Raw genomic sequence first — 182,440 nt, 5'->3', positions numbered from 1 at the left:
GGAAATAACGGAAAAATCGCGCTTAATTGTTTCAAAGCAGCAGGATTGACCTGCTGAATCAGGAAAGCGCGTCAAACAATAGTCCAGAGTAGTCGGGTCGATGCAATCGGGTCGGATAATGTTCTGATCAACCCAGGGCATGGCGACTAATATGGCCGCGAGCGCTGCTCTCAGTCGCAGATGATCCGGGCATGTAACAGGCGTGATTGTCAGACCCGTGTCTGGCACTCGCCGCTACCCCTTTGCCGCCGTCTATTTCCCCCTCTCGACCGAGAAGAGCGCATTCAGCAGGGCGGCCAGCCGCGGATCGGTCCCGTACCAGTTGGGGTTCAACATTCTGTTGGGCGTATAGGAAACGCCCAGGCGACGCGCCGGATCGGCAAATGCCGTGCTGCCTCCAAAGCCGCAATGACCGAAAGACGCCGGGTTTGATCCGTACCTCGTCTGATCGAGTCGAAATCCCGCCGCGTATCGACCCAGCTCGCCATGAGTCTGGTTCAAACCTGCGATGCGCGCGCGGGTCGCTTGCTGTAGCACGGGCTGGCTGATCAGCGGCGTAACAGCCGGCGGTTCGCCGCGAACGAGATGGGCATAGAGCTTGGCGAGATTGCGGGCATTTGACGTACCGCCAGCTCCAGGTAGCCCATATGCGCGACCTTGCGCCTGATCTGGTCCCCAGAGGCTCGAACCCTTGATGGCCGACGCTGCCAACGCCGCCGGGTTGGGCGAGTCAAAACCCAGACTGTTGGGGTCCATTGCCGACACCATCGTGGCGGCGCGATGTTCTTCCACGGGCGGAAGACCCATGAAGGCATCGATCTTGAGCTTCGACGCTATCTCATCGGCGAAGAAACGGCTGACCGTCCGGCCATCGGTTCGCCGGACCAGTTCATCTGCGAGCGTTCCAAAGGTCAGGGAATGATAGCCAAAGACACCCGGCCGGAAAAACGGTTCCTGTGCGGCGAGCCTGGCGGCAAGCGCCTGGTGCTCATGAAAATCTTCAACCGTTGCCGGACCGCGAGGCCCCGTCAGCCCGGCCTGATGGGACATGAGCTCCCCTACGGTCACAGCTCCCTTGCCCTCTGCAGCGAATTCAGGCCAATATGTCGCCACAGGAGTCTCGTAGTTTAGCTTTGCCCTATCCACGAGCATCGCGATGCACATCGAGGTGAGGCCCTTTGTGGTCGACATCAGCGTGTAGAGCGTATTTTCCGTGACCGGAACCGTCCCGGCTTCGTCCGCGCTGCCGCCCCACAGGTCAACCAGCGGCGCGCCGTCCCGGTACACAGCGAAATGCGCTCCAAGCTCCTTGCCCGAGGCGAAATTATCCTCGAAAGCCGCGCGGACAGGTTCATATCCGGGCGCAACGGTTCCATGGACCGCGCCACGAAGGCTGGGGCCTGCGGCAACGCGTTTGGGCGCTTCGGCCGCCATGGCGACGCCGGCCAGCTGCAATCCGGCTGCGCCGACGATCATATCCCGGCGTGACAGAAAAGCTGGTCCCATGTTCTTCTCCTCACGGTTTTACTTATCTGTTGGTAGCAGCCGAAGTCACTCGGCCCTATGTTTGACCAACCACTGCTTCGAATATCTGCTTCTGCTTGCTGACCGCAAAGATCATCAACACAGAGCACAGGCAGGCAATAGCGAGTAGACCCGCGGTCACCAGGAAGGGCAGTCTGTATCCATCAGCCTGATCGAACAGGAAGCCCACCAGCGGCGCGAAGCCGAAAATGAAGGGCAGGACGATCGCATAGCTGATCCCCATCGCCCGGCTGATGCTCGCAGCCCCCACCAGCCTGCTGAGTGCCGCGCCGTGCATCGTCGTCACCGGAACTACGCACATTCCCATCAGCGCCGCGAGTGCGAACAACGGCAAGCCTGTTACATATAGCAGGCCCCACCATACCAGCCCCGCGCATAAAGTTGCGAGCGCGAGCGTGGAAGGAGGGCCAATACGGTCCGTTATCCATCCAACGAGCAAGGTGCCGAAAATTCCGGCGCCGGCATAGACGGAAAGCAGCCCCGATGCGGCTTGCAGCGACAAATTCCGCTCCATGCCGAAGGGGACGATATGGACCAGGAACGCAATACCCGATCCCGATATCATGCCGATCGCAAGCGACAGCAGCCAGAAGGGCGGGCTGGCAAGAATTTCGCGCGTCGACAGCTGCCGATCTCCGGCAGTCCCCTGGGCCGATGCGCCACCCGGGTCCATATTTGTCCCGCGCGGGTTCTGACCGATCCGTCCGGGATACTCCACGATCAGCAGCAGCACGGGTATCAATAGAAGGAAGATCGTCGCGATCCCTCCAAGAACCGGGAATCGCCCATATTCCGGCAGCAGCTCGGCAACGATGAAAGGCGTCACAAACAGCGCGATCGGCAGGTTCACGATGCTCAGGACCTTGGCCTGGCCGGAGATGAACCATCGACTGACCAGCGTCAACGGACCCAATATCGCCAACAGGCACACGCCCGTGCCGATCATGGCGAACATCAAGAGGGCGAGGCCGAACGAAGGAAGAAGGGCGAGACCCAAATAGCCGACCGCGCTGAGCGCCGCGGCGCCGATCATCGCGCTTCTTACCGAGACTTTTTGCAGCAGCCCCCCCAACAACGGAGCCAGGCCGCCCACCGCCAGCATGATCAGGCTCATCCCCGTGGCCGCAACGGCGCGGGTTACGCCGAAATGCTGCTCGGTGCTGGCGAGCAGCGGCCCGAAGGACCCGAAGGCGAAGCCAGCAACAAGGTTTTGCGCCAAAAAGCAGGGTAGAATCACTCTCCATCCCGAGAATGAGCGATCAGTTCGTATGTGCATGGGGTTCCTCTCGCCGCCCCGCGATGTCCCAAAGGCTTTCGGGTTCGCGCTATTATTCTTATGCTAGCAGTTAACCGACATATTACCGAGGCGCAATGTATCAAACTTATCATCGCCTGCGCATCTTCCCGATGGAAGTACGATCGAACAACTCAAACCGCTATAGCCAAACTCCCCTAATGTTGAAGAGCGATGATCTCGCGGCAATGCCGATCGGCGGGACATTTCAGCTTGGCAATCGGGAGGGCTTCATCCGGTTGCCGAAAGCAGTCTATGGCGTGAGAGTTTCGCGCCCCGCAGATGGAAAAATAATTTTGCACCGCTGAGCTAGGGGTTCCGGCCCGTCGATGGTCTTAGCTTCTGACGGCGCAACAGCCGCGACAGGGGAGAGGTCATGAAAAACTGGAAGCACGCCGCAACTGTAACGGTTTGCGGGAGCCTGCTAGCCTATGCCGCACCGGCATTCGCTCAGGGCTATACTATTCCCCGGGGTGATCTGGAGCAGGCTCTCAAGCAGCTTGCGCGACAATCGGGGCTTCAGATGGTTTATCGGCCCGATCAGTTCACCGGCACCGTGACGAGGGGAACGAGCGGCAACGCCTCGCCGGAGGCCGCGCTGATCGAATTGCTTAAAGGCACGGGCTTCGAAGCGAAGCGCGATCCTTCGGGCGCGCAGGCGATCGTCCCCGAAGCGCCCAGAGCGCGTCCCATCGCCTATCAACCCCAGCCCTCGGTTCGAAGCGAGCCGGCAGCAGAGGCGCCTGCGGTCGCACGGCCCGATACGGACATGGGCGACATCATCGTGACAGCGCGCAAGCGCGAGGAGACGTTGATCGACGTGCCGGTGGCGATCACGGCGGTAACTGGCGCCGAGCTGGAAAAGCGCGGCATCAATTCGATGGATGGTATCGCCCGCCTCGTGCCGCAGCTGATCGTCGGCGACGGCGGCACTGCCCAAGGCGGCAGCATCGTGATCCGGGGTATCAGCGGTTCGGACGGCAATCCCTTCGCCGACCAGGCCGTGTCATTCAACATCGATGGCGTGCAGGTGGCGCGTGCCTCGGTGCGTCGCATGGGGCAGATGGACATGCAGCAGGTCGAGGTGCTCAAAGGGCCTCAGGCGCTGTTCTACGGCAAGAACAGCCCTGGCGGGGTCATCTCCATTCGCACCGGCGATCCGACGAAGGAGCTTCAGGGCAAGGCCGCGGTCGGCTATGAGTTCAACGCGCATGAGTGGCGCGGCGAAGGCTATATAGCCGGTCCGATCACCGACAGCCTCGGCTTTCGCATCGCGGCCTATGGATCCAAGATGCGCGGATGGGTTGAGAACACCACGCCGCGCAACCTTATCACCGCGCCCAAGCATCGCTATGCGCCAAGGGCCGAAGAATTCGCGGTGCGCGGAACATTGAAGTACGAGCCTGCGGATAATTTCGATGCCCGCCTGAAGGTCACCTATGGCAAGCTCAAGGATGACGGATATACGTCGAACCTTCAGCTTGTGTCCTGTCCGCTTGGCGCGCCGCAGTCCGGCCAGATCGATGATTGCCGCGCCGATGACAAGGTCTCGGTGGGGGCGCGTACCCCCAATTTCGCCCTGCGCTATCCGGCTTTCGGCGAGAATGATGGCCAGTTGCGGGGCGCTCAGAAGCAGCTGCTGATCGGCTATGAAATGAACTATCGACCGAGCGACGAACTGACGCTGACCTCGGTGACCGGCCTCTATCATATGAAGGCGGACTCCTTCGTCAACGTGACCGCGACCTATATCCCTTCGCGCATGCTGGCATCCAATCAAAGGCTGAGCTTTACCGAACTGTCGGAGGAACTGCGCCTCACCAGCAATTTCGACGGGCCGGTCAACTTCATGATCGGCGGGCATTTCCAGAAGAGCAAGGCCACGCAGGGTTTGGCCGCCTTTCTCAACGGGACCAATTTCACGACGGTCGCGCCGCTGATCCCATCGATCGCCGCCAATTCCTATCACGAGCAGAAGGGCACTGCCTATTCGGCTTTCATGCAGATGCAATGGGATATCACCGATCAGATTCAGTTTTCCGGCGGTGGCCGTTATTCTTATGAGAAGAAAAAGCTGCCGATAGCGGAAAGCGGAACGACCGTCGATCCTGTGACCGGCCTTCTTCTGCCGCGGGTGCCCATTCTCGCCCAGGGTTCCAAGAATAGCTGGAACGACTTCTCGCCCGAATTCACGCTGTCATACCATCCCGACCGGAACCTGAACATCTATGGTTCCTACAAGCATGGCTTCATCTCTGGCGGTTACAACGGGGGCAATGCCAACTTCGCCCTGCCGCTCGATTACGACCAGCAGACCGTCAAGGGTTTCGAAGCAGGGGCCAAGGCGTCCCTGCTGGATGGTAGCCTGCGCACCAGCCTCGCGCTCTACAGCTATGAAGTAAAAGGCCTTCAGGTCACCATCAGCACCGGCATTTTCCAGGAACTCAAAAATGTCGGCAAGGTGCGGAGCAAGGGCGGGGAATTCGACTTCTCCTATCGCACGCCGCTTGAGGGGCTGAGCCTGCACGGCGCCGTGGCCTATAACAAAGCGCGCTATGTCGATTATTTCGCAAACTGCTATCGGGGTCAGAGCAAGGCCCTTGGTTGCGCATTCGTGCCGGTGCCAGGGCAGCCTGGCTCGGGGGCGCCCGCAGCTCCGGGCGTCAATGGATCTCTGCAAAACCTGGCCGGCGGACAAGTGGTTCGCACGCCCGAATGGACGGGCAATGTGGGCTTCGATTATGAAACGCCGATCGGGTCCGGCATGAAAATCGGTCTGTCGACCAATATGACGTTCAGCGCGAGCTATCTCTCCGACCCAGCCTCCATTCCGGAGGGACGGGTGCCCAATTACCAGCTGTTCGATGCGACGCTGCGCCTCTCGGAGCAGGATGATCGCTGGGACATTGCGCTGATCGGCCGCAACCTTACCGATAAATATTATTTCGTCAGGGCAAGCAATGTGCCCAACACTGGCACAGCACCGGGCAACGAAACTGGCCCTGCTGTTCTCGGCGATCTTCAGTCTTATGTCAGCCGAGGTCGGGAAATCATGCTGCGCGTGTCGACCAAGTTTTGATGAACAGGAGTCTCTTGGTGCGAATTACCTCCAAATGGTCGATGATCCTGGCCTGCACGATTTGTGCGGGCCAGGGTGCGGCGCAGGCCCCGTCGAAAGCGGGGCCGCCATCCTATCCTGTGCTCACCTATCCCACGACCAGCCGTGCGCCTGTGATCCCGCCAAGCGAGGCGGGGCTCCAGACGATCGTCGCGCAGCCCTGGTACAGCATGACGACCACCATGCCGGCGTTCGGCGGGATGGACCAGAATCTCTTTATAGAAGGTCCTCTGTTCGACGCGCAGGGCAACCTGCTGTTCGTCGAGGTCCAAGGGGGCCGGGTCATGCGGCTTTCCCCCAAGCAAGACCTGACGATGATCCTGCCGAAGAATGAAGGCCACTCTTCTGGTCTGGCCTTTCTGAAAAACGGCCGCATCCTCGTGGCAGGTGGCGGAGGCAGTATATTCTCGATCCGGCCGGATGGTTCGGACAAGCAGGTCATCATCGATCCCAAGGCGGGTTATAAGCCCAACGACCTCGCCATGGACAAGGAAGGCGGTTTCTACTTCACCGATTTCCAGGGCAACAATGCCGGTCCCACTGGCGGGGTTTATCATGTCGCGCCGGACATGAAGACGATAACCCCCATCATCACGCACCTGTCGATGCCCAACGGGATCGCGCTCAGCCCGGAAGGCAAGACTTTGTGGATCGGCGAGGTGGGCACGGGGTTTCTCCATCGCATCGACCTTGCCACGCCAACGCAGATTTCCCCCGTGGTCGGCACGACGATGCGCTATCATTTCACCGGCGCGACCGTGGATTCGCTGCGAACGGACGTCGACGGCAACGTCTATGCCGCGCTCGCTGGCGAGGGCCGGGTGATGGTCTTCAATCCCAAGGGCGTTCCGATCGGCCAGATACTGATCCCCGACCGGGACCGTGGCGAATTGCTCTTCACCACCAGCATGGCGATCAAGCCCGGCACCCGCGAACTCTATATCCTGTCGAGCGACTATCCCGGACGCACCGCCAAGATCCACCGTGCCGGCGCCTTCGCCAAAGCCGCAGCCGCGCCTGGCCCTTGACACGCGCATGGTTGCCAGGACAGCGGGCATGGGCATTATCGCCGTTTGCAGAGCGAGGCGTAGGGGCATCGGCTTGGTCGCGTTACGGTGAGCGCCGTGCCGCCATATTCAAAGGCATCCGCCCAAACCAATAAGACCTGTTGGATTCACGTGATCGGCTTTATACGAGGCGAAAGTGGTTCGACCCGGCATTATCGCTGCCGCACTATCTTGGGGAAATTGAGACATGAAAGCTGTAAGATGGACGGCGAGCGAGAAGCCAGGTCTGGAATTACATGATGAGCCGACGCCGACGCCGGGGGTTTATGATGTATTGATCCGTGTGCACGCCGCGTCCCTGAATTACCGGGACCAGATCATCCTGGAAGGCAAATATCTCGGTCCGCTCAAACAAAATGGCGTGCCCCTCTCGGACGGAGCGGGCGAGGTCGTCGCGGTCGGAGCCGGCGTTACCCGGGCGAAGATAGGCGACCGCGTGGCTGCAAGCTGCCATCCTCACTGGATCGCCGGGCCTCCGCTTCCCGAGCACCGGTTGGATAGCGTCGGCATCAGCCGGGACGGAATGTTGGCCGAACATATCCTGCTGCACGAAAACGCTATCGTACATCTGCCCGTCAGCATGTCGTTCATCGAGGCTGCGTGTCTCCCATGTGCTGGCGTTACCGCCTGGACAGGTCTCAATCGGTCATCGCCCCTTCAGCCGGGCCAGACGGTTCTGGTCCAGGGCACAGGCGGCGTCGCCTTGTTCGCGCTCCAGGCGGCGCGGATGTTCGGCGCCCGCGTTTTTGCGATTACGTCGACGGACGACAAGGTAAGAACGCTCGAAGAACTCGGGGCGGCCGGTGTGGTGAACTACCGAACATTCCCCGACTGGGAGCGCGAAATCCTTGCCCTCACGAACGGCAGGGGCGTCGACAAGGTGATCGACATCGCTGGGGAAAGCACGATCGTGAAGTCGGCGGCGTCGACCAGGGTCGGCGGCGACATCGCGGTGGTGGGCTTCACCAGCGGCTTTGGCGGCGGTCTGCCGCCGATCGACATTCTGGGGCGGTCGCTCAATGTGGCGGGCACAGCCATCGGCCCCCGGGCGGACTTCGAAGCCCTGGTCGCGGCCATGGCCCAGCACAAGGTTACGCCAGTCATCGACAGTGTGTTCCCCTTTGCCCAGTATAGAGATGCATATCGCCGCCTCGAAAGCGGCAGCCATGTCGGGAAAATTGTCATCGAGGTCAGCAAATAGCTCGCATTTCACCAGGCTCAGCCGCGTTCTCAATGGTCCGACCCGCCGCCGTAGTTCAAATCGATGGAGGATAAAGCAATGCGCTTCCACGTCGGAGAAGCGGTTAACCCGGTGAAGAACTACCTGCCTTTCGCCAAAGCCCTGGAATCTCTGGGGTATGACGGTTTTGCGATTTCCGACAGCATTCTTTATCCCCGAGATAGTCAGACAAGCTATGAATATGGCGCAGATGGCTCTCGTGCGTTCATCGAAAACAAGCCGGTCGTGGAGAGCTTCGTGCTCGCCTCGGCAATCGGTGTCGCCACTTCGCTGGAAATCACGACGAGTGTCGTAAAGCTTCCCATGCGGCACCCTGTATATGCGGCGAAGCTAGCCAGCTCCGTAGCGGCAATGGCGAACGGCCGATTTAACTTTGGTGTCGGTCTGAGCCCCTGGCCGGAAGACTATATCGCCCTCGGTGTTCCTTACGAGGGCCGCGGGGGCCGGCTGGACGAATGCATTGAAATAGTTCGAGGGCTTACTGGCGGGGGTTATTTCGAATATCACGGAAAATATTACGACTTTCCGGCGATCAAGATCAACCCGATCCCGAGCTGCCCTTTGCCAATCATCGTGGGTGGGCACTCCGATCCTGCTTTGAAGCGCGCTGCGCGGAACGATGGTTGGAGTTGCGCAGGGGCGTCGTTCGCGGAGTTGGTCGCGATGATCAAGAAGTTGAATTCCTTCCGCTCAGACTACGGACGAACTGGCGATTTTCGTATATTCGAGTCCGATATGGGCAAAGTAACTTACGACGATGTGAAGCGGAAGGAAGATACGGGCGTGACAGATCTTATCTTATTTTTCAGGAATATTTATGAAATAGGAGAAGATCTAGAGCCGATTTCTGAAAAAATTGATCGATTTAAAAGATTTTCTGATGAAGTCATAGCGCGAACATAGAAGCGCGTTCGACCTTTATACGCTTTTCTACCGGCCGATCGTAGACGGCATGGGTGATGCAGGTCGCCGACTTAGGGTCTGTCCCGAAATGCGCGCGCGTCGCCTCCATATAGGCAAAGACGCTCTCCTCATTCAGCGCCTGCATTCTAAAAGATCGATAATATTTCTTATGTTAAATAATGCGATGGTCCGCGTCGTAGCCCTGGCCAGATTCCAGCGCGCCAGCGTGAGGCGCTAACAAGACCGAGGGGGAGACCCTCGGAAGACGGCCCGAAACATGGCGGGTTCGACGCGGCACCGCCTGACAGCTATTCGTCATGTCGTGGCGTTAAGCGCTTAGAGCATTTTCGAAGCAGACGCTAACGTCTGCTGGCCCGGAAAAAATGCGGAAATCAAACAATTATTAGAGGGTGATCCGCTTCAGTATGAACGGATCACGCTCTAGTGGTGGATCAAATTACGCCATGGCAGAATCAATATTTGCTCGTGACCCGGATCTAGAAGCTGGTCGATGCACGAACCCCGAACTGGCGCGGCATGCCCCAGGTCGCTGGCGCGATGTCGCCCACATCGGTCTGAGAGACGAAATATTCCTGATCGAACAGATTCTTGGCAAACGCTTCTATCCTGACGCCGCCGGGCGTCTGCCAGCCGAGCCGCGCCCCGACGACCGCATATCCATCCTGCACCGCATAAGGGTTATTATCGGGCCTGAAGAAGAATTTGGTCTGATAAATGATGTCGCCGCCGAGGATCAGCGAGCCCCGGCCTTCGCCCAATGACGGCTGCCAGCTAAATTGTCCGCTGATGCTGAACTTGGGCGTATTGGCCAGTCTGTTGCCATCGAGCGAACGGCCACCGATCAGCAGATTGGCGGGTGCGCTCAGTTCGTTGGAATTATAAGCGGCGCCGATCGAAGCGGTCAGGTCACGGCTCGGCCGGGCCGTTAGTTCCGCTTCTATGCCCTTGATCTTGGCATTGCCGATATTGAGATATGTCGGCACGATGCCGCCCGGGCAGCTCGCACATGTGACCGTCGCCGAAGACTGAATGTTTCGGTACTGGCTGTAGAAGCCGCCAATGTTCGCGACGAGCCTGCGATCGAACAGGTTCGACTTCACCCCGAATTCATAGGTTTTGATCGTTTCGGAACCGACCGGCCCGACCCCGCTTTGGGTCGTCGCAAACGCGGTATTATAGCCGCCCGTCTTGAAACCGCTGGACGCGGTCGCATAGAGCATCACATCGGATGTGACGTGCCAGTCCGCACCGAAATGCCAGGTCACTTTCTTCGGCGCGATCCGACCCGAATAGGTGAAGGTCGGCGTTCCCTCACGCGTTCCGGGACGCGGTCCCCTGACGGCGGCATAGGCGCGCAAAGTCTTTTCGTCGCTCGTATAGCGAAGCCCGCCGGTCAGATTGAGCGTGTCCGTCACGGCATAGGTGCCCTGGGCGAAGGCACCGAGGCTGGAAATCTTCTGGTCGGAATAGGAGCCGAAATTCTGACCGAGCTGGATCGCCGTAAAGAAACGGGTGTCCGTGTAATAAATCCCGCCGGCAATCCATTGCAGCCTGCCGACATCGCCGGACAATCTGAATTCCTGGCTGAACTGGCGATGCTTGATATAGTAATCGATCCAGATGTCGGCGCCATATGTCGGCGTCGACCCGGTATCGAGCGAGTCCCGCTTGCGGCCGCCTTCGACTGCCGTGATCGACGTGAACTTCACGTCGCCGATATCCGCGTTCAATTTCAGGAAACCGCCTGCCGAGGTCAGCGAGAACGGAATGTCGCGCCGCGATGAATAGGGATGCCGCGGATCGGGATCGGGATCGCGAAACCCGACCGCATTGGCGCACAGCGCCGCCCTGACCTGCGCGGGCGTGCAGACCTGCGTGAGATTGGCGGGGTTACGCTTGCCAAAGCCGGCGCGCGCGTCCTCGCTACCGGCGCTATCGCCAAAATGGCCGCTCAGGGTCAGCGAGACCGCGTCGGACAGATCGGCATCCACCGTCGCCCTGACGGCGACCGCATGATCCACCTTGGCAAGCCGCGTCCCGAAATTCTCGCTGGTCTGCCAGCCATCGTTACGATTGAAGCGGCCGGCAACGCGGGCGCGCACCGAATCGCTGATCGGACCGGAAACCGCCCCTTCGAACACGACATCGTTGAAGCTGGAATATTGCCCCAGCACCTGACCTTCGAACTGCGCGGTCGGACGCTGGGAGATATAGTGCACGAGGCCGCCGGTCGCATTGCGGCCGTAAAGCGTGCCCTGCGGCCCGCGCAAAATCTCGATCCGTTCGACGTCGAACAATTGCTGGTTGGCCGAGAACGGATTGCCCAGATACACATCGTCCGCATAGATCGCGACGGAGCTTTCATTGGTGTAGGTGAAATCCAGAATAGTGACGCCGCGGATATTATAAACCGGCAATCCCGCATTCCCCGCCACACCCTGAAAGCGGACGCCGGGCGTCTGGGAAATGACGTCGCTGATATTACCGGCACCCATTTCGCGCAGTCGCTCGCCCGAAAAGGCGGCGATTGAAACGGGCACATCCTGCAGTTTTTGTTCGCGGCGCTGCGCGGTCACGATGATCTCGCTCGCTCCACCATCGTCAGGCGCGACCGGTGCCTGTGCCGCCGCCGGCGCGTCCACGACGGGCTGGGCATAGTTTGCAGGCGCCAGCTTCATCAGAGACGCCGGCTTCGAAGAAGGCCTTGGCACGGGCACGACCAGAAACGATCCGCCGGGCGCGCGTGTCGCAGCCAGGTCGCTGCCGCGCAGCAACAGGCCCAGCGCCTGTTCGGCCTCATACGCTCCCTGCAGGGCCGGCGCGGTCCTGTCCCGTACGCTTTCGGGCCGGAACGCGATATTGACCCGGGCTTTGCTGCCCACTGCACGAAGCGATCTGGCCAGGGTCTGGCTCGGAAGGTCGAATTGATATGATGCCTGCGCGACCGCTGGAGCACTCACGACCATTGCGGCGACCAGCGCCATGCCCGACGCGCAGCTTGCCCTGCTCGAAAGCTTCATCGACATCTCCCCTGTTTCCGGCTCATTTGACGAGCCCGTTGTTTCAGTTGCTAGACGAACAAGTTCGCAATTCCGGACATTAGAAGTTCGCGGAAGATTATCCTGCGTGGCGCTCCGGCATATCATGGGCCAGCGGCTGCCTTGCGGACGGCGCGAGGCGGATTTCGCCCCCCTGGCGTTCGATCCTCAACTGATGCAGCGTGGCCGCCGCAATCGCAAATTGTTCCAGTTCATCGATGCCGAATATCCCCGAAATCCGAAGGGTCGCGACGGATGCATCCACGACAAGGGACTTGGACCCGGCATAGCGGTTCATTTCACCCGCCGCCTCCATCAGGCTCGCATCTTCGAATATCACCTCGCCATTGCGCCATGCGGTAACGATGTCGATCTGCGGCCGGTCGACGAACACGCCCGCGCGCGGGCTTATGGTCGCACGCTCGCCCGGGCTGAGCACGGCCAGGGCGACCTGTCGCATGCCTTGCGCACGGGCTATCTCCACCCGCCCGTGCGTCAGCGTGACGACGCTTCCCCGGGGCAGGCGCCGAACGACGAATGTCGTACCCAGCGCGCGCACCCGTTCATCGCCGCTGACGACAATGAAGGGACGATGCGGATCCTTGCGGACGTGGAACATCGCTTCGCCCCGGTCGAGCCGGAGCCGGCGCTCCTGGCTGCCATAGAGCATGGTTATCTGGCTGTCGGAGTTCAGGTCGACGCGCGATCCATCGGAAAGCAGGATGGTTTCCTGCCGCCCCAAGGCGGTCGCATATATTGTGGGTTGCGGGGTCAGCCAGGCATAGCCGATGCCGATCATCGCCAGGATAGCTGCAGCCAGGGCGAAAAGCATCACCCTGCGCTGTTGAGGGGGCCGTTCGCCCGGCTCTTGTGGGATCTCGAACAGAACCGCACCGGGCAATATGTCCCATATTTCGGTGGCGGTTCCGAACGCATTGCGGTGCGCCTCATCCTCGTCGAACCAGGCGCGGAAAGCCTTTTTCGTCAGTTCCGGGGTCTGCTGACCCTGGAGCCGCGACAGCCAGGCGGCGGCCTCGGCCCGGATCTGCTGCTCCTGCCTCAGGTGTGGCGTCACCATTCCTCGACCCACTTCATGAGGAAGAGCGTGGCACGAGCGATCTGCTTTTCGACGGCGGCGATAGACATGCCTTCGTGGAACGCGATGTCGGCCACGCTGGTCCCGTCCAGTCGCCGGGCGAGCAGGATGCGACGGCTCGTCTCGCTCATTTCTTGCAGCCCCTCATTGACGCGCTGCAGCCGAGTGCGCGCGCGGGCGATCTCGAAGGGATCAGGTTGCGCATCACCGAACTGCTCCAATCCTGTGACAGTCGTTGTAACCGGCGCCCGGGCTCTGCGACGCGCATGGTCGATCGATATGTTGATGGCCGTCCGGACGAGAATGGCTTCCTGCGACCGAACCTTCTGTCGCTTCTCATATTCGCGCAATCGCACAAATGCGTCATGGACGAGATCCTCGCTCTCATCCACGGATACGCCACGGCGGTGCAGCACGGCCGTGGCCTTTCGCAGCATGTCTTTGATCTTCGCCATCCGTTCCGCTTTATATCTCTGACCCGAGACGAACGACAGGCCGATCCCGGACATTCGCGCGGGAATTATGAGCGGCGACGCCGCTAGCCGTCAGGCAGCCTCTTGCCGCAAAATTATTATAATTATGAGAGACTGGCGGGGTTCAGCCCTCCGCCGGTGACCAATCGCGCGGTGATCGACAGTGCGGACGCGATCATGCTGAATCTACAACGCACGGAGCTGTGATCGCGTCGATCAGCTACGTCATTTACCAGAACGCCCATTATCTGGGCGCGCATATACGGCTCAGCTCAACGTGGGCCTGTCGTGCCCAACGCCGTGACGACCTTGTCCGTTTGCGCCGGCACATCCTGCGTGCTTTTGGAGATGGGCTGCGGTTCCGATCCGGTTCCGCTGAACGGCGCGTTTGCTCCGTGCACATGATCATAATGCACGATCGGGTCGTAAAGGACGGTGCCGTCTAGATTGAGATCCTTTGCCTCCGCCTTACCCATGGCGGCCAGCAGCGCAAAGCCCGCGACATAGGCGTCGCGCTGCGCCGTGACGGTCGTCACTTGGGCATTGAGCAATTCCTGTTCGGCATTGAGCCGGTCGATCAACGGACGCATGCCGACATCGGTCTGCGCCTTGATGCTTTCGAGCGCGCGCACATTCGCCGCGACGCCGCGCTGGGCCGTGCCGATCACGATCTCCGACGCGCGCCAGGTGGAATAGGCCGATCGGGTTTCGGCGATGGCCAGCCGCTCGGCTTCGATCACCTTCTCGATCGCGACGCCCTGCTTCTCGCGCGCCTGGCGCGTTTGCGCGGCGATGCCCCCGCCATTGTAGATCGGCAGTTTCAGCTGCACGCCGACGCTCGCCGTTACGCCCTGATCGCGGTTGCGTGGACCGGTGCCGGGCGCGAGCGAATTGAGATAGTCATATTGGTTGAGATTGCCGATCGCGCTCAGCCGCGGCAGGCCGGCGGCGCCCGCGACCGTGACGTCCTGATCCGATGCGCGACGTTCCGCCCGCGCGATCAGCAGCTTGGGATTATTGTCCATCGCGACCGAAACCGCGACCTCGGGCGATGCCGGCATTGCGGGCAAGGGCTGTGGCGGATCGAGCGGGCCGGGTTCATGGCCGACAAGCCGCACATAGGCTTCGCGGCTGGCGATAAGGCGCGCCCTGGCGGTTTCGAGCTGGCTTTGGGCCAGCGCTTCGCGCGCCTCTGCCTGATCGACGTCGCTCGAAGGCCGTTCACCGGCGCGCAGCCGCTCGCGGGTCTCCGTCAGCGTATAGGTCAGCACGCCCGTGTTGCGCTCGTTGAGCCGAACGATCGCCTCGTCGCGAATGACGTCCATATAGGCGCCGACCACGGAGGTGAAAAGATCGGACTCGGTGGACCGCAGCCCGGCCCTGCTCGATTCCACTCGGGCTTCGGCGGCCCGCACCGCGCTGCCGACGGCGCCGAAGGTCAGGAGGGGTACGTTGGCGCTCAGTTGACTGACCAGCTGGCGTTCGGGATTGGAAACGAAACCGCCGGGCGTCGCTTTGCCCTTGAGGATATTTTCCTCATAGGTCGCGGTGCCCTCGACCGTGGGCAGTCCCGCAGCGCGCGCGATCGGCACGCTTTCGTCGGTCGCCCGCACCGCGCCGCGCTGCGCCATCAGCGTCGGATTGCTTTCATAGGCGGCGCGCAGCGCGCCCTGAAGCGTGTCGGCGAGCAGCGGCGCGGGCGCGATCGCCGCCACCGCGCAACATAGGTTCAGCGCGCTGCGAACGCCGCGCCTCCGCATGGCTCCGTCAAAATTTACCCCCGACATGTCATGTGCCCCCCTGTATGCCGATATTCTTGATATCAATCCGGCAGCGAAGACCCGCCGGCAGCCGGTTGCCCGGGTTCGGCAATTCGAGCCGCATGCCGAAGGTCCCGCTGGCCGCGTCGAACACACGATCGATGATCTTGATCCGCGCCAGATATTTGCCGCCGACCGGCTGTTCCGGCAGGATCGTCACCTGATCGCCGACATGCACCCCGTTAAGCTGCGCGATCGGCGCAAACACTTCCACATTGAGCGGGTCCACCTTGGCGATGGTGAGGATATGCGATGCGCTCGCGCCGCGATATTCGCCGACCGACATCGCCCGTTCGGTCACGATGCCGCTGATCGGGCTGCGCACCGTCTTTTCGGCAAGCACCGTCTGCGACTGGACATATTCCAGCTGGGCCACCCGCTGATTCTGCGCAGCGGCCCCGCGCTCTTCATCGGCGGCGCGCGCATTGGCCTGCGCTTCTTCCACCGCGTCGCGCGCCAGATATTTCTCGATCGCCTCGCTGCGCTGCTTGACCGAAGCGAGATAGGCCGCGCGACTGGCCGCAGCGCGCACCGAATAGCCGTTGGCGGCGCGTGCGCTGGCCGCGGCCGCCGTCGCCCGGTCGACATCGGACCGCAATTGCGCCACCACCTGACCACTCCGCACCGCATCGCCGCGATCGACATAGATCGCCTGGATCACGCCTTCGACCCCGCTGTTGACGCGGATCACCTGGCTGGGTTCGATCAGGCAGTCGGTCGGGCGGGCGGGATCCATGCCCGGCGGCAGGATCGATCCGGCATCCTTGCGCTGCATCTTTACGGGCGCAGGTTGCGGGCGTCCCGGCGCGGCCGCGGCGTGCACCGCCGCCGGCTGCTTGGGATCGTCCCCGGAGAAGAGGAAAATCACAATCAGGAAGGCGGCCGCTGCACCACCCCCGAAAAGCAGGACACGAGCGCGATCCATCTACCCCCTGTTCTCCAACGAGAACCCTCTTGCGAGAAACATCTTTATTAGCCTGCTTCTTCATACGATGCTTGGCGCATTTATCAACGCCCAACATGAGACCATGCCGCAAAATAGAGATTGAAATACCTTATATTTAGCAACTTGGCGATTTTGGGCGATTCCGGCCGAAAAACCGGCACTTATAGCTCGCATGAAATGATTGAAGTATTTGTGGTTTATCCTTACCAATGATCTCTGTCACGCTTCATAGACTCGAAGGCCAGCGTGTCGGCACTTCGGTGTGGCCTGTCTGGGGGATGTGCGCGAGATGCTTGGTGCACGATTTGAAATTCCTTTGCTGGGGGGATGGGGCAAGGACTCGAACGGCGACGCGACGGTCGCTCCCGATGTTCGCCGCCAAAAACAGCAGAACCGGCTGCGTAATTCGTCGATTCTGGCGAATCGACTTACTATTGAGGGGCTCGAACCCCGCGTACTGCTATCGGCCGACGCGGCGCCCATTTCCGGGTCGATCGATGTTCCGGGCGAAACCGACCAGTTCGTCTTCCAGCTCACCCAGCCCAAGAAGATCTATTTCGACTCGCTGACCGATACGTCACTGACATGGTCGCTGTCGGGACCAAATGGAACGCCGGTGTCCGGCCGGGCCATCGGCGCGTCGGACTCCTACGATATCGCCGGATCGAATGTCCTCGACCTCAAGGTCGGCGAATATACGCTCACGGTCGACGGGGCCGCAGACCGGACCGGGGCCTATTCCTTCCGGCTGCTCGACATCGCCAACGCGCAGGACATTGCGCTGGGGCAAAGGATTGAAGCGACCAATCCGGGCAAGCAGACCGATCTCTACAAATTCGACGTCATCGCCGGCGATACGGTGTTTTTCGACACCCACACCCTCTCGGGCCAGACCGTGTCCTGGCGCCTGATCGGACCGGACGGCGAAGCGATCCGGGGACCTGATGGATTTTCCGATTCAGGGGCGATGTCCATGACCCGCGCCGGGACCTATACTCTGGCGGTCGAAGGCTATGACGCGAACAGTTCGGCCTATGACTATGCGTTCACGGTCTCCCGCGTCGAAACGACCCAGGCCACGCTGTCGATCGGCGACACTGTCCTTGGCAAAATCACGGGCGCCGGCAACAAATCCGTCTACGACTTCGATCTGTCCACCGACACGCGCCTGCTGTTCGATACGCTGCTGCGGTCCGATAGCTTCCGATGGACGCTCAAAGGCCCCAACGGCACGCTGGTCAACCAGCGACTGTTTCAGTCGAGCGACCTGGTCGACAATCAGCCGCCGCTGCAACTGGCGGCCGGCCATTACAGCCTCACCGTGTCGGCGGATGGCGACCGCACTGGGGATTTCGCATTCCGCCTGCAATCGATGGCAGTGGCAACTCCGCTCGTCATCGGCTCGCCGGTCGACGTCGTCCTGGACGATGGCGGCGCGCAGGCCGCGCGCGCGAGGCCGGATGGCGCTCCGATCGATTATGCCGGCCTGCCGGGCGCGACCAACTATGGGTGGGATGCGGTGCAGGGCGGCAGCCTCACCGTTACAGACGCCACACTGGCGGACGCCGCAAACCTGACCCTGGAAGCCTGGGCCAATGTGGGCGACCATTATGGGTATGACGGGCTGGTCACCCGATCCACCGACTCGAGCTTTCAGGACGGCTACGGGTTGGTTCAGGTTGGGCGGTCCATCCGCTTCTACATAAACAATATCAATTCCACCTATGTCGAAGCGGTAATGCCGTTCGGCGACTGGCATCATGTCGCCGCTACCTTCGACGGAAGCGCGATGCGTCTGTTCATCGACGGCGCGCTTGCGGCGGAAACGGCGTTCGCCGGCACGATCGCGCCGATCGCGGCTCCGCTCGTCATCGGCGGCGGGCCGCTGGACAGCCGCCGCTGGCAGGGCAAGCTCGATGAGGTGCGCGTGTGGCGGAACGCCCGCAGCGCAGGCCAGATCGCCGCCGGATATACATCGCCACTTACTGGCAGCGAAGCAGATCTGGCCGGCTATTGGCGGTTTGACGAAGGCCGGGGCGCGACGGCGGCAGATCTGTCGCCGAGCGCCGCGCTGGCTACGGCATCGTTAGCTCGGGCGACCGGGAGTCGTATTTTCTCGTTCGATGGGACGAAGGGCGATCATATCTTCCTCGATCTCGCCTCGCGCGTGGGCGCCGAATTCTATGCCGCCGTCTATGGCCCCGACGGCCGCCAACTGATTGGCCCGACCTATCTTGGCGGCAATCTCGACCTGGACGAGCTGCCCGCGACCGGGACCTATACCGTCGTCGTCGATGGTCGCTATTATAATGTGGATACGGCCAGCTTCACGCTGGCGGCGCGCACGATCACGGACCCTGTAGCCGCCATCGCTTTGGGCGAATCCGTGTCCGGGACGCTGGGCCTGGCGGAGCGGCGCAACTTCACCTTCACGCTGGCGCAGGCCAAGGCGCTGCTGTTCGATTCATCCGTATATGACGGCAGCATTTCCTGGTCGCTTACCGGGCCGCGCGGCACCGAAGTGTCCAACCGTGCCTTTGCCTTTTCGGATTCCTTCGGGATATCGGGCTCGACCCTGCTCGATCTGCCGGCGGGCGATTACGTCCTGACGATCGATGCCGGCGACAATAGCGAACGCGATTATGGGTTCCGCCTGCTCGATACCGCAAGTGCGCCGCTCATCGCGCTGGAAAGCGAGATAGCGGGCGAATTTCAGCCCGCCAACGAAACCGACATCTACCGGTTCAACGGCGAAGCCGGCGATGCCATCACCCTTCAGAAAATCACCGGCGCGAACTCGGGCAACGCCAGCTGGCGGCTGTATGACGCAAACGGGCGGCTGGTCGACGGGCCGAACGGCTTTTATACGGACGGCGATTTCACGCTGCCGATGACAGGTGTTTACACGCTCGCGCTGGAAGCGCAGGCGTGGCAGACCAGCCCGGAATCCTACAGCTTTCTGCTCCACCGGACGGGCAATACCCCGCCGCCCGACCTGTCGACGGGCACCCCCCTCACGCTCGGCGACACGGCGACCGGGACGATCTCGGGCGCACCGGCAACATTCACCTTCACGGTGGATTCCGCGCGCACGATCTATTTCGATTCGCTGACGCCCGACACCGGCAAGAGCTGGACGATTACGGGTCCCGACGGGGCCGTATCTGACGCCCGCAGTCTCTATTATTCGGAATCGTCCGAAAATAGCGGCGTCGTCGTCTATCGCCTGCCGCGCGCAGGAACCTATCAGGTCGCGATTTCGGGAAGCGATGGCGATTTCCGCTTCCGCTTGCTGGACCTTGCGGCCGCGACGGCCGTCGCAATCGACGGCCCCGTTATGCAAGGGACGCTCAGCCCGGCCAATTCATCGCAAATATTCAGTTTTGCCGGAAATGCGGGACAATCGGTCTTCTTCACCGGCCAGACCGACAGCTATGCCGGTTACCGCATCATCGACCCTTATGGACGCCAGTTGAGCGGCACCACCGGCTTTTACAATCGCGCGCTCACCCTGCCCGTCGCCGGCACCTATTCGCTGATCGTCGAGGGCCGCGTCTGGAACAGCGGCGCTGCGGAGGATTTCAGTTTCGCGTTGAACGAGCCGCAAGACCCGCCCGTGCTGGCATTGCCGCTCGATACCGCGACCGAAGGCTCGATCGCCCATCCCGGCGACGTGCAAAGATATCAGATCACCCTGGCGTCCGACACCACGCTCATATTCGATTCCCTGACGGCGGACGGCGAAATGCAGTGGTCGCTTTCCAGCCCGCAAGGCGATTTCGGGAACGCCTTCTATTATTCTGACAGTTTCGAGGGCGGCACGCTCCAGCCGATGCGCCTGAACGCGGGAACATATGAATTGGTGGTGGAAGGCCGCAACGGTCACACCGGCGACTATGGCATGCGCCTGCTCGACACGCTCAACGCCACGCCGCTGACGCTGGGCGACGTCCGGATCGACGGCTCGCTGACGCCCAGTCGCGAAACCGACCTCTATGCATTCGACGCGACGGCCGGCGATTCGATCGTCTTCACCCGGTTGGCCAATGCGTCCAATGCCAGCATGCGCGTACTCGACCCGCAGGGCCAGGACCTGTTCGGTCCCGCAGGCCTCGCGAACCGCCAGTTCGTGGCGTCGGCAACCGGTCGCTACACCATGCTCGTCGAAGGCCGGGTGTGGGACGGTGGCGCAGGCAGCGCCTATGCCTTCACGCTCGACAAGCGGGTCGATCCGGCCCCGGTGGCGCTGACGCTGGGAGCCACGACCACCGCCGAGGTGGCGCAGCCGTTCCAGAAGACCCGTTTTACCTTCACGCTCGACGCCGCGAAGCGTCTTTATTTCGACTCGCTGACACCGGACGGCTCGCTGGCATGGACATTGACCGGTCCCACGGCGACGCGATCGGATACGTTCTACTATTCCGATTCTTCCGAGAATCCCAACGACCGGGTTCTCGATCTTGGTCCTGGAACCTATGAAATCAGCGTCACGGGCTCCAACGGCTATGTCGGGACCGGGGACTTCCGCCTGCTCGACCTCGCCATTGCAACGCCCATAGTCCAGGGCGCGCGGATGTCGGGCGACCTGAACCAGGCGCGCGAGACGGACGTCTTCACCTTCCTGGCCACGGCCGGCGAAAAACTGACCCTGCGCAGCTATGTCTCGACCCCCTACGCCACCCTGCGCCTGATCGATCCGGACGGTCGTCAGGTGTCGATTACCGATGTCGGCAACCAGAGCTTCACACCCACGCGGACGGGCACATACACGCTGCTGGTCGAAGGCCGGGTATGGGAAGATGCCGCGACCGTGCGGCCTTATGATTTCGCGCTGTTCGCGTCGGCCAATGTCCTCGCGGCGCTCCCGCTGAACGGGCAGGCCATCGCGTCGCGGCAGGCCCCCGGCAAGGTCGGCACCGCCATCGGGCTGGACGGTCACGAGCAGATCCAGGTCCTCGACCCGGCGCTCGACCTGCGCAGCGACGTCACGGTCGAATTCTGGATCAACCCGGATCGCATGCCCGATAGCTGGGTGCCGATCATCTTCAAGGGCAGCGAAACGAACGAGCGCAGCTACTCGCTGTGGCTCAACAATAATGGCTATATTCATTTCTCCAGCCACCGTGGTGGCGCCAACGACACCATAGAAACCGCCGCCGGCTCGGTCGCCTCCGGCAAATGGACTCATGTCGCCGCCGTACTTTCGCGCAGCACCGGCACGATGCAGCTCTATCTGGACGGCGTTCTCGCCGTGGAACGCTCGGTCAGCGGCGATGCCGCATCAGGCTCCGCCGACTCGCCGCTCTATATTTCCGGTACAAGCCAGATCGACGAGAGTTACGGCAAGTTCGAAGGCCTGCTGGACGAAGTGCGCATCTGGGGCGGCGCGCGATCGGCGGCAGACATCGCCGCCGACAAGGATGGCGCGGTCGCCGCCAATGCGCCGGGCCTGCGCCTGCGCCTGGGTCTGGACGATCTTGCCGCCAACCAGACGACCGACGCGGTTTCCGGCAGGGCGATCGCGATCCTGAGCGATTTCGACGGGCTCCAGGGCGTCGCCGAAGGCCGGCTGTCGCAGCCGGGAGAAACGCACAGCTATAGTTTCACGCTTGCCGCCCGGACGCTGCTGACCTTCGACGCGCTGCACGATAATGATCGCATGGTCGCCACGATCAAGGGGCCGGGCGGGCTCGTCGTCACCCGGAATCTGCGAAACGGCGACAGTTACGAACTGGGCGGCGGTAACCCCGTGTTCGATGCGGCTGCCGGCGACTATATGGTCACCATATCCAACAGCGCGCTCGACCCGGGCGCCTATGCCTTTCGCATCGTCGACCTCAGCCTTGCCCCTGCCCTGCCCGTCGATACCACCGTATCGAACCGCATCGCCGCCAGCGAGAATGGGGCATGGCGGATATCGGTCGCGTCCGGGGACAGGCTGTTCATCGACGCGCAGGCTTTCGGCGCATCGGTCGATCGCGCCACCTTCCGGCTGATCGATCCGAACGGCCGGCAAGTGCTGGGGCCGGTTAACTTCCAGGATATCGACACCGGGCCGCTGGCGATCGGCGGCACCTATACGTTGCTGCTCGAAGGGCGCTCATGGCGCAGCTGGCCGATTCCCTATCGTTTTGCGGTCTCCTCGGTCGCCAATCCGACGGTCACGCCCATAACCCTCGATGGGCCCAACCCCAACCCACCTTCGACAATGGCCGGCGTGAACGGCAATGCGCTGTCGCTGAACGGCGCCGATCATGTCGAGATAGCCGACAGCGCCGCCGTTTCCCCGATCGGTTCGTTCACGCTGGAAGGCTGGTATCGGCTGGAGCGGTATAGCGACAGCTGGCATGTGCTGGCGATCAAAGGCGACGACCAGAACGTGACCGTCCCCTACGCCCTGTGGCTCAGCAACAGCGGCGAGCTTTACGCATCGGCCGGCGATGCGGGCGGCAACCAGAGCATCCGCACGGGTGGCGGCGCATTTACGCTGGGCGAATGGGTCCATGTCGCGATGGTGGCGGACCGGGCGGGGGGTACGTTCAAACTCTATGTGAACGGGGTCGAGAAAGCCTCTCGCACGCTGACCCGCACCATCAACACGGTCAGCACCGACCCCCTGCTCATCGGCATGCATCCGGGCACCTATCCCGACGCGGGGCCGATCGAGGGTGGCGTCGACAGCTTCCGCCTGTGGGACGTGGCGCGATCGCCCGATCAGCTGGTCGCCGATATGGCCGCGCCTCCGCCCACCGGCACCGCCGGGCTGATCTATGCGCTCGACTTCGAATCGACCGCTTTGTCGGGTAGCGCGGTGCTCCGGCAGCGCAACGCCAATGGCGTGACCGGCCGTATCGACCGCGCGGGCGAGGAGGATGTCTACACCTTCTCGCTCACCAACGAGACGTTCGCGCTGTTCGACAGCCTGACCGCGAACGGCGACATTCGCTGGTCGCTCGAAGGACCGGAAGGCAAGATCGTCGATCAGCGCGGCTTCGCCAGCAGCGATCAGGCCGATATCGGCAGCAACCCCGTTCTGAAGCTGCGGGCCGGCGACTACAGGCTGACCGTCGACGGCACCGGCGACGCCACCGGCTGGTATAATTTCCGGCTGACCGACCTTGCGAGCGCGCTGCCCCTGACGCCGGGCACCGAAGTGGCGGGCGACCTGTCCCCCGCAAACGCGACGCAGGCCTATAAATTCAGCGCCAGCGCCGACGACATCTATTATCTCGATGGCCTTGCCGCGATCAATGACGTGCGCTGGCGGCTGATCGATCCGTTCGGCAATATGGTCTTCAACTCGCAGGGACTGTCGGACATTGACGGGCTGAAGCTGACGAGCAGCGGTACGTACACGCTGCTGCTGGAAGGGCGGGTCTATCAGAGTTCGAACGCCAGCTATCGATTCAACCTGATCCCGTCCGGTGGCCAGACCGAAGTGCTGGCGCTCGGCGCGAAAATCGACGGCGCAATAGCGCTCAAGGGCGAGACGGACAGCTTCACCTTCACGCTGGCGGATCGCAAGCGCGTCCTATTCGATTCGCTCAGCAATTCTCCGGGCATCAACTGGACGCTTAAGGGACCGAGCGGGCAGGTCGTCACGAGACGCGCCTTCTCCAATTCCGACAGCATCGATTTCCCCGGCAATCCCGTACTCGATCTGCCGGCCGGCGACTGGACGCTGACGATCGACGGCAATGGCGAAGCGACCGGGACCTATGCATTCCGCCTGCTCGATCTTGCGAGCGCGGGCGAGACGCTGGCGGCCGACGCCACCTATACCCGCGCCCTGACGCAGACGGGTCGCGAAACCGATATATTCCGTGTCGACCTGACCGCCGGCGATCGCTTCGCCTTCCAGCCGACCGGCGGTCCCAATGGCGACGTGCGCTGGCGGCTGATCGATCCGCTGGGGCAAGTGCTGTTCGGCCCGTCCGATTTTACCGACACCGGCTTGCTGACGGCAGGCGTGACCGGAAGCTATGCGCTGCTGGTCGAAGGGCGCAGCGGATCGGGCGCGGACGTCAATTACGGCTTCACCTTCGCCCTGCCGACCGCGACGGCCTTCAACGGCCAGACGGCGCAGACGTTCGACGCGACCGGTCTGCCCTTCGTGCTGACCAATCACCGGGGCGAAGCGGCGCAATTACTGGCCGAACCCAATGGCAATTTCGTCCGGCTGACGGACGCACTGCATGATTTCGTCAATAATTCGATCGCGTTCGCAGCGACCGCTACGGGCAGGCAGGACAGGGTCGAGGCGAGTTTCGATTTCCGGCTGGCGCGCAAGCCCGGACAGCCGACCGACCCCGACGGATTCGGCTTCGCCTGGCTGCCGGTCTCGCTGTATGGCGCGGCCGGCGCCGGCCCCGCATTCGGCGCGGAGCCGGCTATCGCAGGCGCGTTGGGGATCGGCTTCGACGCGCTCAACAATGGTGAAGTCAACGCCAATCACCTGTCGATCTATTATGACGGCGCCAAGCTCGCGGACGTCGCAGATCCGGGGCTGACGCTGGCGAATGGCGACTGGACCACCGCCCGGATCATCATGACCCGCGCCAATGGCGGCGCGCTGGTCACGGTCGAACTGACCGGCATTGGCGGCATCACCAAGACAGCGGTGGCGGACTTTTTCGTCGGCGGACTGGAGCTTGCCGCCGGGCGCATGCAGATCGGCGCGTTTCAGGGCAATTCGATCGGCAATCAGGATTTCGACAATTTCGCCGTGGCACAAACCGCCGCCGCGTCGCCGCCGGCCCCGGCCGACCTCGGCCAGACGATCACCGGGACCGTCGATCAGGCCGGCGCCGTCTACCGCTACAGCTTCACCGTCAGCCAGAAAACGCCGGTGGTGTTCGACCCGCAGAGCAATAACGGCCAGTTGCGCTGGAAGATTACCGGCCCGACCCTGACCGGCGGCCCGGCCAGCTTCACCAGCACCGACGGCGAAGAAAATGGCGGCAACCCGGTGATGATGCTGGAGCCGGGCACCTATGAGGTCGCGATCTCCGCGGCCGGGGCCAATACCGGCAGCTATGCTTTCCGCTTGTTGTCGCTGCTCGACGCAACGCCGCTGACGCTGGGCACCGCCGTCGACCTTACGCTCAGCCCCGGCAATGCGACGCAAGCCTATCAGTTTACCGCGACCGCCGACCAGAAGCTGTTTTTCGATCATCTGAGCGGGTCGGGCCAGCCATCTTGGCGCCTGATCGATCCCCTGGGTCGCATGATATTCGGCCCGCGCGGCGTCGGCGATCTCGAAGCGCCGATGCTTACCATCGACGGCACCTACACACTGCTGGTGGAAGGGCGGATCTGGAGCGGGGAGCCCCAGACCCTCGGCTTCCGCGTCAACGCCATGGTCGACAGCGAAGTCGCCGCAACCCTGGGCGCTTCGATCTCGGGCAGTCTGGCCAATGCGGGCGATCGCAACAGCTACCGCTTTACCGTCGATTCGGGCCGCTATCTGCTGTTCGACAGCCTGGCCAACACCAACCAGATCGGCTGGACCCTGACCGGCCCGTCCGGGATCATCCAGCAGCGCAATTTCCAGAATGCCGACGCCTTCGGGCGCGGCGACGCGACCGGCTTTTTCGCCACACCCGGGGATTATATCGTCACGGTCGATGCCGGCGGGGACGTGACCGGCGATTACGCGTTCCGCCTGCTCGACCTTTCCGCCGCGCCCGCCCTGACGCTCGATGCCGAAACCAGCGGCCGGCTCGATCCGGCGAACAGTACGCAAACCTATACATTCACCGGCGCTGCGGGCGACCGCATCCTGTTCGATGCGCTGTCCAACACCGGCTATGGCACATGGCGGCTGTTCGATCCCTATGGCAATCAGCTATTCTACACCAATTACGACACCGACGCCGGTCCGGTGGAGCTGCCGCGGGACGGGACCTACACGCTGCTGGTGGAAGGCCGCATCGACGAGGTCAATCCGGTCGATTTCCGTTTCCAGGCACTGCGGATCGTCGATCTTGCCGACGCGCTGACGCTTGGCCAGACCTATTCGGGCCAGTTCACCCAGCCGGCGCAGACCACCTCGCTCAGCTTCCATCTCGATGCATCGACCCAGCTTTATGTCGATGCGCTGACGCTCGACGGTGCGTTGAGCTGGTCGCTGTCGGGGCCGCGCGGGGTCGAAGCCGCGCGCAATTTCCTCAGCACCGATTCCTACGCCACGAGCGACGCCAATCTCGCGATCGTCGCGCCGGCGGGCGATTATGTTCTGACCGTGACGAACAGCGGCACGGCCCCGCGCGGTTTCGACATCGCCGTGCGCGATTTGGCCAAAGGCACGGCGATCGACCTTGGCATCCCCGTGACCGGTACGCTCAGTCCCGGCTCGGAAACCGAAGTGTATAATTTCTCCGCCACCGCCGGCGATCGGGTGTATTTCGACCGGCAGCAGCAGAGCGGCGGATCGATCCTGTGGCGCCTGATCGCGCCCAACGGACGGGAATTGTTCCGCACAGGCTTCGCCGACGTGGACTCATTCGTGCTTCCCGATACCGGGACATATGCCCTGCTGATCGAAGGCTATATCTACGACGCGGCCAGCGTATCGGCCTTTGGCTTCAACCTGTTCGAAAATCCGGTGATCGCGCCGGTGCGCATCAACTCGCTAGAAGTGGTGCCCGCACCCGACCTCGTGGCCACCGACCTGGCGGTCAGCGCGGTCGGGCCGCTCCAGTCCGGCGCGGCCATCACGCTGTCGTGGAACACGCGCAATCAGGGCGACCGGCCGGCACCCGGCGTCTGGGCCGACCGCGTGATCGTGCGCAATGTAGACACCGGCCAGATCATCGGCAATTTCCTGGTCGACGATAATGGCGGCGCACTCGATCCCGGCGGCGTCCGGGCGCGGCAGACCAGCTTTTCGCTGCCGGTCGGCAATCGGGGCGCGGGCAATCTGCAATTTTCGGTGGTCAGCGATGTCGCCAATGCGGTCGCCGAGGAAAATGCGCAGGGCACCGGCGAAACCAACAATATTGCGACACTGGCGGCGGTTTCGGCGCTGGCGCCGTTCGTCGACCTTACCGTATCGCCGCTGACCGTCGCGCCGGCTTCGGGCTGGCAGCCGGGCGACCCCGTGACGCTGAGCTGGACAACGCGGAACGACGGCAATCAGGATATCGCGGTCGATTTCAAGGAACGGCTGTCGCTGCGCAACACGATCACCGGCGAACAGATGGCGGTCCTCGACCTGCCCGTAGCCGGCGGTCTGGCGGCGGGCGCCAGCCACGCAGGCACGCACATCTTTACCTGGCCACAGGGCCTGCTCGGCCAGGGCCAGTTCGAATTCGTCGTCACCACCGACATTCTCGATCAGGTTGTCGAGGCCAATGACGCCGCCACGGGCGAAACCAATAATGCCGCGTCGCTGACGGTCACGTCCGCGCCCGATCTGGTGATCCGCGACATCGCGCTCGGCACCGCAAATCCGTCAGCGGGCGACAGCGTTACGGTTAGCTGGACCGAATTGAACCAGGGGACCGCCGCGACGCTGGGCGGCTGGAACAACCGCGTCCTCGTCCAGAATCTGACCACCGGCGAAACATTGCTGGACAGCAGCGTGACCACGACAGACGCTTTGGCTGTCGGCGCCAGCCGGCCGCGCAGCTTCGTCTTCGCCCTGCCCAATGGCATTCGCTCGGTCGGCTCGGTCCGCGTCACCGTGATCGCCGACGACAAGGCTGGCGGCAATGGCGGCACGGTCCGCGAAGTAAACGACCTCGTCTATGCCGAAGGAAACAACGCACAGGCGGCAACGGTCGCGGTCGCGGCCAAATCCTATCCCGACCTTCGCGTCAACGGCGTGACGGCCCCTGCCTCGGCGCAGGGCGGAACGGACATCACGGTCAGCTGGACCGTCACCAACGCCGGGGTCGCCATCGACACCGCGCCCGCGGGCTGGGTCGACCGCGTCATCCTGAGCACCGACGCCATTATGGGCAATGGCGACGATATCGCACTGGGCAGTTTCACACAGACCACCCCGCTCGCCGCCGGTGGCAGCTATGGCCGGTCGGGCCTCGTCCATCTGCCGGGGACAGTGACGGGCACCTACAAGATTTTCATCGTCGCCGATCCCGACGCCGCCATCATCGAGCCGGATACGAGGGCCGACAATATCGGCGGCCCCGCCACCATCGCGCTCGACTCGCCCTCCCCCAACCTTGTCGCCGAAGCGGTGTTCGGGCCGACCGGGACGGTGTTCGGCGGCGATCCCTTCACCGTGTCGTGGCAGGTCCGCAATACGGGCGAGGTCGCCGCCCCCGGCGGTCATATCGACCGCATCCTGCTTTCGGCGGATGGCGTCGCCGATGGCGGCGATATCCTGCTCGGCGAAGTCACCCGCAGCGGGACGCTGGCCGTCGGCGCGACCTATTCGGCATCCGCGACTGTCGCGCTCGCCAGTGGCCTGACCGGCGATTATCGCATCATCATCGTCAGCGACGCCGGCAACACGGTCTATGAAAGCCTGCGCGAAGCCGACAACGCCTTCGCCTCCGCGCCGGTTCATTTCGCCCGCGTGCCAGCGGCCAATCTCGTCGTCGAGGACATTGTCGTTCCGCCCGGCGCGGTGCCGGGCCAAAGCGTCGAGATCAGCTACAGGGTGCGCAACGCCGGTCAGGTCGCCTCAACCGCGCCGTGGAAGGACCGCATCTATATCGACAGCGATGCGACGGTCAGTGGCGCCAGCGCGCTCGCGACGGTCGCGCGTAATTTCAGCCTGGGCGTGGGCGAAACCTATGTCGTGCGGCAACTGGTCACCATCCCGGCGGATTTGCCCGACGGCAATTTCCGCGTCCTCGTCCGCGCCGATGTCGACGGCCAGGTGTTCGAGGACGGCGTTGAGGGGGACAATGACAACGCCAGCCCCGCCCTGCCACTCACTCACCCGGATCTGGTGCCAGGCGGCGTCGCTTTTAGCGGGACGCCAGCGTCGAACACGCCGATCACAGTGACGTGGCAGGTTCGAAACGACGGCACCGGTGCCACGCTGTCCGGCTGGACAGACTCGATCTGGCTGTCGCGCGACGGCGTGGTCGATGCCGATGACGTCAAGCTCGGCGAGCTGTCGGCTGCGGCCAACCTTGCCGCCGGCGCGGCTTATGCCGGCGCGCTACAGGTCGTCCTGCCCATCGACGCCCAGGGCGACTATCGCCTGATCGTGCAGACCGACAGCGACGCCGCCGTGGTGGAAGGCACCTCTGGGGAGGCGAACAACATCGCCTCCACCGCCTTGTCGGTCACCCTGTCCGAATATGCCGACCTTGCGGTGAGCGACGTCACAGCCCCTGCCCGCACCATCGGCGATCCGGCGCGCGCCACGGTCGGCTGGACGGTCACTAACAGCGGCACCGGCGCGGGTTTCACCGGCAACTGGACCGATCAGGTGATCCTGTCGAGCGACGCGATCTATGGCAATGGCGACGATCGCGTCATCGGCCAGCTGGCCCATAGCGGCGGGCTGGCGGTCGGGCAAAGCTATCAAAGCAGTCTCGACCTCATCCTGCCGCCCGCCTTTTACGGCCGCTATACGCTGTTCGTGCGCAGCGATGCGACCGATCAGGTGTTCGAAAATGGCAATGACGCCAATCGCGGCTTCCTGCCGGGCTTTTTCGACGTATCGCCGACCCTGTGGGCCGATCTGGTCGTCCCGACCGTGTCGACCGCGACATCGGCGTTATCGGGATCGAAGGTCGCCGTCACCTGGTCGGTCGCCAACCAGGGACTGGGCCTGACCAACAGCGCCGCCTGGGCGGATCAGGTCTATCTGGAAAAGACGGACGGAACCGGCCGGGTCCTGCTGGATCAGGTCAATCACCTTGGCTTCCTCGCGGCCGGCGACAGCTATCAGCGCACCGAAACCTTCACCCTGCCGCAAGGGATCGAAGGCGATTATCGCATCGTCGTGATCGCGCCGGGCGGAGAAAATCCGAACAGCTCGCCCTATGAATTCGTCTTCACCGACAATAATAGCGGTACATCGGCGCCAATTACGATCAGCCTGACGCCGCCGCCCGATCTTGTCGTCACATCGATTTCGGCCCCGGCGAACGGTATCGAGGGCGAAGTCGTCGACGTCGAATGGACGGTCAAGAATCAGGGTCTGACCGACGCGCCCGGCACCTGGGTCGACAAGGTCTATCTGCGCAAGGCAGGCGATGCCGGTGCCGGCACGCTGATCGGTTCCTACACCTTCACAGGGCCCCTCGAAGCCGGCAAATCCTATTCCCGGCGTGAGGAAATGCGCCTGCCGCCTCAGGTCAGCGACCGCTTCGAAGTCATCGTCGTCACCGACTTCGACAACAAGGTCTATGAACTGAACGGCGAGACCAACAACCGGCTGGTCGACGATCAGGCGATACTCGTGGCGGCCAAGCCCCGCCCCGACCTGCGCGTCAGCGACGTGATCCTGCCGCCGGCGGGGGTTACTGCGGGGGCCACCGCCTCGGTCACGTTCAAGGTGGCCAATCTCGGCACGGTGGCGGCGAACGGCAGCTGGACCGATCAGGTCTGGCTCTCGCTCGACGACAAGCTGACCAGCGACGATATCCTCGTTTCCGCCCATGAAAACCCGATCGCGCTCGATTCGCTGGGCGAATACAGCACCGATTCCGCGACCTTCCAGATCCCGCTGCGATTTCGGGGCACCGTCTATGTCATCGTCGCCGCCGATGTCGGCAACGCGATCGACGAATGGCCCAATGACAGCACGGCCAGCAACACGCTCGCCAAGCCGCTCTATGTCACGCCGGTGCCGTTCGCCGACATGGTCGTCGATAATGTCGTCGCACCGGCGCAGGCGTTCGAAGGCAATACGGTTTCGCTCAGCTACACCGTCACCAATCGCGGATCTGGCAACACGGATCTGGGCCGCTGGGCCGAACAGATCTGGCTGACAAAGGACAAGAACCGGCCGCATCCGGGCCAGGGCGACATCCTGCTGTCGTCGCTGACCTATGATGCCGGTATCCTTGTAAAAGACGCAGGCTATGATCGCGAAGCGACCGTCACCCTGCCCACCGGGCTGGTGTCGGGCACCTATTATCTGATGCCCTGGGTCGATCCCTATGCGACGCTGCTCGAAGATTCGCTCGACATCAATGTGAACCCGGACGATCCAGGGGAGATCAATTCCAGCAACTACCGCGCCCGGGCGATCAACATCGTCGGTACGCCGCCGCAGGTCCTGACAAGGGCGATTTCGGTCGACGCCGTCACCGCGACGCCGCTCGCCAGTGCAGGCGAGGATTTCACCTTCGGCTGGACCGTCAGCGCCCAGGGAAACAGTACGGCCGATGGCTGGACGGACCGGGTCTACCTCGCCGACGCGCCGACCGTAGCGCAGGCCAAAAATGTGTTCCTGCTGGGGGAATATGGCAATCTCAAGCCGCTCGATCCCGGCCAGAGCTACACCAACAGCCAGACGGTCAAGCTCAACCCCGCCGCCGCCGGCAAATATATCATCGTCACGACGGCCCTGCTCGGCGACACGCAGCCGCTCGACAATGAAGGGTTCGTCGCCACCAGCGTGACCAATGCGCCCGCCGACCTGACCGTGGTGAGCGTCGTGCCGGCCGCGCCCGCCGCTGTCGCCTATTCGGGCGAACAGACCAGCGTCACCTACACCGTGCGCAACGATGGCGCGGCGACCTGGCCGGGCACCCAATATTGGACCGATCAGGTGTGGATTTCCAAAGATCCGACCTTCATCCGCGACCGCGCGTTCGTGGCCGGCACCGTCGCGCAGACCGGCCCGCTGGCCGCCGGCGCGAGCTATACCCGCACGCTGGACTTCACGATGCCGCCGGGCGTCGAAGGCCAATATTATGTCTATGTCTTCACCAATGCGCGTGACGACCTGTTCCCGACCGACATCGTGCGGGCGGGCGGCAATGACGTGCTGCGCGACCAGTTCTTCACCCGCTATGCGTTCGAACTGCCGCAGGGCAATATGATGCAGGCGCAGTTTCCGGTCGTGTACCGCGAGCCGGACCTTAAAGTGACCGAACTGGTCCTGCCCGATACCGTGGCGGCGGGTAGCACGATCGACATCCGGTTCAAGGTGGAAAATACCGGCACCCGCGCGACGCGCGAATCCGACTGGACCGACCGGGTCTATCTCTCGCTCGACGCTTCGCTCGACGACAGCGACTGGCTGATGTCGCGGGAAGTCTCGCCGGGCGTGGTCATTCGCGCCGAAAGCCTGCACCACGGCATCCTGAACCCCGGCGATTTCTATTACGCGACCGCGACGGTCACCATGCCGTTCGAACTCAAGGGCACGTTCAACGTCATCGCCTTCGCCGATTCCAGGCTGGAAGAAACGAACCTGGGCAGCAGTTCGCTCTCGCCGCGCCTAAAGGGCATTTACGGTTCGATCGGCGGATCGGTGCGCGAATTTCAGGGCGAGGGCAATAACAGCACCGCCAAAGAGGTCATCCTCACCCCCTATGTCGCCCCCAACCTTCAGGTCTCCACGCTGGCAGCGCCAGAACGCGCGGTGCGCGGCCAGAAATTCACGGTGTCCTACACGGTTACGAACAGCGGCGGCGATACGCCGGCGCTGCAATCGCGCTGGGACGATCTGGTCTATCTGTCGCGCGACCCGTTCCTCGATCTGACCACCGACCGCTATGTCGGCAGCCTGACCCATGAGGGCGGGCTGGCGGCCAACAGCGCCTATTCGGTTTCCCAGGACTTCACCGTGCCTTCGGACCTCGGCACTGAAGCCTATTATGTCTTCGTGATCACCGATCCGGCGCGCTATGATTCGACCGGCGCGGTGTTCGAGACGCTGGAGCGCGACAACACGCTGGTGTCGACCGTCCCGATGGTGATCGACCTGCCGCCGCCGACCGACATTCAGGTCACCGACATCGTCGTGCCGGACAACAGGAAGTCGGGCGATCCGGTCACGATCAGCTGGACCGTCAAAAACACCAGCGACATCGCCGCAGCCGGAAGCTGGACCGACGCGGTCTATCTGTCGAAGGATGCGACCTGGGATATCGAGGACAAGCTGCTCGGCCGCCAGAATTTCAGTGGCGTTCTCAACCCGGACGGCACCTACACGCTCACGCTCACCGCGACCCTGCCGGGCGTGGCCGAAGGCAGCTATCGCGTGATCGTGCGCACCGATGCGCGCAACCAGCTCTACGAAGATATTGGCGAGGGCAATAACAGTACCGCGTCGCCCAATGCATTGTCGATCACGGTCGACAGCCTGACGCTCGGCATACCGCTTACCGTGGACCTCAAACCCGGTCAGGAACGGCTCTACAAGATCGAGGTCCCGGCCGACAAGACGATGCGCCTGCGCGTGCGCACCGATGACGACCGCAGCATCAACGAGGTGTTCATCCGCCACGATGCGATCCCGACGTCGGCGCAGTTCGACGCCACCTATACCGGCCCGCTCAACGCCGAGCTGACCGCGATCGTGCCCAGCACCGAGCCTGGCGTCTATTATATACTCGTGCGCGGCTTTGCGGGCCAGTCGGATGGCACCCCGGTCACCATCGCGGCCGACCTGCTGCCGCTGGTCATCACCGACATCAAGACCGACACCGGCGGCGACGGCAAGTTCGTCACCACCACGATCACCGGCGCGCAGTTCCAGCCCGGCGCGATCGTCAAGGTATCGCGCCCCAACATCGCCGAATATGAGCCGGTGAACTGGAAGGTCGTGGATTCCAGCAAGATCATCGCCACTTTCGACTTCACCGATGCGCCGCACGGCCTGTACGACGTCAAGATCATCAACCCCGACGGCACCGAGACGGTCGAGCCCTATCGCTTCCTGATCGAACGCGGAATCCAGCCCGAAGTGTCGATCGGCATCGGCGGCCCGCGCGTGATCCTGGCGGGCGATCAGGCGACCTATTCGGTGGCGTTGCAAAATCTCGCCAACCTCGATTCGCCCTATACCTATTTTCAGGTCGGCGTGCCGCAGCTCAACCTCAACCCCTATGTCTATGGCCTGCCGTTCCTCAATTTCTCGACCAATGTCCGGGGCACGCCCGAAGGCGCGGCGAACAGCGACAATGCGGCGGTGCCGTTCCAGGGGATGGAATCGATCACCAACACCAATGGCCAGTTGCTGACGTCTGGATTCCTCTATGACGAGCCAGCCAACGGCTTTGCCGGATTCTCCTTCAACGTCGTGACCTATCCCGGCCTCAAGGCCATGGCCGACCGCTCGTTCGACGAATTCCGCGACCAGATGGCGGCGGCGTTCCCAACCCTCGCGCCGCTGCTGGCGGAGGGCGAAGGCGGGCTGGACGAATGGTGGGCGGGCGTGAAGACAGAGGCGTCGGCGATCGACCCGGCGCTCGGGCCACTGCTCGACGCGCTCGATTTCCCGGCGCTGTATCGGGAGAATCAGGCGGTCCCGAGCGACTGCGAAATCCCGTTCATCCCGTTCCGCTTCCACGTCCTCGCCTCGGCGACGACGATGACCCGGACCGAATTCGTCACCTTCCAGACCGCCCGCGCCAAGGATCTTCGCAAGGCGATCCTCGAAAATGAGGATGCGGCGCCTGCCCTGCTCGCGCTCGCTGCCAGCGAAAAGGACTGGGTCGATCTCTACCTCGCCGGGCTGGAGCAGGCCGGCCTGCTGCGTGCCGAAGGCGCGATACCGCCGATCCGCACGCAGCAGCATATCGTCAGCCTGATGACGACGCTGGCGTCGGGCATATTGTTCGGCCCCGGCGGCGGGCAGATCCGATCGAACGGCGATATTCTCGGCTTCTTCGAACAGGTTCGCGCCCTGTACGGCAATGAAGACACGAAGATGGCCGAGATCGAGTTCTGGGACCCCCGCGAAAGCGATTGCCAGGAAGGCGAAATCCCGGTCCCCGAACTGCCGACACTGGATCAATATGATCTGGGCCTGTCGACACCCACCCATTTCGAGGCGTTCCGCATCTTCGTGCCCTGGATCGCTTTTAGCGATCGCGGTGCCGGCCTTCCGGCCGACTTCCAGATCAATGGCCCCGAGCCGGTCGACGGCGACCCGTTCGCGGCGCTCGACTTCAGCCGCTTCTTCCGCGCCGATGGCCAGGTCAACCGCCTCGCCTCGATCACCGGGCCGCAGACGCTCGACACCCAGGGATGGCTGCCTGCTGATGAGACCCTGCCCTATTCCGTCGGATTCGAAAATGCGACCGGCGCGGCGCGCACGGTCAATGAAGTGCAGATCGTCACCGAACTCGACCCCGACCTCGATCCGCGGAGCTTCGCGTTCGGCGACATCAAGATCGGCGACATCACCATCGACGTGCCCGATGGCCGCTCCAATTTCTCGACCGAACTCGACTTCGTCCAGACGCGCGGCTTCATCCTGCGAGTGAGCGCGGTGCTCGACCTCTACCAGCAGCCCGCACGGGCGAGCTGGCTGATCCAGGCGATCGACCCCATCACCGGCGAAGTGCTGGAAGACGCCACGCGCGGCCTGTTGCCGCCCAATGGCGCAACCGGCGCTGGCGCCGGCTTCGTCAACTATACCGTCAAGCCCGGCGCCGACATCGCCACGGGCACGCGCATTTCCGCGTCCGCGCGCGTCCAGATGACCGGCTTCGCGCCGGAAGACACGATCGTGCTGAGCCAGCAGGTCGATGGCTCGGCCGCCAGCAGCGCCATCAAGGCGACCCGGATCGGCACCACCAACGATTTCCAGGTCGACTGGCACACGGTCGACGACGCCAATGGCTCGGGCGTCAAGCATGTGACGCTCTACGTCGCGGAAAATGGCGGCGACTTCAAAATCTGGCAACGTCAGCTCACCCAAGCGAACGGCACGCTGATCTTCCAGGGCGAAGCCGGCAAGACCTATGAGTTCCTGGCGCTTTCGACCGATGTCGCGGGCAATCGCGAAGCGCCCAAACCCGGCGTCAACGCCGTCGATGACGGGTCCAGCGTCAATCTCGGCGGGTTGCCGACCGTGCCGGGCACCACCGCGCCCAATTTCGGCCAGCCGCCCGAACCGCTGCCGATTCCATCGACCAACCCGCTGTTCACCCGCGCCGAAGACAAGGTGCCGGCGGCCGAACCGCTCAGCTCCCCCAGCGAATTCGGTACGGTCATGCAGCCCTTTTTCGGCCGCGCCTTTGCCACCGGCATCACGCCGAGCGACGGTGATATCGCGCCGATGGGCATCGTCGAAACGCCCGATGGCGGGTTCCTCATTTCGGGCGGCGTCAATCGCGGCACGATATGGAAATTCACCGCCAATGGCGGCGCTGCCGCGACGCCGTTCGCCGAGCTGGACGATCCGCTATTCAACATGGCGTTCGACCATGAAGGCCGGCTCTGGGCGACCACCGGCGGCGGGCCGCTACTCCGGCTCGACCCCGATTCGGGCGCGGTGCTTGGTCGCTATGGCGACGGCGTGACGATCGCGCTGGCGGTCGATCCCGACAGCGATCGCATCTACGTTTCGACCAATTCGGGCGTTTCGATCTTCGATCCCGATACGGGCAGCTTCACCCAGTGGAGTCGCGACGAAAATCTCCGCGTCGGCAGCCTCGCCTTCGATAATGACGGCGCATTATGGGCGGTGACGTGGCCCGATCGCCTCCAGGTCGTGAAATTCACCGACAAGGCGCGGGCCGAGACCAAGCTCGTGTTCGATGCGCCGGCGGACTCGCTGACCTTCGGCAAAAAAGGCACACGCCTTGAGGGCCTGTTGTTCGTTTCGCATACCGCCGGCACCGTGGCCGATACCGGGCTAGCGGCTCAAGGCAGCGAACTCACGATGGTCGATCTGGCGACCCTGCGCAAAGTCGCGATCGCCAAAAATGGCAGCCGTGGCGACGTGGTTCAGGCCACCAGCGACGGACGCATCCTGCTGAGCCAGAGCAATCAGGTCGACGTCATCGCGCCGGCCACCGCGCCCGCCGTGATCGCCACGAATCCGCCGCAGGGCGCGCAGATCGCGCTGCCCCAGCCCTTCATCTCGGTCAGCTTCGACCAGGATATGTTCGTGGGCGCGGCTACCGATGCCGGATCGGTCACCAACCCGGACTATTATAAGCTCGCCGGTGCCATCGTCGGCGACGTCACCGTGCGCGCGGTTTCCTACGACGCGGCCACCCGCACCGCCTATATCAGCTACGGCAATATCCTGCCCGACAGCTATACGCTGACCGTATCGGCGCTGGTCACCGGCGTCACCGGCCTGCGGCTCGGTGCAAACTACCAAACCGGGTTCCAGGCCTTCGACGACATCTCGCAACTGGTCGATCTGACCTTCAGCGACACGCGGTTCGATCGTTCGACCGGATCGATCTCCTACGCGGTGACCGTCACCAACCGCACCGACGGGCCGATCACCCTGCCCGCTTTGCTGACGATCGACCCGCTGGGCGGCTTCACCGGCGTCCCGCTGGGTGCTGGACAGAGTGACGACGGGCGCTGGCTGATCGACTTGTCCGGCACCTTGCCACCCGGTGGCCTGTTGCAGCCGGGGGAAAGCACGACCGGCCGCACGGTCTCGATCGTCAATGGCGGCAACCTTCGCCTGAACTTCGTCACCGGCATCGTCGCCGGAACCTTGCCCAATACCGCGCCGACCTTCACGAGCACGCCGCCCATCGCCGCGACTTCGGGTACGGAACTGCGCTATCAGGTGACGGCGAGCGATGCCGAAAGCCAGGCGATCTCCTTCGGGCTGCTCTCCGCACCCGCAGGCATGGCGATCGACCCGGTCAGCGGCCTGTTGACCTGGGTCCCGCCCGCCAGTTCGCCCGCCGAAATTCCGGTGGTCGTGGAAGCGTTCGACACTCGTGGCGCGGTCAGCCTCCAGCGCTTCACGCTGACGATCGCCGGCGGAAACAAGGCGCCGGTGTTCGGCGCGCTGCCGATCGGCCTGCAAGGGTCCGAAGGCGAATTGTTCGAATTCCAGCTGAGCGCCACGGATCCCGAACAGGATGTGCTGACCTATTGGGCCGACGGCCTGCCGGCGGGCGCGGCTTTCGATCCGGTAACGCGAAGCTTCTCGTGGCTGGCGGACTATCAGTCGGCGGGCACCTATGATGTGCGATTCCTCGTCACCGACGGCGTCAACCAGAAGGAGACCATCGTCTCGATGCTGGTCGGCGAGCGCAACCAGCCGCCACAACTGATCCCACCGGGCGACCGGATCGCGCGCGAAGGCGACTTCATCCGCTTCCGCCTCAACGCCGTTGCGGATACCGATCGCGAGCTGACCTATTCGAGCGACCTGCTGCCCTTCGGCGCGACGCTCAACCCGACCAGCGGCGAGTTCGAATGGATTCCGACCTATATTCAGGCCGGCGTCTACGAGATTCCGTTCACCGTCAGCGACGGCGAAACGGCGGTCACCGTCACCTCGAAAATCACCGTGACGGCAGCCAATGCCGCGCCGGTGTTCGACAATCTCGACGGCTGGCAGGTGCTGGAAGGCCAGCAACTAGTATTTACGGCCTTCGGCTTCGATCCCGACAATCCTTATTATCAGCCCGCCATTCGCAATTCGGCCGGAGTCACGACGCCCAGTTCCGACGTGCCCAAGACGGTCACGGTCGAAGTCGTGGGCGCGCTGCCCGAAGGCGCGGTGTTCGACCCCGAAACGCAGCAGTTCCGCTGGACCCCGTCGAACAGCCAGTCGGGCGACTTCACGGTCCGCTTCCGAGCGACCGACGTCGGCGACGGCGGCGAGCCGCCGCTCAGCACCGAGATCGTCGTGCCCATTCGCGTGTTCAACCAGAATCGTCGCCCGGAGGTGGCCACGATCGCCAACGCCGAACTGGCCGAAGGCAATATACTCGAAATCCCGGTTCAGGCCTTCGATGCCGACGGCAATCCGCTGGTCCTGGCAGTCCGCAACGAAAGCCCGTTCCGCCCCCTGCCCGACTTCGTCACCTTCGTCGACAAGGGCGACGGCACCGGCGTGCTGCGCCTCGCGCCCGGCGCGCACCGGCGCGGCGACTATACGCTGATCGTGACCGCCACCGACAATGGCGACGGCCTGGGCGCGCCGTTGTCGGGCGCCTATACGTTCGTGGTCAAGGTCACCAATCCCAACGAGACGCCCGAACTTTCCTTCATCGGCGACACGGTCGCTGTCGTCGGTCAGCCTATGCAGCTGCTGGTGCAGGCATCCGACATGGATCAGGAAGCGCTGGTCTACGCATTGGCCGGTCTGCCCGCAGGCGCGACCATCGCGCCCACGTCGGTCTATGGTCAGGCGCTGATCACCTGGACGCCCGGCGCGGGCGACATCGGCACCTATGACGGCAGCGTCACCGTGACCGATAACGGCAATGCGATAACGACCCCGGCCAGCATTGCGCGCAGCTTCAAGGTCATCGTCCGCGCGGCCAATGCCGCTCCGGTGCTCGCGCTCGTCGGCAACAAGGCCGTGGTCGAAGGGTCGCCGCTCGCGATCGACCTGCGCGCCGCCGATCCCGATGCGGACGCGTTGACCTTTACGATGGCCGGCGCCCCCGCGGACGCCACGCTCGATCCGGTCAGCGGCGCGTTCCGCTGGACCCCCGCGCTGAACGCCAGCGGCACCTACAACATCACCTTCACCGCCAGCGACGGCAACGCCACGAGCGGCGAGACGATCACGATCACCGTCGGCAATCTTAACCAGGCGCCGGTGTTCGTCCCGATGGCGATGCAACTGGCGCGCGAGAATACGCCGGTGATATTCCGCGTGGTCGCCGGCGACGCCGATGCCGACCCGCTGGTGCTGTCGGTCGCTAGCGGCCTACCGGCGGGCGCGCTGTTCGTGCCCGCGACGGGCGAGATCCAGTGGACGCCCGGTTTCGATCAGGCGGGCGATCATACGATCCGCTTCCATGTCGTCGATGCCAACGGCGCGGAAGCCACGCTCGACGTCCTGATCCGCGTCGCCAACGTCAATCGCGCACCGACGATCAGCGAAGGCTATCACGCCTTCCTCATCGGCGAGGAAAAGCGTTTCGTCATCGCGGCGGCCGATCCAGACGCCGAGGATTCTCTGGCCTTTACCGCCGAAAATCTGCCCGAAGGCGCGACCCTCGACGTCGCCACCGGCGAATTCGTCTGGACGCCCGGCCCGGGCCAGATCGGCGACTATGCCGTCACCTTCATCGCCTCCGATGGCCACGCCAAAACCCGCCGCACCGTGGTGCTTCGCGCGTTGCTCGAACCGCAGGCGCCGACGCTTCGCCTTGAACTGACACCCAGTTTCCCCGCGCTTCCGGGCCAGAATGTCCTCGTTCACGCGATCGCCGACAGCCTGTCGGACATCACCTCGCTCAAGGTCACGCTCAACGGACAGGATTTGCCGCTCGACGCCAACGGCCGCGCCGTTGTCGTCGCCGGCGCGCCGGGCAAATATGTCCTCACCGCCACCGCGACCGACGCCGATGGCGGCGCAAAGACCATCACCCAGCAGCTCAAGGTCCGCGACCCGCTCGACAAGAGCGCGCCGCTGGTCGCTTTCCTCGACCAGATCGACGGCGCGGTCGCTCTGGGCGCGCTGCCGGTGCGCGTGCAGGTCGCCGACGCCAATCTCGACTCGTGGAAGCTCGAACTCATCGCGGCCGACGGCACCCTGACCGACATCGCCAATGGCGAAACGTCGGTCAGCGAGTCGCTTGCGACCCTCGATGGCCGCGCCCTTGCGGATGGCTTCTACCAGTTGCGGCTGACGGCGCGTGACATATCAGGCCGGACCAGTGTCGCCACCGCGCGGATCGAAGTGCGCACCGGGGCCGACAAGCTTGGCCGCTACACCACCCAGCGCACCGACATCGCCACCACGCTGGGGGGCGTACCCTTCGCCCTGACCCGCGCCTATGACAGCGTCACCGGCGACTGGACCTTCCTTGGCCTCGATCCCGCCATCGAAACCAGCGTGAGCGGCGGGGCCGGCGCGAGCGGCGCCCTGCCCGGTTTCGAAGTCGGCAGCCGGCTCTATCTGACCCTGCCCACCGGCGAACGGGCGGGCTTCACCTTCAAGCCGGTCGAGGAAGTGATCGGCTCGACCACCTTCTACCGTCCGGCCTGGATCGCCGATGGCACGCACGGCTTCAAGCTCTACTCCGCCAACAGCCAGCTTCGTCAGGTCGGCGCGCTATTCTACGATGTCGCGACCGGGGCCGCCTATAATCCAGGGTCCGCGCTCTATGGCGATATGGACTATGCGCTGGTCGCACCCGACGGCACGACCTACGCGATGGACAGCGTGCGTGGCACCGTCGCCATCCAGTCGGCGGCGGGCAAACTGCTGGTCAGCGACAGCGGCGTAACCGGGATCGGCGGCGAAGCGCTGGTGTTCCTGCGGAACGCGGCCGGAAAGATCGGGCAGGTCACCGGCCCGAACGGCATTTCGCTCTCATATGAATATGACGCCGATGGTGCGCTCGCGTCGGTCCGCAACCTCGCGAGCGGCGATGGCGCGCGCTATGGCTATGCCGATGGCAGGCTGACGCTGGAAGTGCCTTCGGCAGGGTCTGGCAAGCGCATCGCCTATGCGGCCGACGGTTCGGTCAGTTCCTCGCCGATCGTCGCCGACCTTGCGACCGCCGCCAGCTTCACCGGCCATCCCGTCAATGGGACGCTGACCGGCGGCTCACCGGCAAGCTATGTCTTCACCCTGCGTGATAGCGAAATGGCCGGCCCCGCGGCGGGTCGCGTGCTCCTGCGCGTGGTCACCACCGGCTCGGTGACGCCCGAAATTACGGGGCTGCCGCAACTTGGCAGCCGCATCGTCGACGGCAAGCGCGTCACGCTGTTCGCTGCCGATGCCGCTGGCCTCCAGGAACTGCGCCTGACGGGCAGTGGCGCCTACACGCTCGAACTGGGAATCGCCGGCGACATCAACGCCGACAGTCAGGTGAACGGCCTCGACAGTGCGCTCGTTATCGCTGCTGGTGCTGGAAGCGACGTGAATGGCGACGGCATCACCAACGCCACCGACACCCAGATCATCGCCGCAAATTACGGATTCCGCGCCAATGTCGCGCCGGTGCTGGCCACCAGCCTGCCCACGCCCAGGACCCATGTCGATCTGCCGACCTATCTCAACCTGTCCACGGTCGCGACCGACCCGGACGGCGACAGGCTCTATTATCGCATCGTTTCGGTCACCGGCGGAACCGCCGAGCTGACGGCCGATGGGCGCGGACTGGTCTTCTCACCGGCGGCCGGCAGCACTGCCCCTGCCAGCGTGCGCATCTCGGCCGACGACGGCTTTGGCACCTCGGCGACCGCAACTATCGATATCGCGATCTCCGATGCACCGCTCACCGCAATCGATTTCGACGTGCGCAATCCCAGCTTCTCGCAGGCCGGACTGGACCTCAAGGTCGGGCTGATCGGCACGTTTGCCGATGAAGCCAATGTCCTTTTGCCTTATTCCTATGTCACCGCCAGCGTCGGCAATACGGGTATCGTGTCGCTTGGCGGCGACGGCACGATCCTCGCGCTCAAGGACGGCCCGACCTATCTCAAGGTCAGCCGTGGCGCGATCGCGGCGGCCACCACCGTCACCGTCGGCCTGCCCAAGACCGGCAGCGACCTGATGACGTCGATCTATAATATCGATGCCTATCCCGATTCCGTGACGCTGCTGCCCAACGGCGGCACCCGGCAGATCATCACCTCGATGGACCCCAACCGCCAGTTCTTCGCCAATGGCGCGGCGGCGGGCACGACCTATGTCTCGTCGAACAGCGCTGTCGTCACCGTCGACGAGAACGGCCTGCTGCGTGGCGTCGGCGCGGGCGTGACGTCGGTCACCGTCATCAACCGCTGGGGCGAAGATCAGATTCAGGTCACGGTCGCGCCCGCGATCGTGGGCGACAATGTTTCGGTCGACAGCAGCAAGGGCGGCATCGTCCAGAATGCGGAAGGCGTCACCATCGCCTTTGGTCCCGGCGCGCTTTCGGGCGACGCCACGGTCACGATCAATTCGCTGACCAGGGACGAATTGCCGATCGTCATGCCCAGCGAGGACATCTTCCAGTTCCTCGGCGCCTTCAATCTCGACGTAGGCGCGGCCACGTTCAACGATGTGGTGCAGGTCGCGGTGCCGGCAGGCGATGTCGGACAGCCGGGGGATCAGGTATGGTTCTTCACCGACCTCGTCCTGCCTGTCGGCCCTGACGGATCGGACATGCGGGTGTGGACCGTGATCGATTCCGGCACGATCGACGCGGACGGCATGGCGCGGGTCAAATCGCCGCCCTTCCCGGGCCTGAGCCGCAACGGCAATATCCTGATCGCGCGCGTTGCGACCCCCCTGCCCAATTTGCGGATCGACATCGGCTATGCCGCAGCGGTCGCCGCCGCTTTCATTCCTGCAATCGGTGTGGCGGCGGTGGGCGGGCTTGCCGGCGCGGTCGTGGCGATCGGCATGGTCGGCGCGATGGCCGGTATGCTGGTTCTGCCCCAGCTCTACAGCCTCGCCAATGTGCAGCTCTATCGCAAATGGGCGACCAAGGACATCGACATGACGGTGTTCCAGGTGCCGCCGCCCACGCCCGGCCAGCTGGAAACCACGATCGTGGCGGACCTGCCGCTGCACACCGATCCGACGGACACCGGACCGCAAGTTACGCTTGCCGACCAGCAATTCGTCAACGGTCAATCGCGGATCACGCTCAAGGGCACCGGGTTCATCACGCCCGATCCCGATCCGTCCAGCCTTGGCGACAGCCTCGACGATATTCGCGTCGTGCTGCAATATGGCACCGACGAAATCATCCTGACCGACACGAAGCTCACCAAATCGGGCACCGCCGCCGACGCCACGGTGGTGTTCGACGTGCCCAAGAACGTCATCCTCGGCCGCACCCAGATTTTCATCGAACGGCCCACGCTCGGCTCGAAGCCGGGGCCGGACGGCAAGGCCACGGCATCCACCCAATATCAGCGCAGCGACGCGGTCGAGATCGACAACAAGGCCGCCTATGCGTTCGTCGGCGATCGCAACGGCGTGCAGATCATCGATACCGCACGGCAGGACGAGGTCGGGCAGGACGATAAATATATCGGCCGGATCGATCTGGGCGCGCCGGTCACCGAAATCGTCGTTACCGGCGATCTGGGCGCCGCCTTCGTCGCGACGAGCGACGGCATCGCGGTGATCGATACGCTGTCGTTGCAGCAATATGATATCGATCCGACCAGCGCGGCGACGATCGACAAGATCAGGATTCCCGGCGGCGTCACGACGCTCTCGGTCGATCCCAACGGCAAGTGGCTCTATGCCGGCGGGCTCGGCAAGGTCTATATGATCAACATCGATCCGGGCCTGCCCAATTATCTCAAGGTGCTGAACGATTCCCAGCATGTGATCGACGTCTCGATCACGAAGAGCGGGACGAACTACGGCCACGTCAACACGATGGCCGTCAATGTGGACGGCACGCGGCTCTATGTCGGCGTGACGGTCACCGAAATGTTCGGTTCCAACGCATGGGTCAATAATGGCCGCGATGCGAGCGTGATCCGCGTGATCAACGTCGACGACAAGGATATTCCAGAGTCGGGCAAGGTCAATGTCAACCGGTGGCATCAGGTCATCGGATCGGTCGATGGCGGAATCGAAGTCTATGAAATCCAGTCGACGACCGACCCGGATATCATGATCTATGCCGCGCGCGGCGAGAGGAATGACGGCGCGCGCTACATAAAGGTGACGAACAACACGGCCATCGGCTTTGCCGCATCGGTCAAAATCATCTCCACCGATCTAAACAAGGGCCCGATCGGCGTCCGCGTCGTGCCGATCGACTTCGGCTTCGGTTTCTCGATCACCCGCTATCTGCGCCAGACGCCGGGCCAGCTGTTCGATCTCGACATCAACAATGCATCGGGCATCGTCGTCACGCCCGACCGGCAATATATGTTCGTCGCCGACTGGGGCGCACCCGCGCTCTATCGCTTCCGGGACCCCGAAACCGCGTTCGAGGTCGAGGATCTTCACGTCATGGGCGCGAAGGTCATGATCATCCGTGACCCGTTCGGAAAGCCGGAGATTATCGGATCGACCACGCCCATTCCCATGGGCTTCCTCGAAGAATTGCGCATGGATGCATCGGGCACCAAGCTTTACGCCAACTATCGCGGCGCCGGGAACATCGTCATCCTCGACGTCAACGAGATCAAGAAACTCGATTTCGTCCCCGAAGCGCGCACCATCCCGATCGATCATGTCAAATATGGCCGCGATATCTATGAAACGCCGGTCGATGTGACCCGCAACGGTCGCGGACTCGCCGTTCAGGACGTCAGCGTCCTCAATCTCGTATCGCCAGTGTCCGAAGTCGACCTGTTCAACAGCGCGACGACCAACCTGACCTTCGAATGGAAGGTCGACGGCAGCCTGGTGCAAGGCGCGCTCAAGACTAAGCTGGTCGTGAGCGCCCTGCCGCCCGCGCGCGGCCTGTGGCCCAACGACCGCCCGGTGACGCGCGGCTTCTTCGACGCCGACCCGAGCAAGGCCGTGCTGGCGGCGGGCGACAATAATCCGAACCGCTTCTACACCTCGCCCGAATGGGCGCCCGGCGAATATTTCGTCAATGCCGATGGCACATGGAAGAAGACCGGCGACACCGACGGCAAGTCATGGCGGGTCACATTCGACCAGAATTACGCCAAGGTGCTGACGGCCGGCCAGGAATATTATTGGGGCGTCGAACTGCTCGGCAAGGGCGTGCGCGAATCCGCCGCTTTCAAGGTTCCGGCGAAAAAGGCCGACGCGCCGTTTAACGGCGTCACCATCCTGACCCATGGCTTCCAGTTCGGACTGTCCTTCGGCGACGATCCGTTCGAGCCGGATGGTGGGCCCTTCTCGACCATGGCCGACCTCATCACGCTCGCCAGCGGCGGCGGCGTGGTGCTGCATTATGACAAGGAGACCGGGAACTGGGTCGATCGCGCGACCCGCAAGGTCAACGCCGACGCGCTGGCGGGCAATGACGGCAAGGGGGTCGTCCTGATCAGCGACTGGAACAAGGAATCGGACATCACCGACAGCGGCTTCTCCGAAGCGGCGGCCGATGCGATGTTCGCTTCACTGGTCAGGCTCAACGCGCAGACCGGGGGCAAAATTTTCGGGTCGCCGCTCCACTTCATCGGCCACAGCCGCGGCACGGTCGTCAATTCGGAAATGATCCAGCGGCTCGGCACCTATTTCCCCAGCGCCGGCGGCACGTCGGGCATCCAGATGACGACGCTGGATCCGCACGACATGACGCAGGAAACGTTAAACATCCCGCTCAACATCATCCTGCCCGCACTGGCGACGGGCGCGGCGGCGCTGACTGCCGGCATTCCCGGCCTCAACGCGGTGATGGCGCGGATCGCGGCGGGCATGCCCAAGCTGCTGAAACTCGCGGATGTGCTCGGCATCGAACTCGATCCCGCGCCCTTCTCCAACTTCAAGGACCCGGACGTCATGGTCTGGGAAAATGTGAAGTTCGCCGACAATTATTATCAGACGCTGGCGCGCATGGACGCGCCCGATCTGCCGCTGGGCGAATATATCAAGCAGCGCATCTTCACCGTGACGCCAAATGGCCGCTCACTGGTCAACGACATCACCGCTTCGACCGAAAGCCCCTTTGCGACCAAGAACAGCGCGGAAATCGACTTCAAGCTGAACGGGCTGTCGGGCTTCACTCAGGACGACCTCAACATTCTGGGTCAGAATTTCGGCGTCGGCGGCCCGCACAGCCGCGTGTGGCAATGGTATGCCGGCACGATCGATCTCAGCGATTCCAACTTTGCGGGCTATCCCGTCTACCGCCGCATCACCGACGAGGGCCGCGGCACGATCTCGCTCGTATTCCCGACCGAAGATTTCGGCAAAATCCCCTGGTACAGCGTCGTGCCGAGCCAGGTCACCGACCGCAAGGCATCGAACACGCCGTTCACGGGCACCGCCCGGTCGGTTTGGGAAGGCGAAGGCATCGGCTGGTATTACAGCCCGGCCGGCGGCGGCGCGATCTTCCGGCCCGATGTGACGACCCGCGTTCCCGTGACCTATGACAATACCGAAGAGACCAAGGCCGGCGGCGCGGTGCCGACGATATTCAACGGCGATTTCGAACAGGGCACGCGCCAGTCGATCTGGAATTTCATCGTCAGCGGCACCAACGCCACCGGCGGTGCCTTCGCCGAATCCAATCGCGGCCGCTTTCCCGCATCCTATGAGATTCCCGGCTGGTCGTTCCATGGCGGATCGGGCTTCAGCCTCGACATCGGCCAACTGTTCGGTTTTTCGACCGGAGAACTGGACATTTCGGGCCTGATGCTGATGCAGACCGACCCGACGACGGCGTTCAAGGATGCGTTCGGCAAGTTCATGGACGTCTTCGGCGAGAAGATCATGGACTATATCTCCAAGTCCATCCTCGCCCAGAAACTGGGAATCCCCAAGGCGCCGAAAGCCGGTACGCCCGAATATAGCAAATGGTTCGCCGATTTCGGACCCAACAGCGACGCTGCCAAAAAATACAAGCAGGCAAGGGATTTCCTCGCCAAGCTCGACAATTGGATAAAGATTGCGGTCGACGCCAAGGTTTGGACGGGCGAGCAGGGATTCCAGGACGCGTTCGGCAAGCTTAACGATCCCACCAAACGTCAGCTCGACGGCCTCGTCGAACTGATGAAGGCGACCGTCAACGCGCTGATGGACAAGATATTCGGCGGCGGGTCGGACTATGCGCTGATCATGGGCGGCGAAAAGGCGATGAGCGCAATGATGCGCGGCATGCTCAGTGCCGCGCAGGAACGCAATCCCGACGATCCGCTGCTTCCCCTGTTCAGCGATTATCTCGACCATGTGCTGGCCAAGGTCGTCGATTTTTCGACGATGACGCACAACCGGCTCTATGTCCCGACGGACGCCAACTTCCTGACGTTCGACACCTTCTCGCCATGGCTGATCACCCCCAACGTGGCCCTGAAGGTAACGATGTCGGCGGTCGACGCGGGCATTCCCGACGAGGTCAAGACATTCGAGCTGAAGCCCGGCTTCATGGAGAAGACGAGCTATACGGTCGACGTGCCCCCGGTCATGCGCGGCAAGATCGTCACTATCAGCTTCGAGCAGATCAACGCTGAAAGCGTGTATGATTACCAAACAACCTGGCGCAATCCGCCGATCGACAATGCGGTGCATTTCGGATTCGACAAGCGGACCTACGCCAGCCTCGACATCGCGGAAAAAAATGCGCTCGAAGCGCAGGCGGACTGGGTGTTCCGTCATGCCGGCGTCATCGTGCAGATCGCAGGCTATGCCGACACCGTCGGCGACCCCGACTATAACGACCAGCTCGGGCTCGACCGCGCGACCGTCGTAACCCATTATATCCGCCAATATCTGATCGACCATGGTGATGATCCCGCACGCGTTCTCGATCCGCTGACCTTCGGCGAGCAGGATCCGATCAAGATTCCGGGCAGCAATCTCGAAGCCTATGATCTGTCGCGGCGGACCGAAATGCGCGTCTCCCGCGCCGGCCAGACCATTTTCGGCCCGGACGATCCGGGCGAAGGTGTGGCGTCTGCGATCAGCCAGATCTTCTTCCTCGACAAGGTGGCGTTCAAGAAGCTCGTTTCGGGCAGCCCGCTGACGCTGGACGATATGGGCCTGGTCGATCTGCCGCAGCCGCAGATCACGATCGACGATGCGACGCCGTTGTTCCAGTGGGCCAAGCAAAGCTGGGTCAATACGGGCCTCGTCGGCGGCGCAGCGGAGACGCTCGCCGGGGTCACCATCCAGGTCGGCAATCTCGCCGACGGCGCGCTGGCCGTGTTCGACAATGGCATACTCACGCTCGATGCCGACGCGGCGGGCGCTGGCTGGTTCGTCGACACCACACCGGGCGACAATGCCGAATTCGTCAGCACGTCCACCGGCTGGATTTTCGACGCCACTCAGGGTGGCCCGGCCGCCGGCAAGGTCGATTTGGCCAGCGTGCTGCTGCATGAACTCGGCCATGGCCTGGGCCTTGCGGATCTGCATCCCGCCACTTCCGCGCCGACGACGCTGATGACGGCAAGCTTCGTTCGGGGCGAACGACGCCTGCCGAGCGCCGGCGATCTCGCCAGCGTGGTCGCCGCGCCATCGGGGACGACGCCCGCGACGCCGGCCATACCCACGATCGTGCTTGCCGCGCCGCCATTGTCCACCTCGGTCGCACCGGCCTTCGCCTCGCTCGTCGGCGGCGCGCCCGCGACCGCTGCGTTCACCAACGGCGATTTTGCCGACGGCTCCGGCTGGTCAGCCGTGGGCGGCGCGAGCGTGACCGGCGGCGCCGGCGTGCTCGCGGAGGATTCGCGCTTCCTGTCCGCGATCCGCCAGGCCTTCCAGATTCCCGCCGGGGCGACCGAGATCAGCTTCAAGATCCGCTCCGCCTCGCTGGGCGCGAGCGCCGGCCTGCCGCCGGACGCGTTCGAGGTCGCACTGCTCGATCCGGTGACGGGCAAGTCCTTGCTCGGCGCGCTTGAGGGCCTGTCCCTGTCCGACGCTTTCCTCAACCTTCAGGCCAATGGCTCGCTCTATCTGGCGTCGGGGGTGACCGTCACCGGCAAGCCGGGCAGCACAGTGGCGACCGTGAGTGTGCCACTGGCAGGCTCCATTCCCGCCAATGGGGCGCTGCTCTCGTTCGACCTGATCGGGGCCGGAGCGCTGGATAGCCGCGTGATCATTGATGACATATCGTTCGGCGCCATTGCCAATGTGCCGCCCACGGCGCGCAATGGCGCGGCGTCCGTCGACGAAGACGGCATGCTGGCGATCGATCTCGCCGCGCTCGGCCAGGATCTGAACGGCGACCCGCTGACCGCTGCCATCGTCGGCACGGCGCTGCACGGCACCCTGACCGCACCTGCGGTGGCGGGTGGCCTGTGGACCTACACCCCGGCCGCGGATTATTTCGGCACCGACAGCTTTACCTTCACCGTAAGCGATGGCACCGCCTCGTCCAGTACGGCCAGCTTCAGCCTCACGGTCAACCCGGTCAATGACGCGCCTGCACTCGCGCCTGTCGCCAACCGCTCGGCGTCCGCCGGCACCCCCGTTGCGGTCACGCTGTCAGCCACCGATATCGATGACGCGCCGGCGACGCTGACCTATTCGCTCGTTACGGGTCCGGCCGGGGCGACGGTTTCGCCGTCCGGCACCTTCGTCTGGACCGCCGCGGGCAGCGGGGATCAGCTCGTCACCGTGCGCGTCGCCGACGCGGCGGGGGCGACGTCCGAACAGAGCTTCATCATCACGGTCAGTCCGGTTGCGAACCTCGCTCCGACCTTTGCGCCCGTTCCCGATCGGGCCGTGCTGGAGGGCGTCGGGATCGATTTCGCGCTCGTCGCCACGGATCCCGACGACGATGCCGCCAGCCTGGTTTACTCGCTCGTAAGCGGACCTTCAGGCGCTATAGTCGCGAGCGACGGGCGCTTCACCTGGACCGCCAGCGGCGCGGGAAGCGTGCAAACCGTAACGGTTCGGGTGGTCGATCCGCGCGGCGGCGCTGATGAAATCAGCTTTGCGATCATGGTTGGTGCCATTGGCGTCAATAATCCGCCGATATTGTCGCAGATCGCCGACCAGCAGGTCGTAACCGGCGGCGCGATCGCGTTGACGTTGCTGGGCGCAGATAGCGAGGATGCCCCGAGCCAGTTGACCTACAGTCTGATAAGCGGTCCTGCAGGCGCGACCGTCTCCGCCGACGGAATGTTCAACTGGACTGCCGGGGCCAATGCCGCGACCGAGGCAGTCACGGTGCGCGTTACCGATACCGGCGGCCTCTTCGCCGATCGCAGCTTCGCCATCGTCGTCACGGCTTCGGCGGTCAACACATCGCCGGTCCTGGCACCGATCGCGGATCGTACCGTCACTACCGGGCAGCCAGTAACGGTAGCGCTTTCGGGCAACGACGCAGAAGATCCTGCTGCCAGTCTCGTCTACTCGCTGGTGAGCGGCCCTGCCGGCGCGAGCGTCTCCGCCGACGGCACGTTCAGCTGGACAGCGGGAGCCAGCGCGGCGACCGAGCCAGTCACGGTGCGCGTCACCGACACAGGCGGCCTCTTCGTGGATCGCAGCTTCACCATCCTCGTCACGGCAACGGCGGTCAACGCGCCGCCGGTTCTGGCGCCGATCGCGGATCGTACTGTCACCATCGGGCAGCCGGTAACGGTAGCGCTCACCGGCAACGACACGGAAGATCCCGCCGCCAGTCTCGTCTATTCACTGGTCAGCGGCCCCGCCGGCGCAAGCGTTTCGGCGGCGGGGACGTTCAGCTGGACAGCGGGCGCCGTTGCGGCGACCGAGCCGGTCACGGTGCGCATAACCGACACCGGCGGTCTCTTCGCCGATCGCAGCTTCGTCATCGTCGTCACGGCTCCGGCGGTCAACACATCGCCGGTCCTGGCACCGATCGCGGATCGTACCGTCACTACCGGGCAGCCCGTAACGGTGACGCTCAGCGGCAGCGACGCGGAAGATTCCGCCGCCAGTCTCGTCTACTCGCTGGTGAGCGGCCCTGCCGGCGCGAGCGTCTCCGCCGACGGCACGTTCAGCTGGACGGCGGGAGCCAGTGCGGCGACCGAGCCGGTCACGGTGCGCGTCACCGACACAGGCGGCCTCTTCGCCGATCGCAGCTTCGTCATCCTCGTCACGGCAACGGCGGTCAACACGCCGCCGGTTCTGGCACCGATCGCGGATCGCGCCACCGGCACCGGGCAAGTGGTGATCGTCCAGCTCACCGGCAGCGACGCGGAAGATCCCGCCGACCGCCTCGTCTATTCGCTGGTCAGCGGCCCTGCCGGCGCAAGCGTTTCGGCGGCGGGGACGTTCAGCTGGACGGCCGGAACCGTTGCGGCGACCGAGCCGGTGACGGTGCGGGTAACGGATTCGGGCGGTCTTTGGGCGGACCAGAGCTTCGCTATCGTCGTCACCGCGCGCGCGGCGGTGCCGCTGACCGTGAAGCAGGCGACGATCGCCGATGGTTCGCTGCATGTGCGCCTGTCCGGCCTCATTCAGGGCGGCGTTCCCTCGACCGAGCCGATCGATCTGGCCGGAGCCGATTTCGGTCCGGTGCTGGGCAAGGTGACGCTCGACGTCGACGGTCAGGGCTTCGTCCTCGCCCGGATCGACGGCAAGGCGCTACGTTACGACGATTACACGCTGAGGCTCAAGGATTTTGGTTTCCTCAGCCAGGACCGAGCGTTGCTCGACGGGGATGCCGATGGCCTCGCGGGAGGCGATTACCTCGCTACGATCCGCTATGCCAACCCGCTGCCGGCGACCGCGCTTCTGCCCGACTTCATGCGCGGGCCGGGCGAGAAGGTCGATGTGCCGCTGGTGGATAAGCAAGGCCTCAAGATCAGCTTCGCGAGCGACGGAGGCGTTAAAACCCTCGCCTTTACAGTGACCTACGATCCAGCGCTGCTGACCGTCAGCGGCGTCACTCCGGGCAGCGATCTGCCTGCCGATGCCGGATTGACCTATACCCTGCTGCCGGCCACGGGCGGCAAGGCAGCGGTGCGCGTGACCATTGCGAGCGACACCGCCATCCCGCTCGGCGCAGCGTGGATCGCCAGCCTCGTCGCAACCGTTCCCACCACCGCGCCCTATGGATCGAGCGAGATACTCGAAGTCCGCGTCGAATCGGTCAATGCCGGCGTCCCGCCTTCGGGCGGCTATGATGAAGCGCTGCAACTGGTCGGCTTCCATAATGATGCCGATGGCGATGGCGATGTGGACATTCGCGACCTGCGGACCATTACGACGGCCTATCTGAGGGGCGCCAAGACCTTCCCGGCCTGGCCCGGCGCGCCGGCGGCGCTGATTGCGGATCTGCGTGACTATCGGCCGTTCGCCGACTCCTATCTGCCCGATATCACGAACCGGCCGGCCAGGCCCTTGCCGATCCCGCCGTCGGTCAGCGCGCCGCCCGCACCGTTCGACCCGATCACCTACGGCCTGCCCGCTGCGGTGGCGCGCTGGGCGAACGATATTCGCATGACCGAAACGCACATCGGCAAGCCGGCCGGCGAGGCCGCACAGGCCAGGCCGGAAGCGGGCAAGTCGGGGCATGGCTCATCAGACCGTCCGCAAACGCATAAGGCCAAGGTCCGTGCCGGCGAGGCACCGGCGTCTCCACAGCAACAGCGGCCCTCGGCGAAGGTCGATCTGGGCGCGCATCCCGCGATGCTGAACGGGCCGCGCCCGACCACGGAACTGGCGGCAAAGGAAGCTGGCTGGCTTGCCAATCTGCTGGGCGGCAGCGTAGGCAAGGGGGCGGATCTGGCTCCGCTGTTCCTGCCGATCGCGCTGGCGACGCTCAAGCCAGACAAGATCGCGGAAAAGGCCCGCAACGCGCGCAAGCGCGACGACGACCTAGGCGAATTAGAGGAATGCGAGTGACATTGTGACCAATCCCCCAAAGGCCGGCGCACCCCGGCAACAATCGCTGCGATTCCGTACCGACAATGTGAAGAGCAGCTATTGCAACATGTGCAATGCGACGAGCACGCGTGAGGAAGTGGTGCTGAATTTCGGGGTCAACCAGAATTGGGACCAGCCCGGTGTCGCGGCGGAGTTTCTCGACGTCGATCTCGAACATCGGGTCATCCTGAGCCCCTTCGCCGCCAAACGGCTGAGCCAGGCCTTGCAGCAACTGATGCACGATTATGAGCAGCGCCATGGCGCGTTGAGTTGAGGCGTCGACGCCCGTGAGCGCCAACAGCTTCGCTTCGCAAGCGGACGCCGCACCGCAGGACGGGGCCGATGCCGCCTTATGGACCGCGCTCGCTGCCGCACCGGACGCCGCCAGCTTCTGTCGCGCCTGGCTCGACCTCCAGTGCCGGCGCACGGCGGGCGCACTGACCGGGCTCGTGCTCCTGCGAAGTCCCGAAGGCACATATGCGCCGGCCGCGCTCTGGCCTGATGCGCCGGTCGGACTGGACCATCTGCGCGCGATCGCCGAACGCGCGCTGACCCTGGGTCAGGCCGTGATCGAAAGCGATCCCGATTTCCCCGCCCGCACCGGCATCGCCTATCCGATCGCGGTTCAGGGCGAGAGCCACGGTGCCGTCGTTCTTCTCGTCACAGGCGGGGGCTCCGCGATCCTTCAGCAACTGGTGCGCGAACTGCACTGGGGCGTGGGATGGATCATGGCGCTGATCTGGCAACATCGCGCCGAAGAACAGGGCGCGCATGGCCTTGCCACATCGTCGGCGCTCGACGTGCTGGCCGCCGTCGAAGAACATGCCTCGCTGCACGAAGCGGCCATGGCGCTGTGCAATGCGCTCGCGGTTGCGCTGAACGCCGATCAGGTGTCATTTGGCCTGATCCGCGACGATCGGGCCCGGCTCACCGCCACCTCGCATGGCGCGTGGTTCCGCAAGCGATCCGACATATCGGAGGCGATCGAGGCGGCAATGGACGAAGCGCTCGATCATGGCCGCACCACCGCTTTCCCCGCGCCGCAGGGGGATAGCGCGATCATATTGCAACAGGCGCGGCTTGCCGCTTCGGCCCATCGCGACGCGATCGCCTCAATCCTCGCGCAGGATCGCGGGTTGCCGGTGGGCGTCATCACCATCGAGCGCAGCGGATCCGGTGCCGAACTCGCCGGCCGCGACCTGATCCTCGCCGAAGCCGTGGCGGGGCTGGTCGCGCCGCTGCTGGCGCTCAGGGCGCGCGAGGAGCGCTGGGTGAGCGGGCGCATCCGCACCAAGAGCATCGACGGGCTGAAGGCGCTGTTCGGCCCCCGCCGCCCGCTGGCGAAGGCCATCGGCGCGGCGACGCTGGTCGCGCTTATCATCCTGCTCCTGCCCGTCTCGCATTTCCGCGTCGGTGCCGACGCCACCCTCGAAGGCAGGGTGCAACGCGCCGCCGCCGCGCCATTTTCGGGCTATATCGCCCGCTCTTACGCCCGCGCCGGCGACATCGTGCGCGAAGGTCAGGTGCTCGCTACCCTCGACGAGCGCGATCTCAAGCTCGATCAGGCGAAATCGGCCGGCGAGGTCGAACAATATGACCGCCGCTATCGCGAGGCGCTGGCCAAGCATGAGCGCGCCGACATGAACCTGTTCGGCGCGCAGCTGCGTCAGGCCCAAGCGCAGCTGAGCCTGATCGACTACCGGATCGCGCGCACGTCGATCACCGCGCCGCTTTCGGGCGTGCTGGTGTCGGGCGATGTCAGCCAGCTTGTCGGCACCCCGGTCAAGGAAGGCGAAGTGCTGTTTCAGGTCGCGCCGCTCGAAGGCTTTCGCGTGGTGCTTCAGGTCGAAGAGACCGATCTGCCCTATCTGTTCGTAGGTCAGCGGGGCCGGTTCGCGCCGACGGGGCTGGCGGGCGACACGGTGAATTTCACCCTCTCCAAGATCACGTCGGTGACCGAGAGCGAGGACGGCAAGAACAGGTTCCGCGTCGAGGCGCAGCTCGACGGCGACGCGCCGCCGACCCTTCGGCCGGGCATGGAAGGCGTGGGCAAGATCACCATCGACCGCCGCTCGAAACTATGGGTATGGACCAGAGGATTGCGCAACTGGCTGCGCCTGTTCCTCTGGAAATGGCTGCCCTGAGGCCGGCCCGGTGGGGAATCCATTCAACAGCGCCTCATGGTATAGCGTCGCCCATCTGCGGCCGCGCCTCAAAAGCCATGTGCGCGTCCGCCGCCACCGCTATCGCGGCAAGCGCTGGTATGTGATCGACGATGGTGCAGCGGGCCGGGCGCATCGCTTTGCAGCGGGCGCCTACGGCCTGATCGGACGGCTCGACGGACGGCGGAGCGTGGCTGAGCTGTGGGACCGGCTGGTCGATGAAATGGGCGAGGAAGCCCCCAGCCAGGACGATGTCATCCACGCGCTCGGGCAGTTGCACGGTGCAGACCTGATCGCCACCGATACCCTGCCCGACACCGCCGAGCTGCTGGAGCGCGGCAAGACCCAGCGTCGTCAGCTCTGGGTCCAGAATCTCAAAAGCCCGATGTCGATCCGGGTCCCGCTGATCGATCCCGACCGCTTCCTCGAACGGGCCATGCCATGGCTGCGGCCGCTCTTCAGCTGGGCGGGGTTGCTGCTGTGGCTGGCGGTGGTGCTGCCCGCCGCCGCCATCGCCGCCTCGCACTGGACCGAATTGACCCATGGCCTGATCGACCGGGTTCTGGCGACGCAGAACCTGCTCGTGATCCTGCTTTGCTATCCGGTGGTCAAGACAATCCACGAACTGGGCCATGGCTTCGCGGCCAAGGCCAATGGCCGCGAAGTGCGTGAAATGGGGGTCATGCTGCTGCTGTTCTTCCCCGTTCCTTATGTCGACGCCTCGGCCGCCAGCGCGCTGCAAAGCAAATGGCAGCGCGCCTTCGTCGGCGCTGCCGGGATGCTGAGCGAATTGTTCGTCGCGGCGCTCGCCACCTATGCCTGGGTGTCGCTAGAACCCGGACTGGCGCGGGCCTTCGCGTTCAACGTGATGCTGATTGCCGGCGTGTCCACCATCCTGGTCAACGGCAATCCGTTGCTGCGCTTCGATGGCTATTATATCTTGGCGGACGTCATCGAGATCCCCAATCTCGGGCAAAAGGCCAATAAATATTGGGGCCACCTGATCGACGCGCATATTTTCCGCACGCATGGCGCATTGCCGTTCGATGCGACGCGCGGCGAAAGACTGTGGCTGGCTTTCTATGCCCCGCTCGCCTTTGCCGCGCGCATGGTGATGCTGCTCGGCATCGCGATCGTCATGGCGGAACGCTTCTTCATCATCGGCGTCCTGATCGCGCTGTGGACGATATGGACCGGCATCGGCCTGCCGGTGTGGAAGATGTTCAAACATGTGTTTTCCGGGCCGGCGCTCCACGGCAACCGCAAGCGCGCGGTGCGGATCACGCTCGGTAGCGTCACGGCGCTGGCGCTGATCCTGTTCGCCCTCCCCGCGCCGCATCATGCCTATACCGAAGGCGTGGTCTGGCTGCCCGAAGCGGCCCATGTACGTGCCGGGTCGGATGGCGTGGTCGCCAAAGTCGCGGCGCAGGAAGGCGCGCTCGTCCGCGCGGGCCAGCCGCTCGTCCTATCCACTCATCCGGCGCTCGAAGCGGAAGTGGCGCAACTCGCCTGGCAGGCGCGCGAAATGCAGGCGCAGGCCGACTCCGAACTGGACGGCGACCGCGTCAAGCGCGAGATCAGCCAGGTCAGACAAAGCGAGATCGAAAAGAAGCTGGCCATCAAGCGACAGCAATTGGGCGAACTGGAAGTGCGCGCCGGATCGCCGGGGCGTTTCCTGTTATCGGCAGCGCCCGCCGACGACCTTCCGGGGCGTTTTCTGCAAAAGGGCGACCTGATCGGCTATGTGACGCCCGGCCATGCCGACGTCGCCCGGATCGCGGTGGCGCAGGCCGATATCGATCTGGTGCGCGATCATCTGGGGTCGCTGCGGTTTCGGCTCGCCAACATGCCGGGGCGCAGCTTCGACGGGCATATCGTGCGGATCGTACCCGGCGCGACCCGCGACCTGCCGAGCCGTGCGCTGGCGACCGAAAATGGTGGCCCCTTCCCCGTCGACCCCCGCGACGCCAAGGGAAGGACCGCGCTCAACCGCGTGTTCCTGTTCGACATCGATCTGCCCAAAGAATTGAGTCAGGTGCCTTTTGGCACAAGGGTGTTCGTGCGCTTCACGCTCGACTGGGAGCCGCTCGGCTGGCAGGCCGTGCGCCGGGTCAGGCAAATGCTGCTGGCGCGATTCGATGCCTGACCTGATCGCCCTGAAATCGCGCGGCCGCGCCCTGTGGCGTGAAGTGCGCGACGATCGCCGCCCGGTGATCGCCCCCTATCCCGAGCGAGGCCCGGCAAAGGGATGGCAGTGGGACCGGCCGGTCGACCTGATCCTGGGCAAGGCGATGACCACCCTGCCCTGGTCGGCACGCCTGCTGATGGCGCGGGCGGAGCGGATCGCGGAAGAATCGGCGGCGCTGCGCGATCTCGACGACGCAGCCCTCGACGCCCGCTGCGCGGACGTGCGACAGGCGCTGCGTCGCGAGGGGCTGCGCGAGCCACTGGTCGATGAATGTTTCGCTTTGATCCGCGAGGTCAGCGGGCGGGAACTGGGCATGTGGCATTTCCCGGTCCAGCTCATGGGCGGCCTCGTCATGCTGCGCGGCGGGATCGCCGAAATGGCCACTGGCGAAGGCAAGACCATTACCGCGCTGCTCCCCGCCATCGCCGCGAGCCTGGCCGGGATGCCGGTCCATGTTTTCACCGTGAACGACTATCTCGCCGAGCGCGACTCCGCGAAACTGCGCCCGGTCTATGCGCGCTTCGGCCTCGATGTCGGGCTGATCGTGCACGAGGTGGAATTGCACGAGCGCGCGGCGATCTACCGCGCCGACGTGGTGTATGGGACCAACAAGGAAATTACCTTCGATTATCTGCGCGACCAGCGCGCCCTTGGCGGCGTGCGCGGCGCCACCCGGCGCAAGGTCGCCGAACTGGCCGGTCGCCGGAGCGAGCCGCTGACCCTGCGTGGCCTGTATTTCGCGGTGATCGACGAAGCGGATTCGATCTTCATCGACGAAGCGCGCACGCCGTTGATCCTGTCGGCCGAAATGCCGGCGGACGACGACGGGCTGTTCATTTCGGCGCTGGAGCTGGCGGCCCGCCTGGTGGCGGGCGACCATTACACCATCCGCGCCGCAGCCCGCGCCGTGGAGCTGAACGAGCGCGGACGGGAGGAGGTCGCCGCACTGGCGCAGGGCCTGCCCCACACCCCGTGGCGCATGCGGCAGGCGCGCGAACAACTCGCCAGCCAGGCGCTTGCCGCTCTGCACCTGTTCCTGCGCGATCGCGAATATGTGGTGATCGACGACAAGGTCCAGATCGTCGATGAATCCACTGGCCGCGTCATGGCCGATCGGTCGTGGGAAGCCGGGCTGCATCAGCTGATCGAGGCGAAGGAGCGCGTAGCGCTGACCGGCACGCGCAACACCATCGCGCGCATCACCTATCAACGCTTCTTTCGCCGCTATTTGCGGCTCGCGGGAATGAGCGGGACGATTCGCGAGGTCGCCGACGAACTATGGGCCGATTATGGCGTTCGCGTCGACGCGGTGCCGCGCAACCGGCCAAACCAGCGGATCGATCGCGGGCATGAAATGCATCGCGACGCTGCTGCCAAATGGCTGGCCGTCGCGCAGGCCGTGGCATCGGTGCAGCGCGGCGAAAACGGGCGACCCGTGCTGATCGGGACGCGCTCGGTCGGCGATTCCGAGGCTGTATCGGCCGCGCTTGCCCAGGCGGGGATCGACCATCGCGTGCTCAATGCCCGGCAGGATGCGCAAGAGGCGGACATCATCGCCGGCGCGGGCCATGTTGGTGCCGTGACGGTCGCCACCAACATGGCCGGGCGCGGCACGGACATCGAACTGAGCGATGCGGCCAAAAAAGCGGGCGGGCTGCACGTCATCCTGACCGCCTTCCACGAAACCTCGCGGATCGATCGCCAGCTCTATGGCCGCGCGGGGCGGCAGGGCGATCCCGGCACTACCCAGGCCATCACCGCGATCGACGACGAACTCTATGCCGGATATGCGCCTTTCTGGCGGAAAATATTGCAGTCTTCGGTCAATTCATGGCCGATCGCCGGAGGCCCTGCCGACTGGCTGCGCCGGGCGGCACAGCGCAGCGCCGAGCGGCACCATGCGGTCACACGCCGCCAGACCGAACTGTCGGAAGATCGGCTGCGCAAGGCCATGGCGTTCACCGGCCGCGACTGACGCGGGATCCCCTAAGCGCTTCATCGTTCGAACAGCCGGTCGCGCCATGGTTCGCGCGATTGCCAGCCGCGACTTTCCAGTTCGGGCACGTCGGACAGGTCCGCCGGATATCCGATGCACAGCAGCGCGATCAGCGACCAGTCGGCGGGCACGTCCAGCAGGGCATGGACAGCCGGCGGATCGAGGATCGAAACCCAGCCCAGACCAATGCCGCGCGAACGCGCCGCCAGCCACAGCGTATGGATCGCCAATACGCAGGAATAGCGCAGCATTTCGGGCATGGTCGCGATGCCCAGGCCATGGCCAGCCTCGGCCTTTTCATCGCAGAACACCGCCATCAGTTCGGGGGCTTCGCGAAGCCCGTGCAGCTTGAGCGACAGATAGGCGTCATGACGATCCTGCCCCGCATAAGCCTTTGCCGCGCGCGCGTTCACCTCATCCACATGCGCGGCCAGCGTCGCGCGAATGGCGGGGGAACGCAGGCGCACGAAGCGCCAGGGCTGCGCATTGCCGACCGAGGGCGTAAAGGCAGTGCTGGCCAGCAACGCTTCCATATCCGCCTGCGCGACGGGGCGGCTGTCGAAGTGCCGGACGTCGCGCCGCCAGCGCAGCAAAGCCATGAACTGCTCTGCAAAGTCCGCGTCGAACCGAGGCGGCGGCTCGCTCAGAACTCGATCCCCGCCTGCGCCTTGACCCCTGACCGGAACGGATGCTTCACCATCGTCATGTCGGTGACGAGATCGGCCGCCTCGATCAGCGCATCGGACGCGTTACGGCCGGTGACGATGACATGCTTCATAGCATCACGCGCGGTCAGCACCGCCACCACCTCATCGACCGGCAGATAATCGTAGCGCAGGACGATGTTCAACTCGTCGGCCATCACCATATGATAGCTGGGATCGGCGATCATGCGCTTGACCTCGTCCCACGCTGCGCGCGCTGACGCGATGTCGCGCGAACGGTCCTGCGTGTCCCAGGTGAAGCCTTCGCCCATCGGCTTGAATTCCACATTGTCGGGAAAGGCATCGAACACCGCCTTTTCGCCAGTGTGCATCGCGCCCTTGACGAACTGGACCACGCCCACCTTCATGCCATGGCCGATGGCGCGGACCACCATGCCGAGCGCGGCGCTGGTCTTGCCCTTGCCCTTGCCGGTGTGGACGATCAGCAGGCCCTGTTCGCGGGTCTTGTTGGCCATGATCTTGGCCTGCGCCGCCTGTTTCTTGCGCATCTTTTCGGCATGGCGGGCCTCGTCCGGTGCGGCTTCCACGTTGCTGTCAGTTTCCATCTTTTGTCTCCTTGCGCATCAGATAGACGTCCATGATCCAGCCATGGCGCGCGCGCAGGTCTGCGCGGCGTGCGGCGATCCGGGGGCCGGCTTGCGCGAGCGGTCCCTGCTCCAGCGCCTCATGCGCCATGCCGAGATAGGCGCCCCACCAGATCGTCACGCCTTGCGGCTCCAGCACCTCGAACGCGCAGCCGCCATCCAGCATGACCACGACTGTATCCGCGCCATCGGGCCAGCCATGGGCGCGCAGCATCCGGCCGGTGGTGATCGTCACCGGCCCGGCGAGCGGATTGAGCGGTATGGCGTGAGCGGCGGTCAGCGCCTGGATGCTGGTGATGCCGGGGATCACCTTGACGCTCAGTTTCATGCCGCCGTCGCGCAGCCGCTGCGCGATCCGCAGGCTGCTGTCGTACAGCGAGGGATCGCCCCAGACGAGCAGCGCGAGCCGCCCGCCATCGGGCAGGTGTGCGGCGATCTGCGAGCCCCAGGCCTCCGCAATGGCGTCGTGCCAGCTATGCACCTCGTCCAGATAGACGCCGCCATCGTCGCGCACCGGCAGGTCGAATTCGACCACTCGCACCGGCGCGGTCAGCACGCGCGCGCAAATCTCGCGGCGCAGGTCGATGAGGTCCGATTTGGCGCTGCCCTTGCGCGGCAGCAGGATGAGGTCGGCGGCGTTCATCGCCGCAACCGCCTGCGCCGTCAGATGGTCGACATTGCCCGTGCCGATGCCGATCAGGTCAAGATCGATCATGCGGCGGGCGCGATCATGTGGAAATAGGTGCCGGTCACTGGCCCGCGATGCGACCCGGTTTCGGCGACCGCCGCGCCTTCGGCATCGGTCACATGCGCGAGCGGCGCATCCGGCTGCTCGACGATCGTCGAATAATGAAATTCATGACCGCGCAATTTCGTACCTGCGGCAAGCCCGGCCACCGGGGCGAGCAATTCCGCATGGCGATAGCCAAGATGCATCCGCCGCTGCGCATGGCTGGTGACGAGACCGAGCAGGCCAGCCATCGCGTGCCGCTCGCCACTCTTGTCGACCAGCGCCTCGCCCAGCACCATGTAGCCGCCACATTCGCCATGGACCGGCCGCGTCCGCGCATGATGGCGCAGGCCGGACAGGAACGTCCCGGCGGCGGCGATCGTCCCGGCATGGAGTTCAGGATAGCCGCCGGGCAGCCAGACAAGATCGGCCTGGGGCGCGGGCGCTTCATCGGCGAGCGGCGAGAAGGGCAGGATTTCCGCGCCCGCCCGCCGCCACCCTTCCAGCAAATGCGGATAGACGAAGGAAAAGGCCGCATCGCGCGCCATGGCGATGCGCTGCGCCGGGGGTGAAGGCAGGCGCGTCCCGCCGGAAGCCGCACGTCTTCCCCGCGCCGCGTTCCGGATCGCGTCCAGATCGGCATGGGAGCGCAGGAAGGCGGCATAGTCGGCGATGGCGCGATCGAGATCGGGATGCTCGACCGCCTGCACGAGCCCCAGATGCCGTTCGGGCAATGTCAGGTCCCCGCGCCGTGGCAACGCGCCCAGAACGGTGATGCCCGCCTCCTCCATGCCCCGCCGCACCAGCCGTTCATGGCGCGGACTGGCCACCCGGTTGAGGATTACCCCGGCGAAGGGCAAGGCGGGATCGAGGCTTTTGAACCCCAGCGCCGTGGCGGCGGCGGATTGCGCCTGACCCGACACATCGACCACCAATATGACCGGCCAGCCCATGCGGCGCGCGATTTCGGCGCTCGCCCCATGCCCGCTCGCGCCCCGGCTGGCGACGCCGTCGAACAGGCCCATCGATCCTTCGGCCAGCACCATGTCCGCGCCCGCCGCCTGCGCCATGATGGCGTCGAGCAGCCCGCTTTCCATCGCCCAGCTGTCGAGGTTGAACGATGCCCGCCCGCAGGCGGCGCGATGAAAGGCGGGGTCGATATAGTCGGGGCCGCTCTTGAACGGCTGGACCGTAAGGCCGTCCTCATGCAGCGCGCGCAGCAGGCCCAGCATCACCGTGGTCTTGCCGGTGCCCGATGCGGGGGCGGCGATCATCAGGCCGGGCGTGATATGGGGGACGTTCATTCCCTTATCTCCGAAAAGCGCGATGCAGCGTCCTGCGGGCGGAAGCGACGATCATAGCCGGGGGCATAGAGGCTGCTTTCGGCAAAATCCTGCGCTCCCAGCACCCGACCGACGAGGATCAGCGCGGTGCGCTCCATGCTGCCGGCGACCGCATCGGCGATGGTATCGAGCGTGGCGCGGACGATCCGCTGTTCGGGCCAGCTCGCGCGCCAGACCACGGCCACGGGGCAATCCGCGCCATAGGTGGGGGTCAGGTCCGCGACGATCTGCGCAAGATTGTGGATCGACAGGTGGATCGCGAGCGTCGCGCCGGTGGCCGCGAAATGGCTCAGGCTTTCGGCGGGCGGCATGCTGCTCGCCCGGCCCGGCGTGCGGGTCAGCACGAGCGACTGGGCGAGTTCGGGCAGGGTCAGTTCCGCCTCCAGCGCCGCGGCGGCGGCGGCGAAGGCGGGGACGCCGGGGGTCACCGTGACGGGAATGGCCAACGCCCGCAGCCGCCGGAGCTGTTCGCCCATCGCCGACCAGACCGACAGGTCGCCCGAATGCAGTCGCGCGACATCCTGCCCTGCGGCATGGGCGGTGGCGATCTCGTCGATGATCGCATCCAATGCCATGGGAGCTGTATTGACGATCCGCGCGCCCGGCGGGCAATGCGCCAGCACGGCGGCGGGGATCAGCGATCCGGCATAAAGGCAGACCGGGCTGGCGGCGATCAGATCGCGTCCGCGCAGCGTCAGAAGGTCGGGCGCGCCGGGACCGGCGCCGATGAAATGGACGGTCATGGCGGGCTTCCTTGGGCGATGGCGCAGGTGGCCATGCGATCGGGGGAAATATGGCGCGGCGTCAGCAGATGCGCGCCTTCGCCGGCGGCGGCGAGCGCCGAGGCTTCGGCGACGCTGCCGGTGTCGCGCGCACTCAGGCTCGCGGCGGATCGGGTGAAGGTGGGAACTGCGGCAAGCATATCGGGCGCAACCCCCGTCAGTGGCAGGCCCAGCGCTTGCGCCAGCGGGACCAGCGCCGCGACCTTGTCCTGCGCCGTCGCGAGATGCGTGACCGGCGGTTGCCCTTGCTGCGCCAACGCGAGCGCGGCGCGTAACGAGGGCAGGCCAGCGCTGGCCCGGAATCCGAATCCGGCGACGATCATAAGGTGACGCTCCATTGCACAACCGGATAGCGCGCGCGCCAGCCATGGCGATTGCCGAGCGGCGCGGAGTCGGCCAGTTCGATTCGGAGCAGGCTGCCCCCCATCTGACCATGCCAAAGGGCCAGCACCGCTTCGGATTCGAGCGTCACCGCGTTGGCGACCAGCCGTGTTCCGGCAGGCAGGCGCTCCCGGAGCGTTTCCAGCAGGGCATCGGACAGACCGCCGCCGATGAACACGGCGTCGGGGGCCGTCTGCGGCAGGACATCGGGCACAACGCCTGTGAAAATGTCCAGCCGATCCACGCCCAGCGCCACCGCATTCGCCCGCGCGCGGGCGGCGCGCCCCGGGTCCGCCTCGATGGCGATGGCGCGGTTGGCGGGATGGGCCAGCAGCCACTCGATCCCGATCGATCCCGATCCCGCGCCGATATCCCACAGCAGTTCGCCGGCACGAGGCGCCAGCGCCGACAGGGTGAGCGCGCGCACCGGGCGCTTGGTGATCTGACCATCGGTGGCGAACCAGTCGTCGGCCAGCCCGCTGGTCGAAGGCAGGGATGGACCCGGCCCGGCACAATCGATCCCGACCGCGACCGGATGGGCGATATCCGTCAAACCCATCGCATCGGCGCTGACGCGGCGGACCCGCTCGCGCGGGCCGCCGAGCGCCTCCATCACATGCAGGACCGAGGGACCAAAGCCCTGCCCTGTCAGATAATTGGCGAGCGCAGCCACGGCGTCGCCATCGCGCAAGAGCGCCAGCATGCGGCGGCCCCGCCCCAGATGGGGCCGCAATCGTTCCAGCGGCGCGGCGTGCAGGCCAAGACAGGCCGTCTCTTCCACCGGCCAGCCCAGCCGCGCGGCGGCCAGCGCGAAGGTCGAGAGCGCCGGATGCGCCACCCATTCGGCGGGATCGATCAGCCGCGTTACGCTGGTCCCCGCGCCGAACCAGAAGGGATCGCCCGACGCCAGCATGACGACCCGCTGGCCGCGATGCGCCAGCAGGCGCGCGATCCCGTCGGCGAAGGGCACTGGCCAGATGATCGTGGGACAGCTAAGCGCGGACAGCAGCGACAGGTGCCGGGCCGATCCCATGACCAGCTCGGCCCGGTCCAGCGCCGCCCGGCTCGCGGCGGACAGGCCAGCGGCCCCGTCCTCGCCGATGCCGACGATCGTCAACCAGGGTCTGGAAACCGCCTCAGCCATGCCGAACATCCTCCTGCTGGGCGGTACGACCGAGGCGAGCGCGCTGGCGCGGCTGCTGGCCGCGCAGGGCCTGTCGGCGACGCTCAGCTATGCCGGACGGACGGCGCACCCCCGCCCCCAGCCGGTGCCGGTCCGCAGCGGCGGCTTTGGCGGCGTTGCGGGACTGGCCAACTATCTGCGCGATCATCGCATCACCCATCTGGTGGACGCGACCCATCCCTTCGCGGCGCAGATGAGCGCCCATGCGGTCGACGCGGCGCGGCTGACCGGCGTACCGCTTTTGGCGCTCACCCGGCCCGGCTGGAAACCCGTCGCCGGGGATCGCTGGACCCGCGTCGCCGATATCGACGCGGCGGTCGCGGCGCTTTCCGGCCCCGCCCGACGCGTCATGCTGGCGCTCGGGCGGATGCATGTCGACGCCTTCGCCGCGCAGCCGCAGCATCATTATCTGCTGCGCTTCGTCGATGCCCCGGATCGCCCCCCTGCCCTGCCCCGCCACAGTCTGATCGTCGATCGCGGGCCGTTCACCGGCGCGGGCGACATCGCGCTGATGCAGACGCACGGCGTCGATCTGGTCGTCTGCAAAAATGCGGGCGGTGCGGGAGCCAATGCCAAGCTGACCGCCGCGCGCGCGCTTGGCCTGCCGGTGCTGATGATCGACCGCCCCGTCCTGCCGGACCGCATGGAGGTGACGCGCCCCGAGGATGTGCTCGCATGGCTGGGTCATACGGCCGATCGCGGGGTGTAGAGGATCGGCCTTGTGGGGCGATCGATGATCCGGGTCAGGCTCGACCCGACGATCACCATGGTGCGCATGTCGGCCATATCCGCGCGGGCCTCCCCCAAAGAGACGATCCGCAATTCCTCCTGCGGCGTCGATACCGCGCGGGCGAACAGGATGGGACGATCCGCGCCGCACGCCTCGCGCAACACGTCCAATACCCTCGCAAGGCCTTCGGGCCGGGCTTTCGACCGGGGGTTGTAGAATGCCATGGCGAAGTCCGCCTCCGCCGCCAGCCGCAACCGCTTTTCGATCAGCGGCCAGGGTTTCAGATTGTCGGACAGGTTGATGGCGCAGAAATCATGGCCGAGCGGCGCGCCCGCCCGCGCGCTAGCGGCGAGCATGGCGGTGATGCCGGGCAGCACCTGAATATCGAGATTGCGCCAGTGCGCCGGACCGGTCTCCAGCGCCTCGAACAGTGCCGCCGCCATCGCGAACACGCCGGGATCGCCGGACGAGACCACGACCACGCGCTTGCCCGCCGCCGCCATATCCAGCGCATGAGCGGCGCGGTCCAGCTCCACGCGGTTGTCGGACGGATGCAGCGTCAGCCCGGCACGCGGCGCGATGCGCGCGACATAAGGGATATAGCCGACGATATCGCTCGCCGCGTCGAGTGCGGCGGTGACTTGGGGCGTGACCAGCATTTCGTCGCCCGGCCCCAGGCCCGCGATCGCGATCCAGCCTTCCGTCATGGCCGGCGTCCCTGGCCATGGATCAGCAGGATCGAGAAATAGGGGGTGACGCTGGTCGCGTCGCCCAGGCGGGTGACGCGCTGGCCGGGCATGGCGGCATGTTCGACCAGCCAGGCCGCATCCTCGCGCCCCGCCGCCGCCACCGCGCGGCGCAGCTTGGCCAGATTGCGCCCGATCTTCATGACCACCAGCGCGTCGGTATCGCGAATGCGGCGGACCAGTTCCTCCTCCGGCAGCGTCGCCATCGCCACGGTCAGCACATCGTCGCCCCAGGTGATCGGCACCCCGGTCGCGTTCCATGCCCCCGCCATGCCGGTGATGCCCGGCACGACCTGCACCGGCACGATCCCCGTCAGCCGGCTGTGCAGATGCATGAAGGACCCGTAGAAAAACGGGTCGCCCTCGCACAGCACGACGATATCCTCGCCCGTCTGCGCCAGCGCGGACAGTCTTTCCGTGCAGTCGGCGTAAAAAGCGGACAGCGACGCGTTATACCGTGGATCGGTGAAGGGTATTTCGGTCGTCACCGGATATTCCATCGCGATTTCGATCGCGTCGGCGCGCAACATGCCATCGGCGATGCGCCGCGCCTGCCCCGGCCGCCCGGCCTTGCGAAAATAGGCGACATGCCGCGCGCCGCGCACCAGCCGGTCGGCGCGCACGCTGAGCAAATCGGGCGCACCGGGACCGAGGCCGACGCCGTGGACTGTGCCGCACGTCATTCGGCGCGGCTCGCAAGCGCGTTGACCGCGGCGACCGTGATCGCGCTGCCGCCCAGCCGACCTTCGACGATGCAGCAGGGGACGGGCGGCGCAGCCCATAGGGCGGCCTTCGATTCGACCGCGCCGACGAAGCCCACCGGACAGCCGATGATCGCCGCCGGACGCGGGCAATCAGGGTCGTCCAGCATATTGAGGAGGTGGAAAAGCGCGGTCGGCGCGTTGCCGATCGCAACGACCGCGCCCGCCAGATGCGGCCGCCACAGCTCCAGCGCGGCGGCGGAGCGGGTATTGCCCATCGCGCGCGCCATGTCCGGCACCTTTACGTCGTGCAACGTACAGAGGATCGGATTGGCGGCGGGCAGCCGGGAGCGGGTGATGCCTTCGGACACCATCCGGGCGTCGCACAGGATCGGCGCGCCCGCCGCCAGCGCAGCCCTCGCGGCGGCCGCAAATCCCGGAGAAAAGCGGATATGCGCCGCCAGTCCGACCATGCCGGCGGCATGGATCATGCGCACCGCCACCTGTTCCTCATCGGCGCAAAAGCGCGCGAGATCGGCCTCGGCGCGGATCGTGGCGAAGGACTTGCGGTAAATCGCGGCTCCATCGGTTTCATAACTATGGGGCATTCAGGCGGCTCCGAAATAAGCAAGAATCTGCGCTTCGCTGAGCGCGGAACGGACAGGGTGCGCGCCGGCGGGCGCGGCGAAACCAAGGTCGAACAGGCCGTCGCGGCCGGTGAGCGTGACATCAGCCCCACCGCCATGCGCGCAACCCTTGGCGCAGCCCGACACGTGCAGATGACCGTCGATATGTGGGGCCAGCCGCCGCGCGAGATCACGGGTCTCGACGCTCGCCTGTGGACAGGCTGGCGCACCGGGGCAGGCATCGACGTGCAGTAGCGGATCGGCGGGATCGGCGATCAGGCCATCGATATCTTGCGCGGCGGTGCCTTCTATCAGCAGCACGCGCCAGGGCGTGATCCGTGCGGCGTCACCTTGCATCGCCTGCGCGAGCACATGCGCCTCGACCCGCCCGAACGGCAGGCCATAGGCCGTGCCCAGAGCGTGCGGACCCGGCGCGATCGGCGCGGCAGTCGGTGTGGGCGGAATGTCGCCCTGCGCCCAGTCCGGCAGAGCCGCTTCATGCCGGACCATGCGTCCCGCCCCCGCGCCGCCGCTGTCCACGAACCAGCGTGCAAGCGCGATCAGGCCGTCGACTTCGGCGCCCTCGGCGACCGCAACACCCGTCACGCGCCCATCCGCTCGCAGGATAAGGCGGTCCCCCCTACCCCGCTCTATACGGAAATCGCCCGCCTCGCCGACGAGGATGCTTGCGCGGCCGGCATCGATCACGAACCCTATCTTCCCCGGCAGGGCAGGCAATTCGTCCAGCCGCGCCAGCAGCTCGCCCGCAATGCGGTGGCTGTCGTCCCCTGTCTGCCAGTCGGGCGCGACGAGGATGGCGCGCCGCTGTTCGCGCGCCGGATCGGCATCCAACAGATCGAGCGCGATCAACCGGTCGAGCAAGGACGGCCAACCCGCTTCACTGACCCCGCGAAGCTGGAGATTGGCGCGGCGTGTCATGTCGATCAGGCCGTTGCCGCAGGTCACGGCGGCCTCGCACAATCCCAGCACCTGCGCGCGCGTCAGCCGCCCAAGTCGGGGCTTGACCCGCACGAGCAGCCCGTCGCCCGCCTGCATCGGCCGCCAGGCGTCGGGGCACCAGCCCTTGACGGCGAAGCCGCTCATGCCGCGCCCTCGACCGGCAGGCTGGCGAGAATGGAATTGCGCCGCGTCCGCCACAGCCCGGCGGCGTGCAGCGCGGCGAAACGCTGCTCCATCGCCGCCAGCGCTTGCGGATTGGCACTGGCCATGAAGGCGCGGACATCGTCCTGCCCCAGCGTCGCATCATGATAAAGATCGAACAGAAGCGGGGGCACGCTGCCCGCCAGATGCGCAAACGCCCCCATATGGTCGAGCGTCGCCGCCAGTTCGGCCGCGCCGCGAAAGCCGTGGCGCATCATGCCCGCGACCCAGCCGGGATGGGCGGCACGGGCGCGCACCACGCGGGCGATCTCTTCGGTGAGGGTGCGCGCCATGGGCCGCGCCGGATCGCGATTGTCGAGATGATAGAGCGAAGCCGTCCCGCCGGACAGCGCCTTGGCGGCGGCGAAGCCCGCCTCATGCGCGGCATAATCGGCGGCGAGCAGCAGGTCGGTTTCGGGCAGGTCCTGAAGATGGACGAAAGCGTCGGCCCCCGCCACGCGCAGCCGCAGACCGTCGGGATCGGCCATCGCGTCCGTCGCCTCGCCGGAAGCGTCGAGCACATGGGCCGACGCCGCCAGCCACGCCTCCCCAGCCGCGCGCCGGGCCTCGTCGGTGTAGATGTCGGCGGCGTCGCCCAGGCCAAGACCATAGCTGCCCGCCGCCGGACCATAGACGCGCGCCGTCGGGGTCTGACCGGCAAAGGGGTTCCAGTCGGCCGGCTCGTCCCGCCCGCACAGCGCCCGCACGGCCTGCCCGAACAGCGCCGGCAGGGTCGGGAAGGCGTCACGGAAAAGGCCCGATACCCGGAGCGTCACGTCGATGCGCGGCCGGTCGAGCAGCGCGAGCGGCACGATCTCGACGCCCGACACCCGCTCGGACGCCAGGTCCCACAATGGCTTTGCGCCCAGCAGGTGCAGCGCCATGGCATATTCCTCGCCCGCCGTGCGCATCGTCGCCGATCCCCACAGATCGACCACCAGCCCGCGCGGATAATCGCCATGATCCTGCAAATGCCGGCGGATCAGCTCCTCCGCGAGGCGAACCCCCTGCGCATGGGCCGCGCGCGAGGGCACGGCGCGCGGGTCGATGGCATAGAGGTTGCGCCCGGTCGGCAGCACGTCGCCGCGCCCGCGCCAGGGCGAGCCGGAAGGTCCGGGGGGCACGCGCCGGCCATTGAGCGCCGCCAGCAGCCCGGCCCGTTCCGCCGCGCCCTGATCGCCGCGCCCGAAAATATGCAGCCCGTCGCCGAACTGGCTTTCCTTGACGTCGCACACGAAGCGGTCGATCCGGGTGATTGCCTCCACCGGGGTGGCGGCGGCGTCGAGGCCAAGTTCCGCGTCCAGCCCCAGCACGCGCGCTTCGGCCTGAATCGCGTCCTGCAAGCGGGCGCGGCGGCCCCGGTCCAGCCCGTCGGCGTTGGAAAATTCATCGAGCAGCGCCTCGATCCGCGCCAGCCCCGCACCGCTTTTGCTCTGCACCAGCGGGGGGGGCACATGGCCGATCGTGACCGCCCCGATCCGGCGCTTGGCCTGCGCCGCCTCGCCCGGATCATTGACGATGAAGGGGTAGATCACCGGCATCGCGCCGGTCAGCGCTTCGGGCCAGCACGCGTTCGACAGCGCGACCGATTTGCCCGGCAGCCATTCCAGCGTCCCGTGCGCGCCGATATGCACGAGCGCGTCGATGCCCTGTTCGCGCAGCCACAGGTAGAAAGCGACATAGGCATGGCGCGGGCAGCGGGACAGGTCGTGATAGTCGTCGTCGCGCCTGGCGCTGTCGCCACGCTCGGGCTGCAAGGCGAGCAACGCCTTGCCCGCGCGGAGGACCGAGAAGCGGAATGCCCCGTCGCTAACCGCGCCGTCCGTTTCCGGCTCGCCCCAGTTGGCGGCCAGATCGGCGCGCAGCGCGTCGGGCAACGCAACCAGCGCGGCGCGATAGGCGGGCAGCGGCCAGCTCAGATGCGCGCGCCCCAGACGCGTCGCGAGATCCGTCTCCGTGTCCGTTCCCCGGCGAAAGCCGGGGTCCAGGGCCGCGAGGCGCAGCTCTTCGGGACTCCTGGACCCGGGCTTTCGCCGGGGAACATCAGGGGAGACTGCGCAGTCATAGCCGGACTCCGCCAGATCGGCCAGAATCGCTTTCGCCGAAGCCAGTGCGTCCAGCCCGACGGCATGGGCCATCTGATATAGCTTACCGGGATAGGTCGACAGGATCAGCGCCACGCAGCGCTGCGCCACAGGCTTGCGGGCAAGCGCGATCCAGCCCGCAATCTTCGCCGTGATCGCTTCGATCCGTTCGGAGTCCGCGCGGTGGACGGTGCGAGCGAAACCGAGGTCGGGATCGCGCTCCCCCGCTTCCTTGAAGCTTGCCACCCCGGCAAAGATCCGCCCGTCGATCTCGGGCAGCACGACATGCATGGCAAGGTCGGCCGGCGATAGCCCGCGCGATGTCTCCGCCCAGCCGGCAGGGCTCGCGGTGGCGAGCGCGAGCTGAAATACCGGCACGCCCGCGCCGTCCAGTGGCGTTTCACCATTTTCGCCGCGCGCCGAAAAAGCAGTGGCGTTGACGATCGCGGCGGGGCCGAGGTTTCGCACCCAACGATCGACCCGTTCGCGCGCTTCGGGGGCCTTGAGCGACGGGGCGAAGATCGACAGCGCGTCGAACCCGCGTCGCTCGCACGCGGCGTGGAGCGCGGCGAACGGATCGAGATCATGCGCGGTCAGATAGGAGCGGTAGAAGATGATCAGCACCAGCGGCCGATCGGGATCGCGTGAAAAGGTTTCGGGATCGACCACGCCGAGCGCGGGATGCCAACCGCCGACCATCGGCAGCGGCGCATCCTCCACCGCCGACCCATCGATCAGCCCAGCCGCGCGCGCCAACTCGCCAAGCGCCGCCCACGCCGCCTCCGCCCCGCCCGCGTCGCACAGCCGCGCCAGCTCGCGCAATTCAGGCACGGCTACGGTCGATACCGCGTCCAGCCGCGCATCCTCAAAGCCATCGGCAGGCAGCACCGCCAGCGCGATGCCGCGCGAGCGCGCCAGCGCCTCTACCTGTTGCAGCCCATAGCTCCAATAGGGCGTGCCGCCGATCAGCCGGATCAGGATCGCCTTCGCGCCCGCCAGCGTGCGTTCGACATAGGTATCGACCGACAGCGGATGCGCCAGCGCCGCCAGATTGGCGAGCCTGAGCGTCGGAAAAGCCGCGTCAGCCGCGCGCGCCTGATGCCAAGCCGCCGCGAACGCCCCCAGATCGCTGTCCGAAAAGGACAGGACAACCAGATCCGCGGGCGATTGCCCAAGATCCTGCGGGACGGCATTTTCCTCCATCCCGTGCGTTTCGCGGAAGATGACGTGCATCGCGCGTTTTTATCCGAGCAGCGTCGCGCGAATGGCGTCGGCGTCGATATGGTCATGTTCGGCGATGACGACCATCGTGGTGCGCCGGGCTTCATCCGGTCGCCACGGCCGGTCATATTGGTGCCGCACCCGCGCGCCGACCGCCTGCACCAGCATCCGCATCGGCTTGCCCGCGACGGCGGCATAGCCCTTCACCCGCAGGATATTCTGCTCACGCGCCAACGACTCGATCCGCGCGGCCAGCGCGGCGGGATCGGCAATCTCGCCCCATTCGACCACGATGCTGTCGAAATCCTCATGCTCATGGTCGTCGTCGCCATCATGGTGCGACGGGCGCGCGGCGATATCATCCTCTGCGGCGGCGGAAAGGCCCAGGATCAGGTTCGGGTCGATCACGCCTTCGGTCAGCTCGATCACCGGCACGCGGCGCTGCGATTCCGCCGCGATGACCGCGCGCGCGGCGGCGACGCCCTCCGGCCCGGCAAGATCGACCTTGGTCAGCAACACCATGTCGGCGCAGGCGAGCTGGTCCTCGAACACTTCGGACAGCGGCGTTTCATGGTCGATGCCGGGATCAGCGGCGCGCTGCGCATCGAGTGCGGCGACATCCGGCGCGAACCGGCCCGCCGCGACCGCCTCCGCATCGGCGAGCGCCAGCACGCCGTCCACGGTGATCCTGCTGCGGATTGCGGGCCAGTCGAACGCCTTGAGCAGCGGCTTGGGCAGCGCCAGCCCTGAAGTTTCTATGAGGATATGGTCGGGGCGTGGGTCGAGCGCGAGCAGCGTTTCGACGGTCGGGATGAAATCGTCCGCCACCGTGCAGCAGATGCAGCCATTGGCCAGCTCGACGATATTTTCCGCCGGGCAGTCGGGGATCGCGCAGGCCGCCAATATGTCGCCATCAACGCCGAGCGAGCCGAATTCATTGACCACCACCGCCAGCCTGCGACCGCCGGCATTGCGGATCAGATGGCTGATGAGCGTGGTCTTGCCGGCGCCCAGAAAGCCGGTGACGATGGTGACCGGCACCTTTGACAGGTCGGACATGGAAACTCCCCGCGCGCCGGAGCGAGACTTAAGGCGGGGCTTGCCGGACAGGTCCGGTCGGCGCGCGACGACGGGCGGGCGCGACAGATCGCCCATAGCCACGCGACCGTGCAGCCCCAGCCGCACAGTTCGTCGCTCAGACGGAGAGTTACCGTGCCATGACCATCCCCTGGACCAAGGCAAGAGCGACCGGTGCGCCGGCAGGTCTCCTGGCTCGCGGGTCACAGCTTGATGCACGCCTTCCCGGACATGGCGCGATGCGCCGTCCAGTGACTGCCCCTCGAATGAGGAGCCTGTGCATCGCGCTATCCGCTTACAGTTGCAGGGACAGCCACGGATTGAGGCGCTTTGGAGCGCCCGCACCGCATTCCCGATTAAGCCCCGAAAGGGGCACCGGCGCGATCATGCAAAGGCCGGCTTCACCCGGTCCTTGCGCGCTCGCCCTAGATCAAAACCGCCCCCAAGCCAATGCTGTTTCGCCGCCTTGCCGGGTCAGCCCGCAGCGCCGATCCCCATGCACAGATATTTGATCTCCATATAATCGTCGAGGCCATGACGGGAGCCTTCGCGGCCAAGGCCCGACTGCTTGATGCCGCCAAAGGGGGCGACTTCGGTGGAAATGAGGCCGGTGTTGATGCCGACCATGCCCGCCTCCAGCGCTTCGGCGACGCGCCACACGCGGCCAAGGTCGCTGGCGTAGAAATAGCTCGCGAGCCCGAACTCGCTGTCATTGGCGAGGCGGATCGCGTCGGCCTCGTGCGTAAAGCGGATGATCCCCGCCAGCGGCCCGAACGTCTCCTCGCGCGCGAGTTTCATGTCCGGCGCGACATTCGCAATCACGGTGGGATCGAAATAGGTGCCGCCCCGGCTGCTACGATGCCCACCCGTCAACAGCGTCGCCCCGCCCTCCAGCGCGTCGGCGAGATGCTCCTCCACCTTCTCGACGGCCTTTTCGTCGATCAGCGGGCCGACGGCCGTCCCTTCGTCCATGCCATAGCCGACCTTGAGCGCCTTCACCCGGTCGACCAGCTTCGCGACGAAGGCATCATGGATGCCGTCCTGCACATAGAAGCGGTTGGTGCAGACGCAGGTCTGACCATTGTTGCGGAATTTTGAGATCATCGCGCCGTCGACCGCCGCGTCGACATCGGCGTCGTCGAACACGAGGAAGGGCGCGTTGCCGCCCAGTTCCATGCTGACCTTCTTGACCGTATCGGCACAGGCGCGCAGCAGCCCCCGGCCGGTTTCGGTCGATCCGGTGAAGCTGATCTTGCGCACGAGCGGATTGGCGGTGAGTTCGCCGCCGATCGCGCGCGCGGAGCCGGTGACGATGTTGACGACGCCTGCCGGAATGCCTGCCTGTTCAGCCAGCACGCCCAGCGCCAGCGCGGAATAGGGGGTCGCCGATGCCGGCTTGATGACGATGGTGCATCCCGCCGCCAGCGCCGGGGCGAGTTTGCGCGTGACCATCGCGGTCGGGAAATTCCATGGCGTGATCGCGCCCACCACGCCCACGCCCTGTTTCAGCACGACGATGCGCTGGTCGGCCGCGTGCGACGGCACGACCTCGCCATAGGCGCGCTTGCCTTCCTCGGCGAACCATTCGACAAAGCCCGCCCCATAAGCGATCTCTCCCTTCGCTTCGGCAAAGGGCTTGCCCTGTTCGCGGCTCAGCAATTCGCCCAGCGCATCCTGATGCTCCATCATCAGGTCGAACAGACGCCGCATCAGCTTCGCCCGGTCGCCCGCCGTGCGCGCACGCCAGCCGGGCAGCGCCGCCTGCGCCGCCGCGATCGCGCGCACCGTTTCCGCCTGCCCCATGTCGGGCACCGACCCCAGCCGCGCACCATTGCCGGGATCGGTCACGCCGATCACGCCGCCGGCATCGGCATCGCACCACTGCCCGTCGATATAGCATTGCTGGCGCAGGAAGTCGGTGTAAGTCATGATCGGGCAATCCTCCGGGAACCGGCGCTGGACGTACGCGCGCTGACGGGCCGAAACAATGCGCCGCCGTCGCGGCAATTACGGCCCTGCGGGCCGGATGTTCCCGCCGGACATCCCCGCTGGCCAGCGCGATCGGCGAAAAAGCGACCTCCCTTGACCGGGAGACCTTGCTCAACCCGTTGCCACCCGGCTAGCCAATGGTGGACAAACCAGGGGAGATGACGATGGAGAGTCCGCAATCGCCGGAAAAGGCCGGCGTCTTCGCGCCGCTCACCATTTCCACGTTCCGCAACATCTGGCTTGCAAGCCTCGTCTCCAACACCGGCGCGCTGATCCAGGGCGTCGGCGCGGCCTGGGTCATGACCGACATCTCGACGCCCGGCATGGTCGCGATGGTCCAGACCGCAACCTTCCTGCCGATCGCCCTGCTCGCCGTCCCGGCGGGCGCGATCGCCGACATGTACGACCGGCGCAAGGCGCAGATGGCGGCGCTCGGCTTTGCGGCCATCGGGGCACTCGTCCTGACATTGCTCTCGTTTGCGGGCTGGGTGACGCCCTGGATATTGCTCACCATGTGTTTCCTGATCGGTTGCGGCGTCGCGATCTATTCCCCCGCCTGGCAGTCCTCCCCCGGTGAGCAGGTGCCCCCTGCCCTGTTGCCGCAGGCGGTGGGGCTGAACGGGATCAGCTATAATATCGCGCGCAGCTTCGGCCCGGCGATCGGCGGCCTGATCGTCGCGACGGTGGGCGCTTCGGCCGCTTTCGCGGCCAGTTCGCTATGCTATGTCCCGATTCTGCTGGCGCTGTTTTTCTGGCGGCGCACGCCGCCGCCCGCCCGCCTCCCGCCGGAACGGCTGACCCGCGCGATGATGGGCGGTCTGCGCTATATCATCCATATGCAACCCGTCCGCACCGCTATCGCCCGATCGCTGATCAGCGGCATATTAGGTGCGGCCCTGTTGTCCCTGATGCCGCTCATCGCGCGGGACATGCTGGGGGGCAGCGCTCGTGTGTTCGGCCTGATGCTCGGCTTTTTCGGGATCGGCGCAGTCGGTGCGATCTTCATCCTCCAGCCGATCCGCAGGCAAGGCAATGAACGGGTAGCGGCCGGATGCAGCATCGCCGCGGCCGCGGCCGTCGCCGTGCTCGCGCTTAGTCACAGCCTCGCAATTTCTTCCCTCGCCCTGCTGGTCGCGGGTGCGGCGTGGATGATCCAGATGACGACGGTCAACATCGCGGTCCAGTTGTTCGTGCCGCGTTGGGTCACGGGCCGGGCGGTGGCGTTTCTGAACGCCACGATCGCAGGCGGCATCGCTCTCGGCGCTGTCATCTGGGGCATGGTGGCACAGGACCAGGGCACGCAGATCGCGCTGTTGGCCGCCGCCGTCTGCCATGCGCTTGCGCCGCTGATGGGCCTGATCCTGCCGATCGCCGATCGCGAGGATGCCGCCCGTACCCTCGACGAGCCGTTGGCGGACCCTGAAGTCAAGCTGGGCATCACCGGGCGCAGCGGCCCGATCGTCATCGAAATCCAGTATCGCGTGCCCGTGGGCCGGGCGCGCGAATTCTACGATCTGATGCGTCAGGTCCAGCGCATCCGCATCCGCAACGGCGCCTATGGCTGGTCGCTCGGTCGTAATATCAACGATCCCGAAAGATGGGTCGAACGCTATTCCAGTCCAACCTGGCATGACTATCTGCGCCAGCGCAATCGCTCGACCGTCGAGGAGATGAGCGTCCAGCAGCAGGCGTTCGCGTTTCTGGTCGGGGACAGCGAGGTCGCGGTCGAACGCTGGCTCGAACGGCCGTTCGGATCGGTTCGCTGGCGAGCGGAGTCCCCCGATCAGGGCAGCTTCGAGCTGCCCGTAGAGGGGTAGGTCGTACCAGAGCGGCAATGGTCCTTGCGGTCGCCGCAGAAGGCGGTCAGATATTCGCGCAGGCATCGCATGCATCGCGCAGCTTGCCACGGCGGGGTGTCGATCGTCATGAGGGAGTGAAGGATGGACTGGTTCGACCCTGCGGACGGGGGCATCACGCGACGGGGATTGCTGGCCGGGGCGGCCGCCGGTGCGGCGGGCCTTGCCGCTTCGCCGGCGCTTGGCCAGTCCATGGTCGACCTGCGCCTGCCCGGCGGCAATGGCGGCCGGCCGCTGACGACCGCCTTCCCGCAAAAAGGATCGATGATCCTGCAACGGATGCACCCGCCGCTGCTCGAAACCCCGATGAGCGTGTTCGATGGCGACGTCTTCACGCCCAATGACCGGTTTTTCGTGCGCTGGCATTGGGGCGATATCCCGACCGCGATCGACGTGAAGCGCTATCGCCTGCGCATCGGCGGGCATGTCGATCGACCGCTTTCGATCAGCATGGCGGACCTGCTGCGCATGCCCCGCATGGAACTGGCCGCCGTCAATCAATGCGCGGGCAATTCGCGCGGCCTGTTTCAGCCGCGCGTGCCGGGCGCGCAATGGGGCCATGGCGCGATGGGCAATGCGAAATGGCTCGGCGTGCCGCTCCGCCATGTGCTCGACCTGGCCGGCGTGAAAGCGGGCGCGGTGCAGGTTCGCTTCAACGGCGGCGACCAGGCCGTCCTCCCCGACGCGCCCGATTTCCGCAAGGCGCTCGATATCGATCATGCCCGCGATGGTGAGGTCATGATCGCCTTTGCCATGAACGGGGAACAGCTGCCGCTGCTCAACGGCTTCCCCTGCCGGCTGGTGGTGCCCGGCTGGTATTCGACCTACTGGATCAAGATACTCGACAGGATCGAGATATTGCCGCAGGTGGACGATGATTACTGGATGGCGAAAGCCTACCGGATACCGACCGCGCCCGGCGCCAATGTCGTGCCGGGAACCAAGGATTTTCCCACCACGCCGATCAACCGGATGATTCCCCGAAGCTGGATCACCAGTCTGGAGGAAGGACAGTCCGTCGGCCTTACTTCCGTTCTGCCCGTCGGCGGGATCGCGATGGGTGGTGACAGCGGCGTGGCCCGCGTCGACCTGTCGGCGGACGGCGGCAAAAGCTGGCACCGCGCCACGCTCGGGCCGGATCCGGGCAAATACAGCTTCCGCCGCTGGGACGCGCGCATTCCGGTTGCCGGGCCGGGGCAGGTTTCGCTGATGTCGCGCTGCTGGAATATGGCCGGCGTCGCGCAACCGGCCGACCCGATCTGGAACCCGGGCGGCTATATGCGGGGCAATATCGAAACCACCATGGTCAAAGTCGGCTGAGGATGCGTATGAGAACCCTCCCCTTCGCCGCTTTTGCGGTCTTTGGCGCCGCGGCGCTGGCCACTGCCCCGCCTCCCCATGTTCCAGCGAAGGATGTGAAGCTCAAGTCCGTCACGGTCGAGCTGCCCTTCGATGACAGCGGCTTTCCGGCCGGGCCGGACGCGGATATCGTCACCGCCAGCTGCACCGCCTGCCATTCGGCGAGCATGGCGCTGACCCAGCCCGCGCTTTCACCGGGCCAGTGGAAAACGATCGTCGTCAAGATGCGCGACGTCTATCATGCCCCGGTGCGTGACGAGGATATTCCCCGGATCGTCGATTATCTGAGCGCGAACAAGGCGGCAGGAACGACCGCTCGCTGATATCCGGCCAAGGCCGTCCAACAACATGATCCGCCCGAGCGGAACCAATTGGAGAGGGAGATCGCATGCCGATTAGAAAAGCCTATGTCGATACCACCGACGGGCAGATTCATTATAGATATTGCGAGGGCGGCGAGGGACTGCCGATCCTTTTATTCCACATGACCGCCAGTTCGTCGGCCTGCTACGAAAGCCTGATGACCGCGCTCGACGGCTATTGTCCGATGTACGCTTTCGACCTCCCCCATTATGGGCAGAGCTTCATGCCCACGGCCGAACCATCCTACGACTATGTGGCGCAGGTGCTGATGGAAGCGATCGACAATCTGGGCATCGACCGATTCCACTGTTTCGGCCATCATGGCGGCACCAACGTGTCCACGCAGATAGCGGTGACGCATCCCGACCGGGTCGCGAGCATCATGCTCGCCGGCGTGACCTATCCGACGATGGAGGAAAGCGCGCGCAACGCCGCCTATATCTATGACAATCCGCCCGATGTCCGGGGCTCGCAGGCGATCACCGCTTGGACACGCGTGGTCAAAGATTGCGACAGTTCAGCACCCATAGAGCCCGACGCGCCTTTCCATCCCGTGCCGGTCGAAATCTATCATAGCGAGTTGATCGACACGCTGACGGCCGGCACCGAATGGCACTGGGGCTATCGGGCGGTGTTCAAACACGACATGCAACGGCTCCTGGGCGAAGTATCCTGCCCGATCCTGCTGGTATGCGGCACGCGCGACATCGTGTTCTTCTGGCACGAGCGGGCGAAGAAGGCCCTGCCCCATGCCAGGGTCGTCGAGCGGGAAGGTTATGGCAGCTATTACTGCACCTTCGCCGGCGACGATCTGGCGCCCTATGTGCGGGACTTCATCGGCGGTCTGGACGGGTAGCCAGGATCAGGACGGGTCAGGCTTGCACTGCGGCCGGGAAAACGAAATCGTCCTGATCCCGGCGCTGCTTGACCCGAACCTCCCTTGCTCAAACGAGCAGCGGCGCGAAACGGTCATAATAGGCCGAAAATCGCGTGCGGATCGCATCATCGGTGGTGCCGAATTTCTCGGCCGAATAGTGATGGCCGCCATGCTTGTTGCGTGGATTGCGTTCCGACCATTGCTGCATGCCCTGCTTGCTCCGGTCCGTAAGTGGCAGGCCGAACGCTTCGTAAATTCTGCGCACGACCTCGTCGTCTTTCGATGTGATGTCGGAAAATGCGATATCGACAATCGGCTTGGGCGGATGGTCATCGCGCCAGGTCAGATGGTCATCGGCACTTTTGCCAAGATAATTCGTCATCCCGTTCCCTGCCGTCAGATCCGGTTCGATATCCGCGTACAGCACGTTCCAGTTGTGATTGATGCCCGCTACCGAGGGCACGCACTTTACGGGGTCCCGATGAGTGACGATGAAACGGGGATGGTCGAAAATACGGTTTAGCTGTGATTCCTGCCCGAAATGAATCGGCGTCTTGAGAAGCCAGGGCTTGTGGCGATTTTCAGGGTTCTGCCATTGCAGATATTGTAGCTGGATTTTCATATAGTCGTAGGCCGGCGCCGGATCGGCGCTCAATATCCACTCGAAATAAGACGCCGAACCAAAGACGCCGCACCCTGTGGTTCTGAAACTATATTCAAGAAGCTGCATTTCCTCCTCGGCTTCGTCGGTGAAGACGGGATGGCCGGTGATCATGTCAGGCGACACTTCGTACAGCCATTTCTCATAGGCCCGTGTTTCGGCGATGCGCCGTTCGCGGCCGCCATCGGTCGCGCCGGGGATACGGGCGAACATATGCCCTTTCCAATATTCGACGAGCTGGAAATCGCCCGACGCGCCGAGCAGCCGGTGCAGTTTCGTGCTGCCCGTGCGCGGCAGCGAAGTGATGATGATCGGCGCGTCGATGACTTCGTCGAGGATTTCGGGATGGTCGGCGAGATCCTTCTGGAACCAAAGGCGATTGATGAGAAGGCGCAGGATATTCTCGTGGAGAGCGTCCACGCGATCAGGTCTGACAACGACATCGGCGTTGACGCCCCGGACGAGCATCTCAAGCCCTTCGCGAAAATCATCCGGACCAAAGTCGGACAGGCCCGTCCGTTCCCGGGCCATCTGCAATAAGGTCTCCGCGTTCAGGCCCGTCATCCCCATTTTCTCCTGTTACCGGCGGCTTTTTTCGTTGCCGCCTGGATGATGCAGGATGAGCACAGAATACAGGATTGCTCTTGGGGGCTCCACCAATAATGGCTTGCCAATCCGTTTTCTGGCCTTCCCCTACAGGTCCCCGATGCCGGGTGCCAGGACCGATGCTATCGCGCTTTTACAGGTGCGTCACCCACAAATGCGGGGGGTTGACAGGTCGTTCTGATCAATAGGATAGGCCGACTAAACAGCCGGAACAGCATAGACGAGAGGATTGCGAATGTCGGTCGAGGACCAGAATCTCCAGATTGTCAAAGATGCCTATGCGGCCAGCGCCCGGGGCGAACCCCAGGGATTTACGGCGAGCTTCACGGCGGAGACGGAGATTCACGAGGCGACCTCGCTGCCTTATGGCGGTGTCTATAAGGGTGTCGACAGCTTTTCGACCCTCATCGGCAAGGTGCTTCAGGTATTTTCGAGCCTGAAATTCACCAAGGATCACATCATCGCCAGCGGCGATCATGTCATTTCATGGGGTACGCTCGATCTGACCGGCAAGGCGTCGGGGAAATCCGTAACCATCCCGCTGGTCGAAATCTGGACGATCGTGGAGGGCAAGACGCAGAAACTCGAAGTCGTCTATGGCGACACCGCAGCCGCGCTTCAGGCCGCCGACCTGATCTGAGGCTGCCGTCGTCGGGAGGCGCGCCAGATCGCCGGCCCGCCTCCCGATCAGATTTCCGGCATGTTCTTGATGTTGGATTTGCCGCCGGTCAGGGCGCGGCCCAGCAGTTCCAGCGACAGGCCGGTGTTGAGCGCATTGTGCCGTGACCCGACGCTCAGGTCGCGCCATTGCCGCTGGATCGTGCTCGACTGCACGAATGCCCCCGGCCCTGCAATGTCGAGCAATATGTCCGCCGCCTCGCGCGCCAGGCGCATGGCATAGCCGCAATCCGCCTGCGTCTTTACCTTTTCCATCTTTGTGACGACGCGCTCCTGCGCGATGCGATCGACGACGTCGCAGGCGCGGTAGACATGCATCCAGGCGGAATCGATCTTGATCGCGGCTTCGCCCAGCTTCGCCAGCAAAAGATGGGAATCGGACTGCCGGTCGTAATTCCAGGACAGGATCGGGCGGTCGTTCATTTTCTGGCGAACCGATTCCAGCATGCCCGTCACCGCGCCCATCGTGGCCGGAAGGACCGTGAGCCCGAACTGCGGTTCTATGGGCCACAAATCGCGTGGCTCCAGCTGCGCCTCTCCGATCAGCCCGGCCATGTTCATCATGTCGCTGTCGCGCATGAACAGGTCGGCGGGCACGAAATGGCCATCCGCCTTGACCCGGTTGCTCCCCGAAGCGGACATGCCGGCCACGTTCCAGTCCCTGACGATTTCCACGTCGTCGCTCGACAGGTCGATGAACACTTGGCCGCTCTCGACCTGATCGCCATTTTCGTCGCGCACGATGACGCCGCACAAGGCCCAGTCGGCATGAAGCGATCCGGATGCATAAGGCCATTGGCCGGTGACGAGATAGCCATCGCCGGAACGGACAGCGCCGCATTTCATGCCGACGAAGCAGCAAAGCTCGTCACCCCGTTCGAACAATAGCCGGTGTTGCGCCTCCGGCAGCGACGCCACCATGCCGGTCGTGCCACTCAGCAAGCCATAGGCCCAGGCCGTGCCCGCACAGGTCTTGGCGATTTCGGCGACCGTTTCCACGAAGGTCCGCAGGGATGCACCCTCCCCCCCGGCGCGACGCGCCACGGTCATGCGAAACAGCCCTGCGGCCTTGAGCGCCTCGAATACCGGCGGCGCGATGGCACCGCGCTCCTCCGCCTCGGCCGCGTGGCGTGCGATCAGCGGTTGCAGCGCGCGCACGCGCTCAAGGGAGTCCGGAGCAGTCATGGTGTTTTGACGAACTAGTTGATCCATGGGGCTATCCTCACGAATATGGCAAAATGGGCCTGTCGATGCTCAAAAGCCGGACCGCTGCCGCAGCCACTGGATGATCAGCCGGGACAGGGCGATGCGCTTCGTCAGGAAACCATGATCGGTATCGAGGATGACCTCATCGAATATCCGCACACCCGCGTCGCGCATGGCCCTGGCGATCGGCTTGTGACAGGTTTCCAGCGGCGCGACCGTATCGCGTTGCGCACCGATGATCAGCACATGCTTGTCTACCAGATGCGCCGCTCGGACGGTCGGACGCATTCGGTCGTAATCGGCGGGCGTCATGCTGTTCAGAACGCCTTCCACGTCGATCCGCCCCGCCGACATGCGCTTAACGCGCTCCAGGCCGATCCTGGCCTGCTCCGCCGCCTCCGGGGTCGGCGCTGCCATCATGCTGTTGGCGGCGACGGCTATGACCGACTGGATCGACGGGTCTTCGGCGCAGGCGGCGATGCTGACATTGCCGCCCCCGCCGCTCAGGCCCATCACCGCGATCCGGGCCGGATCGGCACGCCAGCATCGGCCCTGCGGCGTGCGGATGTCGTCGTCGGCGGTCGAGCGCACATAGGCGGCGGCCGCCAGCAAGTCGTCGACCGCGCCGGTCAGCGTATATCTGTGCTGATTGTCCCACATGCCGCGCGGGTGAAAGGTCATCACGTTGATCCCCGCCGTCATCAGCGGGATGATCACGCTTTCCAGCCGGTCGCCGCCATACCATTGCGGGCTCAGAATGACGGTGCCCTTGAGCGCCGGCCCTTCGGCAATCCAGACGGTCGCGTGGACGACGGAGCCCTGACTCATGAAATGGGTGACGAACTGCTCGCAGGGGAAATCCGGGTCGAGCACGCATGGATCGCTGACGGTCGAATCGATAAGATCGTTGGTATTGAATATGTCGTCCATTCGCATGGTCCTTCAAATATCGACGGAATGACTGGCCCGATGCGCCGCTACTCGCGATGGTTGATATTGCCCTTGCGATAGGCGGCTTCGGTAAGGCCAAAACCACATATCAGCAGCCCGATCAGCGCGACCGGCATTGCCAGGGTAAATATCGACCAGCCGAGCATGGCGCCCGATTTGAACAGGCTGTCCGTAATCACCCCGACAAGCGTAGGTCCAAGGCCGATGCCCACCAGAGCGAGTATCAGATATTGCAGGGCGATGATCTGGCCGCGCATATTGGCCGGCACCGCTTCCTGAAGCGCGAGCGGCGTTGCGCTTTGCACCATGGCGACGCTGAACAGCAACAGGCCAAAGCCCAGCACCGCGAACAGGGGCGACCCCATCAAACCGAATGCCGCCGCCGGCACATAGGTGATGAAGCCGAACAGCATCGGCCGGGTCCGCGCGCTCAAATCGCCTCGCTTGATCATGCGGTCGGACATCGCGCCGCCCAACAACGTTCCGGCGATCGATCCTATGATCATGGCTGTGCCGATCGGCCAGGCCGTGCTTGCGGGTGAAAGCCCGAAATTGCGTTGCAGCAAGGTGGGCGCCCAGGCCCCCGCGCCATAGCCGGCCATGGCCGCGAGCGTGCCCGACGCGGAGATGCGGACCAGAAGCCCCTTGTTCCGCCAGACATAGCCCAGGAAATCGCGGATCGATGCGACGTTATTGGCTACGGCGCCGCGCCGCGTGGGCTCCCGCATCGTCAGCATGAGCAGACAGGCAAACAGGCCCGGTAGCCCCGCGAACAGGAAGAGAAGACGCCATGGTTCGAGGTTCTGGAACCCACCCAGGTTCAGGCCCGCGGCCGGAATCTGGCTGAGCAGCAGTCCGCCGAGCAGGAGCGATGCTCCACTGCCGACGGACATGGCGATATAATAGGCACCGGTCGCTCGCCCGCGCTTATGCGGTTCGAAAAAATCGATGATCAGCGAATAGGCTGCTGGGCCGAGCACCGCTTCACCGATGCCGACGCCGGTGCGCAGAATCAGCAACTGGGTATAGCTGCCGGCGAAAGCGGAGAGCGAGGTGAGCAGGCTCCAGCCGAGCAACCCGAACAAAATGATGTTGCGGCGGTTCTTGCGATCGACCAGCCGTCCGAACGGAATGCCGAAAATCGCGTAGGTGATGGCAAACCCATAACCGTGCAGCAGGCCGAACATCGTGTCGCTCATCGCGAATTCTTGTTTCAGCGGGCCTACGATAATGGTCGTGATGTGCCGGTCGAGCTGGGACAGGAGCGTGACGATGCACAACAGGGCGAGAGCATACCAGGCCGCAGTGGCGCGCGGCGATTCCGGCGCGATCGACTGATCGGCCGGGTGCGGCGAGACGATGGGCATTGCCATGGCTTTTGCTTCGCTTCCCGTCATCATGATCCTCATAAGCTCAAGCGCTTGTCGACACAGGGGAGGGAAACATCAGGCAATGCCGCACCGGATATCGGTCTTCGCCCCGCCGATTATGCGAGCAACACCGGCAGCATCCTGAATTTTCTCTCCTGCGGGCGACATAAGCAGTTGGCGATTTGGGCGTCAAACAAGTGGTCCTCATGTCGAAGCTTACCATTGCTGAAGCCCTGCCGGAGCGCGCCAAACGCCAACCATGGCGCGCTCCGGTTTCTTGCCCTTTGAACGATCGATGATTTCAGAATCTATAGCTCGCTTCGAGACCGTAGGTGCGCGGCGGATTCCAGACCACCGTATATTGCGCGGTCAGTCCGTTGAAATAGCCGCTGGCCTTATAATCGACATTGCGGATATTCTTGACGAAAGCGCGCAGATTATAGCGGTCCCCCGTCGGCGTGAAGGTGACATAGGCGTTCTGGATATTATAGGCGGGCTGATCGAGGACCGCAGTGTTGAACTCGTTGAAATGAATTCTGCCGCTCCAGTAGGATTCGCCGCGAAGCATGATTTCGCCGGCGCCGACATCGGCGGTATATTGCAGGCCGATGCTGAGGCTGTAGGGCGCGGCGCGATTGAGCCAGTTGCCGGCTACCTGCTGATTGCGGGCGGGATCGGTGAGGGGTCGACCGTCCGATGCCGCGCAGGCGACCTGGGGAGCGGGCAGCACGATGGTCTGGTTGCAATTGACGAAATCGGTATATTTCGCGCTCTGCACCATGGCGGCGGCGTCCAGCTTCAGGCGCGAGGTGATAACGGCGTCCAGATTGGCCTCGATGCCCTTGATCCGTGATTCCGCCGCATTGAGGACGGTAAAACCGCCGATCGTGCCCAGCGTTTTTTGCACCTGGAGATTGCCATAATCATACCAGTAGCCGGCGACATTCAGGCGAATCCTATTGTCGGCAAACTGCGTCTTGATGCCGACCTCGCCGCCCTTGATGGTTTCGGGCTCATAGGCGTTGCCGCATGTCCCCGCCGAGACGCCGCCGGCCTTGAAGCCCTTCTGATAGGTGGCATAGGCCATGATCTTGTCGGTCACGTCGAACTGGATGCCCGCCTTGGGCGTCCAGGCGGTGAATTTCTGATCAGTGTCCCCGGTAAGGAGGGGATTACCCGGCACCGGACAGGCGCCTCCCCGAATTATCCTGTTCTGGGTGTCCTTCTTGTCGATATTATAGCGCACCCCGCCGATCAGGCGCAGCGAGTCGGTGACGCTGAAGGTCTGATCGGTGAAGAAGGCGATCGACCTAGCCTTCAACCGGTTGGTTGTCGCGTAGGTAGAGATGGCCGGAGCCGTGGGGTTGGCGAGAGCACTCAAAACCTGCGACGCTGATCTCACGCTGTCATTGAAATAATAGACCCCGAATATCGATTTCAATCGTCCGTCGAAGCTGTCCGCATTCAGGTTCAGTTCCTGCGTGTAGGTATCGGACTCGAACCTGTTGAAGACGGTTTGCGCCGTGAACCCGCTCGCATCCAGGTCGAGTGGCATGGTATTTTTATATTTCTGATAGGCCGATATCGACTTGAGCTGCACATCGTCGCTGATGTCCCAGGTCAATGTCGCCGTCGCCGCATATTCCTTGCTGTTGTTCTCGCTCGGATAATCAGCATAGACCTCCCGCGGACGGAAGGATTGCGGGCCAAGCACGGCCCGACGGGCGGGATTGAGCGATGGGGCGAGAACGCCCGGATTGAAGGAACTGCGCGTGTTGCCATAAGACCCCTCAAGGTCGAACTGCACCGTATCGCTCGGCTTGAACGCGAGGATGCCGCGAACGCCCGTGAACTTATTCTCGAAATAGCGGCTCTTGGACGCACCGGGCAGAAGGTTTTTGACGAAACCCTTGTCGCGATTGTCGAGCATGCCCGATATCCGGAAGCCGACCGTGTCGCTGATCGGGCCGGAAATATAGCCCTGAAGCGCGTAGCTGTCGAAATTGCCGACCCGCCCGGTGATCTGCGCTTCGGTCTGTTCGGTCGGCCCGCGCAGGATATAGTTGATCACGCCGCCGGTCGCGTTGCGGCCGTAGAGGGTGCCCTGAGGACCCGACAGCACTTCGATCCGTTCGAGGTCCATGAGCGTGAGGTTCAGGCTGCGCGCCCGCGCCTGATAGACGCCATTGACGTGCACCGCGACCGATGGGTCCTCGAACCCGCCAGTCAGGTTGGTGCTGATGCCGCGCAACGTGAGCGTATTGCTGCCATAGGTATAGCCCACCTGCAATGACGGCACACGGGTGATCAGGTCCCCGAGCCCGCGAATTTGCCGGTTTTCCAGCGCCTCCTGCGAGAAGGCGGCGATGCTCGCCGGAACATCCTGGATATTCTCGGCACGCTTCTGCGCGGTGACGACAATGTCACCGACGCCCGGCCCCGTTTCGTCCGCCGGCGCCTGCGCCAAAGCGGGCATGGCAGCCATACTGGCCGAAATGGCCAGAAGTGCCGGAAGGACGGCTGACGGCCGCAGCATGATCGACTTGTGCATAGGATCCCCCCTTGAGGCGGACGTGCATGTCCGCCGCTTAAACGCGATTGGTAATGGAAAAAACAGCGATGACTGGCTGGCAGACGTCCAATTCTTCTCGGCTCGCCTGCCTGCACCGCGATATTTCCGGCTTCTCCACGATCGGCATTTTCACCTGGACCGTCCCGGCCTGGCTAATGCCTGTCATTAATAGGATAATACTACTAATTTAGTTGAGTAGCTCTCATCAAATGAGTTTTGCGAATATATTGATCTGCAAACTCATAGGCCGCACCGATCCGGCCCCGCTGTGCTCCTCCTATCATGCATCCTCGGTTTCCTTGATCGGGCAATCCGTCGCCAGATCGAATGGCGGGGAAACGATATTCTCGATCGCCTCGGTGATCAGGGCGGCCAGCCCCGTGATCGCGGCATGCGCCGACGGTAAAGTCATTACGGCGATGAAATAGGTCGGCAAGGACAGGCTTTCCAGCTCGACCGCCGGCAGCCTGTGCCCGGTAAAGGCCGACGAACGGCACGTCAGCGCCAGCCCAGCTTCCACGGCGACGCGCAGGGCGGAGATGTTCGATGTCTCCACGATCAGCTGATAGGGCCGACCGGCCCCCTCCAGCGCGGCGATCGCGCAATCGCGCGCCAGGCACGGCTTGGTCATGAAGGCCAGCGGCAGCGTCTCCCGGTCCGCCAGACGGGGGTCGCCAAGCCACACCATGCGCGCAGGCGCGACGGTGAATTCGTCCCGTTCGACCGAATGGTAAACCGCAATGTCGATCAGATGCGTCGCGAACAGCTCCCTGATCTCGCGCGAATGCCCGACCCGGATCTGAAGTTCGGCTCCCGGATTGAGCTGGATGAAGCGGGCCAGTACGCCGGACAGGATTTCATCGCCGAAATCCTGCACGATGCCGATGCGGACGGGACCGTTCAGGCCCACACTGTCAAGACTTTCGACCGCCTGATCGTTAAGCTCCAATATCCGCCGGGCAAGATCGAGCAGCCGCTCCCCCGACACGGTGAGCACCAGCGTCCCCTGCTCCCGCCGGAACAACGGAACCTGGACGATTTCGGACAGCCGCTTCATCTGAAGGCTGAGCGCCGACTGGGTGAGAAAAATCTTGTCGGTGGCGCGGACGATCGACCCCGTATCCGCGATCGCCACGAAACTCCGCAACAAATTGGTCGGCAGATTAACTTGCAACTCGTCTCTCCCTCTCCCTCCTCTGTGGCCGGGATGTCGATCTGCCAGCAGGCGAGCCGATCCTCTGCGGGATCTGTCTCAACCTGATCGAACTACCGGCCATCGGTCGACAGCCGTTTTTCCTTATCGATACACCGTGTCTGATATCTTCTATTTATCCTGTCCCCGGCGGGCCGGCAAGCATCGGGCACCGCCGTCCCGCATAGCGACCGTCCGGCTCAGCCGGTTGTAACCGCCCATTTCGCCGGCGTCGCCATGGCCTCCAGTTCGAGCGCGCGCGCCACCTCCGGTCGGGTCATATCGCGCCGAACCTTGTCCGCCCACCGGCTCAGCGGAGAACAGTCGATCTCAAGCTTTTGCGCCCAGCGCCAGACGACAATGCTGAAAATATCGGCGGCGGTGAAGCCCGCGCCGTTGAGAAACTCTCCCGACTGCGCGATCCGCCCGTCCAGTTCCGCCAGCGCCACGACCAGGCGCGCCTTGCCCGAAATCTTCAGCTGCTCTTTGACACCGGCATCGTCGGTGAAGCGCTCGCCCCGGAAACATTGGGCGATGTGGACATGGACAGTTGAGGAAAACCAGCAAAGCAGCTCCATCGTCTGGCCGAGCAACAGCGGATCGCTCGCCGGCAGGATGCCCGATGCCGGGAAGCGTGCGGCCAGATAGGTCAGGATCGCGTTGAGTTCGGTAATCGCTGTGCCATCCACCGCCAGCGCCGGCACCCGTCCATGGGGATTGATGGCGAGATAGTCCGGCTGGCGCTGGTCGCCCGCCGCAAGGTTCAGCGAGATCAGCTCATATTCGGCGCCCGTCCGCTCGATCGCCCACAGGGCCACCAGCGCACAGCTTCCAGCCGCGCCGAAAAGTTTCAAGGACATTAAACCGGACCCTTCACACTGTCAGATGCAGACCCGTCTCGCCGTCGACCGTGTGGCGGCAGGCAGCGCAGGTCCGCATCTCGTCCTGATGAGAATTGGACGAGGGAAGCTCAAACGAATAATCATCAGATCGGTCATGAGCATTGCTCAATCGCGCGCGCCGTCACGGGATTGAGCGCCGCCAAGGTGCGATCTTAACGAAACTCGATTGCCCATCCTTTGCCGCGCGTCCACAAGCCCGGCAAATCTGCTACGCCCACAGGAGGATGACGCTGGCGATGCGCCCGGTCCAGACGACGATGATCACGCCTAAAGGCGACATTGCCTCCGTGACGGCCGCGGATCTCTATTGCGAACTGTACGAACCGGACTCGTCCGGCGCATTCTCCCTGCGGGATTACTGGCCCGGCCTTTCGGTCACCGCGGCCGCCGTGCTGGCCGCCAGTTTCCTGTCCGGCCATTATGGCGCGCCCCTCGCCTTGATGGGGCTGTTGATCGGTCTTTCGCTGAGCTTCCTCAATCAGGATGTGCGCCTTCGCAAGGGCCTTGGCCTTGCGTCGCATACGCTGCTGCGGGTCGGCATCATGCTGGTCGGGCTGCGGATCACGGCGTCGCAGATCGCCGATCTGGGCCCGGTCGCGCTGGGCGCGGTCGCGATCATCACGGCAGCCACGCTGGTTTCGGGCATGATTTTCGCGCGCATGCTGGGCTTCAACACCGGCTTCGGCACGCTTGCGGGCGGGGCGGTCGCGATCTGCGGGGCGTCGGCGGCGGCGGCGCTCGCCGTGGTGCTCGACACCCGCCGTCAGAATCCGGCGCATCTTTCGATTGTCCTCGTCGGCATCGCCGCCGTCAGCGCCATCGGCATGTCGCTTTACCCGATGCTGGGCCATGTCCTGAACCTCAACGATCAGCAGGCCGGCTTTTTCCTCGGCGCGTCGATCCACGATGTCGCGCAGTCGCTCGGCGCGGGCTATTCCTATTCCGAACGGGCCGGTGAAACCGCAACGATCGTGAAGCTGAGCCGCGTCGCCCTGCTGATGCCCGTGCTCGCGATCGTCGCCTATGCCGTCGCCAAAAGCGCGGGCGAGCGCCGGATGATCGGCAAGGTGCCGTGGTTTCTGGTCGGTTTCCTCGTGCTGGTCATCGTCAATTCGACGATCGCCATTCCGCCTGTGGCAGGCACGGCGCTGAGCAGCCTTGCGAGCATTTTGATCGCCGCCGCCATCACCGCCGCCGCGATCAGCTCTCCGCTCGCATCGCTGCTGACCACGGGTCTCAAACCCTTCATGGTGATCGTCGGCGCGTCGCTGGTCGCGCTGATCTTGTCGCTGGCGGCCGCCATGCTCCTGTTTTAAGGCGGACCGATGATCGATACGCCTCATATCGCGCGGTTGCGCGCCTTTGTCGGAGCGCTCGCCGAAGCGGTCGAACGCTGCGGCGACGACGAACCGGCGCTCCTGTCGGCCGCGCGCCCTCTGCTGGCGAATCTCGTCGCCCATGACGACTGGCTGCCCGGCGACTTCGCCATCCCGGACCCGCGCACCTATCAGCAATATCTGCTGCACTGCGACAGCCGGCAGCGATTTTCGGTGGCCAGTTTCGTATGGGGACCGGGACAATCGACGCCGATCCATAATCACGGCACCTGGGGCCTGATCGGCATGCTGCGCGGGTCGGAGGTGAGCCAGAGCTTCGATCGCGACGCGGCCGGCGTGCCCCGGCCGGTCGGGCCGCTCGTCCGGCTGGAACCGGGCGAAGTCGAAATGGTATCCCCCGCGATCGGCGACATTCACCGCGTTTGGAATGCCTATCAGGACCGGCCGTCGATCAGCATCCATGTCTATGGCGCGAATATCGGGGCCGTCACGCGCGCGGCCTATGGCGAGGACGGCTCGGTCAAGCCGTTCATCTCGGGCTATTCCAGTGCAATGCTTCCCAATTTGTGGGACCTGTCGAAAGAAAAATCGTGACGAAATCGATCACTCCGGCCGATGTCCGCTTCCATCTGCTCACCCGGCAGGAAATTGCGCTGCTGGACGTGCGGGAAGAAGCCCCGTTCGCCTTGTCGCATCCGCTGTTCGCCGCGCAGATGTCGGCAGGCCTTATCGAAGTCGAGGCGCTGGACCGGCTGCCACGCAAGGATGTGCTGATCGTCCTCTATGACGATGGCGAGGGGCTGGTCGATGCTGCGGCGCGCCGGCTGGCGGCGCTCGGTTATAGCGATGTGCGGCTGCTGGAGGGCGGCCTTTCGGGCTGGGAGGCGGATGGCGGCGAGCTGTTTCAGGACGTCAATTCCTACTCGAAGGCGTTCGGCGAACTGGTGGAAGACCGGCGGCATACCCCGGCCCTTCCCGCGCCCGACCTCGACGCCATGCAGCGGGACAAGGCCGACCTCGCGGTGCTGGATGCCCGGCGCTATGACGAATATGCGGCCATGAGCATTCCGGGCGGGACCAGCGTGCCCGGCGCGGAACTGGTCCTGCGCGCACTGGCCTTGGCCCCCGATCCCAAGACCACGATCGTCGTCAATTGCGCGGGGCGAACCCGCAGCATCATCGGCGCGCAGTCGCTGATCAACGCCGGCATTCCCAACCCCGTCTTCGCGCTGCGCAACGGCACGATCGGCTGGACCCTCGCCGGGCTGGAACTGGACCGGGGCAAGAACAGCCGCGTGCCGGAGGTCGACCAGGAGGCCGAAGCGGCAGCGCTGGAACGCGCGCGTTCTGTGTCCTACCGCGCCGGCGTCCGGGTGCTGACGGCGGATCAGGTCGCACTGCTCGCTTCCGACGGCACGCGCACCCTCTATCGGTTCGACGTTCGATCGCCCGATGAATATGCAGCCGGCCATGTGCCCGGCTATCGCAGCATGCCCGGCGGGCAGCTGGTGCAGGAAACCGACATGGTCGCGCCGGTACGCGGCGCGCGCATCGTCCTGTGGGACAATCTGGGCGTGCGCGCGCATATGAGCGCGTCATGGCTCGCCCAGATGGGCTGGGACGTCTATGTGGTCGAGGGCGGCATCGAGGAGGCGGTGCAAGCCGGCCCATGGACGCCGACGCTGCCGCCGATCCCCGATGTGGACGCTGTGTCGGTCGACGAACTGGCGCAGTCGCTGGAGTCGGGCAGCGCGGTGCTGATCGATCTTGCGCCGTCGCTGGTCCATCGCGCGGGGCATATTCCGGGCGCTCGGTTCGCGATCCGGGCGCAGCTGGATGCCGCTCTGGCGACGCTCGGCGATGACGCGGCCATCGTGCTGACCTCCCCCGACGGGGCGCTCGCGGCCTTTGCCGCCGCGGACGGGTCCGCCGGGGCACGCGTTCGCGTGCTGAAAGGCGGGACCGCTGCCTGGGTGGCGGCCGGGCGTTCGCTGGAACCCGGTTTCGATCAGCCGCTGACGCTCCCCGACGATGTCTATAAGCGCCCCTATGTCGGCACCGACAATGCGGCGGAAAAGATGCAGGCCTATCTCGACTGGGAATATGGCCTTGTCGATCAGCTCAAGCGTGACGGAACCCACGGTTTCGTGGTGATCTGACGTCTTCGCCTGTCGCCCGCGCATCTGCGCCAGGGCGGTTCAGCTTATGATCCGGCGGCCCCTGCCCTGCCGAGCGCCCGCGCCTTTCGCAACGTCTGGTCCGACGGCGGCGCGGCGATCCCGGCGGCGATCATGTCCACCAGATTGGCGACATGCAATTCGCAGATTTCGCGGCTGGCGTGGAACGACATCGCTTCGATGCGCGACAGGCCCCAGACGACCTCGCGGCTCAACATCTCGCGGCGAACATCCAATACAGCCGGGTCGATGCCGGGCAGCGCCCTCATCAGGTCATAGGCCCGCGCCAACGCCGGCGACGCCGACTCGAATTCGCCCGCGAAATACCGAAATTTGTCGATCGCGAACAATTGGGACATGAACCGCACCCAATAGCAATTGCGCCAGTTGGCGAAAATTTCGTCGGCCATCGGCTGGATCACGACCGAAGCGATCGCGACCGGCGAAACCACGCCGTCCGGGCTGCGTTGCGCTGCGTCCAGCAATGTTTCGCGACGGGCGTTGATCCTCGATATGCGGTGCTCCAATATGGCGCGGATCAGCCCCTCGCGCGATCCGAAATGATAATGGGCGGCGGATTCGTTGCGCTGGCCCGAATCCATCGCGATCTGCCGCAACGACACGCCCTCCATGCCATGCAGCGCGAAGCGGCGCTCGGCCGCCAGGATCATCGCCTCCTTGGTGGAAAGCGACTTGGTCATCGGTTCTTTCATTCCACCTCCGAATCATCTCGTTGCATTCACGGGCGACCATCGCAACGCCCGGCTCAATCCGCAAATATGGCCAATTCGCATCCTTTGTCCGCCGCCCCCGTTTCACCAGCGAGGAGTCGGATATGCAAGGCGCGCTGGAGGCAGGATTTTGGGGACTGGTCGGCGGGACTGCGCTGCTCATCGGCGCGATCGTCGCTTATGCGGTCGACCTGCCGCAACGCCTGATCGCCGGCATCATGGCGATCGGGTCGGGCGTGCTGATTTCGGCGGTCGCCTTCGACCTGATGGACGAAGCCTATGCCAGGGGCGGCTTCGATTCCACCGCGCTCGGCTTTCTGGGCGGGGCGATCGCCTTTACCATCGCCAATATCATCGTGTCGCGGGCGGGCGCGAAGCACCGCAAACGCTCGGGTTCGAATGCGGACAGGCGCCAGGCCTCGGCCGATGGCAATTCCGGGCTCGCCATCGCGGCGGGCGCCTTGCTGGACGGCATTCCCGAATCGGTGGTGATCGGCGTCAGCCTGCTCCATGGCGGCGCGGTCAGCATGGTGACCGTCGCGGCGGTATTCCTTTCCAACGTGCCTGAGGGGCTGTCGAGCGCCGCCGGCATGAAGAAGGCCGGGCGGGGACCCGTCTATATTTTCGGCGTCTGGGGCGCGATCGCGCTGGCGTCGGGCGTGGCGGCGCTGACCGGCTATGTCACGCTCGCGGGCGCGGACCCGGACCTGATCGCCGCCACAACGGCGGTCGCGGCCGGGGCAATCCTTGCCATGCTGGTCGACACGATGATCCCCGAGGCGACCGAGGAAACCCACGAATTTTCCGGCCTTATCACCGTCGCGGGCTTCCTGATCGCCTTCGTCCTGACCAAGCTCGAAGGGTGACCCCCCGGCTCCTTCGCTTTTCGGCGGCACCGTTGCGATAACGATTGTCCGATAATATATTTCACAAGCTCAGTGACGAAGCGTAAAGGCGCTGGCGCACCGATTGCCCGAGGACCGCCCACATGCCGCATTATCGTTCCCGCACCAGCACCCATGGCCGCAACATGGCGGGCGCGCGCGGCCTGTGGCGCGCCACCGGCATGACCGACGCGGATTTCGGCAAGCCGATCATCGCCGTCGTCAACAGCTTTACCCAGTTCGTGCCGGGCCACGTCCATTTGAAGGACCTTGGGCAACTGGTCGCGCGGGAAATCGAGGCGGCGGGCGGCGTCGCCAAGGAATTCAACACCATCGCAGTGGATGACGGCATCGCCATGGGCCATGGCGGCATGCTCTATTCGCTGCCCAGCCGCGATCTGATCGCCGACAGCGTCGAATATATGGCCAACGCCCATTGCGCCGACGCGCTCGTGTGCATTTCCAATTGCGACAAGATCACGCCCGGCATGCTGATGGCCGCGATGCGGCTCAACATCCCGGCGATCTTCGTGTCCGGCGGGCCGATGGAGGCGGGCAAGGCGGACATCAGGGGCCAGACGGTCGCGCTCGACCTGGTCGACGCCATGGTGGTCGCGGCGGACGAAAGCTATACCGACGAGGAAGTGGCGGTCATTGAGCGGTCCGCCTGTCCGACCTGCGGCAGTTGTTCGGGCATGTTCACGGCCAACAGCATGAACTGCCTGACCGAAGCGCTGGGGCTTTCGCTGCCGGGCAACGGGTCGGTGCTCGCCACCCATGCGGATCGCGAAAAGCTGTTCCGCGAGGCGGGCCATACGATCGTCGACCTTGCCAAGCGCTGGTACGAACAGGACGACGCCACCGCCCTGCCCCGCAATATCGCGAGCTTTGCCGCGTTCGAAAATGCGATGAGCCTCGACATCGCCATGGGCGGGTCGACCAATACCGTCCTCCACCTGCTCGCCGCCGCGCATGAGGGCGAAGTGCATTTCACCATGGCCGATATCGACCGGCTGTCGCGCCGCGTGCCGTGCCTGTGCAAGGTCGCGCCGGCCAAGCAGGACGTGCATATGGAGGATGTCCACCGCGCCGGCGGCATCATGGCGATCCTTGGCCAGCTCGACAAAGCGGGTCTGCTCGACACCAGCCTGCCGACCGTCCATTCCCCGACACTGGGCGATGCGCTCGACCGCTGGGACATCAGCCGCACGAGCAGCGAGAGCGTGCGCGAATTCTACAAGGCCGCGCCCGGCGGCGTGCGCACCACGGTCGCGTTCAGCACGTCCAACCGCTGGAAGGAACTGGACCTCGACCGCGAAGCCGGCGTGATCCGAAGCGCGGACGCGCCCTTTTCCAAGGATGGCGGCCTTGCCGTGCTGTTCGGCAACATCGCGCCCGAAGGCTGTATCGTCAAGACGGCCGGCGTCGACGATTCGATCCTGACCTTCCACGGCACCGCCCGCGTCTATGAAAGCCAGGACGCGTCGGTCGCCGGCATTCTCGGCAATGAGGTGAAGGAAGGCGACGTCGTCGTCATCCGCTATGAAGGGCCAAAGGGCGGCCCCGGCATGCAGGAAATGCTCTATCCCACCAGCTATCTCAAATCCAAGGGATTGGGGAAAGCCTGTGCGCTGATCACCGACGGGCGGTTTTCGGGCGGCACATCGGGGCTATCCATCGGTCATGTCTCCCCCGAAGCGGCCGAAGGCGGGCTGATCGCGCTCGTCAAGACGGGCGACCCGATCATCATCGACATCCCCAACCGCATCATCCGCCTCGACGTGGACGATGCCGAACTCGCCCACCGCCACGAGGAAATGGTAGAGCGCGGCAAACAGGCGTGGAAACCGTTCGGTCGCAAGCGCGCCGTGTCCCCTGCCCTGCGCGCCTATGCCGCGCTGACAACGAACGCCGCGCGTGGCGCGGTGCGCGACGTCAGTCAGGTCGAGAAGGACTGAAAGGCCCGGCCCTTCCCACATTGAACAAAATCTGCCACAGTCCGCGCCATTGAGCTTCAATCGGGTGGCGGGGTGCCGGCATGAATGCAATCGTGGACCAGATCGGCGATCTCGCCGAGGCTGGTGAGAAGATGGTCGAGCGGCTGCGGCGGAAAGCGTTCCTGCCCGAAAGCCGCAAGGAACTGACCATCCGCTTCGGCATCGCCGAGGCGGCGCAAATGCTCGGCTGTTCGACCAATCGCATCCGCATGGCCGAAGAGGATGGCCGCCTCCCCCCTGCCCCGCCCACGCAAAATGGGCGTCGGCCCGGCTATAATGTCGATGAACTGCTCAATATGCGCCGGGTGCTGGGCGCCAGTCCCGAACGCGCCCCGCTTGACGCGCCCGCCATCATCGCGGTCCAGAATTTCAAGGGCGGCGTCGGCAAATCGACCGTCACCACCCACCTTGCCCATTATTTCGGGGTGCAGGGCTATCGCGTGCTGGTGGTCGATTGCGACAGTCAGGCGACAACGACCACCCTGTTCGGTTTCAACCCGCATTTCAATATCCAGCGCGACGAGACGCTCTACCCTTATTTGTCGATCGATCCGACCCAGGTCGACCTGCTCTACGCCGTCAAACATACGAGCTGGCCCAATGTCGACCTGATCCCGTCCAACCTTGAACTGTTCGATGTCGAATATGAACTGGCAGCGGCGGGCAGCGACGGCGGCTCGGTTCTCGCGGCGCGCTTTCGCAAGCTCAAACAGGGGCTGATGGACCTCGCGCGCGACTATGACATCGTGCTGCTCGATCCGCCCCCGGCGCTTGGCACGATCAGCCTCGCGGTGATGCAGGCGGCGAATGCGCTGCTGGTGCCGCTCGCGGCGACGACGCCCGATTTCTGTTCGACGGTGCAATTCCTGTCGATGATGGACCAGGTGATCGGCCAGTTGCAGGACGCCGGAATTTCGGTCGATTACAGTTTCGTGCGGCTGCTCTGTTCGAAATTCGACGCCAATGACCCGAGCCATGCGATGGTGCGCGCGATCATGGAACAGAGTTTCGGCCCTGCCCTCTTGCCCGTGCCGATCCTGGACAGCGCAGAGATCAGTCATGCCGCGATGCGGATGATGACCGTCTATGAACTGGAAAAGCCGATCGGCACGCCCCGCACGCACAAGCGCTGCCGCGCCAATCTCGACGAAGCAATGGGGCAGATCGAGGCGCTGGTGCGACAGGGATGGGGCCGGGTCGCGCCCGCGCGGGAAGAGGATATCGTCAATGCAGCGGCATAAACGGGTTATCGCGCAAAAGCGCGACTGCCCACTGTCCTATAAGGTGATGTTCACTTTATGTTCTTGCCGAATCGGGGGGAGCAATCGTGGCGCGTAAGCAATCGGACTATCTGGCGGCTCTGCTTGCTGATGAGGCAAGCGTTCCGTCGCCCCTTCCCGCCAGCACGGAGCCGGCCCCGCCCTCCCCCGCGTCCGTGCGGGTCGAACGGAGTCGGGGCACGACGCTGCTCGGTCGGGAATCGGCCCTTGCCCGCCTCGCATCGGGCGAAGTGCGCCAGGTTACGCAATTGCTGCTCGACCCTTCGCGCGTGAAGATATGGCCAGGCAATGCCCGGCTCTATGCCGATCTTTCCGAGGAAAACTGCCGGGAATTGATCGATTCGATCATCGCCGAGGGCGGACAGAAGGTGCCCGCCGTGGTCCGCAGGGTCGAAGGCGATCCCGACCATGACTATGAGGTGATTGCGGGCACGCGGCGGCACTGGTCGATCAGCTGGCTGCGGCGCAACAATTACCCCGACATGCTGTTCGTCGCGCAAGTGGCGACGCTCGACGACGAGGCCGCCTTTCGCCTCGCCGATCTCGAAAATCGCGCGCGCAAGGATGTGTCCGATCTCGAACGCGCGCGCAATTATGCCGATGCGCTTAAGGCCCATTATGGCAATCATCTGACCCGCATGGCGGAACGGCTCAAGCTGTCGAAGGGCTGGCTTTCCAAAATGATCAAGGTCGCCGGTATTCATGATGGCATCATCGCGGCCTTCGCATCGCCGGCAGACATTCAGCTTAAGCCCGCTTATGCGCTGGCGCAGGCGCTGGACGACAGCGAGGGCGCAAAGGCGATCTACGCCACAGCAAATGCGCTCGCGCTCGAACAGCGCGACCGGCGGTTCAGCGGTCGCCCTGCCCTGCCCGCCGCCGATGTGCTCAAGCGCCTGCTGGATGCACCGCGGGCCGCGCGTGAGGAAGCCCGGCCCGAGCCCTATGTCTATGTATCGCGCTATGGCCGGCCCGCCCTCTCCGTCCAGTCCGTGAGCCGCCAGGGCGTCACCATTCGCCTGCATGCCGGGTCGGGAGCCGATAATGCAACGCTGATCGAGGCATTGCGCGACGCGCTCGATCATCTCGAACGGCAGGGTCAGGGTCTCCAGCGGTGACGGGGCGACCTGCACCTGTTTCCCCGGGGAAACGACCCTCCCCTCCCCGACGGCGTTTCCCCGGGGAAACGTCCGGTCGCTCGCACGGCGAGCTGGCGCATCCATGACTCGGGCGGGCAAACCCATTTCCGGCGACCAGTTCGATCTGTTTCTGCCCTATATTGCGGACATGCCCCTGCGCGACCAGCGCGAGGTCATGGAACGACCCTTCTTTAGCCTCGCTAAATCGAAGCGGATGAAGCCGATCGATTACACCTCCCCCGACGGTAAGGCATGGGTTCATGTTTCGGCCAATCCCGATTATGGCATGGCAACGATCTGGGACGCCGATATCCTGATCTACTGCGCCAGCGTATTGGCGGACATGGCGCGCCGCGGCCTCAACGACATACCGCGCAAACTCCATCTCATGCCTTATGATCTGCTACGCGCCATTCATCGTCCGACCACGGGTCGCGCCTATGAATTGTTGGGGCAGTCGCTCGACCGACTCGTCGCGACCACGATCAAGACCAACATACGGGCTGAAAATCGGCGCGAGGCGACGTTCAGCTGGCTCGATGGCTGGGCGCAGCTCGTCGACGAAAAGACGGAACGGTCGCGCGGTATGACGATCGAGCTGTCTAACTGGTTCTATGAAGGCGTGTTGATGCAGGGCGGGGTGCTCAGCATCGACCGCGCCTATTTCGACCTGACCGGTGGGCGCGAACGCTGGCTCTATAAGGTCGCGCGCAAACATGCCGGCGGGGCAGGGGAGGGGGGTTTCGCGATATCCCTGCCAACGCTGTTCGAAAAATCAGGGGCGGAGGGCGCCTATCGCCGCTTCAAATTCGAGATCGCCCGGATCGCGGAGCGCGATGCGCTTCCTGGCTATGCGCTGGTGCTGGAGCAACCGACAGGAAAGCGGGAACCTTCGCTCAGAATGCGTCGCCGGGGAGCCGGCGAGGCGACACCCGCAAAAGTGACGGTATCAAAGCCAGCCGCGACCAGCCGCCCTCTCAGCGCCCCGACGTCGACCGATCCGGCTGCGTATGATCCACCGGTCGACATGGCGGCAATGATCCGGCGCAGCGTGACCAGCCTGTCGACTCGTGTCACGTCGGGCGAGATCACCGATGCCACCCTGGCCACGTTGCGCGCGGAATGTCCCGGCTGGGATTACCAGACCCTGCATCAGGAATTTCGCGACTGGATCGGCACCGAGGCAGCCCGCACGCCGGTCAATTATCAAAAGGCGTTCATCGGTTTCGTTCGCCAGTTCCATGAAAAGAACCGCCATCGCCTCTGATTCTTGGTGAAGTCGCCCATGGCGTTCCCGAAGTGTCGGGTCGAAAATTGGTCGTTAGGCTTTTCTGGGCGAGGACCCTTTTCAGTGATCATACGCCGCATAGTTTGAACGTCCTTCACACCTGGTTGCAGCGAACTGATTCAATCATCGCCTGCTTGATGACGGATCGAGGCATGGATCGACATTTCGGGAACGGTCTTCGCGCCATCGGGAACGGATGCCCGACACTTCGGGAACGAGTCGCTCGACATTCCAGGAACGAAACGTCGACATTCCAGGAACGGAGTATTTCGCACGACTCGCGTATCCGAACTGCTTTTGATCCTCCACATCCCGCCTTAACTCTTTAACATTAGGATAAACCATATAACCAGCACGAGATATTATTTGGCTAGAAAAGACGAGGTTTCCGCAGGCGGAGCATGTTCGTAAAAAAACCCGTCGCGTGAATTGATAGCCGTCAGGCTGCGGCCCACACGCAAGACGGCCATCCCGACAATCCTATTTGGAATAACACACTGATATTGTTAAATAACTCCTGCGTAAGCGTCCGGAAGCCTTGGGGCGGAGAACGGGAATCCACGGCGTCTCGCCCTAACTGCAAGAACAGAGCAGGAAATGCCGTGGATTGTCATTACAGCCCGTCTCAGCGCTCTCACCGGCTTTACGTACGTTGACCGGCACAAGGTCTGTCTATCGCGCCCCATGGGCTCCTGAGCGCTCCACATCGAAGCATGCTGGCACCGCGAGCATGCTTTCGAAGCGCTCGATGCCGATCAGAGCAACGCATCAAGGCATAGGCGATCGGAGGGGAGGGGGAATGACCCGCCCCATGTCCACCGCAAACCGCTACGATATCCTTTGTGCGGGGGATATCCGGCGTTTCGCCGCGAACGAGATGGGCATAGAGCTTGGCGAGATTGCGGGCATTTGACGTACCGCCCGCTCCAGATAGCCCATATGCGCGACCTTGCGCCTGATCTGGTCCCCAGAGGCTCGAACCCCTGATGGCCGAGGCTGCCAACGCCGCCGGGTTGGGCGAGTTACAACCCAGACTGTTGGGGTCCAGGCCGGCGCAACGGTTCCATGAACCGCGCCACGCAGGTTCAGGCCTCCGGCAACGGGTTTGGGTGCCTCGGCGGCCATGGCCACGCCGGCCACTGGCAGCCCGGCTGCGTCGACGATTATATCCCTGCTTTAGGGAAAGGCACCCTCACGGATGACGTAAGTACATCTGCGATCGCCTTGGATGATGTGCTCTGCGCGGTGGATCGACACCTCATCACCCAGCGCGGTTTTGAACATTTCGAGTTCGGCGCTGCAGAAACCGCCACACATCGCCGCTACCGCGCTGATCGGGCAATGATTTTCGACGAGCAGGAATGACCCGTCCTCCGCCTCATGCCAATCAGCCATATAGCCTTCTTTGGAGCGCAACGCGGCCAGCGCTGCGACCCGGTCGCCAAGCAGCTTTTTACCGCCCAGCTCCTCCAGATAACGGCGCTGCGTCTCGCTCTCCCGCACATTGATGATCATGTCGAGCGCCGACTCACCCATATGGGAGCGGATGATGTTCAGTAGCTGCTCCGTCAGGCTTGCGCACGTATCGGGAAACCGGGATTGCGCGGCTGGGGTCAGGTCCCAATATTGTTGCGGCCGGCCGACCCCTCTGGCTTCGCTCGTCGCGACGACGAGGTTCTGCTCGGCGAGGCGCATAAGTTGCTGACGTGCTGCCTCACCGCTGATCCCCAGCTTCTGCCCGATCGCCGCGGACGAAAGCCGCCCCTGTAATTTCAGGGCCATCAGTACGCGATCACCAGGCGTACGCGTCGACCAGCCCGCATTTTCCAACGTCGAGCTTGACATATCCGACGTGTTGGTTTTCAAAGTCATGGCTTGGAAAATAACAAAAGGCGTCCGCGCGCGCAAGTGCGGTGCAAAATCTTAAAAGGGATCCTGAACGTGGTTCTGAACTGCCCTGTACCATCGAAACCCGCTTTCGCCGCGCTCGCCGATGAGACGGCAGCATGACGGACTCGCTTCACGATATCCCTCCCTCACTACCTTCCTCGCGTCCGCAAGGGCGGACCATCATCCTGACGATCCTCATTCTGGCGGCGATACTGGGCGGTCTGTTTCTCTGGCGAACGCTGAAAAGCGGCCAGGGCCAGGGCTGGCAACAACAAGCCGTCCGGGTCGCTGCCCTGGTCGTTTCACCTCGCGATATGCCTTCATCGTTGAACGCCGCCGGCACGCTCACGGCGGTTCGCGAAGTCACGCTTTCAAGCGAGGTTGCGGGTCGGGTGTCGGATATCAACTTCGCCGCCGGCTCCCCCGTAAGGACAGGAGCGCTCCTCGTGCAGCTGTTCGACGGCCCCGAGCGCGCCGACCGGGAGGCCGCCAAAGCAAAGGCGGCGTTCAGTGGCAGTCAACTCGCCAGATCCGAGCAACTTGCGCCGACAGGTGCCGAGCCGCGTGAATTGCTGCAACAGCGGCGCGCCGAGCGCGATCAGGCCATAGCGGCCGTGCGGCAGATCGACGCGCGCCTGATCCAGAAACAGGTCCGCGCGCCCTTTTCCGGCGAAATCGGCATTCGTCGCGTCAACCTTGGGCAGTTCATCAATCCGGGCGATCCCGTCGCGACGCTGACCGCACTCGATTCGCTCTATGTGGAATTCGCGCTTCCCCAACAGGAACTGGCGCGTCTGAGGCCGGGGACGATGGTCCTTGTGACCAGCGATGCCTTTCCGGACCGGACTTTCACCGCGCGCGTGAACGCGGTCGAGCCGCAGATCGGCAAGGACACGCGCAATGTCACCGTGCAGGCGCTGCTGCCCAATTCCGATCGCGCGCTGCGCCCCGGCATGTATGTGACGGCCGGCCTTGTGCTGCCGCCGCAGCAGGGCGCGCTCGTCGTGCCCGCCACCGCCATCCAGACATCGTCGCAGGGCGACAGCGTGATCGTGGTCCGGGGCAAGGGCGCGCGTACTGGTGGGAAGGCGGAGATCGTGCCGGTCCGGACCGGCCGCCGCATCGGCAACGAGGTGGTGATCGACAAGGGCCTGCGCCCCGGCGACGTCGTCGTGTCGGAGGGCCAGTTGCGCGTGCAGCCTGGCGCCGAGGTCAAGGTCGCGCGCATCGTCCAGGCCGGCGGCCGCTGACATGGCCTTTACCGACCTCTTCATTCGCCGGCCGATCCTGGCGGTCGTCGTCAGTCTGCTGATCCTGCTCGCCGGCCTCAGCGCGACGTTCAGCCTGCCGATCCGGCAATATCCCGGCATGGAAAGCGCGACGATCACCATCGACACGTCGCTGCCCGGCGCTTCGCAAGAGGTTATGCACGGCTTCGTCACTACGCCCATCTCTCAAGCGATCGCCACGGCAAACGGCATTGAATATCTCGCCTCCACCTCCAGCCAGGGCAGGAGCCAGATCCGGGCCAAGCTGGTCCTCAACGCCAATGCCGACCGATCGATGACGGAGGTTCTCGCAAAGGTCCAGCAGGTCAAATACCGGCTGCCCGCCGGGGTCACAGACCCGGTGATCACGAAGATCACCGACGGCGCATCCGCCATCCAATATATCGCCTTTGCCAGCGACTCGCTTGCGCCATCGCAGATGGCCGACTTCGCGGCGCGGGTCGCCCAGCCTCTCATCACTTCGGTTCCCGGCGTTGGTTCGGCCCGGATTACCGGCGGCGCGCCACTGGCGATGCGGATCTGGGTCGACCCGGTGAAACTTGCCGCGCGCGGCCTCACGGCGAGCGACCTGGCCAATGCGCTCCGGGCGAACAATGTCCAGGCAGCGCCGGGGCAGCTCAGGGGCGAGAGCACCGCGATCAACATCACCGCAGGCACGGACCTGCGCACCGTCGACGCCTTTCGCCAGATGGTGCTCAAGACGGGCCGGGATAGCGTCGTGCGGGTGGGTGACGTTGCGACGATCGAGCTGGGCGGCCAAAATTATGATGGCATCGGGCTTGCATCGGGCCACCCCGGCGTGACGATCGCCATTTCGCCCACGCCCGATGGCAATCCGCTCGAAATCGTGCGCGCGGTCAAGGCTATGCTGCCCGACATCCAGCGCGCCGCCCCGCCTACGCTCAAGGTGTCCAGCGTGTTCGACGCCGCGCAATTCGTCGACGCCTCCATCGAGCAGGTCCAGCATACGCTGATCGAGGCGATCCTGATCGTGATCTTCGTGATCTTCCTGTTTCTGGGCACGTTCAGAGCCGTCATCATCCCGGTGGTCACGATCCCCCTGTCGCTGCTGGGCACGGCGGGGCTGATGCTGCTCTTCGGTTTTTCGCTCAATCTGCTCACGCTGCTCGCCATGGTGCTGGCGATCGGCCTCGTCGTCGATGACGCCATCGTCGTGGTCGAAAATATCCACCGCCATATCGAAGACGGGCTATCGCCGATGGACGCGGCGCTCGTCGGCGCACGCGAGATCATTGGACCCGTGGTCGCGATGACCATCACGCTGGCCGCCGTCTACGCGCCGATCGGCCTGATGGGGGGCCTGACCGGCGCGTTGTTCCGCGAGTTCTCGTTCACGCTTGCCGGGTCAGTGATCGTATCGGGCGTCATCGCGCTCACCTTGTCACCGATGATGAGCGGCCTGCTGCTCAATCCAAAAATGGGGGAGGGGAGGCTTGCCCGGGCGGTCGAGCGCACCATGCACCGTGCCACCCAAACCTATGTCCGGTTGCTCGACCGCACGCTGGCGGCACGCGCGGCGGTGCTGGTCGTCGGCGTCACGGTGCTGGCGACGATCGGGGTGCTGTTCGCCGGCTCCAAGAGCGAATTGGCGCCCCAGGAGGATATGGGATATGTGTTCGTCCAGACCAAGGCGCCGCAATATGCCAACGCCAGCTATACGGCGCGCTTCAGCGCCGAAGTCGATAGGATCTTTCACCAATTCCCCGAATATGGCGCCAGCTTCTTCGACATTGGCGGCGACAATAACGCCAATGGCGGCTTTGGCGGCATCGTGATGAAGGACTGGGCGGACCGCAGCCGCAATGGTGATCAGGTTCAGGCGGAACTGGCCGGCCGAACCAGCGCGATCACCGGCGTTTATGCGACCGCCTTTCAGGACAGCCCGCTTCCGGCCGGCAGTGGGGGTCTTCCGGTCCAGATGGTCATCCGCTCGACTGACGATTTCCCCGAAATCTACAGGACCCTGGAAGGCATCAAGGGCGCGGCATGGGGCAGCGGCCTTTTCGCCTTCGTCGATAGCGACCTCGCGTTCGACAGTCCCGAAGCGCATATCAGCATCGATCAGGCCAAGGCCGGCGACATGGGCGTGACCATGGCCGAAATCGCCGACACGCTGGCCGTGCTGGTCGGCGAAAATTACGTCAACCGATTCAACTGGCATGATCGATCCTACGACGTCATCGCTCAGGTGACCCAGGGCAAGCGCATTACCCCGAACAATCTCGGCGAATTCTATGTGAAGGCGGGGTCCGGCAAGCTGGTCCCGCTGTCCACGATCGCCCGCGTCGAAATCCGGCCGCAGCCCAATCAGCTGCCCCAGTTCAATCAGATGAATTCGGCAACGCTGTCTGGCGTGCTGCTGCCGGGCGTGACCATGGGGCAGGCGGTGGACTTCCTGAAAAAGCAGCCCCTGCCGCCCGGAACCAGGGTCGACTGGCTGTCGAACAGCCGGCAATATGTGCAGGAAGGTAATCAGCTGACGATATCCTTCGCCTTCGCGCTGGTCGTGATCTTCCTGGTGCTGGCCGCGCAGTTTGAAAGCTTCCGCGATCCGCTCGTCATCCTCGTGACCGTGCCGCTGGCGGTCTGCGGGGCGCTCGTGCCGCTCTATCTGGGCTTCACGACACTCAACATCTATACGCAGATCGGTCTCGTCACGCTCATTGGCCTCATTTCCAAACATGGCATCCTGATGGTGTCGTTCGCCAACGAGATGCAGCATAAGGAAGGGTGGGGCCGGGCGGAGTCGATCCGCCATGCCGCGGCGGTGCGGATGCGTCCGGTGCTCATGACGACCGCCGCCATGGTCGCTGGGCTCGTGCCGCTATTGTTCGCGTCCGGCGCCGGCGCGAACAGCCGCTTTGCGATCGGCATCGTCGTCGTGATGGGGATGCTGGTGGGCACGCTGTTCACCCTGTTCGTGCTGCCGACCGTCTACACGCTGCTCGCCGCCGATCACCGTCCGAAGCCGAAGACGGAACCGGGCAGCCCCTCATCGCCCACCGGCCGGCCCGCAGGCGAAGGAGGGCTCGTTCATGCGTAAGTCCAGGCTGCTGTGCCTCATCGCCCCGCTGCTCGCGTCGGCCTGCGCCGTCGGACCGAAGTATGAACGGCCAAAAAGCCCTCTGGCCGAGGCGGGGCCGTTCGTGACTAAGGGCGCGGGCTTCGATCCGGTAGCGCAACTGCCGGACGACTGGTGGCGTCTTTATCGCGATCCGGGGCTTGATGCGCTGGTCGAGCGGGCACTGGTGGCCAATGCCGATCTGCGCGTCGCCGCCGCGAACCTCGCGCGCGCACGGGCGGTGCTGGGCGAAGCCCGGACCGCCCGGTTGCCGTCCACCAACCTTAGTGGCGGCGTTGCCTATGGCGACGGCGTTCAGGGCGGGGGACAGGCGGGCGTTGCGGGCAATCAGGGCGATGCACAATGGTCCCGGTCCGGTACGCTGTCGCTCGCGTGGGAGGTCGATCTGTTCGGCCGCGTCAGCCGCGCCATCGCCGCAGCGCAGGCGGACGCGCAAGCGGTCGAAGCCGCTCGCGACGCGGTGCGGGTCACGGTCGCGGCCGAAACGACGCGCGCCTATGTGAATGCGTGCGCTCTTGCCTACGCGATCGAAGTGGCGCGGCAGTCCGCTAAGACGAGCAGCGACAGCCTCAGGCTCGTCACTGCGCAGGAGCGCGCCGGATCGGTCGGCAAGCTCGATGTGGAGCGCGCGGGCGCCGCGGCGGCGACGGCACGATCGGCGATCCCGGCGCTTGAAGGCCAGCGCCAGATCGCGCTGTTCGAACTGGCCGCGCTGATCGGCACGACACCGGGCGACGTTCCGCAGGCAGCGCGGTCGTGCGCGCAGGCGCCTGAACCCGCAGCCAGCCTCCCGGTCGGAGATGGCGCAGCCCTGCTTCGCCGCCGACCGGATCTGCGCCAGGCGGAACGCCAGCTCGCGGCAGATACGGCGCGCATTGACGTCGCGACGGCCGACCTGTACCCCAAGGTCAGTCTGGGCGGGTCGGGCAATTTCTTCCGCAACGATATGGTGAGGGGAGGGGACTCCTTTTCCTTTTCGCTGGGACCTCTCATCTCGTGGAGCTTCCCCAATATCGCGGCCGCGCGCGCGCGGCTCCGCCAGGCCCAGGCGCAAGGCTATGCATCGCTTGCGACGTTCGACGGACGCGTGCTCAATGCGCTCAAGGACGTCGAGCAGGCGCTGACGATGGTCGCTACCGAGCAGGACCGGCTTGGCTCGTTGCGCGAGGCGCAGCTGCGCGCCGGCGAGGCGCACAAGCTCGCCGATCTTCGATACCGCGCGGGATCGGTCAGCTATCTCGATGTGCTCCTGGCCCAGGCCGACATGCTGTCGGCCCGCAGCGCCTATGCCGCGTCCGTGCAGCGGCTCGCGTCAGCGCGGGTGGATCTGTTCAAGGCGCTGGGCGGTGGATGGCAGCACAGTCAGGAAAGGGGCGATGCGCGGGGTGGAGCCACCGAGAGCATGGAAGATATTCGCCATTGAATATATCACTGATGGCAAATTCCGCGTGGTGCCAGGCCAATTATCATGCACCGGTTTTGGCGGGGAAGAAGCGATTGTCCGGGCGGGATAGGCCGAGATGGTCGCGCAAGGTCGGCCCCTCATATTCGGTGCGGAACAATCCGCGACGCTGTAATTCGGGGACCACCAGCCGCGTGAAATCCTCCAGCCCGCCGGGCAACCATGGAAACATCATGTTGAACCCGTCCGAACCACGCTCGTCGAGCCAGGTCTCCATCTCGTCGGCGATCGAGGCAGCCGTGCCGACGAATGCAAGCCCCCCATAGCTGCCGGCCTTCGCCGCGAGCTCCCGGATGGTGAGGCTTTGCTCGCGCGCCAGTGCGACCATGCGGTCGCGGCCGCTCTTGCTCGCATTGCTCTCGGGAATCTCCGGCAGCAGGCCGTCGGGGTCGAAGCCCGACACGTCATAATCGAGCGCGATCGAAAGCGAGCGGATGCCACTGTCATAATGAACCAGGCTGTCGAGATGGGCGCGCTTTGCTTTTGCGTCCTCGACCGTCTCGCCAACCACGACGAACGCTGCCGGAAGAATCTTCAGCTCATCGGGATCCCGGCCGATCGCATGCATGCGACGTTTGATGTCGGCATAGAAGCGTTGGCCCTCGTCGAGCGTACTTACCGCGCCGAAGATAAGCTCGGCGGTCTCCGCCGCAAGCTGCCGACCGGGCTCCGAGGCGCCGGCCTGGACGATGACTGGCCAACCCTGCACCGGCCGAGCGATATTGAGCGGTCCGCGCACCGACAGATCGGCTCCCTTGTGATTGAGAATATGGAGTTTTTCAGGATCGAAATAGACGCCCGCTTCTACATCGCGAACGAACGCGTCATCTGCCCAACTGTCCCACAGGCCGGTGACGATATCATAGAATTCGCGGGCGCGACCATAGCGGCTCGCGTGCGCGAGATGCTGTTCGCTGCCGAAATTATGCGATGTTTCGGGATTTCCGGTTGTAACGATGTTCCAGGCGGCCCGGCCAGCGCTCAGATGGTCAAGCGAGGCGAACCGACGGGCGATATGGAACGGTTCGTCGTAGGTCGTCGATGCCGTAGCAATCAGACCGATCCGCTCGGTCACCATCGCCAGGGCGGACAGCAGCGTGAACGGCTCGAACGAGGTCGCGGTATGGCTGCGCTTGAGCGCCTCGATCGGCATGTTCAGCACGGCAAGATGATCGGCCATGAAGAAGGCGTCGAACTTGGCGGCCTCAAGCGTCTGAATCATTCGCTTGATGTGGCCAAGGTTGAAATTGGCATCGGGCCATGCACCCGGATAGCGCCACGCGCCGGTATGGATCGACACTGGACGCATGAAGGCGCCGAGATGAAGCTGGCGGGATCGGGTCATTGCGAAACCTCGGACAAGTGGTTGTAAAAGGTGACGTCATTGCGCCCGCGCCGCCAGCTGTGTGCCTCGTTTAGACACGGATCGGCAGGCGTGGCAATCACCTGCCGATCCGTCCGGATCGTCAGATCATGCCTTCCATACCCATTGCCTTGAGGATGCCGTTCTGAATGGGAGCAACGGCCTGGTTGATCGCTTCGACGCCGAAATCCAGACCTTCCGGCATGACGACCGTGCGCAGCGGGCGACGTTCCGTCGCCTCGACCAGTTGCGCTATCGCATCGGCAACGAGTTGCGGGCGTGGTGGGTTGGCGGGATCATGCGACTTGTCGGCATTGTCCTTGATCTGGCCGGGGATCGCCGCGAAATCACCATAGGATGCCACCACGGCGGCGTCGGACGGCTCGGGGCTTGACGAGATCAGGTTGCTTGGGAACGGGCCCGGCTCGACGATGACCGAATCGATCCCGAAGCCGGACAATTCGTAGCGATAGGTTTCGGCCAGCGCTTCGAGCGCGAACTTGCTCGCGGAATAAATTCCGAAGAAGGGCATGACGAACCGGCCCATCAGCGACGTGACCTGAACGATAAGGCCGCTGCCGGCGGCGCGCATGTGCGGCAACACGGCGCGATCGGTGCGGATGGCCCCGAAGACATTGACCGCGAAAAGGCGTTCGACATCGGCGACCGTATAGGCTTCCGTCACTCCGATGGGCATCAGCCCGGCGTTGTTGATCAGGGCGTCGATCTTCCCGTGCTGCGCTATGACCTGCCCGATCGCCGAGTTGACCGACGCGTCGTCAGCGACGTCCATTTCCAGAACGTGCAGCGCATGGCCTTCCGCTTTCGCAGCTTCGATCAGTTCCCCGCGGACCTGGCTGTTCCGCCCGTCGACGTCCCGCATCGTTGCGATCACCGTGTGGCCCCGCCTAGCGAGCTCCAACACGGTAAGCTTCCCGAAGCCGCTGCTGGCGCCCGTTACGACAACTATTTTTTTGCTCATTCCAGATCCCATCGAACAAAGGTAAGACGGGAGCGTCTATAGACAGACCTGTCTACCCGAGGCAATCTAAAATTCGGAAGTCGGCCTGGCTGTGGCGCAACGGCGATCCGGGTCTTGTGCGTTTGACGGGTTCAATCCCCGGAAGGCGGGTTGCAGGACTCTAGATCGAACCCATGCTGGCCGCTTGGGCAGCGATGCTGCAGCGATTGCCGAACGCGAAGTAGATCACCAGTCCGAGCAATTGGGCGCAAAAGAAGTAGATTTGCGTCGTTTGCGGGAGACTGTAGAACAGATATGCGCAGCCCAGCATGGCGCCTGGCCCAACCAACCAGGGGAAGGGCGACCGGAACCTGCGGGGCGCATCTGGCGCGCGTCTTCGCATGACCAGCATGCAAAAAGCCACCGCGGCAAACGCCACCAGCGTACCGGCATTGGCAAGCGCAGCCAGTTCATTGAGGGGGATAAGCCCGGCAAGCACGGAAACGATCGCCGCCGTGAAGATCGTGACGCGCGTGGGCGATCCGCGTGCCGACACGTGGGCGAGCGATTGGGGCAGCAATCCATCGCGGGCCATCACGAAGAATATCCTGCTCTGACCATAAAAGAACGCCAGGATGACAGTCGGCAGTGCGATCACCGCCGAAATGGCCAGATAGCGGGCAGCCCACGGGTGGTTCAGCTCGCGCAGGATAAGGGCCAGTGGCTCGGGGCTGTTCGAAAACGCATGATAGGACAAAGCGCCGATCGCGGCTGCCGCTACGGCAATGTAGATGAGCACGCACAGCGCCATCGATCCCAATATGCCGATGGACAGATCGCGCCCCGGATTCTTGGTTTCCTCCGCTGCCGTGGCGATGGCATCGAAGCCATAGAAGGCGAAAAAGATGATCGCGGCGGCTGCCATCACCCCGCGCTCGACCCCGTCGGGCGACACGCTTTTGGCAAAACCGAACGGCATGAACGGGGTAAAATTGGCGGTTTCGAATGCGGGCATGGCCATGGTCACGAACACGACCAGCGCCACCAGCTTGACGACAACCAGCGTAGCATTGAGCGTCGCGCTTTCGCGCGTGCCCAGGATCAGCAGACCGGCAACCACCAGCGTGATCGCGATGGCCGGCATGTTCACCAGGCCGCCCAGCTCAGGCCCCTGCATCAGACTGACCGGCACCCCCAGCCAATCATGAAACAGCGGCGCCGCATAGCCGGACCAGCCCACCGCAACGGCGCTCACGACCAGCGAATATTCGAGGATCAGGCTCCAACCGACGACCCAGGCGAACAGTTCGCCGACCACGACGTAGGAATAGGTATAGGCGCTGCCAGCCGCCGGAATCATCGTCGCCATCTCGGCATAGGCGAGCGCCGCGCACATACAGATCAGCCCGGCAATGGCGAAGGAGAGCAGCAGGCTCGGTCCCGCCTTGTCGGCACCGACTCCAATCAGCGTCAAAATCCCCGTTCCCACGATGGCCCCTACGCCAAGGGCGATCAGATGTGGCCAGGACAGGGTTCGGGCCAACTGGCGCCCGCCATGCGTGTTGTCAGGGGGTAGGGCGGATTTGCGGGATTTCCAACTCAATATTCAGTCCTCTGTCTTCGCAACCGCTGCGTCATCGTGCCGATGGGAAGCCACATTCCTGCGAAGGCGGCTTCCCGACCTTATCTGAAAATCAGAAGCCACTTTCGGATTTTAGCTAGGATATGACGAGCCGCGCCATAGCTATCCGTTTTGTGAGAAAATATTCGTTTGCCGCGTCGCTCGCTCATGCGATCATCATCAAAGTTGCATTTCCGCCCGCCGCCGTCGTGTTGATCGACGTCGCGCGCTCCTCCAGCAGACCGTCGAGCTGGTAACGGCCATCGGGGCCCGGCGTATGGACCGACAGGATAGGGCCATCGCGCCTGGCGATTTTAGCCAATGTTTCGATCAGCATCGCCCCGCTTCCTTCGACCAGCGCCGCCCCGATATTGGCGGCGATATCGCTCGACACATGTTGCACGACCGACGGTGGTAGACCCGCTGGAAGGACCGTACCCTCGATGATGCCACGATTGCCCGTCGCTAGCATCGCCGCCAGCTGGTGGATCAGGCCGCGTGATGTTACAGGCCGCAGCAACAACGTGCCGCGCGGGTGCAGCGAATAGATATTAGTCTCGCCCACAGGTCCGGGGAGCGTCTGGGTAAATCCCGGGCTAGACCGTTCCGCATAGCCCCTGACGATTGCCGCGCCATCGCCATCGCCCCGATCGCGCAGCCAGGCTGCCAGATCGTCCAGCGCGGCGGGACTTGCGGCAACGCCCGGAAGCGGAGGCGCGATCTGCACCAACCGACCCAGATATAGCGGCCCGCCCGCTTTGGGGCCTGTACCCGATAGCCCGGTGCCGCCAAATGGCTGAACCCCGACGACGGCGCCGATGACATTGCGGTTGACGTAGACATTGCCGCAACGGATCCGTTCGGACACATGGTCGACCGTCTGGTCCAGCCGGGTATGAAGCCCGAAGGTCAAGCCATAGCCGGTATCGTTGATCGTATCCATCAGCGCATCAAGCCGGTCGCGGCGATAGCGCAGCACATGCAGGACCGGCCCGAACACTTCCTGCGCGACATCCGCGATCGCATCAATCTCTATGATGGTCGGCGCCACGAACGTGCCGTGCACGGCTTCGGCAGGCAGCGCAGTCCGTTCGACCCGATGCCCGCGCGCGCGCATCGCCGCGACATGCGCCTCTATCTTCGCCTGCGCTTCCCCACTGATGACCGGCCCGATATCGACGGCAAGCCGATCCGTCCGGCCGATACGCAGCTCCGCCAGCGCGCCCTTCAACATGGCGAGCATCCGGTCCGCGATATCCTCCTGCAGGCAGAGGATGCGCAGCGCCGAGCAACGCTGGCCCGCGCTGTCGAATGCGGATGCGATCACATCGGCGACGACCTGTTCGGCGAGGGCCGAACTGTCGACGATCATCGCGTTCTGGCCGCCCGTTTCGGCGATCAGGGGGATCGGCCGGCCGGATGATGAGACACGCGCGCAGAGCTGGCGATGGATCAGCCGGGCGACCTCGGTCGATCCGGTGAACATCACGCCTGCCACATCGGGTGCGGCGACCAGTGCGGCGCCGATGTCCCCGTCGCCGGGCAGGATTTGCAGCGCGTCGGCCGGTACGCCCGCCTCATGGAGCAGGCGGACGGCGTAGGCGGCCGTGAGCGGCGTTTCTTCGGCCGGCTTGGCCAGAACGGGGTTGCCGGCGACGAGCGCGGCGGCGACCTGCCCGGTGAAGATGGCGAGCGGGAAGTTCCACGGGCTGATACAGATTATGGGGCCGAGCGGGCGCTGTTCCGGCCCGAATGTCGCCCGCGCCTGCGCCGCATAATAGCGCAGGAAGTCGATCGCCTCACGCACCTCGGCGATGGCGTTCGCCGCCGACTTGCCTGCTTCGCGCATGGCAAGACCCATCAGCACGGGCATGTTGTTCTGGAATGCGTCGGCCGCGCGCTCCAATATTGTCGCACGCGCGTTCACCGATGTCTGCGGCCACGGCGAAGCGGCGGCGCGCGCCGTGGCTGATGCGGCGGCCTCCGCGCTGGCCAGCCTGACGGTGCCGACGACGTCTCTATGGTCCCCCGGATTGCGCACCGGCTGCGTGCCGGCCTCATTCTCCATGGGCTCAGCGGACCATGGCATATGCGCACTTCCGACCAGTGCATCACCCAGTACCGCCAGCGCTGCCTCGTCGCTGAGGTCGATCCCCTGGGAATTGCGACGATCGGGATACAGGTCCGCCGGGGCTGCGATCGCATCATGCTGCGCGCCGACATGCGTCATCGCCCTTACCGCACTTGCAGGATCGGCGATCAGCTCCTCGATCGTTATAGCGGGATCGGTGATCCGGTTGACGAACGATGCGTTCGCGCCGTTTTCCAGAAGGCGCCGGACGAGATAGGCGAGCAGCGTTTCATGGCCGCCGACCGGCGCATAGATGCGGCACGGGCGCGCCATGCCGTCCGCTGCGACCACCTGTTCATATAAGGGCTCGCCCATGCCGTGCAGACATTGATATTCATAATCGCCCAGGGTGAAATCGGGTCCGGCCAGCGTGTGGATGGTGGCCAGCGTCTGGGCGTTATGGGTAGCGAACTGAGGGAACAGCACGTCGCGCGCGGCCAGCAGCTTCCGGGCGCACGCGATATAGGCGATGTCGGTATGGACCTTGCGGGTGTAGACCGGGAAGTCGGCCAGGCCGTCGACCTGCGCGCGCTTGATCTCCGCGTCCCAATAGGCGCCCTTGACCAGCCGGACCATGATCCGCCGGCCGGCCCGATTGGCAAGGTCGATGATCCAGTCGATCACCGGCGCGCAGCGCTTGCCATAGGCCTGAACGACGAAGCCCAGCCCGTTCCATCCGGCAAGGTCAGGGTCCATCGCCAGGCTTTCGAGCAGGTCGATAGACAGTTCGAGGCGGTCGGCCTCCTCCGCGTCGATATTCAGGCCGATGTCATAGCTTTTCGCGAGCAAGGCCAGCCCCCTCAGTCGCGGCAGTAGCTCGCCCATCACGCGATCGGCCTGCGACCGGACATAGCGGGGATGGAGCGCCGACAATTTGATCGATATGCCGGGTGCTTCATAGACGCCGCGCCCGGCCGACGCCTTGCCGATCGCGTGAATGGCATTGCGATATTCGGACAGATACCGGGCCGCATCCTGCGCCGTCGTAGCGGCCTCGCCCAGCATGTCGTAGCTGTAGCGAAAGCCCTTCGCCTCCATCACTTTGGCGCGCGACAGCGCCTTGTCGATGGTTTCGCCAGTCACGAACTGTTCGCCCATCATGCGCATGGCCAGGTCCATGGCCCCGCGGATCACCGGCTCGCCCACGCGCGCGATCAACCGGGTAAGCGACGCGCCGAGCGAGCGATCGTCGACCCGGTCGACCAGCTTGCCGGTGACCACCAGTCCCCAGGTCGCGCCGTTGACGAACAAGGACTTGCCCCTGCCGAGATGCGCGTTCCAGTCGCCATCGGCCAGTTTGTCACGGATCAGCGCGTCGCGCGTCGCATTGTCGGGAATACGCAGCAAGGCTTCGGCCAGGCACATCAGTGCAACGCCTTCCTGACTGGACAGCGAATATTCGTGGATGAGGCCTTCGATGCCGGAACTGCGCGGGCTGGCCTGCAACATTGTCACCAGCGTTCGGGCCGTCGCCGCGATTTCCCCTCGGGTCGCATCGTCGAACGTCGCAGCGGTCAGCAACGGGCCGAGCGCTTCGGCTTCTTCACGCCGATAGGCCGCAGTGATCGACCGGCGTAACGTCGACGCTGCGCGAACGGGGACGAAATCGACAAAGGGAGAGGGAGGTTCCATGTGTCATTCGTAACGGCTTATACGAGGGCGATCTTCCCTATGTTTGACTTATACAATGCTATATCGTCTTATAATTATTAGTTATGATGGGCTATTTTCATGGAAATTGTACAAATCCCGGTCGAACTGGATAGCTGGGATCGGAAAATCCTCGCATTGCTGCTGGAAAATGGCAGGATCACCGTGACCGATCTCGCGCAACGTGTCGGCTTGTCGAAAACGCCATGTCAAATGAGGATGCGGAGGCTGATCGACAGCGGCGTCATTCTTGGCTTTCGGGCGGTCGTGGACCCGGCGAAGGTCGGACTGGACAATGTGGCCTTTGCCGAGGTGAAACTGTCCGACACCCGTGAACCGGCGCTTCGGGCCTTCAACGACGCCGTTCAGCATATTGCGGAGGTTGAGGAATGCCATATGATCGCGGGCAACTTTGATTATCTGCTGAAAATACGCACGGCAGATGTTCGCCGTTACCGGATCGTGTTGGGGGAAAAGATATCGGGCCTCCCCCATGTTGCCAGCACCTCTACCTTCATGGCGATGCAGACCGTCAAGGAAGCGGCCGCGTGATCAGACGTTGCAAACGGCCGTCGCGGTGGATCATGCACCGAGGATGATCATCCGCGCTTAAAGGCTCGTGGCCCGGTCCTGCGCAAGGTTCCAGAACGCCTCGCCCGGACCAGAGTGCCGCTGCGCGATGGGACGAAGCAATTGGAAGGGGACTGCCGCAGGTGCGTCCACCGGTATCCGGGACACCCTGTAGAGCCCGGATCGTCGGCGCCGAAATCGAAGAAGGCCGCGATCATGTCCGGCGACCTGATGCGTCGTGGCGCGCCCTCGGCCATGTCCGCCACCTCCACGAATTTGGCTCCGGCTTTGATGAGGGGCGCATAAAGCAGGTCCCAGAGATGGGGATTGAGACTGCGCGTGAACACCTGCACTGTCTAGCGCATCATGGCTTCGGGAAGGATGTACGGGGAGTCGGCCCACACATGTTCGCGATGAACGATGAGCGCCAGCCCATAGCGTCGCAGCATGATGCTGTCGAAACGCGCAGGATCGATATCGCCCATCATGAAGGACAGGTCGGTCTCGCCGGCTTCCAGGCGGCCGAGCAGAACCGGCGACCAACCGGTTTCAAGCTCCAGGATGATGTTCACCTCCGGGACCACCGGCCTGCCTAAGCCATTGCGCGTTCCAAACCGGGCGATTGCCGCTTTCGCTGGCTATATGCGCGATGCGGTCGACCTGCGGGAGAGCGATCACTTCTGGAATCTGGCCGATCCCGGATGGGCCTATGGCCTCTATATGCGCTCGTCGGGCCGCTTGCCCTGGGCATGGCGACCGTCTTCCACGAGGGCGGCTTCAACGTCGATTCGACCTATGACACGATCGCCCGCCTCGGCATCACTAACCTTGCCGGATCACCGACGGCCTACCGCCTGCTGGCGGGGGACGGGCCGGAAAAGGCGAAGCGGGTCAGGGGCCAGCTGCGCGTGGTCAGCAGCGCGGGCGAGCCGCTCAACCCGGAGACCATTCGCTGGTTCGCCCGGCACCTGGATGCACCGATTCAGGATCATTACGGCCAGACCGAACTGGGGATTGGTTCAAGGGCTATGAGGGACAGCAGACGGCGGCTTTCGAAACCGGCTATTTACGCAGCGGCGACACGGTGGAACTGAACGAGGACGGCAGCATCTCGTTCGTCGGCAGGGCCGATGACGTCATCACCACATCGGGCTATCGCGTCGGGCCCTTCGACGTGGAAAGCGCGATGATCGAGCATGATGCCGTGCTCGAAGCGGCGGTGATCGGCAAGCCTGATGCCGAGCGAACCGAGATCATCAAAGCGTTCGTGGTGCTCAAACCGGGCCATCGCGGGGATGACGCGCTGGCCGAGCAGTTGCTGCGTCAGGTCAAGGCGCGCTTGTCCGCGCACGCCTATCCGCACGAGATCGTATTCGTCGACGATTTGCCCAAGACGCCGAGCGGAAAGGTGCAGCGCTTCGTGCTGCGCAGCCAGGAAATCGCGGATGCGGCACGTTAGACTGAGGGACGCTAGAAGTTGGGCATCCGTCATGATAATCGAATTTCGGATCGCGTCTCCGATCTTGCCGTCTTGCACGGGCTCGGCGCATGATCATCGCCCCTGCAATTTGAAAGCCGAATATGTCTGACGATGCTGTCCTCATTTCTTCCCAGGCCGGCCCGCCGATCGGCTGGATCCCGGATGGCCCTTCGTTGGTCGCACCGGACCGGAAGATATCGGCTTTCGATTCGGTCGCTGGCCGCAGCTCGATCCGCCAGTTCCTGGGCCAAGAGGTTCCCGAAAGTGTCGTCTACAAGATCCTGGAGACGGCGTCCCGCGCGCCGTCGGGTCAGAACATGCAGCCGTGGATGGTCCATTATGTAACCGGGGATACGCGTGCACGGCTGTGTGACGAAGTGAAGGCGGCGGCCTCCGCCGACGAGCGCAGCGATGAATATGAGTATTTCCCCCGGGAAATAAAGGAGCCGTATCGCTCACGCCGCAGGAAGGTGGGCTTCGACCTGTTCGACATCTATGGGATCGAGCGGAACGACGTGGCCGGTCGCAAGCGGGCGCTACTGCGCAATTTCGACTTTTTCGACGCGCCGGTCGGCCTGTTCTTTGTCATGGAACGTGACTGGGGCTATGGCGCGTGGATCGACATGGGCAATTTCATGACCAACGTTATGACGCTTGCGCCTGCCTTCGGCCTGCAAACCTGCCCGCAGCAGGCCTGGTGCGAATATGGGGCGGCAGTCCGTCGCGTGCTGCCGATCACGGATCATCATGTCATCATATCTGGCATGGCGCTGGGCTATGCCGACCCGCAAGCGCCGGTGAACCGGCTCGTGACCCAGCGCGACTCGCCGGAGGCCTTCGTCACGCGGTATATTTGATGAATGTTGAGAATGCCGACCCGCAACCAGGCAGCGCTTTCGGGGCAATCGATCAAAGGTCGTCGATAAATGTTGCAGGGCGGACCTTTGCCCGCTCGGGGGTGGAAAGGCGCTCCCCGGTGCCGGAGGACGAGAGTGACCGGCTCGCGATCCTGTACCCTATGGAGGAGTTGGGCGCGCATAAATCCTATCTGGGCACGGGCCAGGGATAGGGTATTTCGATTTCCATGAGTCATGACTGATGGGCCCATTTGAGGGCGGAGGAATATGTTCAGCGATGATGAGTTGAACAAATGGTTTCGTCGGGAGGTGCTCATCCTGGAGCCCTCGCTGACCGCCTTTCTGCGCCGGCATTGTTCTCAAAGGGAGGAGATCGCCGACCTGCGGCAGGAGGTGTATGAAAAGGCGCTTCGCGGCGCCGGGCGGGCTTTGCCGGATCGAACGGCAGCCTATGTTTTCACGATAGCGCGCAATCTGCTTATCACCCGCGCCCAGCGTGCGCGCGTCGTCCGCTTCGATTTTCTGGCCGACCTCGAAGAATTGCCCGTGCACGCCGATTGGCTGACGCCCGAGCGTTATGTGAGCGCCAGCCAGGAGCTGGCGCGCGCGCGGGCGGGATTGGATCGCCTGCCGCCCCGCTGCGGTGAGGTAATGCGGCTTCGCAGGATCCAGGGGATGAAGATACGCGAGATCGCCGACCATCTTGGCATCGGCATCGAAGCGGTTGAGCAGCAGATTACGCGCGGCATCCGCCTGCTCGCCGCCCACATGCTTGACGCGTCGCCACCCGAAGCCGGTTCCGATACGATGCCGGTCGTCAAACCCGGTGAGGGTGCATGATGCCGACCGAGACAGCCGAGATCCGGGCCGCCCGATTTCTCCTGCGTCGGGACGAGGGCGACTGGTCGCCGGCCGATCAGGCGGAGCTCGATGCATGGCTGGCTGAATCGCTCGCGCACAAGGCGGCATATTGGCGGCTGGAGGAAGGGTGGCGCCTGACCGATCGCCTGCGGGCGCTCTATGATCCGGTCGTAATGTTGCAACCTGCCCGGCGCAAATGGCGCTCATTCGCGCCATTTGCGCTAGCGGCTTCGCTCGTTCTGGCGCTTGTGGGATTTGCCATGTGGCCAAGCCCGCAGCCTGCGGAGATAGTCGACCTCGAAACACATATCGGGGAACGGCGCACCGCGCATCTGGCTGACGGGAGTATGATCGAACTCAATACGAATACCAAATTGCGCCTGTCATTTGAACAGGAGCGCCGCGTTGCGTGGGTCAGCGGGGGCGAGGCCTATTTCCAGATCGCGCATGATCCGAGCCGGCCCTTCGTCATCCATGCCGGCGCGCATGATGTTACGGTGCTCGGCACCAAATTCTCAGTCCGTCGCGAGGGCGAGTTGTTGCGCGTCGCCGTTCTTCAGGGGGCGGTCCAGCTCAAGGGCGTGGGGCGCAGTTCCGCACTAGGATCGACGGTATTGCCGAGCGGATCGACAGCGGTGGCGATCGGCATGGCGACTATCGTGATGCGTGAGCCGCTGGACAAGCTCAATCAGAGTCTGCGCTGGCGCGACGGCGTGCTGGTGCTGGATGGCAAGACGCTCGGTCAGGCCGTGGCGGAGCTTAATCGCTATACGCGCCGTCCCATAGTGGTGAAGGGCGATCGGCTCGCCGCGATGCCGATCGGCGGGACGTTCCAGCTTGGCAATCGCGAAGGTTTCGTTCGGCTGTTGAGCCAGGTCTATGATGTGCGCGTTTCGCGCGACGCGGACGGGAAAATATTCTTGCAGCGCTGAGCGAGGTTTTCACGCTTCTCGATGGCGGCCCGATCCTGTGGGTGCGGACGGATCGACCGCCCAGACTTATCGCGCAAGGCGCCGGTTCGGCATGATCGGGCGGCGCGCTCCCGCGGCCCTCGATATCATATCGGGGCCGGTTCGATTGCCCGAATAGTATCCATTATCGGGCCGAACATCGCTTCAAGCTTTCCAGCCGGATCGTTGCCCAGCGGCATGACTGTGATCGCGTTCACGCCGACCGCGCCATAATCCTGGGCGGCACGCAGCACATCCGCACTTGTCCAATCGTCCTCGGCTTTGACCAGCGTCGTCACGTCGATGGTGCTGATATTCCGCCCCACTGCGTCGCAATGCTGCCGCAGCACGCCAAGCTTGTGCGCCACGTCCGCCGGGCTGCCGAAAAAATTGCAGGCGTCGGCATATTGGGCGACCAGCCGCAGCGTCTTGCGCTCCCCAACGCCGCCGATCAGTATGCGGGGACGCGGCTGGGAAACAGGAGCGGGATAGCACAGGGTTTCGGCAAGCTGGAAATGCTTGCCATCGAAGCGCCCATCATTGTCGCTCCACATCTGAAGGCAGATTTGCAGGGTTTCTTCAAGCTGTTCGAAGCGAACGGCGACCGGCGGGAAAGCTATTCCCAGACCCTTATGCTCGCGTTCGTACCAGGCGGCGCCGATGCCGAGTTCGCCACGCCCGCCTGACAGCACGTCAAGCGTCGTCACGATCTTCGCGAGCGCTCCGGGATAGCGGTAAGTGACACCGGTAACCAGCAGGCGAAGGCGCAGGCGGCGGGTGAGGGCGGCGACAAAGGCCAGGGTGGTATAGCCTTCCAGCATGGGGTCCTGGGCAGGCGCCATATTGTCCATCTGGAAATAATGATCCATGAACGAGAGCGCGCGAATATCCAGCGCCTCCGCGCGTCTTGCAAGATCGGCTATCCCGGACCCCATGGTTTCAGGACCGCCCGCCCAGTCGAACCGCGGGACGTGAAGATCTACTTCCATGTTTTGGAACTCCAGTTTCGCTGCGCGCAGCTGGGATGATGGCAGATGAAACCACCGACAAATAGCACCCGCGTATATCGAGATAATTCATGCGCTATAAGCGCCGGTTAATCCCGAGCAGATGCAATCGATGCTCGTAAATAGGAGATTGAACGACCCTTCTCAGCGTTCGTTGACATCCGCAAGAAGATCCTTGCGCAACATACGCACTATATTATCGATCCACACTTCGGTCGGCACCGAGCCGATTGCACCGGCGATTTGTACCGGGCACATCGGCATTGACGGGCCGATCACCAGACTTAACAATATCCATGTCACCGCCACGGGGTCAAGGTCCTGCCGGTAGACCCCTTTGGCGACGAGTTTACGTATCATCTTCTCGATACGAACGGAATTATACTCGCGGTGCTCCGAATAAAAGACATTAACCGGCGAGCCCACCCGAAATAACTCGATGTAAAATATCGAGATGACGGCCGCCTTCTGCTGATAAGCGGCAATGAGTCCGCGCACGATGCGTTCGGTAGGATCGTCGTCCCCGCTTTCTATAGCGGCTTCCATGGCATCCAGATGCCTGTCGACGTCCTTCGCGGCGTTTTTAAGCAACGCCATAAGCAAGCCGTCCTTGCCCTGAAAATAATAGTTCACCATTCCGGCGTGGGTTCCCGCTGCCTCCGCTATTTCGCGGGAGGTCAGATCGAGATGGCTCTTGTCACGCAGCTGATTTTCGGCAGCCATGAGGAGGGAATCGGATAAATTCCGTTCGGCACAACTGTGAGGGCGTCCTCTCATATATCCTCCGTTTGCCGGGGCATTTTCAATTCGGGTCGGCGCGATCTTCAGGCTCGGCACATTTTCTCAGGCAAATTTGCCATTTTTATCATGGGTGAGCCACCCCAGCACCGAATCTGCGCTTCCCCTAATTTCTACCAAGCTTTCATACTATGGGAACAGGCCGGGTGTCCATGGCGCAGGGCGCCTGCGGCTGTGAACCTTTCGGCCGATTGTGGCAGCGCGATGTGTCGCGATTTTTGGCGTAGTCCATTCGAACTGCGCCTGGCGGGTCGCCATCGTGACAATAAGCGTGCGCGGAACCGATGCGATTAAGCAAGCGATAGGACCCCATTTAAACGGCGGTTCAATTAAACCGTTAGGCTGTGAGCGCCATGTCCCACATTGTTACCGGGCCAGGCCTCTTGGCGGAATTGAGGGAGCCGGCGGGAGGCCGATGCAACGAAGGATCAAACTCTGCGACGACGGATTCCCGTTCTCCGTGTTTTTTCATATCCGGTCCGGCACGTGATTCCTGGGCGCCTATGTCCATCGTGCGGCTGATCGGCCCGGCTGCGGGCATTCGGCCGAATGTCTGGCGCGCGATGCGTCGCTATGCTTCGGCAGATAATCAGATGGTCGTCATAAGACTGCGAATGCAGCAAGGAGAGAAGATATGTACGCATCGACCGGCGCTGAAGCGTCCAAGTCTTGGGCTGGCGCTAGCTCCTGGCTTGTTCTCGCGATGTTGGCGGCGCTCTATACCTTTTCGCTGATCGACCGGAATATCCTTATCCTGCTGATCGGGCCGATAAAGGCACAGTTTCAGCTCAATGATGTACAGATCGGTCTTTTGGTCGGTACAGCCTTTGCGATTGCCTATGCGTTTCTGGGTGTGCCGGCGGGCCGCATAGCCGATCAGGGCAACCGCAAATTGCTGATCTCCGCAGGGGCGGTCATCTGGTGCCTGTGCACGATCGGATCGGCCTTCGCCGCAAGCTACGTCATATTGGTCTTGCTCCGGCTGGGTCTCGCCGCCGGTGAAGCGGTGCTGACGCCAGCAGCGCATTCGATGATCGGCGATCTTTTCCCGCGTGAAAAGCGCAGTCTGGCCGCCAGCCTTTACACGACGGCTGGTCTTATCGGCCCGCCACTCGCGTTTTCGGGCGGCGCCGCCATCATCTCGGGCATCGAAGGAGCAAAGGTGGGCGGCATGCAGATCGATATGCAGATCTGGAAACTCGTGCTTCTGGCGGTGGGCCTGCCGTCCCTGGCCCTGTCCATATTGTTTCTGATGACGGCACGCGAGCCGCGGCGGACGAGCGAGCACGGACAGGTGCAAGCGGTTACCAAGCGCGATGTCGTGCGCCAGATCGCGGCTCACAAGAAAATGTATGCGGGGCTTTTTTTAACCGCCGCCTCCGCGGGAGGATTTAGCTACGCGCTCAATTACTGGACGGTCGAATCGCTCAAGCGGGATTTCGGCTGGTCTGCTGTGGAGGCCGGATCGGCTTATGGCCCGGTGGTCTTCGTGGGGAGCGTGGTGGGGGTGATGGGTGTGCCCTGGATCACGTCCCGTGTGAAAGCCAAAGGCCGTATGGATGCCGTCATCCTGGTCACCATGGCGTGTATGGCCATAGGCTTTCTGTCGTTGTCCATCGGCCTGCTGCTGCCCGACCCCGTGGTTCGACTGATATTTATCGGGCTGGGTTCGGCCGCGGGGCTGGGCGGCGTCACCAATATCGTCGTGTCGATGCAGGAGGTCGCGCCGGCCCGGATGCGGGGTACATTTGTGGCGTTGCTGTACATGGGGCTGACGCTGTTGGGCGCAGGCGTGGTGCCGGTCGCGGTGCCGATGGTCGGCGACATGGTCAATGGCCTGACCGGGGGACTGGCGACCGTCTGCGGGGCGCTCAGTGCCTCTGGTCTGGTGCTGCTATGGTGGATTCGCGCCGACTTCGAGCGCGAAGCCATTGCAGGGTTCCCGGTGGTTGGCGCTCGGATCGCGTGAATCATTTCAGGTGATCCATGGGCCAGTCGGTAGAGCCGAGCGCGGTTAAACGGCGGTTCAATTAATCTGCTAGACCCTGTCCGCACGGAACCACATATCACCGTCGGGTGAAGCCTTCGAATGGGGGCGCTCATGCTATCAAGAACAGGAATGGACCGGTGGCGCCCTGCAAGGCGCATCGATAGGTCAGCGACTGGTGGGCCGGCGGCGCCAGTCGGTAAACAGCATATGAGGGATGCGGATCGATGCCAGACAAAGTAACCTTTGGTTACCATTACGACTTCCGCAATCCGCAGCAGTGGTACAAGCCCTGGGAGCATGTGTACGAAGAGACGATCGACGTCGCCGTCTGGAGCGAGCAGGCCGGTTTCGAGTTCGCTTGGGTGCCCGAGCATCATATGTTCAGTGACGGCTATATGCCCTCGCCGCTCGTGGCGCTTGCGGCGATCGCCGCGCGCACCAAGACCATCAAGATCGGCTCATGGGTGGCGCTCGCCCCGCTGTACCACCCCACGCGCTTCGCCTCCGATTGCGCGGTACTCGACATTATCGCCAAAGGGCGACTGGAACTGGGTCTGGGCATCGGCTATCTGCCCCAAGAATATGCGGCGATGGGCGTCGATTTCACCAAACGGGGCCGCCTGTTCGACGAGTGGCTGGAGATCGTCACCCGGCTTTGGGCGGGCGAAACGCTCGATTATGCGGGTCAGCATTATCAATTGAACGGCGTCCGCATGATGCCGCCGGCTCCGCGCGGCCGGGTCCCGCTTTACATCGGCGGCTTTGCCCCCAAGGCGATCGAACGCGCCCTGACCTATGGCGACGGCTATGTCGGCACGCCGGACGGGGCAGACATCTATGTCGAACAACTGCGAGCGACCGGAAAGCACGTCAGCCAGGGCAAGGTGCGGATCGGCGATCTCTTTGCCGTGGTCGCGCGCGACCCGGAAAAGGCGATGGAGGAACTGGCACCCTATTATTACCATGTCCTGCAAGTCTACGCCGAACTGGGTGGCGAGGGGATGGAGGCCATGAGCCTCGAAGAGTTCAAGAAGTCGGGCAAGATGCAGGTCATGACGCCCGAGGGCGCAATCGCCAAGTACAAGGCGATGCAGCAACGCATGCCGTTGGAGCATGTGTCGATGATCATGCCGCCCGGCATCTCGGCCGAGCAATTCATTCCCTATGCGCAGCTGTTCGCGGATGAGGTATTGCCGGCCTTTCGCTGATCGAACGCGCAGCCGCTCCCCGTCATCCGGATCGGCAAGAGGTGGGGCTGCGGCCTGCACATCGCAGCAAGGCAATCGCGGATCGTGACGTCGGCAGTGGCCGATTTCGCACTCCGCTTGCACCGGCAAACGCCAGGCCTCGCCTAGCCTTTGCCATTTCGAATTTGACCATGCGGGTCCAGACGTACGCGTCGTACAGGAGAACAGGAATGAAGCTCGGCAAAATTGCGGTCTGGGCCTATATCGATGGACCGATCAGCTATTTCGAGAATGAGAATTCCGGCGAAATGGGGCCGGCTTCCGCCGAACGCCTTGCCAGCTTCGCCCGCCGGGTCGAGGAACTTGGCTATGACTCGATCTGGACACCGGGCGGCTTCGGGCGCGATCCGCTGATCACCTCGTCCTGGCTGCTCGCCAATACGAGCAGGCTGAAGGTGGCGACGGGCATCGTGAGCATCTACACGCGTGATCCGATCGCCATGCGAGGCGCGGCCGACGCGCTTAACGAGCAATCGGGCGGGCGCTTCATCCTGGGCCTGGGCGTGTCCCATCGGGAGACCGTGGAAGACAGGCGGGGGCATGAATATGGCAAGCCCATCCCTACGATGCGTGCCTATCTCGACGCTATGGCTCAGGCTCCCTATATGGCTGCGGCTCCCGCCGAGCCGACCACGATCATTCTGGCTGGTCTGCGCGAGAAGATGATCGGGCTGTCGGGCGAACGGGCACAGGGCGCGCACAGCTATCTGGTCAACCCGGACCATACCGCAATGGCCCGCGCCATTCTGGGTCCCGACAAGCTGCTCTGCGTCGAACAGCCGATGGTCCTCGAAAGCGACCCTGTAAAGGCACGGGCCATCGCTCGGAGCGAAATCGAATATTATCTTTCGAAGCCGAACTATCAAAACTCCTGGAAGGCCCAGGGATTCAGCGACGAAGACCTTGCCCATGGCGGTTCCGATCACTTCGTGGATTCGATCGTCGGCTGGGGAGGCGAGGCTGCGCTGCGCAAACGCATCGACGAACATCTGAGCGCGGGCGCCAGCCAGGTTTGCATAAAGGCGGTGGCGCCAGATGGCAGCACGGACATGCGCCTCTTGGAGCTGCTCGCGCCCCGAGCGTAATTTCCGTCGGCAAGTCGGCTTATATTGAATGAGGAGTGAGGCCTGTGCGCGCAGTTACCGCGGATTTCTTCAATAAGTCGGAGTCACCGCGCGTTTCCAACGTCGACAAACCGACCATGTTGGACGACGAGGTTCTGGTAAAAATTGCCTATGGCGGAATGAACGCGGCTGACTGGCAATATTCGCAGGGCTTGTCGCGACACATCCCCGCCAGCAATCTCAATATTATGGGGTTCGAGGCGGCAGGCGTGGTCGCGAGCGTGGGACGTAGCGTCACCACCTTCCGTGAAGGTGATCGTGTCATGTTCGCGCGAAGCCGCACGACCGGGGAGGCGGGGACTTTTGCCGAATATGTCTCCGTCCCCGCCAGTCTCGCATGCCCGGTTCCCGACGGGGTGCCGATGACCGATGCCGCCGCCACGCCGATCTGCTTCATGACCTCCTATATCGCCCTGTTCGCCGATGATCTGGGCAATGCCAAACCCGGCCAGAAGGTGCTGATCCATGGCGGTTCGGGGGGCGTGGGCAGCTTTGCCATTCAGCTGGCTAAATATGGCGGGCTGTTCGTGGCGGCGACGGGCAGGACGGTCAACAAGGACTATATGATCGGGATGGGGGCGGACATCGCCATCGACTATACCGACCCGGACAAGAGCATCGTCGCCCAGACGCGCGAATGGGCGCCAGAGGGCGTCGACATCGTGTTCGATGCGGTGCGGCAAAATACGCTGCCCAATGGGCTCGACGCGTTGAAGCCGGGCGGAACGCTGGTCAGCATATCGACCGGGCTCGACATGAGCGATCTGGACGAACAGATGCGCGCGTCGCAGGCGCTCGGATTCCGGCACGTGCGATGCTTCGCCCATTGGCCCGAACGGATTGCAAAAGTGCCATTGGTCAACATTCTGAAGCGGCAGGCTATTCGTATCCCGCCGGTCGAGGTGGTGGAACTCGCCGATCTCCAATCCGCGATTGAGCGGCTGAAGGGCGGGCATAACCGGGGCAAGTTAGTGCTCAAGATCGATGGTGAATGACGCTCAAAATTATTGTTTTTACGCAATTTAGCTGCGCGATCTGATTAGAAATCGCAGGCCGGCACAACGCGATATTTATATGCATTATAGGGAACAGCGCCGGTAGAAGGGATGCTTTCGCGTCTGACGCCCCTGCGCGCCCCTATTCACATCCGGGCGTTTCGCAAATGAGGGCATGAACTTTGTTCCCGGCTCTCAAAGGTGCGGATGCCGAACAATTTTGCGCGCGTGGAGGCCGACCCTTTGGGCTGGCGTATGTTAAAATGGCGGTTCAATTAATTCGCTATGCACTGCCCGAACGACGGCGCATATTGCCATTCGATAAGTCAGGTGCGGCGATGGATCCGTGTCGACTAGCGGAAGCATTAACAAAATCAGGATAAAGCCGTGACAGTGACAATCGACGACTTGTATGAAGATCCGGAAAACTTCGTTCGCCTGACTAGCGATGAACTTTACGCGCTGGATTATGATGAAGTCGCTAAACTTCAGCTTCATCATTTCCAAAAGCGATTTGAGAAGTTGCGGTCAGAACTTAAAGCACTGGATCGATTGGCCGATGACGTCGGTATAGAATCCGTTACCAGCTTCGATGATCTTGCCAGCCTCGGCTTTCCTCACACGATGTACAAGTCCTACGCCACCGGCGATGTGGACAATGGTCGCTATGATCGTATGACGCGTTGGTTGCAAGGGTTGACCACGCACGATCTTTCCGCCGTCAATCTGGAAGGCGTGGAAACGCTCGACGACTGGCTGGACGCGATCGAGGCGCAGACCCCGCTCCGCCCCGCCGCCTCATCGGGCACCAGCGGGAAGATTTCGCTATTCCCTCGCAGCACGGTCGAAGTGCCGTTTTTCCTCGAGCATGTGCTGCGCATGTACGGTCCCCATCGCGAAATGTTGGAAAGTGGGAATTATCCTTTCATCTGCGGCTATCCCGGTCGAAGCGGTCGGCAAGGCACCGCGATCATGCTCGATCTGATGCGAAAGCATATCTACGGCGACCGCGAGGAAATGATCATCACGCTCAGCGACGGTTTCGCCGGCGCCAACGAGTTGTGGCTGGCCGGCAAGCTTCGCCGTGCCGAAGCGCTTGGCGAGAAGCTTGAATTGACGCCGCGCGAGCAGGCCCTGGGCAGGGAGATCGCCGCCAAGGCGAAGGAAAGTGCCAAGCGCTGGGACGACTTCATCGACCGCGCGGTTGTCGCGCAAAAGGGCAAAACCGTGATTTACAACGGCTTCTGGGTGCAACTCTACCAGATCGCGCTGGAATGCATCAAGCGCGGCATCAAGGTCGAATGGGCGCAGGACTCGGTTCTGGTCGCGGGTGGTGGCACCAAGGGCTACACCTTCCCTGACGACTGGATGGATACGGTACAAAGCGTGTTCCCGTTCAAATATCCAAGCCAGATCCGCGAAGTCTATTCGATGACGGAGACGAACGCTGTATCGTTGCGTTGCGATGAGGGGCATCTCCATCCGCTGCCGTGGGGGATTCAGCATGTCTCCGACCCCGAAACCGGACTGGCATTGCCCCGCGAAGGCGTCCAGCGGGGTCGCATGCTGGTCATGGACCTGCTGCCGAGCACCTATTGGTCGGGCACCGCGACGGGTGACGACGTGACGATCAACTGGGATGGCGGATGCGACTGCGGACGCAAGGGCCCTTACTTTCTCAATTCGATCAAGCGCCTCGCCGACACGCGCGGTGGGGATGACAAGATCACCTGCGCCAAGACGCCGCAGGCCTTCGATCGACTTGAAGAATATCTCACGGCCTGATCCGCCATGACAAGGAATTTGTGATGCTTGAATATACCATCCCGCTCATCATCCGCGGCCGGATCATCGAAGATAATCTGTTGCGGTTCGAAGCACGCCGTGGCGTGGTCGCGTTCCAGACGCCGGACGTCAATCAGTATATCGACGAGATCGTTCTGAAAGACCCGTCGAAGATTGGCGATCTCTACGATGTGTCGCTCGATGAGATCGTCGATTATCTGGTCGAGCTGGGTCCGCGCCTTTCGCCGGACACCAACCCCTATATCGCGCAGTCGCTGGACATTGCGGTGCAGACGGCCGGCCTGAAGCGGGAGCAGCTTTATGGTGCCTATGCGGCGCTGAGTTCCAGCCTCAACCGCACCTTCCTGCGCGATATTATCGAGCAGAATATCGGATCGCGCTATCTGGAAGGATGGGACAGCTACACGCTCCATGACCGTGAGGTGTCGGTGCGCGCCTTTGGCAGTCGCATTGTACATCTCAATGCAGGCAATTCCCCGTTGCTCACGCTTTTCGCTGTCATCAACGGCTCCATCCTGCGCTGCGATAACATCATTAAAAGCCCGTCGAACGACCCGTTCACCATGTTCGCCATCGTAAAGACCATGATCGAAATGGCGCCCGACCATCCCATTACCCGGCATTTCACTGTCGGCTATTGGAAGGGCGGGGATGTGGAATTCGAAAAGCGCCTCTATGGCGGCGGTGCGATAGACAAGATCGTCGCCTGGGGCGGGATGGCCTCGATGCAGAGCATTCGCGGCTATATCGGACCCGGCCTCGACCTGATCGCGCTCGACCCCAAGATCAGCGCCTCGATTCTCGGCCCCGAAGCGCTGGCTTCGGAAGCATCGATGGACGAGGCCGCAAGACGGCTTGCGATGGATGTCGGCTTCTATAATCAGGAAGGCTGCGTCAGTTCGCGCGTGGCCTATATCGCCAGTGGCACGCAGGACGATGATATCGACCGGCTCAATAAATTCGGGAAGAAGGTGCAAGCCGCGCTCCAGGCGCTGCCCTCCAATCTGAGCACTCCCCACCCGGCCTTCGATGCTCATCTCAAGGACGAGATCGATGGTATTCGCTACAGCGATTCCTATCGTGTCTTTGGTTGCAAGGCCAATGAAGGGGGCGTCATCGTCTCGCAATCCAACGATCCGGTGGATTTTCGCGACCATCTCGCCTGCCGCGTCGTCAATCTGGTGCCGCTCGACCATGTCGACGAGGCGCTCCACCATGTCACCGTCCACACCCAGACGCTCGGCGTGTACCCGGCGTCGCTGAAGAACCAGATCAGGGATCGCTGCCTGCTACATGGCGCGCAGCGCATCACCGATCTTGGTTGCGCGGTGGCCGAGGGCATGGCGAACCCCCATGACGCCATCGAATTGCTGCGGCGCATGGCGCGTTGGGGTGTGACGGAAACTTTCCAGCCCGAGGTCATCGAAGGAGGAGCCGGTTTTGCCATCAGTGATACGCAGCGCAATACCCAAGACAATGACCGCCTTCCAACCGCAGTCATTCAGCAAATGGCCGAATAATAATTGATGTAATTTATTATTTCTATAGGATATAAATGACTAGAACATGGAGGTAACTCTGGGTTTGCCTGAGTAACCTTAATAGAGCCCAATAATGGGCCTAAAAACATAGGGGAGAATTTTCATGACTATATCTACCAGACGGTCGGCTCTTCTCGTCACATGTGCGCTCGTCGCGGGCGTACCTGGCGTCGCCATGGCGCAGGGAGGAACCAGTGCGCGTGCGTCGGTATCTTCCGAAGATATCATCGTCACAGCGCGCAGGCGGGACGAGACCTCGATCGCGGTTCCCGTGGTGCTGACGGCGGTGACGGGTGCGGAACTTCAGCGGCGCGGTATCAACAGTCTCGACGCGGTTGCCCAGATGGTTCCCGGCCTGATACTTTTGGAATCGGGCGGAAGCAGGCAGGGCGGCACGATCGCGATGCGTGGCGTCGCCGGTCCCGATACCAACCCGCTAGGTGATCAGGCGGTGTCGTTCAACGTCGATGGTGTCCAGGTGGCAAAGTCGAGCGTCCGCCGCCTGGCCGTCATGGACCTCCAGCAGGTCGAGGTTCTCAAGGGCCCGCAGGCGCTGTTTTTCGGCAAGAACAGCCCGGGCGGTATTATTTCGATGCGCAGCGCCGACCCGACGTCGCACTTCGCGGCCAAGGCATCGCTTGGCTATGAGATCAACGCGCATGAATGGCGTGGTGACGGATATATTTCCGGCCCGCTGACCGACACGCTAGGCGCGCGCCTCGCCTTTTATGGTGCGGACATGCGCGGATGGGTGAAGAACATCGTGCCGGCGAACAGCATCCTCCCTCCGATCGATCGTTACGGTCCGCGCAGTCGCGAATTCGGCGTGCGTGGCACGTTGAAGTTCGATCCGACAGATGCGTTCAGCGCGCGCCTCAAGGTTGCCTACGGCAAGGTGAAGGGCGCGGCTACCAACACCAATGGCCAGATGGTCCATTGCCCATATGGTACCACGCAGCTGGTTGGAGTGATCAGCGATTGCAAGGCGGACGGGCGGATCGCTCGAACCGACAATATCGGCACCCTTTATACGCAATATGAGCCAAATTTCCGCGACGGCCAGACTTATGCGATTCAGGAGCAGACGCTCGCCGGGCTGGAGATGAACTACAAGCTGAGCGATACGATTGACCTGACCTCGGTGACGGGCTTCTACCAGAGCACGTTTAGGCACGCCGACGTTTACGGGGCCTATCCTGTCGTTCCTCTTTCGCAGTTCGGCGTCGCCTTCGGCCTGCCCAACGTCGCGGTCTTTGCCCGACTCAAGAACCGGGAAATTTCGCAGGAACTGCGTGTGAACAGCCACTTTGACGGGCCGTTGAATTTCACGTTCGGTGGAATCTATTCGGACACGCGATCATCGATCTTTACCCATACCATTCTCAACTACAGCAATCCAACCGAGTTTCTTCACACGTACACGGAACAGCACGGCATCGCCTATTCGGCCTTCGGCCAGGCCCGCTTCGCCTTGACTCCGCAACTGGAGCTGTCGGCGGGCGGGCGCTATTCGCATGAAAAGAAGACGCTACCCGTCACGCTTGCTGATTTCACCCGTTCGCGCACCACTCCGATGGCTCCCTATGAACCGGCGGTGGACCATGATTCGTGGAACGATTTCTCGCCCGAACTCACCGCTACCTATCGGCCGACGGACGAGCTGACCGTTTTCGGTTCGTACAAGCGCGGCTTTCTGTCGGGCGGTTTCAATGGCAGCGTGGGGAATTCAACCACGGAACTCAATTATGGTCCGCAGAAGATCAGCGGGTTCGAAGGCGGTGTGAAAGCACTGTTGTTCGACGGCGCGCTGCGCGTCAATCTGTCGGCCTACACCTACAAGGTGCCCGGCCTTCAGATTACCGCTTTCGATCGTGACACTGGCATAAACACAATCCGGAACGCCGGTGGGGCGCGGACCAAGGGCATCGACTTCGACATGAACTACCGCACCCCGATCGAAGGGCTAACCTTGAGGGGCGCCCTTAGCTACGATGACGCGCGCTATCTTAGCTATTTCGGGCCGTGCTGGGCGGGGCAATCGCAAGCGCAGGGCTGCAATTTCCGTTCGACCGGCAACGGCAACGCCCGCCCGATCCTGCCGGGCGAGAACGGTAACAACCAGAATCTGGCCGGGCGGCAAGTCATCAACGCGCCCGAATGGTCGGGGAATGCGAGTGCAAGCTACGAAACGTCGCTCGGCTCGGCGCTGAAACTCGGCCTTTCAGGGGGCGTCACCTTCGGCAGCAGCGTGCCCACCGATGCCACCCTAAACCGCGATGCGTACGCGCCCAAGCACGCGCTTGTCGACGCGACCGTGCGGATTGCCGACGCCAAGGACGCCTGGGAGGTGGCGCTGATCGGCCAGAATCTGACCAACAAGTTCTACTGGACCAATTCACAACCACAGCAATTCACCGGAGCGGCCGCCGGCACGGTCGCTGGCGGCGCACGGCCAGACATTTACGCCGTTCCCAATCGGGCGCGGCAGATCATGATCCGTCTGACTGTCGCCTTCGGGCAGTAACATCTGCGCGCCAGCGGGGGTCATTCGAGGTCCGGTAGTCAGGCTTCGATCCGTACCCGGACCTGCGTTGGCGCGCTTTTTGTCGACTGAAACGGGCGTTATAGACTAGAAGGGCGGAGATCGACCATGGATAGAGGAATAGGATGACCCGTTCGCTTGAAAGTAAGACAGCCCTTGTTACCGGCGCGTCCGGGGGTATCGGGCGCGCGATCGCCCTGCGTCTGGGGGCCGCCGGCGCCACCGTGGCCGTCCATTTCAACAGTGGTGAAGATCGTGCACGCGAAACGGTAGATCTGATCGAAAATGCCGGGGGCGGGGCGTTCGTCCTGCAAGCGGATTTGACGAGCGTGGCCTCTATCGAGGCGTTATTCGGCCAGCTCGATAACCGGTTAGCCGACCGTGGGTTGTCGGGCCTCGACATTCTCGTCAACAACGCAGGCCAAGGCAATGGCGCGTCGATCGCGGACATTGACGAAGCTCTCTTCGATCACATCGTCGCGTCCAATATGAAGAGCGCGTTTTTTGTCACCAAGGCGGCCTTGCCGCGGATACCAGCAGGGGGACGGATCATCAGCCTCTCTTCGATGGTTTCGGTTGCGGCCACGCCGCAGGGCATCGTTTATTCTCTGGCGAAGGCGGCCGTGAACGCTTTTACCCGGTCGCTGGCGGCCGAACTTGGCCCGCGCCACATCAGCGTCAACGCCATCGCGCCCGGCGCCACCGATACAGCACTGATGGCGCCGATCATGGCAGATCCGGCAATGGCGTCATGGATCGAAGGCATGACCGCGATGGGTCGAATGGCCCATCCCGACGAGATCGCCGCGGTGGCGTTCTTCCTCGCTTCACCGGAGGGCGGCTGGATAACCGGGCAGACGATTCAGGCGAGTGGCGGGATGCATCTCTAGGCCTGCACCCGGATGCGCGTCATGCCCTGATCCAGCCAAGGCCCGAATGGTGATCGGTCATGGTCTTTCAGACGTCGGTAGCCGCGGTTATCGATACGAGCTAGCGCGCGTCTTAGATGAAGCGCGCTGCCTGTTTGTCGCAGGCGCAGGCTTCTAAGGGAAATGGGAGCAAGGCAGGAACAGATTCGCGTTTGAGATCGCGTGCGTGCGGTACAGACGGGCTCTATCGGAAGCGGGCCTCTCGGCGCGCCGTATTTGATATACTCGGACCAATTGGGTCGCGTCTTTCAGCGCAAAGGCGGCAAAATTCGTCGAGACCGAGTCAAATAGGCGCAAGACCTGAAGCTCGCTTTTTTCTGGACTTTATATTATACGCATGGAATTGGGCAGACAAGATTGTCGCCGAACGCGCTACCAAGGATTTGGATGACTAAGACGGCAATAGCTATATTGCGACGAGAAGAACGCATCCAGCGGCGGCGAAATCAGATCATCGACGCGGCTCGAATTTGCGTTCGTGATGATGGGTTCCACGCCGCGAGCATCAGTCGCATCGCTGCGACGGCAGCAATGAGTGCCGGTCACATCTATAAATATTTCGAGAATAAAGAAGCGATTATCACGGCGCTGATAGAGCACCATATGGATGAGTTTACGCTACTCATCACCCAGGTGGACCAATCGGAAAATCGAAGCATCGACTCCCTTGTCGAGTCGTTTGTGGCCAAGCTTCCTTCCATTCTCGAAGGCGATCGTACGGCGCTCTGGCTGGAGATTCAGGCTGAGGCCGGGCGCAATCCAAAAGTTAAAGAAATGGCTACCCGGTCAGCTCGCCGGTTCCTGGAGACGATCCGCAAAATCATAAAATCTGTCCTTGATGGAGATACCGAGCAAGAACTCGACGAGCGCGCTGAAATGCTGCTCATATGCATGCATGGGCTTGGTATACAGGCGAGCGTACTTTCAGGTGGCGCAGAGCACCTCGCGACTGCAATCCGGTTCGTCTTCCAGACTGTGCTTTCGGCGAGCTTGCACCCTGTGGTGTCAAATAATGTCAAGGCCGCATAGAGAGCAGTGCGTCGCGCGTCGATGTTCGTGGGAAGTAGCTGGCGGCGTTCCGGTCGCCGTCACAGAATAGCCTGAGGACTGCGCGCTTCCGACGCCGTGCGCAGGGCAGGAAAAGCGTCCTATCAATTGTGCCCATCCTAAGAAGGGCACACCGATAAAGGTTCTGGCGATAAACCAGAACCTCATGACAAAGATGGCGGGCTAACCGCCGTTGGCGGACGCGATGGCCTGGTCATGCGAGACCAAAATGGATGAAGGGTCCGACCCTCATTTTGAGAATAGCCGTCCTTATCGGCTATTCCCGAGACGCGGACCCGCTACGCCATTTTGTGCCTGACGACGTCGCATCCTTCGCGGCCTTGTCGCCTCTAGGCGACCAATTTTTGTTGACCGAGCACTGTGGCGGCATGCTCCTTGCGGCAAATGAGGAGGTCGGGAAGATAGACATCCGCCTGATTATAGACGAGCGGGGTTCCGTCGATGCGCGAGCAGTGGAGCCCGTGGGCCAGTGCCACGGCAACCGGGGCGCAGCTGTCCCATTCATACTGGCCGCCCGAATGAAGGTAGATGTCTGCCTGTCCAAGGACGATCGCCATCGCCTTGGCGCCGGCCGAACCCATGGGGATGAGTTCGGCGTCCAGCGCTTCCGCGACCGCGACCGCTTCCTTAGCGGGGCGGGTGCGAGAGACCACCATGCGGAGCCGCTGGGGTGCAGGCGGCACCGGCGCTAGTTGGTCTGTGCGCAACACGATCCCGCCGTCGAGACCGGGCAGAGCGACCGCCCCGATGCGGGGCTCGCCATCGATGGCAAGGCCGACATGGACCGCCCAGTCAGCGCGCGCTTCGCCATATTCGCGCGTGCCGTCGACCGGATCGATGATCCAGACGCGCGATTGAGCGAGCCGTTCCGGATTATCCTTTTCTTCCTCGGACAATAGTCCGTCGTCGGGGCGCGCCTCGCGCAGGGCATGGACGAGGAACTGGTTGGCGGTCTGGTCCCCCGCCTTACCCAGCGCCTTTTCCCCGAACACGCCCGATGCGCGCACTTCGAGCAGGATGCGGCCCGCAGCCTCCGCCAGATGCGCCGCCAGTTCGGCGTCGCTCATGGCGCGGGCGTCGATAGCGGCGCTCATGGGATGAGCCTCGCGACGATCGCATCGGCTGCTTCCTCGGCAGTCATTCCAGCAGTATCGATGTGGATTTCCGGATCCTGGGGCGCTTCATAGGGGCTGTCGATCCCGGTGAAGTTCTTGAGCGTGCCGGACCGCGCCTGCTTGTAGAGCCCCTTGACGTCGCGCGCCTCCGCTTCGGCAAGCGAGGTGTCGATATGCACCTCGATGAACTCGCCCGGCTGCATCATCGACCGCACCATGTCGCGTTCCGACCGGAAGGGCGAGATGAAGGCGGTGATGACGATAAGGCCGGCATCGGTCATGAGCCTGGCGACCTCGCCCACGCGGCGGATATTTTCCACCCGGTCGGCATCGGTAAAGCCCAGATCCTTGTTGAGGCCGTGACGCACATTGTCGCCGTCGAGCAGGAAGGTGTGACGGTTCATCCGCGCCAGCTTCTTTTCGACAAGGTTGGCGATGGTCGATTTGCCCGCGCCCGAAAGCCCGGTGAACCACAGGACCGCAGGCTTCTGGTTCTTGAGGCCCGCGTGGAAGTCACGGCTGACGTCCGTCGCCTGCCAGTGGACATTCTGCGCGCGGCGCAACGAGAATTGCAGCATCCCGGCCGCCACAGTGGCGTTGGTGATCTTGTCGACCAGGATGAAGCCGCCGAGCGTGCGGTTTTGCGCATAGGGTTCAAACACGATCTGACGGTCGGTCGACAGGTTGGCGACGCCGATGGCGTTGAGGTCCAGCGTCTTGGCCGCCAGATGCTCCATCGTATTGACGTTGACCTGATATTTGGGCTGCTGAACCGTGGCGGTGACCGTCTGGGTGCCGATCTTGAGCCAATAGGAGCGACCGGGCAGCATTTCTTCATCCGCCATCCACACGATGGTCGCTTCGAACTGGTCGGCGGCCTGGGGCGGATTGTCGGCAAGAGCGATGACGTCGCCGCGCGAACAGTCGATTTCGTCGGCGAAGCAGAGCGTCACGGACTGGCCCGCTACCGCCTGATCGAGATCGCCTTCCAGCGTGACGATCCGGCTGATCGTGCTGGTCTTGCCCGATGGCAGCACCCGTACGGCGTCGCCGGGCTTAACCGTGCCGGTGGCGATCAGACCGGAAAAGCCACGGAAATCGAGGTTCGGGCGGTTGACCCACTGCACCGGCATGCGGAACGGCTTGTCGGCGTCGGCGGCACTGTTGACCTCGACCGTCTCCAGATGCTCCATAAGGGTCGGCCCCTTGTACCAGGGCGTGTTTTCGCTCGGGGTCGTGATATTGTCGCCCCTGAATCCCGAAATCGGGATCGGTACGAAATGATCGATGCCGATCGAGGTAGCGAATTCGGTATAATCCTTGAGGATGCCGTCATAGACCGCCTGGTCATAATCGACGAGGTCCATCTTGTTGATGGCGAGCACGATATTCTTGATGCCGATCAGATGCGCCAGGTAGCTGTGACGGCGCGTCTGGACGAGCACGCCCTTGCGCGCATCGACCAGGATGACGGCGAGGTCGGCAGTCGATGCGCCGGTGACCATGTTGCGCGTATATTGTTCGTGGCCCGGCGTGTCGGCGACGATGAACTTACGCTTTTCCGTGCCGAAGAAGCGGTAGGCGACGTCGATGGTGATGCCCTGCTCGCGCTCGGCGGCGAGGCCGTCGACCAGAAGGGCGAAATCGATCTCCTGCCCCTGCGTGCCGACCTTTTTCGAGTCCGCCTGAAGCGCCTCGAGCTGATCTTCGAAGATCATCTTGCTGTCATAGAGAAGGCGGCCGATCAGCGTGGACTTGCCATCGTCCACCGACCCGCAGGTGATGAAGCGCAGCATGGTCTTGTGCTGATGGACCTCCAGATATTTGTCGATATCCTCGGCGATGAGGGTATCGGTCTGGTAGATGGGATCTTCGGATTGAGAGAGGGTGTCGGTCATGTCGCTTACCTCGTCATCCCGGCACAACCGGGAATATGCTCTTCTGGGATAAAGGCCGGGTCTGCAAAAACATCCACTTGGGACGCCCGAGACCCCAGCCTTCGCTAGGGCTGACGCTTCGGAAGCCACGGCTTAAGCCGTGGCTTCCGTGACGCGTCAAAAATACCCTTCCTGCTTCTTCTTTTCCATGCCCGCGCCGCCGGCATCCTTGTCGATGGCGCGACCCTGCCGTTCCGACGTCGTCGTCAGCAGCGTTTCCTGGATCACCTGAGGCAGCGTCTTGGCTTCGCTCTCGACCGCACCGGTCAGCGGATAGCAGCCCAGCGTGCGGAAGCGGATCGAGCGTTCGACCGGCACTTCGCCGGGCCGCAGCGGGAAGCGGTCGTCATCGACCATGAGCAGCATGCCGTCGCGCTCTACGGTGGGGCGCTTGTTCGCGAAGTATAGCGGCACGATCGGCACGTCGTTCAAATGAATATACTGCCAGATGTCCAGCTCGGTCCAGTTGCTGATCGGGAAGACGCGGATGCCCTCGCCCTTGCTCTTCTTGGCGTTGTAGAGATTCCACAGTTCCGGGCGCTGGTTCTTGGGGTCCCAGCCGTGCGACGCGGTGCGGAACGAGAAGATGCGCTCCTTGGCGCGGCTCTTTTCCTCGTCGCGGCGGGCGCCGCCGAAGGCCACGTCGAAACCATATAGGTCGAGCGCCTGCTTCAAGCCTTCGGTCTTCCACATGTCGGTGTGCAGCGCGCCATGGTCGAACGGGTTGATGCCCCGGTCCTTGGCTTCCTGATTCTGATAGACGATCAGTTCCATGCCGCTATCGCGCGCCATGCGATCGCGCAGCTTGTACATTTCCTGAAACTTCCAGGTCGTGTCGACATGGAGCAGCGGGAAGGGCGGGGGCGACGGGTAAAAGGCCTTGCGGGCGAGATGCAGCATCACTGCGCTGTCCTTGCCGACCGAATACATCATCACCGGCTTTTCCGCCTCGGCCACGACCTCCCGCAGGATGTGGATGCTCTCGGCTTCCAGCCGCTCAAGATGCGTCAGCGCCGATCGCGAATCTAGTTCAGGCATTATTTCCCTCTCCCTTGTCGGATATGCAGCTTCAATCGCCTCCTGCGCTTGACCACGAAGCCCCCATATGGGAGCAAAATATATGTCGAGTCCCGCATCCTATCAACGCGAGCTTATCCTGCCGCTCCTGGAGGGGATCCATGAAAGCCCGCCCTGGGGCGGTCTCTTGCGGCAACTTGTCGCCAGAACCTATGCGCGCCGGGCCTATCTCATCATTAGACTCGCCAATGCGGGCAAGGATCAGGACCCCTCGGCCGTCCATGTGGCAGCGCCTCGCGCAGCGATGGACCCGCCGCTCGACTATCGAAAGATCGCTGCCCTTAATCTTCATCCTTACGGGCCACTTCGACCGCTGCGGGTATATGCGCTGGACGAAATGCTCGACTATGATCATCCCGATCGATTGGAGAGCCAGCGCGCGGCGCTGCAAGAAATGGGTGTTCACTACGCCCGGTTCCTGCGCGTTTCGGCGGGCGGCGCGGCGGACGCGTGGATCGTGCTCGTGCGCGAACGGGACGATTTTTCCGCAGCGGCCGTAGTGACCTTGTCGGCGATCGCACCGCATCTGACCGCCGGACTGAAGACTCTCGCCAGGTTGATAGAGCTGAGGCTGCAGGTCGCTCTTGCTCAATCCGCGCTCCAGCGGTTGGGCATTGGCCAGATGGCGTTCGATGAGACCGGGCGAGTCATGGCGGCCGATGCGCATGCAGGTGCCCTACTGTCATTCGTTCCCGAACCCGAACCTGTTCCCGGACGCCGGTTGGCGCTCATGCCTGCCATATCGCAGGCGCTGGAGAATACATGCGCGGCCATCGCATCGGGGCGGGCCGATAGCGTACCCTTGCCGTTAGATGCGCATGGTGGATTATGGCTGTTGTTGCGCAAGGCCGACCTGGATCTGGAGCAGCCCTGTGCTGTGCCGGTAGCTGTCGGGGTCCTGCGGACTTACAAGCGCGAGGACGCGGCAAAGGCACGTCAGGCCATGGCGATGATTTATGGTTTGTCGAGAAACGAAGCATCGCTGGCGCATCAGCTTTCGCTAGGAGAAACGATCCTTGAGGCGGGCAGGCATCTGCGCCTTACGCCACAAACGTCGCGCAGCTATTCCAAGCGGATATATGCCAAGACAGGCGCATCGAGCCAGGCTGACCTGGTCCGCCTCATTTTATCCGGCCTCGCTCCCCTATCCTAGCTCCTCCGCTGGGCGACTGCAGCAAGCCTGGCGTAGCTATTGAACTCGCGCAATGACGGTCGGCATATCCGCGCCGCCCACCAGAGCAGCGCGTGGCATAAAGTTGTGAGCGCAGCGCGGAAGGAGGGCCGATGCGATCTATTATCCATCCACTGAGCAAGGTGCCTAAAATTCCCGCGCCCGCGTCGACAGCGCCCGATCCTCGACGCCCTCCCTGAGCGGTTACGTTACCGGGGTCCGCGTCGGCTCCGCGCGGAGACTGACCGATCCGACGGACGGGAAGGCGCGCTTTGTCGGCTGTGTCGTGCGCTGCTGCCAGCGCTTCCTTTTCGAGGTCGGTGCAATAGACGGGCGATCCGGGCTGCTGACGCCAGGAGCCCGCGATTGAGCCCGCGTCGAACGGGTCGAAGCCGGTTTCATCGACCAGTCGCATTGCCACGTCTCGATCGACGGCGCGATCGGCGGCAACCGGAATGGCGATACGGCCAGGGCTGCCCGCGCCTTGCCATATTCGGCAAAGGAACGCGCGCCGATCGCATTCCACGCCTTGGCGACTGGCCGGCCCAATTGTCCGATTACCCAAAGGCTTTCCACCTGACCCGCTTCGATGGCATCGATGGCGCCATCCCGCGCCGGATAATAGTTGGCGGTGTCGATCACGACCGTCTCGTCGGGCACCCCGGCGAGAATCGGTTTGACCGTCGACAGGCGTTCGAACGGGATTGAAAGGATGATGACGTCCACATCTGTCACTGCATCCTGGGCCGTGGTTGCGCTGGCGCCCGAGGCAAGTATCGACGGATCGATCGTGTCTGGGCCACGCGAGTTAGCGATTGTGATTTCATGACCGGCCCTGGTCAGTTCGCGGACGAGCGTCTTTCCGATATTGCCGATGCCCAGGATTGCTATCTTCATGAAGTTGTTCTGTTCGATTGAAAATTGACCGCGCCTGCCACGCCGCGCCGGAGTGGCGACGTCGCATGATTGCGCGTTGCGACCTTGCCGGCGGCCTTTCAGCGCATGAGTCGCGCATCGATACCATATTGTGGCGGCGAACCGAGATGGTCCCGCAAAGTGACGCCCGCATAGTCCCTGTGGAACAGTCCGCGATCCTGGAGGATCGGCACGACGCCATCGACGAAAGCGTCGATCCCGTCATCATATACGTCCGGCGATATCCAGAAGCCATCGGCCGCGCCGGCCTCGAACCAAGCCTGCATATGATCGGCGGCTTCGACGGCAGGCCCTGCGATGACGGGATGATAGTCGATCACGCCATGCGCGAGCACGTCGCTCAACGACCAGCCCTGGCGCGCGATCGTGAGGGCGTGCGCCGAGCGCGGGTCGCCCGGCGACGGTCGTGCGGACGCCAGTTGCTCCGCCGAAAGGGGTGTATCCAGCTGGCCCGGATCGAGACGGAGGCCGAGCATCTGGCCGAGATAAGCGATTCGCTGCGGAAAGAGACGCGCGTTCAGGGCGGTCCGGCGATCGAGGCCAGCGCGCCGGTCGGCGGTGATCGTCGTTATCAGGCCGGGGAAGAATTTTATCTCGTCGGGATCGCGGCCGACGCGCCGGGCGGCGTCCCGGAGGGCCATGCGCTGCGCGCGGGCATCGTCGATTGTGTATGTCGCGCCAATGACGCCGCTGGCGTAGCGCCCGGCTACCTCCAGCCCGTTGCCACCTCCCCCGGCCTGAAAAATCACCGGCTGGCCCTGTGGCGATGGTGGAAGCGGCAAGGGGCCGCTGGACCCGACGTGCCGGCCCCGCAGGTTGATGGGCCGGATCTTCGCTGAATCCGCGAACCGCCCGGACGCCTGATCATGTATCCAGGCGTCCTGCCCCCAACTTCCCCACAAAGCCTGCACGATCTGGATGAATTCGTGCAGTCGTTCATACCTCTCGGCCCGGGGCGGAACCTCGCGGCCATAGTTGGCGGCCGCGGCAGGATCGCTGGTAGGCACGGCATTCCATCCCGCGCGACCGTGGCTCATAATATCGAGAGCTTTGAACTGGCGGGCCAGATTATAGGGTTCATTGAACGTCGTGGAACCGGTGGCGACCATGCCGATCCGCTTGGTTTCGCGGGCGACCGCGGCGAGCACCATCATCGGATCGATAGTGATCATAGGGGCTTCGGTCTCGACATCGCCCATCAACGCCGGGAAATCGGGCACGAACAGGAACTGGAACTTGCCTCGTTCGGCCGCCTGTGCATGGCGCACCATTGCATCCACGCTGCTGTAGGCCGTGGGGGAAACGCCGGGCATCCGCCATGCGCCCGGCTGCGATCCATAGCCGTTTCCGAAATGCATTCCGATCATCATCTGTCTGTCAGTCATGTTCGCTCCGCCGGCCGGTGATGCGACCCTGTTGGACAGCACAGGTGCTCTTATGGAACCCATCCCTGCGTGGCGGTCAGGTACGAAGCTTGGTCCCGCTATTCAAGGGTCCAGGGAGCATCATGCTTCACTGGGAGGATCGCCCGCGCGCTGTGCCAGGACACGAGTTTTTGCGGGCTGCGTGCCGGTCGAGTCCTGCTCTGGCCCAGGCTTTCTTCACCTCATCGGAACGGCCGGAACGATCCTGTTGCAGCCAGCAAGCGTTTCGATGTCGACGGGCCGTTGTCCTGCTATTCTGGTGATTCTAGGCTGAATGCTGGATTGAGTCCGGCCTGAAGCAGCAGCTTGGCCGCATCGCGGTTCGCCCCGGCTATGATGGGATCGCGCATCGATTGCGCCAGCACGATGGAGCCCTGGATAAGCGACAGAATCTGCACTACCGCTTTTTTGGGTTCATTTAATGCCAAGGGCGCGATGAGCGATGCTACGAAGGCGCGCAGGCCCTCGAAATGCGCCGCTATAGTCATCTGTACTTCGGGGGAATTTCCCTCCGGACCGAATTCGGCCATGCCTTTCACGAACGGACAGCCCCGGAAGGAAGGTGCCTGAAACGATGCGTCCAGCGCGTCGAAAATGGCGAGGACGCGCTCCAGCGGCGACAGACCGGCTTTTCCTGTGGCGGTTCCGAGCATCTGCAACCACAAGATATTCTTGTGACGCAAATAGGTAGCAACAAGATTGGCCTTGGACGGAAAATGCTTGTAGAATGTCATCTTCGCCACGCCGCTCTCGGCGATGATGCGGTCGATACCCACTGTGTGGACGCTGAACCGATAAAACAGGTCCGACGCGGTTTTGACGATACGCTCGCGAGGGGCAAGACCGCTTAGCGGCTGACTTTCCAGATCCATAATCTCAAGCACAGCGCACTCCTAATCCTATATTTTGCTCTTGGCTTTTATATTGTGCGGCTTCCCGTCATCTGGCGATGACATCTGATGGGAAATCGCTCTGCTCGCCATCCATTCGCGCGCAGAACATACAGGTCTGTATATTTACTGCAACGTCAGAATGAAACGAACCACGCGGATTCACTTTCAGAAGTCCGCGCGAGTTTATTCGGCGGCCTGCAAATCTGGTATGGTTACGGCGCGGTAAAGTGCTGAGCGTTGCACCGGATAACGATCTGCTTCCCTGGGGATAGACCTTGCGGGCGACGATGCCGTCCTTTTCAAGCTGCTGGATCAGCATCTTCTGATTCACGCCCTCGATCCGCCGTTCGAGCTCGGCAAACCGGATCGACGCCTTGGCGACGAACAGCTGGCAGATGATGACGATTTTTCACTTGCCCTCCAGCAAGCGCAGCGCATCCTTCGTGGCGGCGGCCGAGACAAGTTGTCTTTTGGGATCGTCGCACGCCCAGTCCCGTGCCATTTACACTTACCTTTTAGACGGCTTCATACTTTTTGGTAGGCTATTGCCGATGAATACACTTAAGCCTAAACTCCGGTGTAACGAAACAGCTTGGGGAGAGGCATGGAATGAAGAACGGGGCAGCCCCCTTTTATGCGAACGTGCGCCGGGTGAGCGTCGCAAATTCCACTAGCGCCCAGCAGGTGCAGATTTTCGCTAACGGGATCGGCGCGACATCGGTCGATGCGAGAGACGCTGTTGCCAACGCATGCACGATGCCCTGACTCGCGCCAATTAGGCCGACGCGCCGAAAAAACGCAGCCGGCTCGTTTATCCAATGTAAAAAACTGATTCCATAGTCCGTTGCCAAGGCTGGTTCGGTTTAGTCGATCCGCATATTTGATTAGCGGAAGCAAATTAAAGGAGAGGATGTCATAGAAAAACTAAAGTTCTGACTTTCTAATGTTTAAAGAATAATAAAGGGAGAGTGCTATGATAAAGGTGAGAGATTTGAGGTCATCCTCGTTGATTTCGATTTGCCTGGCGATGACAGCTGGGCTTGTTGCGGAAACTGCCTACGCGCAATCTGCGGATAATAGCGCAAAGACTGATTTCGGCGATATTATCGTAACCGCTCAGAAGCGGGAACAAAGGCTTCAGGACGTGCCGGCGACGATCGCGGCCTTCTCGGAGGAAAGTTTGCAAACAAGGCAGATTCGCGGCCTCAACGATTTGACCACGCGCGTTCCTTCGCTGGTCATGGGCTATCAGTTCGGCAGCAACCAGATCACGCTGCGCGGCATCAGCACGGGTCTGACCAGTGGCTTCGAGGATGCGTCGGTCGCCGTGCACGTCAACGGCGTGTATCAGGCACGCGCGCGCAGCCTAGACCTGGCGCAGATGGATTTGGAGCGGATCGAGGTTCTGTCAGGCCCGCAGGGCACGCTTTATGGCCGCAACGCTACGGGCGGCGTCGTCAATTATGTCATGAGGGGTCCGTCGGACAAGATGGAGGCCGAATTCACCGGCAATGTAGGCAATCGCAACGCCTACGGCGTCCGCGGCTTCATTTCCGGGCCGATCAACGACAAGGTCGGCTTCCGGATCACCGGCCTGTGGGACAATAGTGACGGCGACGTCAAGAACCTGCTCGCCGGCGCGCCCGACAAGAATTTCGGCGGGCGTAAGGTCGCGGCCCTTCGCGGCGTGCTGGCCTTCAAGCCCACCGATACACTGAAGATCGACGTCGAGGGCACCTATGCCCGTACTCGCGCCTCCTATGCGCCGACGGCGCTTGCGCCATCGATCAATCCGGCGCGCAAAGCCTTTCTGGTGCCGCAGACCTATCGCCCTCACAAAGTCTATTCCGACCTGGATGCCGCAAACAATACGACTCAATATAGCGCAACCGGAACAATCACCTTGGATGTCAGCGATGACGTCCAGCTGAAATCCATTTCCGGATATCAAAAATATCGAAACTTCATGTCCGTCGACTATGACGCGAGCGGTGCCACGGCGAACCATATCCCGAGCGCAGGTCATTCCCGCACCTATTCGCAGGAATTCAACCTCAACACGGATATGATCGATGGGCGCCTGAAATCCATATTCGGCATGTTCTACTTCAACGACCGGTACACGCAGCAGACAAATGTTCGCAGCAGCCTGTTCGGCGGCAGCAATGTCGACGTGTATCAGGCGAATTTTTCGCAAAAGGCCACGTCGCTGGCGTTCTTCACCGACCATACTTTTTCCGTGACCGACAGATTCCGCCTGCTGGCCGGCATCCGTTTCAACAGTGACAAGAAGAAGGGCAACCTGACCGTCCGAGGTCAATGCGCCAACGTCGAGAGGGATCTCAAATTCGAGGCGTGGACGCCACGCGCCGGCGTGCAATTCGACTTCTCCGATCAGGTCAAGGCCTATGCGACCTATCAGAAGGGCTTCAAGTCCGGCGGCATCGGTTCGGGGACATGCGGCGATACGTTCAAGCCCGAAACGATCGAGGGTGGCGAGGCTGGCGTCAAGACGAGTCTGGCCGACAACCGTATCCACCTCAACCTCGCCGGCTTCTGGTATGACTATAAGAATATCCAGGTGCAAAAGACGCTGGGAACGGCGGGCGGCTTCGCGGTGCAAAATGCTGCAGCGGCCAAGATCAAGGGGATAGAGGCCAGTTTCGATGCGTCGATCACCGACCGTCTGAAGCTGGACGGGTCGGCAATGGTCGAAAGCGCCAAATATACCGACTATACCAACTGTAACCCGGGCGACTTTCTGGGATCCTGCACCCCCCGCAATCCCAACAACCCCCTCGCTCCCTTTGACCCGCGTCCGCAGACTGATCCTACGCGCAACCAGGATCTGACCGGCAACTGGCTGAACCGGGCGCCGCCATACAGCGTCAGCATTGGTCTTGAATATCGCATGGACGTTGCAGGCGGCGAACTGCTGTTGCGCGGCGAATCCTATTGGAGCGGCAAGCTCCGCTTTTCGGAGTTCAACGATCCTATCCTGACCCAGAAGGCCTATAATATCCAGAATGCCTATCTGACTTTCACGCCAGGCAATGAGAAGTTCGTCCTGCGCGCGTTCATCAAGAATATCGGCAACACCAATTACCGGACGTCCGGCTTCTTCGATGGATTTACGTTCCAGCGGGAAACCACATGGGGCGCCTGGCGGACCTTCGGCGGCGAGGCGACCGTCAGGTTCTAAGGTCGAATTAGCCTGAGTTCTCAACCCCATTCATGCTGGTTGTAATAGTAAGCGAGATGAAAGACAGATCATGCCTTATATAACTGTTAACAAGCTCAATTTCTATTACTGCGACGATGATTTCACGGACCCATGGCAGGAACCGGAAGTCGTTTTCATCCAGCATGGATGGGGCAGGAGTTCCAAATTTTTCTATCATTGGGTCCCTGGCCTTGCCCGCGACTATCGCGTGCTGCGCCGGGACATGCGCGGCCACGGCCAGTCCGATGACACGCCGGCGTCCGACTGGACGGTCGACAATCTGATCGAGGATATAAGAGGATTTCTCGATGAACTGGGCGTCGCGAAAGTCCATTATATCGGCGAGTCCGCCGGAGGCGTGCTCGGCGCCGCATTCGCCGTCAAATATCCCGAACGGGTTCGATCGCTTACATTGATGTCGACGCCGCTTTCGGACCCCACGCGCGGGTCGGACAAATATGGCTATGACGACCTCGCGGGGAAGATCGAAAGCACGCCGATCGACGAGTTCGTGGAGATGCTGGTCAAGGGCCGTGGCCTGGTGCCGGTGAGTCCAGAACACGGACAATGGATGGCCAGTGAGTGGCGCAAGAACCGTCCTGCGAGCCTCGCCGCGCTTGCGCGGCTCTTCCCGGATATAGACTTAGAGCCGGTCGTTCCCACGATCGCCGCGCCAACCCTGATCCTGGCGCCCGGCAACAGCCATACCGCGCCGCTGGAGCATCAGAAGCAGATGCACCAGCTGATCCCTGGTTCGAAGATGGAAATCATCGACGGGAGTGGGCACGAGCTTTATTTCGAGCGGTTCGACGAATGTTTTACAGCCTTTCGATCGTTCCTCGCATCGGTGGGAACTTCGGCCAACGAGCAGGCGTGAACCACGACTCCATGAGGTTTGGCCATCGTCATTCAGGACTGCGGGATCGGCGCGGTTTTCGGCGAACTGAACTTATCCAGTGATCCCGGCCATTTCCGAAGATCTCATGAATGAGGCGGATGATTACGATCCGGTTGTACCGCCGAGCCAGCCACGCACCATTCTTTCAGGGTCGCCTGCGCGAACCCTGATGCCGATCATGCAACGTGATCGAACGAACCCACCGCCTCGCGCAATTTGAAAGCCCACTCCGTAAGCTCGGCCATGGATGGGCCAAGGGCTTTACCCATCTCGGTCAGCGAATATTCCACCTTTGGCGGCACTTGAGGATATACCGTTCGAGCAATGATGCCATCCTTTTCAAGCTGCTTGAGCTGCTGAATGAGCATCTTCTGATTCACGCCTTCGATCCGCCGCTCCAACTCAGAAAACCGGATTGGCGCTTTGGCACCGAATAGCTGGCAAATGATAACGATCTTCCACTTCCCCTCCAGCAGCCGCATGGCATCCCTTGTAGCAGCTGCCCAGACGAGTTGCCGTTTAGGGTCGGTGCAATCCCATTCCCGGTCCATTCATACTTACCTTTTGGTGCGCTTCATACTTTTTGGTAGGCTATTGCCGGTGAATGCACTTAAGCCTAAACTCCGGTGTAAGGCAATGATGATCGGGTTGAGGATAGCGAATGAAAATCGGAATCGTCGGAATCGGTAGTATCGGCGGCACCCTGGCACGCAAACTTTCGGCGGCGGGGCACAGTGTTGCCATTGCCAATTCCAAAGACGCAAAAAGCGTGCAAGCCTTCGCCGACGAGATCGGCGCGACCGCGGCCGATGCGAAGGACGCCGTCGCCGGAGCCGACTTGATCATCCTGTCCATCCCGCTACCCGCCGTGTCCGATCTGCCTGAGGATCTTTTCGACGCCGTACCGCAGAATGTTCCTGTGATCGACACCGGCAACTATTATCCGGGCATGCGCGATCCGCAGATCGCCGAAATCGATGCGGGCGAGGTCGAAAGCCTCTGGGTCTCCCGACAGATCGGAAGGCCAGTGATCAAGGCGTTCAACAACATCCTGGCTTATTCCCTCGCGGAACTCGGCCAGGCAAGGGGCACGCCGGGGCGGCTGGCCATTGCCGTGGCAGGCGACGAGCCAGCACATAAGGCGCTCGTCAGCGACATCGTCGATTCCATCGGCTTTGAGCCGGTCGATGCCGGCACGCTTGCCGAATCGTGGCGCCAGCAGCCCGCCACCCCGGCCTATTGCTGCGATTACGATGCCGACACCATGCGCAAGGCGCTCACCCAGGCCCGGATCGGAGAGGCACCAAAAACGCGGGACCACCTCCTCACCCAATATGGAAGCCTCGATCACAGCCCCACACATGAGGATTTCATCAAGCTCAATCGATCCGCAAACCCTCTTGCGTCAATGTAGACATTCAAAACATCATCCAATTCAAGACTCGCTATGCGGAACGGCGCACTCCATTTATCGGGGCCGTCGATCAGCGGAAGGAGCAGGTCTGCAAGTAGTTGAACTAAGTAGACTATTAAATATCATTCGGACCGCAACAATATAACACAAGTCTTAAGAGGATCGGAAATTGCGTTTTAGCCTATCAGAGACGATGGGCCAGTATCAGGACTGGCTGGAGATGGCTGTCGCCGCCGAGGAAGCAGGCTTTGACGGCTTTTCCACGCCGGACAGCGTCTTCTACCCTGAGAAAACAGATTCGATCTATCCGTATAATGAAACCGATGCGATCCGGAAATATATAGAAAATACGGCCTTTATCGAGCCGATGGTCGCGTTTGCCTGGATGGCGGCGAGGACCAGCAAATTGCGGTTTTTCCCCAATGTAATGAAGTCGGCGTCGCGCGCACCGATACTGCTGGCCAAACAGATCTGCTCGCTTGCGGTCATATCGAACAATCGCTTCATCTACGGCGCCGGCATCGGCCCCTGGGAGGAGGACTTCTCCTATAACGGTCTGGACTGGAGCAAGCGCGGCGAGCTGCTGGACGAATCCATCGACATTCTCAAGGGGCTGATGACGGGCGATCTCTTTGCCTATGATGGCAAGCACAACAAGTTCGGGCCGATCAAGATCAATCCGGTGCCGACCCAGCCCGTGCCGATCGTCATTGGCGGTCATTCCAAACCTGCCCTGCGCCGGGCCGCGAAGGTGGGTGACGGCTGGACCGTGGTCAACATGGACTATGATCCGATGAAAGCCATGATCGCCGAACTGAACGAGCTTCGACGGTCCTATGGCACCGACGACCGGGATTTTCAGATCCACGCCAGGCAATATAATATGCGGACCGCCGAACAAGAGCGTCCCGACCTCGGTTCCTACCGAAAGTTCGAGGAGGTCGGCGTAACCGATTATTGCATCGTCCTGTTCCCGACGCCGGATGTCCCGCTGCAAAAGAAGCTGGATGAAATCAAGCGGTTCGGGGACGAGGTTATCTCGAAGCTCTGATGAGGCCGACCAACATCCGATTAAACAGATATCGTTATCAGCACGCCCTTTGCGGACCTATACTGCGGGCATCAAGGAGAGAATGGTGATGAAGGTGCTCGACGCACGGGAACTCTTGCAAGTGGCTCAGGATCGAACGGGCCTGTCCGACTTTGGACCCGATGATTTCCGCGAGGGTCTCGACATGCTCGTAAAGGGCATCAACGCCGATGTGGACGTTCGCCCCGACCGCGTGGTGCATCTGCGCGAAAATATCCTGCGCCTGCTCGTCAATCGCCTCTGGTTTCAAAAAGACCTGACCGACCATCCCGAGATTCTCGAAGAAGTCATCGACGGGCCGATCATCATCACGTCGCTGCCCCGCACCGGCAGCACGAAATTGCAGCGGTTGCTGGCCGCCTCGGGCGACTTCCAGCTCCTCGAATATTGGAAGGGCCATATGTTCGCCCGCATCCCCGGGGCGCCGGACGGCGGCCGCGAGCAGCGGATCGCCGAGACGCGCGCCTATGAAAAATGGCTGTATGAGGTGTCGCCGGACATGATCACCGGGCATCCCGTATTCACCGACGAGGCGGAGGAGGAAATGCAGCTTTTCGAATATGCTTTCCGAACGGCGGGATTCGCGGTTTTCGGCTCTCCCTCACATTTCATGTGGCTGTTGGGTGCCGACCTCGCGCCGGCTTACGACTATCTGAAAATGCAGTTGCAATATCTGCAATGGCAGAATCCGGACGATCGCAAGAAACCCTGGTTGCTCAAGACGCCGATCCATTTCGGAGTGGAAGCACAACTGAACCGAATCTTCGACAATCCCCGCTTCATCGTCACCCATCGCGATCCCACCAAATGCATTCCGTCGATCGCCGGCGTCAATCACAACTGGTATATGCTCTACGCCGATGTCGAGCCCGACCTCAACGGGGGCGAGGCGATGATCACCTATTTCGGCCAGTCCGCCGACGATCATCTGGCATGGCGCGACAATGATCCGGGCCTGCAAATCCTCGACATCGGCTTTTCCGACATCACCTCGAACGATGGCGAGGTCGTACGTCGTATCTACGACGCGTTCGGCCTGCCGCTGACGGAGAAAAGTCTGCAAGGCATGCGCGAATGGTCGGAGCGCAACCCACGCAACAAACATGGGGGCCATTCCTATTCAGCCGAAAAATTCGGCACGACCGATGAGGCGATCCGGGTGCGGTTCGCCGACTATGTCGACCGTTTCGCTCCACTGCTCGCGTGAGAGAAGGCTCCATGCGTGACATCGAACAGCGGCTGGCGGAAGTCGAAGCGCGCTTCGCGATTAGCGATATCGTGCATAAATTCTGCCGCGCCGCCGATCGCAGCGACCTGAACGCCATCCCGTCGCTGTTTCACGACGGGGCGGTGGACAATCATGTCTTTTACGAAGGTGATGTGGCGGGGCTGGTCGAATGGATGCGCGAGCGGCATCGCAACATCCTGAACGCTGCCCACAATGTCAGCAATATCCTGATCGAGTTCGCCGGGGCGGACCGCGCGCTGGTGGAATCGCGGGTGACGGTCTGCATTCGCTATTCGGCGGCGGGGGCGGCGGCGTTCGCCAAGGCGGCCGGTATCGCGATCGTGGACGGCCGGCCGGTCGATGTGCTGTCGTTCGGGCGCTATGTCGATATATTCGAGCGGCGCGACGGCGTCTGGAAAATCGCCTCGCGCACGGCGGTGCCCGACCAGCACATCGCCTTCGAAGTGCCCGAAGGCGACGACCTGGAGTCCCCGACCCTCGTCAAGCCGCGCCGGGACCAGGATGATATCGTTTTCCGCCTGCGCCGCGAAATGGGCTTGTCCTGACCCGGCGGCAAAGCACCCCTAGGATTTAACGGAGATATATATGAGCAGTAACGGTCCCGATTTCGGCATTGCCACCGCCTGTACCAAGGATACCATCGCGCCATCGGCTCTGGGCCAGTGGGCCGAAGCCAACGGCTTTGAGTCGCTCTGGTTCGGCGAACATTCCCACATTCCCGTCGGACTGAAATCCGAGCGTCGCACCTACAAGGAGGTGCCGGAAAGCTTCAAGGAGATGTACGATCCGCTGCTTTCGCACATGGCCGTGGCGGCGGTCACGAAGACACTGAAGCTGGGCACCTCGATCTCGATCATCACCGAGCATCACCCGATCAGTCTGGCGACCAGGATCGCAACGCTCGATCATTTTTCGGGCGGTCGCTTCATTCTCGGCGCGGGCGCCGGCTGGAGCGCGGAAGAAATGGCCGACTATGGCATTGCGTTCGAAGACCGCTGGAAGTGGGTGCGCGAATGCGTTCTGGCGATGCGCCAGATCTGGGGCAATGAGATCGCCGAATTCGCCGGCGACATGGTCAAGTTCCCGCCGATGTGGTGCGGGCCCAAGCCGGTGAAGGGTGGCAAGCTGCCGGTGCTGATCGGCGCCTACACCAAATTCGCCTTCCCCCGCATTGCCGAATATGGCGACGGGTGGATCCCGGTCGACCAGAATGACGCCATGCCGGCCGCCGTGGCCGATCTGCGCGCCTATATGGAAAGCAAGGGCCGGTCCTTCGAAGAGTTGGACCATACGGTCATCACCCATCATCTGGGCATGTTCGAAGGCAATCCCGATCGCCTCAAAAAGAGAGTCGAGGAACTGCACGCGCTGGGCTTCAATCGTGTGCTCCTGCAGCTTCCCTCAGTGGCTGCCGACGACCAGTGGCGGACGCTGGAAAGCCTGCACAAGGTGGCGCAGGCGTTCGCCTGAGAGCTGGCGACGGGACGGGACTCAAACTCGCGAGTGCCCGTCAAAGGCCGCCCGAGCCTTGAGTCCCGTTGCGGCTATACGGCCCTGATTTTGCGCGCGACTTCAGATTGTGAATCCGCCGACAACACGGTACGGAAGACGAACTCAACCGCAGTTGCGAGGCTTCCGTTGCCGGCGTCCGAATGCACGGTTGCCTTAAGGCCAAGGCCATGCATTGATATCAGAAGCATTTCAACACGCATGTCGACTTCTTCCCGATCAAACCCTTTCAGCACGGGCTCTATGACCTTGCGAATTGTGTCGCGGAAATAGCTGGCGGCCTTCACAGCCATCTCCTTGACTATCGGATTACGCGCCGCTTCGGCCTGAACTTCTAGCCAGAGGGCGGTGCGATCGCTATCAAGAATCGCAGGAAGCTCGCTCACAAATGAATCGACAAGGGCGTCGACGCTCCGGCTGTCCGACTGGCCCAATTGGCTTATGAGCAACATGAACTCGTGCATGTCATGCTCTATAAGCGCGATCATGATCGCCTCTTTATTCTCATAATATTTATAGATGTGGCCTTTGCTCATCGCTGCAGCGGCAGCGATGCGACTGATGGTCGCGGCGTGAAAGCCCTCATCGCGAACGCATGCCCGGGCCGCGTCGCGAATTTGAGTTTGCCGCTGCTTAATGCGTTCGTCTCGTCTCGAGATCGCTGCTGCCGTCTTAGTCATCCACCTCCTTTGTGCCGCCCGCGGCGACAGCCCCTGCCTGATCCGATGTTTATAACGCCAAGTCGGAAAACCGCTAACATAGTTTTTATCGAGCCAAATGCCGTGCCCGTCCAAGCCGATCAGGACATTATTCCTGGGTCAGGATTGCATCCCAGCAAAGGCAACAATATAAAATAATGGCCGATCGTTCTAGAAAATGTTGACTTGGGTCCTGGGGTCATGCGAGGTTGTGTTGGATAATGGGAGATCGACTCGCGCGTGGTCATGCGGGGATCGTTTGGGACATAAGGTTTCATAGGAGCGGTGTTGGGATGATAGGCTTCGAGCATTCCGAAATGCGTGGTCTTTACGACGAGCTCATCGAGCTGGTCGCGGAAAAGAGGCCGACGCTCGCGCCCGATATCTGCAAGGTTCCGGTGAGCGAATATACCGATCGCGATCGTTGGGAGCGGGAGGTTCAGCTGCTGCGGACGACGCCGATGGTGCTGGCATTGTCGAGCGAACTGCCCGAGCCTGGCAGCTACTGGTCGCTGACGCGGCTTGGCGTGCCGCTGCTTCTGGTGCGTCAGAAAACCGGCGAGGCTCGGCTGTTCATCAACGCCTGCCGTCACCGCGGTGCCAAGGTGGTCGAGGAAGGGCAGGGCAATAAGCCGCGCTTCACCTGCGTCTATCATGCCTGGACCTATGGGCAGGACGGACGGCTGCTGGCGCTGCCTGAAAATGCTATCTTCGGAAACGTCGACAAGGCCGATTACGGCCTGACCGAACTGGCGCTCGAAGAGCGCCATGGCCTGATCTGGGCGATCCTGACCCCGGATCTGCCGCTTGATCTCGATGCGTTTCTCGGACCCGAAATGTCGGCCTTGTTGCCCAAGTTCGGCCTTGAACGCTTCAAGGTGGTGAATTTGAAGGAAGTGCCAGCCGCGAACTGGAAACTCGCTTATGAAGGCTATGTCGAAACCTACCATTTCCCCAGCCTCCATGCGCAGAGTTTTGGCAGTTTCGTCATTCCCGGCGTGATCAAGATCGAGGACAAGGGTATCCATGGTGAAATTATTTCACCGGTTTTGGGTATTCAGGAGGAATGCGATCCATCGTCGATCGACGATCTCAAGCGCTTTGTGCAGCGCGGCTTCACGCTTTTTCCGTCCACCTTCTACACCTGTGCCAGCACCAACGCCTTTGCCGGTGAGGAAGAGCGCGAGGGGCCTCCGCTCGAACGCATGTTCATGAACCAGATCCTGCCGGGCAATAATCCCGGGGAGTCGGTGACGATATCGCGAACGGTGGTAAGCGGCGAATTCGAGGGCACGCCGATGGAGAAGGAGGTTCGTGACTGGGCCAGCCTTACCCATCAGGTCGTCATGGACGAAGACTGCCCGGTGGTGAACAGTATCCAGGAGACGGTTCATTCGGGCGCGCAGGAATATTTCACCTTCGGCCGCAACGAGAGCGCCATTCACCACTTCCACCGAAGGTTGCATAGCGCTCTGGGCGACAAACCCCTGGATGAACAGCGCAAGAATCAGTGACAATACGCAGGCTGTCCAACAGGTCTGTCGCTGCCAGGCGGGCGGGGGCGTGTTGACCGGCTTTGCCGGCGGATCTGCCTCAGTCCCCGCCGATGGGTCTGCGCCGGAAGTGAGCGAAGCGGTGCGCTTGTCGCGCACCGGCGACCCTATGAAACCTGGCAGAGCGGAATAGTTACGCCATGCCGGTAGAACTAAAGCCCCCCTTGTCTTCATTACGAAGCCGGAACGTTCGGAGAAGTTGAGGCCATCCGTTCGAGGAAGGCTCTGAATTTAACAGAGCGACCCTTGGGCTGACGCGCATAATGCACCCGCAAAGTCTGGATTAATACGGCCTGGACTGGCCGTTCGTGTCGGCTTGCGGCATCGCCATGTCCTCAAACAGGCTGTCTTGGATTTGGAATTTCACCGTTTTGGATACCCATATCGTAAGTCAGCATCACCCGACCGGCATTAAAAAAAGGACGATCGTTCTATTGACAGCTTCCGCCTTCCTGTGGATAGTGCGGCGCAAAGAAGCCAGCGAGGAAGCGGCTCAAGAAGTCAATGGACTGGAGAGTGAGTATAGCTTTCAGAGCTGCAGAAAAAATTGAATATATTCTCCGCGTGTTGGGTCGCGTGTCCAATCCCCCTGCTGAGAAGTGGAGGGAGCGTTCATGCTTTTGCCATATATCCAACAACCCGAATGAAATGCTCATTTCGCGCGAACTGGCAAAGGCTAATCTTGTCCGAAGTTGCCGGTCGGTACTTCATGCAGGCGAGAAGCGGGTATAGACCTGATGAATGATGAAATGATCCACGCGCGGCATCGGATGAACGCAGCGTGCGAAATGTGAACGCGAATTTCTTCGGCGCGTCAAACCGGCCGATAGTTATAAAGATGGATGGGAAGGGCGCATTATGCTATCATTCAAGGATAAGAATACGGTTGTTCTTGGTGCCTCCGCACGTGGCGGCACGGGTTGGGAAACCGCCAAGCTGCTCGCGGAGGAGGGTGCCCGCATAACGGTCGGCGCGCGGAACATGGCCGGTCTCCAGGAGCTCGCCGATCTTACCGGTGCCCTTCCAGTGCGCTGCGATGCCGCGATCGAGGCGGAGGTGGAGGCGATGGCCGAGGCGGCTTTCGCTGCCTATGGTCCTATCGACATCGCCATTATAGCCGCAGGGGTGCCCTTCGTCGGCATGATCGACGCCATCGACCCGGAGGAGGTGCGAAGGGCATTCGACATCAACTATTTTGGTCCATTCTTCTTTATCAAGCATATGGCGCGGCGCATGCGCGACGGCGGCGCGATGGTGGTGATCACGTCGACTGCGGCTTCGATGCCGGTCCCGGGCTATAGCAGCTATGGTTGCGCCAAGGCCGCAGCCCAGGTGCTGGTCGAACATGCCGCTCTCGAATATGCGCCGCGAAACATCCGGATAAATGCGGTGGAAGCGGGGCTCATCGACACGCCCATGTCGGCGATTTTGTTAGAGCATGAAGTGGCGAGAAAGGTTCTTTTGAAGGAAATCCCGCTCGGTCGGCCGGTGAAGGCGAGGCAGGTTGGCGCGGCCTGCTTGTGGCTGTGCCATCCTGATGCAGCGGTGACCGGCGATACCCTGAACGTCGATAACGGCAATCATCTGCGTCGTAACGTGCAGCCGGAAGAATTACCTTACGATGTCATGGCCGCGAACGCCGACGCTTCGTCTCAAAAATAATCGATCATGGCTGGCAGGGATCGGGGTACGCCCAAGGCAGGCCGGCCATTTCTGGATTAACGGGCGTCTAGGCCCTTCATGTAGAAGGCGTCGAAACGGTAGTTCCTGACCGGTGCGGGACATATCGAAGGCAAGACGATTGACGTCGTTCAGCCCTTTCCTCGCTCCAGGGTCCTGCTGGCCGGCTGTGACGCCTTATTCGTCCGAACCCTTGGGCGGCGCGGTGAAGGCCGAGTAACAGGCGGCATAGTGGACAGGCGTCGATGGTCCACACAGGGGGAGATGGGGTGCTTTCGCGACATGTCGCAGTCCTTCCGCAGCGGCGCCGACCATAGTGGAAGCCGGAAGGCTTTCGCCAGAATGTGGCACTATCGCTTCGACATGCGGGGCGGTAATCTGCCTCTAGCGAGGCGCGAAACTAAAGTTTGGTGATCGGGATACATTCAGTTCGACTTCTTACTTGATCGCTCACGCGATTTGGTGGTGTCTGTTCAAAAACTACTGGAGAATATCGTATGAACGAGATCGACGATGTGCGCGGCGTAGACCAAAAGGCTCAAAATACGCCTTCGGCCGCAGAATCCGTTCACGCTTTGGCGACTGCGCAACAGTATGAACTTGAAGCGACGGCGATGGCAATTCTCAAGACAAGCGAAATGCAAAAGGCGATGGAGGAAGCGCGCCAGCTGCTGAGTAAATTGTCATGGGCCCGTTCGGAGACTGCCCAACAGACTTTTGAACAAGTGGTTTCTGAATGTGCCGGCTATGCTCTTCTTTCCGCCGCGAACAGGGATCCCCAGAACCCCGGCCTGGTCTGGCTCCAGACTCCTCGAAAAGAATGGCTGGGGCATGCGGTAACCGGGTCACGTTTCTGTTTCGATAATCCCGACAATATCTATCGTTACGCCTTTATTGACGATGCATCTACCTATGTTCTGGATTCCAGACCTGCAGGGCCTACGGGCAGATTCAGCGTGGCCATCTATGTCGCGTTGACGGGGGCTGAGGTGGAAAGCTGGGAGGCGTGGGAGCGAACCGCCGATGCAGCGGATGAGGAACGCATGATCGTGGATAGCGAAGGCGCGTCCCGCATCACGATCGGACCCGAAGACCCCAGGGACGGTAGCCTTCACCTGAAGTCGAAGGGGGGAACTTTCGTCATCGTTCGGGAGGCGTTGAACGACTGGCATACGCAGCGGCCCCGCGCCATGTCCTTCCGCAAGGTCGCCGGCCCACAAACCCTTGCGCTGACCTTCGACGACCGTGTCGCCATAGCCGCACGCTATATGATGTTCGGAGCGCAAACGATCGCTCAGTTCGAGGGTTTACACGCATCGATCCCGCTCAATGATTTCGGGGCTCCGCTCCAGCGCGGCCATTCAACGAAACCATCGATGATTACGCAAGGCCGGTATCATCTTGCGGATGACGAGGCGCTGATTATGAACTTCCTTCCGCAGGCCGCGGAATATATGAGTTTGAGCGTAACGTCTCCCTGGCTGATCTCTCGCAATGCCGTCAGCAAGTCGGGCAGCCGGACGGGTTGCCAGTCGCATCAGAATGCCGATGGCACTTACACCTACGTCTTGAGCCACCGTGATCCGGGCGTGGCGAACTGGATGGATACCGACGGCCTGCTGGAGGGCTGCATAGCTATGCGCTGGGAAGGCATGCATGCACCGGCGGCAGATCCCAATGACGCTATATCAGGGGTCAGGGTCGTCAAGCTCGATGCCGTCCGGTCCGCGCTGCCCGCCGATTTCCCCTCTGTAGGGCCGGCGGAGCGAGCGACCGAACTGGCAGGCCGACAAGCGGACTATGAGTCGCGCTGCGGCGTGGATTGCAGGTTCATCGAAGGCTGAGGACAACCGGCAGACGTTCAGGCTTCGGTTCGCCGTCGAAGCCGGAACGTCCAGATCGGCCAGATAGAGCAGTCCCGGCATCGGCATGATCTCTCGCTGGAACAGATTACCCATTCCCGCATAATTTTCGCATCGCCCTTAGTCGTACGCGGCAAGTATCAAGGTTAGAGGAGCCTTTAATGGACACGGTTGAGTCGACAACAAAACTGTCTACGGACAAACTGCTCGCCGCGGCCTATGCCGAGACCGGGCTGAACGATTTCGGCGACTTCGATCCCCGCGAAGGATTGGCCCGATTTGTTCAGGATATTAACGATAACGTCCTGTTGAACGAGGCCGGTCGGGCAAGCATATCCGGGATCATGAACCGTTGGCTGGTCAACGGGCTGCGTTTCGCCCACGACCTTAAGAAGCACCCGGAAATTCTCGACGAACAAGTCGATGATCCGCTCTTCATTTTGGGCATGACGCGCGTCGGCTCGACGAAGTTGCAGCGTCTGCTCGCAGCCGACCCGGACACGTTGAGCATCCGGCATTGGGAATCGATGAATCCTTCTCGCATCCCGAATGCGGTAGCGGGTGAAGAAGATCCCCGCATCGGTATCGATCGTGAGATAGTCGAGGCCATGATCAAGAATAATCTCGGCCTGATGCAGTCCCATTCGGTGAAGATCGACGATGCCGAGGAAGATATTTTCGTGCAATTGCCGACCTTCAAGACGGTAGGCCACTGCTGGGTGGTGCCCGTTCCCAATTATTATGATTGGGTAAGATCTGAATCGCTGCACGAATCCTATGTATTCCTCAAGCAGATGCTGCAATATCTGCAGTGGCAGCAAGGCGGGCGCCAAAGCGAGAATGGCGACAGGCGCTGGATATTGAAGACGCCGCCGCATATCGGGAATATGGATCTGTTGGCGGATCTGTTTCCCAATGCCAAATATGTCTTCATGCACCGGGATATCCACGAAGTCATTGCATCGACGTGCCGCCTGATTGAAATGCTGTTCCGGACGTGCATGGATGTGGTCGATATGCACGCGGTTGGTGACTATGTGCTTCGGCTGTGGTCGGAAGAAATGGACCGCCATTTGCGGCAGCTCGACGCTCTGGGTTCGCAGATCGATCTCATCGATGTCCAGTATGACCGTCTCCGGAAAGACACGTTCGGCGTGGTGCGCGACGTCTATACAATGATGGGCCGTGATCTGACGCCGCGCCGCGAAGAAGCGATGCGTCTGTGGGAGGAGAATGACTCCCATGGCGAATTTGGCAGCTATAGCTATAGCCTGGAGCAATATGGCTTGACACCCGAGAAGGTCGACGCGGCCTTCGCGGAATATAACCGCCGATACTTCCAGAAATAATGACCGCCATGCTCGGGTGGTAATCGGGGCGGCCATAGGGCTTTAAAAATCGGAAAAGATGGTCGCTCGGAACGGCAAGGCAATTGTCGATCACCAGCCTCGAGACGCAAAAATTTCGAGAAAAAAGGGCGATCGTTCTCATTTCGTTTGACTTGGGTCCTGGGGTTGTGCGAGGTTGTGTTGGATAATGGGAGATCGACTCGCGCGTGGTCATGCGGGGATCGTTTGGGACATAAGGTTTCATAGGAGCGGTGTTGGGATGATAGGCTTCGAGCATTCCGAAATGCGTGGTCTTTACGACGAGCTCATCGAGCTGGTCGCGGAAAAGAGGCCGACGCTCGCGCCCGATATCTGCAAGGTTCCGGTGAGCGAATATACCGATCGCGATCGTTGGGAGCGGGAGGTTCAGCTGCTGCGGACGACGCCGATGGTGCTGGCATTGTCGAGCGAACTGCCCGAGCCTGGCAGCTACTGGTCGCTGACGCGGCTTGGCGTGCCGCTGCTTCTGGTGCGTCAGAAAACCGGCGAGGCTCGGCTGTTCATCAACGCCTGCCGTCACCGCGGTGCCAAGGTGGTCGAGGAAGGGCAGGGCAATAAGCCGCGCTTCACCTGCGTCTATCATGCCTGGACCTATGGGCAGGACGGACGGCTGCTGGCGCTGCCTGAAAATGCTATCTTCGGAAACGTCGACAAGGCCGATTACGGCCTGACCGAACTGGCGCTCGAAGAGCGCCATGGCCTGATCTGGGCGATCCTGACCCCGGATCTGCCGCTTGATCTCGATGCGTTTCTCGGACCCGAAATGTCGGCCTTGTTGCCCAAGTTCGGCCTTGAACGCTTCAAGGTGGTGAATTTGAAGGAAGTGCCAGCCGCGAACTGGAAACTCGCTTATGAAGGCTATGTCGAAACCTACCATTTCCCCAGCCTCCATGCGCAGAGTTTTGGCAGTTTCGTCATTCCCGGCGTGATCAAGATCGAGGACAAGGGTATCCATGGTGAAATTATTTCACCGGTTTTGGGTATTCAGGAGGAATGCGATCCATCGTCGATCGACGATCTCAAGCGCTTTGTGCAGCGCGGCTTCACGCTTTTTCCGTCCACCTTCTACACCTGTGCCAGCACCAACGCCTTTGCCGGTGAGGAAGAGCGCGAGGGGCCTCCGCTCGAACGCATGTTCATGAACCAGATCCTGCCGGGCAATAATCCCGGGGAGTCGGTGACGATATCGCGAACGGTGGTAAGCGGCGAATTCGAGGGCACGCCGATGGAGAAGGAGGTTCGTGACTGGGCCAGCCTTACCCATCAGGTCGTCATGGACGAAGACTGCCCGGTGGTGAACAGTATCCAGGAGACGGTTCATTCGGGCGCGCAGGAATATTTCACCTTCGGCCGCAACGAGAGCGCCATTCACCACTTCCACCGAAGGTTGCATAGCGCTCTGGGCGACAAACCCCTGGATGAACAGCGCAAGAATCAGTGACAATACTCCGAGGTGTCGGACGTCCGCCCGGTGACCGTTTTACGCAGCGTGTTCGTCGCCGCATGGACCGGTCGCCAGGCGCGACATTTCACGCCACTAGGCAATGACGTCTCATGATCTGGTCTGCTGCTTGTCCGACCCGCAGCATGGGAGAGATGATTTGAACATGGATGAAAAATTGCGGCGGCTGATCGATCGCGAGGAAATCCGCGATCTGGTGAACCGGTTTTCGGCCTATGAAGACCGGCGGATGTGGGACGAGGCGGCCGAATGCTTCACGGAAGACGGCGTGTTCGATGAAACGGCGGTTGATGGCCCGATATCGACGGGCAGGGAGCAGATCAGGGCCTTTTTCAAGGAACAGATTGATGGTGCCATGACCTTCCTAGCCCATTATGCAACCGGTCATGTCATCACCGAACAAGGCGACGATGAGGCGAAAGGTTTCTTCAGCTGTTTCTTCGAGGGCGGATTGCAGGACGGGCGCATCGTGAAAGTCCATGGCTATCTGGATGACACCTACGCCCGGGTCGATGGAAAATGGTTGTTCAAGACCCACAAGGTTGTGCTTTACGGTCCGCGGCAGTTCACCAGGCCGTCCAGCGAGACGGTTTAACGGAAATAAATTTCAGGAGTGGAGCGGGTATGAGAGGATTGCGGGACAAGGTAGCGATCGTGACGGGCGCGGCCTCACCGATCGGGATCGGCTTTGCGACGGCGAAGCGCCTGGCGGAAGAGGGTGCACTGGTCGCGCTGACCGACCTCAATCATGCCGGTGTCGAGGAAAGGGCCGCCGAACTTCGGCAAGCGGGCTATCGCGCGATCGGGATCGCGCATGATGCCGTCGACGAAGCGTCTTGGGAGACTGTTCTCCAGACGACCCGCGATGAACTTGGCCCGCTGGACATATTGGTCAACAACGCCGCCATCGCCATTCAGGCCCATGTCGTCGACATGGAACTGTCCGACTGGCGTCGCCAGCTTGATGTCAATGGCACTACGGCCTTTCTGGGCTGCCGGATCGCGACGCGCGAGTGGCAGTCATCGGGTCGGACCGGCGCGATCGTCAATGTGGCGTCCACCGCATCGCTCGTCGCCGGCGAATATGGCGGCGCCTATTGCGCCAGCAAGGGCGCCGTCCTGATGCTGACCAAGGTGGTGGCGATCGAAAACGCGAAACATGGCATTCGCGTCAATTCGGTGCATCCCGGCTGGACGAAGACTGCGATGCTCGGAGATTCGCTGGACGATCCTGAAGCCCAGACCGCGCAGATCAAGGCGATCATACCCGCCGGGCGACTGGGTGACCCGTCGGAAATGGCGGCGGCGATCGCCTTCCTCGCGTCGGACGATGCGTCTTTCTGCAACGGCACCTCGCTTTTGGTAGATGGCGGGTTGACGGCGCAATGATGGCCGCGAAGGTTGGACAGGGCTGAAATGGCCTTCGACCCGTCGCTAGATTAATAAGTTTATACGGAGAGAATTATTATGGCCAGTGCCTCAGACCCGTTCGCGGAAACATCCTTCGGCCCCAATCGCAAGCGGCCGGCTACGCTCGAGGAGCGGGTGCAACTGATTGAGGATCATGAAGATATTGCGCGGCTGATGTCGCTCTACACCCACTATAATGACGGCGGGTGGGAAGGTCAGGGGCCAAGCCATATGGGTCCGTCCGCTGACCTGTTCACGGAAGATGGCATCTGGGACGACTGCGGCACGATCGGCCAGGCAAAGGGGCGCGAGGCGGTTCGCGCGCTGTTCAATACGCTGCGGGCCACCCCCTATGTGTCGCACAATGTCATGAACCCGCTGATCGATGTGGACGGCGATACCGCGCGGGGACACTGGCATCTGATCGCGCTGTCGAAATGGCCAAACGGCAGGCCGGTCGAAGATAATGACGGACACTGGTCGCTGGCGATCTACAAACTTCAATTCGAGCGCACCGGCGAAGGCTGGCGGATCAAGAATATGACCATCAATCGCGGCCGTGAAATGCCGCAGCGGGGCTATAATGGCCCGCCAAAATGGTCGGTGTAACAATCATATCTAACGGCGTGACTGCGCGCGCATCTGTCGACGCCAGACCATTATCCATCGGGGAGGCAAATTGATGCCGGGCAAATTGACTTTCGGTTACCTCTATGACTTCCGCAATCCGCAGCAGTGGCACAGACCCTGGGAGCAGGTGTATAAGGAGGCCATCGATGTCGCGGTCTGGAGCGAGCAGATCGGCTTCGGGGGCGCCTGGGTGCCCGAACATCATCTTTCGAGCGACGGTTACCTGCCCTCGCCGCTCGCCGTGATTTCGGCGATGGCGACGCGCACCAAGACTATCCGGCTTGGGACATGGATTGCGCTCGCGCCCCTGTATCACCCGACGCGCTTCGCTTCCGATTGTGCGGTGCTCGACATCATCTGCGAGGGGCGGCTCGATATCGGTCTCGGCATCGGATACCGGCCGACGGAATATGCGGCGATGGGCGTCGATTTCACCAAGCGTGGTCGCCTGTTCGACGAGTGGTTGGAGATCGTCACCAAATTATGGGCGGGCGACGCAGTGAATTATGCCGGGCAGCATTATCAGCTTGATGACGTTCGGTTGATGCCGCCAGCCCCGCGCGGCCGTATTCCACTTTACATCGGCGCCTTCGCTCCAAAGGCTATGGACCGGGTGCTCGCTTATGGCGACGGCTATGTCGGGTCCACGGCTGGTGCCGAACTCTATGTCGAAAAGCTTCGCGCGCAGGGCAAGGATGCGAGCGAAGGCAAGGTGCGGCTCGGCGATTTCTACACTCTCGTTGCCGAAGACCCGGAACAGGCGATTGAAGAGCTGGCGCCCCATTTCCTCCACGTCAACAATATGTATGCCGAATGGGGGGGCGAGGCGATGGATTGGATGAGCCTCGAAGATTTCAAGACGTCGGGCAAGTTGCAGATATTGACCCCCGACGCCGCAGTCGCAAAATATAAGGGCTTGCAGGAGCGGATGCCGCTCGACCATGTATGCATGATGATGCCGGCCGGCCTCACTGCCGAAAAATTCAAGCCCTACGCGCAGCTGTTCGCGGACAAGGTGCTGCCGGCGTTCAAATGATGAAGCGCGGTCATACAGGAGTACAGGAATGAATCTCGGCAAGCTTTCGATCTGGACCAGCGTCAATGGGCCCATCGGGTTTTTCGAAGACGAGAAATCCGGCGAACTGGGTCCGGCGACGGCTGAGCGCCTTGCCCGGTTCGCCCGCCGGGTTGAGGAGCTTGGCTATGATTCGATCTGGATGCCCGACGCCTTTGGCCGCGATCCGCTGATTGCGTCTGCCTGGCTGCTGGCCAACACCACCACGCTCAAGGTGGCGACGGGTATCATCAGCATCTATTCGCGCGATCCGATCGCCATGCGCGCGGGTGCCGATGCGCTGAACGAGCAATGGGGCGGGCGCTTCATCCTGGGTCTGGGTGTTTCCCATCGCGAGACCGTCGAAGGCATGCGCGGGCATCATTACGAAAAGCCGATCCCCGCGATGCGCTCCTATCTTGAGGCGATCGCCAAGGCGCCATATTATGCTGTCCCGCCAGCTGAACCGACCACGATCGTTCTGGCCGGTCTGCGCGAGAAGATGATCGAGCTGAGCGGCGAGCAGGCGGACGGCGCGCACAGCTATCTCGTGCCCCCGGAGCATACCGCGCAGGCCCGCGCGATCCTGGGTCCCGACAAGCTGCTCTGCGTGGAGCAGCCGATGGTCCTCGAAACCGACCCTGTGAAGGCGCGGGAGATCGCGCGCGGCGAGGTCGCATTTTATCTCACCCTGCCGAACTATTGCAATTCGTGGAAGGCGCTCGGCTTTACCGTTGAGGATCTCGCCAACGGCGGTTCCGATCATTTCGTCGATTCGCTCGTCGGCTGGGGAGACGAGGCTGCGCTGCGCAAGCGCATCGACGAGCATCTGAGTGCCGGCGCGACGCAGGTCTGCATAAAGCCGCTGGCGCCAGCGGGCGGCGGCGCGGATATGCGCATCATCGAAATGCTTGCACCTGCCGCCTGACGGCGTCGGCCAACAAATATAATAGATAGGGAGTGTTGCCAGTGCGCGCAGTGACCGCTGATTTCGTCAACAAAGCCGGTTCCCCCCGTATTTCGGAAGTGGACCAGCCTACCATAGCGGACGGGGAGCTTCTGGTGCGCATGTCCTATGGCGGGATGAACGCCGCGGACTGGCAATATGCGCAAGGGATGGTGACGACCATGGCCGAGGGCAATCTCAACATCCTGGGCTTTGAGGGGTCGGGCGTGGTCGAGCGTGTCGCGCCCGACGTCACGACTTTTCGTGCAGGTGACCGTGTGATGTTCGCGCGAAGCCGGGCGACCGGGGATACGGGGACGTTCGCGGATTATGTCGCGTTCCCCGCCAATCTGGCGCGCCGGGTCCCGGACTGGATGTCGATGGAAGATGCAGGCGCCACGCCGATCTGTTTCCTGACATCCTACATCTCGCTGTTCGCCGATGATCTGGGCAATGGGAAGCCGGGCCAGAAGATATTGATCCATGGCGGCTCGGGGGGCGTGGGCAGCTTTGCCATTCAGCTTGCCAAATATGGCGGGCTGTTCGTGGCCGCGACGGGCAGGGCGGTCAACAAGGACTATATGATCGGGATGGGGGCGGACCACGCCATCGACTATACCGACCCGGACAAGAGCATCGTCGCCCAGACGCGCGAATGGGCGCCAGAAGGCGTCGACATCGTGTTCGATGCGGTGCGGCAAAATACGCTGCCCAATGCGCTCGACGCGTTGAAGCCGGGCGGAACGCTGGTCAGCATATCGACCGGGCTCGACACCAGCAATCTGGACGAGCAGATGCTTGCGTCGCAGGCGCTTGGATTTAAGCATGTACGGTGTTTTGCCCATTGGCCCGAACGGATCGACAAGACGCCGTTTTCCAACATTCTGGAGCAGCAGGCTATTCGTATCCCGCCGGTCGAGGTGGTGGAACTCGCCGATCTTCAGTCCGCGATAGAGCGGCTGCGGAATGGACATAATCGAGGCAAACTCGTCTTGAACATGACAGGCGGATGACGTTGGTCGACGCGACGCGACGAGGCCGGGCTCGCATAGGGCTATCTCGGAATTGGCAGTCTGTTGCGTCGAAACGAACCATCGCAGATCTCCCGGGCGCGAGCAGTCAGCGGTCCGATGAACAAGGCATGGCGATCAGGGCGCTGGATATTGCAGCGCGCCTGCGCCAGCTGCCAAGCGGCGGCTTTTGCTTTCGGCTGGCGGCGGGCAAGGCGCGCGCCCGGAGCGGCGATGGTGGCATGCTCCGGGATGAAAACGATCGCATCGTTCGATCCGTACGAAATATCGCACGACCCTACAGGCGGGCCAGACCAAGCGTTGACGCGACATCGAACATGGTCAAGGGATTTGCCCGGGGCCGGTACGGAGAATGGCGATATCTGTTCGGCCCGATCGCCAGCATGACAGTTCGACTAGGACGGTTTTCGTACTAATCCGTATTGGACGTGATCGGGAGCCGGACCCATGAACAATGTTCGCGAAGGTCGGGTATGCGGGCCGATTTCGGGCGCGTGCTAAAAAGTCAGGAGCAGCGATGAGTGTGGAAATAAGGGCCGTAGACGTTCAGGGGACCGTGGCCTCCGGCTATGAGAGCGTCCGCGCAGCTTTCGAGGATAATTTGGCCTCGGGGCAGGACATCGGAGCAGCATTCGCCGTTTATAGAGACGGCGCCGCATTGGTCGATCTGTGGGGCGGAACGCGTGTGGAAGATCGATCCGTCAGCATTACGGATCGCACTGTTTTCGGCGTCAATTCGACGAGCAAGGGCGTAGCGTCGATCTGTATCGCAATGCTGGTCGACCAAGGCAAGCTGGATTATGAAACCCCTGTCTCGACCTATTGGCCGGAATTCGCGGCGCATGGCAAGTCGGCTGTTACGGTTGGTGAAATGATGTCGCACCAGGCTGGTCTGGTCGGAGCGCGCGAGCCGGTGACGCTGGACGATTATATCACCCATGACGGCGTCGCCGCCCTGCTCGCCGCGCAGGAGCCCTTCTTCCGTCCGGGACTATGGGGCTATCATGCGCTGACCATCGGCACCCTGACCGACGAGCTCGTCCGCCGCGTCGATGGCCGGACCATGGCCGACTTCTATAAGGAAGAGATTGCTTCGAAAATCGGCATCGACGTCTTTCTGGGGCTGCCGATCGAGGAAGATGATCGCTATGCGGAGATGTTCGGTCAGCAGGACGCCCCCGCCGCCGATTTGGATGTACCGAATCCCGAAGCCATGGCGGCTGCGCTGGCCAATCCGATAATCGTCTGGGACTTCCCCAATCAACGCTATTGGCGCGCGGCGGGGCATTCTTCGGCAGCCGCGACTGCGAGCGCGCGCGGCCTGGCAAAGCTCTATGCGAATCTGGTCGGTGACGACCGGCAGGACCAGCCAAGGCTGCTGAGCAAGGGGGTGCTGGAACAGGCGATCCGCGAGCGCATTGCCGGCGTCGATCAGGCCATGGGTGGCCCTGGGCGTTATGCCGCCGGTTTCCGTCTCAATGACGGCGCGGCGGGGCCAAATCCGGCGTCGTTCGGCCATCCGGGCTTTGGCGGCAGCGTGGCTTTTGCCGATCCGGCGCTCCGGATCGGGGTCGCCTATGTGACCAACACGATGCGCAATCCCGGCCCTGACTGGATCGACCCGCGGGTTGCCGCCTTGCTGAAGGCGCTCTATGCAGCCGAAGCGGCTCGGTAATAGTCTCGATCTTGCCTGCCAAGGCCGATCGCGTCCGCACGCACCTTGGAGAACTCATCCTCTTGTCGGAATAGGGAGAAGCCGATGTCGATCACGCAAATGAATGTTTCCGGAGCGAAAGCCTTTCTGGAAGCGATGAGCAAAGGGGATGTCAACGCCGTCCAAGCTCTGGCATCGGACAAGTTCGACTATTGGGTTGCGGGAAGCACCTCGATGTCTGGATCCCGCTCTATGACTGAGCTGACGGCGGCCATGCCCGACTTTGCCCAATGCTTCCCGGACGGCCTGCGGATGAGCGTGACGGGCATAACCGCAGAGCTTCAGCGGGTTGCCGTGGAGGCGGTCAGCCACGGCACCACGGCGGATGGCAAGACTTACCAGAATGACTATCATTTCCTGTTCGAGTTCGATCAGGCCGGCAAGATCACCAAGGTGCGCGAATATATGGATACCGCGCATGTTGCCGACGTTTTTGCAGGGTGAATAATCTCGTTTATCAGAGATGCAGGACATCGCTTCATCCGATAGCCATGGAATATGCACCCGAGTGATGCGTCATCGCACAGGTTTCTAGGCAAAGCATCGGGTCCGTCCTGGTAGCCAGCCAGCCCAGTTTGCTTTATGATCTTTAGCAACGGGTTCTGGAATCCAGAAAAAAAGGACGGCCGTTCTATTGACAGATGGCGCTGTCACGTGGATGGTGAAATGCAAAGGCGCCGTGGCGAAGCGGCCGAATAAGCCGGGGAATGGGGAGTGAGCATGGCTGCTGGAAAAGGTGCAGATCATTTCTGCGTTTATGGCGATGCGCAAGATTGCCTCGCTAGATAGGCGGCTCATTCGCCAAAAATCCAAGTCCCCGTATGACGAATGGCAGTGAATAGCTGTCCATCTGGGAGAGAGAGCTGAATGGACGCGTTGGATCGCCTGCTGGCCATCGAAGGGGTCAAGCAATGCAAGGCCAAATATGCCTATTGCGTGGACACCAAGGATTGGGACGGCTTTAGCGCGCTGTTCACCGACGATGCCGCGTTCGACGAAACCGACGCTATGACCGCGCGCCACCCCAGGACTGGCGAGTGGGTTCGTACGGGTAGCGAATTCAGTCTGGAACTGCTCCAGTCGGTCGAAAACGGGATTGCCTGGCCGGTCATCGGGGCCAAGAATATCGCAGAGTGCGCCAGGAATATGGCCGAACATAATGTCCTTGTGCACAAACTTTTCAACCCGACGATCGAGATACTGACGGAATCGACGGCGAAGGCGATCTGGCCTTTCGAGGATGAGGTTTACTTCTCGGAAGGCCAGCCAATGAGATATATGAATGGCATGGGCCACTATCATGAAACCTATGAAAAAAAGGGTGATAGCTGGCTGATAAAGACGATGAAGTTGAGCAGAACGCTGGTGCGTGCCCGCTGAACGAGCGTCATTTAGTAAGGGGGATCTCATCTCCGGTCGCTGCCGACCGCCATGTCCATGATGAGATTAAAATGAAAACTAGATCTAAAGGGAGGAATATCATGAAAAAAATGGGACCAATTGCAGTGGTGCTTGGGGGATTGCTGGCTTCGACGAGTTACGCCCAGACCCCGACCACGACGCCCGCCCAAGGGAGCGAGGCGACAAGCGGCGCCGCTGATATCGTCGTCACCGCGCAGCGCAGGTCGGAAAAGTTGCAGGACACCCCGATCGCGGTGACCGCAGTGACGGCTGACACCGTCCAGAAGCTTGGCCTGGCCAAGATCTCCGATATTGCGACAGTGACGCCGGGCGCGAATTTCACCGTCAGCGCAGGCTTCTTCTCACCCAATATTCGCGGACTTGGCGTGGCGTTCACGGCCGCAGGCTTGGAAAGCCCGGTTGCGGTTTATGAAGATGGCGCTTATCTGACGAACACCGTCGGCGTGAACGAACTTCTCGACAATTTCGACATCAGCAGCATCCAGGTGCTCCGCGGTCCGCAGGGCACACTATATGGCCGCAATTCGTCCGCCGGTGTCATCATCATCAACAGCGCTGATCCCACCGACAAGTTCGAGGGACGCGTGCGCGGCGAGATCGGCAATATCGATCACCAGCAGTTGGACGCCGTGATCAACCTGCCACTGGGCCAGGATCTCGCGCTGCGCGCCAGCGCCGGCTACAAGCATAATGGCGGCTTTATCCATAATGTGACGACGAACAGCGACAATGGTTGGGAAAAAAATTATCATGTAAGGGCCAAGCTGCGCTGGAATCCTGAAAATGTCGACATCATACTCGGTGGCGAATATTACGATCTTAGCAGCACCGTGACGCGTACGGGTACTTTGGGCCTTAAGGACTCAACGTGTCTGGGCTGCGTTATCGCGCCTGCTGCTATCGATACTACGCTCGGTTTCTACGAGCAGCAAAATCAATCCTATGCGCCGCATGCTCGTACCAAATTCTACGGCGCCAACCTCAAGATGAATTTTGATTTCGGCAACTTCGACCTGACGAGCACGACGACTTACCGCCATCAATCGACCCGCCACAATGGCGGCGATACGGATATGACGCCCCTGCTGTTGTTCGAATATGTCGGCGCGGACGTCGGCGGCAAAACATTCTCGCAGGATTTTCAGGTTGCCTCGAAGCTGGACGGCCGGTTTCAATATTTGTTCGGCGTGAGCTATCTGAACGACAAGCGTCATTTCCGGGCGGCTTTTATTACCTCTACATCGCTCCCCGCCCTGTCGGACAGCACCACGGATGGCTTCCTGAACGAGGGGAGCACAAATTCCTACGCCGCCTTCCTGGAGGCCTATTATAAGCTTACCGACGAAATCAAGGTGACGGTTGGCGGACGCTATACCTATGACGAGCGCGGCATGAAAGGGTCGGCCTATGGCTTCCCATGGGGCGTGGATCTGCGGACTACGCAGCGTGCGTTCACGCCGCGTTTCGTGCTGGCGTGGGATAATGGGCCGACCAACATCTATTACAGCTTCACGCGGGGCTTCAAGGCGGGCGGCTTTAACGATTCGCAGCTTGTACCCACTCCCCCGGTCCAGCCGGAAAAGATCAGCAGTCACGAGATCGGCATCAAGCAATCGATGCTGGATAACCGGGTTCACCTGAACGCGGCGGCCTTCTACTTCAAGAACAAGGGGCTGCAAGCGCAGACGCTCCGTGACGTCACGCAGGGTGGTTCTGTCACCCAGAGTGCGAATCTCGAAAATTACGGTATCGAGGTTGAGGCACAGATTCTTCCGACGGATGGTCTGACCTTCGGCATTACCGGCGCCTGGCAACATCCGCGGTACAAGCCGTTCGACGGCGTCATCGGGCTGGCATGCGTCAGCGGGTTTGGAATGGCCAACTGTGATCCCAATCGCACCAATCCCGATGGTTCGCCCAATCCCAATTACGATCCGGTAACAAACCTTACCGGCACGGCGCCGCCGCAGGCCCCGTCATGGTCGGGATCGTTCAGCGCCAATTATGAATTCGCTGTCGGCGCATGGGCGGCCTCGCTTTCGGGTCTCGCGACGTACCGCTCCTCGATCAACTTCCAGCCCGGCGCTGGCGGTGATTTGCGGTATGATCGGGACGGGAAGCGGTTCCTCGCCAATGCGTCGGGCTATATCAGCCCTCCCGGTATGGACCTGCGCATCGGCTTCTATGTGAATAATCTGTTCGACAAGAAATATGTCACTCGCCGGCAAACGCTTGTGCCTTTTGGCACCTCCTACAATGCCGGCATGCCGCGTACATATGGTCTGCGGATGGAGTATTCATTCTAAAGACCTCGCTTGGGCTATAAAGTCGGCCCTACCACCCTGTGGATATCTGAGCCCTTTGGGTATCCACAGGGAATGAGGCTCAATGCCGTGCTGGGGTCGCCAGCGGAGGACCTTCTGAAAGATGTGGGCACCTCCAAAACTCTCGCATTTGGTCGCCTGATCTGATTCATTGTGCTTGACAGGACGCAGCGATGCGGCAGCCTGTAATGTTCGGATCATCTGAAGCCGCTTTCGGCGCATGGCAACCCGCTGGAGGAACCAGGCCGCGTTATCGGCTTCGAGACATTCCACCCGGTTCTGTTTCAGCGCTGGCCTATGGTGACGGGGGCCAAGGTGGGCTGCCCGCCCTACGACCCTGTGGCGATTCAAGGTGCTGGTCCTGGCTGCACAGAACAACGCTGCCGATGTTCGGATGGAGCATCTGATTGGTGACCCGCTGAGCTGGTTGTGATTCCTCGGCTTCGATTTTGGCGCACCGATGCCAATACGTTCCGACTGTTTTGCAAGAAGCTGACCGAAGCGGGCGCGCTCGACGCGGTGTTCGCCGACTTTGGTCGGCAGCTCAAGGAGCGCGGCTATAACGCTGCCAAATCGAAGGTCCGTGCCCGCGTCGAATATGTGTTCGCCCGGCAGAGAGACCAGATGGGGCTTTTCATCCGCATCATCGGCACCAAACGCGCCGAAGCCAGGATCAGCCTCGCCAATGTCGCCTACAACATGCGCCGCCTGATCTTCCGATGACGGGATAGCTGGAAATCAACCAAAAGCCCGCCACTATCGGGGCCAAGGCGGTTCGTGATCGGTACAAATCCGACGCCGCAGAGCTTGCTACCCCGATCGGGGTAGCAGGCTCCGTACGATGCTCGGGCTATTGTCCGAAGGCGACGGTGACGCGAAGCATGATTTCCCGTCCCCGATTGAGAACGGCGTAGCCGTCTGCCGCCGGCCCGCCGGCGACGGTGCCGGAGGCACCCCCTGTAAAGCCCAGTTGCTGTCCGCCGGCCCAATAGAATTTATTGGTCAAATTGCGACCGATCAGCGCGACCTCCCAGGAATCCTTGGCTTCGGCAATCCGCGCCGTGGCGTCGATCAGGGCGCGCTTGGGTGAGAACAGCGCGGGAGTCAGCGAAGCGTCGGTCGGCGAACCGCCGGCGAACGTGATGTCGGCGGAAAGGCCGAGCTTGAGGGCCGCGCCAAGCGGGGTTTCATAGCTTGCGCCCGCATTCCCCGACCATTCAGGCGCATTAATGAGTTGCCGCCCCGCCAGATCCTGATTGTTGCCAATCTCACCAGGCAGAATCGGGCGGGAAATGCCGTTACCCACCGCCCGGAAATTGCAGCCCTGCGCCTGCGATTGACCCCGCCAGCATGGTCCATAATAGCTAAGATAATTCGCCTTGTTATAGCTTAGCGCGCCCCTGAGCGTCAGTCCTTCGATCGGGCTGCGATAGTTCAGGTCGAACTCGACGCCTTTGGTCCGCACGCCGCCGGCGTTCCGGATCGAGCCTACGCCGGCGCCATTGAAGGCCGTAATCTGGAGTCCGGTAACCTTATAATTGAAGAGCGACAGATTGGTGCGCAACGCTCCATCAAGCAACAATGCTTTCACACCGCCTTCAAATCCCTTGATCTTCTGCGGGTCATAATTGAGCGGGAGGCCTGGGATTCCGCCGCTGCCATTGAAACCGCCCGACAGAAAGCCGCGCTTGTACGATCCGAACAGGGTCAACTGCTCCGTGGGCCGGTAGGTGGCGGTAAGTTCCGGTGAGAAATCGTTGAACGAAGCCTGTTTCACCGGTGTTGCGAATGGCACCATCGGATTGGTGCGCGAACCGGACAGATCCACCATGAATGCCGGAAGGCTCTTCTTTTCGTGCGAATAGCGTCCGCCTGCCGACAGTTCGAGCTGCGGGGTCACGTCGAAGCGGGCCTGGGCAAACCCTGAATAGGCGACACCGTCCTGAACAACGAAAAATTGCGATATTTCGGCCGGATTGCTTTGGTTAATAAAGGCGTGCTGGCCAACCGATGACCGCGTGTCCGAGTATATCCCGCCGACAGTGAAGTTCAGTGGCCCGTCAAAGTGGCTGTTTGCACGAAGTTCCTGCGAAATCTCTCTGTTGTTGTAAAAATAGTAAGACGCGAGCGCCGGCAGACCGAAGCTGAAGCCGAATTGCAGGAATGGCACGACGGGATAGCGCGAAAAATGCTCAGCCGTCGCAAATTTGCTCTTGTAGAAGCCCGTCACCGAAGTCAGGTCGATCGAATCGCTGAGCTTGTAGTTCAGTTCCAGCCCTGCAAGGATCTGTTCTTGCGCCGCCCGAGTATGACCGTCGCCGAATTTCGGTTCATAGGGCGTGAAAACGGTGCTGATATTATCGGTGCGTTCGTTTCGGTTGTTGGCTTTGCAGTCGCTGACGATCCCCGGAAACTGCGTGGATCCAAAAGGGCAGTTGACGATCTGCGCATTTTCGGCAGGACCGGCACCCTTGGCCTTGCCATAGGAAACTTTGAGACGAGCGGTGAAGGCGTCGGTCGGCTCGAACTTCAAAGTTCCACGCAAGGCGATTTCACGATTGCGCGGACCATAACGATGGAAGGGCGGGCTGATGCTGTTGGCAGGCACGTCGTTCTTCACCCAGCCGCGCAGATCCGAACCATAGATGGCGAGCCGCGCGCCGAGCGTGTCGGTCAGCGGGCCGGAAACAAAGCCTTCGCCGCGCCACTCCTGTGCGTTGAACTCATAACCGACCGAAGCCTTGGCCTGGAAATTCGGCGTCGGGTCGGCGGTGCGGATCGAAATGATGCCGGCGGGGCTGTTTTTGCCAAAGAACAGCGACTGGGGTCCCTTGAGCACCTCGATCTGCTGAAGATCCATGAAAGCCAGTCGGCGCACGCTCGACTTCGCCACTTGGACACCGTCGATGTTGAACGACACCGCCTGATCGCCCAGCGGGTTGGTGTCGGGGCCGGACACGCCGCGCAGCGCGATGGTGCCGCCCTGGGAGGCTCCGCCGGAGCCCAATATCGTCAGACCGGGAACCAGCTGGGCAACCGCGTCGGCGCTGCTGATCCCGCGCCGCGTCAGTTCCGCTCCGCTGACTGCCGTCAGCACGACGGGAACCGCGATCGACGTTTCGTCCCGCCTGCGCGCTGTGACGATGATATCATCGGTAGACGCAGCAGCGCGCGCATTGGTGCGGTCCTGAGCCTCGGCAACGCTCGGCGCCAGGGCAGCGAGCGCGGATGTGGCGAACAGAGCCGTCCTCATGGCAGAATTAGTCATAGCGATCCCCTCCTTTTATATATTCTGTAAGATAAGCGGACGGAAGCCTGACAGTCAATGAATATTTGTACTATATTATGAGAAAATTCATATCGTCGATATTTTTACTTTTAATCGCGCAAACAGAATACTAAAAGACGTAAATACGTCTCACTAAAAAAATAATTACTCATTATAATATCGAGACATGGACTTTACTTATCAATTAAAATCCTGATTTTGTCCTTAGCCATTTGATCATCAGTCGAGCAAGTGCGATACGCTTGGTGAGAATGCTGTGGTCGCTGTCGAGTATGACTTCGTCGAACCCGCGGACACCTGCATCGCGCATCGCCTTCGCGATCGGCCTGTGGGCCTCTTCAAGCGGTGAAACAGCGTCCCGCATCGCGCCGACGAGGAGCATATTTTTCTCGACCAGGCGGGGCGCCTGAAACACAGGACTCATGCGGTCGTTTTCAGCCGGCGTCATGGCATTCATAGTGGCGGCAACGTCGACCCGGCCGGCCGTCCGGGCCTTCACTGGCTCAAGGCTGGCTATGAATTCAGGGAGCAGCGGAGCGGACCTGTTCGCGGGTGCCACCGCGATGACCGACTGGATAAGCGGATCTTCGGCGCAGGCGGCGATGCTGACGTTGCCGCCGCCGCCGCTCAATCCCATCACCGCGATCCGGGCCGTATCGGTTCGCCAGGCATGGCCCAGTGGCGTCCGGATGTCGCCGCTCGCGGTCGACCGGACATAGGCCGCGGCCGCGAGCAGATCGTCGATCGAACCGGTCAGGGTGTAGACGTGCTCATTGTCCCACATGCCGCGCGGATGAAAGGTCATCACATTGATCCCGGCCGTCATCAGCGGAATGATGACGCTTTCCAGACGATCGCCGCCGAACATTTGTGGGCTGAGAATGACGGTTCCTCTTTGATCGCGCCCTTGCGCGATCCAGACCGTGGCATGGACGACGGAACCGTGGCTGATGAAATGGGTGACAAATTGTTCGGGCGGAAAATCAGGGTCCAGAATGCAAGGATCGCAAACCGTCGAGTCCAGTATAGACCGTGGATCAAACGCCTCATTTCCGTTCATTTATGTAGTCCTCTCGCGGGGTTGGGGCACTCTCGCGGGGTTGGGGCAAGGCCGAACTGTCGCTCCAGCAGTGCGGGTATCCGCGCCGTCATGCCGAAGGTCGCCGTCGGCGCGAGCGAACTGGCAGTGGATATTCGCTAAGCAACCCTTTGTGAGTCCAGAGATAGGCTAGAAAATTCCAGGAGGAGACGCGGGCTTCTTGGTTGTGCTGCGCCGTAATCTCCCGTGGCTGTTCCTCCGGAAACTGTCATTTTCCAACCCCTAAGCACGTCCGCAGCAGCAGCAGCTTTTCCAATGTCGCCCAAGCGAGGGATGCCGAGCAATCCTGCGTGGTTAAGGTTGAGAACATTCCCAAGTCCCTCCGGAACAGTGGCGCGGACCCTCCTGACAATATGGGCGAATCGAACTCAATCGAATAATTCTAACGATGTTCATGAGCGCCGCTCATTCCGTGTCGTGGGGTACGCCGGCCCAGAGAATCGCCGTCATGTAGAAAGCGGACCGATCATGGCTGACGCAGACTCGTCGGGACACAGGCACCAAGTACCGACCCGACAGGTCATCGGCTACCGATACCACTCGGGATGTCGAGGAGTATGCCATAACTCAGAAATGGTTGTTCGCCCACCCCTAGACACCGGGCCGGAAGCAAGGCCTGCACCGCGACGGACGCAATATTATGCGATTCACGCCCCAGGAAGCCACTATCGCCTCCCTTGAGCCCTCGTCAGACCCGCTCACCGGACAAAGAACCACTGCCGAACATGCCAAGTTCCACCGTACCGGTCAGCTCATCTCCTTCGACAATTATGTCGAACTTCAAGTCGAGCGGCATGGGTTTTGAAACCCGGGTAATCCAATGCAGCTTATTGCCGCTTACCGTCCCGCGGACCTCTTCCGATCCCATCGGACTTTCGACCACCCCGGTCAGCACGCCATCTTTTTCCAGCAGCCGAGCCGTAGCCTCTTGCGGCCCCAGCGGGGTTGCGAGGGTGATCTTCCAGTTGCCTGTGGCAGACATGCCGATTTCTCCTGTTTTGCGACCAAAGGCCAATTTGGGACCAAAAGACGGTGCAGCGTGCGCGACGCTATGTCGCATCGCACGCATAGCCGCGCGCGTTAACGCACACCATACCCCAGCGACTATCGCTCGGCGCCGCAACTATTCCGAGAAAGATCTACGCCAGAACCGGGCGCGGGGTTATTCTGAACTGGCGCGTAACATTCCTTTTTAATATTCTCGCGCTCGCTTCAACATGCTGGCGAGTGATCGGAGTGACAAAAACGCGTGGCGGATTGTGAAAGAATGGCTATTGGAAGCTGGAATGCCATTCTACGATACGCGGCCGCTTTCCGGGACTCGGGGGGCCAGGCGGCGGCATATAGGAAAGAAGTTGGATGAGTGACTTAAGGGGAATGACGGCTGAGGCGACCGTGCAGGAGGGCGCCGCCGCGCCCACAACGCACGAGGCGCTGACGGCCTGGGTGGCGGAGATCGCCGCACTGACGAAGCCGGATGCGATCCAGTGGTGCGACGGATCGGACGCGGAATGGCAGGAACTGACCGGCGCGCTGGTCGATTCGGGCACGTTGACCCCGCTGGACCCCGCCAAGCGCCCGAACAGCTTCTATGCACGATCCGATCCGCGCGACGTCGCGCGGGTTGAAAGCCGCACCTTCATCTGTTCGGAGCGCGAAAGCGATGCCGGCCCGACCAATAACTGGCGTGATCCAAAGGATACGCGCGACACGATGGCGGGCCTGTTCGACGGCTGCATGCGCGGCCGGACCATGTATGTCATTCCCTTCTGCATGGGGCCGATCGGATCGGACAATAGCGCGATCGGGGTCGAGATCACCGACAGCGCCTATGTCGTCCTGTCCATGCGGGTCATGACGCGCATGGGCACGCCCGCGCTCGAAGCGCTGGGCGAGGACGGGTTCTTCGTCCGCTGCGTCCATTCGGTCGGTGCGCCACTTGCCCCCGGCGAGGCCGATGTGTCGTGGCCCTGTAATGACGACAAATGGATCGTCCATTATCCCGAAACGCGCGAAATCTGGTCCTATGGTTCGGGCTATGGCGGCAATGCGCTGCTCGGCAAGAAATGCTTCGCCCTGCGGATCGCCAGCGTCATGGCGCGCGACGAGGGCTGGCTGGCCGAACATATGCTGATCCTCAAGCTGACTTCGCCCGCGGGCAGCACCCATTATATCGCGGCGGCCTTCCCGTCCGCCTGCGGCAAGACCAATATGGCTATGCTCGAACCGACCATCCCAGGATGGAAGGCGGAGACTGTGGGCGATGACATCGCCTGGATGCGCTTTGGCAAGGATGGGCGGCTCTATGCGGTCAATCCTGAGTCGGGCTTTTTCGGCGTCGCACCGGGCACCAGCCCATCGACCAACCGCAACGCGATCGAAACGCTGCATTCCAACGCCATCTACACCAACACCGCCCTGACCAGCGATGGCGATATTTGGTGGGAAGGGCTGACCAAATTGCCCCCCGCCGATTTGATCGACTGGCAGGGACAGCCCTATGACCCGGCGAGCGGCAAGCCCGCCGCGCATCCCAATGCGCGCTTTGCCGTGCCGGCGGAGCAATGCCCATCCATTGCGCCGGAATGGGATTCGCCCGAGGGCGTGCCGATTTCCGCCATCCTGTTCGGTGGACGGCGCGCCACGGCGGTGCCGCTCGTGACGGAAGCCAATAGCTGGAACCATGGCGTTTACCTTGCCGCGAATATCGCGTCGGAAGGCACGGCGGCGGCGGAAAATGCGGTCGGGGCGCTGCGCCGCGATCCGTTCGCGATGCTGCCCTTCTGCGGCTATAACATGGCCGACTATATCGGGCATTGGGTGCGCATCGGCGCATCGGCGGACAGCGATGCCGCACAATTGCCGCGCCTCTATCTCGTCAACTGGTTCCGCAAGGATGCGAACGGCAAATTCCTGTGGCCTGGCTTTGGCGACAATGCCCGCGTGCTCAAATGGATCGTTGAACGGTGCGAGGGTACGGCGGAAGCCGTGGATTCGCCGATCGGCCGCATTCCCACCCGGGAGGCGCTCGATCTCGACGGATTGTCACTGGGCGACGCGGCAATCGCCGAACTGCTGAACGTAGATCCGGCGATCTGGCGGCAGGAAGCACAGGGCAATGCCCGCGATCTGGAAAAACTCGGCAACTTGCCGCCTGCGATCTGGGAAGAGCAAAAGGCGCTGGAACAGCGCCTCGCCTGATCATGGGGCGGGACGGCCAGACGACCGCCCCGCCCTTAACGTCTCGGCTCAAGCTGCCAGATCGAAGCGGTCTGCGTCCATCACCTTCGTCCATGCGGCAACAAAGTCCATGACGAACGCTGTGCCGGCGTCGGCGGCGGCATAGACTTCCGACAAGGCGCGCAGTTGCGAGTTGGCGCCGAACACCAGATCGGTGCGGGTGGCGGTCCATTTCTCCTCACCCGTGCTGCGGCAGGTGCCGACGAACACCTCATCGCCGTGACCGTCGACTTCCTTCCATGCGGTTCCCATGTCGAGCAGATTCACGAAATAGTCGTTCGTGAGCTGGCCCGGCCGGTCCGTCAGCACGCCGTGCGACGAACCGCCATGGTTCGCACCGATCACCCGGAGCCCGCCGACCAGCACCGCCATTTCCGGCCCGCTCAGGCCCAATAGCTGCGCCCGGTCGATCAGCAACTCTTCGGTCGGCACGCTGAAGCGCACCGAGAGATAGTTGCGGAAGCCATCGGCCTTGGGTTCGAGCGGAGCGAAGCCTTCCGCATCGGTTTGCTCCGGGGATGCGTCGGCCCGGCCCGAGGTGAAGGGCACCGTCACCTCATGGCCCGCGGCCCTTGCCGCCTGCTCGACGCCCACGGCGCCGCCCAGCACGATCAGGTCGGCGATGCT

General features: G+C 62.6%; 116 protein-coding genes, 1 pseudogene and 1 riboswitch (1 of these 118 only partly in view). Of the genes and pseudogenes, 67 read left to right on the top strand and 50 right to left on the bottom strand.

The genetic code is table 11. The features are described from left to right. Nucleotides 1–252 precede the first annotated feature (252 nt). Complete coding sequence (locus WG907_RS14665) at nucleotides 253–1,506, bottom strand: serine hydrolase domain-containing protein (RefSeq protein ID WP_340233936.1); 1,254 nt, start codon at nucleotides 1,504–1,506, stop codon at nucleotides 253–255. A 55-nt stretch (nucleotides 1,507–1,561) separates the two neighbouring features. Further along, nucleotides 1,562–2,782, bottom strand: coding sequence for an MFS transporter (locus WG907_RS14660; RefSeq protein WP_340233934.1), 1,221 nt, complete (start codon nucleotides 2,780–2,782; stop codon nucleotides 1,562–1,564). Between the two features lie 433 nt (nucleotides 2,783–3,215). Between WG907_RS14660 and WG907_RS14655 the strand changes: the two genes are divergently transcribed. The 4 genes from WG907_RS14655 (at nucleotide 3,216) to WG907_RS14640 (ending at nucleotide 9,167) form a co-directional block, all read left to right on the top strand. Then, nucleotides 3,216–5,918 (top strand): TonB-dependent receptor, encoded by a 2,703-nt coding sequence (locus WG907_RS14655; RefSeq protein WP_340233932.1) that lies wholly within the window; start codon nucleotides 3,216–3,218, stop codon nucleotides 5,916–5,918. A gap of 17 nt (nucleotides 5,919–5,935) precedes the next feature. Continuing rightward, nucleotides 5,936–6,985: an SMP-30/gluconolactonase/LRE family protein gene (locus WG907_RS14650; RefSeq protein ID WP_340233930.1), complete on the top strand. Its 1,050-nt coding sequence runs from the start codon at nucleotides 5,936–5,938 to the stop codon at nucleotides 6,983–6,985. Nucleotides 6,986–7,211: 226 nt separating this feature from the next. Continuing rightward, on the top strand, nucleotides 7,212–8,225 hold the full coding sequence (locus WG907_RS14645; protein WP_340233929.1) for a zinc-dependent alcohol dehydrogenase family protein: 1,014 nt from the start codon (nucleotides 7,212–7,214) through the stop codon (nucleotides 8,223–8,225). Nucleotides 8,226–8,303: 78 nt separating this feature from the next. After that, nucleotides 8,304–9,167: an LLM class flavin-dependent oxidoreductase gene (locus tag WG907_RS14640; protein ID WP_340233927.1), complete on the top strand. Its 864-nt coding sequence runs from the start codon at nucleotides 8,304–8,306 to the stop codon at nucleotides 9,165–9,167. A gap of 497 nt (nucleotides 9,168–9,664) precedes the next feature. On the opposite strand, the gene WG907_RS14635 is transcribed toward WG907_RS14640, so the two are convergent. From WG907_RS14635 to WG907_RS14615, 5 genes are all read right to left on the bottom strand, one after another. Beyond that, entirely contained in the window at nucleotides 9,665–12,208 is a 2,544-nt protein-coding gene (locus WG907_RS14635) for a TonB-dependent receptor (protein ID WP_340233925.1), read from the bottom strand. 97 nt (nucleotides 12,209–12,305) lie between these two features. Next, the gene (locus tag WG907_RS14630; RefSeq protein WP_340233923.1) at nucleotides 12,306–13,304 is read right to left on the bottom strand and encodes a FecR family protein; all 999 of its coding nucleotides are present in this window, start codon (nucleotides 13,302–13,304) and stop codon (nucleotides 12,306–12,308) included. Then, on the bottom strand, nucleotides 13,298–13,777 hold the full coding sequence (locus WG907_RS14625; protein WP_340233921.1) for an RNA polymerase sigma factor: 480 nt from the start codon (nucleotides 13,775–13,777) through the stop codon (nucleotides 13,298–13,300). Before WG907_RS14625 ends, WG907_RS14630 begins: the two co-directional genes overlap by 7 nt. 290 nt (nucleotides 13,778–14,067) lie before the next feature. Then, complete coding sequence (locus WG907_RS14620; protein ID WP_340233920.1) at nucleotides 14,068–15,555, bottom strand: TolC family outer membrane protein; 1,488 nt, start codon at nucleotides 15,553–15,555, stop codon at nucleotides 14,068–14,070. A gap of 28 nt (nucleotides 15,556–15,583) precedes the next feature. After that, entirely contained in the window at nucleotides 15,584–16,540 is a 957-nt protein-coding gene (locus tag WG907_RS14615; protein ID WP_340233918.1) for an efflux RND transporter periplasmic adaptor subunit, read from the bottom strand. A gap of 283 nt (nucleotides 16,541–16,823) precedes the next feature. Here WG907_RS14615 and WG907_RS14610 point away from each other — a divergent pair, with 283 nt between their 5' ends. Genes WG907_RS14610 through WG907_RS14590 form a run of 5 tightly spaced genes read left to right on the top strand, consistent with a single transcriptional unit; the run spans nucleotide 16,824 to nucleotide 60,330 of the window. Beyond that, the gene (locus tag WG907_RS14610) at nucleotides 16,824–53,984 is read left to right on the top strand and encodes a putative Ig domain-containing protein (RefSeq protein WP_340233916.1); all 37,161 of its coding nucleotides are present in this window, start codon (nucleotides 16,824–16,826) and stop codon (nucleotides 53,982–53,984) included. 4 nt (nucleotides 53,985–53,988) lie between these two features. Beyond that, nucleotides 53,989–54,279 carry a DUF3467 domain-containing protein gene (locus tag WG907_RS14605; RefSeq protein ID WP_340233915.1) on the top strand — a complete coding sequence of 97 codons (291 nt, stop codon included), beginning with the start codon at nucleotides 53,989–53,991 and terminating at the stop codon, nucleotides 54,277–54,279. 13 nt (nucleotides 54,280–54,292) lie between these two features. Continuing rightward, nucleotides 54,293–56,149 (top strand): efflux RND transporter periplasmic adaptor subunit, encoded by a 1,857-nt coding sequence (locus WG907_RS14600; RefSeq protein ID WP_340233913.1) that lies wholly within the window; start codon nucleotides 54,293–54,295, stop codon nucleotides 56,147–56,149. Between the two features lie 10 nt (nucleotides 56,150–56,159). Continuing rightward, nucleotides 56,160–58,313 carry a peptidase M50 gene (locus tag WG907_RS14595; protein WP_340233912.1) on the top strand — a complete coding sequence of 718 codons (2,154 nt, stop codon included), beginning with the start codon at nucleotides 56,160–56,162 and terminating at the stop codon, nucleotides 58,311–58,313. After that, nucleotides 58,306–60,330 (top strand): preprotein translocase subunit SecA, encoded by a 2,025-nt coding sequence (locus WG907_RS14590; protein WP_340233911.1) that lies wholly within the window; start codon nucleotides 58,306–58,308, stop codon nucleotides 60,328–60,330. The genes WG907_RS14595 and WG907_RS14590 overlap by 8 nt, the downstream gene beginning before the upstream one ends. A 20-nt stretch (nucleotides 60,331–60,350) precedes the next feature. Here the strand turns inward: WG907_RS14590 and bluB are convergent, their stop codons facing one another. From bluB to cbiE, 7 genes are read right to left on the bottom strand one after another with little or no spacing between them, the layout of a single operon-like run. Continuing rightward, nucleotides 60,351–60,998: a 5,6-dimethylbenzimidazole synthase gene (gene bluB / locus WG907_RS14585; RefSeq protein ID WP_340233943.1), complete on the bottom strand. Its 648-nt coding sequence runs from the start codon at nucleotides 60,996–60,998 to the stop codon at nucleotides 60,351–60,353. Next, nucleotides 60,995–61,621, bottom strand: a complete 627-nt coding sequence (cobO, locus tag WG907_RS14580; protein ID WP_340233909.1) for a cob(I)yrinic acid a,c-diamide adenosyltransferase — start codon at nucleotides 61,619–61,621, stop codon at nucleotides 60,995–60,997. Before cobO ends, bluB begins: the two co-directional genes overlap by 4 nt. Next, entirely contained in the window at nucleotides 61,611–62,375 is a 765-nt protein-coding gene (cobF, locus tag WG907_RS14575; protein WP_340233907.1) for a precorrin-6A synthase (deacetylating), read from the bottom strand. Before cobF ends, cobO begins: the two co-directional genes overlap by 11 nt. Further along, complete coding sequence (locus WG907_RS14570) at nucleotides 62,372–63,694, bottom strand: cobyrinic acid a,c-diamide synthase CobB (RefSeq protein WP_340233905.1); 1,323 nt, start codon at nucleotides 63,692–63,694, stop codon at nucleotides 62,372–62,374. Before WG907_RS14570 ends, cobF begins: the two co-directional genes overlap by 4 nt. Further along, nucleotides 63,691–64,476 (bottom strand): precorrin-4 C(11)-methyltransferase, encoded by a 786-nt coding sequence (gene cobM / locus WG907_RS14565; protein ID WP_340233903.1) that lies wholly within the window; start codon nucleotides 64,474–64,476, stop codon nucleotides 63,691–63,693. Before cobM ends, WG907_RS14570 begins: the two co-directional genes overlap by 4 nt. Beyond that, the gene (locus WG907_RS14560) at nucleotides 64,473–64,838 is read right to left on the bottom strand and encodes a cobalamin biosynthesis protein (protein ID WP_340233902.1); all 366 of its coding nucleotides are present in this window, start codon (nucleotides 64,836–64,838) and stop codon (nucleotides 64,473–64,475) included. Before WG907_RS14560 ends, cobM begins: the two co-directional genes overlap by 4 nt. Further along, on the bottom strand, nucleotides 64,835–66,040 hold the full coding sequence (gene cbiE / locus WG907_RS14555) for a precorrin-6y C5,15-methyltransferase (decarboxylating) subunit CbiE (RefSeq protein ID WP_340233900.1): 1,206 nt from the start codon (nucleotides 66,038–66,040) through the stop codon (nucleotides 64,835–64,837). Before cbiE ends, WG907_RS14560 begins: the two co-directional genes overlap by 4 nt. Here cbiE and WG907_RS14550 point away from each other — a divergent pair. Next, nucleotides 66,039–66,788, top strand: a complete 750-nt coding sequence (locus WG907_RS14550) for a cobalt-precorrin-6A reductase (protein ID WP_340233898.1) — start codon at nucleotides 66,039–66,041, stop codon at nucleotides 66,786–66,788. The genes cbiE and WG907_RS14550 overlap by 2 nt on opposite strands. Here WG907_RS14550 and cobJ read toward each other — a convergent pair. The 7 genes from cobJ to WG907_RS14515 all read right to left on the bottom strand — a co-directional run bounded on the left by cobJ (nucleotide 66,764) and on the right by WG907_RS14515 (nucleotide 76,354). Beyond that, nucleotides 66,764–67,516 carry a precorrin-3B C(17)-methyltransferase gene (cobJ, locus tag WG907_RS14545; RefSeq protein ID WP_340233896.1) on the bottom strand — a complete coding sequence of 251 codons (753 nt, stop codon included), beginning with the start codon at nucleotides 67,514–67,516 and terminating at the stop codon, nucleotides 66,764–66,766. The two genes, WG907_RS14550 and cobJ, sit on opposite strands and share 25 nt — an antisense overlap. Next, nucleotides 67,513–68,238 carry a precorrin-2 C(20)-methyltransferase gene (gene cobI / locus WG907_RS14540; protein ID WP_340233894.1) on the bottom strand — a complete coding sequence of 242 codons (726 nt, stop codon included), beginning with the start codon at nucleotides 68,236–68,238 and terminating at the stop codon, nucleotides 67,513–67,515. The genes cobJ and cobI overlap by 4 nt, the downstream gene beginning before the upstream one ends. Further along, nucleotides 68,235–68,864 carry a precorrin-8X methylmutase gene (locus WG907_RS14535; protein WP_340233892.1) on the bottom strand — a complete coding sequence of 210 codons (630 nt, stop codon included), beginning with the start codon at nucleotides 68,862–68,864 and terminating at the stop codon, nucleotides 68,235–68,237. The genes cobI and WG907_RS14535 overlap by 4 nt, the downstream gene beginning before the upstream one ends. Continuing rightward, nucleotides 68,865–69,986, bottom strand: coding sequence for a ferredoxin-like domain-containing protein (locus WG907_RS14530; protein WP_340233890.1), 1,122 nt, complete (start codon nucleotides 69,984–69,986; stop codon nucleotides 68,865–68,867). Then, complete coding sequence (cobN, locus tag WG907_RS14525; protein WP_340233888.1) at nucleotides 69,983–73,360, bottom strand: cobaltochelatase subunit CobN; 3,378 nt, start codon at nucleotides 73,358–73,360, stop codon at nucleotides 69,983–69,985. The genes WG907_RS14530 and cobN overlap by 4 nt, the downstream gene beginning before the upstream one ends. Nucleotides 73,361–73,369: 9 nt before the next feature. Further along, nucleotides 73,370–74,407 (bottom strand): cobalamin biosynthesis protein CobW, encoded by a 1,038-nt coding sequence (cobW, locus tag WG907_RS14520; protein ID WP_340233886.1) that lies wholly within the window; start codon nucleotides 74,405–74,407, stop codon nucleotides 73,370–73,372. Nucleotides 74,408–74,589: 182 nt separating this feature from the next. Next, nucleotides 74,590–74,820: riboswitch (cobalamin riboswitch) on the bottom strand. A 79-nt stretch (nucleotides 74,821–74,899) separates the two neighbouring features. Next, nucleotides 74,900–76,354, bottom strand: coding sequence for an NAD-dependent succinate-semialdehyde dehydrogenase (locus tag WG907_RS14515; protein ID WP_340233884.1), 1,455 nt, complete (start codon nucleotides 76,352–76,354; stop codon nucleotides 74,900–74,902). Nucleotides 76,355–76,578: 224 nt separating this feature from the next. On the opposite strand from WG907_RS14515, the gene WG907_RS14510 reads away from it, so the two are divergent. The 4 genes from WG907_RS14510 (at nucleotide 76,579) to WG907_RS14495 (ending at nucleotide 80,848) form a co-directional block, all read left to right on the top strand. Next, nucleotides 76,579–78,231: an MFS transporter gene (locus tag WG907_RS14510; protein WP_340233882.1), complete on the top strand. Its 1,653-nt coding sequence runs from the start codon at nucleotides 76,579–76,581 to the stop codon at nucleotides 78,229–78,231. Nucleotides 78,232–78,354: 123 nt separating this feature from the next. Beyond that, complete coding sequence (locus WG907_RS14505) at nucleotides 78,355–79,590, top strand: molybdopterin-dependent oxidoreductase (protein WP_340233880.1); 1,236 nt, start codon at nucleotides 78,355–78,357, stop codon at nucleotides 79,588–79,590. Between the two features lie 8 nt (nucleotides 79,591–79,598). Then, nucleotides 79,599–79,952: a hypothetical protein gene (locus WG907_RS14500; RefSeq protein ID WP_340233878.1), complete on the top strand. Its 354-nt coding sequence runs from the start codon at nucleotides 79,599–79,601 to the stop codon at nucleotides 79,950–79,952. A 65-nt stretch (nucleotides 79,953–80,017) separates the two neighbouring features. Next, nucleotides 80,018–80,848, top strand: a complete 831-nt coding sequence (locus WG907_RS14495) for an alpha/beta fold hydrolase (RefSeq protein WP_340233876.1) — start codon at nucleotides 80,018–80,020, stop codon at nucleotides 80,846–80,848. 88 nt (nucleotides 80,849–80,936) lie between these two features. Here the strand turns inward: WG907_RS14495 and WG907_RS14490 are convergent, their stop codons facing one another. After that, on the bottom strand, nucleotides 80,937–82,094 hold the full coding sequence (locus WG907_RS14490) for a sulfotransferase family protein (protein ID WP_340233874.1): 1,158 nt from the start codon (nucleotides 82,092–82,094) through the stop codon (nucleotides 80,937–80,939). A gap of 277 nt (nucleotides 82,095–82,371) precedes the next feature. Here WG907_RS14490 and WG907_RS14485 point away from each other — a divergent pair, with 277 nt between their 5' ends. Further along, a complete protein-coding gene (locus WG907_RS14485; RefSeq protein ID WP_340233872.1) occupies nucleotides 82,372–82,776 on the top strand; it encodes a nuclear transport factor 2 family protein in 405 nt (134 codons plus the stop codon). Between the two features lie 47 nt (nucleotides 82,777–82,823). Here the strand turns inward: WG907_RS14485 and WG907_RS14480 are convergent, their stop codons facing one another. The 6 genes from WG907_RS14480 to WG907_RS14455 form a co-directional block, all read right to left on the bottom strand. Further along, nucleotides 82,824–84,026 (bottom strand): acyl-CoA dehydrogenase family protein, encoded by a 1,203-nt coding sequence (locus tag WG907_RS14480; RefSeq protein WP_340233870.1) that lies wholly within the window; start codon nucleotides 84,024–84,026, stop codon nucleotides 82,824–82,826. 42 nt (nucleotides 84,027–84,068) lie between these two features. Beyond that, the gene (locus WG907_RS14475) at nucleotides 84,069–84,950 is read right to left on the bottom strand and encodes an alpha/beta hydrolase family protein (protein ID WP_340233868.1); all 882 of its coding nucleotides are present in this window, start codon (nucleotides 84,948–84,950) and stop codon (nucleotides 84,069–84,071) included. Nucleotides 84,951–84,997: 47 nt separating this feature from the next. Further along, nucleotides 84,998–86,344 carry an MFS transporter gene (locus WG907_RS14470; protein ID WP_340233867.1) on the bottom strand — a complete coding sequence of 449 codons (1,347 nt, stop codon included), beginning with the start codon at nucleotides 86,342–86,344 and terminating at the stop codon, nucleotides 84,998–85,000. A gap of 298 nt (nucleotides 86,345–86,642) precedes the next feature. Next, the gene (locus WG907_RS14465) at nucleotides 86,643–88,892 is read right to left on the bottom strand and encodes a TonB-dependent receptor (protein WP_340233866.1); all 2,250 of its coding nucleotides are present in this window, start codon (nucleotides 88,890–88,892) and stop codon (nucleotides 86,643–86,645) included. A gap of 301 nt (nucleotides 88,893–89,193) precedes the next feature. Next, entirely contained in the window at nucleotides 89,194–90,087 is an 894-nt protein-coding gene (locus WG907_RS14460) for a LysR substrate-binding domain-containing protein (protein WP_340233865.1), read from the bottom strand. Between the two features lie 218 nt (nucleotides 90,088–90,305). After that, nucleotides 90,306–90,965, bottom strand: coding sequence for a glutathione S-transferase family protein (locus WG907_RS14455; RefSeq protein WP_340233863.1), 660 nt, complete (start codon nucleotides 90,963–90,965; stop codon nucleotides 90,306–90,308). A gap of 266 nt (nucleotides 90,966–91,231) precedes the next feature. Here WG907_RS14455 and WG907_RS14450 point away from each other — a divergent pair, with 266 nt between their 5' ends. The 4 genes and pseudogenes from WG907_RS14450 to WG907_RS14435 all read left to right on the top strand — a co-directional run bounded on the left by WG907_RS14450 (nucleotide 91,232) and on the right by WG907_RS14435 (nucleotide 94,503). Continuing rightward, nucleotides 91,232–92,323: a YeiH family protein gene (locus WG907_RS14450; protein WP_340233861.1), complete on the top strand. Its 1,092-nt coding sequence runs from the start codon at nucleotides 91,232–91,234 to the stop codon at nucleotides 92,321–92,323. A gap of 9 nt (nucleotides 92,324–92,332) precedes the next feature. Then, nucleotides 92,333–92,938 carry a cysteine dioxygenase family protein gene (locus WG907_RS14445; protein ID WP_340233859.1) on the top strand — a complete coding sequence of 202 codons (606 nt, stop codon included), beginning with the start codon at nucleotides 92,333–92,335 and terminating at the stop codon, nucleotides 92,936–92,938. After that, nucleotides 92,932–93,984: pseudogene (locus WG907_RS14440) on the top strand (rhodanese-like domain-containing protein); the annotation flags it as partial. The gene WG907_RS14445 and the pseudogene WG907_RS14440, both read left to right, overlap by 7 nt. Beyond that, a complete protein-coding gene (locus tag WG907_RS14435; RefSeq protein ID WP_340233942.1) occupies nucleotides 93,973–94,503 on the top strand; it encodes a rhodanese-like domain-containing protein in 531 nt (176 codons plus the stop codon). The pseudogene WG907_RS14440 and the gene WG907_RS14435, both read left to right, overlap by 12 nt. Nucleotides 94,504–94,547: 44 nt before the next feature. Here the strand turns inward: WG907_RS14435 and WG907_RS14430 are convergent, their stop codons facing one another. Then, nucleotides 94,548–95,222 (bottom strand): TetR/AcrR family transcriptional regulator, encoded by a 675-nt coding sequence (locus WG907_RS14430; RefSeq protein ID WP_340233857.1) that lies wholly within the window; start codon nucleotides 95,220–95,222, stop codon nucleotides 94,548–94,550. 134 nt (nucleotides 95,223–95,356) lie between these two features. On the opposite strand from WG907_RS14430, the gene WG907_RS14425 reads away from it, so the two are divergent. The 5 genes from WG907_RS14425 (at nucleotide 95,357) to WG907_RS14405 (ending at nucleotide 101,819) form a co-directional block, all read left to right on the top strand. After that, on the top strand, nucleotides 95,357–96,118 hold the full coding sequence (locus tag WG907_RS14425; RefSeq protein ID WP_340233855.1) for a ZIP family metal transporter: 762 nt from the start codon (nucleotides 95,357–95,359) through the stop codon (nucleotides 96,116–96,118). Between the two features lie 122 nt (nucleotides 96,119–96,240). Continuing rightward, nucleotides 96,241–98,094 carry a dihydroxy-acid dehydratase gene (gene ilvD, locus WG907_RS14420; RefSeq protein ID WP_340233854.1) on the top strand — a complete coding sequence of 618 codons (1,854 nt, stop codon included), beginning with the start codon at nucleotides 96,241–96,243 and terminating at the stop codon, nucleotides 98,092–98,094. 80 nt (nucleotides 98,095–98,174) lie between these two features. Next, a complete protein-coding gene (locus WG907_RS14415) occupies nucleotides 98,175–99,374 on the top strand; it encodes an AAA family ATPase (protein WP_340233853.1) in 1,200 nt (399 codons plus the stop codon). Between the two features lie 86 nt (nucleotides 99,375–99,460). Further along, entirely contained in the window at nucleotides 99,461–100,531 is a 1,071-nt protein-coding gene (locus tag WG907_RS14410) for a ParB/RepB/Spo0J family partition protein (RefSeq protein ID WP_340233852.1), read from the top strand. Between the two features lie 103 nt (nucleotides 100,532–100,634). After that, nucleotides 100,635–101,819 (top strand): replication initiator protein A, encoded by a 1,185-nt coding sequence (locus WG907_RS14405; RefSeq protein ID WP_340233850.1) that lies wholly within the window; start codon nucleotides 100,635–100,637, stop codon nucleotides 101,817–101,819. Nucleotides 101,820–103,016: 1,197 nt separating this feature from the next. Here WG907_RS14405 and WG907_RS14400 read toward each other — a convergent pair. Beyond that, a complete protein-coding gene (locus tag WG907_RS14400; protein WP_340233849.1) occupies nucleotides 103,017–103,748 on the bottom strand; it encodes a helix-turn-helix transcriptional regulator in 732 nt (243 codons plus the stop codon). A 98-nt stretch (nucleotides 103,749–103,846) separates the two neighbouring features. Here WG907_RS14400 and WG907_RS14395 point away from each other — a divergent pair, with 98 nt between their 5' ends. The 3 genes from WG907_RS14395 to WG907_RS14385 are packed head-to-tail and all read left to right on the top strand — an operon-like array spanning nucleotide 103,847 to nucleotide 109,545. Continuing rightward, entirely contained in the window at nucleotides 103,847–104,980 is a 1,134-nt protein-coding gene (locus WG907_RS14395; RefSeq protein ID WP_340233848.1) for an efflux RND transporter periplasmic adaptor subunit, read from the top strand. 1 nt (nucleotide 104,981) lies between these two features. Continuing rightward, nucleotides 104,982–108,083, top strand: coding sequence for an efflux RND transporter permease subunit (locus tag WG907_RS14390; protein WP_340233846.1), 3,102 nt, complete (start codon nucleotides 104,982–104,984; stop codon nucleotides 108,081–108,083). Then, entirely contained in the window at nucleotides 108,076–109,545 is a 1,470-nt protein-coding gene (locus WG907_RS14385; protein ID WP_340233844.1) for an efflux transporter outer membrane subunit, read from the top strand. The genes WG907_RS14390 and WG907_RS14385 overlap by 8 nt, the downstream gene beginning before the upstream one ends. Nucleotides 109,546–109,588: 43 nt before the next feature. On the opposite strand, the gene WG907_RS14380 is transcribed toward WG907_RS14385, so the two are convergent. From WG907_RS14380 to putA, 4 genes are all read right to left on the bottom strand, one after another. Beyond that, nucleotides 109,589–110,929 (bottom strand): LLM class flavin-dependent oxidoreductase, encoded by a 1,341-nt coding sequence (locus tag WG907_RS14380; RefSeq protein WP_340233843.1) that lies wholly within the window; start codon nucleotides 110,927–110,929, stop codon nucleotides 109,589–109,591. Between the two features lie 121 nt (nucleotides 110,930–111,050). Next, nucleotides 111,051–111,929: an SDR family oxidoreductase gene (locus tag WG907_RS14375; protein ID WP_340233841.1), complete on the bottom strand. Its 879-nt coding sequence runs from the start codon at nucleotides 111,927–111,929 to the stop codon at nucleotides 111,051–111,053. 160 nt (nucleotides 111,930–112,089) lie between these two features. After that, nucleotides 112,090–113,511, bottom strand: a complete 1,422-nt coding sequence (locus WG907_RS14370) for an amino acid permease (RefSeq protein ID WP_445326819.1) — start codon at nucleotides 113,509–113,511, stop codon at nucleotides 112,090–112,092. A 184-nt stretch (nucleotides 113,512–113,695) separates the two neighbouring features. Continuing rightward, on the bottom strand, nucleotides 113,696–117,292 hold the full coding sequence (gene putA / locus WG907_RS14365; RefSeq protein WP_340233837.1) for a bifunctional proline dehydrogenase/L-glutamate gamma-semialdehyde dehydrogenase PutA: 3,597 nt from the start codon (nucleotides 117,290–117,292) through the stop codon (nucleotides 113,696–113,698). 99 nt (nucleotides 117,293–117,391) lie between these two features. Here putA and WG907_RS14360 point away from each other — a divergent pair, with 99 nt between their 5' ends. Then, on the top strand, nucleotides 117,392–117,862 hold the full coding sequence (locus WG907_RS14360; RefSeq protein ID WP_340233835.1) for an Lrp/AsnC family transcriptional regulator: 471 nt from the start codon (nucleotides 117,392–117,394) through the stop codon (nucleotides 117,860–117,862). 374 nt (nucleotides 117,863–118,236) lie between these two features. Here the strand turns inward: WG907_RS14360 and WG907_RS14355 are convergent, their stop codons facing one another. Further along, nucleotides 118,237–118,464, bottom strand: coding sequence for a LysR substrate-binding domain-containing protein (locus tag WG907_RS14355; protein WP_340233833.1), 228 nt, complete (start codon nucleotides 118,462–118,464; stop codon nucleotides 118,237–118,239). 117 nt (nucleotides 118,465–118,581) lie between these two features. On the opposite strand from WG907_RS14355, the gene WG907_RS14350 reads away from it, so the two are divergent. From WG907_RS14350 to WG907_RS14330, 5 genes are all read left to right on the top strand, one after another. Continuing rightward, on the top strand, nucleotides 118,582–118,974 hold the full coding sequence (locus WG907_RS14350) for an AMP-binding protein (RefSeq protein ID WP_340233832.1): 393 nt from the start codon (nucleotides 118,582–118,584) through the stop codon (nucleotides 118,972–118,974). Beyond that, nucleotides 118,965–119,339, top strand: a complete 375-nt coding sequence (locus tag WG907_RS14345; protein WP_340233830.1) for an AMP-binding enzyme — start codon at nucleotides 118,965–118,967, stop codon at nucleotides 119,337–119,339. The genes WG907_RS14350 and WG907_RS14345 overlap by 10 nt, the downstream gene beginning before the upstream one ends. 122 nt (nucleotides 119,340–119,461) lie before the next feature. Continuing rightward, nucleotides 119,462–120,217 carry a nitroreductase gene (locus tag WG907_RS14340; RefSeq protein ID WP_340233828.1) on the top strand — a complete coding sequence of 252 codons (756 nt, stop codon included), beginning with the start codon at nucleotides 119,462–119,464 and terminating at the stop codon, nucleotides 120,215–120,217. Nucleotides 120,218–120,484: 267 nt separating this feature from the next. After that, a complete protein-coding gene (locus WG907_RS14335; RefSeq protein ID WP_340233826.1) occupies nucleotides 120,485–121,057 on the top strand; it encodes an RNA polymerase sigma factor in 573 nt (190 codons plus the stop codon). Beyond that, nucleotides 121,057–122,010 (top strand): FecR family protein, encoded by a 954-nt coding sequence (locus WG907_RS14330; protein ID WP_340233824.1) that lies wholly within the window; start codon nucleotides 121,057–121,059, stop codon nucleotides 122,008–122,010. Before WG907_RS14335 ends, WG907_RS14330 begins: the two co-directional genes overlap by 1 nt. A gap of 125 nt (nucleotides 122,011–122,135) precedes the next feature. Here WG907_RS14330 and WG907_RS14325 read toward each other — a convergent pair whose 3' ends face one another. Together WG907_RS14325 and WG907_RS14320 are read right to left on the bottom strand one after the other, a co-directional pair. Further along, the gene (locus WG907_RS14325) at nucleotides 122,136–123,017 is read right to left on the bottom strand and encodes an LLM class F420-dependent oxidoreductase (protein ID WP_340233822.1); all 882 of its coding nucleotides are present in this window, start codon (nucleotides 123,015–123,017) and stop codon (nucleotides 122,136–122,138) included. Between the two features lie 162 nt (nucleotides 123,018–123,179). Further along, nucleotides 123,180–123,812, bottom strand: coding sequence for a TetR/AcrR family transcriptional regulator (locus WG907_RS14320; RefSeq protein WP_340233820.1), 633 nt, complete (start codon nucleotides 123,810–123,812; stop codon nucleotides 123,180–123,182). Nucleotides 123,813–124,467: 655 nt separating this feature from the next. On the opposite strand from WG907_RS14320, the gene WG907_RS14315 reads away from it, so the two are divergent. The 9 genes from WG907_RS14315 (at nucleotide 124,468) to WG907_RS14275 (ending at nucleotide 137,036) form a co-directional block, all read left to right on the top strand. Beyond that, nucleotides 124,468–125,802 carry an MFS transporter gene (locus WG907_RS14315; protein ID WP_340233818.1) on the top strand — a complete coding sequence of 445 codons (1,335 nt, stop codon included), beginning with the start codon at nucleotides 124,468–124,470 and terminating at the stop codon, nucleotides 125,800–125,802. Between the two features lie 245 nt (nucleotides 125,803–126,047). After that, complete coding sequence (locus tag WG907_RS14310; RefSeq protein ID WP_340233816.1) at nucleotides 126,048–127,031, top strand: LLM class flavin-dependent oxidoreductase; 984 nt, start codon at nucleotides 126,048–126,050, stop codon at nucleotides 127,029–127,031. A 209-nt stretch (nucleotides 127,032–127,240) separates the two neighbouring features. Continuing rightward, nucleotides 127,241–128,155 (top strand): TIGR03620 family F420-dependent LLM class oxidoreductase, encoded by a 915-nt coding sequence (locus WG907_RS14305; protein WP_340233814.1) that lies wholly within the window; start codon nucleotides 127,241–127,243, stop codon nucleotides 128,153–128,155. 44 nt (nucleotides 128,156–128,199) lie between these two features. After that, a complete protein-coding gene (locus WG907_RS14300) occupies nucleotides 128,200–129,189 on the top strand; it encodes a quinone oxidoreductase family protein (protein ID WP_340233813.1) in 990 nt (329 codons plus the stop codon). Between the two features lie 387 nt (nucleotides 129,190–129,576). Further along, on the top strand, nucleotides 129,577–130,974 hold the full coding sequence (locus tag WG907_RS14295) for a LuxE/PaaK family acyltransferase (RefSeq protein WP_340233811.1): 1,398 nt from the start codon (nucleotides 129,577–129,579) through the stop codon (nucleotides 130,972–130,974). Nucleotides 130,975–130,997: 23 nt separating this feature from the next. Next, nucleotides 130,998–132,515, top strand: coding sequence for an acyl-CoA reductase (locus WG907_RS14290; protein WP_340233809.1), 1,518 nt, complete (start codon nucleotides 130,998–131,000; stop codon nucleotides 132,513–132,515). Between the two features lie 124 nt (nucleotides 132,516–132,639). Further along, entirely contained in the window at nucleotides 132,640–135,060 is a 2,421-nt protein-coding gene (locus WG907_RS14285; protein WP_340233807.1) for a TonB-dependent receptor, read from the top strand. Between the two features lie 143 nt (nucleotides 135,061–135,203). Beyond that, nucleotides 135,204–135,968 (top strand): SDR family NAD(P)-dependent oxidoreductase, encoded by a 765-nt coding sequence (locus WG907_RS14280; RefSeq protein ID WP_340233805.1) that lies wholly within the window; start codon nucleotides 135,204–135,206, stop codon nucleotides 135,966–135,968. A gap of 426 nt (nucleotides 135,969–136,394) precedes the next feature. Next, complete coding sequence (locus tag WG907_RS14275) at nucleotides 136,395–137,036, top strand: TetR/AcrR family transcriptional regulator (RefSeq protein ID WP_340233803.1); 642 nt, start codon at nucleotides 136,395–136,397, stop codon at nucleotides 137,034–137,036. A 368-nt stretch (nucleotides 137,037–137,404) separates the two neighbouring features. On the opposite strand, the gene WG907_RS14270 is transcribed toward WG907_RS14275, so the two are convergent. The 3 genes from WG907_RS14270 to cysD form a co-directional block, all read right to left on the bottom strand. Further along, nucleotides 137,405–138,142 carry a 3'(2'),5'-bisphosphate nucleotidase CysQ gene (locus WG907_RS14270; RefSeq protein WP_340233941.1) on the bottom strand — a complete coding sequence of 246 codons (738 nt, stop codon included), beginning with the start codon at nucleotides 138,140–138,142 and terminating at the stop codon, nucleotides 137,405–137,407. 23 nt (nucleotides 138,143–138,165) lie between these two features. Continuing rightward, nucleotides 138,166–140,088, bottom strand: coding sequence for a sulfate adenylyltransferase subunit CysN (gene cysN, locus WG907_RS14265; protein WP_340233801.1), 1,923 nt, complete (start codon nucleotides 140,086–140,088; stop codon nucleotides 138,166–138,168). A 156-nt stretch (nucleotides 140,089–140,244) separates the two neighbouring features. Further along, nucleotides 140,245–141,165: a sulfate adenylyltransferase subunit CysD gene (gene cysD, locus WG907_RS14260; protein WP_340233799.1), complete on the bottom strand. Its 921-nt coding sequence runs from the start codon at nucleotides 141,163–141,165 to the stop codon at nucleotides 140,245–140,247. A gap of 82 nt (nucleotides 141,166–141,247) precedes the next feature. On the opposite strand from cysD, the gene WG907_RS14255 reads away from it, so the two are divergent. Then, nucleotides 141,248–142,357, top strand: coding sequence for a helix-turn-helix transcriptional regulator (locus tag WG907_RS14255; protein WP_340233797.1), 1,110 nt, complete (start codon nucleotides 141,248–141,250; stop codon nucleotides 142,355–142,357). 222 nt (nucleotides 142,358–142,579) lie between these two features. Here the strand turns inward: WG907_RS14255 and WG907_RS14250 are convergent, their stop codons facing one another. The 4 genes from WG907_RS14250 to WG907_RS14235 form a co-directional block, all read right to left on the bottom strand. Beyond that, nucleotides 142,580–143,272, bottom strand: a complete 693-nt coding sequence (locus tag WG907_RS14250; RefSeq protein ID WP_340233795.1) for an NADPH-dependent F420 reductase — start codon at nucleotides 143,270–143,272, stop codon at nucleotides 142,580–142,582. A 98-nt stretch (nucleotides 143,273–143,370) separates the two neighbouring features. Continuing rightward, entirely contained in the window at nucleotides 143,371–144,696 is a 1,326-nt protein-coding gene (locus tag WG907_RS14245) for an NtaA/DmoA family FMN-dependent monooxygenase (RefSeq protein WP_340233793.1), read from the bottom strand. Between the two features lie 290 nt (nucleotides 144,697–144,986). Then, nucleotides 144,987–145,607 (bottom strand): TetR/AcrR family transcriptional regulator, encoded by a 621-nt coding sequence (locus tag WG907_RS14240; RefSeq protein WP_340233792.1) that lies wholly within the window; start codon nucleotides 145,605–145,607, stop codon nucleotides 144,987–144,989. A gap of 67 nt (nucleotides 145,608–145,674) precedes the next feature. Then, nucleotides 145,675–146,025 (bottom strand): winged helix-turn-helix transcriptional regulator, encoded by a 351-nt coding sequence (locus WG907_RS14235; protein WP_340233939.1) that lies wholly within the window; start codon nucleotides 146,023–146,025, stop codon nucleotides 145,675–145,677. A 747-nt stretch (nucleotides 146,026–146,772) separates the two neighbouring features. On the opposite strand from WG907_RS14235, the gene WG907_RS14230 reads away from it, so the two are divergent. Both WG907_RS14230 and WG907_RS14225 read left to right on the top strand, forming a co-directional pair. After that, entirely contained in the window at nucleotides 146,773–148,830 is a 2,058-nt protein-coding gene (locus tag WG907_RS14230; RefSeq protein ID WP_340233791.1) for a TonB-dependent receptor, read from the top strand. A gap of 70 nt (nucleotides 148,831–148,900) precedes the next feature. Then, nucleotides 148,901–149,728 carry an alpha/beta fold hydrolase gene (locus WG907_RS14225; protein WP_340233790.1) on the top strand — a complete coding sequence of 276 codons (828 nt, stop codon included), beginning with the start codon at nucleotides 148,901–148,903 and terminating at the stop codon, nucleotides 149,726–149,728. A gap of 197 nt (nucleotides 149,729–149,925) precedes the next feature. On the opposite strand, the gene WG907_RS14220 is transcribed toward WG907_RS14225, so the two are convergent. Further along, complete coding sequence (locus WG907_RS14220; protein ID WP_340233788.1) at nucleotides 149,926–150,300, bottom strand: winged helix-turn-helix transcriptional regulator; 375 nt, start codon at nucleotides 150,298–150,300, stop codon at nucleotides 149,926–149,928. A gap of 110 nt (nucleotides 150,301–150,410) precedes the next feature. On the opposite strand from WG907_RS14220, the gene WG907_RS14215 reads away from it, so the two are divergent. From WG907_RS14215 to WG907_RS14195, 5 genes are all read left to right on the top strand, one after another. After that, nucleotides 150,411–151,163: an NADPH-dependent F420 reductase gene (locus WG907_RS14215; protein WP_340233786.1), complete on the top strand. Its 753-nt coding sequence runs from the start codon at nucleotides 150,411–150,413 to the stop codon at nucleotides 151,161–151,163. Nucleotides 151,164–151,332: 169 nt separating this feature from the next. Further along, nucleotides 151,333–152,214: a TIGR03619 family F420-dependent LLM class oxidoreductase gene (locus WG907_RS14210; RefSeq protein WP_340233784.1), complete on the top strand. Its 882-nt coding sequence runs from the start codon at nucleotides 151,333–151,335 to the stop codon at nucleotides 152,212–152,214. An 88-nt stretch (nucleotides 152,215–152,302) separates the two neighbouring features. Further along, complete coding sequence (locus WG907_RS14205) at nucleotides 152,303–153,460, top strand: sulfotransferase family protein (protein WP_340233783.1); 1,158 nt, start codon at nucleotides 152,303–152,305, stop codon at nucleotides 153,458–153,460. Between the two features lie 11 nt (nucleotides 153,461–153,471). Further along, nucleotides 153,472–154,047, top strand: a complete 576-nt coding sequence (locus WG907_RS14200) for a nuclear transport factor 2 family protein (RefSeq protein ID WP_340233781.1) — start codon at nucleotides 153,472–153,474, stop codon at nucleotides 154,045–154,047. A 40-nt stretch (nucleotides 154,048–154,087) separates the two neighbouring features. Beyond that, nucleotides 154,088–154,972 (top strand): TIGR03619 family F420-dependent LLM class oxidoreductase, encoded by an 885-nt coding sequence (locus WG907_RS14195; RefSeq protein ID WP_340233779.1) that lies wholly within the window; start codon nucleotides 154,088–154,090, stop codon nucleotides 154,970–154,972. Nucleotides 154,973–155,046: 74 nt separating this feature from the next. On the opposite strand, the gene WG907_RS14190 is transcribed toward WG907_RS14195, so the two are convergent. Continuing rightward, nucleotides 155,047–155,691 carry a TetR/AcrR family transcriptional regulator gene (locus tag WG907_RS14190; protein WP_340233777.1) on the bottom strand — a complete coding sequence of 215 codons (645 nt, stop codon included), beginning with the start codon at nucleotides 155,689–155,691 and terminating at the stop codon, nucleotides 155,047–155,049. Between the two features lie 311 nt (nucleotides 155,692–156,002). On the opposite strand from WG907_RS14190, the gene WG907_RS14185 reads away from it, so the two are divergent. From WG907_RS14185 to WG907_RS14110, 16 genes are all read left to right on the top strand, one after another. Next, the gene (locus WG907_RS14185) at nucleotides 156,003–157,223 is read left to right on the top strand and encodes an aromatic ring-hydroxylating oxygenase subunit alpha (RefSeq protein WP_340233769.1); all 1,221 of its coding nucleotides are present in this window, start codon (nucleotides 156,003–156,005) and stop codon (nucleotides 157,221–157,223) included. 897 nt (nucleotides 157,224–158,120) lie between these two features. Beyond that, a complete protein-coding gene (locus WG907_RS14180; RefSeq protein WP_340233775.1) occupies nucleotides 158,121–158,924 on the top strand; it encodes an SDR family NAD(P)-dependent oxidoreductase in 804 nt (267 codons plus the stop codon). Nucleotides 158,925–159,439: 515 nt separating this feature from the next. Beyond that, the gene (locus WG907_RS14175; protein ID WP_340233773.1) at nucleotides 159,440–160,786 is read left to right on the top strand and encodes a hypothetical protein; all 1,347 of its coding nucleotides are present in this window, start codon (nucleotides 159,440–159,442) and stop codon (nucleotides 160,784–160,786) included. A gap of 179 nt (nucleotides 160,787–160,965) precedes the next feature. After that, nucleotides 160,966–162,153 (top strand): sulfotransferase family protein, encoded by a 1,188-nt coding sequence (locus tag WG907_RS14170; protein ID WP_340233771.1) that lies wholly within the window; start codon nucleotides 160,966–160,968, stop codon nucleotides 162,151–162,153. A gap of 259 nt (nucleotides 162,154–162,412) precedes the next feature. Continuing rightward, nucleotides 162,413–163,633, top strand: a complete 1,221-nt coding sequence (locus WG907_RS14165) for an aromatic ring-hydroxylating oxygenase subunit alpha (RefSeq protein WP_340233769.1) — start codon at nucleotides 162,413–162,415, stop codon at nucleotides 163,631–163,633. Between the two features lie 166 nt (nucleotides 163,634–163,799). Next, nucleotides 163,800–164,249 (top strand): nuclear transport factor 2 family protein, encoded by a 450-nt coding sequence (locus tag WG907_RS14160; protein ID WP_340233937.1) that lies wholly within the window; start codon nucleotides 163,800–163,802, stop codon nucleotides 164,247–164,249. A gap of 29 nt (nucleotides 164,250–164,278) precedes the next feature. Then, nucleotides 164,279–165,043: an SDR family NAD(P)-dependent oxidoreductase gene (locus WG907_RS14155; RefSeq protein ID WP_340233767.1), complete on the top strand. Its 765-nt coding sequence runs from the start codon at nucleotides 164,279–164,281 to the stop codon at nucleotides 165,041–165,043. A gap of 78 nt (nucleotides 165,044–165,121) precedes the next feature. Then, on the top strand, nucleotides 165,122–165,673 hold the full coding sequence (locus WG907_RS14150) for a nuclear transport factor 2 family protein (RefSeq protein WP_340233766.1): 552 nt from the start codon (nucleotides 165,122–165,124) through the stop codon (nucleotides 165,671–165,673). A 73-nt stretch (nucleotides 165,674–165,746) separates the two neighbouring features. Next, nucleotides 165,747–166,730: an LLM class flavin-dependent oxidoreductase gene (locus WG907_RS14145; protein ID WP_340233765.1), complete on the top strand. Its 984-nt coding sequence runs from the start codon at nucleotides 165,747–165,749 to the stop codon at nucleotides 166,728–166,730. A gap of 28 nt (nucleotides 166,731–166,758) precedes the next feature. Further along, the gene (locus WG907_RS14140; RefSeq protein ID WP_340233764.1) at nucleotides 166,759–167,676 is read left to right on the top strand and encodes a TIGR03620 family F420-dependent LLM class oxidoreductase; all 918 of its coding nucleotides are present in this window, start codon (nucleotides 166,759–166,761) and stop codon (nucleotides 167,674–167,676) included. Nucleotides 167,677–167,717: 41 nt separating this feature from the next. Further along, the gene (locus tag WG907_RS14135) at nucleotides 167,718–168,707 is read left to right on the top strand and encodes an NADP-dependent oxidoreductase (RefSeq protein WP_340233762.1); all 990 of its coding nucleotides are present in this window, start codon (nucleotides 167,718–167,720) and stop codon (nucleotides 168,705–168,707) included. A gap of 535 nt (nucleotides 168,708–169,242) precedes the next feature. Next, entirely contained in the window at nucleotides 169,243–170,400 is a 1,158-nt protein-coding gene (locus tag WG907_RS14130; protein ID WP_340233760.1) for a serine hydrolase domain-containing protein, read from the top strand. Nucleotides 170,401–170,484: 84 nt separating this feature from the next. Further along, the gene (locus WG907_RS14125; protein WP_340233759.1) at nucleotides 170,485–170,883 is read left to right on the top strand and encodes a nuclear transport factor 2 family protein; all 399 of its coding nucleotides are present in this window, start codon (nucleotides 170,485–170,487) and stop codon (nucleotides 170,881–170,883) included. A gap of 423 nt (nucleotides 170,884–171,306) precedes the next feature. Next, complete coding sequence (locus WG907_RS14120; protein ID WP_340233758.1) at nucleotides 171,307–171,819, top strand: nuclear transport factor 2 family protein; 513 nt, start codon at nucleotides 171,307–171,309, stop codon at nucleotides 171,817–171,819. 101 nt (nucleotides 171,820–171,920) lie between these two features. Beyond that, complete coding sequence (locus tag WG907_RS14115) at nucleotides 171,921–174,167, top strand: TonB-dependent receptor (RefSeq protein WP_340233757.1); 2,247 nt, start codon at nucleotides 171,921–171,923, stop codon at nucleotides 174,165–174,167. A 447-nt stretch (nucleotides 174,168–174,614) separates the two neighbouring features. Then, nucleotides 174,615–174,908 carry a hypothetical protein gene (locus WG907_RS14110; RefSeq protein ID WP_340233755.1) on the top strand — a complete coding sequence of 98 codons (294 nt, stop codon included), beginning with the start codon at nucleotides 174,615–174,617 and terminating at the stop codon, nucleotides 174,906–174,908. 127 nt (nucleotides 174,909–175,035) lie between these two features. Here the strand turns inward: WG907_RS14110 and WG907_RS14105 are convergent, their stop codons facing one another. The 3 genes from WG907_RS14105 to WG907_RS14095 form a co-directional block, all read right to left on the bottom strand. Next, the gene (locus WG907_RS14105) at nucleotides 175,036–177,453 is read right to left on the bottom strand and encodes a TonB-dependent receptor (protein WP_340233754.1); all 2,418 of its coding nucleotides are present in this window, start codon (nucleotides 177,451–177,453) and stop codon (nucleotides 175,036–175,038) included. Nucleotides 177,454–177,658: 205 nt separating this feature from the next. Beyond that, nucleotides 177,659–178,534 (bottom strand): alpha/beta hydrolase family protein, encoded by an 876-nt coding sequence (locus WG907_RS14100; protein WP_340233753.1) that lies wholly within the window; start codon nucleotides 178,532–178,534, stop codon nucleotides 177,659–177,661. 727 nt (nucleotides 178,535–179,261) lie between these two features. Beyond that, nucleotides 179,262–179,555 carry a hypothetical protein gene (locus tag WG907_RS14095; RefSeq protein WP_340233752.1) on the bottom strand — a complete coding sequence of 98 codons (294 nt, stop codon included), beginning with the start codon at nucleotides 179,553–179,555 and terminating at the stop codon, nucleotides 179,262–179,264. Between the two features lie 377 nt (nucleotides 179,556–179,932). On the opposite strand from WG907_RS14095, the gene WG907_RS14090 reads away from it, so the two are divergent. After that, the gene (locus tag WG907_RS14090) at nucleotides 179,933–181,774 is read left to right on the top strand and encodes a phosphoenolpyruvate carboxykinase (GTP) (RefSeq protein ID WP_340233750.1); all 1,842 of its coding nucleotides are present in this window, start codon (nucleotides 179,933–179,935) and stop codon (nucleotides 181,772–181,774) included. Nucleotides 181,775–181,822: 48 nt separating this feature from the next. Here WG907_RS14090 and katG read toward each other — a convergent pair whose 3' ends face one another. Then, nucleotides 181,823–182,440, bottom strand: partial view of a catalase/peroxidase HPI gene (gene katG / locus WG907_RS14085; protein WP_340233748.1) — the 3' portion only. It continues 1,578 nt past the right edge of the window; the window shows 618 of its 2,196 coding nt (coding positions 1,579–2,196); its start codon lies off the right edge, out of view — the gene reads right to left on this strand; the stop codon is at nucleotides 181,823–181,825.

The sequence above is a fragment of the Sphingobium fluminis genome, from assembly GCF_037723805.1.
Taxonomy (GTDB): Bacteria; Pseudomonadota; Alphaproteobacteria; order Sphingomonadales; family Sphingomonadaceae; genus Sphingobium.
Note: the sequence above shows the minus strand (reverse complement) of the source record. Positions and strands in the feature narration are given on the sequence as shown.

Coding starts and splice junctions, on each gene's coding strand:
- WG907_RS14120 (WP_340233758.1), top strand. CDS start 171,307: ATGGACGCGTTGGATCGCCTGCTGGCCATCGAAGGGGTCAAGCAATGC.
- WG907_RS14245 (WP_340233793.1), bottom strand. CDS start 144,696: ATGACTGACAGACAGATGATGATCGGAATGCATTTCGGAAACGGCTAT.
- WG907_RS14665 (WP_340233936.1), bottom strand. CDS start 1,506: ATGGGACCAGCTTTTCTGTCACGCCGGGATATGATCGTCGGCGCAGCC.
- WG907_RS14645 (WP_340233929.1), top strand. CDS start 7,212: ATGAAAGCTGTAAGATGGACGGCGAGCGAGAAGCCAGGTCTGGAATTA.
- WG907_RS14150 (WP_340233766.1), top strand. CDS start 165,122: ATGGCCAGTGCCTCAGACCCGTTCGCGGAAACATCCTTCGGCCCCAAT.
- WG907_RS14250 (WP_340233795.1), bottom strand. CDS start 143,272: ATGAAGATAGCAATCCTGGGCATCGGCAATATCGGAAAGACGCTCGTC.
- WG907_RS14140 (WP_340233764.1), top strand. CDS start 166,759: ATGAATCTCGGCAAGCTTTCGATCTGGACCAGCGTCAATGGGCCCATC.
- WG907_RS14530 (WP_340233890.1), bottom strand. CDS start 69,986: ATGAGCGGCTTCGCCGTCAAGGGCTGGTGCCCCGACGCCTGGCGGCCG.
- WG907_RS14270 (WP_340233941.1), bottom strand. CDS start 138,142: ATGAGCGACGCCGAACTGGCGGCGCATCTGGCGGAGGCTGCGGGCCGC.
- WG907_RS14215 (WP_340233786.1), top strand. CDS start 150,411: ATGAAAATCGGAATCGTCGGAATCGGTAGTATCGGCGGCACCCTGGCA.
- WG907_RS14240 (WP_340233792.1), bottom strand. CDS start 145,607: ATGGATCTGGAAAGTCAGCCGCTAAGCGGTCTTGCCCCTCGCGAGCGT.
- WG907_RS14090 (WP_340233750.1), top strand. CDS start 179,933: ATGAGTGACTTAAGGGGAATGACGGCTGAGGCGACCGTGCAGGAGGGC.
- WG907_RS14320 (WP_340233820.1), bottom strand. CDS start 123,812: ATGAGAGGACGCCCTCACAGTTGTGCCGAACGGAATTTATCCGATTCC.
- WG907_RS14570 (WP_340233905.1), bottom strand. CDS start 63,694: ATGAACGTCCCCCATATCACGCCCGGCCTGATGATCGCCGCCCCCGCA.
- WG907_RS14175 (WP_340233773.1), top strand. CDS start 159,440: ATGAACGAGATCGACGATGTGCGCGGCGTAGACCAAAAGGCTCAAAAT.
- WG907_RS14165 (WP_340233769.1), top strand. CDS start 162,413: ATGATAGGCTTCGAGCATTCCGAAATGCGTGGTCTTTACGACGAGCTC.
- WG907_RS14560 (WP_340233902.1), bottom strand. CDS start 64,838: ATGATCGTCGCCGGATTCGGATTCCGGGCCAGCGCTGGCCTGCCCTCG.
- WG907_RS14255 (WP_340233797.1), top strand. CDS start 141,248: ATGTCGAGTCCCGCATCCTATCAACGCGAGCTTATCCTGCCGCTCCTG.
- cysD (WP_340233799.1), bottom strand. CDS start 141,165: ATGCCTGAACTAGATTCGCGATCGGCGCTGACGCATCTTGAGCGGCTG.
- WG907_RS14155 (WP_340233767.1), top strand. CDS start 164,279: ATGAGAGGATTGCGGGACAAGGTAGCGATCGTGACGGGCGCGGCCTCA.
- cobN (WP_340233888.1), bottom strand. CDS start 73,360: ATGCACGTCATCTTCCGCGAAACGCACGGGATGGAGGAAAATGCCGTC.
- WG907_RS14625 (WP_340233921.1), bottom strand. CDS start 13,777: ATGGCGAAGATCAAAGACATGCTGCGAAAGGCCACGGCCGTGCTGCAC.
- WG907_RS14510 (WP_340233882.1), top strand. CDS start 76,579: ATGGAGAGTCCGCAATCGCCGGAAAAGGCCGGCGTCTTCGCGCCGCTC.
- WG907_RS14405 (WP_340233850.1), top strand. CDS start 100,635: ATGACTCGGGCGGGCAAACCCATTTCCGGCGACCAGTTCGATCTGTTT.
- WG907_RS14115 (WP_340233757.1), top strand. CDS start 171,921: ATGAAAAAAATGGGACCAATTGCAGTGGTGCTTGGGGGATTGCTGGCT.
- WG907_RS14310 (WP_340233816.1), top strand. CDS start 126,048: ATGCCAGACAAAGTAACCTTTGGTTACCATTACGACTTCCGCAATCCG.
- WG907_RS14275 (WP_340233803.1), top strand. CDS start 136,395: ATGACTAAGACGGCAATAGCTATATTGCGACGAGAAGAACGCATCCAG.
- cobF (WP_340233907.1), bottom strand. CDS start 62,375: ATGATCGATCTTGACCTGATCGGCATCGGCACGGGCAATGTCGACCAT.
- WG907_RS14190 (WP_340233777.1), bottom strand. CDS start 155,691: ATGACTAAGACGGCAGCAGCGATCTCGAGACGAGACGAACGCATTAAG.
- WG907_RS14160 (WP_340233937.1), top strand. CDS start 163,800: ATGGATGAAAAATTGCGGCGGCTGATCGATCGCGAGGAAATCCGCGAT.
- WG907_RS14430 (WP_340233857.1), bottom strand. CDS start 95,222: ATGACCAAGTCGCTTTCCACCAAGGAGGCGATGATCCTGGCGGCCGAG.
- WG907_RS14340 (WP_340233828.1), top strand. CDS start 119,462: ATGTCTGACGATGCTGTCCTCATTTCTTCCCAGGCCGGCCCGCCGATC.
- WG907_RS14415 (WP_340233853.1), top strand. CDS start 98,175: ATGAATGCAATCGTGGACCAGATCGGCGATCTCGCCGAGGCTGGTGAG.
- WG907_RS14385 (WP_340233844.1), top strand. CDS start 108,076: ATGCGTAAGTCCAGGCTGCTGTGCCTCATCGCCCCGCTGCTCGCGTCG.
- WG907_RS14390 (WP_340233846.1), top strand. CDS start 104,982: ATGGCCTTTACCGACCTCTTCATTCGCCGGCCGATCCTGGCGGTCGTC.
- ilvD (WP_340233854.1), top strand. CDS start 96,241: ATGCCGCATTATCGTTCCCGCACCAGCACCCATGGCCGCAACATGGCG.
- WG907_RS14130 (WP_340233760.1), top strand. CDS start 169,243: ATGAGTGTGGAAATAAGGGCCGTAGACGTTCAGGGGACCGTGGCCTCC.
- WG907_RS14100 (WP_340233753.1), bottom strand. CDS start 178,534: ATGAACGGAAATGAGGCGTTTGATCCACGGTCTATACTGGACTCGACG.
- WG907_RS14290 (WP_340233809.1), top strand. CDS start 130,998: ATGCTTGAATATACCATCCCGCTCATCATCCGCGGCCGGATCATCGAA.
- WG907_RS14535 (WP_340233892.1), bottom strand. CDS start 68,864: ATGCCCCATAGTTATGAAACCGATGGAGCCGCGATTTACCGCAAGTCC.
- WG907_RS14325 (WP_340233822.1), bottom strand. CDS start 123,017: ATGGAAGTAGATCTTCACGTCCCGCGGTTCGACTGGGCGGGCGGTCCT.
- WG907_RS14350 (WP_340233832.1), top strand. CDS start 118,582: ATGGGCCTATGGCCTCTATATGCGCTCGTCGGGCCGCTTGCCCTGGGC.
- cobW (WP_340233886.1), bottom strand. CDS start 74,407: ATGTCCGACCTGTCAAAGGTGCCGGTCACCATCGTCACCGGCTTTCTG.
- WG907_RS14170 (WP_340233771.1), top strand. CDS start 160,966: ATGGACACGGTTGAGTCGACAACAAAACTGTCTACGGACAAACTGCTC.
- WG907_RS14455 (WP_340233863.1), bottom strand. CDS start 90,965: ATGTCCTTGAAACTTTTCGGCGCGGCTGGAAGCTGTGCGCTGGTGGCC.
- WG907_RS14475 (WP_340233868.1), bottom strand. CDS start 84,950: ATGGACGACATATTCAATACCAACGATCTTATCGATTCGACCGTCAGC.
- WG907_RS14485 (WP_340233872.1), top strand. CDS start 82,372: ATGTCGGTCGAGGACCAGAATCTCCAGATTGTCAAAGATGCCTATGCG.
- cobM (WP_340233903.1), bottom strand. CDS start 64,476: ATGACCGTCCATTTCATCGGCGCCGGTCCCGGCGCGCCCGACCTTCTG.
- WG907_RS14335 (WP_340233826.1), top strand. CDS start 120,485: ATGTTCAGCGATGATGAGTTGAACAAATGGTTTCGTCGGGAGGTGCTC.
- WG907_RS14095 (WP_340233752.1), bottom strand. CDS start 179,555: ATGTCTGCCACAGGCAACTGGAAGATCACCCTCGCAACCCCGCTGGGG.
- WG907_RS14195 (WP_340233779.1), top strand. CDS start 154,088: ATGAGCAGTAACGGTCCCGATTTCGGCATTGCCACCGCCTGTACCAAG.
- WG907_RS14360 (WP_340233835.1), top strand. CDS start 117,392: ATGGAAATTGTACAAATCCCGGTCGAACTGGATAGCTGGGATCGGAAA.
- WG907_RS14145 (WP_340233765.1), top strand. CDS start 165,747: ATGCCGGGCAAATTGACTTTCGGTTACCTCTATGACTTCCGCAATCCG.
- WG907_RS14185 (WP_340233769.1), top strand. CDS start 156,003: ATGATAGGCTTCGAGCATTCCGAAATGCGTGGTCTTTACGACGAGCTC.
- WG907_RS14315 (WP_340233818.1), top strand. CDS start 124,468: ATGTACGCATCGACCGGCGCTGAAGCGTCCAAGTCTTGGGCTGGCGCT.
- cbiE (WP_340233900.1), bottom strand. CDS start 66,040: ATGGCTGAGGCGGTTTCCAGACCCTGGTTGACGATCGTCGGCATCGGC.
- cobI (WP_340233894.1), bottom strand. CDS start 68,238: ATGACGTGCGGCACAGTCCACGGCGTCGGCCTCGGTCCCGGTGCGCCC.
- WG907_RS14200 (WP_340233781.1), top strand. CDS start 153,472: ATGCGTGACATCGAACAGCGGCTGGCGGAAGTCGAAGCGCGCTTCGCG.
- WG907_RS14620 (WP_340233920.1), bottom strand. CDS start 15,555: ATGCGGAGGCGCGGCGTTCGCAGCGCGCTGAACCTATGTTGCGCGGTG.
- cobJ (WP_340233896.1), bottom strand. CDS start 67,516: ATGACGGAAGGCTGGATCGCGATCGCGGGCCTGGGGCCGGGCGACGAA.
- WG907_RS14395 (WP_340233848.1), top strand. CDS start 103,847: ATGACGGACTCGCTTCACGATATCCCTCCCTCACTACCTTCCTCGCGT.
- WG907_RS14515 (WP_340233884.1), bottom strand. CDS start 76,354: ATGACTTACACCGACTTCCTGCGCCAGCAATGCTATATCGACGGGCAG.
- WG907_RS14450 (WP_340233861.1), top strand. CDS start 91,232: ATGACGCTGGCGATGCGCCCGGTCCAGACGACGATGATCACGCCTAAA.
- WG907_RS14285 (WP_340233807.1), top strand. CDS start 132,640: ATGACTATATCTACCAGACGGTCGGCTCTTCTCGTCACATGTGCGCTC.
- WG907_RS14490 (WP_340233874.1), bottom strand. CDS start 82,094: ATGACGGGCCTGAACGCGGAGACCTTATTGCAGATGGCCCGGGAACGG.
- WG907_RS14125 (WP_340233759.1), top strand. CDS start 170,485: ATGTCGATCACGCAAATGAATGTTTCCGGAGCGAAAGCCTTTCTGGAA.
- WG907_RS14305 (WP_340233814.1), top strand. CDS start 127,241: ATGAAGCTCGGCAAAATTGCGGTCTGGGCCTATATCGATGGACCGATC.
- WG907_RS14500 (WP_340233878.1), top strand. CDS start 79,599: ATGAGAACCCTCCCCTTCGCCGCTTTTGCGGTCTTTGGCGCCGCGGCG.
- WG907_RS14375 (WP_340233841.1), bottom strand. CDS start 111,929: ATGAGCAAAAAAATAGTTGTCGTAACGGGCGCCAGCAGCGGCTTCGGG.
- WG907_RS14550 (WP_340233898.1), top strand. CDS start 66,039: ATGCCGAACATCCTCCTGCTGGGCGGTACGACCGAGGCGAGCGCGCTG.
- WG907_RS14505 (WP_340233880.1), top strand. CDS start 78,355: ATGGACTGGTTCGACCCTGCGGACGGGGGCATCACGCGACGGGGATTG.
- WG907_RS14495 (WP_340233876.1), top strand. CDS start 80,018: ATGCCGATTAGAAAAGCCTATGTCGATACCACCGACGGGCAGATTCAT.
- putA (WP_340233837.1), bottom strand. CDS start 117,292: ATGGAACCTCCCTCTCCCTTTGTCGATTTCGTCCCCGTTCGCGCAGCG.
- WG907_RS14330 (WP_340233824.1), top strand. CDS start 121,057: ATGCCGACCGAGACAGCCGAGATCCGGGCCGCCCGATTTCTCCTGCGT.
- WG907_RS14465 (WP_340233866.1), bottom strand. CDS start 88,892: ATGCACAAGTCGATCATGCTGCGGCCGTCAGCCGTCCTTCCGGCACTT.
- WG907_RS14205 (WP_340233783.1), top strand. CDS start 152,303: ATGAAGGTGCTCGACGCACGGGAACTCTTGCAAGTGGCTCAGGATCGA.
- WG907_RS14470 (WP_340233867.1), bottom strand. CDS start 86,344: ATGGCAATGCCCATCGTCTCGCCGCACCCGGCCGATCAGTCGATCGCG.
- WG907_RS14220 (WP_340233788.1), bottom strand. CDS start 150,300: ATGGACCGGGAATGGGATTGCACCGACCCTAAACGGCAACTCGTCTGG.
- cysN (WP_340233801.1), bottom strand. CDS start 140,088: ATGACCGACACCCTCTCTCAATCCGAAGATCCCATCTACCAGACCGAT.
- WG907_RS14445 (WP_340233859.1), top strand. CDS start 92,333: ATGATCGATACGCCTCATATCGCGCGGTTGCGCGCCTTTGTCGGAGCG.
- WG907_RS14380 (WP_340233843.1), bottom strand. CDS start 110,929: ATGACCCGATCCCGCCAGCTTCATCTCGGCGCCTTCATGCGTCCAGTG.
- WG907_RS14480 (WP_340233870.1), bottom strand. CDS start 84,026: ATGGATCAACTAGTTCGTCAAAACACCATGACTGCTCCGGACTCCCTT.
- WG907_RS14615 (WP_340233918.1), bottom strand. CDS start 16,540: ATGGATCGCGCTCGTGTCCTGCTTTTCGGGGGTGGTGCAGCGGCCGCC.
- WG907_RS14635 (WP_340233925.1), bottom strand. CDS start 12,208: ATGAAGCTTTCGAGCAGGGCAAGCTGCGCGTCGGGCATGGCGCTGGTC.
- WG907_RS14180 (WP_340233775.1), top strand. CDS start 158,121: ATGCTATCATTCAAGGATAAGAATACGGTTGTTCTTGGTGCCTCCGCA.
- WG907_RS14630 (WP_340233923.1), bottom strand. CDS start 13,304: ATGGTGACGCCACACCTGAGGCAGGAGCAGCAGATCCGGGCCGAGGCC.
- WG907_RS14280 (WP_340233805.1), top strand. CDS start 135,204: ATGACCCGTTCGCTTGAAAGTAAGACAGCCCTTGTTACCGGCGCGTCC.
- WG907_RS14425 (WP_340233855.1), top strand. CDS start 95,357: ATGCAAGGCGCGCTGGAGGCAGGATTTTGGGGACTGGTCGGCGGGACT.
- WG907_RS14105 (WP_340233754.1), bottom strand. CDS start 177,453: ATGACTAATTCTGCCATGAGGACGGCTCTGTTCGCCACATCCGCGCTC.
- cobO (WP_340233909.1), bottom strand. CDS start 61,621: ATGGAAACTGACAGCAACGTGGAAGCCGCACCGGACGAGGCCCGCCAT.
- WG907_RS14640 (WP_340233927.1), top strand. CDS start 8,304: ATGCGCTTCCACGTCGGAGAAGCGGTTAACCCGGTGAAGAACTACCTG.
- WG907_RS14225 (WP_340233790.1), top strand. CDS start 148,901: ATGCCTTATATAACTGTTAACAAGCTCAATTTCTATTACTGCGACGAT.
- WG907_RS14590 (WP_340233911.1), top strand. CDS start 58,306: ATGCCTGACCTGATCGCCCTGAAATCGCGCGGCCGCGCCCTGTGGCGT.
- WG907_RS14655 (WP_340233932.1), top strand. CDS start 3,216: ATGAAAAACTGGAAGCACGCCGCAACTGTAACGGTTTGCGGGAGCCTG.